The following is a 228,065-nucleotide window of genomic DNA, read 5'->3' on the forward strand; positions in this document are numbered from 1 at the left end:
GAGACCCGGCCGCTGTCCGCGACGAAGCGCTGGCGCGTCGTCGAGATCCTCGAGAAGGCCAAGTAATTCCCGCAAGGGAGTTGCTGAAGCAAGGTATTCCTGCGGGGTAAATCCGCAGGTCGTTCCGCCAGGCTCGGCCGGGGTCCGTCACCGGACCCCGGCCGGGAACCGGCAGACAAACAGGAGATAGACGTGATCCAGCAGGAGTCGCGACTGCGTGTCGCCGACAACACTGGTGCGAAGGAAATCCTTTGCATCCGTGTGCTCGGTGGCTCCGGTCGCCGCTACGCGGGCATCGGTGACGTCATCGTCGCCACCGTCAAGGACGCGATCCCCGGCGGCAACGTGAAGAAGGGTGACGTCGTCAAGGCGGTCATCGTTCGCACCGTCAAGGAGCGCCGCCGTCCGGACGGCTCGTACATCCGCTTCGACGAGAACGCCGCCGTCATTCTGAAGAACGACGGCGACCCTCGCGGCACCCGTATCTTCGGCCCCGTCGGCCGTGAGCTGCGCGAGAAGAAGTTCATGAAGATCATCTCGCTCGCGCCGGAGGTGCTGTAAGCATGAAGATCAAGAAGGGCGACCTGGTCCAGGTCATCACCGGTAAGGACAAGGGCAAGCAGGGCAAGGTCATTGCCGCTTACCCGCGCGACGAGCGTGTCCTGGTCGAGGGTGTCAACCGGGTCAAGAAGCACACCAAGGCCGGCCCGACCGCCAGCGGTTCCCAGGCCGGCGGCATCGTGACCACCGAGGCCCCCATCCACGTGTCCAACGTTCAGCTGGTCGTGGAGAAGGACGGCAACAAGGTCGTCACGCGCGTCGGTTACCGCTTCGACGACGAGGGCAACAAGATCCGCGTTGCCAAGCGGACGGGTGAGGACATCTGATGACTACCACCACTCCGCGTCTGAAGCAGAAGTACCGCGAGGAGATCGCGGGCAAGCTGCGTGACGAGTTCAAGTACGAGAACGTCATGCAGATCCCCGGCCTCGTCAAGATCGTGGTCAACATGGGTGTCGGCGACGCCGCCCGTGACTCGAAGCTCATGGACGGTGCCGTCCGTGACCTGACCACCATCACCGGTCAGAAGCCGGCCATCACCAAGGCCCGCAAGTCCATCGCGCAGTTCAAGCTGCGCGAGGGTCAGCCGATCGGTGCCCACGTCACGCTCCGTGGCGACCGCATGTGGGAGTTCCTGGACCGCACCCTGTCGCTCGCGCTCCCGCGCATCCGCGACTTCCGTGGTCTGTCCCCCAAGCAGTTCGACGGCCGTGGCAACTACACCTTCGGTCTCACGGAGCAGGTCATGTTCCACGAGATCGACCAGGACAAGATCGACCGCGTCCGGGGTATGGACATCACCGTGGTCACCACGGCGACCAACGACGCTGAGGGCCGCGCGCTCCTTCGTCACCTCGGCTTCCCGTTCAAGGAGGCGTGAGCGAGATGGCGAAGAAGGCTCTTATCGCTAAGGCTGCTCGCAAGCCCAAGTTCGGGGTGCGTGGCTACACGCGCTGCCAGCGCTGCGGCCGTCCGCACTCCGTGTACCGCAAGTTCGGCCTGTGCCGCGTGTGCCTTCGTGAGATGGCTCACCGTGGCGAGCTGCCGGGCGTGACCAAGAGCTCCTGGTAATCCCCTTAAACAGGGATTCCTGAAGCTCTCGGTAAGCAACTGGGTCGACAGAGGCCCTTCCCCACATGCCGTAGGCTTGCGGGGTTGGGCGTCTGTCGCGCCCGTACGACTTACTACGCCGTAGGTCCACCGCACCGCACCCGCCTCGTCTCGGATCGAGGAGAGGGATGGCGCACCAGGAAACCCCGGCGAGAGAGGCCGAAGGCCAATTCATGACCATGACTGATCCGATCGCAGACATGCTTACGCGTCTGCGTAACGCGAACTCGGCATACCACGACTCCGTGACGATGCCGGCGTCGAAGATCAAGTCTCACATCGCGGAGATCCTCCAGCAGGAGGGCTTCATCACGGGCTGGAAGACCGAGGACGCCGAGGTCGGCAAGAACCTCGTCCTTGAGCTGAAGTTCGGCCCGAACCGTGAGCGCTCCATCGCGGGCATCAAGCGGATCTCGAAGCCCGGTCTCCGGGTCTACGCGAAGTCCACCAACCTGCCCAAGGTGCTGGGTGGCCTCGGCGTGGCGATCATCTCCACGTCCCACGGGCTCCTCACCGACAAGCAGGCCGGCAAGAAGGGCGTAGGCGGAGAAGTTCTCGCCTACGTCTGGTAACGGAAGGGAACGGAGGAAACAGCTATGTCGCGTATTGGCAAGCTCCCCATCACGGTTCCCGCCGGCGTGGACGTCACCATCGACGGCCGTACGGTCAAGGTCAAGGGCCCCAAGGGCGAACTGACCCACACCGTCGTGGCGCCGATCGACATCGCCAAGGGCGAGGACGGCGTTCTCAACGTCACCCGCCCCAACGACGAGCGTCAGAACAAGGCCCTGCACGGCCTGTCCCGCACGCTGGTGGCGAACATGATCACCGGCGTGACCCAGGGTTACGTGAAGAAGCTCGAGATCAGCGGTGTCGGTTACCGAGTGACCGCCAAGGGTTCGAACCTCGAGTTCGCGCTCGGCTACAGCCACCCGATCGTCGTCGAGGCCCCCGAGGGCATCACCTTCAAGGTCGAGGCCCCCACCCGGTTCTCGGTCGAGGGCATCGACAAGCAGAAGGTCGGCGAGGTTGCGGCCAACATCCGCAAGCTGCGCAAGCCCGACCCGTACAAGGCCAAGGGCGTCAAGTACGAGGGCGAAGTCATCCGCCGCAAGGTCGGAAAGGCGGGTAAGTAAGCCATGGCATACGGACAGAAGATCCTCAAGGGCGACGCCTACAAGCGCGCCGCGATCAAGCGCCGCCACATCCGGATCCGTAAGCACATCTCGGGTACGGCTGAGCGTCCGCGTCTCGTCGTGACGCGCTCGAACCGCCACATCGTGGCCCAGGTCATCGACGACATCAAGGGTCACACCCTGGCGTCGGCGTCGACCCTGGACGCTTCGATCCGCGGCGGCGAGAGCGACAAGTCGGCGCAGGCCAAGTCCGTCGGCGCCCTGGTCGCCGAGCGCGCCAAGGCCGCCGGTGTCGAGGCTGTCGTATTCGACCGTGGTGGCAACCAGTACGCCGGGCGCATCGCCGCCCTGGCGGACGCCGCCCGCGAAGCCGGACTCAAGTTCTGAGTCTCCCGTCGCGCAGCGACTTTCAGACGCTGCGTAGCTAGCGGATAAAGAGAGAGGTAATTCCAATGGCTGGACCCCAGCGCCGCGGTGGCGGTGCCGGTGGCGGCGAGCGGCGGGACCGGAAGGGCCGTGACGGCGGCGCAGCTGCCGCCGAGAAGACCGCGTACGTTGAGCGCGTTGTCGCGATCAACCGCGTCGCCAAGGTTGTGAAGGGTGGTCGTCGCTTCAGCTTCACCGCGCTGGTCGTGGTGGGCGACGGTGACGGCACCGTGGGTGTCGGTTACGGCAAGGCCAAGGAGGTGCCGGCCGCCATCGCCAAGGGTGTTGAGGAGGCCAAGAAGCACTTCTTCAAGGTCCCCCGTATCCAGGGCACCATCCCGCACCCCATCCAGGGTGAGAAGGCTGCCGGCGTCGTCCTGCTCAAGCCCGCGTCCCCCGGTACCGGTGTTATCGCCGGTGGCCCGGTGCGTGCCGTGCTCGAGTGCGCCGGTATCCACGACATCCTGTCGAAGTCCCTGGGCTCCGACAACGCGATCAACATCGTGCACGCCACCGTGGCGGCCCTCAAGGGCCTGCAGCGTCCCGAGGAGGTCGCGGCCCGCCGCGGTCTGCCGCTCGAGGACGTCGCCCCCGCGGCTCTGCTGCGTGCGCGTGCCGGGGCTGGTGCGTAATGGCACAGCTCAAGATCACGCAGGTCAAGTCCTACATCGGCAGCAAGCAGAACCACCGTGACACGCTGCGTTCCCTTGGTCTCAAGGGGATCAACACGCAGGTCGTCAAGGAGGACCGCCCCGAGTTCCGCGGCATGGTGCACACCGTCCGCCACCTCGTGACGGTCGAGGAGGTCGACTGATCATGGCGGAGCAGAACCCGCTCAAGATCCACAACCTCCGTCCCGCCCCGGGCGCCAAGACCGCCAAGACCCGTGTGGGTCGTGGTGAGGCGTCGAAGGGTAAGACGGCCGGTCGTGGTACCAAGGGCACGAAGGCCCGTTACCAGGTTCCGGAGCGCTTCGAGGGTGGCCAGATGCCCCTCCACATGCGTCTCCCGAAGCTGAAGGGCTTCAAGAACCCGTTCAAGACCGAGTACCAGGTCGTGAACCTGGACAAGCTGGCCTCCCTCTACCCGCAGGGTGGAGAGGTCACCGTCCAGGACCTCGTGGCCAAGGGTGCCGTTCGCAAGAACAGCCTCGTCAAGGTCCTCGGCCAGGGCGAGATCTCCGTGGCGCTGCAGGTGACGGTGGACGCCGTCTCCGACTCCGCCAAGGAGAAGATCACCGCCGCCGGCGGTACGGTCACCGAGCTGGTCTGAGTCCCTCGGGCCTCTCGATGACATAGACGATCCCGACCGGGGATACCTCACAATGAGGTATCCCCGGTTGGTCGTTCCTAGGGGGGCAGTGTCGCCGGTAAGGTGGCCTGCACTGTTCTTTTTCGTATTCGTCGAACCTCTAGACCGTCACCCTTGACGCAGTTGCGCGGGGGTCGCAGGAGGCACCGTGCTCACCGCGTTCGCCCGGGCGTTCAAGACGCCCGACCTGCGCAAGAAGCTGCTCTTCACGCTGGGCATCATCGTGGTCTACCGGGTCGGTACCCACATCCCGATCCCCGGCGTCAATTACAAGGCCGTTCAGACCTGTGTGACCGAGGCGTCCGGCAATCAGGGCCTCTTCGGACTGGTCAACATGTTCAGCGGTGGCGCGCTGCTGCAGATCACGATCTTCGCGCTCGGCATCATGCCGTACATCACGGCCAGCATCATTCTCCAGCTGCTGACCGTGGTGATCCCGCGTCTGGAAGCCCTCAAGAAGGAGGGCCAGTCCGGTACGGCGAAGATCACCCAGTACACGCGGTATCTGACCGTGGCCCTCGCCATCCTCCAGGGCACCGGCCTGGTCGCCACCGCCCGCACCGGCGCGCTGTTCAGCGGCTGCACCGCCGCCCCCAGCATCGTCCCGGACCAGTCGATCTTCATCACGATCACCATGGTGATCTGCATGACCGCCGGTACCTGCGTCGTCATGTGGCTCGGTGAGCTGATCACCGACCGCGGCATCGGCAACGGCATGTCGATCCTGATGTTCATCTCGATCGCCGCGACCTTCCCGTCCGCGCTGTGGGCCATCAAGAAGCAGGGCACCCTGGCCGACGGCTGGATCGAGTTCGGCACCGTCATCCTGGTCGGCCTGGTCATGGTCGGGCTCGTTGTCTTCGTGGAGCAGGCCCAGCGCCGTATCCCGGTGCAGTACGCGAAGCGCATGATCGGCCGCCGGTCCTACGGCGGCACCTCGACCTACATCCCGCTCAAGGTGAACCAGGCCGGTGTCATCCCGGTCATCTTCGCCTCGTCGCTGCTCTACATCCCGGCTCTGGTCGCGCAGTTCGCGGGCGGGGACTCGGGCTGGAAGCGCTGGGTGACGGCGAACCTGACCAAGGGCGACCACCCGGTCTACATCACGCTGTACTTCCTGCTGATCGTGTTCTTCGCGTTCTTCTACGTGGCGATCTCGTTCAACCCCGAGGAAGTCGCGGACAACATGAAGAAGTATGGTGGCTTCATCCCGGGCATCCGGGCTGGCCGACCGACCGCTGAGTACCTGAGTTACGTGCTCAACCGGATCACCTGGCCGGGTTCGCTGTATCTGGGTCTGATCGCTCTTGTGCCGACGATGGCGTTGGCGGGCTTCGGGGCAAGCCAGAACTTCCCGTTCGGCGGGACCAGCATCCTCATCATCGTGGGTGTCGGCCTGGAGACCGTGAAGCAGATCGAGAGCCAGCTCCAGCAGCGCAATTACGAAGGGTTCCTCCGCTGATGCGTATCGTCCTCGTCGGGCCGCCTGGTGCCGGTAAGGGAACGCAAGCCGTCCGCCTCGCCGAGACTCTGTCCGTCCCGCACATCTCCACGGGCGACCTGTTCCGGGCCAACATCAGCCGGCAGACGGAGCTGGGCAAACTCGCGAAGTCCTTCATGGACGCCGGGAACCTCGTACCCGACGAGGTCACCATCGCGATGGCCAAGGACCGCATGGAGCAGCCGGACGCCGAGGGCGGTTTCCTGCTCGACGGCTTCCCGCGCAACGTCTCGCAGGCCGAGGCGCTGGACGAGCTGCTGCGCGGCGAGGGCATCAAGCTGGACGCGGTGCTGGACCTGGAGGTCCCGGAGGACGAGGTCGTCAAGCGGATCGCCGGCCGGCGCATCTGCCGCAACGACTCCTCGCACGTCTTCCACGTGACCTACAGCAAGCCGAAGCAGGAGGGCGTCTGCGACGTCTGCGGCGGCGAGCTGTACCAGCGGGACGACGACTCCGAGGACACGGTCCGCAAGCGCCTGGAGGTCTACCACACGCAGACCGAGCCGATCATCGACTACTACCGGTCCCAGGGCCTCGTGGTGACGATCTCCTCGCTCGGTCCGGTGGACGAGATCACCCAGCGGGCGCTGACCGCACTCAAGAGCGAGCAGAACGAGACCGAGTAACGAGCGCTCCCTCCGGCCGCGGTGTCCCTCAGGGGCGCCGCGGCCGTAGTGTTGTGTCCCTAACCCCAGTCGATGAGTGACGGAGAGCGCAGGCCCTCATGGTGCAGATCAAGACCCCCGAGCAGATCGCCAAGATGCGTGCGGCGGGGCTGGTCGTCGCCGCGATCCACGCGGCCACCCGTGAGGCGGCGGTGCCGGGTGCGACCACCCGCGACCTGGACCAGGTCGCCCGCAAGGTGCTCGACGAGCACGGCGCCAAGTCCAACTTCCTCGGCTACGGCGGCTTCCCCGCGACGATCTGCACCTCGGCCAACGAGGTCGTCGTCCACGGCATCCCCTCCGACGACGTCGTCCTCAAGGACGGCGACATCATCTCCATCGACTGCGGCGCGATCGTCGACGGCTGGCACGGGGACGCGGCGTACACGGCCTTCGTCGGCTCCGGGCACGCGCCCGAGCTGATCGAGCTGTCCCGGGTCACCGAGGAGTCGATGTGGGCGGGCATCGCGGCGATGAAGCAGGGGAACCGGCTGGTGGACATCTCGCGTGCCATCGAGACGTACATCCGTCGGCAGCCGAAGCCGGGGGGTGGGCGGTACGGGATCATCGAGGACTACGGCGGGCATGGCATCGGGACCGAGATGCACATGGATCCGCATCTGCTGAACTATGTCGAGCGGCGGCGGGGGAAGGGGCCGAAGCTGGTGCCGGGGTTCTGCCTCGCCATCGAGCCGATGGTTTCTCTTGGTACGCCTCGTACCGAGGTGCTGTCCGATGACTGGACTGTCATCACCACGGATGGGACCTGGTCTTCGCACTGGGAGCACTCGGTGGCGCTCACGGATCAGGGGCCGCTGGTGCTCACCGCGCCTGACGGGGGTAAGGCGAAGCTGGCGGAGTACGGCATCACCGCTGCGCCGGATCCGCTCGCGTAGGGGCCGGGCGCCGTTGCCGGCTGCGGGGGTCATCGCTGTGCCCACCCGTTCCGCCCCAGCGGAACGACTGCCCACAGCGATGGCGGCGGTAGCTCTGGCCCCGCAGGCGTAGCGATGAGTTGTGCCCCGGGTGCATGATGATCTGTTGGGCAGGGCAGACTTTTGCGATTCGTGTTTTTCGGGTGCGCTGACGTAGACTGACTCGTCGGCTCTCGTGCACCCGCATGTCTTCATGCGCTCGCAGCCCGCCTCTCGGGGTGAGTGAGAGAGTCGATCAAGGTAGTCGATTCGAAGGGCGAAGCGTGGCCAAGAAGCAAGGTGCCATCGAGATCGAGGGCACTGTCGTCGAGTCTCTGCCGAACGCCATGTTCAAGGTCGAGCTCCAGAACGGCCACCAGGTCCTGGCACACATCAGCGGCAAGATGCGTATGCACTACATCCGCATCCTCCCTGACGACCGGGTCGTGGTGGAGCTGTCTCCGTACGACCTGACGCGTGGCCGGATCGTCTACCGGTACAAGTAGATCTTGCCCGCATCCCGGCAGTCGCCGGGGTGATGGCACTGACCCGGAGAACCTCACCCATGAAGGTCAAGCCGAGCGTCAAGAAGATCTGCGACAAGTGCAGGGTGATCCGCCGTCACGGCCGGGTCATGGTCATCTGCGAGAACCCGCGCCACAAGCAGCGCCAGGGCTGACGCACGACCGCACCCTCTGCACCCGCAGAGATTCGCGCGACGCAAGCTGAATTTGTTCATACGCAGAGCCCGAGCCATCCAGCTCGACACCCTCGGTTCGGAGGCCGAGGACCCGGTTCGTACCTAGTACGGCGGCCGGGAGCCGGTTCTGCGGAAGACCTCCGAAGATTCACCAGGAGCCATTGAATGGCACGCGTTTCCGGTGTTGACATCCCGCGCGAAAAGCGCGTGGAGGTCGCCCTCACCTACGTGTTCGGCATTGGCCGGACCCTGTCCCAGGAGACGCTGGCTGCGACCGGCGTCGACCCCAACACCCGCGTCCGCGACCTGAGCGAAGAGCAGCTCGTCGCGATCCGCGAGTACGTCGACAGCAACATCAAGACCGAGGGTGACCTCCGTCGCGAGATCCAGGCCGACATCCGCCGCAAGGTCGAGATCGGTTGCTACCAGGGTCTCCGTCACCGTCGCGGTCTGCCCGTCCGCGGTCAGCGCACCAGCACCAACGCTCGTACCCGCAAGGGCCCGCGTCGCGCCATCGCCGGCAAGAAGAAGCCGGGCAAGAAGTAGTCCGAAGCGGACGACTGTCCACGGTCTTCGCTGAAGGACCGACCACCTCCCGTAGGAGTAATAGATGCCCCCCAAGGGTCGTCAGGGCGCTGCCAAGAAGGTGCGCCGCAAGGAAAAGAAGAACGTCGCTCACGGCCACGCGCACATCAAGAGCACGTTCAACAACACGATCGTCTCCATCACGGACCCGTCGGGCAACGTGATCTCCTGGGCCTCCGCCGGCCACGTCGGCTTCAAGGGCTCCCGGAAGTCCACGCCGTTCGCCGCGCAGATGGCCGCCGAGTCGGCTGCCCGCCGCGCTCAGGAGCACGGCATGCGCAAGGTCGACGTGTTCGTGAAGGGCCCGGGTTCCGGTCGTGAGACCGCGATCCGCTCCCTGCAGGCCACGGGCCTCGAGGTCGGCTCCATCCAGGACGTCACCCCGACCCCGCACAACGGCTGCCGCCCGCCGAAGCGCCGCCGCGTCTGACGCACAGCGCTCCGCTGCTGGTCTAGCGGTTCCGGGCGGTACGACTCCTCACGGGGCCGTGCCGCCCGTACCCTTGCAGTACAAGTCGGGCGTCAAATAGCGGGCGCCCCTGACTGAAGGATCACACCATGCTGATCGCTCAGCGTCCCTCGCTGACCGAAGAGGTTGTCGACGAGTTCCGTTCCCGGTTCGTCATCGAGCCGCTGGAGCCGGGCTTCGGTTACACCCTCGGCAACTCCCTCCGCCGTACCCTCCTGTCGTCGATCCCCGGTGCCGCTGTCACCAGCATCCGCATCGACGGTGTCCTGCACGAGTTCACCACCGTGCCGGGCGTCAAGGAGGACGTCACCGACCTCATCCTCAACATCAAGCAGCTGGTCGTCTCCTCGGAGCACGACGAGCCGGTCGTGATGTACCTGCGCAAGCAGGGCCCGGGTCTGGTCACCGCCGCCGACATCGCGCCCCCGGCCGGTGTCGAGGTGCACAACCCCGACCTCGTCCTCGCCACGCTCAACGGCAAGGGCAAGCTGGAGATGGAGCTGACCGTCGAGCGCGGTCGCGGCTACGTCTCCGCCGTGCAGAACAAGCAGGTGGGCCAGGAGATCGGCCGTATCCCGGTCGACTCCATCTACTCGCCGGTTCTCAAGGTCACGTACAAGGTCGAGGCCACGCGTGTCGAGCAGCGCACCGACTTCGACAAGCTGATCGTCGACGTCGAGACCAAGCAGGCGATGCGTCCGCGTGACGCCATGGCCTCCGCCGGTAAGACGCTGGTCGAGCTGTTCGGTCTCGCCCGCGAGCTGAACATCGACGCCGAGGGCATCGACATGGGTCCGTCTCCGACGGACGCCGCCCTGGCCGCGGATCTGGCTCTTCCCATCGAGGAGCTTGAGCTGACGGTTCGGTCGTACAACTGCCTCAAGCGTGAGGGCATCCACTCCGTGGGTGAGCTTGTCGCTCGCTCCGAGGCGGACCTCCTGGACATCCGTAACTTCGGTGCGAAGTCCATTGACGAGGTCAAGGCGAAGCTGGCGGGTATGGGCCTCGCGCTCAAGGACTCGCCTCCCGGGTTCGACCCGACCGCTGCGGCTGACGCCTTCGGCGCGGACGACGACGCGGACGCGGGTTTCGTGGAGACCGAGCAGTACTAAGAGCTCGGACCTTCCGGTCCGTACTCGGGTGCGGGAGCGCTGTGCTTGATCGCGCAGTTCCCCGCGCCCCTTTCCGAGCAGGCCCCCTTCGGGGCCCGCTCGGATCTCTGACAGACAACCGTCTGCTCAGATACTGACTCCGGTACCTGACACGGCCGGGGCAGACACCTAGGAGAAACACCATGCCGAAGCCTGCCAAGGGCGCCCGTCTGGGCGGCAGTGCCGCGCACGAGAAGCTGCTGCTCGCGAACCTCGCGAAGAGCCTCTTCGAGCACGGCCGTATCACCACCACCGAGGCGAAGGCCCGCCGCCTGCGCCCGTACGCCGAGCGTCTGGTCACCAAGGCGAAGAAGGGTGACCTTCACAACCGCCGCCAGGTGCTCCAGGTCATCACGGACAAGGGCGTCGTCCACACGCTCTTCACCGAGATCGCCCCGCGCTACGAGAACCGCCCCGGTGGTTACACCCGCATCACCAAGATCGGTAACCGCCGTGGCGACAACGCGCCCATGGCCGTCATCGAGCTGGTCGAGGCCCTGACCGTCGCCCAGCAGGCGACCGGTGAGGCCGAGGCCGCCACCAAGCGTGCGGTCAAGGAGGCCGAGGAGGCCAAGGTCGAGCAGACCGAGGCCGTCGAGGCCCCCGCCGAGGAGTCGAAGGACGCCTGAGGCACTGCCTGACGCCTGAGAGCGGGTCCGCCCTTACGGGGGCGGGCCCGTTTTCTTGTTTTTCCGTGGGCGGCGCCCTGAGAGGATTTCCCCGTGAGTGACGAAGCACAGCCCGGCCATGTCCGTATCCGCCTCGACCTGTCGTACGACGGCACCGACTTCCACGGCTGGGCCAAGCAGGCCGGCGGGCGGCGGACCGTGCAGGGGGAGATCGAGGACGCCCTCAGGACGGTCACGCGGTCGAAGGAGACGTACGAGCTGACCGTGGCCGGGCGTACGGACGCCGGGGTGCACGCGCGCGGCCAGGTCGCGCACGTCGACCTGCCCGAGGACGTGTGGGCCGAGCACCGGGAGAAGCTGCTGAAGCGGCTCGCCGGGCGGCTGCCCAAGGACGTACGGGTGTGGAGCCTGACCGAGGCGCCCCCCGGCTTCAACGCGCGCTTCTCGGCGATCTGGCGGCGCTACGCCTACCGCGTCACCGACAACCCGGGCGGGGTCGACCCGCTGCTGCGGGGCCATGTGCTCTGGCACGACTGGCCGCTGGACGTGGCCGCCATGAACGAGGCGGCGCGCGCCCTCCTCGGCGAGCACGACTTCGCCGCGTACTGCAAGCGGCGCGAGGGCGCGACGACCATCCGGACGCTCCAGGAGCTGAGCCTGGAGCGCGGTGCGGACGGTGTCGTCACGGCGACGGTCCGCGCGGACGCGTTCTGCCACAACATGGTCCGCTCGCTGATCGGCGCGCTGCTGTTCGTCGGCGACGGACACCGGGGCCCTGAGTGGCCGGGCAAGGTGCTGGCCGCCGGGGTGCGGGACTCGGCCGTGCATGTCGTACGGCCGCACGGGCTGACCCTGGAGGAGGTCGGCTACCCGGCCGACGAGCTGCTGGCCGCCCGGAACAAGGAGGCCCGGAACCGGCGCTCGCTGCCGTCGGCGGGCTGCTGCTGAGCTGCGGGAGGCGGGGCGGGGCTGGACGGTTCGACGAGGCTCGATGGGGGCTCGGGAGAGCCCCCTCGCGGCTACTTGGCGGCGGCCGATGCCTGGGCCTCGCCCCGGCGCAGGAGCTGGCGGAAGGTGAACTGCGCGAGGTCGTTGCCCGCCGAGAACACCTTGTTGTCCTTGAGAGTGACGTCCTTGCCGTTGGTGAAGCCCGCGGTGGTGAAGTAGGCGTACCGGCCGAGGGTGTTGGTGGTGGTGCGGCAGATCGCCGCGTCGCAGAAGCCCTTGACGCCCTTGCCGGGCAGCGAGGAGATGATGCTCTTCGTGTCCGTCTGGCCCTTGAACTTGGTGGCCTCGGCCGCGGTGTCGAAGACGGCCACGCCCGCGGTGACGGCGACGCCGTCCTTGACGTAGCTGACCCGCATCAGCCGGGTGCACTTGTTCGCGGTGAGGAGCTTCGGGAGGGTGCCGCGCGCGCCGGAGGCGCAGTTCTTGGTGTCGGCGGTGGCGCCCTTCTTGTACACCGTGTCGCCCATGGTCAGCTGGGTGCCCGGGAACAGGGTCTCGGGGCTGAGCGGGGCGGTGTCCTTCTTGGCGCTGGAGATGAAGTCCTTCGGGTCCAGCGGGGGCGGCGCGCTGGTCGGCTCGAAGGACGGCGCCGTGGCGGTGCCGCCGGGCAGCGAGGCGCTCGGGGGCAGGGCGGAGGGGCCGCCGGCGGTGTCGTCGTCGCCACCCGCGTTGACGACGGCCATCGCGACGGCCGTGCCTATCGCGGCCGTGGCCAGGGCGCCGCCGACGATGAACAGCACCTTGCGGCGCTTGCTCCGGTTCTCGGACTGGTCCGCGAGCGCGGCCCAGTCGGGAGTGCCGTCACCGCCGCCCTTGCCGCTCCATGGCTGTTCGGATTGAGGTGTCCAGGGATCCCACTGGTTCTGGGAGCCCCCCTGCCCGTAACTCATGGGGCGCATCTTAGAGGGGCCCCGGGAGTGCCGGTGCGCCCGAGGGCACGGGCCCGGGAGACGATAGGGGGACCTTCCGCACAGGGGGGAACATCTCGGCGCGCCGGGTTTCGGATCCGACGCGTTTTGACCCGTCCGGGGGTGCCCCGGTAACCTGGCTCCTCGTTGTGTATTGGCTTGCTCATTCTCACGGGACGGGCCCTTACACCGGTCCACCGGGCCGATGACCAGCGATCTGCACGCGGTTGCGTCACCGCAGTGCGATCGAGGCTGTCGTGATCGTTTCGGTGACCTGTTCAGGACCATTCACTCGAAGCGAAGGCTACGAACCGTGCGTACGTACAGCCCCAAGCCCGGCGATGTGACGCGCCAGTGGCACGTCATCGACGCTCAGGACATCGTCCTGGGCCGCCTGGCCACCACCGCCGCCTCCCTGCTGCGCGGCAAGCACAAGCCGATCTACGCGCCGCACGTCGACACCGGTGACTTCGTCGTCATCATCAACGCCGACAAGGTGCACCTGTCCGGCAACAAGCGGACCCAGAAGATGGCGTACCGCCACTCCGGTTACCCGGGTGGTCTGCGCTCCGTCCGTTACGACGAGCTGCTCGACAAGAACCCCGAGAAGGCCATCGAGAAGGCCGTCAAGGGCATGCTCCCCAAGAACACTCTGGGCCGTCAGATGCTCTCGAAGCTGAAGGTCTACAAGGGTGACCAGCACCCGCACGGCGCCCAGCAGCCGGTGCCGTTCGAGATCACCCAGGTCGCGCAGTAATTCCGGCCACCCTTTAACTGACAGAGAATCTGAGGAGAATCGTGGCCGAGACCACTGCCGAGCAGCCGCTCGAAGAGACCGAGCTCGTCGACATCGAGAGCTACACCACCGAGAGCGAGCTCCCCGTCGAGGGTGAGTACACCTCGGAGTCCGTGGCGTCCCGCTTCGGCGAGCCCCAGCCGGCCGCCGGCCTGGGCCGTCGCAAGAACGCCATCGCCCGTGTCCGGATCGTTCCGGGCACCGGCAAGTGGAAGATCAACGGTCGCACCCTCGAGGACTACTTCCCGAACAAGGTGCACCAGCAGGAAGTCAACGAGCCCTTCAAGGTGCTCGAGCTCGAGGGCCGCTACGACGTCATCGCCCGTATCTCGGGTGGCGGTGTCTCCGGTCAGGCCGGTGCGCTCCGTCTCGGTGTCGCCCGTGCGCTGAACGAGGCCGACGTGGACAACAACCGCGGCGCCCTCAAGAAGGCCGGCTTCCTCAAGCGCGACGACCGTGCGGTCGAGCGCAAGAAGGCCGGTCTGAAGAAGGCCCGTAAGGCCCCGCAGTACAGCAAGCGCTAAACAGCGGCGCTTCGCGCGTACTCCGAACGCCCCGACGGCACGCCTGTGTGCCGCCGGGGCGTTCGTTTATCTCCGTCAAGGGCGTATAACGACACAAGACGCTCAAAGGCTTGTGCGATTGGATGCTCTGGCACATGCCATGATTCCTCGCAGCAGTTGCGCTTCTTCAGGAGGACAAGTGGGACGACTCTTCGGCACCGACGGCGTGCGTGGCGTCGCCAACGCGGACCTGACGGCCGAGATGGCGCTCGGCCTGTCCGTCGCGGCGGCGCATGTGCTGGCCGAGGCGGGTACTTTCGCGGGTCACCGGCCCAAGGCGGTGGTCGGTCGCGACCCGCGGGCGTCCGGGGAGTTCCTGGAGGCGGCCGTGGTGGCCGGGCTGGCCAGCGCGGGCGTGGACGTGCTCCGCGTGGGCGTGCTGCCGACGCCCGCCGTGGCGCATCTGACCGGCGCGCTCGGCGCGGACCTCGGTGTGATGCTCTCCGCGAGCCACAACGCCATGCCGGACAACGGCGTCAAGTTCTTCGCGCGCGGTGGTCACAAGCTCGCCGACGAGCTGGAGGACCGGATCGAGGCGGTCTACGAGTCCCACCGCCACGGCGAGCCCTGGGAGCGCCCCACCGGCGCCGGGGTCGGCCGGGTGCGGTCGTACGACGAGGGCTTCGAGACCTACGTCGCGCATCTGCTCGCGGTGCTGCCGAACCGTCTCGACGGGCTGAAGATCGTCCTGGACGAGGCGCACGGTGCCGCCGCCGGGGTCTCCCCGGCCGCGTTCACGCGCGCCGGTGCGACGGTCGTCACGATCGGCGCCGAGCCGGACGGCCTGAACATCAACGACGGCTGCGGCTCGACCCACCTCGGACCGCTCAAGGCCGCCGTCATCGAGCACGGCGCCGACTTCGGCATCGCGCACGACGGGGACGCCGACCGCTGCCTGGCCGTGGACCACACCGGCGAGGAGGTGGACGGCGACCAGATCCTGTCCGTGCTCGCGCTGGCGATGCGTGAGCGCGCGGAGCTGCGCTCGGACACCGTGGTCGCGACCGTGATGTCCAACCTGGGCTTCAAGCTGGCCATGGAGCGGGCGGGCATCCGCCTGGTGCAGACGGCGGTCGGGGACCGCTATGTGCTGGAGGAGATGAAGCAGCACGGCTACGCCCTCGGCGGCGAGCAGTCCGGGCACGTCATCGTCCTGGACCACGCGACCACCGGCGACGGCACGCTGACCGGTCTGCTGCTTGCCGCGCGGGTCGCCGAGACCGGCCGCGCGCTGCGGGAGCTGGCCTCCGTCATGGAGCGGCTGCCGCAGATCCTGATCAACGTCCCGGACGTCGACAAGTCCCGGGTCCGGACCTCGGCCGACCTCGCGGCGGCCGTCGGCGAGGCGGAGCGCGAGCTGGGCCAGACCGGCCGCGTCCTGCTGCGCCCCTCGGGCACCGAGCCGCTGGTCCGCGTGATGGTCGAGGCCGCCGACATCGACCAGGCCCGGTCGGTGGCGGGGCGGCTGGCCGATGCGGTGAAGTCGGCGCTGGGCTAACCGGGCAGGCCCTTCCTGGCCCAATACCACTTCTGGGCCAGGAGGGTCAGGACGCCCGCGAGCACGATGCCGAGCAGGTTCAGCAGCAGCTGTTCGCTGGAGCCGACGGTCTGCTTCGTGTCGCCGTAGGCCAGAGCGACGGCGGCGTTGGCGGCGGCCGGGACCGTCGTCACGGAGATGGCGACGCCGACCAGGGCACCCGACTTGGCCGAGGTCAGCGAGAGGGTGCCGGCGGCGCCCGCGAGCAGCGCGACCACGAACGAGAACGCGTCCGGCGCGTAGACGAACGCGGTGTTCGGGCGGTCGCCCTCCAGCTGCCCCTCGCTGAACAACCCGGCCGCGTCCATGAGCACGGTGAAACCGGCCGTCAGCGCCATCGCGGCGGCGAAGCCGACCAGCAGGGCGAGGAGCGAGCGGGCCGCGAGCCGGGGCCTGCGCCGGACCATGGCGGTGCTGATGCCCGCCAGCGGCCCGAACTCCGGCCCCACCGCCATCGCCCCCACGATCAGCACCGCGTTGTCCAGGACGACGCCGCAGGCCGCGATCATCGTGGCGATGGCGAGGAACGCGACGTAGGTCGCCGAGAGGGTGGACTCCTCGTGGGTCTCCTCGACCAGGTGCTCCCACAGCACGGCGTCCGCCGCCTCGCCGGGCGCCTCCTCCTCGGCCCGGTCGGCCCGCCGGGACAGCGACAGGTCGATGTCCTCCACGGCGATGGAGCCGTCGCGGTCGATGCCGAGCCGCTGGAGACCGGTGAGCAGGGCGTCGCCCGCCTCCCGTGCGACGTCGCACATCACCACGTCCCCGGCCGGGTTCCTGGCGGCACCCGGCAGCACCACCAGATGGGTGGTGCCGACGGTGTCCTCGATCAGACGCACGGCGTCGTCCGTGCGGCCGGGCGGGGTGATCAGGCGCAGATGCAGCATGGCGCCCATCCAACCGGAGGCGCTACAGCTTGCGCAGGCGCAGGCGTTGGACCGTGTGGTCGGGGCCCTTGCGCAGGACGAGGCCGGCGCGGCCTCGGGTGGGGGCGATGTTCTCGACCAGGTTGGGCTTGTTGATCGTGCGCCACAGGCCGCGTGCGTAGTCCAGGGCCTCCTCCTCGGAGACCTGGGTGTACTTGCGGAAGTACGAGTCCGGGTCCTGGAAGGCGGTCTGGCGCAGTTTCTTGAAGCGGTCGAGGTACCAGCGCTCGATGTCCTCGGCGCTCGCGTCGACGTACACGCTGAAGTCGAAGTAGTCAGCGAGGCCGACGCGGGTGCGGCCGTCCTTGCCGGGCAGGGCGGGCTGGAGGACGTTCAGGCCCTCCACGATCAGGATGTCCGGGCGGCGGACGGTGAGCTTCTCGCCGGGGACGATGTCGTAGATCAGGTGGGAGTAGACGGGGGCGGTGACCTCGTCCTTGCCCGCCTTGATGTCGGCGACGAAGCGGGTGAGGGCGCGGCGGTCGTACGACTCCGGGAAGCCCTTCCTGGACATCAGGCCGCGCGCCTGGAGCTCCTTGGTCGGCAGCAGGAAGCCGTCCGTCGTGACCAGCTCGACGCGGGGGTGCTCGGGCCAGCGGGACAGCAGGGCCTGGAGGAGACGGGCCACGGTGGACTTGCCGACCGCGACGGAGCCCGCGACGCCTATCACGAAGGGCGTGCCCGACTGGGAGCCCTTCTCGCCGAGGAAGGTGTTCAGCGCGCTTCTGAGGCCGTCGGTGGCGCCGACGTAGAGATTCAGCAGGCGCGAGAGCGGCAGATAGATGTCCCGCACCTCGTCGAGATCGATCACATCGCCCAGCCCCCGCAGCTTCTCCACCTCCTCGGCGGTGAGCGGCAACGGCGTCTTGTGACGCAGCGCGCTCCATTCGGCACGGGTGAGATCGACATAGGGAGTCGCCTCCGGCCGGTGCCGGTGGGCGCTCCTCGGGAACTCGGAGACCGGTGAGATCACATTCCATTGTTAACGGAGTTTGAACGGGCGCGTGAGGTGGGGTACGTCACGCCGGGCGCCGGGCCTCGGCGTGCTTCGGCGCGGGCGGCGGCCCGATCAGGGCCGCCGCCAGGGCTTCTCCTGTCAGCTCGACCACCACGGCGTCGTTCCGCACGGTCGCGGGCAGCCGGGCGTACGTCCCCCCGTCGCACAGGAACGCCCCGCTGCGCGGCACCGAGCGGACGGTGTCCAGGTCCAGGGGGACGGGCGTGTCACGCGGCGGGGGCGGGGTGATTCTGGGGGGTTTCTGAGCTGGGCTCAAGTGTGTCCGGTTTGGGGGAACTTGGGTGGGGGGTGGTCGGTCAAGTGCCCCGCACAGGGGTGCGTACCGCCGTGGGAATTTCCGAAATCGGGCACGCGGCGGCTCTTTTGGGGGCGGGAATGATCGTAGGCTGCCGCGCATGTGCGGAATCGTGGGATACGTGGGAGCGCGGTCGGCGCTCGAAGTCGTGATGGCGGGGCTGAAGCGGCTGGAGTACCGGGGGTACGACTCCGCCGGGGTCGCGGTGCTCGCGGACGGGGGGCTGGCGTCGGCCAAGCGGGCCGGGAAGCTGGTCAACCTGGAGAAGGAGCTGGCCGAGCGGCCGTTGCCCGCCGGGACGACCGGGATCGGGCACACCCGGTGGGCCACGCACGGCGGCCCGACGGACGCCAACGCCCACCCGCACCTGGACAACGCGGGCCGGGTCGCCGTCGTGCACAACGGCATCATCGAGAACTTCGCGGTGCTGCGCGCCGAACTCGCCGAGCGCGGGCACGCCCTGGCCTCCGAGACCGACACCGAGGTCGTCGCGCACCTGCTGGCCGAGGAGTACTCCGCGACGGCCGACCTCGCGGAGGCGATGCGGCTGGTGTGCCGCCGTCTGGAGGGCGCCTTCACCCTGGTCGCCGTGCACGCGGACGCCCCGGACGTGGTCGTCGGCGCCCGCCGCAACTCCCCGCTGGTGGTGGGCGTGGGCGAGGGCGAGTCGTTCCTCGCCTCCGACGTCGCCGCCTTCATCGCGCACACCCGCGACGCGCTCGAACTGGGCCAGGACCAGGTCGTCGAGCTGCGCCGCGAGGGCGTGACCGTGACGGACTTCGACGGCTCCCCGGCCGAGGTCCGCGCCTTCCACGTCGACTGGGACGTCTCGGCCGCCGAGAAGGGCGGCTACGACTACTTCATGCTCAAGGAGATCGCCGAGCAGCCCAAGGCCGTCGCCGACACCCTGCTGGGCCGCGTCGACCCCTCCGGCTCGCTCACCCTGGACGAGGTGCGCATCGGCGCGGCCGAGCTGCGCGAGGTGGACAAGGTCGTCATCGTCGCCTGCGGTACGGCCTTCCACGCGGGCCTGATCGCCAAGTACGCCATCGAGCACTGGACCCGCATCCCCTGCGAGGTCGAGCTGGCGAGCGAGTTCCGCTACCGCGACCCGATCCTGGACGGCCGCTCCCTGGTCATCGCGATCTCCCAGTCCGGCGAGACCATGGACACGCTGATGGCGCTCCGGCACGCCCGCGAGCAGGGCTCCAAGGTGCTGGCCATCTGCAACACCAACGGCTCCACCATCCCGCGCGAGTCGGACGCGGTGCTCTACACGCACGCAGGACCCGAGGTCGCCGTCGCCTCCACCAAGGCGTTCCTGACCCAGCTGGTCGCCTGCTACCTCGTCGCCCTCTATCTGGGCCAGGTGCGCGGCACCCAGTGGGGCGACGAGATCCGCGCCGTCGTGCGCGACCTGTCCCGGATCTCCGGCGAGGTCGAACGCGTCCTGGAGACCATGGAGCCGGTGCGCGAGCTGGCCCGCTCCCTGGCCGGGCACGACACCGTGCTCTTCCTCGGCCGCCACGTGGGCTACCCGGTCGCCCTCGAAGGCGCCCTCAAGCTCAAGGAACTCGCCTACATGCACGCCGAGGGCTTCGCGGCGGGCGAGCTGAAGCACGGCCCGATCGCGCTGATCGAGAAGGACCTCCCGGTCGTCGTGGTCGTGCCCTCGCCGCGCGGCCGGTCCGTCCTGCACGACAAGATCGTCTCCAACATCCAGGAGATCCGCGCCCGGGGCGCCCGCACGATCGTCATCGCCGACGAGGACGACGACGCGGTGATCCCGTACGCCGACCACCTGATCCGCGTCCCGGCCACGCCCACCCTGCTCCAGCCCCTGGTCGCCACGGTCCCGCTCCAGGTCTTCGCCTGCGAACTGGCCGCCGCCCGCGGCAACGAGGTCGACCAGCCGCGCAACCTCGCCAAGTCGGTGACGGTGGAATAGCCCGGCGCCGACGCCCCTTAGGCTCCTCGCATGGGCATTGTCGGGGTCGGGATCGATGTGGCGGAGATCGAGCGGTTCCGGGCGGCTCTGGAGCGCACGCCCGGACTTGCCGACCGGCTGTTCGTGGCGGGGGAACTGCTGCTGCCGGGCGGTGAGCGGCGCGGGATCGCCTCGCTGGCGGCGCGGTTCGCGGCCAAGGAGGCGCTGGCCAAGGCGCTCGGGGCGCCGTCCGGACTGCTCTGGGTGGACGCCGAGGTGTACGTCGAGGACAGCGGGCAGCCCCGGCTGCGGGTCAAGGGCACGGTGGCCGCCCGCGCGGCCGAGCTGGGCGTGCGGTCCTGGCACGTCTCCCTCAGCCATGACGCGGGCGTCGCCTCGGCCGTGGTGATCGCCGAGAACTGATCCACCCGGGTGCGCGAGTCCGCGCTCGCGGGGCAGACTCGAAGACATGCGTACGGCGTACAGCGTGGAGACGGTACGGGCGGCCGAGCGGGCCCTGATGGCACGGCTGCCGGAGGGCACGCTCATGCAGCGGGCGGCGGCCGGGCTCGCCGCGGCCTCGGCGGAGTTCCTGGGACGGCTGCACGGCAGCCGCGTGGTGCTGCTCGTCGGCAGCGGCGACAACGGCGGCGACGCGCTGTACGCCGGGGCCCGGCTGGCCCGGCGCGGCGCGGGCGTCACCGCCGTGCTCCTCTCACCCGACCGGGCGCACGCGGGCGGACTCCGGGCGCTGCGTCACGCGGGCGGCCGGGTCGTCACGGACCCCGAGGACGCGCTCAGGGCCGTCGGGCGGGCCGCGCTCGTCCTGGACGGCATCGTCGGCATCGGCGGCAAGGGCGGGCTTCGCCCAGGCGCCCAGCGGCTGGTGGAGGCCGCCGAGCGGGCACGGGCCGGGATCGTCGCCGTCGACCTGCCCAGCGGGGTGGACGCGGACACCGGCGAGGTGCGCGGCGCGGCCGTACGCGCGGATCTGACGGTCACCTTCGGGGCGTACAAGCCGGGCCTGCTGATCGATCCCGGGCACGAGTACGCCGGGGCGGTCCGCCTCGTCGAGATCGGGCTCGAACTGCCGCCGGACCCCGCCGTGGAGGCGCTGCAGCACGCGGATGTGGCCCGGCTGCTGCCGGTGCCCTCGGCGGAGAGCGACAAGTACCGGCGCGGGGTGCTCGGCGTCGCCGCCGGGTCCGCGCGCTACCCCGGCGCGGCGGTGCTGGCCGTCTCGGGCGCGCTGCGCGGGGGCGCGGGCGCGGTGCGGTACGTCGGTCCTGCCGGGGACGCGGTGATCGCCCGGTTCCCGGAGACGCTGGTCTCCGACCAGGGCCCCGACCACGCGGGCCGCGTCCAGGCGTGGGTGGTCGGACCCGGCGCCGGGGACGACGCCGCCACCGTCGCCAAGGTCCTCGGCGCGGACGTACCGGTCCTGCTCGACGCCGACGGGCTCCGGCTCGCGGACCGGGACACCGTACGCGGGCGCACGGCACCGACCCTGATGACCCCTCACGCGGGCGAGGCCGCCGCGCTGCTGGGCGTGCGCCGCGAGGAGGTGGAGGCGACCCGGCTCGCCTCGGTGCGCGAGCTGGCGGCCGTCTACCGGGCGACGGTCCTGCTCAAGGGCTCCACCACGCTGATCGCCGCCCCCGACGGCGGCCCGGTCCGGGTCAACCCCACCGGCACCGCCTGGCTCGCCACCGCGGGCAGCGGCGACGTGCTCTCCGGACTCACCGGCTCGCTGCTCGCCTCCGGGCTCTCCCCGCTGGACGCGGGCAGCGTGGGCGCCTATCTGCACGGCCTGGCCGGGCGGTTCGCCTCCCGGGGCGCCCCGATCGTGGCGATGGACATCTCCGAACGGCTGCCGGACGCGTGGCGGGACGTACGGCGGGAGCTGGACTGGGACTGAGGCCGGACTGAGCCCGCCCGGCGGGTCGTACGGACACCCGGCGGACCGGGTACCCGGTACGGGGCCGCCGCGGAGTGCTTCCGGGGGCCGGGCGGGGCCTCTGAGAGACTGGGGGCGCCATGAACGAGACAGCAGCTGTGCCGACGGCGCCCCTGCGCGCCCGCGCCGAGATCGATCTGGGTGCCCTGCGCGCCAACGTACGGGCGTTGCGCGCCCGGTTGAAGGGCGCGGCCCTGATGGCCGTCGTCAAGTCGGACGCCTACGGCCACGGCGCGTTGCCCTGCGCCCGCGCGGCCCGCGCGGCCGGGGCGACCTGGCTGGGCACCGCCACGCCCGAGGAGGCCCTGGCGCTGCGCGCGGCCGGGCTGCCGGGCCGGATCATGTGCTGGCTCTGGGTGCCCGGCGGCCCCTGGCGCCAGGCGATCGAGGCCGACCTCGACGTGTCGGTCAGCGGGATGTGGGCGCTGCGCGAGGTCACCGAGGCCGCCCGCGCGGCGGGCCGCACGGCCCGTGTGCAGCTCAAGGCCGACACCGGCCTGGGCCGCAACGGCTGCCAGCCCGGCGACTGGCCCGAGCTGGTCGCCGAGGCGCTGAAGGCCGAGTCGGAGGGGCTGATCCGGGTCACCGGACTGTGGTCCCACTTCGCCTGCGCCGACGAGCCGGGCCACCCCTCCATCACCGCCCAGCTCGACCGCTTCCGCGAGATGACCGCGTACGCCGAGGAGCAGGGCGTGCGCCCGGAGGTGCGGCACATCGCCAACTCCCCGGCCACGCTGACCCTTCCGGAGACCCACTTCGACCTGGTGCGCACCGGCATCGCGATGTACGGCGTCTCGCCGAGCCCGGAGATCGGCACCCCGGCCGACTTCGGACTGCGCCCGGTGATGACGCTGCGCGCCTCGCTCGCCCTGGTCAAGCGGGTGCCCGGCGGCCACGGCATCAGCTACGGCCACCACTACCTCACCCCCGGCGAGACCACCCTCGGTCTCGTCCCGGTCGGCTACGCGGACGGCATCCCCCGGCACGCCTCGGGCACCGGACCCGTGCTGGTGGACGGCAAGTGGCGCACCGTCGCGGGGCGGGTCGCGATGGACCAGTTCGTGGTCGACCTCGGCGGCGACGAGCCCGAGGCGGGCACGGACGCGGTGCTGTTCGGCCCCGGCGACGCGGGCGAGCCCACCGCCGAGGACTGGGCACAGGCGTGCGGCACGATCGCGTACGAGATCGTCACCCGCATCGGCACCCGGGTGCCCCGCGTGCACCTGAACGGGGAAGAAGAGGGGTAACCGCCCTGCCGGGCCCGGCAGTTGAGCCCCGGAGCCCCCTGGGTGAGTCATGTCCCCCCTTTTTTTTGCGTTTTTACGAACATGAGTACGGCGAAGATCTGAGCACGGCGGTACGGCGAGGAGGAGCGGTACGTGAGCGAGAGCAGTGCGGAGGGCGTGGCCGAGGCCGTCGCCGCGGTCGCCGCCGCCGGGGAGGCGGCGGGGAGCTGGCGCCGGGCGACCGGCCTCGCCGGGGCCGCGATAGGCGTCCTCGCCGCGGGCGCCGCCGCCGGGGTGGCCATCGAGCGCATGACGGTCGGGCGCGGAATACGCCGCAAGGCCCAGCTCGCCCTGGACTCGGCCGGCCCCTACGGCACCCTGCGCGGCACCCCCGGCAAGGCCGTCGCGGACGACGGCACCGAGCTGTACTACGAGGTCGACGACATCGAGCCCGACCCCGGCCCGAACGTCTCCCCGCGCCGCCGCAGGCTCTTCGGCCGCAAGGCGCCCGCCCCCGTGACCGTCGTCTTCTGCCACGGCTACTGCCTCGGCCAGGACTCCTGGCACTTCCAGCGGGCCGCCCTGCGCGGGGTCGTGCGCACCGTGCACTGGGACCAGCGCAGCCACGGCCGCTCCGGGCGCGGGGTGGCCCAGACCCGCGACGGGGTGCCGGTCACCATCGACCAGCTCGGCCGCGATCTGAAGGCGGTGCTCGACGCGGCCGTGCCGGAGGGCCCGATCGTGCTGGTCGGCCACTCCATGGGCGGCATGACGGTGATGGCACTGGCCGCCCAGTTCCCCGAGCTGATCCGGGACCGCGTCGTCGCCACCGCGTTCGTCGGCACCTCCTCCGGGCGGCTCGGCGAGGTCAACTTCGGCCTCCCGCTGGCCGGGGTCAACGCCGTGCGCCGCATCCTGCCGGGCGTGCTGAAGGCGCTCGGGCAGCAGGCGGAGCTGGTGGAGAAGGGGCGCCGGGCCACCGCCGAGCTGTTCGCCGGGGTGATCAAGCGGTACTCGTTCGCGGGACGGGACATCGACCCGGCGGTCGCGCGGTTCGCGGAGCGGATGATCGAGTCCACCCCGATCGACGTGGTCGCGGAGTTCTACCCGGCCTTCACCGACCACGACAAGACCGAGGCGCTGGCCGCCTTCCGTGACATGCCGGTGCTCGTGCTCGCCGGGGTACGGGACCTGGTGACGCCGAGCGAGCACAGCGAGGCGATAGCGGACCTGCTGCCCGACGGCGAACTGGTGCTCGTACCGGAGGCGGGACACCTCGTCATGCTGGAGCATCCGGAGGTCGTCACCGACCGGCTCGCGGACCTGCTCACCCGCGCGGGAGCGGTCCCCGCAGGGGCTACCGTAAGCGGTTATGGAAGAGGCAGCAGCACCGCACAGCCCGGCTGAGATCCGGCTCACCGTCACCTCCCCCGAGCAGATGCGCCGGCTCGGCCTCCGCCTGGCCGGGCTGCTGCGCGCGGGCGACCTCGTGATGCTCAGCGGGGAGCTGGGCGCGGGCAAGACGACGCTGACCCGGGGGCTCGGTGAAGGACTCGGGGTGCGCGGCGCGGTCACCTCGCCGACCTTCGTCATCGCACGGGTCCACCCCTCGCTGGTGGACGGCCCGCCGCTGGTCCATGTCGACGCCTACCGGCTCTCCGGCGGTCTCGACGAGATGGAAGACCTGGACCTCGACGTGTCGCTGCCCGAGTCGGTGATCGTCGTGGAGTGGGGCGAGGGCAAGGTCGAGGAGCTGACCGACGACCGCCTGGAGGTCCTGATCGACCGCGCGACCGGGGACACCACCGACGAGGTACGGCACGTGACGGTGCGCGGGCTCGGCAAGCGGTGGGCGGAGACGGACCTGGAGGCGCTGGAGGCGCTGGAGGGCTGAGGTGCCGGGGGTGCGGAAGCGACAGGCCCGCGCCCCGATATCCCGACATGCTGTCGGGATCGTATTGCGCGGGACGTACCGGGCGTGGTCACATGGTATCCAGCCCGTGGTTAGGCATACCTAACCACACCCGCCCCCGCAGCTCAGGAGGCGCCATGTCCGCTCCACGTCCCACGCCCACGGCCCGGCCCGAGCGGGCCGGACGCGTCCCGGTGACCCCGCAGGTGTCGATGCGCGACCTGCTGGCCTCGTGCGCGGCGGCGAAAGCGGTCTCCACCCCGCCTCCCGCCCCGGACCCGGCCGAACACACCCCGGACCACCGCGAGGCGGCGTAACCGCCCCACCGCTCCAGGATCAGCAGGGTCAGCGGATCACCATCACCGGGACGCCGATCGTGGCGAACTGCCACATGGCGTTTCCGTCCGCCCGGGTCTCGCGGATGCCGCCGGTCTTCACCGAGCCGGAGCCGGTGTCCCCGGGTTCGTCCTCGGTCGCGGCGCTGAAGCCGATCGTCACGCCGTTGCGGGTGGCGAAGCGGACCACGTGCTCGACGAGTACCCCGTCGGTGCCGGTGACCTGCTTGGAGCGCGAGGTCACCCAGTAGGCGCCGAGACGCGGGTCGACCTGTCCGGGGCGCACCTTGAAGGTGCGCCGTACCTGGCCCCGGTCGTCCACCAGCCAGACCCGGTCGTCGTCCACCGAGTACACGACCCGCTCGCCCTTGCCCGAGTTCCGGGGCAGCGCGGTCGGGTGGCGGCTGTCGCGCGGGGCCTTGGCGGCGGGGGAGGGGGAAGCGCTCGCCTTGGCGCGGCCCATGCCCGGCGGCACGGTGGCCTGCGCCTGCCAGGCGAGGAGGGCGACGGTGCCGAGGACGGTCGCGGTGAGACCGGCCACGATTCCCGAGCTGGTGCCTGCCACGTGGGACCGCCTTCGCCTCGTGCCCATATGTCGTACTTCGTACAGACCGTAGCAGCCGGTGACCGTCCGTCCCGGGCGGGCGTGCGCGAGCCGCGGGCGCCGTAGGCTGTTCGCGTGCTCTTGCTCGCTCTGGATACCGCCACCCCCGCCGTCACCGTCGCGCTGCACGACGGCACGGACGTCGTCGCCTCGTCCGGCCAGGTGGACGCGCGCCGCCACGGGGAGCTGCTGCTGCCCGCCGTCGACCGTGTGCTCGCCGCCGCCGGGGTCAAGCTCGACGCCGTCACCGGCATCGTCGTCGGCACCGGGCCCGGCCCCTACACGGGCCTGCGCGTCGGTCTGATGACCGCCGACACCTTCGGCCTCGCGCTCGGCGTCCCGGTGCACGGCGTGTGCACCCTGGACGGCCTCGCCTACGCCGCCGACATCGAGAAGGGCCCCTTCGTGGTGGCCACCGACGCCCGGCGCAAGGAGGTCTACTGGGCGACGTACGCCGACTCGCGCACCCGGCTCACCGGGCCCGCCGTGGACCGCCCGGCCGACATCGCCGAGCGGGTCGCGGGGCTGCCCGCCGTCGGTGCGGGCGCGCTGCTCTACCCGGACACCTTCCCGCAGGCCCACGAGCCGGAGCACGTCTCCGCCGCCGCGCTGGCCTCCCTGGCCGCCGAGAAGCTGGCCAAGGGTGAGGAGCTGGCGGAGCCCCGGCCGCTGTATCTGCGCCGCCCCGACGCGCAGGTGCCGAAGAACTACAAGGTGGTCACGCCGAAGTGACCGCTGAGCTGCGCGAGATGCGCTGGTGGGACATCGACCGGGTCCTGGAGCTTGAGAAGGACCTGTTCCCCGAGGACGCCTGGTCGCGGGGCATGTTCTGGTCCGAGCTGGCCCACTCCCGGGGTCCGGAGGCGACCCGGCGCTATCTGGTCGCCGCCGCGCCGGACGGCCGGATCGTCGGGTACGCGGGCCTCGCCGCCTCCGGTGACCTCGGCGACGTGCAGACCATCGCCGTCGCCCGCGACCAGCAGGGCACCGGCCTCGGCGCCCGGCTGCTGACCGAGCTGCTGCGGGCCGCGACCACCTTCGAGTGCGCCGAGGTGATGCTGGAGTGCCGGGTGGACAACACCCGCGCCCAGAAGCTCTACGAGCGCTTCGGCTTCGCCCCGATCGGCTTCCGGCGCGGCTACTACCAGCCGGGCAACGTGGACGCCCTGGTGATGCGCCTGACCGACCCCTCTTCCTCCCTGGAAGACGTACAAGGAACCGAGATCAATGGCTGACTCACGCGACGAGCCTCTCGTACTAGGCATCGAGACCTCCTGCGACGAGACCGGCGTCGGCATCGTCCGTGGCACGACCCTGCTGGCGGACGCCGTCGCCTCCAGCGTCGACGAGCACGCCCGCTTCGGCGGGGTCGTCCCCGAGGTCGCCTCCCGCGCCCATCTGGAGGCGATGGTCCCTACCATCGACCGCGCCCTGAAGGAGGCGGGCATCACCGCCCGCGACCTCGACGGCATCGCGGTGACCGCGGGCCCCGGCCTCGCGGGCGCCCTCCTGGTCGGCGTCTCGGCCGCCAAGGCGTACGCCTACGCCCTCGGCAAGCCCCTCTACGGCGTCAATCACCTCGCCTCGCACATCTGCGTGGACCAGCTGGAGCACGGCCCGCTGCCCGAGCCGACCATGGCCCTGCTGGTCTCCGGCGGCCACTCCTCGCTGCTGCTGTCCTCGGACATCACCTCCGACGTCCGCCCGATGGGCGCGACCATCGACGACGCGGCGGGCGAGGCGTTCGACAAGATCGCCCGCGTGCTCAACCTGGGCTTCCCCGGCGGCCCGGTCATCGACCGCTACGCCCGCGAGGGCGACCCCACCGCCATCGCCTTCCCGCGCGGCCTGACCGGTCCCCGCGACCCCGCCTACGACTTCTCCTTCTCCGGCCTGAAGACCGCCGTGGCCCGCTGGATCGAGGCCAAGCGCGCGGCGGGCGAGGAGGTGCCGGTGCGTGACGTGGCCGCCTCCTTCCAGGAGGCCGTGGTGGACGTGCTCACCCGCAAGGCCGTGCGCGCCTGCAAGGACGAGGGCGTCGACCACCTCATGATCGGCGGCGGCGTCGCGGCCAACTCCCGGCTGCGGGCGCTCGCCCAGGAACGCTGCGAGGCGGCCGGCATCCGGCTGCGCGTGCCGCGCCCCAAGCTGTGCACGGACAACGGCGCGATGGTCGCCGCGCTCGGCGCCGAGATGGTCGCCCGCAACCGGGCCGCCTCCGACTGGGACCTGTCCGCCGACTCCTCCCTGCCGGTGACCGACCCGCACGTGCCGGGCAACGGACACAGCCACGATCACGACCACGTCCACGAGGTCAGCAAGGAGAACCTGTACTCGTGAGCGTCACCCTGATGTGGGAGGCGCGGGCCGCCGAGGGCCGGGGCGCCGACCTGCTCGCCTGGGCCCGCGCCCAGGAGCTGTCCGCCGCCCCGCTGCGCCGGGAGACCTTCCGGGCACCGGGGGAGCGGGTGCTGGTCCTGACCTGGTGGGACGCGGCGTACGACGCGGACGTGCCGGAACTTCCCGATCCGGAGCCGGGGTTGGTGTCACGGCCGGTGCACCGGTGGCGGTTCGAGCCGGTGGAGAACTGATCTCGCCCGCTGTGCGATCAGGGCTGGCGCTTCGCGGCGATCTTTGGCTATGATCATCACAGAGCGAACGGGCCGGAACAACTCCGGTCAGAACGCCAGGCGTTGGTGGTCCAAGGAAAGACGCCCCGCTTCCTGCGGGGAAATGCAGGTGCAAGGCCTGCCCGGCGCTCAGATCAGAAGGCGCCCCGGTTTCGACCGGGGCGCCTTCGCCGTTCCCGGCTCACTCGGGCGGCGCCACCCGCGTCGCCGCCGACTCGCAGCGCAGCACCCGGTCGGTGCCCACCGTCCGCACCGGCCCGGTCAGCGTCACCTGGGCGGTGTGCCGCACCTCGGCGCTCGACGGGCCCAACCGCAGCTCCAGTGCCCCCGGTTCGACGATCCTGGTGCCCGAACGCCCGGTGAAGGACGCCAGGTCGGCGTGGAACCGGAAGCTCACCCGGGCCGCCTCGCCCGGCGCCAACTCCAGCCGCTGGTAACCGATCAGCCGCACCTCGGGGCGTGTCACCGAGGCCACCGGGTCGTGCAGATAGAGCTGCACCACCTCCGCGCCCGCCCGCTCCCCGGTGTTGCGCACGGTCAGCGCGAGGTCGTACACCCCGTCCGTGCCGATCTCGACGGGTTCCGCGCCGCTGAACTCCCCCCAGGCGAACGAGGTGTACGACAGTCCGTGCCCGAACGGGAAGAGGGGTGTCGGGTCCAGGGCGCTGACCTCGCTGGGGAGGCCCAGCGGTGGCTGGAGGTAGGTCCAGGGCTGGCCGCCGGGGTCGCGGGGCACGCTCAGCGGGAGGTGTCCGGAGGGGTTGACCCGGCCCGAGAGCACTCCGGCCACCGCCGGGCCGCCCTCCTCGCCGGGGAAGAACGCCTGGACGACCGCGCCGAGTCGGCCGTCCCAGCGGCCCAGGGCGTAGGGGCGGCCGGTGAGCAGGACCAGGACGACCGGGGTGCCGGTGGCCACCAGTGCGTCCAGCAACCCGGCCTGGACGCCCGGGAGTTCCAGGTCCGCCACATCGCAGCCCTCGCCGGAGGTGCCCCGCCCGAACAGGCCCGCCCGGTCGCCGAGCACCGCCACGCACACGTCGGCGTCCGCGGCCAGGGCCACCGCTTCCGCGAAGCCGGAGGTGTCCGGGTCCGCGACACCGCAGCCTTCGGCGAACTTGACCTCCGCGTCCGGGAGTTCGGTGCGCAGGGACTCCAGGACCGTCGGGATCTCGATGCCCGGCGGCACGTCCGGGTGGTGGGGGAGGACGTGGGAGGGGAAGGAGTAGCAGCCGAGCATCGCGAGCGGGTCGGCGGCGCGCGGGCCCACCACCGCGATGCGGGCGGCGGGGGAGAGGGGCAGCAGTCCGGCCGGGTTGGCGAGCAGGATCACCGACTCCTCCGCCAGACGGCGGGCCAGGGCACGGTTCCCCGGTGGGTCCAGGTCGGCCGGGCTCTCGGTCTCGGGGGTGAAGTCCTCGTCCAGCAGGCCCAGTTCGCACTTCTGGAGCAGGACGCGGCGGGCCGCGCGGTCCACCAGGGACTCGGGCACGTCCCCGGCCCGTACCGCCGCGACCAGGTCCGTGCCGTAGCAGTCCACGGTGGGCAGCTCGACGTCGATCCCGGCGGCCAGGGCCAGTTGGGCGGCCTCGGTCTTCGTGGCGGCCACCTTGTGCAGGGTGCGCAGGAAGCCGACGGCGAAGTAGTCCGCGACCACCGTGCCGGTGAAGCCCCACTCCTCGCGCAGCAGGCCGGTCAGCAGCTCCGGGTCGGCCGAGGCCGGGACGCCGTCCGTCTCGGTGTAGGCGGCCATCACCGACCGTGCGCCGCCCTCGCGCAGCGCCAGCTCGAAGGGCGGCAGCACGACGTCCGCCAGCTCACGGACGCCCGCCCGCACCGGCGCCAGATTGCGGGCGCCCGCCGAGCCCGCGTACCCGGCGAAGTGCTTCAGGGTGGCGACCACCCCGGCCGACTCCAGGCCCCGTACATAGGCGGCGCCGACCGTGCCGACCAGGTACGGGTCCTCCCCGATGGTCTCCTCCACCCGGCCCCAGCGCAGATCGCGCGCCACGTCCAGGACCGGGGCGAGGCCCTGGTGGACGCCGGCCGCGCGCAGGTCGGCGCCGATCCTGCGGCCCATCTCCGCCACCAGCTCCGGGTCGAAGGAGGCACCCCAGGCGGGCGGGACCGGATAGGCGGTCGCACCCCAGGCGGTGAAACCGGCCAGGCACTCCTCGTGGGCGAGCGCGGGGATGCCGAAGCGGCCCGCGGCGGTGATACGGCGCTGGGCGGCGGCGAGCGCACGGGCACCCGCCGCCGCGTCCACGGGGGTGGTGCCGAAGGAGCGGGTCAGCTGGCCCAGGCCGTGCGCGATCAGCCCGTCCCAGTCCGGCACCTCGCTCATCTCGCCCTGCAGCGGCGCGACTTCGCCGCCTTCCGCGCCCACCCACACGCCGTACAGCTGGGCCGTCTTCTCCTCCAGGGTCATCCGGGCCAGCAGGTCGGCGACGCGGTCGGCGGCGGGCAGGGCGGGGTCGCGCCAGGGGGCGGTGGTCATGGAACTCCTGTCGGGGGTGGCGTACGAGAGCGGACGCGGGACGCGCGAGACGGGCGGGATCACTTGCCGCCCACGCCCATCAGGCCGCCGACCAGGGCCCGCCGGGCCACCAGGTAGACGGCGAACACCGGGATGCCGGAGAGGACGACCGAGGCGAGCAGGGCGGGGATGTCCACGCCGAACTGGCTGACGTAGGTGAACAGGCCCAGGGTGAGGACGCGGGGCCCGTCGGACTGGGTGAAGATCAGAGGGAAGAGGAAGCCGTTCCACGCCTGGAGCGCGGCGTAGACGACGACGGTGCCGATGCCGCCCTTGGCCAGCGGGATCACCAGCTGGAAGAGCATCCGCGCCGGGGAGGCGCCGTCCAGGGCCATCGCCTCGTACAGCTCCTCGGAGATGTCCCGCAGGGTGCCGGTGAGGACCAGGACCGACACCGGCATCGCGAAGGCGGCGGTGGGCAGGATCACCGCGAGCAGGCTGTCGTACAGGTTCAGCTTGGCGATCATCAGATAGAGCGGGACCACCACGGCCTGCGCGGGGATGGCCACGCCGAGCAGGAACAGCCGGAAGGCCGCGCCCGACCAGAAGCCCCGGGTGCGGACGGCGACGTACGCCAGCGGCACGCACAGGACCAGGACGAGGGCCATGACGGCCGCCGCGACCAGCACGGTGTTGGCGAGGAAGTGGCCGAAGCCGCTGTGCAGGACGGTGTCGTAGTTGGCCAGGGTGGGGTGGCGCGGCGGGCGCAGGGCGTTGTGGCCCAGGGCCTCGTCCTGGCCGGTCAGCGACAGCGAGATCATCGCGTAGACCGGGACGATGACGACGGCCAGCCAGATCACCGAGCCAAGTCCGGCGAGCGGGTCGGCGCGCCGGGTCCAGAGGCGGCGCGGCGGCCGATCCGGGTTTGGGAGCGCGGGGGACTTGACCGGCTGAGTGAGGGTGTCGGGGGCCACGGCGTCACATTCCTTCGCGGGTACTGCGCATGGCGCCGAAGCCGGACAGCCGGATCAGCAGCAGGGACAGCGCGGTGGCGGCCACGACCAGGAAGGTCGCGACGGCGCTGGCGTAGCCGAAGTCGTAGCTCTTGAAGCCCGCTTCGTACATCAGGTACGGCAGGATCGCGGTGTCCGTGCCGGGGCCGCCCTGGGTGAGGATCAGGACGGTCTCGAAGTAGGTCAGCGAGCCGACGATCATCAGCACGCCCGATGTCGTCGCCGTGTTGCGCAGCTGGGGCAGCGTGATGGAGACGAACCGGCGCAGACGGCCCGCGCCGTCGATCGCGGCGGCCTGGTAGAGCACGTCGGGGATCTGCCGTGCCCCGCCCTGGTAGATCATCGTGTGGAAGGGGATGAACTGCCAGCCGCCGACGAAGACCAGCGCGAGGAACGCGCCCGAGGTGGAGCCGAGCGTGTCGCCGCGCACGATGCCGAAGTTGGGGTCGAGCAGCGCGTAGAAGAGCAGCGAGATCGCCGTCGAGGACAGCAGGAACGGCACGAAGAAGACCGCCGACAGGATCGCCCGGTTGCGCTGCCGTCCCGCCGCCCACACCCCGAGCAGCAGGGAGGCGACCGTCTGGAAGGCCCAACTGGCCACCGTCAGCAGGGCGGTGGCGGTCAGGGACTGGGTCAGCCGGTCGTCCTCGATCAGCTTGTGCCAGTTGGTCAGCCCGGCCGGGCGGGGGTCGCCCAGGCCGTTCCAGGTGGTGAAGGACAGGCAGAACGCGAGGACCATGGGGAGGAGGGCGAAGAAGCCGAAGAAGAGCACGGCGGGCAGCGCCCAGGAGGGGTGGGGGCGCCCGGCTCGCGCGGCCAACCCGCTGGTCCCACCGCTCACTTCAGCTCCTTGACCGCCGACACGAACCGCTCCGGCGAGGACTTGCCGACGAACAGTTTGTTGACCTCGGTGAGCATCGGGGTGGCCGCGTTCGGGTCGACCGCCTGGTCCCAACTCAGGGTGAAGGCGGGGGCGTTCTGGACCATGCGGTACTGGAAGCGGGCGAACTCCGGGTTGGGGGAGGCGTCCAGGAGGTCGGCCGCGTTGGAGGTGGCCGGGATGTCGCCGTTGGCGATCAGGGCCTTGGCGTAGCGCTCGGAGGCGCAGTCGCGCAGGAAGGCGAGGGCGGCGTCCTTGTTGCTCGTCCGGGCGTTCACCGACCAGTAGTTGGTGGGGTTGCCGACCACGTTGCGGATGTCGCCCGCGCCGCCCTCGAACTCCGGGAAGGGACACCAGCCCAGGTCCTTCTTGGCGAAGTCCGGGAACTTGCCGAGCTGGGTGGAGTACTCCCACGAGCCCATCAGATGCATCGCCGCCTTGCCCTTGGCGAAGGCCGCGGGCGCACCGCCGTTGGTGTAGGCGACCGAGCTGAAGCCCTTGCCGAAGGCGCCGTCGTCGATGAGTTCGCGCACGGTCCGGGCGGCCTTGAGGACGGCCGGGTCGCCCCAGGCGGCCGAGTCGCCGTTCTTGATCCGGTCGAAGACCTCGGGGCCGCCGATGCGGTCCACCAGATACTCCAGCCACATGAGTTCGGGCCAGATGTCCGCGCCGCCGAGGGCGAAGGGGGTGATCCCGGCCTTCTTCAACTTGGCGTTGTTGTCCAGGAGTTGGTCCCAGGTGGTGGGCGGCTTCAGCTTGTGCTCGGTGAACAGGCGCTTGTTGTAGAAGAGGATCACCGGCTGCATGCCGCGCATCGGGATGCCGTACTCGCGCCCGCCGAGCGCGCCCGCGGCGAGGACGGAGGGCAGGAAGCCGTTCTTGAGCACCGGGTCGGAGGCGATGGTGCCGGTGAGGTCGAGGAGCTGGTGGGCCTCCTCGTACGCCTTGATGGAGCCGCCGCCCCAGTTGAAGAACACGTCGGGGGCGTTCGGCGAGCCCATCGCGGTGCGCAGCTTGGCGGGGTACTCCGCGCCGGGCACCTTCTCCAGGCGCACCCGGCCCTTGGTCGTGCGGGCCGCGGCCGAGGAGTTGAACCGCGCGACCGCCGCGGCCTGCACCTTGGCCGCGTCGTCGCCGTACACGAACGCCGTGAGCGTGCCGTCCGCGCCGGAGCCGCCGCCGGAACCGCAGGCGGTGAGCCCGGCGGCCAGGGTAGTGGCGCCGGCACCGAGCAACCAGCGTCTGCTGTAGGTCTCCATGAACGGGCACCCCTCACGGATCGTTCGCGGATGACTCCGCGCATCTCTTCGAATGTTTCGAAAGACAACTCGAATGTTCCGGGAACGTAAGACGCCCGAGGAAGCCCGTCAAGAGGTCGCGCAGAGATACGATCGCGGCCATGAAGCCGACGAAGAACGGAACGGCGCAGAGCGCCACGCTCGCCGAGATCGCCCGGGAGGCCGGGGTGTCGGCTCCGACTGTTTCGAAGGTGCTCAACGGGCGCGCCGACGTCGCCGCGGCCACCCGGGCCCGGGTCGAGGAGCTGCTGCGCGCCCACGGCTACCGCCGCAGACGGGCCGAGGCGACGCGCTCGCCGCTGATCGACCTGGTCTTCCACGAGCTGGAGAGCGCCTGGGCGATGGAGGTCATCCGGGGCGTGGAGAACGTGGCCCGGGAGGCGGGCCTGAGCGTGGTGCTCTCCGAGAGCGCCGGGCGGCTCACCCCCGGCCGCACCTGGGCCGACCAGGTCGCGGGCCGCCGCCCGCACGGCGTGATCCTCGTCCTGTCGGACCTGGACGACGCCCAGCGCGCCCTGCTGACCAGCCGCTGCATCCCCTTCGTGGTCCTCGATCCGGCGGGCGACCCGGGGGCCGACGTGCCCTCCATCGGCGCCACCAACTGGCAGGGCGGCCTCGCCGCGACCCGGCACCTCATCGACCTCGGCCACACCCGGATCGGCGCGATCAGCGGGCCCTCCCGCATGATGTGCAGCCGCGCCCGCCTCGACGGCTACCGGGCCGCGCTGGAGACGGCAGGTCTGCCCGTCGACCCGGCCCTGATCAAGGCGGGCGACTTCCACCACGACTCCGGCCGCCGCCTCGGCCTGGACCTCCTGCGCGCCCCCGACCGCCCCACCGCCGTCTTCGCGGGCAACGACCTCCAGGCCCTCGGCCTCTACGAAGCCGCCCGCGAACTCGGCCTCCGCGTCCCCGACGACCTCAGCGTCGTCGGCTTCGACGACCTCCCCGTCGCCCGCTGGGTCGGCCCCCCACTGACCACCGTCCGCCAGCCCCTGACCGAAATGGCCGAAGCCGCCGCCCGCCTGGTCCTCGACCTCGGCCGCGCCGAGCCCACCTCCACCCGCGTGGAACTGGCGACGAGCCTGGTGGTGCGGTCGAGCACGGGGGCGCCGCCTGCGTGATCACCCGTTTGGATGATCGGCAGAGGTTACGGAGCGTCAGGTGCAGGGGCTTCCCTAGCGTTTCCTTGTCGCTTGTGCCGCAGCGGCGCACATGCCCACACTTGAAGGAGGAGGTGCTTCACGATGACCGCTCTCGCAGAAGAGGTGGTGGCCCCGGTGGTGACGGATCAGCCGGTTCCCGAGCCGGTTTCCGATCTGGACGAGGTCCTGTGGCAGGCGTGGAAGGCCATGGATCTCCCCGAGGGCTACCGCGCCGAGATCATCGAGGGGGCCATCGAGGTGTCGCCTACCGGTCGCCGTCGTCACGGCGTGCTGTGCAACCGGCTTCGCCGGGCGCTGGACACGCACTTGGCGCGCGGTGGTTACGCGCCCTATCAAGACATCAACGTCATTCACCGCCAGAAGGTCTGGGTGCCCGGCCTTTTCGTCGCGCCCGTCGACCTCGACGAGATCCCCGATGAAGAGGGCCTCGGCGTCGACGCCGCCGGAGTCAAGATGGTCATCGAAGTGACCTCCCCCGGCCACCGCAACCTCCAGCGCGACCGCGCCCGCAAGCGCCGCGAGTACGCCCGGGCAGGCATTCCGGTCTACGTGATCGTCGACGACTACGACGACGAGGGAGCCGTGCTGGTGCTGACGTCCCCCGATGCGAAGAAGGGCAAGTACGCCGACGAGCACCGGGTTCCGTACGGGACGGACGCGGTGATCCCGGAGGGCCCGGCGAAGGGTTTCGCGGTGGGCAAGTCGATCGTTACGGCCTGAGCCGGGCGCCCTACGTTGCCGGATGTCCGATCAGCATCGTCGGGGCGCCTGCCACCCGGGTCAGGAACACCGTCGCGGAGTTCGGGCCCTGGGGCTTCACCTTGCGGCGGAGTTCTTCCGGTTCGACCGCTGAGCCGCGCTTTTTGACGGTGAGGGTGCCGACCTGGCGTTCGCGGAGGAGGGACTTCAACTTCTTGAGGTTGAAGGGGAGTTGGTCGGTGATCTCGTAGGCGGTGGCGTAGGGGGTGGGGCGCAGGGTGTCGGCGGTGATGTAGGCGATGGTCTCGTCCAGGAGGCCGCCGTCCAGGTCCTCGGCGACCTCGGCGACCAGATGGGCGCGGATGACGGCGCCGTCGGGCTCGTAGAGGTAGCGGCCGACCGGGCGGACCGCCGGGTCGGGCAGGCCGCGGCCCAGCAGGGTGCGGGGGCCCGGGAGCAGGGTGGCGCGGACGCCGCCCGGGGCGCCGGTGCCGAACCACAGCACCGCCTCCTTCACGTCCCCGCCGTCCGAGATCCACTCGGCCTCGGCCTCGGCGGGCACCGCCTCGTGCGGGACGCCGGGGGCGATCTTCAGCGCGGCGCGCGGGGCCGTACGGGCCGCCGCGACCGCCCAGGACAGCGGCGGTGAGTACGCCTCCGGGTCGAAGATCCGGCCCCGGCCGCCGCGTCGCGCCGGGTCCACGAACACCGCGTCGTACCCGGCCGTGTCCACCTCGGTGACGTCCGCCTCGCGCACCTCGATCAGACCGTCCAGGCCCAGCGCCTCCGCGTTCGCCCGCGCCACCGCCGCCGTCAGCGGGTCGCGGTCCACGGCGAGCACCCGGATGCCCGCGCGGGCCAGCGCGATCGCGTCGCCGCCGATCCCGCAGCACAGATCAGCCACCGAGGTCACCCCGAGCGCCCGCATCCGCTCCGCGCGGTACGCCGCCACGCTGGTCCGGGTCGACTGCTCGACCCCGTTCGGCGTGAAGAACATCCGCTCCGCGTCCTCGGTCCCGAACTTGGCCGCCGCCCGCTGCCGCAGCCGGGCCTGCCCCAGCGCGGCCGACACCAGGCCGACCGGGTGGGTGCGGCGCAGCCGGGTGGCGACGGCGAGTTCGTCGGCCGGGGCGGTGCCGCGCACCTCGTCGAGCAGGGCCCGGCCCTCGTCGGTGCGCAGGGCGTGGAACGCGGGGAGGGGAGAGAGCTGGTCGTTCACCGGCTCATTGTGGGCCAGTCGGTGGACCGTACGCCTCCGGCGGCGGTGTCGGGCCGGTCACGGGGCTCCGGCCTGCCAAGATCCGGCACCATGCGAGCCGTCGTACAAAACGATAAAATTCGGGCGCGTTGGCGCTCGACCGCCCTGCGGTGCGGCGCCGCCGCACTGACCACCGCCGCCGTCCTCACCGGCTGCGCGGGCCCCGGCGACAGCGCCGCCCCGCACAAGGCCCCCGCCGGACAGGGCGGCCCCGCCAAGCCCCAGGACGCTGCCGCCGCCCGCGCCGCCGAACAGCAGCGCATGGCCGCCGCCGCCCGCAAGTGGGGGCTCACCCAGGTCCCGCTCACCCCGCCCGCGCCGCCCACCACCAAGCCGAAGATCACCGCCCGCGCCGGTTTCGAGGTCGACCACCAGGACGACTGGGACCTCCCCCCGGTCTTCACCACCGTCCCCACCCGGCAGAAGGTCGTCTTCCTCACCATCGACGACGGCGCCGAGAAGGACCCCCGGTTCCTGGAGATGATGCGGGAGCTGAAGATCCCGTACACCGCCTTCCTCAGCAACTACCTCGTCAAGGACGACTACGGCTACTTCCGCACGATGCAGTCGTACGGCAACACCCTGAACAACCACACCCTCACTCACCCCTATCTCCCCGGCCTCTCCTACGAGGAGCAGCGCCGCGAGATCTGCGGGATGCAGGACATCATGGAGAAGCAGTTCGGCAAGCGCCCCACCGTCCTGCGCCCGCCCTACGGCGACTACAACCAGGACACCCTGCGCGCCGCCAAGTCCTGCGGCATCAAGTACGCCCCGATCTGGAACGAAGAGGTCTTCGTCGACCACTGGGAGTTCCGCGAGGACGACCAGCAACTGCGCCGTGGCGACATCGTCCTCACCCACTTCCGGGGCCCCGACGAGTGGAACGGCACCATGGTCGACGACATGCGCCGCTTCCTGAACAAGGTCACAGCCGAGGGCTACGCGGTGGCCCGCCTGGAGGACTACCTGTGAGGGGTGGGGGGCGGAGGCCGATTCGGCTGGGACGGGTTCGGCGGGAGCCGGGGCGTTCGGTGAGGGGTGGAGGCGCGGGCGGGACCGGGGGTGGGGCTGAGGCCGGGACCGGTCCTGGAAGAGGGGCCGGGATCGGAGTCGGGATCGGGACTGGTGCTGGGGCCGAGGTCGGGATCAGGACTCAGGCTGAGGCCGGGACCGGTACTGGAGCCGGGATCGGGATCGGAGTCGAGGCCGCCGCAATCGAGGCTGGGGCTGGGATCGGTACTGGAGCTGGGATCGGGACTGAGGTCGGGGTCCGGACCAGGGCTGGGGTCGGGGCCGGGGCCGAGATCGGAGGCGAGCCTGGGACCGGAGTTGGGATCGGGATTGAGGCTGAAGCCGGGACCGGGACTGGGGCTGGCATCGGGACTGGAGTCGGGATCGGAGGCGGGGCGGGGGCTGGGGCTGAGGTCGGGATCGGGGCTCAGGCTGAGGCCGGGACCGGTCCTGGAGCTGGTATCGGAGTCGGGGCCGCAGTCGGGGTCGGGACTGGGGCTGGCATCGGGACTGGAGTCGGATTCGGGGCCGGGATCGAGGCTGGGACTGGGACCGTGGCTGGGGCCGGAGTCGTGACTGGGGTCGAGGTCGGGACTGCGTCCGGGACCAGAGCTAGGGCTGGTGTCGGGACCGGTGCTGGAGCCGGGACCGGGGTCGGGGCCAGAGCTGGGATCGGAACTGGGACTGGTGCCGGGATCGGAGGCGGGGCCGCGATCGGGGCTGGGGCTGGGATCGGGACTGAGGTCGGGGCCCGGACCAGGGCTGGGGTCGGAGGCACGCGGGCCGCGCTGTGTGCCGTGCTCGCCACCGTCACCCTCCTGACCGGCTGCGCCCAGTCCGTCGACCCCATCGAACGCCTCGGCAAGAAGGCCGCCGAGGGAGTGCACCGCCCCGTCGTACGTGCCGACCGCGCCTACCGCCACTGGGGCCTGCCCGCCCCCCTCGCCACCGCCCCCCACCACGCGGCGACCACCCGCACGACCCCCCTCCCGCCGGTCGTGGACCGCGTCCCCACCACCGACAAGGTCGTCTTCCTGACCTACGACGACGGCGCGGGCCAGGACCCCCGCCTGGCCACCCTGATCCGCGAACTCCGCCTGCCGGTAACCGTCTTCGCCACCGCCCCCCAACCCGCCCTGCACAAGGCGGGCGCGACGGTCGAACGCCGGGCCCCCCGCCACGGCACCCTCCCCGGCCTCCCCTACCCCCGCCAGCACACCGCCCTCTGCACCCACCCCACCCCCCACCTCCTCCGCCCCCGCCAACGCGCCTACGACCACACCACCCTCCGCGCCGCCGCCCACTGCGGCATCACCGCGCTGGTCCTCTGGCGCGCGACCGTCACCTCAACAGGCGTGGCCTACACCAGAGGCACCCACACACTCCTCCCCGGCGACATCGTCCGAGTGGGCCCGGCCCGAGGCTCGGCGACAGCACTGGGCGAGCGAACGGCCCGCCTGCTGCGACGGGTCCAGGAACGGGGCCTGACGGTGGGCCACCTGGAGGACTACCTGTAGACGACCCGGCCCAGGCGACCGACGAACCCCGAGGCTCGTAGCGCGGCCACTCTCAGCCGCCCGGCGGATGCCAAGGCCCTTAAAGACGGCCACTCCCAGCCGGTCCGGCGAACGCCAAGGCCACAACGGCCGCAACTCTCAGCCGGTCCGGCGGATACGAAGGCCCGTAGCGCCGACCACCGCCAGCCTCCCCGACACAGACCAAGACCCGTAACCCCGGCCACCACCAGCCCGCCCGGAGCAGGCTAAGGCCCCGTAACAGCAGCCACTATCGGCCGGTCCGGCGGATGTTAAAGCCCCATAACCGCAGCCACCATCAGCCCGCCCGGAGCAGACGAAGACCCCATAGCAGCAGCCACCACCAGTCCGCCCGAAGCAGGCCAAGGCCCGTAACGGCAGCCACCATCAGCCCGCACCCAGCAGACCAAGACCCCGTAGCAGCAGCCACCACCAGCCCGTCCGGCGCAGACCAAGGCCCCATAACAGCGGCCACCATCAGCCCGTCCGGCGTTTGAGGACGAGGCCCCTTGAGGGCCGAAAGCGGGGGCGTGGGGGTGCAACCCCCACACAGGCCGAGCCACCTCCCCGCACCCCCGATCGCCGACGCGCCGCACGGCAATTGGCACTCCGCTTGACCGAGTGCTAACCCCAGTCATAGTCTCGGCTCTGGCACTCGGCAGCAGAGAGTGCCAACAAAGCGACGGGCAGGTCCGGCACCCGCGACGACGGATCCACCTGGTCGCCACCTCAGACAGTCAACCCCGTGTGATCTCAGAAGGGGGAGGTCGGATCGTGACGACCGCCAGCTCCAAGGTTGCCATCAAGCCGCTCGAGGACCGCATCGTGGTCCAGCCGCTGGACGCCGAGCAGACCACGGCCTCTGGCCTGGTCATCCCGGACACCGCGAAGGAGAAGCCCCAGGAGGGCGCCGTCCTCGCCGTGGGCCCGGGCCGCTTCGAGAACGGCGAGCGCCTGCCGCTCGACGTCAAGGTCGGCGACATCGTGCTGTACAGCAAGTACGGCGGCACCGAGGTGAAGTACAACGGCGACGAGTACCTCGTCCTCTCGGCGCGCGACGTGCTCGCGATCATCGAGAAGTAGTTCACCCGAAGCAGTCTCTGCTTCACCACTGCGCCCCTGGCCCCCCGCGACCGAGAGGAAGCCGGGCGGCCGGGGGCGCGGTCACATCCACCCAGATTTTCGAGAGGGCTACCGCTGTCATGGCGAAGACTCTGAAGTTCGACGAGGACGCCCGTCGCGCCCTTGAGCGCGGCGTCAACAAGCTGGCCGACACGGTGAAGGTGACGATCGGCCCCCGGGGTCGCAACGTCGTCATCGACAAGAAGTTCGGCGCGCCCACCATCACCAACGACGGTGTCACGATCGCCCGTGAGGTCGAGATCGAGGACCCGTTCGAGAACCTTGGCGCCCAGCTGGTGAAGGAGGTGGCGACCAAGACCAACGACATCGCGGGTGACGGCACCACCACCGCCACCGTGCTCGCCCAGGCGCTGGTGCGCGAGGGCCTGAAGAACGTCGCCGCGGGTGCCTCCCCGGCCGCCCTGAAGAAGGGCATCGACGCCGCCGTCAAGGCCGTCTCCGAGGACCTGCACGCCGCGGCCCGCCCGATCGACGAGAAGTCCGACATCGCCGCCGTCGCCGCGCTGTCCGCGCAGGACGACCAGGTCGGCGAGCTGATCGCCGAGGCCATGGACAAGGTCGGCAAGGACGGTGTCATCACCGTCGAGGAGTCCAACACCTTCGGTCTGGAGCTGGACTTCACCGAGGGCATGGCCTTCGACAAGGGCTACCTGTCCCCGTACTTCGTCACCGACCAGGAGCGTATGGAGGCCGTCCTCGACGACCCGTACATCCTGATCAACCAGGGCAAGATCTCCTCGATCACCGAGCTGCTCCCGCTGCTCGAGAAGATCATCCAGACCAACGCCTCGAAGCCGCTGCTGATCATCGCCGAGGACGTCGAGGGCGAGGCCCTCTCCACCCTGGTGGTCAACAAGATCCGCGGCACCTTCAACGCCGTCGCGGTGAAGGCCCCCGGCTTCGGCGACCGCCGCAAGGCGATGCTGCAGGACATGGCCGTCCTCACCGGCGCCACCGTCATCTCCGAGGAGGTCGGCCTCAAGCTCGACCAGGCCGGTCTTGACGTGCTCGGTACCGCCCGCCGCGTGACCGTCACCAAGGACGACACCACGATCGTCGAGGGCGGCGGCAACGCGGCCGACCTGACGGGCCGCGTCAACCAGATCAAGGCCGAGATCGAGAACACGGACTCCGACTGGGACCGCGAGAAGCTCCAGGAGCGCCTCGCGAAGCTGGCCGGCGGCGTGTGCGTGATCAAGGTCGGCGCCGCCACCGAGGTGGAGCTGAAGGAGAAGAAGCACCGTCTGGAGGACGCCATCTCCGCGACCCGCGCCGCGGTCGAGGAGGGCATCGTCTCCGGTGGTGGCTCCGCTCTGGTCCACTCCTCCAAGGTCCTGGACGACAACCTCGGCAAGACCGGCGACGAGGCCACCGGTGTCTCGGTCGTCCGCAACGCCGTGGTCGAGCCCCTGCGCTGGATCGGCGAGAACGCCGGCCAGGAGGGCTACGTCATCGTCTCCAAGGTCAAGGACATGGAGAAGGGCCAGGGCTACAACGCCGCCACCGGCGAGTACGGCGACCTCATCAAGGCCGGCGTCATCGACCCGGTCAAGGTCACCCGCTCCGCCCTGGAGAACGCGGCCTCCATCGCCGCCCTCCTCCTGACGACCGAGACCCTGGTCGTCGAGAAGAAGGAAGAGGAAGAGACCCCGGCCGGCCACAGCCACGGCCACGGTCACTCCCACTGACCTGAACCGGTAGCACCGGACCCGTCACCTCGCCCCGCCGCGCCCTGCGGCGGGGCGACGTGCTGTTCCCCGGAGACCGGCCCCCGTCCCCACCGGCCGTCAGCGGGTTCACTGCGGCCCGTACTTCCGCCCCGTCCGTGCGCTGAGCGTCCCCAGCAGCCCCCGCGGGGCGACCTTCGCCAGGCCCATCAGGGTCTTGTAGCGAGGGTCGGGGATGGAGAGGGTCTTGCCGCGGGAGAGGTCTTCGAGGGCTTCGGCGACGACCTTGTCGGCGTCGAGCCACATCCAGCCGGGGATGTTGTCGGTGCCCATCCCGGCGCGCTGATGGAACTCGGTGCGGACGAAGCCGGGGCACAGGGCCATGAGGCGGACGCCGGTGCCCGCGAGGTCCTTCGCCGCGCCCTGGGTGAACTGCACGACCCACGCCTTCGAGGCGCCGTACGTGCCACGCGGGACGAAGGCCGCCACCGAGGCGACGTTCACCACGCCACCGCGCCCCCGCTCGCGCATCGCCTCCGTCGCGGCCGAGGTCAGCCGCAGCACCGCCTCGCAGTGCACCTTGAGCATCCGCAGCTCGTCGGCCATGGAGACGTCGAGATAGCGGCCCTTGTTGCCGAAACCGGCGTTGTTGACCAGCAGGTCGACGGGGTTGCGGCGGTCACCGAGGCGCTCGGCGACGGTCTCGATGCCCTTGTCGTCCGCCAGGTCGGCGGTGAGCACCTCCGCCTCGATGCCGTGCCGGTCGTGCAACTCGGTCGCCTGTTCCCGCAGCCGCCCGGTGTCGCGCGCGACCAGGACGAGGTCATGCCCGTCAGCCGCCAGCCGCCGCGCGAACGCGGCGCCGATCCCCGCGGTCGATCCCGTAATCAGAGCCGTTGTCATGGCCCAAGGGTAGTGACCCCGGGCAGGGTCGTACGTCCTCGGTGACGCGCCCTCAGCCCGCCTGTTCCGCCACGTACTTGCGCACCTTCGCCCGCATCTCGGAATGCAGCGCGTCGATCGCCGGAAGCAGCAGCGGCAGCAGCTCCCGCTCCGTGGTGGCCGCGCGGAACTGCATCGCCGCCGTCACCCCGTGCTCCGGTCGGTGCACGATCTCCACCGCGTCGCCCGCCCGGATCTCGCCCGGCTCGATCACCCGGAGGTAGGCACCCGTGACGGCCTTCCGGGTGAACCTCTTCACCCAGCCCCGTTCGTCCAGATGGCCCTGGAACGTACGGCACGGGATCCGCCCCGAGGTGACCTCCAGAACCAGCTCCGGACCGATCCGCCACCGCTCCCCGATGAGGGCCCCGGACACCTCGACGCCGTCCATGGTCAAGTTTTCCCCGAAGCAGCCATTGGCCAAAGGTCGGCCCAGCTCTCGCTCCCACTCGTCCAGGTCCTCGCGCGCGAAGGCGTACACCGCCTGATCGTCCCCGCCGTGATGGCGCAGGTCGCACACCGTGTCCCCGGCGAGGCCGCTCCCGCCGACCCCCTTCGGCCCCGGGGCCGACACCCGCACCGGCCCGTCGACGGGCCGCTTGTCGATGCCCGTCAGGCCCTGCGCCTGATCCGTGTACGGCACCGCCTTGGGGTGCCCGAGATTGACGGAAAGAAGCTTCATGAGCGCACGGTACGTGACCGTCTCCCAAAGCGTCGACGCGATATTGGGCACCTCTCCCAAGCGCGGCTTATGCTCGAAGGGTGATCGAGGCCCGTCATCTCCGCGTCCTGCGCGCCGTCGCCACGACCGGCTCCTTCTCGGCCGCCGGCCGCGAACTGGGCTGCACCCAGCCCGCCGTGAGCCAGCAGATGAAGGCGCTCGAAGCCTCGGTCGGCACCCCGCTGCTGGTGCGCGGAGGCCGCGAAATGCGACTGACCCAGGCCGGAGAAGCCCTGGTCAGGCATGCTTCCGGCATCCTCGCCGGGCTCACCGCCGCCGAGGAGGAGGTCGCCGCCATCGCGGGCCTGAGGGCAGGCCGGGTCCGGCTCGTCTCCTTCCCGAGCGGCAGCTCCGCCCTGGTCCCGACCGCCCTGGCCGCCCTGCGCGCCGCCCACCCCGGCACCCGCGTCTCCCTGGAGGAGGCCGAGCCGCCGAAGTCCGTCGAGCTGCTGCGCGAGGGCGACTGCGACCTGGCCCTCGCCTTCCGCTACGCGGGCGCCGCCGCCGAGGAGTGGGACGACCTGGTCGTACGGCGGCTGCTGACGGACCGTCTGGTCGCCCTCGTCCCCGAGCGCCACCGGCTCGCCCGCGCCGACTCCGTCGCCATCGGGGAACTGGCCGACGAGCCCTGGATCGCGGGCTGCCCCCGCTGCCGGGGCCAGCTGGTGCAGGTCTGCGAGGGCGCGGGCTTCACCCCGCGCATCGACTTCGCCACCGACGACTACCCCGCGGTGATCGGCCTGGTCGGCGCCGGTCTCGGGGTCGCGGTGCTGCCACAGCTCGCGGTGGACTCGGTACGGCCCCGGGGCGTGCGCGTGGTCCGCCTCGAACCGGCGGTACGACGCGAGATCGTCGCCCTCACCCTCCCCGACCTGGCCCAGGTCCCGGCGGTGGCGGCGACACTGGAGCAACTGGCGAGGGCGGCCGAGGGGCTGGGGCGGCGGTAGACGCGCGGGGGCGCGCAGAGGGCACAGAGGGCTACGAGGAAGCGCGCGGGGCCGCTGGTCATGGGTGGTCCCACGGCTGGTCCACGGCACCAAGAGTCCGGGGCACGTCTGCTCGTGCCCCTCGGGAAGCGTATGGAGAAACGTTCCTTCATGTATGGGGGGTGGCGCTCCCACCGGTGGTCGTCGCCGACACCAGACGGTTGCGCGCCCGTCCCATCAGCTCCTCGCGCTCGTCCTCGGTGAGGCCGCCCCACACGCCGTACGGCTCCCGTACCGCCAGGGCGTGTGCCGCACATTCGGCCCGGACCGGGCACCTCATGCAGACCTCCTTGGCCGAGTTCTCACGAGCGCTCCGAGCCGCCCCGCGCTCGCCCTCCGGGTGGAAGAAGAGCGAGCTGTCCACCCCGCGGCAGGCTGCCAGCAGCTGCCAGTCCCACAGGTCCGCGTTCGGTCCGGGAAGGCGGGAGAAATCTGCCATTACGTGACCCCTTGTAGCCGTTCTGGGCGGATACGGTGCCTTCGACCGTACATCTCCGGTCTAAGGAGATGAAAATATGACTCATTGCGAATCTAGCTCTAGACACCGTGAAATGGGAGCAAAAAGGTCTAAATGGGGCATGGGTTGTGATGAAACGGCGAGAGTCCGTCGGCCATGTCTCCACCGTGTCGGCCCCCTCACGTAGAGTGCCGAAGACAGCGTGTGGCCCCGTAACTCTTTCGAGTGACCGTCGTTGAGAGTGCGGAGGCGGTTGAAAACACAAGTGCTCGGGCAGGCGTCCGAGACGGTCGACCGCACAGGTGACGATTCCGTACCAGCCTGGAGGCTCAAGGTGACGCGCATCAGCTGCGGAGGGCGGTCATGACATCCGTCCTCGTCTGCGACGACTCCCCGCTTGCCCGAGAGGCGCTCCGCCGCGCGGTCGCGACCGTGCCCGGCGTCGAGCGCGTGACGACGGCTGCCAACGGCGAGGAAGTCCTCCGCCGCTGGGGTGCCGACCGCTCCGACCTCATTCTCATGGATGTCCGCATGCCCGGCCTGGGCGGTGTCGAGACCGTGCGTCGGCTGCTGTCCGCCGACCCGGGCGCGCGGATCATCATGCTCACCGTCGCCGAGGACCTGGACGGCGTGGCGCTCGCCGTCGCCGCCGGGGCGCGGGGCTATCTGCACAAGGACGCCTCGCGCGCCGAACTGCGGGCCACCGTGACGCAGGCCCTCGCCGACCCGACCTGGCGGCTGGCCCCGCGCCGGCTGCGCTCGGCCGAGATGGGGGCCGCCCCCACGCTCACCGCGCGGGAGATCCAGGTCCTCGAGGGCATGAGTCACGGCCGCTCCAACGCCGAGATCGGCCGCGAGCTGTTCCTCTCCGAGGACACCGTCAAGACCCACGCCCGGCGCCTGTTCAAGAAGCTCGGCGCCTCCGACCGCGCCCACGCGGTGGCGCTCGGCTTCCGCTGGGGTCTGGTCCGCTAGGACATGCGCGGCGGCGGTGCCCCGGGCCGCCACCCGTCGCTCCCCGCCTGCCGGTCGGCGGGCGGGGCGGAGCGGGTGGACGGGGGCTCGCGCCCCCAGCTGTCTTCGCGTTCTTCCCGCCTTCCCCTGCGGCGCGGTGCTGTCGGCCGCGTGACGGTGGTGGCGTACGGGGGCTGTCCGAGGGGCTTTCGCTGTGGGCTCGGTCCTGCGATCGGCGTCCGGAGGTGGGCTGTGATGCGGTCACCTGGCGGTGGGCTGGGGCGGTTGGCTGCCGGTGCCGGTGTCGTGGGGTGGGGGCGGTCACGTGACGGTGAGCGTTCGTGCCGGGGGGCGGCGGTGCGGGGGTCGGCGGTGCCGGGTGGGGCGGGGCGACGTGGTGGGTCGGCACGTGGTGCGTCGATACATGGCGGGTCGTCACGTGGTGGGTTGCCACAGGGTGTGAGGCCACGTGGTGGGGTGGCACATGGTGGGTCCGCACATGGGGCGAGGTCATGTGGTGTGGTGCCGCGGAGTGGGTCGGCACCTGGGACGACGCTATGTGTTGGGGCGCCACAGGGTAGGCAGCCACAGGGCGCGGCGCCACGTAGTGGGGCGGCACACGGTGGACCCGCGCATGGGGCTAGGTCATGTGGTGGGGTGCCACGGGGTGGGCAGCCACAGGGCGCGGCGCCACGTAGTGGGGCGGCACACGGTGGACCCGCGCATGGGGCTAGGTCATGTGGTGGGGTGCCACGGGGTGGGCAGCCACAGGGCGCGACGCCACGTAGTGGGGTGGCACATGGTGCGACGACACATGGCGGGTCGGCCCGCGGCACGTCGGCACATGGGGCGTTGCTACATGGACATGGGGCGTTGCTACATGGCGCGTCCGCACATGGAGGTCGGCTCCACGGCGGGTCTGGTGCGTCGGCACATGAGGGTCGGCTCCATGGTGCTTGGCCACGCGGGGTCGGCGGTGCTTGGCCACGCGGGGTTGATACGCCGGGCGTGTGCCCCCGGGCTCGGGCGCAGGGTGTCCGGTGGCGCTGTGTGTGGCTGGACGGTGCTTCGTCGCAGAGGGTGCGAGGTGTTTCGCCGCGAGCCGGTCGGTCGGGTGGTCGCCGGGCAGCGGGCGGGAGGCCCGTGCGGGTTCGGCCGTATGACGTCCCGCCGCACAGCGGTGCGCCGCAGAATGTGCGGCCACATGGTGCGTACCCCCACGGCGATGGCCACGGCCACAGCCTCGGGGCACACGCCGCCCGAGCACACAGCTCGTACCCCCACGGTGAAGGCCACTGCCACAGCCTCGGATCACACCTAGCTCGAACACACAGGCCGTACCCCCACACCCCCCAGCCGTGCTGTATTCCGCCACCACATACCTGCCGCCCCCGCCCCACTCCGTCCACCCCGGAGGGTGCCCGCTCCGTGTTTTCCTGGGGATGCCGCATCCTTGAGGTGTGGAGTCTCTCGGGGAGTCGGTCAAGCGGAAGGGGAGGGTGCGGCGGATGACTGCTGCGGGCGCACCTGCTCATAACGCTTCGGTGCACAACCACGAACGCGATGCGACGGACCGGACGGCCGCAAGGCACCATGGACCGATGCGCGACGAGGAGGCGAGCACGGCTCACGGGGCGATCGGCGCCCTGGTGCACCGTGCCGTCGACGGGGACGAGCAGGCCACGCACGATCTGCTCGCGCACGTCCACCCCCTCGCCCTGCGCTATTGCCGTACGCGCCTGTCCCGGCTGCCCGGCGACGCGCGCCACTTCGTCGAGGACCTCGCGCAAGAGGTCTGCGTCGCGGTGCTGCTCGCCCTGCCGCGCTACCGCGACACCGGCCGCCCCTTCGAGGCGTTCGTCTTCGCCATCGCCTCGCACAAGGTCGCCGACCTCCAGCGCGCCGCGATGCGGCACCCGGGGTCCACGGCCGTCCCCTCGGACGAGATGCCCGAGCGCCCCGACGACTCCCTCGGCCCCGAGGAGCGCGCCCTGCTCAGCAGCGACGCGGCCTGGGCCAAGAAGCTGCTGGCCAACCTGCCCGAGAACCAGCGCGAACTGTTGCTGCTGCGTATCGCCGTCGGCTTGACCGCGGAGGAGACGGGGCAGATGTTGGGAATGTCACCAGGAGCGGTACGGGTGGCGCAGCACCGCGCGCTGAGCAGGCTGCGCGCGCTGGCCGAGCAGTAGCCCGTACACCGCCCCGGGACGGTCCGCCGGTGCCGGGGCACGACCGGCCGGTGCGGAGCGAAAAGCGGTGGTGGGGCGGCCGGAGAGGCCGCCCGAGCAGACCGGGTGCGAGCCCGTGCGTGAACGCCCGCGCCACCGTTTCCGTACGAAAATACGAAGCCCGCGGTGCCCCCGTAGCGTGGAATTTGCTGGCGACACTTCCCGTTAGCATGGACATCCGCACCGATCAAGGCCATTTGGGGAAGGTGTCATGACTGCCAACGTCGACGGAGTGCCCGGTAAATTCGCGACACTCGGGCTGACCTACGACGACGTGCTGCTGCTCCCGGGCGCGTCGGACATGGCGCCCGAGGACATCGACACCGCCTCGTACGTCTCCCGCAATGTGCGTGTCAACATCCCGCTGCTGTCCGCCGCCATGGACAAGGTGACCGAATCCCGCATGGCGATCGCGATGGCCCGCCAGGGCGGCGTCGGCGTGCTGCACCGCAACCTGTCGATCGAGGACCAGGCTAACCAGGTCGACCTGGTGAAGCGGTCCGAGTCCGGCATGGTCACCGACCCGATCACCATCCACCCGGAGGCCACGCTCGCCGAGGCCGACGCGCTGTGCGCCAAGTTCCGCATCAGCGGCGTCCCGGTGACCGATCCGGAGAAGAAGCTCCTCGGCATCGTCACCAACCGCGACATGGCCTTCGAGACCGACCGCAGCCGCCGGGTGCACGAGGTCATGACGCCCATGCCGCTGGTCACGGCCAAGGTCGGCATCTCCCGCCCCGAGGCGATGGAGCTGCTGCGCAAGCACAAGATCGAGAAGCTGCCGCTGGTCGACGACCGCGGTGTGCTCAAGGGTCTGATCACGGTCAAGGACTTCGTCAAGGCCGAGCAGTACCCGAACGCGGCCAAGGACGGCGAGGGCCGGCTGCTGGTCGGCGCGGCCGTCGGCGTGGCCGGTGACTCCTTCGAGCGCGCCCAGGCGCTGATCGAGGCCGGTGCCGACTTCATCGTCGTGGACACCGCGCACGGTCACTCCCGCCTGGTCGGCGACATGATCGCCAAGATCAAGTCGAACTCCTCCGGCGTGGACGTCATCGGCGGCAACATCGCCACCCGCGACGGCGCCAAGGCGCTGGTCGACGCGGGCGCCGACGGCGTCAAGGTCGGTGTCGGACCGGGTTCGATCTGCACCACCCGCGTGGTCGCCGGTGTCGGCGTCCCGCAGGTCACCGCGATCTACGAGGCCGCGCTGGCCGCCAAGGAGGCCGGTGTCCCGGTCATCGGCGACGGTGGCCTGCAGTACTCCGGCGACATCGCCAAGGCCCTGGTCGCGGGCGCCGACACCGTGATGCTCGGCTCGCTGCTCGCGGGCTGCGCGGAGTCCCCGGGCGAGCTGCTGTTCATCAACGGCAAGCAGTTCAAGTCGTACCGGGGCATGGGCTCGCTCGGCGCGATGCAGACGCGCGGTGAGCGCAAGTCCTTCTCCAAGGACCGCTACTTCCAGGAGGGCGTCGCCTCCGACGAGCAGCTGATCCCCGAGGGCATCGAGGGCCAGGTGCCCTACCGCGGCCCGCTGTCCTCCGTGGTCCACCAGCTGGTCGGCGGTCTGCGCCAGTCGATGTTCTACGTCGGTGGCAGCACGGTGCCCGAGCTGCAGGAGCGCGGCCGGTTCGTCCGGATCACCTCCGCGGGCCTCAAGGAGAGCCACCCGCACGACATCCAGATGACGGTCGAGGCGCCGAACTACAGCAGCCGCGCCTGACCCGCACCCACGCGGAGCACCTGACGAGGGCGGTCCCGGTTCCACCGGGGCCGCCCTCGTCATGGGTGTCGGGGATACTGGAAGAGCCGAAACGCAAGAGGAAAGGCATGACGTGACTGAGATCGAGATCGGGCGCGGCAAGCGCGGCCGCCGGGCGTACGCCTTCGACGACATCGCCGTCGTCCCCAGCCGCCGCACGCGAGACCCGAAGGAGGTCTCGATCGCCTGGCAGATCGACGCCTACCGTTTCGAGCTGCCGTTCCTGGCCGCTCCCATGGACTCGGTGGTCTCCCCGGCCACCGCGATCCGCATCGGTGAGCTGGGCGGGCTCGGCGTCCTCAATCTGGAGGGTCTGTGGACCCGCCACGAGGACCCGCAGGCGCTGCTCGACGAGATCACCGAGCTGCCGGACGAGCTGGCCACCCGCCGCCTCCAGGAGATCTACGCGGCTCCCATCAAGGAGGAGCTGATCGGCCAGCGCATCAAGGAGGTGCGCGACTCCGGCGTGGTCACGGCGGCGGCGCTCTCCCCGCAGCGCACGGCGCAGTTCTCCAAGGCGGTCGTCGACGCGGGTGTGGACATCTTCGTCATCCGGGGTACGACCGTCTCCGCGGAGCACGTGTCGTCCTCGCACGAGCCGCTGAACCTGAAGCAGTTCATCTACGAGCTGGACGTCCCGGTGATCGTGGGCGGCTGCGCCACGTACACCGCCGCGCTGCACCTGATGCGCACCGGTGCGGCCGGTGTGCTGGTGGGCTTCGGCGGCGGCGCCGCGCACACCACGCGCAACGTGCTCGGCATCCAGGTGCCGATGGCGACGGCGGTCGCCGACGTGGCGGCGGCCCGCCGTGACTACATGGACGAGTCCGGCGGCCGGTACGTGCACGTGATCGCGGACGGCGGTGTCGGCTGGTCCGGCGACCTGCCGAAGGCGATCGCCTGCGGTGCCGACGCGGTCATGATGGGCTCCCCGCTGGCCCGCGCCACCGACGCGCCCGGCCGTGGTCACCACTGGGGCATGGAGGCGGTGAACGAGGAACTGCCGCGCGGCAAGAAGGTCGACCTCGGCACCGTCGGCACCCTGGAGGAAGTCCTCACCGGCCCCTCCCACACCCCCGACGGCTCGATGAACTTCTTCGGCGCCCTGCGCCGCGCCATGGCCACCACCGGCTACAGCGAACTGAAGGAGTTCCAGCGCGTCGAGGTCACGGTGGCGGACAGCCAGCACCGCCGCTGACACGCTCCCTGACCTGCGAAAAGGGCCCGGCCTGCGAAGGCCGGGCCCTTTTGCGTACCCAGTGGTCGGTACGTCACCGCAAGCCCACTCGCTGGGAACGGACCCGTCTGTGGATGGTGAACCTCCGCTCCCGCGCGCCCCCCTTCACAACCGGTGCGCCGCCCCCGTCGGAGTGACGCCCCTCGTGTCCAGCAGGAGCTGGGCCTTCACCGAGAGGCCCTGGAGGTCGTAGGTGCGGTGGGGCTGGAGGAGGATCGTGAGGTCGGCGTCGGCCGCCGCTTCGTAGAGGGAGTCGGCGCGGGGGACCGGGTGGTTCAGGACGCTCCAGGAGGGGACCAGCGGGTCGTGGTAGCTGACGGAGGCGCCCAGTTCCATCAGGTGGAGGGCGATCTCGCGCGCGGGGGAGCCCTGCTGGTCGGCGAGGTCGGCCTTGTAGGTGACGCCGAGCAGGAGCACGCGCGCGCCCCGGGCGGACTTGCCGTGCTCGTTGAGGAGGGCGGCGGCGCGCTGGACGACGTAGCCGGGCATCCGGCTGTTGACCTGCTGGGCCAGCTCCACCATGCGCAGACCCCGGCTCGTGTGGCCGGTGAGGTCCTGCGGGACGGAGTGGCCGCCGACACCGGGGCCCGGCCGGAACGCCTGGAAGCCGAACGGCTTGGTCTCCGCGCAGCGCACGACGTCCCACAGGTCGATGCCCAGCTCGTGGCAGAGGACGGCCATCTCGTTGACGAGCGCGATGTTGACGTGCCGGAAGTTGGTCTCCAGGAGCTGGACGGTCTCGGCCTCGCGCAGCCCGCGCGCGCGGACGACCTTGTCGGTGAGCCGTCCGTAGAAGGCGGCGGCCGATTCGGTGCAGGCGGGGGTGAGGCCGCCGATGACCCGGGGGGTGCCCGCGGGGGTGCGGTCGCGGTTGCCCGGGTCCACCCGGCTGGGTGAATAGGCGAGGTGGAAGTCGCGTCCGGCGCGCAGCCCGGAGCCGCGTTCCAGCAGGGGGCGCAGGAAGTCCTCGGTGGTCCCGGGCAGGACGGGCGACTCCAGGACGACCGTGGTGTGCGGGCGCAGCTGTCCGGCCAGGGCGCGGGCGGCGGCCTCGACCTGGCTGAGGTCGGGGGAGCCGTCGGCGCCGCGCGGGGTCGGCGCGCAGATGACGGCGGTGCGGACGCGGCAGAGCTGGGCGGGGTCGGTGCCGGGACGGAAGCCCGTGGAGCGCATCCGGCGCAGCTCGGCGGGGCTGAGCGAGCCCGCCTCGGGTCCGGTGGAGTAGCCGATGGTCGGGATGCCTGCGGCGACGGCGGCCTGGGCCAGCGGCAGGCCGTAGGGACCGAGTCCGATGACGGCGAGGTCTGCGGGCATGGCGTGGGCCGTCCTTCCCGTTAGCCGAAGTGGGACAGGTGCGCAAGCGGTGTGGACCGGCTGAGCGAGCGCACTGTCAGACTAGGTACAAATATGACCGTTATGTGTGATTGTGTTCGTGTGTCTTCCGTGTCATGCGTGTCATGCGAGGGATACGGGGGAGTTGTCCACAGGGCGAAAGTCCGTGGTGGCTGAAGCCGCGCGGGGCGGTCAGAATTTGGGCATGAGGAGGGGGTGAACCGGGCTTCGCCCACCGGGTGCGGCCGACGCGAGCGGGTTCTGCGAGGAGCGGGAGGCAGCGGTGAGGACAGCGAGTCTTGATCCGGCGCAGCGCGCCGAGGCACTGGCGGAGATGGCGGAGCGCGAGCTGGACGTGCTGGTCGTCGGCGGCGGCATCGTGGGTGCCGGAACCGCACTGGACGCGGCCACACGCGGGCTGTCCACGGGCATAGTCGAGGCCCGGGACTGGGCCTCCGGCACCTCCAGCCGCTCCAGCAAGCTGATACACGGCGGACTGCGCTATCTGGAGATGCTCGACTTCCCCCTCGTCCGCGAGGCCCTGAAGGAACGCGGCCTGCTGCTGGAACGGCTCGCCCCGCACCTGGTCAAGCCGGTGCCGTTCCTCTACCCGCTCCAGCACCGGGGCTGGGAGCGGCTGTACGCGGGCACGGGCGTCGCGCTCTACGACGTGATGTCGATGGCCCGAGGACACGGCCGGGGCCTGCCCCTGCACCGCCACCTCAGCCGCAGCCACGCCCTGCGCGTCGCCCCCTGTCTGCGCAAGGACGCCCTGGTGGGCGCGCTCCAGTACTACGACGCCGAGGTGGACGACGCCCGCTTCGTGGCCACCCTGGTGCGCACGGCGGTGTCCTACGGCGCGAAGGCGGCCAACCGTGCGCGGGTGACCGGGTTCCTGCGCGAGGGCGAGCGGGTCGTCGGCGTCACGGTGGAGGACGTGGAGGGCGGCGGGGAGTACGAGATCCGCGCCCGCCAGGTCGTCAACGCCACCGGGGTGTGGACCGACGACACCCAGGCGCTGGTGGGGGAGCGCGGCCAGTTCCACGTCAAGGCGTCCAAGGGCATCCACCTGGTCGTGCCCCGCGACCGCATCCACTCCAGCACCGGGCTGATCCTGCGCACCGAGAAGTCCGTCCTGTTCGTCATCCCCTGGGGCAGGCACTGGATCGTCGGCACCACCGACACCGCGTGGGACCTAGACAAGGCGCACCCGGCCGCCTCCAGCGCCGACATCGACTACGTCCTGGAGCACGTCAACTCGGTGCTCGCGGTGCCGCTCACCCGGGACGACGTCGAGGGTGTCTACGCCGGGCTCAGGCCGCTGCTGGCCGGCGAGTCCGAGGCCACCAGCAAGCTGTCGCGCGAGCACACCGTGGCGCATCCGGTGCCGGGGCTCGTGGTCGTCGCGGGCGGCAAGTACACGACGTACCGGGTGATGGCCGAGGACGCCGTCGACGCCGCCGTGCACGGGCTGGACCGGCGGGTGGCCGAGTCGGTGACCGAGGAGATCCCGCTGCTCGGCGCCGAGGGCTACCCGGCGATGTGGAACGCCCGCGAACGCATAGCCGCCCGCTCCGGACTGCACGTGGCCCGCGTCGAGCACCTGCTCAACCGGTACGGCTCCCTGACCGACCAGCTGCTCGACCTCATCGCCGCCGACCCGAGCCTCGGCGAGCCGCTGCGGCACGCGGACGACTATCTGCGCGCCGAGATCGTCTACGCCGCCTCGCACGAGGGGGCCCGGCACCTGGACGACGTGCTCACCCGCCGCACCCGCATCTCCATCGAGACCTTCGACCGGGGCACCCGCAGTGCCCGCGAGGCCGCCGAGCTGATGGCGCCGGTGCTCGGCTGGGACCAGGACCAGATCGACCGCGAGGTCGAGCACTACGAGAAGCGGGTCGAGGCCGAGCGCGAGTCCCAGCGCCAGCCGGACGACCTGACGGCGGACGCGGCGCGGCTGGGGGCGCCTGACATCGTGCCGCTGTAGGAGCGTGCCGTGGGGGCCCGGCGCCGGAGCCGGGTTCCCACGCCGGGTTCCGGGTTCACTCGAACGAGTGGCCGAATTCGGGATCTCGGGCCGGAACTCGCGCGTTCTACCAGGTGCGGGGGCAGAACTCGGCGGCGAGCAAGGCCGGTTCGAGCCGGGTGTCTGTCATCGCGTCCGTGTTCACGCGGAAGGTGAGCACATGGCCGCCGTCGGCCGTGGCGGCCGTGCGCACATAGCTTCCGCTGATCCGGCCGTTGTGTCCCCAGACGACGACCCCGCACGGAAGCCGGAACGGATACAGCCCCATGCCGTACTCCCCACGTGCGGCACGGGTGTCCTTCATCTCGCGCAGCCAGTGCGGGGTGAGCAGTTCGCCGCCCAGCAGGGCCGCGTAGAAGCGGTCCAGGTCGTCGAGCGTGGTCACCAGCTCGCCCGCCGCACCGGCCACGCGCGGGTCCAGCGCGGTGACGTCGGTGCCGTCGGCCGCGAAGGCGTGGCCGTGCGGCGCAGGGAGCGAGCGGCGCGAGCCGGGGAAGGAGGTGCCCACGAGACCCAGTGGGGCGATGATCCTGCGCTGTGCCTCGGCGGCGTAGGAGTGGCCGGTGACCTGACGGATCACCATGCCGAGCAGGACGTAGTTGGTGCTGGAGTAGGCGTAGTGGCCCCGGCGGGCCGGAGGGAGGGTGAGCGCGAGGCCGACGGCCTGAGAAGGCGTCAAAGGCACGGTGCCAGCGGTGGCCTGGGTGAAATCGGGCAGTCCGCTGGTGTGGGTGAGCAGCTGACGCAGGGTGATGCGGCGGCCGTCCGGAAGGGAGCCGGAGTGGGGCCCGGAAGCCCGGGTCGGCCGCAGCAGGCCCGGCAGATGCCGGTCCACCGTGTCGGACAGCGACAGCCGGTGCTCGGCGGCCAGTTGCAGCACGACCACCGCGACGAACGTCTTGGTGATGCTTCCGGCCCGGAAGTGGTCGGTGCGGGCGATGCCCCGTCCGGCCTCGGCGTAGCGGGAGACACGCCCGGGCCCGGTGCGGATCTGGTTCAGCAGCGCGGCGGCCGGGGCCCCGCCCTCGGTGACCAGGCGGGGCAGCGCCGCGTCGGTGGACCCGGCTGTGGGCGCGGTGCCGGAGGTGTCGGGTGACAAGGTGGGAGAAAGGAGCAGTGCCGCCACGAGAACCGGTATGGACAGGACTGTCCGAAGCGTCGGCATGTGCGTCTCCTCCCTCGCCGGGGACATCATCCCGGCAACTGGAACATCTGGTTCAGGCGGCCTCCGGATACGGGGGACCGGGGGTGAGAACAGGGGCCCCCAGGGCGACGGCCACTTGTCGGGTGAGGGACAATGGAGGCTCTGTCAGGGCGGGTTGCATGAGGGGACGCATGTCGGAGGCGGAGCGGGCGGGGTCATCCCGTCAGGAGACTCGTCAGGGCAAGAACGAGCGTCGTCTTCTCGCCGGGCGGTACCGGCTGGGGGACGTGCTCGGCCGGGGCGGCATGGGCACGGTGTGGCGTGCCGAGGACGAGACCCTGGGCAGGACGGTCGCCGTCAAGGAGCTGCGGTTCCCGTCGAACATCGACGAGGACGAGAAGCGGCGTCTGATCACGCGGACCCTGCGCGAGGCCAAGGCGATCGCCCGGATCCGCAACAACAGCGCGGTGACGGTCTTCGACGTGGTCGACGAGGACGACCGGCCGTGGATCGTCATGGAGCTGGTCGAGGGCAAGTCCCTGGCCGAGGTCATCCGCGAGGACGGACTGCTGGAGCCCCGGCGGGCCGCCGAGGTCGGCCTCGCCGTCCTGGACGTGCTGCGCTCGGCGCACCGCGAGGGCATCCTGCACCGTGACGTGAAGCCGTCCAACGTGCTGATCGCCGACGACGGCCGGGTGGTGCTCACCGACTTCGGCATCGCGCAGGTCGAGGGCGACCCGTCCATCACCTCCACCGGCATGCTCGTCGGCGCCCCCTCCTACATCTCGCCCGAGCGCGCCCGGGGTCACAAGCCCGGCCCGGCGGCGGACCTCTGGTCGCTGGGCGGCCTGCTGTACGCGGCGGTCGAGGGCACCCCGCCGTACGACAAGGGTTCGGCCATCGCCACCCTCACCGCCGTGATGACCGAGCCCCTGGACGAGCCCAAGAACGCGGGCCCGCTCAGGGACGTCATCTACGGCCTGCTCACCAAGGACCCGGCGCAGCGGCTCGACGACGCCGGTGCCCGCGCGCTGCTCAACGACGTGATCCGCGCGCCGGAGCCGCAGGTCCTGGAGCCCACGCGGGTCGTACCGCTCCCGGTGCAGCCCGGACCGGAGAGCAAGCGGGGCGAGGAGGCGGCGGAGAAGCTGCGCGGGGCGCTGCGGTCGGTCCGCAAGGCGGGCGGCGCGGGCGCGGCCGGTGCTTCGGGTGCCAAGGCCGCTGGTCCGGGCGGTGCGTCCGGTGCGGGTGCGCCGAAGACCACGACGGCCTCCGGACCGGCGTCCCCGGGCGCGTCCCAGGGGCCCGACTCCGTCGGCAACAAGCCAAGTTCGGGCTGGCCGGTCATGCCGCCGCCGGACCTCGACCTGCCGCCGCGCCCGGTGCCGAAGGCGTCGTTGACCGACGTGGTGCCCCGGCGCACGCTGGTGATCATCGCGGTGGTGGTGGCCCTCGCGGTGATCGGGGTCGTCGTCGCCGTCGCCCTCAGCGGTGACGACGGGGGAGACGACGGCGGTGGCTCCAAGGCGGCCCCCTCGTCGTCCGCCTCCGTCAAGTCGGACGACCGCGACGGCAAGGGCAAGGGCGGCGGCGCTGCGCCCGACGGCGGTTCCTCGGAGAGCGCGAACGGCTCTTCGGCGAGCGCGGAGACGGCCTCGTCGGACTCCGGGTCCGGCTCGGACGACTCCTCGGGTTCCGGGAAGGGCGGCGCCGCGCCGGTCGTCTCGACCCACAAGGCCGCCCAGGGCTACTCCATCGGCCTGCCCAAGGGCTGGTCGTACGAGTCGTCCTCCGCCGCGGGCGACCGCTACACCGGCCCGGACGGCCAGAAGCTGCTCGTCGGCTGGACCAGCACGCCCAAGGACGACCCGGTGGCGGACTGGCAGAGCCAGGAGCGGTACATGGTCCGCTCCCAGTACAAGCGCATCGGCATAGACAAGGTGCGCTACCGGGGCTGGAACACGGCCGACTGGGAGTTCACCTACGTCGACGGCGGCACCAAGTACCGTTCGATCGACCGGGGTTTCGTGGTCAACGACCACCTCGGGCAGGCGCTGATGTACACCGCGAAGGCCGACCACTGGGACAGCGCGCTGCGCAAGGACACCTGGAAGACCCTCACGGAGTCCTTCGAGCCCAACTCGTGACCTGAACGAGCCCGGTTCGGGAGCGCGAGAATCCGTCATCCCCTCAATGCGGCTTGCCTCCGGCACGTATCGTGAGGGGTCGCGGACCGTACGCAGCGGGGTGTACGCGCGGAACGGACCGTCAGGGGAACGAGCCTGGGCGACCGTACGGCAGGGGGTGGCGACGTGGACGAATACGCGGGCCGAGTGCTCGCCGACCGCTACCGTCTGCCGCTGCCGCCCTCCGACGCGTACGAACTGACGGAGACGCGGGCCTTCGACACCTACAGTGGCCAGGAGGTGATGGTCCGCCAGGTGCCGTTGCCCGAGGTCGTCGAGGCCGAGGTGCTGGACGCGGAGGGGCTGCCCGACGGGTTCACCGCGCGGGAGCGCGGGCGGCGTCCCTCGGCGGCCCGGGGTGCCACCCGCAGGCCCGCCGACCCCGCCGTGCGCCGCGCCCTCGAAGCCGCGCAGGCCGCTGCCCGGATACCCGACCACCCCCGCCTTGACCAGGTCTTCGACGTGTTCGCGGAGGGCGGTTCGCTCTGGATCGTCAGCGAACTGGTGTCCGCACAGCCCCTGTCGGCCCTCCTCGCCGAGCAGCCGCTCAACCCGTACCGCGCGGCCGAGGTCGCCTCCGACGTGCTGATGGCGCTGCGCGTCCTGCACGCCCACGGCTGGACCCACCGCAACATCACCGCCCGCACGGTCCTCGTCTGCGACGACGGCCGGGTCCTGCTGACCGGGCTCGCGTCCGGGGCGGCGGAGGAGGCGCTGTGCGGGTACGACCCGGTGCCGGTGGAGCCCGGGGAGACTTCGCCGGGGCAGCCGCGTCAGGTCGGCGCGCCGCCCGGTCCGAGTGGGCCGGGGAAGCCCGGTGGCGGTGGCGCGGGTGTGCCGCTCGGTGCCGGTGCGGCCGACGCGGGCGCGTTGCCCGTCCGCCCAGGACCAGGCCCGGCCCCCGGCCCCGGCTCCGGCCCCGGCCCAGGTCCCAGCCCCGACGCCGCTGCCGACACCGACCCCGAGGCCGCACGCCGCGCCGCGATCCAGGCGCGGGCCGCCGCGGCGGGCAAGGAGCCCGGGGCGTCCGGGGCATCCGGTGCGTCCGGACAGCGGGCGCTGGAGAGCGGCGAGGACATCCGCGCGGCCCGCGCCGGTGCCATCGCCGCCTACCGCGCCGGAGCGCGTGCCGCCGCCCGGGTGCAGGAGTCCCAGGAGGGTCACCGCGCCGCCCTGCCCGGTGCCCGTACGCCCGAGCCGGGCGAGACGGACGCCACCGCCGAGGGCGGGGCCCGGTCCCCGTACCCCGAACCACGCCCCGCCGAGCCGTACCCGGCGGAGCCACGCCGTACCGAGCTGCCCGCCGCCGGAGCCCACGCCGAGCGGTCGTACGCCAACGGGCGGGAGACCGGCTCGCCCGGCACCATCGCCGACCCCTACGGGGTGGCGGGCAGGCCCTGGCACGGAGCGGCGCCCCGGACCGGTGCCGTACCGGCGCCGTCCGCCGCGCCGAGGGCGCTCGGCGGGGACACCCGTAACGGGGCGTCCGCGCACGGCGGCGAGCACGTCCACCCCGAGCACGTCCACCCCCAGCCCGCCGTCCCCGCGCAGACCGGCGGAGTCTCCCGCTGGGACGAGACCGTCCCGGTCGGAACGCTCTCGCGCGGACCCGGCAACGCCATCGCCGCCGAGCGGTCCCGGCAGATGCGGATGAGCGTCGTCGGAGCCGTCACCGAGCGGTGGGCGCCGGAGCAGGCCGGGCCGGTGCACGAGAACTGGCAGCTGGCCGCGCCGATCGGGCCCGCCACCGATCTGTGGGCGCTCGGGGCGCTGCTGTTCCGGGCCGTGCAGGGGCACGCGCCGTACCCCGAGGAGGCCACGGCCGAGCTGGTGCAGCTGGTGTGCGCCGAGCCGCCCGCCTTCGCGGAGGAGTGCGGGGCGCTGCGCCCGGTCGTGGAGTCGCTGCTGCGGCAGGACCCCACCGAGCGGCCGGACGTGGAGGAACTCGCCGGGTGGCTGCGCTCGTTGGTGCGCTCCGCGCCCGAGCCGGACGCCGGGGCGCATGTGGTGCCCGTGCCGCCCGCCGACCCGCGCAGGCTGCCGATCGTGCGGCGGCGCGGCGAGCTGGTGCGACGGCGCCGCAACCGAGCGCCCGCCCGGAACCCGCACGGCAAGCACAAGCGGGACCGGTCCGGGCCGCAGCGTTCACCGCGCAGCCTCGGCCGCCTCCTGGTACTCCTCGTGCTGCTCCTGCTGGCCGGGGCGATCGCCTACGCGATGCTGTTCCTGCCCAAGCGCGGCGAGGACGGCGCGGCGGGCCGCGACCACGCCGGTACGGCCGGACAGGCGAGCCCCGCACCCTCCCACGAGCAGCGCCCAAGTCCCGCTGACAGCAAGGGAGATGACAAGGCAGGCGGCAAGCCGAGCGCGTCCGCGCCCGCCGCCGAGACCCAGACCGGCGGCACCTCGGTGGCCGACGGCTTCACCCTGCGCACCGACCCGGACGGTTTCCGGGTCGCCGTCGCCAAGGGCTGGGACCGCACCCCGCGCAACAACAGCGGTCAAGTCGTCTACGGCCACGGCGACTTCGAGCTGATCGTGGTGCCAGGCCGGGACGGTACGGGCTCGTACGGCACCGACCCGATGGCGTACCAGCGGGACAAGGAACGCGAACTCCAGCCGTACCGCTCCTCCAGCTGGGCCACCGCGACCGGCCTCAGGACCATCGAGGTGGGCGGACGCACCATGGCCGAGGGGCAGTTCACCTGGACCGATGCCAGCGGACGCGACCTGTACGTGCGCAACATGGCGATGCTGCTGAACGGCCGCTACCACGTCGTCCAGGTCCGGGGCCCGGAGGCGGAGCGGGACGAGGTGACACGGCTGTACGACCAGGCCACGTCGACGTACCGCTACACCGGCTGAGAGGCGTACCGACCCGGCAGTCCGCCGGGTCATCGTCACGAGTCGCACAAAGCGCGTAAACACCATGGGGGAGCCGGACTTCGGTTCCCCGTGCGGCGGGGAAGCGACAACCGTCACAGTGGTGTCTCCGTAGGACCCCGCCGGTTCCCTGCGGGGCGGCCGGTCCTTAGTCTGACCCTGTCAAGAGCATTGCGGGGCAACGTGAATCAGATGCAGGGTCTGCTCATAGCGGGCCGCTACCGGCTGGCCGATTCCATCGGCAGCGGCGGCATGGGCCGGGTGTGGCGCGCCCACGATGAGGTGCTGCACCGGAAGGTCGCCATCAAGGAGCTGACCGCCGCGCTCTACGTCTCCGACAGCGAGCAGAGCGTCCTGCTGGCCCGTACCCGGGCCGAGGCCCGTGCCGCCGCGCGCATCAACCACTCCGCCGTCGTCACCGTGCACGACGTGCTCGAACACGACGGCCGCCCCTGGATCGTGATGGAGCTGGTCGAGGGCGAGTCGCTGGCCGACGCGGTCAAGGAGCGCGGTCGCATCGAGCCGCGCGAGGCCGCGCGCATCGGCCTGTGGGTGCTGCGGGCGCTGCGCGCCGCGCACGCGGCGGGGGTGCTGCACCGCGACATCAAGCCCGGCAACGTCCTGCTCGGCCGCGACCGCCGGGTGCTGCTCACCGACTTCGGCATCGCCCAGATCGAGGGCGACGCCACCATCACCCGCACCGGAGAGGTCGTCGGCTCGGTCGACTACCTCGCCCCCGAGCGGGTGCGCGGCCACGACCCGGGCCCGGCGTCCGACCTGTGGGCGCTCGGCGCCACGCTGTACACGGCGGTCGAGGGCCGTTCGCCCTTCCGCCGCACCTCGCCGCTCACCACCATGCAGGCGGTCGTCGAGGAGCGCGAGGCGCCCCCGGAGCACGCGGGCCCGCTCGGCCCCGTCATCTCCGCCCTGCTCCAGAAGGAACCGGCACTGCGCCCGAGCGCCGAGGACACGGAGCGGATGCTCGCCGAGGTCGCCGAGGGCCGCGCGCCCCGCCCCGCCTGGGTACCGGCCCAGCAGGGCGGCTCGCCCACCGTGCCCACCGGCCTCCCCGGGGTTCCGGCGGCGTCGAGCACGACGACGGCGGCGGTGGCCGCCCCGGCCCGCACGGGCCTGGTGCGGCGCAGACACCGCAACCGCACGGTCGCGCTCGTCGTCGTCCTCGCGGTCGTGCTCGGCGCGGGCGCGGCCGTCGGCTACCAGAAGTGGGGCGCGTCGAGGCACGAGGCGAGCACGGGGGGCGCCCCTCACGCGCCGGAGCCGACCGGCACGGCCACGCAGGGCACCAAGGGAACCGGGGGCATCCCGGCGGGCTGGGAGCGCTACGACGACCCGCTGGGCTTCAGCCTCTCGCTGCCCAAGGGCTGGAAGCGCAGAGGGGAGGACGTCCAGGGCGACCTCAAGCAGGTCGACTACAGCCCCGACGACGGCGTCCACTTCGTCCGCATCGGCATCGACAGCTCCCCGGACTTCCCCGACGCGTACAGCCACCAGGTGCATCTGGAAGGGAAGTTGCAGGGGCTGGTCGACTACCGGCAGGTGCGGATGGACCGGAACACCTACCGCGACCACCAGGGCTCGGTGTGGGAGTACACCTGGAACGCCCTGGCGAAGGACCCGCCCTATGTCGCGGGCCCGCGGCACGCCATCGAGGAGACGTACATCTCGAGCGGGGACGTGGAATACGCCATCTACCTCTCGACGCCCGAGGCGGACTGGCCGGAGACGAACCGGCGGTTCAAGTGGGTGCTCCAGAGCTGGCAGCCGCACGAGGGCTGATGCCGTAGGGCCTTCCGTCTTGGCCGGTCACCGTCACGGAGGGTGTGCGTCCGGTACGGCATGATGGGGTTCATGGGGACCGAGGGGCACGACTTCCGTGTGGTCGCGGGCCGTTACCGCCTCCGGGCGCGCATCGGACGCGGTGGGATGGGCGTCGTCTGGCGGGCCGAGGACGAGGTGCTGGGCCGGCTGGTGGCGGTCAAGGAGATCGTCCAGGACGACTCCGCGCCGGACGGCGACGACGCCCGGCTGCGGCGCGAGCGGACCTTCCGCGAGGCGCGGGCGGTGGCGCAGCTGCACCATCCGCACATCATCGTCGTGCACGACGTGGTCGAGCAGGACGAACGCCCGTACATCGTCATGGAGTTGATCGACGGCGGCTCGCTCGCCGACCGGATCGCCGCGTCCGGGCCGCTCAGCCCGGAGGAGGCCGCGCGGATCGGCGCCGATCTGCTGAGCGCGCTCAGCACCGCGCACGACGCGGGGGTGCTGCACCGGGACATCAAGCCCGCCAACGTCCTCGTCGAGTCCGGCACCGACCGTGCCGTGCTCACCGACTTCGGCATCGCCCGGGTCGCGGGCGCCACCACGCTCACCGAGACCGGCGCCTTCGTCGGCTCGCCCGAATACACCGCGCCCGAGCGGATGTCGGGGCTGCGCAGCGGCCCGGCGGCCGACCTGTGGTCACTGGGCGCGCTGCTGTGCACGGCGCTCAGCGGCGAGTCGCCGTTCCGCCGGGACTCGCTCGGCGGCATCCTGCACGCCGTCGTCAGCGACGAGATCCGGCCGCCCGCCGAGGCCGAGCCCCTGCTGCCGGTCATCCGGGGCCTCCTTGAGCGCGACCCCGAGCGGCGGCTCGGCGCGGCGGACGCCGAACGCATGCTGCGCGCCTATCTGGAGACGGGCCGCACCCCCGCCCCGCCCGGCACCCCGGCCCGTAGTCCCCGGCTGCTGAACGCGGCCCGCGCCGTCAGATCCGCCGCCCACCCGGACCGCACCGCCGACACCCCGCACCCGCCGACCGAGCACGCCGCGCCCCCGGCCGCCGCTCCCGCCCCCGCCGAGGCCGCACCGGCCTCCCGGTGGCCGAGCCGGGGCGCCCTGGTGGCCGCGCTGCTGGTGGCGGCGGTGGCCGGAGCGGCGGCGTCGGCGGCGGTCCTGCTGGCGCACCAGAGCGGCGGCGAACGCGGCGGTACCCCCGGCACCACAGTGACCCGCCCGCCGACCGGCAGCCCCAGCCCCACGGCCACCCCGAGCACCCCCGTGACACCCACCACCCCGGCCCGTCCCGTCGCGCCCTCCGGCTACCGCACCGCCCGCGACCCGGCCGGGTTCTCCCTCGCCGTGCCCCTGGCCTTCACCCGCGAACGGCAGGGCGAGCGGGTCTTCTACTTCTCCACCGGGGACACCTTCCGGCTCGGTGTGAAGGTCGCCCGGCCCGAGACCGGCGGCCCCGCGGCCGTGCTCGACCGGGCCGCCGCGGACGGCGCCGACACCAACCCCGGCTACCGGGACGGCCGCGTCACCGAGACCACCCGCGCCGGACACCCCGCCGCGCTCTGGGAGTTCACCTGGAACGGCTTCAGCGCCGCCGAGGGCGCCCGGCACACCTACGACCTGTGCTGGGAGGAGGACGGCCGGATGTACGACGTGTGGGTGTCGGCGCCGGTCGGCAAGGTGCGCGAGGCGCGGGAGTACTTCGACGTGGCGGTCGGCACGTTCACGGTGACGGCGCGCTGAGTCCGGGGCTCCGCGGGCTCACGCCGCCCGCGCCGCGTCCCGGTACTTCCCCGGCGTCACCCCGAACTCCCGGCTGAACGCGTGCGAGAGGGCGTACGGGCTGCCGTACCCCGTCGCGCGGGCCACCGTCGCCAGGGGTGCGTCCGAGGCGCGCAGGGCGGTGGCGGCCAGGGTCAGCCGCCACCAGGTGAGGTACGCCATCGGCGGCCTGCCGACCAGCGCGGTGAAGCGGCGGGCCAGGGTCGCGCGGGAGACGCCCGCCTCGGCGGCCAGCCGCTCCATGGTCCAGGGCGCGGCGGGGTCGGAGTGCAGGGCCCGCAGCGCGGCCGTCGTCACCGGGTCGTCCAGCACCGCAGGCCACAGCCCAGGCCCAGCGCCGTCCAGGCAGGCGCGGACCATGTAGACGAGGAGCAGGTCGAGCAGGCTCGGCAGGGCGAGGCCGGAACCGGGACGGCTCGCGTCCAGCTCCCGGGCCAACAGGTCCACGGCGGACCGCAGTTCGGGATGCGCGCCGACCCGGTGGGGGAGGTGCACCACCTGGGGCAGCTCGGCCAGCAGCGGATGCGTACGGCTGCGGTCGAGCCGGTACTTGCCGCACAGCAGCTCCACCTCGGGCCCCGGCCCACCGGTGTCCCGCGCCTCCGCCAGCGGCACCGCGCGCCGCGCCGCGTCCGGCCCCGCCGTACGGTCCGCGAGCACATGCCCCGCGCCGTGCGGGAGCAGCACCACGTCCCCGGTGCCCAGCGTGACGGGCTCGCCGTCGTCCGGCAGCAGACGGCAGCTGCCGCTCAGTACGACATGGAAGCCCGCGCCCTCGTACGACGGCAGCCGCACGCTCCAGCTGCCGCCGACCCGGAGCCGGTTCGACGAGGGGCGGCCCACCCGCACCGCCGCGATCGCGTCACTCACCACGTCCATGGGGGCGAGTCTAGCGAGACAGTCGCTCAGGTGAGACGTTCGCGCATCGAATCGAGTCTTTCGAGCATGGGGAGGATCATTCGTGCTCCCTATCGTGGGAGACATGGCTGATGACATGGCTGAAGAGAGCGCTGAGGGCCGCGTGCCGGGATTCGTGATCGGGGACATCGAGGTGTTCCCTGTCGTCGAGTGGGCGGGCCCGTACGTGCCCCTCGACACCCTCGTGCCGGACCTGCCCCCGCAGGCGTGGCGTCAGGACGAGGACCAGCTCGTCCCGGACCACCTTCAGGGCGGCCGGGCCGTGGTGGCGCTCCAGACCTGGGTGCTGCGCGGCGGCGGCCGTACGGTCCTGGTGGACACCGGCGTCGGCAACGGGCGCGAGCGGCCCGGCAACCAGCTCTTCCACCAGCGCCAGGGTGACTTCCTGGAGCGGCTGGAGCGGGCCGGGGTGCGTCCCGAGGACGTGGACCTCGTCGTCAACACCCACATCCACGGCGACCACGTCGGCTGGAACACCCATGAGGTGGGCGGCGGTTGGGTGCCGACCTTTCCCGACGCCCGCTATCTGATCCCCGGCGCCGACGACCGTCACTTCGGCCCCGAGGGCGGTTACGCGGGCGGGGCGCGCCCCGACGACCGGCTGATGTACGAGGACAGCATCGCGCCCGTGCACCGGTCCGGGCAGGCCGTGTTGTGGGACGGCACCCACCGCATCGACGACCACCTCCTCCTGGAGGCCGCACCCGGCCACACCCCCGGCTCCTCCGTCCTGCGCCTCCGATCCCGGGGCGAGCGCGCGGTGTTCGTCGGCGACCTGCTGCACAGCCCGGTCCAGATCCCGCACCCCGAGTGCGGCAGCCGCTTCTGCCTGGACCCCCGGCAGGCGGAGCTGAGCCGCGAGCGGGTGCTCGAACGAGCCGCCGACGAACGGGAGTTGGTGATTCCGGCGCACTTCGGGGGAAGTGGCGCGGTGCGGGTCGCCAAGAAGGACGGCGCGTTCGTCTTCCGGAACGCCTGACCCTTCGACAAGGGCGGGGTGCGCACGGTACTCATGGGGCATGAGTGGAGACGGTGAACTCGCCCCCGACGGAGGGCTGATCGGCGGGCGGCTGATCGGCGGACGCTACCGGCTCGTCGCCCGTATCGGCTCCGGTCCGACCGGCACCGTCTGGCGCGCGCGGGACGAGCGGGACGGCGGCGAGGTCGCCGTCAAGGAGCCCTCGCTGCCCGGGAGTCCGTCCGACGACGAGGAGAGCGCCCGGATCGCGCACCGGCTCCACCGCGAGGCGCGCGCCGCCGCCCGGGTGCGGCACCCCGGCGCGCTGACGCCCCGCGAGGTGGTCACCGAGGACGGACTGCCCTGGATCGTCATGGAGTTGGTCCGGGGCGAGTCGCTGAGCGAGGTCGTACGGCGCGGTCCGCTGCCGCCCGCCGAGGCCGCCCGGGTCGGGCTCGCCGTGCTCGCCGCGCTGCGGGCCGCGCACGCGGTCGGCATCGTGCACCGGGACATCAAGCCCGCCAACGTGCTCGTCGAGTCCGGCACCGGACGCGTCCTCGTCACCGACTTCGGCATCGGGGACAGGCACGCCGAGGCGGCCCCGGCCGGTTTCGTCGCCCCGGAACACGCCTCGGGGCCCGGCGCGGGCCCCGCCTCCGACCTGTGGTCCCTCGGCGCCCTGCTCGCCCTCGCGGTCGAGGGCGGCGGCCCGGGGCCGCTCGGCCCGCTCCTGGACCGCCTGCGCGCCGCGTCTCCGGCGGCGCGTCCGACGCCGGACGAGGTGGCGGCGGCGCTGGAGGCGTGCCGGGGCGCCGGAGCCGACGGGGCTCCCGGGGCCGCCGGGGCCGCCGGGGCCGCCGGGGCCGCCGGGGCCGCCGGGGCCGTGGTGCCGGAGCAGGCCGCCGGTGCCGTGGTGCAGGACCGTGCCCCCGCCCCCGCCCCGACCGAATCCGCCCCCGCTCTCGTTTCCGACGCGGCCCGCTGATCGGGCCGACAACGCCCTGATCAGCGCGTTTGTCGCCAGTGATCACTGGCGCGATGTGTGCGGCTGGTGAAAGGGCATTACCGACGGGTACACAAAGCGTCCGGCCCGGCATACCCTGCCGCTCATGACGGACTCGCAGGCCCCGGAAACCACCGGTACCAACCCGCTCGCCCCGGCCCCCGAAGGCGTCCGCACCGCCGCCGACGTGGTCACCCCGGAGCTGGTGGCCCAGCTGACCAAGGGCGTGACCGGCTCGGGCCGTACCGCCAACCACACCCCCTTCACCGGCGAGAAGCTGGCCGACCTGCCCGAGTCCACGCCCGAGGACGTGCTCAAGGCGTTCCAGGCGGCCCGCGCGGCCCAGGCCGTCTGGGAGCGGACCCCGGTGCGCGAGCGCGCGGCCGTCCTGCTCCGCTTCCACGATCTGCTCCTGGAGCGCCAGTCGGAAGTGCTCGACCTCGTCCAGCTGGAGACCGGCAAGGCCCGGCTGCACGCGCACGAGGAGGTGCAGGCCGTCGCCGTCGCGGCCCGCCACTACGGCCGCAGGGCACCCGCGTACCTGCGCCCCAAGCGGCACACCGGTGCCGTCCCCGTGCTGACCAAGGTCACCGAACTCCGCCAGCCGCGCGGGGTGGTGGGGCAGATCGCGCCCTGGAACTACCCCCTGGAGCTGTCGGTCGGCGACGCGCTGCCCGCCTTCGTCGCGGGCAACGCGGTCGTGATGAAGCCGGACACCGAGACCTGTCTGACCGCCCTGTGGGCCCGGGACCTGCTCATCGAGGCCGGGCTGCCCGCCGAGGTCTTCCAGGTCGTGCTGGGTGAAGGCCCGGTCGTGGGGCCCGAGTTGGTCAAGCACGCCGACTACGTCTCCTTCACCGGCTCCACCCGCACCGGCCGCGAGGTCGCCCAGGGCGCCGCCGCCCGCCTGGTCGGTGTCTCCCTCGAACTCGGCGGCAAGAACGCCATGTTGGTCCTGGAGGACGCCGACATCGAGAAGGCCGCCGCCGGAGCGGTCCGCGCCTGCTTCTCCTCCGCGGGCCAACTCTGCATCTCCATCGAGCGGTTGTACGTCCACGAGGCCGTCGCCGACGCCTTCCTGGACCGCTTCGCCGCCCGCACCCGCGCCCTGCGCCTCGGCAACTCCCTCGCCTACGGCGCCGACATGGGCTCGCTCGCCGGGGAACGCCAGCTCAAGGCCGTCGAACGCCATGTCCAGGACGCCGTCGCCAAGGGCGCGAAGGTGCTCGCGGGCGGGGTCGCGCGCCCCGACGCCGGGCCGTACTTCTTCGAGCCCACCGTGCTCGACGGGGTCGAGGACACCATGGCCGTCTGCGAGGAGGAGACCTTCGGTCCGGTCGTCTCCGTCTACCGCTTCCGCACCGACGACGAGGCGGTCGAGCGTGCCAACGCCACGCCGTACGGCCTCAACGCCTCGGTGTGGACCGAGAGTGCCCGCCGGGGCCGCGACGTCGCCGCCCGGCTGCGCACCGGCACCGTCAACGTCAACGAGGGGTACGCCCCCGCCTACGGCAGCGCCCAGTCCCCGATGGGCGGCATGAAGGACTCCGGGCTCGGCCGCCGCCACGGCTCCGAGGGCATCCTCAAGTACACCGAGGCCCAGACGGTCGCCCAGCAGCGCCTGCTCCCCATGGCCCCCTCCCTCGGCATGGACGACGCCGCCTACGCCGCCTTCATGAGCCGCAGCCTCAAGCTGATGAAGGCGTTCCGCTTCCGCTGACCCCACCCGCCCCGCCGTACCACCACCGTTCTCGACGAGGAGAGCACGTGTCGCAGGAGAAGACTGTCCAGACCCGGAACGAGGAAGGGCACGACGACGGGGAGGGGCGCGACGACGGTTACGACTACGACGTGCTCGTGGTCGGCTCCGGCTTCGGCGGTTCGGTGACCGCCCTGCGCCTGACCGAGAAGGGCTACCGCGTCGGCGTCCTCGAAGCGGGCCGCCGCTTCACCCGCGACACCCTCCCGAAGAACTCCTGGGACCTGCGCAACTACCTCTGGGCCCCGAGGCTCGGCCTCTACGGCATCCAGCGCATCCATCTGCTCGGCAACGTCATGGTCCTGGCCGGCGCGGGCGTCGGCGGCGGCTCGCTGAACTACGCCAACACCCTCTACGTGCCGCCGAAGGCGTTCTTCGACGACCCCCAGTGGCGCGGCATCACCGACTGGCAGGCGGAGTTGAAGCCGTACTACGACCAGGCGAAACGCATGCTCGGCGTCCGGCTGAACCCGACCGTGACCCCCTCCGACACGCATCTGCGGGCCGCCGCCGCGCGGATGGGCGTGGACGACACCTTCCACATGGCACCGGTCGGCGTGTTCTTCGGCGACGGCGAGGACGCCGACGGCAGCGCGAAGGCACGGCCGGGGGAGAAGGCCGCCGACCCGTACTTCGGCGGCGCGGGCCCCGAGCGGCGGGCCTGTACCGAGTGCGGCGAGTGCATGACCGGCTGCCGTCACGGCGCCAAGAACACCCTCAACGAGAACTATCTGTACCTCGCCGAGAAGGCGGGCGCGGTCGTCCACCCGCTCACCACCGTCGTCTCCGTCACGGACGACTCGCGCGGCGGCTACGCCGTCGCCACCCTGCCCACCGACCGCAAACGCACCGGCGAGGGGCGCCTGTTCACCGCCCGCCGCGTCGTCCTCGCGGCCGGGACCTACGGCACCCAGACCCTGCTGCACCGCATGAAAGCCGGGCGCCAACTGCCGTACCTCTCCCAGCGGTTGGGCGACCTCACCCGCACCAACTCCGAGGCGCTGGTCGGCGCCCAGACCGACGACCGCCGCTACCGCAAGGCGCACGGCGCGGACAAGGTCGACTTCACGCGCGGGGTGGCCATCACGTCCTCCGTCCACCCGGACGACAACACCCACATCGAGCCGGTCCGCTACGGCAAGGGCTCCAACTCGATGGGCGGCCTCACCATCCTCCAGGTGCCCTACGCCGAGGGCTCCTCACGCGTCCTCGGCTGGCTCGCGCACGCGGTCCGGCACCCGGTGCAGCTGGCCCGCTCGGTCTCCAACCGGCGCTGGTCGGAGCGGACCATCATCGGCCTGGTCATGCAGTCCCTGGACAACTCGCTCACCACCTATCTGAAACCCGGCGGCGTCGGCAAGGGCCTGCTCACCGCCCGGCAGGGCCACGGCGCCCCGAACCCGACCCAGATCAAGGCCGCCACCGAGGCCGCCTCCGCGCTCGCCGCCGAGATCAACGGCTTCCCCGGCAGCAACGTGGGCGAGCTGATGGGCACCCCGCTCACCGCGCACTTCCTCGGCGGCTGCCCCATCGGGGACTCCCCGCAGACCGGCGTGATCGACCCGTACCACCGGCTCTACGGCCACCCCGGCATCTCGGTGGTCGACGGCGCCGCCGTCTCCGCGAACCTGGGCGTCAACCCGTCGCTGACGATCACCGCGCAGGCCGAGCGGGCCATGGCGTACTGGCCGAACAAGGGGGAGGCGGACCCGCGCCCGGCGCAGGGGGCGGTCTACGAGCGGCTGGAGCCGGTGGCGCCGCGCAGTCCGGCGGTCCCGGCGGAGGCGTTCGGGGCGCTGAGGCTGCCGCTGCTGAAGGTGCCGACGGTGCCGAAGCGGGACTGAGGCTTTTCTGGAGCGGGACACCAGGGCCGGGTCCGGACATGCCACGAGGGACCTGTGTCCCCCTCCGAACGCAGGTCCCTCGACGCTTACCGTTTTCTTGATCCGGCAGCTGGTTCGATCGGTGAGGGCCCGGAAGGGTTGCGCCGCCGCACGGGTATTTCCCGTGTGGCGTCGGTCACAGCGTGAGAGCGCAGTGCTGTATGTACGGTTTTCCGCCGGACGGCCCCGGGCGTCCCCGGAGCCGACCGTTCTCTTGGGTGACCGGGCTGCTGTCCCCTGCCGTCCGATCACTTTCCTGGAGCGAGGTCCCACGGCGCACGGCACGACCCGTACGCCTCATCGCTCCAGCGAGCCACGCGTGGTTCTGTCGGGCCCGCCCCTGGCTGGCACGGACACCGGGAACAACGAAGCGGCGCGCGCGGCGGTCACGCGCCGTACGGGTGAGAGCGGCACCGAACTCAGATACGGCCCTTGACCCGCGCGGCGCGGGGGCTCGGACGCGGCCCTCGACCCGCGCGGCGCCCGCGCTCAGACGCGGCCCCGGCACAGCTCGAGCAGGGTCATCGCGAGCGCGGTGCCGGGCTTGCCGAGGGCGTCGCGGTAGCGGCCCAGGATCTCCATCTCGCGCGACAGGCTCACCCGGCGCCCGCCGGAGGCGATGCGCGCCTCCTGGATGACGGCGGAGACGGCCATGCGCTCCTGGACGAGGCCGAGGATGCGGTCGTCCAGCGCGTCGATGCACTCACGGGCGTCGGCGATGGTCTCCTCCGCGGTGACGGTGGTCTCTTCGGTGGTGACGGTGGTCATGTTCGGGGCTCCTCCGAGAAGGGGTGCGGCCCGGCGGTGACAGAACCCGGAAAACGACAGGCGCCCCGGGCCTTGTCGGCCCGGGGCGCCTGGTAAGTGCTTGGCGTTGGCTCAAGCAGCACGACCATGGCGACCGGCGGGCCGGTTGCCATAGGTAAAGAAGAAGGTCGTCTGCGTGAACATGCGGTCAGTATGCCACGGCCGCTCCGGGCCCGGTCCCGGTTTCGCCCGGGCCGCCCGGCGCACGGGGAGGGTGCCCCGGCCCGCCCCGTTAGAATCGGTCATACAGACCCCCGCCCCACCGCCGGAAGGCACCCCGTGTCATCAGCGACCCAGTCTGCCGCCGCCCCCGACACCGTCCTGGTCGTCGACTTCGGCGCGCAGTACGCCCAGCTCATCGCCCGTCGCGTCCGCGAGGCGCGGGTCTACAGCGAGATCGTGCCCAGCACCATGCCGGTCGCCGAGATGCTCGCCAAGAACCCCGCGGCGATCATCCTCTCCGGAGGCCCCTCCTCGGTCTACGAGGAGAACGCCCCGCAGCTCGACCGCGCCCTGTTCGAGGCCGGTGTCCCGGTCTTCGGCATGTGCTACGGCTTCCAGCTGATGGCGCAGACCCTCGGCGGCACCGTCGACAACACCGGCGCCCGCGAGTACGGCCGTACCGACCTGCACGTCTCCAAGTCCGGCTCCACCCTCTTCGAGGGCACCCCGGACGAGCAGCACGTGTGGATGTCGCACGGCGACGCCTGCTCCGCCGCCCCGGAGGGCTTCTCCGTCACCGCCTCCACCGACGTGGTCCCGGTCGCCGCCTTCGAGAACGACGAGAAGCGGCTCTACGGCGTCCAGTACCACCCCGAGGTCATGCACTCCACGCACGGCCAGCAGGTCCTGGAGCACTTCCTGTACCGGGGCGCGGGCCTGACCCCGTCCTGGACCACGGGCAACGTGATCGAGGAGCAGGTCGCCGCGATCCGCGAGCAGGTCGGCGACAAGCGCGCCATCTGCGGTCTGTCCGGCGGCGTGGACTCCGCCGTCGCCGCCGCCCTCGTCCAGAAGGCCATCGGCTCCCAGCTGACCTGCGTCTACGTCGACCACGGCCTGATGCGCAAGGGCGAGACCGAGCAGGTCGAGAAGGACTTCGTCGCGGCCACCGGCGTCCAGCTGAAGGTCGTCGACGCCGAGGAGCGCTTCCTGAAGGCGCTGGCCGGGGTCTCCGACCCCGAGGAGAAGCGGAAGATCATCGGGCGCGAGTTCATCCGCGTCTTCGAGCAGGCCCAGGCCGAGATCATCGCCGACGCGGGCCCGGCCGTGGAGTTCCTGGTCCAGGGCACCCTCTACCCGGACGTGGTCGAGTCCGGCGGCGGCACCGGCACCGCCAACATCAAGTCGCACCACAACGTCGGCGGCCTCCCCGAGGACCTCGAGTTCCAGCTCATCGAGCCGCTGCGCAAGCTGTTCAAGGACGAGGTCCGCATGGTCGGCCAGGAGCTGGGCCTGCCGGAGGAGATCGTCCAGCGCCAGCCCTTCCCCGGCCCCGGCCTCGGCATCCGCATCGTCGGCGAGGTCACCAAGGAGCGCCTGGACCTGCTGCGCGAGGCCGACGCCATCGCCCGCGAGGAGCTGACCGCGGCCGGTCTGGACCGCGAGATCTGGCAGTGCCCGGTCGTGCTGCTCGCGGACGTCCGCTCGGTCGGCGTCCAGGGCGACGGCCGCACCTACGGCCACCCGATCGTGCTGCGCCCGGTCTCCTCCGAGGACGCCATGACCGCCGACTGGTCGCGGCTGCCGTACGACGTGCTGGCGAAGATCTCCACCCGGATCACCAACGAGGTCCGCGACGTCAACCGTGTCGTCGTCGACGTGACCTCCAAGCCGCCGGGCACCATCGAGTGGGAGTGACCCCGGCGCGGGTCCTCTGACCAGCTCCACCGGAGGTGGAACGGCTCCGGCCGTTCCACCTCTTTTGGTACGCGCCGCACGACGGTACGTTCCGGTCCGTAAAGCACCCCAGCGCTGGAGGACCCATGCAGCGGCCCACCCCTCCCTCGCCCATGCCCACCGACCGGCTGCGGTTCGCGATGCCGCCCATGCACGAGTCGGTCGAGGACGAACGCCGCCACCGCAAGGAACGGCTCGCGGGCGCCCTGCGGCTCTTCGGGCGGGCGGGCTTCGAGGACGGGGTGTCCGGGCACATCACCGCGCGCGATCCCGAATACAGCGACTGCTTCTGGGTCAACCCGTTCGGGATGCCCTTCAAGCACGTCACGGTGAGCGACCTCGTCCTGGCGAACCAGGACGGCCAGGTCGTCGAGGGCCGCTACCACGTGAACCAGGCCGCCTTCACCGTCCACGCCCAGGTGCACGCCGCCCGGCCCGACGTGGTCGCCGTCGCCCACTGCCACTCCGTGCACGGCCGCGCCCTCGCCGCCCTCGGCGACGTCCTCGACCCCCTCACCCAGGAGAGCTGCGCCTTCTACGAGGACATCGCGCTCTACGACGCCTACACCGGTGTCACCGTCGACGCCGAGGAGGGCCGCCGGATAGCGACCGCGCTCGGCTCCCGCAAGGCGCTGGTCCTGCGCAACCACGGGCTGCTCACCGTCGGGGACTCCGTCGACGCCGCCGCCTGGTGGTTCATGTCCCTGGAGCGCTCCTGCCAGGTCCAGCTCACCGCCCGCGCGGCCGGACGCCCCGTCCTCATCGACCACCGGCAGGCCGTCGCCACCCGGGAACAGCTCGGCGGCGACCTGGTGGCCTGGATCAACTACCAGCCGCTGTGGCAGGACATCAGCCGGAGCGAGCCGGATCTGCTGAGCTGAGGGGGGTCGTGCGGCGGCGTGCGGGGGCGTGCGGGGGCGTGCGACGTCAACACGGCGACACGCGCTTCACCCGCCACGACCCGGACCGGCTGCGACCGGTGGCCCGAGGTAGGGCACAATTCGCTTTGATCACAGGGGAGTTGTGTTGGGGCCGAAGTGCGCGCTGTGGGCGACTTCGGCCGGGTCCAGACGCGCGGGGAAGGCGGTCGGGGGTTGTGGCGGTACAGGAGGCGAGACGGGGCGCGTCGGTGGACGCCGACGGCGCCCACACGGGCGGCTGCACGTGCGGCGACTGCCCGCATGGCGCGCGCGAGGGACACCGGCGCGCGGTCGCCGCGTTCCTGCGCCGCCGTGACGAGTTCGCGGCCGGTCACGGCCTGCCCCAGGCGGTGGCCCACTCGGCCTCGGCGTCCCGGCAGTGGGTGTCCGCCGAGCTGACCCAGCGCGCGGAGACCATCGCCGAGCGCGGCCGGGCGGAGGGCGAGGCATGGCTGGCCGGGCTGTGGACGCGGACCGTGTGCGTGGCGTGGAGCGCGGTCGTCGCCCTGCTCCTCGCACAGGCGCTCACCGCGGTGGGCGCGGGCTGGAGCGACGCCCGCACCGCGGGTCTGCTCGCCGCCGTGGTCGTCGCGGGCGCGCTGACCACCGCCTCCTGGTTCCACCGGAGGCGCGGTGGGGTGCTCGCCCCGGTGATCGGCGAGGACAACCGCATGTCCACCTCCCGTACCGTCGCCGCCTCCTGGGTGCTCTTCGTCGCCTACGCCGTCCTGCTGCTTGCCGGGCGGCTGGCCGCTGCCTCCGACCCCGCCGAGCGCGACGCCCTGATCGACGGCCTCGACCTCGCGCGCGGCGCGGGGGTGGTGACGGTGCTCGCCGTGGTCTGCGCCATCGCCGTCCTGGTCCGCCGGGTCGTCGGACTGCGCGTCCTCGGCCAGCGGCTCCAGAAGGTCTCCGCGCACCGGCCGCGCGCCGCCGACCTGCTGACCGACGACGCGGGACGGGGTGCCTTCGCCGACATCCAGTACGTCGTCATCAGCGCCGTCGCCCTCCTCTTCGCCGCCGTCCGCCTTGGCCGCCGTCCCGACCAGCTGCCCGATCTGCCCTGGGGCCTCGCGGTCGTGGTGCTGATCTCCGCCGCCACCTACCTCGCGGGCAAGTACGCCGAGGGCGGGCGCCCCGTCGTCCTCTCCGTCGTCCGTGCCCGTGAGCCCGGTGACCTGGACGGCCCGATCCGCACCGGGGACGACATCGAGATCCGCGGCAGCGGCTTCGTCCCGCCCGGCGCCCAGGGCGCCGACCGGCTCGCCCGTCTGGTCGTGCGCATCGGTGTGGTCGATGTCCACGTCCCGCTGATCCCGGTCCCCGGTGGTTTCCGCAACCCGACGGACAGCGTCCTCACCGTCCCCGTACCGGCCGAGGTGGAGCCCGGCCCGGTGGAGGTGCAGGTGGTGACGGCGGCTGGGGTGGGGACGAACCGGTACCTGGTCGAGATCGCCGACTGAGCGGGCCTCCGCCGCCCGCCGGTCTTTGGGTCGCCCGTGCGGTGTGCCGGTGCCCCCGAAAACCGGAAAAACCGCCGGGGGAGGATTGAACCGGCCCCGTTCGTCATACGTATCGTCCTGTTGAGGGGTCCGGCACGGCGAGCGAGAGGCGGCTGGCAGTGATGACTCACGGTATGCGTATGGAAACGCACACCTCCCGACTGGACGGCGGCCACACCTGGCGGGAGACCGCCGTCCGCTACTCACTCCTCCCGCTCCGGGTCTTCCTCGGCGTCACCTTTCTCTACGCCGGGCTGGACAAGCTCACCGACAGCGCCTTCCTGAAGTCCGGCGGCGCGGGCTCCATCGGGGACACGATGCGCTCGGCCCGCGACTCCGCCGCCGTCCCCGCCCTCATCGACCTGGCCCTGCACAACCCCGTCGGCTTCGGCTACGCCATCGCCTTCGGTGAACTGGCCGTCGGCATCGGCATCCTCCTCGGCCTTTTCGGCCGCCTGGCCGCCCTCGGCGGCGCCCTCATCTCCCTCAGCCTCTGGCTCACCGTCAGCTGGGCCTCCACCCCGTACTACTACGGCAACGACCTCCCCTACCTGATGGCCTGGCTGCCCCTGATCCTGGCGGGGACGCCGTATCTGTCCCTGGACGCGGTGTGGCACGGGCGGCGGCGCCGGGGGATGGGCGGGTACCGGTAGGGGAGGAAGCGGCACCCCTGCGATCTCGCAGACTTCGCCGAGGCTGAGCGCCCTGGCGGAGTCCGGGGGGCTGACGACCGTCCGACGCCTCAGGGGCCTCGCAGGACCTTCCGCATCTCCGCGATCAACGCTGCCCGAGTCTGGCGGGTGGTTCGCCAGGCAGCGACGTACTCGGGGGAGTCCGACGCGTGGCCGGCGACCACCGCGTCATGAAGGTCGAGCACGGCGAGCGTGGCGCGACCGGCCTTGTCGACGAGCGGCCGTTGCGCCACCAGCTCCAGTTGATGCTGCGCCGCGTAGACCCCGTGTTCGCTGATCGCGACATGCCCTTCACCGACGGCTTCCGGGGAAGGCCCGGCCCGGGCGAACGCGTCCCTCGCCGCCGAAAGGGCCGTGAGGTATGCGGCGAAGGCGGCGCGCAGCGTGTCACGATCCCGCTCCGAGCGGTCTCGCCGCCAGCGGACATGATCGGCGACGAGCGTGGCGAGTACACCGAGCACCGCGCCCACGACTGCCGCCACGAGTGTCGACCACGGCATGCGCCCCCCTGGAGTTCCTGCGCGACGGGTTCTTCTTCCTGGCCGCCGGGTCGTCGGTGGTCGCGGCCTCAGCCGTCTTCCGGCACCCTGCGTCGGCCGCGTATCGCTCGGGTGGCCGCTCCCGTCACGCCCGCCAGGAACAGGGCGCCCGCGGTGATCGGGAGGGCGGTGAACCAGGGGATGTGCCAGAGGTGCTGGGCGTTGCCCAGGTAGAGGGCGGCCGTGGCGGCAAAAGCGAGGCCCGTGATGAGGCGGCCGGGTTGGAACTCACGGTGCGGCATGGATGACCACCACCTGTCCTACGCCTACTTGGAGGCCGATCGTCAGCGTTCCGGTGTTCTTCGCGTTCGTGGTCGGGGCCAACGTCAGCTCCTTGTGCCTGCTCGGCTCCACGTCGATGTCCTTTCCGTTGTCGTAGGGCAACCGGATGTCGCCGACGCCGAGGTCGATCTTGATGGCGGCGGCCGTGTCCGCCGGGACGATCACTCTGAGCCTGCCCGCGCCGACCTGGGCGTGGGTGGTCACCGTATGGCCCTTGGCCGGATGGACGCGGCTCAGGTCGAGGGTGGCGGCGCCGGTGCCGAGGTCGTAGGCGGGGCGGACGTCCGCCACGGTGGCCGGTTGCCAGGTGGTCTGGGTCCACCGGGACGTGATGTCCCGGGGGAGGGCGGCGGCCCCGGCGAGCAGGGCCGCCGTGAGGATGGCCAGGAAGGTCGTGCCCGCTCCGGTGCGCCCGAGGAACGAGCTGAGGGCGATGCCCAGGCCGAACACCGCGAGCGCGCAGGCCAGACCGAGCTGGAGGCTCGTGCCCGGTGTCCGGGTGTGCCAGGTCAGGCCGGTGGCGAGACCGCCCGTCAGCAGGGCCAGGAGGAACACCCAGCCACCGATCCGGCGCGGGCCGCGCGGTCTCGGGGGACGCGGACCGGTGCCGGTGGGGGCGCCCGGGCCGGGGTCCGGCGGGCGCGTGGCGGTGCCGTGCGGCCAGGGGTCGGCCATTCGCACGTCCAGGACCGAGGTCACGTCCCGCTGCCGGGCGTCGCCGGGCCCCCACAGATAGCCGGTGCCGCCGACATGGGTGCCGTCCTTGACGATCGGGTCGCGCCACCAGGAGGGGTAGTACGTCGAGATCGGCGGTGCCTGTGCCTCCGGCGGCGCGTCGGCGGCGGCCTGCGCGGCTATGGGGCTGGAGCGCGGGCGCGCACTCGGGGAGCTGGGGGAGGGGTCGGGGGCCGGGGTGCCCCGGTGCCGGGACCAGTACCCGGCACCGGCGAGCAGCAGGGAGAGGACCACCGCGAAGGTCAGCGCCCCCGCGTTCCGCAGCGTGGTCAGCACCACCCCGCAGCCGACCAGGGCGAACAGCACGGCGGCCAGCGCCTGGCCTTCGACCCGGCCGGTGAGCAGCTTGCGGACCTCGTTCTCCTCCTCGTCGTCCTGCGGGACGAGGAGCCAGGCGAAGCCGTAGAAGATCAGGCCGATGCCGCCGGTCGCGGCCAGCACGGCGAGGGTGATGCGGTAGATCACCGGGTCCATGTCCGTCCGCCGGCCCAGCCCCGCGCACACGCCCGCGATCATCTTGTGTCTGCGGTCGCGCCGGAGGGGGCGGGAGTCCGGGGAGGCGGCAGGCGTCCCGTCCGTACCGGGAGCGCCAGGGCCACTCGGAGTGCCAGGGGTACCGGGGGTGCCGGGACCACCCGACGCGTCGGATGCCCCGGCCGTGCCCGTGGCCCCGGGAGTCCCCGCACCGCCGGTCCCGCCGCCCCCGCCGACTCCGCTCGTCCCGCCGACTCCTCCGCCCGTGTCCGTCGTACCGGTGCCCGAGCCCGGGCGCGGGCCGGAGCCAGGTCCCGGACCCGTCGCTGCGTGCTCGTGATCCGTCATGCGTCCATCGTGACGGTTCGGCCGCCCGACCGGCAGTCGGATCAACCCTGGCCGAACCCTGAAATCGGCCCTGAGACGAAATCGGGGGTATGTTCGAATCGCGGGTTCCGCCGCCGCTCGGGGCGGCCGGACCCGGGTCGGGGGTACCCCGGGCGAAGATCAGGGGAGTCTCGGGGGCCGACCCTGATGACCCGCTGCCACCGCCGTGTGACCATCGATGTCATGCCGGAAGCCGCAGCACTGCCCCTCGACGACCCGCGGCCGCCGCGCAAGCTCTACCGCAGCGGCGACGGCCGCTGGCTCGGCGGAGTGGCGCGGGGCCTCGCCGGGCACCTCGGGCTGCCCGTGGTGTGGGTGCGGCTCGCCTTCGTCGGCCTGTTCATGGCCAACGGTCTGGGCGCGCTGCTGTACGCCGCGTTCTGGTTCTTCGTGCCGCTCGGCGTCGGCGGCGTGGGCGACCACAAGCCGCACTCGCTCGTCGGCACCGAGACCTCGCCGGACGGCCGCCGCAGACTCGTGGCCCGCAAGCCGGACAAGGGCCAGATGGTCGCCCTGCTGCTCATGGTCATCGTGTCGATGGTCTTCGTGGGCAGCGTCAACGTGACCAACACGGCGAAGGCGTACCTCCTGCCGACCGTCCTGGTCGCCGCCGGTGTCGCCCTGGTCTGGCGGCAGGCGGACAACGCCCGCCGGGCCCGCTGGGTCGAGGTCGGCAGCAGGCGCCGCCCCCTCACCCTGCTCCGCGCGGGCGTGGGCGTGCTGCTGGTCACGGCCGGAGTGTCCGCCATCTTCGTCATGCAGGGCTCGGCGGCCCACCTCGGCGCGGTGCTCCAGGCGGCGCTCGCCGTCCTCGTCGGCATCACGCTGCTGGCCGGTCCCTATCTCGTCCGCGTGACCCAGGACCTCTCCGAGGAGCGCCTGATGCGCATCAGGGCCCAGGAGCGCGCCGAGGTCGCCGCCCATGTCCACGACTCCGTGCTGCACACCCTGACCCTGATCCAGCGCAACGCCGACAACGCGAGCGAGGTGCGCCGCCTGGCCCGCGCCCAGGAGCGCGACCTGCGCACCTGGCTGTACAAACCCGAGGGCACCGGCCAGGACGAGGCCGACGAGCCGGACACGGTCGCGGAGGCGGTCCGGCGCAGCGCGGCCGAGGTGGAGGACAAGCACGGCGTGCCCATAGAGGTGGTCGTGGTGGGCGACTGCCCGCTGGACGAGAGGACGGCCGCGCAGATGCAGGCCGCGCGCGAGGCGATGGTGAACGCCGCCAAGTACGGTGGCGACGGCGGTCCCGTGCAGGTGTACGCGGAGGTTGAGGGGAGCACGGTGTTCGTGTCCGTCCGCGACCGCGGGCCCGGGTTCGACCTCGACGCGATACCCGCCGACCGCATGGGCGTCAGAGAATCGATCATCGGCCGTATGGAGCGCAACGGCGGCACGGCCCGGCTGCGGTCGGTGCCGGGCGGCGGCACGGAGGTCGAGCTGGAAATGGAGAGGGCGGAGAAGACGGCATGAGCGACGCGACCGAGGCGAACGGCACGACGGGGGCGGCGGAGGTGGCCGGTCCCGGACGCGACGCCGGGGGCGGGGCGGCCGGCCGCCAGGTGCGGGTGGTGCTCGTGGACGACCACCGCATGTTCCGTACGGGGGTCCAGGCGGAGATCGGGCAGACCGAGCGGACCGGGGTCGAGGTGGTCGGCGAGGCCGCGGACGTCGACCAGGCGGTCACGGTGATCACCGCGACGCGGCCCGAGGTGGTCCTGCTCGACGTCCATCTGCCCGGCGGCGGCGGGGTGGAGGTGCTGCGCCGCAGCGCCTCCCTGATGGCGGACCCCGAGCGGCCGGTGCGGTTCCTCGCGCTGTCCGTGTCGGACGCGGCGGAGGACGTGATCGGGGTGATCCGGGGCGGCGCCCGGGGCTATGTCACCAAGACCATCACCGGCAGCGACCTCATCGACTCGATCTTCCGGGTCCAGGAGGGCGACGCGGTCTTCTCCCCGCGCCTGGCCGGATTCGTCCTGGACGCCTTCGCCTCCACCGACGCCCCGCCGGTCGACGAGGACCTGGACCGCCTCACCCAGCGGGAACGGGAGGTGCTGCGCCTGATCGCCCGGGGCTACGCTTACAAGGAGATCGCCAAGCAGCTGTACATCTCGGTGAAGACGGTCGAGTCCCATGTCTCGGCGGTGCTGCGCAAGCTCCAGCTGTCCAACCGCCACGAGCTGACCCGCTGGGCGACGGCGCGCCGACTGGTCTGACCGGGGCCGTCGCGTCGGGACCGTCGCACCGGACGCGTCAGACCGGGTCCGCCACTCCGGATTCGTCGGGCCCGGTCCGGGCCTCGTGGAGCCGCAGCAGCGCGCGGGCGGCGTCGGCCACCGCGTTCCGCAGCTCCGGGGGTTCGAGGACCTCGATGCCCGGCCCGAGCCGCAGCACCTCACCGGTGGCGTGCTCGACCGACTCGATCGGGATGACCGTACGGACGCGGCCCTGCGCATCCGGCTGCTCCGCGTGGGTCTCGGCGGCGTCCAGGACCACGGTGTCCACCTGTTCCGGGAACCGCCGCCAGGCCTGCCCGGAGAGCCGGAGCACCGCCCGGCCCCGGAAGCGGTGCTCGTCGAACCCGGCGACCCAGCCGCGCCAGTACGCGGCCAGGTCGAAGCCGGTGGGCCGCTCGAAAGGTGCGCCGCCCGTGTCCGTGAGCCGCAGGATCTGCGAGACCCGGTAGGTCCGGACGGCGGCGCCCCTGACCTCGCTCCCCGTCCGCCCCGGGGACTGCGCCACCACGTACCAGACACCGGCCTTCAGCACGACGCCGAGCGGGCACAGCTCGCGCTCCACCTCCTGCGGCTCGGCCCAGCGGCGGTAGAGCACCCGCAGCGTCCGCCGGTTCCACACCGCCTCGGCGACGGCGGCGAGCCGGGGCACCTGTTCGGCCTCGCGGTACCAGCGCGAGGTGTCCAGGTGGAAGCGCTCGCGCACCCGTGCCGCCCGCTCGCGCAGCGCCGGTGGCAGAGCCGCGTCGAGCTTCAGCTGGGCCGCCGCGAGATCGGCGCCGAGGCCCAGTTCGGAGGCGGGGCCGGGAAGACCGGCCAGGGCGAGGGCGTCCGCCTCGGCTTCGTGCAGTCCGGTCAGCCGGGTGCGATAGCCCTCGACCAGCGAGAAACCGCCCGCGTGGCCCGGCTCGCCGTAGACCGGGACGCCCGCGGCGGACAGCGCGTCCACGTCCCGGTAGACCGTGCGGACCGAGACCTCCAGCTCGGTGGCGAGCTGGCGGGCCGTCATCCGGCCACGGTTCTGCAGAAGCAGGACGAGGGAGAGCAGACGGCTCGCGGTCATGGCCACGCGCGCCATCTTCGCCCACTCCACTGACAGAAGGTGGCAGTGAAGCCCCCTTCAATGGGCGCATGATCACGGAAAGTCATGCGCGGCACACGGGACGTCTCCTGGTGACAGCCGCCTTCGTCACCTCGCTGGGGAACAACGTCCAGCTGATCTCCGGCGCGCTGCTGGTCATCAGGGCCGAACACACGATGATGTCGGTGGGGTGGCTGTACATCGCCGTCGCGATCCCCCAGGCAGTGCTCTCGCCGTTCTTCGGGCGGCTGGCCGACCGGGTCGACCGGCGGGCGCTGTGGATCCTCAGTGACGTGGCGAGCACGGTCGTCGCGCTGGCGCTCCCCCTGTGGCTGTGGCTCGGCCATGGCGGCGACGCCGGGGCGCCGGTCTATCTGGCGAACCTGGCCCTGGCCGTCCTGGCCGCGCTGTTCTTCCCGGTCAGCAGCGCGCTGATCAAGGAGCGCATCCCCCCGGCGCGGCTGCGCCACTTCAACGCCCACTACGAGATGGCGACGCAGGCCGGGATGCTGCTCTCCGCGACGGTCGGCGGCCTCGCCGTCCAGGCGGTCGGAGCGGTCCCGTTGCTGCTGGTCAACGCCGGGACGTTCGTCGTGTCGGCGGTGTGCGTGGCCGCGATCGGGCGCCGGGGGCAGGAAGCGAGGCCGCAGGAAGCCTTCCCGGTCGTCGGCAAGGCCGACGCGAACGGCAACGCCAACCCTGACACCAATGGCGTCCGCACGCAGAGCGGCGACACCCCGGACACCCTCCTCGCGCCCCCGCGCGCCGCCCCGCTCCCCATGGGCCGCCTCATCGTGCTGTTCGCCCAGGGAAGCGTCGTCGTCACGGTGTTCAACGCCCTGCTGCCCAAGTTCGTCCTGGGCGATCTGCACCAGGGCGCGGGCACGTTCGGGGCCGTCGACGCGCTCGGCAGCCTCGGGTTCCTGCTGGCCACGGCCGCGTACAAGGTCTCGGGGCGCCGGTTCGGCGACCTGGGGACGGCGGTGGCCGGATTCCTGCTGTGCGCGGTGCTGTTCGTGTTCCAGCCCCTCTTCGGCCTGGCGGGGGTGCTGCTCCTGGTGCCGGTCGGCGCGTTCGTCTTCGGCCAGGCGCGGATCGCCTCGCGCAATCTGCTGATGACGGAGGTGGGACCGGACCGCGCGGGCCGGGCGTTCGGCGTGGCCAACGGCGGGGGACTGGCCGCCACGATCGTCGTGATGCTGCTGGCCGCGCAGGTCACCGACCGGCTGGGCATCGCGTACGGCTTCGCCGTGACCGCCGTACTGAGCGCGGTCACGACGGCCGCGGCGGCCCTCGGACTGTTCCGGGCGCGCGGCGGTGCCTCACACGACCCGGGTCGCCCCCGCGAACGGCATCTGGCTGATCGGGGCGATGCGGACCGGAGCCGAGGGGTTCGGGGCGTGGATCATCCGGCCGTTGCCGATGTAGAGGCCGACGTGGCTGACGCCTGAGTAGAAGAACACCAGGTCACCGGGGCGGAGCTGGGAGCGCGAGACGCGCCGTCCGGCGTTGATCTGGGCGTAGGTGGTGCGCGGGAGGGAGATGCCGGCGGAGCGGTAGGCGGCCTGGATCAGGCCCGAGCAGTCGAAGGCGTTGGGGCCGGTGGCGCCCCAGACGTAGGGGCTGCCGAGCTTGCGGTAGGCGTAGGCGACGGCCGCCGCGGCGCGGGAGTTGGCGGCGGCCGGGGCGGCCGTCGCCTTCGGCGCCCGGGTCTTCGCCGTGGAACCGGCGGGCGTGTGCGCGCGGACCGGCCGGGCGGCCGTGACGGCGTGGCCGGGGCGGGCCGGTGCGGTGCCGGTGGCCTTCTCCCGCTCCCGGGGGGTGAGCCGGTCCAGGAGCCGCCGGGCCTCGGTCAGCTTCGTGGCGACGGTCTTCTTCTGCCGCTTCAGCTCCGCCTGGCGGGCGCGCAGCGACTTCACCTCGACGCGGGCGGCGCCGCGCAGCTGCTCGATCTCGCGCAGCTGGGCGCGCACCCGGCTGACGGCACCGGCCTGCTGGTCGCCGACGCGCTCGGCGAGGGAGGCACCGTCCAGATACCGGTCGGGGTCGCTGGAGAGGGCGAGCTGCCAGGTCGGGGCGATGGTGCCGTCGCGGTACTGCGCGGCGGCGTAGGTGCCGAGGGCGTCGCGGGCGGTGTTCAGCCGCTGCTGCTTGCGGGCGGTCTCGTCGTGCAGCGCGTTCAGCCGCCGCTGCGCCGCGTCCGCCTTCTCCTTGGCGCCGTTGTACTTCTCGGTGGCGTTCTCCGCCTCCCGGTACAGCGCGTCCACTCTGGTCCTGACCTGCGCCGGGGTGAGCTGGGGCTCGGCGTGGCCGACTCCCTCGAAGGCTGTCGCGGTCGCCGCCCCCGCGAGGGCGAGGGTCGCGGCCGTGCGGGCGGTGTTGCCGCCCAGCGAGCGATGTCGGGGCCTCCGGTGCGTTGCCACCTGGACCGTCACGTCCTTCCCTGGACTCGTACGGCCGAGGACCCGTACGACTCGTGCGGCCGGTGTCCGGCTGCCGCCCGCACAGGGGAGACGGGCAGCCGCCGGACGTTCCTCGGCGGTGGTGTCCGGCTGCCGCCCCTGGTCCGGGCGGCGTGGGGAGCCGGTCACCTGGGGGAGGACGCTAGGCGGGTGTGTGACAGGTTGGTAACGGGTGTGCGGAATTGTCCGTGACGGGCCGGGTCGGGACCGTTTCCGACCGGGCCGCCGAAGCGGAAGCGTCGCCTTCGCGCAGCCCGGTGACCGATGGGGGTATTCCGGACACGTGGGGCGGGAGAGGTGGTACGGCGCACCCCCGCTAGGCTCCGGAGCATGGACGTACTCATCCATCTCTTCGTCGGCCTGCACATCATCGGCATCGCCGCGCTGCTCGGCGGTTTCCTCACCCAGATGAAGGCGATGGGCCGGGGCACCGCCCGCTTCGTCCCCGGCATGCTGCACGGCGCGTTCACCATGCTGGTCACCGGCGTGGTCCTGGTCGGCCTCAACGAGGCACAGGGCCACCACGTCAACTCCATCAAGATCGGCATCAAGCTGGCCCTGCTGATCGTGATCCTCGGCCTGGTCTACGTGAAGCGCGACGAGGAGAAGGCCGACAAGGGCTCCTTCGCGCTGGTCGGCGCGCTGACCACGGCGAACATCTTCATCGCCGTGCTGTGGACGTGACCCCGGACGCCTCGGGACCGCCGCCCCGGCCCCGGGCTCCGGACCGCGCCGCGCGCACCGCGCCCGCGGCGGCCCCGAGCCACACCGCGAACGACACCCACACCAGCACCTGCCCCGGCACCCGCAGCCAGCCGATGCCCACGGCAGCCGCGACCGCCAGCGTCGTCGCCCCCGACATCCCCATCGAGAAGACCGTCGCCCAGCGTCCGAGGCCGTAGCGCGGACGCGGGCGCGTCAGCTCCGCCACCAGCAGGACGGCGTACCAGGCCAGGTCGAGCACGAGCAGGGCGACCGTCACATCGCGCAGGACGCCGCTGTCGTCCTCGTTCCACAGGTACAGCCGCGGGCCGTCGGCGGCGAGCAGCCGGGCCCCGGCCAGCGCCGAGATGGACAGCGCGCCGCCCGCGATCCAGTGGTCGCCGGAGCCCCGTGTCAGCTCGCCCGGATCGAAGCGCGGCAGGGCGAGGCCGTAGAGCAGCAGGCCCCCACCGAACAGCACCAGCGCGGTGTGGGCGAGCCATGCCACCGCCTCGGTTCCGGCGAGCGTGGCCGCCAGTACCGCGAGCGCCTGTGTGGCCACACAACACAGGAACACCGCTCCGGGCATGCGATGCCCCCAGTGCCGTGTGACGACGTAGAGCAGCACCGGCCAGCACAGCGCGGCCAGGGCCAGCAGGGCCTCGGCCAGGACGGCCCAGCCGAGGAGAGCGAAGCGGGTGCCGAGCACGGCCGTCGCCGCCACGGCGGTCAGCGCGCCCGGGGTGCGGGCCTCGGTCAGCCACCGCTCCCGCTGCCGGGCCAGCCGCAGGGCGAAGTCGGCGGCCAGCGCGAGCCAGCCGGTGCAGGCCAGGGCCAGGAAGATCAGCGACACCGTCCCGGCTCCGGCCAGGTGCAGGCCGATCGAGACGACGGCGGTCGCCATCACGGCGGTACCCGCCGCCGGAGGACGTTCCCACCACCACGCGCGCAGACCTGAGATGCCGGACATGTGCCGATGCTAGGGAGCCGCGCCGCCCCGGACCGCGGGGCACGCGCACGGGGGGCTCGAAAGGACGCGCGCACCCCGCCCGGCCCTCCGGGTGCGCCCGCCGACGACGTGGGCCGCGTCACCCCCGGCCGCCCTCACCAGGCCATACGCCGCTCCACCGAGATCAACTCCCCGGAATTCCGAACGGGTTCCCCGGGTGGCGACCGGTTGTCGGTGGGGCGCCCTAGACTCGTAGAGCGATGAGCAGCCTCTTTGACGACAGCTTCCTGGCGGACCTCCAGGCCCCGCACGGCCACGAGGAACAGCCCCCACCGCCCGAGGACGAGCACGCTCCGGAGCCGATTCCGGACGATCTGTTCGGCGGGAAGTTCGACCTGCCGCCGGACCGTGACGCGCACTACCGCGACGGCGCCCCGCGCCCCGCGATCGACGCGGCGGCCCTCCTGGACGGGCTGAACGAGAACCAGCGTGCCGCGGTCGTGCACGCGGGCTCCCCGCTGCTCATCGTCGCGGGCGCCGGGTCCGGCAAGACGCGCGTGCTCACCCACCGCATCGCCCATCTCCTGGCCGAGCGTCATGTGCACCCGGGCCAGATCCTCGCGATCACCTTCACCAACAAGGCCGCGGGCGAGATGAAGGAGCGCGTCGAGCAGCTCGTCGGCCCGCGTGCGAACGCGATGTGGGTCATGACCTTCCACAGCGCCTGCGTCCGCATCCTGCGCCGCGAGTCGAAGAAGCTCGGCTTCACCTCGTCGTTCTCGATCTACGACGCGGCCGACAGCAAGCGGCTGATGGCCCTGGTCTGCCGCGACCTGGACCTCGACCCCAAGCGCTACCCGCCCAAGTCCTTCAGCGCCAAGATCAGCAACCTCAAGAACGAGCTGATCGACGAGGAGGACTTCGCCGCCCAGGCGACCGACGGTTTCGAGAAGACCCTCGCCCAGGCGTACGCGCTCTACCAGTCGCGGCTGCGCGAGGCCAACGCGCTCGACTTCGACGACCTGATCATGACCACGGTCAACCTGCTGCGCGCCTTCCCGGACGTGGCCGAGCACTACCGCCGCCGCTTCCGGCACGTCATGGTCGACGAGTACCAGGACACCAACCACGCGCAGTACGCGCTGGTGCGCGAGCTGGTCGGCACCGGCGACCATGATGAGGACGTACCGCCGAGCGAGGCCGACCTGCCGCCCGCAGAGCTGTGCGTCGTCGGTGACGCGGACCAGTCGATCTACGCCTTCCGGGGCGCGACGATCCGCAACATCCTCCAGTTCGAGGAGGACTACCCGAACGCGACGACGATCCTGCTGGAGCAGAACTACCGCTCCACGCAGACCATCCTCTCCGCCGCCAACGCGGTCATCGAGCGCAACGAGTCCCGCCGCCCCAAGAACCTGTGGACCAACGCGGGCCAGGGCGCGGGCATCGTCGGCTATGTCGCGGACACCGAGCACGACGAGGCCCAGTTCGTCGCCGAGGAGATAGACCGTCTCACCGACGCGGGTGACGCCAAGGCCGGGGACGTGGCGGTGTTCTACCGCACCAACGCCCAGTCCCGCGTTTTCGAAGAGATTTTCATCCGCGTCGGCCTGCCCTACAAGGTCGTCGGCGGTGTCCGCTTCTACGAGCGCAAGGAGGTCCGGGACGTCCTGGCCTACCTGCGAGTCCTCGCCAACCCCGAGGACTCGGTGCCGATGCGCCGCATCCTCAACGTGCCCAAGCGCGGCATCGGCGAGCGTGCCGAGGCGATGATCGACGCCCTCTCCCAGCGCGAGAAGATCAGCTTCCCGCAGGCGCTGAAGCGCGTGGACGAGGCGTACGGCATGGCCGCGCGCTCCACCAACGCGGTCAAGCGGTTCAACGCGCTGATGGAGGACCTGCACACGATCGTCGAGTCCGGCGCCGGACCGGCCACCGTCCTGGAGGCCGTCCTCGAACGCACCGGGTATCTGGCCGAGTTGCAGGCGTCCACCGACCCGCAGGACGAGACCCGCATCGAGAACCTTCAGGAACTCGCCGCCGTGGCCCTGGAGTTCGAGCAGGAGCGCGAGGACAGCGAGGACCAGGGCACCCTGGCCGACTTCCTGGAGAAGGTCGCCCTCGTCGCGGACTCCGACCAGATCCCCGACGAGGAGGACGGCGACGGCGTCATCACGCTGATGACCCTGCACACCGCCAAGGGCCTGGAGTTCCCGGTCGTCTTCCTCACCGGCATGGAGGACGGCGTGTTCCCGCACATGCGTGCCCTCAACCAGACCAAGGAGCTGGAGGAGGAGCGGCGCCTGGCGTACGTCGGCATCACGCGCGCCCGCGAGCGGCTGTACCTCACGCGCGCGTCGATGCGCAGCGCCTGGGGCCAGCCCTCGTACAACCCGCCCTCCCGCTTCCTGGACGAGATCCCGGCCACCCATGTGGAGTGGAAGCGCACGGGTGCGGTGGCCGCGCCGCCGTCCTCCCGGGCGGGCTCGATCGCGTCCTCGCTCTCCTCCAGCCGCTCGCGTTCGTCGGCGGCGGGCGCGTCCGGGTTCGCCACGCGGCGGGCCTCGGAGAAGCCGGTGGTGGCGCTCGCGGTCGGGGACCGGGTCACGCACGACCAGTTCGGGCTCGGCACGGTCGTCGCGGTGGCCGGTGCGGGCGACAAGGCGCAGGCCACGATCGACTTCGGCGGCGGCAACGCCAAGCGGCTGCTGCTGCGGTACGCACCGGTCGAGAAGCTGTAGCCGAGCGGGAGGCCGCGGACGAGGCCGCCGGACGAGTGAGCCCCCGCCTTCGAGGCGGGGGCTCGTTCTGTGAGTTCGGGGCGATCAGGTCGGGTCGAGCCCGTGGCTGCGCAGCCACGGCAGCGGGTCGATCGCCGCGCCGCCGCCCGGGCGCACCTCGAAGTGCAGGTGCGGGCCGGTGGAGTTGCCCGAGTTGCCGGAGAAGGCGACCGGCTGCCCGGCCTTGACGACCGTACCGCTGGCGACGCGGTAGCTGGACAGATGGCAGTACCAGGTCTCGGTGCCGTCCTTGGCCGTGATGATCATCATGTTGCCGTAGGCGCTGTTCCACTTCGTGGAGACGACACCGTCGGTGGCCGCCATCACGGTGGTGCCGTAGGAGACGGGGAAGTCGATGCCGGTGTGGACGGACATCCAGTTCACGCCCGCCTGGCCGAAGTAGGCGCTGAGGCCCTTCTGGGCCACCGGGAGCATGAACTTGGGGCGCAGCCGCTCCTTGCGCGCGGCCTCGGCGGCGGCCTCTTTCTTCTCCTGCGCCTGCTGCGCCTTGAGGTCGATGCGCTCCTGGGTGCGGCTCGCCCGGTCGGTGAAGTCGTCGACCCCGGCGGAGAGCGTCTTGAGCTGGCTGTCCAGCTTGCTGTTGGCGACGGACGGCTCCACCGTGTGCGCGTCCGAGGCCGAGGCGGCCGTCTCGTGGCTGTCCTCGGTGAGGTTGCCGACCGAGGCGGCGGCGATCCCGGCCACGCCCATCACACAGACCGAGGGCACGGCGACCGTCAGCAGGGCCGAGCGCTTGGCGGGTGTACGGCGCCGGGAGCGGTTCGCCGCGCGACCGCCCGCGCGGGGCGCCGGCACGGTCTCCTCCTGGTCCTCCAGGAGGGCGGAGGCGACGGGGATCTCGCCGGTCGAGTCCAACTCCTCGTCCGGCAGGGCCGTTTCGCCGAACTCCTCGATCGTGGCGGCGTCGCCGTAGGGGGAGTGCGGGTCGTCCAGGTGCTCGAACGTGGCCGTCTGGTCGTACGGCGTGTGGTCCTGCGCGTGGTCCTGTGCCTCGAACGCCACCGCGTCCTGCGCGTCGTACGCCGTGTGGTGCTCCTGGTGGCCTACTGCCGCGCCGCCGTCGGAGTTCCACTGGGTGGCGTCGTAGGCACCGGTGTCGTAGGTCTGCGCGTTCCAGTCCCACTGCTGGGTCTGGTCGTGGCCCGCCGCGCCGTCGGTCTGGAGCCACGCGCTCGCGTCCCACTGGCCGCTGACGTCATGGCCGGTGGCCTGCGCGGGGACCTGCCAGGCGGTGGTGTCGTAGGCGCCCGTGTCGGCGACGGGGTGGTGCTGGGTGGCGTACGGGTCGTGGGCGTAACCGGTCTGCCAGGCGGTGGTGTCGTACCCGCCGGTCTGGGCGCCGCCCGTCTGCACGCCGTAGTACGCGTCGAAGGCTCCGGTCTGGCCCGTGCCCACCGCGAAACCAGTGGCGTCGTAGCCGCTGTAGGTGGTGAGGTCGTCGTACGGGACTTCCGGTGCTCCGTACGGCGCGTAGTGCGCGGTGGAGGCGTCGGAAGCCGGGGCCGGGGAGGTCATGGTCCCCGACGGGTGACGGTCGTTCACCAACTTCTCTTTCGCCTCGACAACAGGGGCTGCCAGAGCAGTGCGGCGACTGTACCCGGCGGTCCACGGGCGCCACAATCTTCCGCCGGTTTCGCGGCGGCGGGAAACGGGCATTCGGCCGTGTTTCGGGGGTCACGGACGCGAGTTTGGCCTTGTGTTCGAAGAGTGTTCGATGGTGAGTGACGTTGTGTCACCTGTGCGCGGGCTGTGTCACGGCTGTTTCGGGCGCCGGTCTCGAAGGAACGGATTCCCGGGCCGGGGAGCGGGGACGCGGTTCGTGACGGTGCGTGTTCGCCCCGAAGTGTTCCGTCGGCCGGGCTGCCCACCGCTGAGGCGTCTCTCGGGCCACCGTCAGGCCACGGTGAGGCCGCCCGTCTGGCGCTTCGTCGCGGACTCGGCGTCCAGGGCGTCCCGTATTCCGGCGGCCACGGCGGGGTGGACGGGGAGGGCCAGGTGGCCGATGCCGGTGACGCGGATGTTGAGGGCGTCCAGGTCGGGGTGCTCGACGCAGGCCGCCTCCAGCGGGTCCATCACGGAGTCCAGGTCGCTCCAGAAGCTCACGAACCGCGTGCGGCAGCCGGGTGCCGGGCGGGACAGCTCCTCGATGACCGCGGAGTCCGGGCGCATCTGCCGGACGATGGGGTGGGCGTTGGCCAGCGGTATCGCGCGGGTGCCCGCGTGCGGCGTGCCGAGCGTGACCAGGGTGCGAACCCGCAGGTCACCGCCGAGGCACTGCACGTAGTAGCGCGCGATCAGGCCGCCCAGGCTGTGGCCCACGATGTCGATCTGACGGCTGCCGGTGCGCTCGCAGATCTCCTCCACATGGCGGGCGAGCAGCTCGGCGGCCGTGCGGATGTCGCAGGTCAGCGGCGAGTAATTGAGCGATTCCACGCGCTGGCGGCCGTTCTGCGCGAGGCTGCGGCGCAGCAGCACGAACACCGAGCGGTTGTCGATGAAGCCGTGCAGCAGGATCACCGGCGGGCCCGCCGGGACGGGCAGCCGGGCGGCGCCGTCCGGTGGCGGCAGGGCCGCCTGACGCCGCTCCTGGGTGAGCCCGGTCGGGTACAGCAGCACGTGTCCCGCCAGGATCGCGGCCTCCAGCGCGGTGGCCTTGAGCAGCGTCATGGACAGAGAGGCCAGTCTGCCGGGCCAGAAACGGCGGCAGATCGGGAGGAAGAGCGGAATTACTCCGGTGACCTTCATTGGCCGACCTCCTGTCGGCGCGCGGGAGGTGTCTCTGTCCCCCGCGCGCCCTCATGTCCCACCATGTGATTTCCCCCTCCCCGCCGGTCGTAAAACTGCCGGTTGCGGGATCCTGGCGATAACGTTCGTTCACTTCGCGACGGTGGCGGAACGTGCCAGAGATGCGGTACTTGTCGGTATGACGGAAGCGGCCGCTTCCGGTGGCTCGATGGAGGCAGTGATGGGTGTGGCAGCCGGTCCGATCCGCGTGGTGGTGGCCAAGCCGGGGCTCGACGGCCACGATCGCGGGGCCAAGGTCATCGCGCGCGCACTGCGCGACGCCGGTATGGAGGTCATCTACACCGGTCTCCATCAGACGCCGGAGCAGATCGTCACCACCGCGATCCAGGAGGACGCCGACGCCATCGGGCTGTCCATCCTCTCGGGCGCCCACAACACGCTCTTCGCCGCCGTCATCGACCTCCTCAAGGAGCGCGACGCCGAGGACATCCTCGTCTTCGGCGGCGGCATCATCCCGGAGGAGGACATCCCCCCGCTGCGCGAGAAGGGGGTCGCGGCGATCTTCACCCCGGGCGCGACGACCGGCGCCATCGTGGACTGGGTGCGGGAGAACGCGCGGCAGCCGGCGGCATCGGGTGGCTGACCAGCGCTTTCACGCTCCTTCGGGTATCAGCTCCTCCGCCATCGCCGTGCGCAGCCGCAGGGTGGTGGCGAGCCGCTGGAACGCCTCCGCCCAGTAGCCCCCGGCGCCCGGGCGGCCGTCCTCGCGTTCCTCGGGGCGGGCCAGCAGGGCGTCCAGACGGGTGGTCTCCGCCGGGTCGAGACAGCGTTCGGCCAGGCCCATCACCCCGCTGAAGCTCCACGGATAGCTGCCCGCCTCCCGGGCGATGTCGAGCGCGTCCACCACCGCCCGGCCGAGCGACGGCGCCCACGGCACCGCACACGCGCCGAGCAGCTGGAACGCCTCCGACAGGCCGTGCCGGGCGATGAACCCGGCCGCCCACTCCGCGCGCTCGGCCGCCGCCAGCGTGGTCAGCAGTCTCGTCCGGTCCGCGAGGGACACGGCACCGGGACCACCGGCCTCCGGTGCGGCGGGCGGCCCGAGCAGCGCTCTCGCCCACTCCGCGTCCCGCTGCCGCACAGCCGCCCGGCACCAGGCCGCGTGCAACTCCTCCTGCCAGCCGTCGGCCACGGGCAGCGCCACGATCTCCTCCGGCGTACGGCCACCGAGCCGCGCGGACCACACCCCGAGCGGGGCAGCCTCCACCAACTGGCCCAGCCACCAGGACCGTTCACCCCTGCCCTTGGGCGGCCGGGCCGCGACACCGTCCCGCTCCATGCCCGCGTCGCAGACGTGTGGCGCCTCCACGACGACGGTCGGCTCCGCGCCCGTGTGATCGAGGGCCACGCAGGTCAGGGCGCGCTCCGCCATCCGCGCGGCGAGTGCCGAGCCGGGCAGCGCGGACAGCAACTCGGCCGCCGTGGCACGCACGTTGCGGCTGCGGTCGGCCAACGCCCGCTCCAGGAAGGGTTCGTCGGCCCCCGACAGGTTCGCGCGCAGCGAGTCGAGAAACATCAGGCGGTCCTCGGCGCGCTCCGTGGGCCAGGTGGATTCCAGCAACTCCCTTGCCTTGGCCGGTGCGTGCGACCTCACGGCCGTCAGTACGGCGACCCGCTCGGCGAACAGGCCCTCCTGCCAGAGCTGTCGTACGGCCTCGCCGTCCTCGGGGTCGGGCAGCGCCGAGCCTCCGGGGGCCGTGCGGCGGGCGAACCGCCAGTCCGGGTTCAGACGGGACAGCCACAGGGCTCTCGGGCCCGCGAACTCCAGCGCCGCCGGGCGCAGATCGGTCCTGCCCCGGGCCGCGTCGAGCAGGGCGGGCAGAAGGTGCGGGGGCGGTGCGTAGCCGTACGCGTTGGCCGCCGCGAGCCACTGGGGGAGGAGTTCGGTGAGGTCGGGGGTACTGCCGCGGCGGGTGCCCGCGGCGGAGCGGTCGGTGAGGAGGGCGGTGAGTCTGCGGGCGGCGCGGGCCGGGAGCGGGGGGCGTGGGTCCTCGGGGGCGGGCTCGGGGCGGGGTGCGGCGGGTCCGGCACGCAGACCGGCTCGGCGTCGGACGGTCGCCACGGCGGCGGCGTCGAGCAGGGCCAGGGGTGCGGCGCGCCCGTCGTGGGGTGCGGGCGGTGCGGGCAGGGGGCGGCGGTCGGTGCCGAGCAGGGCGGTGGTGAGTAGATCGTCCCAGGAAGGTGTGGTGATGGCCGTCGTCTCGTGCATGAGGGTTCCCTTCCGTGCGGGCCGGGTCAGTGCAGCGGCACCGGGGTGCCGGGGTGTGCGGGCCAGGCGGTGAGCGGGGTGAAGCCCCGGTGGCCCAGCTCGCCGAAGACGGTGAGGGGGATGCCGCCGGAGAGGGCGATCAGGCGCCAGAGGGCGGGGCGGGTGAGGAATGTCGGGGTCAGGGGGAGGGCCGAGGTGGCTTCGGGGGCGTCGGTTCCTGGGCCGACTCCTGGTGGTCCGGCTCCGGGGTCGACTGGAGCGGGCCTCGATTCCGCTTCCGCCGATTTCGTTTCCGCGTCGGCCAGTTGCCAGGCGCCCGGCCGCTCGTCCGGGACCGGTACGACCGCCTCCAGGGTGACCGGGACCGTGTCGAGCCAGGGGTCCTCGCGCAGCGCGTCGCCGTAGCGGGCCGCCGCCTGTGCGGTGGTCAGGCCCTCGGGGCGGGTGGTGGCCGGGGCGGGCGGTGTGTACCGCTCGCCCAGCGCGGCGCGGAGCTGTCCCGCGCCCGGGAAGACGGTCAGGTCCGCCTCCAGGGTGTGGCCGACCGGGAGGGACAGCTCGGGGGCGCGTCCGGCGGCGCCGTAGGAGAGGAGCAGCCGGGTGCGGCCGGAGCCGGTGCCGTGCAGCCAGATGCGGCGGACCGTCAGCTTCGGGTCGGCCGTGTCGTACTGGGCGAGGACCAGCCAGTGGTCGCGCAGCGGTGGGCCCTCGGCGGAGGCGGGCAGGCCGAGCCGGGAGCGGACCGTGGCCGCGAGGGCGTCCGGCAGCCGGTCGCGGTGCAGCCAGCCCTGGCCGAGGAGGTGCAGCAGCGCGCACTCCTCCAGCAGCCTGGCAGGCCAGCCCGGTCCGGAGGCGGGTATCGCACCCAACTCCCTTACTTTCGTGGCGAGTCCGGGTGCCTGTGCGTCGACCATGCGGGCGGCCGTCTCGTCCCACAGCGCGTACCCCGCCTGCTCGGCCGAGGCCAGGCCGCCGCGCAGCAGGTCCGCGAGGCGCTGCTCCAGCTCGGTGACGCCGGTCGTCACCCGTCGCTCACGGCGCTCGGCCCGGCGCCGGGCCGCTTCGGGGTCGGCCGGGCCGCCGGACGTCTGCTTCTCCACCCCCTGCTGAGTCATGTGAACGACGGTAGGTCCCGCCACTGACAATCGGCCTGCGGTCGAGTTATCCACAGGCCGAAGCGGATGTCAGTGGCGTGCTGCATGGTGGATCCAGCTCGCCGAACGGCCGGGCTGAAGGGGGCCTCAGCCATGTCTGTGTCCACGGGGACGACTGCCGAACCGACTGCCGAGACGACTGCCGTAACGACCGCTGAAGCGACGCCGGACCAGGTGCTGCGACCGCACGCGGAGCACGCCTTCGCGGGTGAACTCGCCGCGCTGGCCGCCCATGACGACCGGCCGCGTCCGGCCCGCTGGAAGCTGTCGCCCTGGGCCGTCGCCACCTATCTGCTCGGCGGCACGCTGCCCGACGGCACGGTGATAACCCCCAAGTACGTAGGCCCGCGCCGCCTCGTCGAGGTCGCCGTCACCACGCTCGCCACCGATCGTGCCCTGCTGCTGCTCGGCGTGCCCGGCACGGCCAAGACCTGGGTGTCGGAGCACCTGGCCGCCGCCGTCAGCGGTGACTCGACCCTGCTGGTGCAGGGCACCGCGGGCACCCCGGAGGAGGCGATCCGCTACGGCTGGAACTACGCCCGGCTGCTCGCCCACGGCCCCAGCCGCGCGGCGCTGGTGCCGAGCCCGGTCATGCGCGCCATGTCCGAGGGCGGGACGGCGCGCGTGGAGGAGCTGACCCGTATCCCGGCCGATGTGCAGGACAGTCTGATCACGATCCTCTCCGAGAAGACGCTGCCCGTCCCGGAGTTGGGAGAGGAGGTCCAGGCGGTCCGGGGGTTCAACCTCATCGCCACCGCGAACGACCGCGACCGGGGTGTGAACGACCTCTCCAGCGCGCTGCGCCGCCGTTTCAACACGGTGGTGTTGCCGCTGCCGGAGACCGCCGAGGCCGAGGTGGACATCGTCACGCGCCGGGTCGAGCAGATCGGCCGCGCCCTGGACCTGCCGACCGCGTCCGACGGCCTGGACGAGATCCGCCGCGTCGTCACCGTCTTCCGCGAGCTGCGCGCGGGCGTCACCGACGACGGCCGGACCAGGGTCAAGTCGCCGAGCGGCACCCTGTCCACGGCCGAGGCGATCTCCGTCGTCACCGGCGGGCTCGCCCTGTCGGCCCACTTCGGCGACGGCGTGCTGCGCGCCGGGGACGTGGCCGCGGGCATCCTGGGCGTCGTCGTCCGCGACCCGGCTGCCGACCGGGTCGTCTGGCAGGAGTACCTGGAGACGGTCGTGCGCGAGCGCGAAGGGTGGACCGACTTCTACCGGGCCTGCCGCGAGGTGGGCGTATGAACGCGGTGCGCGGCGGGGCGTTCGCGTCCGGGCCGCTGCTCCTGGGGGTACGGCATCACGGGCCCGGTTCCGCACGTGCCGTCCGCGCGGCGCTGGACGCGGGCCGGCCCGCCGTCGTCCTGATCGAGGGTCCGCCCGAGGCCGATCCGCTGATCCCGCTCGCGGCCGACCCCGGCCTGCGACCGCCGGTCGCGCTGCTCGCCCACGCCGTGGACGAGCCCGGCCGCTCGGCGTTCTGGCCGCTGGCCGAGTTCAGCCCGGAGTGGGTGGCGATCCGGTGGGCCGTGGAGCGGGGTGTGCCGGCCCGGTTCATCGACTTGCCGGCGGCGCACATGCTGGCGGGTGCGGGGGAGGAGGCGGAGGTGGGCGCGGGGCCCGATGCCGGGCCCGGTCCTGAGTCCGGCCCTGAGCCCGACGTTGTCCCTGGCACCGATCCCGGGTCCTCCGAGGGTGCACGTCCCGACCCGCTCGCCGCGCTCGCGGAGGCGGGTGGGTACGACGATCCCGAGCGCTGGTGGGAGGACGTGGTCGAGCACCGGGGCGGGGGAGAGAGCGATCCCTTCGCGCCGTTCGCCGCGCTGGAGGAGGCGATGGGGGCGCTGCGGGAGCGGTACGGGGACGGGGGCCGCGCCCGTGACCAGGTGCGGGAGGCGTATATGCGGCTCCGACTGCGGCCGGCACGGCGTGAGTTCGGGGACGCGGTGGCCGTGGTGTGCGGGGCGTGGCACGTGCCCGCGCTGCGGGCCGGGGTCACCGTCGGCGCCGACCGGGCCCTGCTGAAGGGGCTGCCCAAGGTCAAGGCCGAGCTGACGTGGGTGCCGTGGACGCACCGCCGTCTGTCCCGGTTCAGCGGCTACGGGGCGGGGATCGACTCGCCGGGCTGGTACGCCCATCTGTTCCGGGCGCCGGACCGGCCGGTCGAGCGGTGGCTGACGAAAGTGGCGGGGCTGCTGCGGGAGGAGGACCGGATGGTGTCCTCCGCGCACGTCATCGAGGCGGTCCGGCTGGCCGACACCCTCGCCGTGCTGCGCGGCCGTCCGCTGCCCGGCCTGGGCGAGACCATGGACGCCGTGCGCGCGGTGATGTGCGACGGCTCGGACGTGCCGCTGGCCCTGGTCCACGACCGGCTGGTGGTCGGGGACGTGCTCGGGGAGGTACCGGAGTCGGCGCCCGCCGTGCCCGTGCAGCGGGACCTCGCCCGGGAGCAGCGCCGGTTGCGGCTCAAGCCGGAGGCGGCGGAGCGGGAGCTGGAACTCGATCTGCGCAAGGACACCGACGCCGCGCGCGGGCGGCTGCTGCACCGGCTGCGGCTGCTCGGGGTCGGCTGGGGCGAACCCACCACGTCCCGGGGGAGCACGGGCACCTTCCGGGAGACCTGGCGGCTGTGCTGGGAGCCGGAGTTGTCGGTGAAGGTGGCCGAGGCGGGTGTGTGGGGCACGACCGTGCTCGGCGCCGCGACGGCCAAGGCGGAGGCCGACGCGATCGCCGCCCGCTCCCTCGCCGATGTCACCGCGCTGGCCGAACAGTGCCTGCTCGCCGGGCTCCCGGACGCCCTCCCCGTGGTCATGCGCGTACTGACCGACCGCGCCGCCCTCGACTCCGACGTGAGCCACCTCGCCCAGGCCCTTCCCGCCCTGGTCCGGTCCCTGCGGTACGGCGATGTGCGCGGCACCCCCACCGGTGCGCTCGCCGAGGTGGCGGGGGGCCTGGCCGACCGGATCTTCGTCGGACTGCCCGTTGCCTGCACGGGGTTGGACGCGGACGCGGCGCACGAGATGCGGGGGCAGGTGGAGGGGGTGCAGGGGGCGGTGGCCTTGCTGTCCGAGGTGCGGGGCGGCCTCCGCGACCGCTGGCGGGCCGTCCTCCGGACCCTCGCGCTGCGCGACGCCGTCCCCGGGGAGATCCGGGGCCGGGCCGTCCGGCTGCTGCTCGACGACGGGGCGCTGGCCGACGGGGAGGCGGCGCGGCTCATGGGGCTGGCGTTGTCGCCGGGGACGGTGCCCGCGGATGCGACCGCGTGGATCGAGGGGTTTGTCGGGGGAGGCGGGGGCGGGCTGTTGCTGGTGCATGACGAGCGGCTGCTCGGGCTGGTCGACGGGTGGTTGACCTCGGTGTCGGACGACGCGTTCACGGATGTGCTGCCGTTGCTGCGGCGCACCTTCTCCGCGTACGAACCCGGGGTGCGCCGGACCCTCGGTGAGCTGGTCCGGCGGGGGCCGGAGAGAGCCGCCGGTCCCGTGACCGGCGCGGTGGCACCGCACGGTTTCGCGGCCGAACCCGACCGGGAGCGGGCGGACGCCGTGGTGCCGGTGCTGCGGTTGCTGCTCGGCCTGGAGGACGAACGGACCGCATCGAGGGACGACACCACACTGACGGGGGTGGGCACATGACCAGAGAGGCGACCGGCGCGGCACAGCGCGACGCCGACGCCAACGCCGCTGACGCTGCCGCTGAGCGGTTGCGCCGCTGGCGCCTGGTGCTCGGCGGGGAGCAGGCCGACGGCACCGGGCACGCGCTCGCGGGGCGGGACGCGGCGATGGACACGGCGCTGACCGCGCTGTACGGCAAGCAGGACCGGGGCGGCAAGGGCAGCGCGGGCGGTGGCCGGGAGCGGGCGGCGGGGCTCGGGGGTTCCGTGCCGTCGGTGGCCCGCTGGCTGGGGGACATCCGCACGTACTTCCCCTCTTCCGTCGTCCAGGTCATGCAGCGCGACGCGATCGACCGGCTCGGGCTCGCCGCGCTGCTGCTGGAGCCGGAGATGCTGGAGGCGGTGGAGCCGGACGTGCACCTGGTCGGCACGCTCCTGTCGCTGCATCAGGCCATGCCGGAGACGACGCGGCAAACGGCGCGGGCGGTCGTACGGAAGGTGACCGAGGACCTGGAGCAGCGGCTGGCGTCCCGGACGCGGGCGACGCTCACCGGCGCGCTCGACCGCAGCGCGCGCACCGGCAGACCGCGCCACCGGGACATCGACTGGAACCGCACGATCGTGGCCAACCTCAAGCACTACCTGCCCGAGCACCGCACGGTGGTGCCGGAACGGCTCGTCGGATACGGGCGGGCGGCGCGGTCGGTGCGGAAGGAGGTCGTGCTCTGTGTCGACCAGTCCGGGTCGATGGCCGCCTCGGTCGTGTACGCCTCGGTGTTCGGCGCCGTGCTCGCCTCCATGCGGTCGCTCAGCACGCGCCTGGTCGTCTTCGACACCTCGGTCGTGGACCTCACCGACCAGCTGGACGACCCGGTGGACGTGGTCTTCGGCACCCGGCTCGGGGGCGGCACCGACATCAACCGGGCGCTGGCGTACTGCCAGTCGCGGATCACCCGGGCCGCCGAGACGGTCGTGGTGCTGATCAGCGATCTGTACGAGGGCGGCATACGCGAGGAGATGCTGAAGCGGGTCGCCGCGATGAAGGCGTCCGGTGTCCAGTTCGTGACCCTGCTCGCCCTCTCGGACGAGGGCACCCCCGCCTACGACCACGAGCACGCGGCAGCCCTGGCCGCCCTGGGCGTCCCCGCCTTCGCCTGCACCCCAGACCGGTTCCCGGAGGTGATGGCAGCCGCCCTGGAGAAGCGCCCCGTCCCGCTGCCTCACCCGTCCTGACCTGCGACGAGCCCTCACCCCCGGCAAGCACCCGGCCAGGGCCCCGGCACCGCGTGTCACCTCGCCCGGCATCATGTGACAGGTATCACCGCTCGGGTGTGACCCGCGATTTAGAGGGCCCCGGCAAGCAGCGATAACCTGCGAGGCGGACATGCCGCGCGCTCGGACACCGTGTGCGCCCCCCTAGTGACAAGCGGACGTCACGTTGCCCTTCGCGGCACGCCCACGCATCCAACGAACCGCGAGATCACTGATAGGGACGGAAGCGCGTGGACCTGTTCGAGTACCAGGCGAGGGACCTCTTCGCCAAGCACGATGTACCGGTGCTGGCCGGTGAAGTCATCGACACGCCTGAGGCGGCGCGCGAGATCACGGAGCGTCTGGGCGGCAAGTCCGTCGTCAAGGCGCAGGTGAAGGTCGGTGGTCGTGGCAAGGCCGGTGGCGTCAAGCTCGCCGCCACCCCGGACGAGGCCGTCGCCCGCGCGACGGACATCCTCGGCATGGACATCAAGGGCCACACGGTCCACAAGGTGATGATCGCCGAGACCGCTCCGGAGATCGTCGAGGAGTACTACGTCTCCTTCCTCCTCGACCGTGCGAACCGCACCTTCCTCTCCATCGCCTCCGTCGAGGGCGGCATGGAGATCGAGGAGGTGGCGGCCACCCGCCCCGAGGCCGTCGCCAAGACGCCGATCGACGCCATCGACGGCGTGGACGAGGCCAAGGCCCGCGAGATCGTCGAGGCCGCCAAGTTCCCGGCCGAGGTCGCGGACAAGGTCGTCAACGTCCTGATCAAGCTGTGGGACACCTTCGTCAAGTCGGACGCCCTCCTGGTCGAGGTCAACCCGCTGGCCAAGGTCGCCTCCGGCGAGGTCATCGCCCTCGACGGCAAGGTGTCGCTCGACGAGAACGCCGAGTTCCGTCACCCCGAGTACGAAGAGCTGCACGACAAGGACGCGGCCAACCCGCTGGAGGCCGCCGCCAAGGCCAAGGGCCTCAACTACGTCAAGCTCGACGGCGAGGTCGGCATCATCGGCAACGGCGCGGGTCTCGTCATGAGCACCCTGGACGTCGTCGCGTACGCCGGTGAGCAGCACGGCGACGTGAAGCCCGCCAACTTCCTGGACATCGGTGGCGGCGCCTCCGCCCAGGTCATGGCGAACGGCCTGGAGATCATCCTGGGCGACCCGGACGTCAAGTCCGTGTTCGTCAACGTCTTCGGCGGCATCACCGCCTGCGACGAGGTCGCCAACGGCATCGTCCAGGCGCTGAAGCTCCTGGAGGACCGCGGCGAGAAGGTCGAGAAGCCGCTCGTCGTCCGCCTCGACGGCAACAACGCCGAGCTGGGCCGCAAGATCCTCACCGACGCCAACCACCCGCTGGTGCAGCGCGTCGACACCATGGACGGCGCGGCCGACAAGGCCGCCGAGCTGGCCCACGCCGCCAAGTAAGCACTCAGGACGAGGACACAACACACCATGGCTATCTGGCTCAACAAGGACAGCAAGGTCATCGTCCAGGGCATGACCGGTGCCACCGGCATGAAGCACACCAAGCTCATGCTCGGCGACGGCACCGAGGTCGTGGGCGGCGTGAACCCGCGCAAGGCGGGTCAGACCGTGGACTTCGAAGGCACCGAGGTACCCGTCTTCGGGACCGTCAAGGAGGCCATCGAGAAGACCGGCGCGAACGTGTCGGTCATCTTCGTGCCGGAGAAGTTCACCAAGGACGCGGTCGTCGAGGCCATCGACGCCGAGATCCCGCTGGCCGTCGTGATCACCGAGGGCATCGCCGTGCACGACACGGCGTCGTTCTGGGCGTACGCCGGCAAGAAGGGCAACAAGACCCGCATCATCGGCCCGAACTGCCCCGGCATCATCACGCCGGGCCAGTCGAACGTCGGCATCATCCCGGGCGACATCACGAAGCCGGGCCGTATCGGCCTGGTCTCGAAGTCCGGCACGCTGACGTACCAGATGATGTACGAGCTGCGGGACATCGGCTTCTCGACCGCCGTCGGTATCGGTGGCGACCCGATCATCGGCACCACGCACATCGACGCCCTGGCCACGTTCCAGGACGACCCCGACACCGACCTGATCGTGATGATCGGTGAGATCGGTGGCGACGCCGAGGAGCGCGCGGCGGCGTTCATCAAGGAGAACGTGACCAAGCCGGTCGTCGGCTACGTCGCGGGCTTCACCGCGCCCGAGGGCAAGACCATGGGCCACGCCGGTGCCATCGTCTCCGGTTCGTCCGGCACCGCCCAGGCGAAGAAGGAGGCCCTGGAGGCCGCGGGCGTCAAGGTCGGCAAGACCCCGACCGAGACCGCCAAGCTGGCGCGGGAGATCCTCTCCGCCTGACCGGCCGATCACCCGATCGCCCGTTCATCGGCACACCGGTGGGCCCGGTCCCCTTTCGTGGGGGGACCGGGCCCACCGGCGTTCCCGCACGCCCATCGAGGCGAGCGCGGACGTCACCCGGCCGGGTCAGCCGGGGTCGGGCGCCAGCCGGTCCGGCCCGTTGGCCTGCTCCCGGCGCAGCTTGGCGCGCAGGTCCTGCTCCGCCTTCGACAGCGGGCCCATCGCCGGGGCCACGGGCACGCCGCGTACCGCCTGGGCGGGGGCGATGGGTGCCTCGTAGTGCGTCGGGGCCGAGCGCAGGGTCAGCCCCGTCGCGCCGATGATGGCGACGGTGAAGGCGATGGCGGCGCGCGTCCAGAAGACGTTGCGGCGCTCGCCGACCGTGCGCACCGTGGTGGGGGCGTTCGCGCGCAGCCGTTCCGTGGAGGCCAGTTCGGTCAGCCGCCGGTGCAGCGCGGCGGGGTCGGCCAGCTCCGGGACGCAGGCGGCGACGGCCTCGCGGGCGCGGGTCACGCGTCCGGCGGCGGCCGGGGTGCTGGCCTCCGTCTCGGCGGCCAGCTCGGGCAGGTCCAGGCCGACGCCGTCGTAGAGCACGAGGGTGCGGCGGTACGACGGCGGCAGGCTCAGCAGCGCGTCCAGCAGGGCGCGGTCGGCCGGGTCGCCGGGCGGGGGCTCGGGGTTGCGGTAGCGGGGGCGGAAGCGGTGCCAGGGGGAGAGGGCGTACTCGTACGCGGTCGCCCGCACCCAGCCGCCCGGGTCGCGGTCCCGGGCCACCTCCGGCCAGCGCTGCCAGGCGAGCTGGAAGGCGCGCTCGACGGCCTCGCGGGCCAGTTCGCGGCGGCCGGTGAGGAGGTAGGTCTGGCGGACGAGGGCGGGGGCGCAGAACGCGTACAGCGCGTCGAACGCCTGATCGGGCGTCAGGGGTGGCGGCTCGGGACTGCGCGGTGCGGGAGGCCCCGCCGGGGACGCCTGACCGGCCGTCGGCTCGGTCAGCTCGGCGAGCAGGCGGGCGTACGCCTCGTGGCGCGGGCCGCCCGGAGTGCTCCGGCCGCGTTCCCAGGCGCGTAGGGTCTTGCGGCTGACGCCGAGTCGCTCGGCGACCTGAGCCTGCGTCAATGCGTGGCGTTCGCGCAGGCGTCGGCGTTCGTCCGGTGGTGGCAGCGGACCGGCGTAAGTCTGCGTCACGGCTCACCCCTCTGCGTGAAAAAGCACATAAACACATATTGGGCGACACTTCGGTGGTTCGCCTGTTACGCCGGGAAAGCGCGTGTCGTTGGGAGCATGGCGGCGTGCTCCTGCCGACCGATCGCTCCTCGTCGTCGTCCCTGTCGTCGTCCCTGCGGACCCGGTTGCGCGACCGTTCACCCGGCCTGGGCGCGAGCCTGGCGGGCGGCGCGCTCGCCGCCGCGCTCGGACTCGCCGCGTGCGCCGCCCTGGTGATGGTGCTGTGGGTCAGCTCGCCGTACCCCGACAGCGGTCCGGGCAGCGCGCTGCACGTCGCCGCCGCGCTCTGGCTGCTGGCCCACGGCGCCGAACTCCTGCGCGCCGACACGCTCTCCGGCGTCCCGCAGCCGGTGGGCCTCACCCCGCTGCTGCTGCTCGCCCTGCCGGTGTGGCTGCTGCACCGGGCCGCCCGGGACGCGGTCGACGCCCCCGAGACCCCGGGCGCCGACGACGGCCCCGGCGCCTCCGACGCCCCGCCCGCCGTCCCCGCCCGCACCGCCTGGACCGGCGTCGTCCTCGGCTACCTCGGCGTCGCCACGGCCGTCGCCCTCTACGGCTCCGGCGGCGAACTCGCCCCCTCCTGGCCCTGGATGACGGTCTGTCTCCCGCTGATCACCGCTGCCGCCGCCGCGTCCGGGGTCTGGTCGGCGTACGGCAGACCGCTCGGCCCGCTGCCGGGGCCCGTGCGGGGCCTGTGCGCGGGGGTCCAGGGGCGGGCCCGGCTGCGGACGGCCCTGCGCGCGGCCGTGGCCGGTACGGCCGTGCTGACCGGCGGCGGGGCGCTGCTGCTCGGGGTCTCGCTGGTGGGGCACGGCGACGCGGCGCGGCTGGCTTTCACGCAGCTCACGGAGGGCTGGACCGGCCGGGCCACCGTTCTGCTGCTCGCCGTCTCCCTGATCCCCAACGCGGCCGTGTGGGCGGCCTCCTACGCCCTCGGCCCCGGCTTCACCCTGGGCTCCGGCCATCTGGTGCATCCACTGCTCTCCGACCCGGCCCCGCTGCTGCCCCCGTTCCCGCTCCTGGCCGCCGTGCCCGACCCGGGCGCGGGCACCCCGCTGAACTGGGCCGGGGCGGCGGTGCCCGTCGCCGCCGGGATGACCACCGGCTGGTTCGTGGCACGCGGGGCCGCACGGCGCGGAGAGGCGGCAGTGCCCTGGTCGGCCCTGCGCACCACCGGGGTGCTCGCCCTCGCCGCCCTGCTGTGCGCGGCCTCGCTGGCGCTGCTCGCCGCGCTGTCGGGCGGCCCGCTGGGCGTCGCCGCGCTGGCCGACTTCGGCCCGGTGTGGTGGCTGACCGGTCCGGCGGCGGGCGCGTGGGTGCTGGTGACGGGGCTGCCGGTGGCGTGGACGGTACGGGCCTGGCGGCTGCGCGGCACCCGGAAGCGGGGCGCGGTCCCCGCCCAGGCCGCGGAGCCGAAGGGAACGGTCACCGGGCCGCGGAAAACCAGGGCACGCACCGCACCGGCCCCCACCCCCGAGCAGCAGAGGTCCGAGACCCCCGCCGAGGAGCTGTACGACTTCCTCGAAGCGGACGCCCCCTTCGCCTCGGACTGGCCCGACGCCACCGCCCGCACCGGAGCGACCCCGACGCCCGAGGCCCCGCCCCGCTCAGCCCACGCCGAGCCCCGTTCAGCCCCCGTCGACCCCCGCGACGACTAGCCCCGCTCGGCCCCCGACGAGCCCAGGACCCCGCGCAGCTCCTTCGGCAGCAGCGTGTCGCAGGACTGCTTGGCCTTGCTCGTCAGGGCGTCGTCCACGCACGTGTAGTAGTCGCGGTAGACCAGCTGGACGGCGAAGACCGAGGCGGTCAGGCACAGGGCCAGGGCGGCGGCGATCATGCCGCCGATCGCGGCCGTGGCCTGCGGACGGCCGCCGCCCTGGGGCGCCTGCGCGGCGGCCGGGGCGTCCGGGTCCGGGGTGCGGGGCTTGGCGCGCAGGGAGCTGCCGCCCCAGTACAGCGAGAGGGCGCCGAGGAGCAGCGAGACGTACGGCCAGCCCAGGAGCACGAAGAAGATCGCCCACATACCGGCCAGGAGTGCGTAGCGCGCGCGGCGCTGCGCCGGGTCGGTCAGGTCCCAGCGCTTCTTGTCCGGGCCGCCGCCGGGCCGCTCGGGACCGCCGCCGGGCCGCTCGCCGAAGCCGCCGGGGGCGCGGCCGGGCTGCCGGTCGCTCCACTGGCTGCCCCAGGGCGCGGGGCCGCCCCCCTGGCCCGGGCCCTCGGGACGGCCGCCCCACGGCGAGCCCTGTCCCTCGCCGGAATCCGAACCCTCCGGGTGCCTCGGGCGCCACGGCTGGTCCGGGCTGCCCTCGGGCGGGGGCGCGAACGGGTTGTCGTCCTGCTGGTCGCCGCCCCGGCCGCCCCGGTCCTCGCCGTCGCCGCCGGCGGGGGTCCGGGGCGGCGTGGAGGGCCGCTCCCGCAGCAGGATGAAGCCGCGCTCGGGCAGCACGGAGCCGCGCTCGCCTCCCAGGTCCGGACGCGGCGGGAACGTGAGGAGTCGCGGGCTGCGATCGGGCATCAAAGGAGCGTCTTCCCCTAGGTCATGACGTGCCACGGCTGAGGGCTGTGACGGCTGTCCGGCATGAGCTTCCGTCCCGTGAACGCACCGCGCCACCACGGCGTTCCCGAGCCGGTTCCGTGCGAACGCTACCTTCCGGCCACGCCCCCGTCCCGTGGGGGCCGTCCGGAGTGCCGGTATCGTTGCTGGCGGCCGGCCGCTTCGTAGACTTCCCCGTATCCGGGGGCGCGAAGCATTCGTACGACCGTACAAACGCGACCGTACAAACGCGACCGTACGACCGGCCGGACACCTCGCCGTCCCGAGAAAGGGCCCCATCGTGGCCGCCACCCCCGCCCGTCCAGCGGTCAAGCGTCTGGTCGTGCTGGTCTCCGGCTCCGGAACCAACCTCCAGGCCCTGCTCGACGAGATCGAGCGCGTCGGAGCGGAGGCGTACGGCGCCCGGATCGTCGCCGTCGGGGCCGACCGCGACGGGATCGAGGGGCTGGCCCGCGCCGAGCGGGCCGGGCTGCCGACGTTCGTGTGCCGGGTGAAGGACCACGCCAGCCGCGAGGAGTGGGACGCGGCGCTCGCCGAGGCGGTCGCCGCCCACGAGCCCGACCTCGTGATCTCCGCCGGGTTCATGAAGATCGTCGGCAAGGAGTTCCTGGCCCGGTTCGGCGGGCGGTTCGTCAACACCCACCCGGCGCTGCTGCCGAGCTTCCCCGGGGCCCACGGTGTGCGGGACGCGCTCGCGTACGGCGCCAAGGTCACCGGCTGCACCGTCCACTTCGTCGACGACGGCGTCGACACCGGGCCGATCATCGCGCAGGGCGTGGTCGAGGTCCGGGACGAGGACGACGAGAGCGCGCTGCACGAGCGCATCAAGGACGTCGAGCGAAGGCTGCTCGTCGAGGTCGTGGGACGGCTCGCCCGCCACGGCCATCGCATTGAGGGACGAAAGGTAGTTATCCAGTGACCGCCACCGCCGAGAGCACCAAGCGGCCCCTTCGCCGGGCGCTCGTCAGCGTCTACGACAAGACCGGCCTCGAAGACCTCGCGCGCGGGCTGCACGAGGCCGGTGTGGAGCTGGTCTCCACCGGTTCCACGGCGGCCCGCATCGCCGCCGCGGGCGTCCCCGTCACCAAGGTCGAGGAGCTGACCGGCTTCCCCGAGTGCCTGGACGGCCGGGTCAAGACCCTGCACCCCAAGGTGCACGCGGGCATCCTCGCCGACCTGCGTCTGGACTCCCACCGCGCGCAGCTGGACGAGCTGGGCGTCGCGCCCTTCGACCTCGTCGTCGTCAACCTCTACCCGTTCCGCGAGACGGTCGCCTCCGGTGCCTCGCCCGACGAGTGCGTGGAGCAGATCGACATCGGTGGCCCCTCGATGGTCCGCGCCGCCGCCAAGAACCACCCGTCCGTGGCCGTGGTCACCAGCCCCGAGCGGTACGCCGACGTGCTCGCCGCCGCACAGGAGGGCGGCTTCGACCTCGCCGCCCGCAAGCGCCTGGCCGCCGAGGCGTTCCGGCACACCGCCGCCTACGACGTGGCCGTGGCCGACTGGTTCGCCACCGAGTACGCCCCCGTCGACGACTCCCCGTTCCCCGACTTCCTCGGCGCCACCTGGGACCGCGCGCACACCCTGCGCTACGGCGAGAACCCGCACCAGCCCGCCGCGCTGTACGTCGAGCAGGGCGCCGAGGGCCTTGCCCAGGCCGAGCAGCTGCACGGCAAGGAGATGTCGTACAACAACTACACGGACACGGACGCCGCGCGCCGTGCCGCCTACGACCACGACGAGCCCTGTGTCGCGATCATCAAGCACGCCAACCCCTGCGGCATCGCGGTGGGCGCGGACGTGGCCGAGGCGCACCGCAAGGCGCACGCCTGTGACCCGCTGTCCGCGTTCGGCGGGGTCATCGCGGTGAACCGGCCGGTCAGCAAGGAGCTGGCCGAGCAGGTCGCGGAGATCTTCACCGAGGTCATCGTGGCGCCGGACTACGAGGAGGGCGCGCTGGAGGCCCTGACGCGGAAGAAGAACATCCGCGTCCTGAAGGCGCCGCACGCGCCCGCCTCCCGGATCGAGGTCAAGCCGATCGACGGCGGTGTCCTCGTCCAGGAGACCGACCGGCTCCAGGCCGACGGCGACGACCCGGCCCACTGGACCCTGGCCAGCGGTGCGGCGCTGTCCGCCGAGGAGCTGGCCGAGCTGGCCTTCGCCTGGCGGGCCTGCCGCGCGGTGAAGTCCAACGCGATCCTGCTCGCCAAGGACGGCGCCTCGGTCGGTGTCGGCATGGGCCAGGTCAACCGCGTCGACTCCTGCAAGCTGGCGGTCGAGCGGGCGGGCGAGGAGCGGGCGCGGGGTGCCTTCGCGGCCTCCGACGCGTTCTTCCCCTTCCCCGACGGGCCCGAGATCCTGATCGGCGCCGGGGTCCGCGCGATCGTGCAGCCCGGCGGCTCGATCCGCGACGAGCAGGTCGTGGAGGCGGCGCAGAAGGCGGGCGTGACGATGTACTTCACGGGGACGCGCCACTTCTTCCACTGAGCGCCGAGCGCCGAGCGCCGAGCGCAGACACGACGAGGGCCGTGCCGCACCCGACCCGGGTGGGACACGGCCCTCGGCCGTACGGCGCGCGCTACGGCGCGGTCAGTCCTTGTGCACGACCACGGTGCCCGCGACCTTGTCGTGCCAGCCCTGCTGGCGGCCCGAGTTGTCCCAGAAGGGGGACAGGTAGACGAGGAGCTGGCCGATGCCGCAGCTGACGTAGCCCGCGGCGGTGGGGATGATCCAGCGGAGGAAGGACTTGAGCAGACCGGGCTTCTGGCCGGTGTCGGCGCGCAGCACGCGGATGCCGACGGCCAGCTTGCCCAGGGTCGCGCCGACCAGGCCGACCATCAGCCACTCGTAGAGCAGGGTCGCTATGCCGAACAGCAGCGCGATGGGGAGGATCTTGCTCACGAGGCCCGCGCTGGCGTCGTTCACACAGGTCTCGTACGCGACCGAGCCCGGGTCGCAGTCCTTGGCGGAGCTCACGGCGCCCGCGATGCCGATGGACGCCAGGATGATGTAGAGGACCGTGATGATCACGACGTCGATCGCGCGGGCGCCGAAGCGGCGGCCCATCGAGGCCAGACGGGGGCCGGGGGCGCCCGGGTGGCCGAAGCCGGGCTGCTGCGGGTAGCCGTAGCCCTGGGGCGGGACGCCGCCGCCCTGCGGGTAGCCGTACTGCGGCGGGACGCCCTGCGGGGCCTGGGGGTAGCCGGGCTGCTGCGGCTGGCCGTAGCCCTGCTGGGGGTCCTGGGGCTGACCGTACGGGTTGTTGGGCGAGCCGAAACTCATGGCTGGATTTCCTCCGTTGACCTTGCGGGGACGACGCGGAAGGCGCGGAGGTATGACACGTTATGAGCGGTTAGTCCCCCCACCGGACCGCGGCTTGTGTGCCATTCATGGTTGTGGAGGTATTAGATCTTGTCCACCCGCATGCGCGAGGTGTTGTGCAAGTGCAACATCAACGATCATCACTGATCATCGGGGGACATCCCGGGATCTGCGGGACGTGCGGGACGCCACTGTGCGAGAGGCCACCCGGATTGGAACCGGGGGCCCGTCATCCGCGAGGATGGGGGTATGACCGCCCAGATTCTCGATGGCAAGGCCACCGCAGCCGCGATCAAGTCCGATCTGACCGCCCGCGTGGCGGCGCTGAAGGAGAAGGGAATCACGCCCGGCCTCGGCACCGTCCTGGTCGGGGAGGACCCCGGCAGCCAGAAGTACGTCGCGGGCAAGCACCGTGACTGCGCCCAGGTCGGCATCGCCTCCATCCAGCGCGAACTGCCCGCCACCGCCACCCAGGAGGAGATCGAGGCGGTCGTCCGCGAGCTGAACGAGGACCCGGCCTGCACCGGTTACATCGTCCAGCTCCCGCTGCCCAAGGGCATCGACGAGAACCGCATCCTGGAGCTGATGGACCCGGAGAAGGACGCCGACGGCCTCCACCCGACCAACCTCGGCCGCCTCGTCCTCAACGAGCCCGCGCCGCTGCCCTGCACCCCCAACGGCGTCCTCACCCTGCTGCGCCGCTACGGCGTCGAGACCAAGGGTGCCGAGGTCGTGGTCGTCGGCCGCGGTGTCACCATCGGGCGCTCCATGCCGCTGCTGCTCACCCGGCGCAGCGAGAACGCCACGGTGACCCAGTGCCACACCGGCACCCGTGACCTGGCCGCCCACCTCAAGCGGGCCGACATCGTCATCGCCGCGGCGGGCTCCCCGCACCTGATCCGCGCCGAGGACATCAAGCCCGGCGCGGCCGTGCTCGACGTGGGCGTCTCCCGCAACGCCGAGGGCAAGATCGTCGGCGACGTCCACCCGGACGTGGCCGAGGTGGCCGCGTGGATCTCCCCCAACCCTGGTGGCGTGGGCCCGATGACCCGTGCCCAGCTGCTGGTCAACGTGGTCGAGGCGGCGGAGCGCAGTGCCGGCTGACGACGTGCGCGAGGGCCACGAGGACCACGAGGACACGGCGACCCGCGAGGAGGCCGGGACGGTGCGGACGCGGAACGCTCCCGCGGGCGAGGCGCGCAAACGCCGCTTCCCGCTGTTCACCAAGGACACCGCGCGCCCCGAGGGCGGTGGCAGGGCCGCCCCCGGTGACGCCCCGGCGCCCGCCCGGCAGTGGCCCATGCTCGTCGTGCTGTCCGTGGTCGGGCTCGGTCTGCTGCTGACCGCGTTCGACCTGGTCCGCGCGGGCACCCTGCTGATCGGTGTCGGGCTGCTGGCCGGTGCGGTGCTGCGCTGGCTGCTGCCCTCCGTCGGCATGCTGGCGGTCCGCTCGCGGTTCACGGACATCGTCACCTACGGCATCCTCGGCCTGGCGATCACCCTGCTGGCCCTGATGGTCCAGCCGAAGCCGCTGCTGGTGATCCCGTTCCTCAAGGACCTGCTGCACTTCACGGTGAGCAAGTAGCGCCGCTGGTACGGCGGTTAGGGCACGTGTCGCCACTCTGACCGCCCTGGCTGCTTAGGCCGCTGTGGCTGAGGGGCTCGCCCCCTCCCCCGACCGGGGGCGAGCCGCCGGGGTTCAGCGTGGCCCGGCCCGGCGCGGCTCTTCAACGCCTGTCCGTCGGCTGTGGCACGGAGGTGACGGTTCCGCTACGGGCCCGCGCCCTGGGCTCCGCCGGTTCCGGGGCAGTTCGGGGGTAACGCCGCGAACACCCCGTAGCGGCCGTGGAACCGGGCTACCGTGGTGAGGGTGCGTGAAGGCGCCCATCGGGGCTGCTTCGTGGGCGGAGGGCCGGGCGCGCGACGGAGCGTGGCCTATGGGCGGATGCTTCCGTGCGCCCCCGGAAGGGGAACTGGGGTCCTCCGGCGACGCATCCCTGTGGATGAACGGGTGACCGGACGCACCGGGCGGATCCACGGGGACCGTCCGGCTTTCGGGCGCGGCCGTGGGGAGACGGTCCGCGCCGGGGGACGAGTGTGGGGGGAAGTGCGATGCCTCGTTGGAAACCTCTGCCGGACGATCTCGATCCGCAGATACGGGAGTTCACCGGTCAGTTACGGCGGATCGTCGACCAGGGCGGCCTCGGCGTCGCGGCCCTCGCCGACCGCACCGGCTACAGCAAGACCTCCTGGGAGCGCTACCTCGGCGGACGCCTCCTCGCTCCCCTCGGCGCGGTCATCGCCCTCGCCGAGGCCACCGACACCAGCCCCGTCCACCTCACCACGATGTGGGAACTGGCCGAACGCGCCTGGAGCCGCGCGGAGTCCCGCCAGGACCGCACGATGGAACAGATCCGGATCACGCAGGCGCGGGCGGCGCTGGGGGACGCGGGGGTGGCGGGGACCGGAGGACCGGGCGCGGCTCCGGCGCCCGGCGGCGGCGACGGGGCGGGCGTCGCGGGTGCGGCTTCCGGTGCCGGTTCGGGTGCCGGCACTGCGGGCACGGGCGTGGTGCCGGTCGGTGGCCACGCCGCAGCACCGGACCAGGTCCCGGGGCCGGGTGACACGGTCGCCGACGCCGTTCAGGCACCGAGCGGCGCGAGTGGCGCGGGATTCGGAGCCGCGCTCGCAGCGGGTGGCGCGGGCTCGGGCGGTTCTCCGGCGGCAGGTGGCTTCGGCCCGGCCCCCGAGCCGGGTCGTACCGGTGGCGGCAACGGCAGGGCACCGCGGACGCCGGACGGTACCGGCGGCGCGGCGGCGGGGATCGCCGGACCGGCGGGCGTCGTGCCGTCGATCCCCGTGCAGCCGACCGCGGCCGACGTGGACCGCGCCGCCCCGCCCGCCGGGGACACCGGCCGCGCACGCCGTACGACGCTCTTCGCGGCCGGGGCCGCCGTCGTCTGTGTCGCCATCGGGGCGGTCTTCCTGTTCACCGGGCGGGACAGCGGGGGTGACGAGCCCACAGCCGCCCCCAACTCGCCCTCGGCGGCGGCCAGTACACCGCAGGCACTGCCGTCGGGCGTCAAGTGCGCCGGGGCTTCCTGCGCCGGGAAGGACGCCGAGGCCATGGGGTGCAGCGGGGGCCGGGTGGCGACGGTGAGCAGCGCGGTCGTCGGGGCGGTCACCCTGGAGGTGCGCTACAGCCGGATCTGCGGTGCGGCGTGGGGGCGTATCACCGGGGCGGCACCGGGCGACCGGGTGCGTGTTCTCGTGGGCGACGAACGGCCGGACGCGGTCACCAAGGCCGGGGACACCATCGCGTACACCCCGATGGTGGCCGTGGAGCAGGCGTCCGGCGTCCGGGCCTGCGCGACGCTGGCGGCCGGGAGGACGGCGTGCACGAAACCGGCGAAGTGACCGCGCGCCCGCGACGCGTGGCCGCGGGCCCGCAAGGAATTCCGGTGCGCCCGGCATGGCTCGGTCGAACCCGGGCACTCGCACTATTACCCCCCACGGGAGACCGGTGACGGCCGGTACCCCCGCCGGCGGCCGCCTTCGTCTCCCTCTCCCGGACGGGCGGCCGCCTCAAACGTCTTCGGGGCGCCCCGGGGCGCCCGGCCCGGCTCCGGGCCAACTCGGGGCCGGGGAAACCGCCCTGTGGGGTGAGCCACAGGGCCCCGGCCGTCCGGGATGCCGGATGCGCGATAGCCTGACCGCTGGATCTCTCTTGACGCCAAGAGATCGATCATCCACCCGGGGCAGGGACGCCCCACCGCCAGCTGTCATACGGAGAACGCCATGACCCGCACTCCCGTGAACGTCACCGTCACCGGCGCGGCCGGCCAGATCGGTTACGCCCTGCTCTTCCGCATCGCCTCCGGCCAGCTGCTCGGCGCGGACGTGCCGGTCAACCTGCGCCTGCTGGAGATCACCCCGGCGCTGAAGGCGGCCGAGGGCACGGCCATGGAGCTGGACGACTGCGCGTTCCCGCTGCTGAGCGGCATCGAGATCACCGACGACCCGAACGTGGCCTTCGACGGCGCCAACGTCGCCCTCCTCGTCGGCGCCCGCCCCCGCACCAAGGGCATGGAGCGCGGCGACCTCCTGGAGGCCAACGGCGGCATCTTCAAGCCGCAGGGCAAGGCCATCAACGACCACGCCGCGGACGACATCAAGGTCCTCGTCGTCGGCAACCCGGCCAACACCAACGCCCTGATCGCCCAGGCCGCCGCCCCGGACGTACCGGCCGAGCGCTTCACCGCGATGACCCGCCTCGACCACAACCGCGCGCTGACCCAGCTCGCGAAGAAGACGGGCGTGCCGGTCTCCGAGATCAAGCGCCTGACGATCTGGGGCAACCACTCCGCCACCCAGTACCCGGACATCTTCCACGCCACGGTCGCGGGCAAGAACGCCGCCGAGGTCGTGAACGACGAGCAGTGGCTGGCCGACGACTTCATCCCGACCGTCGCCAAGCGCGGTGCCGCGATCATCGAGGCCCGTGGCGCCTCCTCGGCCGCCTCCGCCGCCAACGCCGCCATCGACCACGTGTACACCTGGGTCAACGGCACCGCCGAGGGCGACTGGACCTCCATGGGCATCCCGTCGGACGGCTCCTACGGCGTCCCGGAGGGCCTGATCTCGTCCTTCCCGGTCACCACCAAGGACGGGCAGTACGAGATCGTCCAGGGCCTGGACATCAACGAGTTCTCCCGCGCCCGCATCGACGCCTCGGTGCAGGAGCTGGCGGAGGAGCGCGACGCGGTCCGCGGTCTCGGCCTCATCTGAGCCACGCGCACGGGTGACGGGCCCCCACCGGTCGTACCGGCGGGGGCCCGTTCCGTGTTTCTACGCCTACTCCATGCCCCGCTTGCCCGGCGTCCAGAACGGCTTCGTCAGCACCGAGCGCCGGTCCCAGCCCGCGTCCCGCAGCACATGCCGTACCGCCTGCACGGTGCGCGCCTCACCGGCGACGTACGCCACTCCGCCGGGCGCGGGCGAGAGGCGGCCCACCGCCTCGGGCAGCGGGATCTCGCCGCGCAGCACCCAGTCGATGCGGCCCGCGTGGGCCAGCGGCAGCCGGTCGCCGACCGTGTCCGTCTCCACGCAGCCCGAGACCCGCGCGCCGGGCGGGAGCGCGGCGAGCATCGCGCCGAAGGCGACGGACGCGGTCTCGTCGCCGACGAAGACATGGTGTGCGGCGTCCGGGCGCAGCGTGAAGGAACCTTCCGGCTTGCCGAAACGCACCTCGTCGCCGACGGCCGCCTCGCGGCCCCAGCGCGCGCCCGGACCGTCCCCGGGGTGGTCCAGGACGCACAACTCCAGGGCGCCGGTGGGCTCGTAGCGCCAGATCGAGTACGTACGGCGGGTCACCGCGGTGCCGACCAGGACCCGTATCTGCTGGCCCGGCAGCACGTTCAGACCGGCCAGCGCCGCGCTCTCGATGCGCAGGCGCCGCATCCGGGCGGTGAACCGTTCCACGGCGGTGACGGTGCCCCTGAGCATCAGCAGATCGAGGACGGGATTCAGCAGCGCGGGCATGCACGGCTCCTTGAAGTGCGACAACTCGGTTGAAAGGAACCCGAGTTGATCATCGGTGGGGGGTGGTGGGCGATGCTACGCGCTCGCTTTCCGGCGCCGTCGCCGGGAGGGGTCGTTCCCGGCCGCCGTAGCCCGCGACCACCAGCGCCGTCGCCGCCAGCACGACCAGTGCGACCGTGCGCAGCGCCGGGCCCATGCCCTGGGCGAGGCCGGTGTGGGCGGCGAGCACGGTGCCGGTGACCGCGACGCCGAGCGCGGCCCCGGTCTCGCGGGCGGTGGTGCCGAGCCCGGAGCCGAGGCCCGCCTGGTGGGCGGGGAGCGAGGTGACGACGCCGAGGGTCAGCGCGGGCATGGAGAGCCCGGTGCCCGCCGAGGTGACCAGGAGCCAGCAGGCGTAGAGCCCGTACGGGGTGCCCGCACCGGCGGTGGACGCGCCGAGCAGCCCGGCGCCGATCAGGGCGAGCCCGGTGCCGACGACCGTACGGGGCGGAACCCGCCACCGCGTGGCCAGCTTCTGCGACAGGGCCATGCCGACCGGCAGCGGCATGATCGCCAGGCCGGTGAGGGCGGCGCCGTAGCCCTTGACGTCCTGGAGGTACTGGGAGTTGACGAAGAAGAGGGCGAACAGGCCGAAGAATCCGGTGGCCGTGCCGAGGGAAGCGGCGCGCAGCCGGGGCGACGCGAAGACCCGGGGGTCGAACAGCGGCGCCGGGGAGCGCAGGGCGTGCCGGGTGAACCCGCCGATCAGGGCGGCACCGGCGAGGAAGGCACCGAGGATGCGGGCGGAGGTCCAGCCGTAGGTCGGCCCCTCGATGATGCCGAACAGGACCGCGACCAGACCCGCCGTCAGCAGCACGGTGCCGAGCGGGTCGGGGCGGGCGCCCGGGGAGCGCTCGGTGCGCGGGGTGGTGCGGGCGACGGCCGCGGCGAGCAGGGCGGCGAGCGGGACCATCACCGCGAACAGCGCGCGCCAGGACAGGAATTGCCCGGCGAGTCCGCCGCCCAGGTTGCCCACCGCGCCACCGAGGCCCAGCGAGAGGGTCCACGCGCCCATCGCCGCTGCCCGGGTCTCGGGCGTGGACAGCCGCATCAGGATCGAGAGGGTGGCCGGGGTGATCAGGGCGGCTCCGGCGCCGGACAGGCCGCGGCCCGCGATCAGCACGGCCGGGTCCGTCGCGAGCGCGCTGGTCGCGGCCCCGGCGGCGAACAGGCCGAGCCCGGCGAGCAGGGCGCCCTTGCGGCCGTAGCGGTCGCCGGTCGCCCCGGCCGGGATGAGGAGGGCGGCGAAGGCGATGACATAGGCGTCCACCATCCACAGCAGCTCGCTGTGCGAGGGGTGCAGGGAGGACGCGATCAGCTGCGGGATCAGGAGGTTGATGGCCGCGACCATGCTCTGGGCGACCAGGACGCAGGCGCACAGCGTGAGCAGGACGGGGCGTTTCAGGGCAGGCGGGGGCACGGCTCCTCCAGGAGCGGGTGGTGGGGAAGGTCCTCTCACCGTAGGGTCGGCCCTGACCTGCTTTCCAGTGCAACTTTCGCAAGGGATGATTGCGTATGACGCAATCCGGGGCGGCCGAGCCGTCGACGGCCGCCGGAGTGGACCTCAACCTGCTGCTCGCGCTCGACGTGCTCCTGGAGGAACAGAGCGTCCAGGGTGCCGCCCGCCGACTGCATCTGTCGGAGCCCGCGATGAGCCGCACCCTCGGGCGCATCCGCAAGGCGCTCGGCGACCCGGTGCTGGTGCGCGCCGGGCGGCGCATGGTGCCGACCCCGCACGCGCTGGCGGTACGGGCCGAGGTGAGCGCGGTGGTGGAGCGTGCCCGCGCGCTGTTCGCGCCCGGGCGGGACACCGACCTGCGCACGGTGACCCGTACCTTCACGATCCTCGGCCACGACATGTCCGCCGCCACCCTCGGCCCCGCCCTGCTCGCCCGGGCGGCGCGCGAGGCGCCCGGCATCCGGCTGCGGTTCCTGTCCGAGAGCCACGTCGACGCCCCCTTCCTGCGCCAGGGCACCGCCGATCTGGAGGTCGGCGTGGTGGACACGACCGCGCCCGAGGTGCATGTAGAGACGGTCCACGAGGACCGCATGCTCGGGGTCGTACGGGCCGGACATCCGCTTCTGGAAGGGGAGTTGACCCCGGAGCGGTTCGCTCGTGAGGCCGGGCACCTCGGCGTGTCCCGGCGGGGCAGGCTGCACGGCCCGATCGACGACGAGCTGGCCGCGCTCGGCCTGGAGCGGCACGTGGTCGGCAGTGTCGGGACCTATCCCGCCTCGCTGTTCGTGCTCCGTGACACCGACCTGATCGGGATCGTGAGCGAAGGGGGCCGCACCCTGGCCGAGGCTCTGGGGCTGGTCACCTTCCCGGTGCCGCTTCCCCTTCCGCCGCTGCGCGTGGGCATCGCATGGCATCCCCGGCACGACGCGGACCCGGCGCACGCGTGGCTGCGGGACGGGGTACGGGGGCTGCTGCGGGGGGCCGGGACCGCGAGCTGACCCCGTGTGTCGGACCCGTTTCACAGGGCTCACACAGTGCTCGGCTGCAAAACGGGTGCCGTCGCCCCCGCCTCGCCTCTATCCTCGGGGTCCGTCCGTCGGCCCGCTGACACGGGCCGCGCGTCACCACTTTTCGGGGGAGTGGCATGAGCGCCGCACAGGTGCCGGAGCAGAGCCGGACCACGTCCGCCGGGGCGCCGCCCGCCCTTCCGGGCACACCACCGCACGCCAGCGAGGCGACCCGGCTGCTGTGCGCGGGGACGTATCTCGACTCCGGCTACCGCGACCAGGTCATCGAGGAGCTGCACCTCAACGAACAGCGCATCGTGGCACCGTCGTCGGGCTTCGACGCGGCGCGGGTCCTCGCGCACGCGCTGCGGGCGCGGCGCCTCGAGCTGCTGTGGTCCGGGGCGGTGCTCGGGCTGTGGGTGCTGGGCGTGGTGCTCGGGGGCCCGGTGCTCCTCCTCGCCCTGTGGCCCAGCGTCCTGCTCGCCCTCGCGCCGCTGATCCGGGGACGGGCCGAACAGCCGCCGTTCTACCGGGTGTTCCTCGCCTTCCTCGTGCGCTGGGGAAGCCGGTGGACCCTCGTGGTGCTGCTGGTCCTCGTCCTGGCCGCCGCGTTCGGCTCGGGGCCGGACGACGCGCCCTCCGACAGGTACGGCTCTTCCTCTTCCTCTTCTTCCTCCTCCTCGGACGGTCTGCTCGACTTCGCGACCGGGATGGAGCCCTGGCAGGGCTGGGCCTGTCTCGTCGCGCTGGCCCTCGTCTGGCTGTGCGTGTACGGGCGCCTCGACCAGGTCAACCGGGCGCTCGGGGCCGAACTCTCCCCGCAGCGCTTCCCGGACGCCGTCGCCGACCCCGCCGAACGGGCCGAGGGAGCCCGCTTCCAGCGGCTCAAGCGGCGCATCCGGCTGGAGCAGCACGCGCCGCTGGTCATGTACCACGAGAGCCGCCCCTTCTGCGGCGCCGGATCGCCCTACGACACCTGGGTGCTCGCGGTCGAACTGAAGCCGGACGAGCTGGCGAAGCGGCAGCAGCCGCTCGCCAACCGGCTGATCCTGGAGAAGATCCGCCGCCAGCTCGAACAGCTGCGGATCTCCGCCGAGCACGCGGGCCCCGGGGTACGGGACCGGCTGCGCGGGCTGGCCATCGACGAGTGCGTGTTCCTGCCCGTCGAGGGGCTGCTCCGGCGCGACCAGGCGCCGTACTCCGCCGAGGCGTTCGCCGAGCACCGGGCGCGCGCGGTGGAGGAGGGGGCGGAGAAGCGGCGGCACTTCCTGCGCGTGCGCGTCGACGGCTGGGAGGAGGAGCTGGTCGTCACGGTCTTCGTGCGGGTGCACACCCAGGGGCGGATGCTCGTCCTGGAGATCGCCCCGCATGTCCTGCGGCCGGTGCGCGAGGACTTCAAGGAGGCCGACCGCGTCGCCCACCGCTTCCGGCACAACAACCTGGTCGGCCGGGCCGCCACCGCGCTCGCCCTGGTGCCGGGTTCGGCGGGGGCCGCGCTGCTCCAGCTCGGCCGGGGGCTGGTGTCCGTGTGGCGGGCCGTCACCGGCGGGTACGCGGGCGCGCTGCCGGAGGGCCCCGCCCTCTCCGTGCGCGAACTCGGCTCGCGGCCCGACGGCTCGCTCTTCCAGGAGATGGACGTGGCCCGCTACCTCAAGAGCGTGCAGGACCGCGTCGCCCACGGGGTGCGCTCCGCGCTCGCCGAATCCGGGTACGAGACCGGCGAGTTCGTCCAGAAGGTCGTCAACATCAGCAACGGCGACGTCAACATCGGCCGCGTGGAGGGCAGCACGTTCGCCGTCGGCAGCCACGCGTCGGCCTCCGGCGGTTTCGCGGGTGGCCCGGTGTCGCAGAAGGGAACCGATTAGCCATGTCCGGTGACGAGTGCCACGTGAGTTTCGGGGGCGTGTCGCACAGCACGTTCGCGGTGGGCAGCCATGCGGGTGCCTGCGGCGCGATCGCGGGTGGCCCGGTGTCGCAGAAGGGAACCGATTAGCCATGTCCGGTGACGAGCCCCATGTGAGCTTCGGGGACGTGTCGCACAGTACGTTCGCCGTCGGCAGCCATGCCCACGCCGAGAGTCATCATCACGGCGGGGGTGTCTCGGCCGACCCCGCTGCCGAGGAACTGCTCGCTGCCGTACGGGAGTTGCGGGCCGACCTCGCCCGGGTCCGCGCCGACGACCGCACCGCCGCGCTGGACACCGCGCTCGCCGACACCGAGGCCGAGATCACCCGGACCGGCCAGGCCGCCCCGACCCGCCGCGAGCGCCTTCGGGAACTCCTCGCCGACTCCCAGGCCCTCATGAGCGTGCTCGCCTCGGCGGGCGCCCTCGCGGGCCTCCTGGGAATCTGACCGCACAAGGGGAGGGGGGCCGCGATGAGCGGGGGACCGCGGTACTGGAACGAGGACGCCCAGCGGTGGGAGGACGGCACGACGGAGTCCCCGTCGACGCCCACACCCCCGCCACCACCACGCCCGGACCGGGCCCCGGAAGCACCGGGCGCCGATCCGGCACCCGGCGCCCCACCACCGGCGTGGCCTCCGGCAGCGGGCCAGGGGGAGTGGCCCCCGGCAGCCGGCCAGCCCGCGTGGCCTCCGGCGGCGTCCGACCCGGAGTCCCCGACGGAGGTGTCGTCCGGCGGTGTCGGCGGGGCGGCGCGCGCGGGATCGGCGGACGGCGGGCAGGACGGGCCAGCCCCGACGGAGGTGTCGCCCGGCGGGCGTGGGTCGGGGCTGCCGGAGGGGTTCGCTTCGAGGGGTGCCGGTGAGGGGTCCTCGCTGCGTGATGCCGACGCGTCTCCGGCCGAGGTGTCGCCCGGTGGGCGCGGACGGGGGTTGCCGGAGAGGTCCGCTTCGAGGGGTGCCGGTGAGGGGGCCTCGGTCCGTGACTCCGACGCGTCTCCGACGGAGGTGTCGCCCGGTGGGCATGGGCCGGGGCTGCCGGAGGGGTTCGCGCCCAGGGGCGCTGGTGACGGGCCTTCGGCGCGTGATGCCGACGCGGGGTCTCCGGCCGAGCCGTCGTCCGGGGGGCGTGGCGCCGGGTTCCCGGCGGGAGCTGCGTCGGGGGGTGTCGGCTCAGGGTTCTCGGCCGGTTCGCCGGTGCGTGACTCCGACGCGTCTCCGGCCGAGGTGTCGCCCGGTGGGCGTGGGCCGGGGCTGCCGGACGGGTTCGCGCCGAAGGGTTCCGGTGGCGGGGCCTCGGTGGGGCGTCCCGGCGCGGGGTCTCCGGCCGACTCGTTGCCCAGGGGGAGCGGCTCGGGGTTCCCGGTGCGTGATGCCGACGCGTCTCCGGCCGAGCCTTCGCCCGGTGGGCGTGGGGCCGGTCTTCCCGGTGGGTTCGAGGCCGAGGGAGTCGGTGACGGGGGCTCGGCGGGGGCGTTTCCCGGTGGGTCGGGGTGGGCTCCTGCCGGAGGCGTAACCCCCGTGCATGATCCCGACGCCGGGTTCCCCACCGCGACCTCCGTGGGTGAGGCCGAGGCGTACCCGGGTGGGTGGCCTGCCGATGGTGGGTGGCCGCCGCCCGAAGGGGACGACGAGCCGCAACCGGGCCGCGCCCGGCGGCTGTGGCCCGTGCTCGCCGCTGCCGCTGTCGTGGGGGTCGCCGTCGGGTTCGCGTTGGTCTTCGTGCTCGGGGGAGGTTCCGACGGGAGTCGGCCGTCGGCACAGGGCAGCTCCACCTCCGCCCCGGCGCCGACCGGGAGCACCGAGTCGGCCGCCCCCAGCCCGTCGCCCTCGCACCCCCCGGAGGGGTACGGGCTGCGCGACGACGACGAGGGCTTCCGGATCGCCGTGCCCGAGGGGTGGACGCGCAGCACCGCCCCCTCGTCGTACGGGTTCCGTGTGGTGAGCTACCGCAGCGCGGACCGCAGTCAGCGCGTACAGGTCTACGAGGTCGCGGAGCAGTCCCCGGACGCCTCCTTCGAGCTGTTCCTGTCGGCGGACACCCACAAGCCGCGCGGCTTCGAGAAGGTGGCGCTGCGGAACCTGGACGACGGAGAGTTCACCGGCTCACGCCTGGAGTACCGCGCCGACGCCCTCCAGGGCGAGCCCGACGTGGGGCCCTGGCGGGTGCTGGACGAGCGGTTCGTCGGGGCCGACGGCCGGATCTACGCGATAGCGGTCTACGGCCCCGAAGCGGACGACCGCGACGACCAGCTGAAGCTGCTCACCACCGCGCTGAGCTGGTTCTGTCCGCCCGGCAGGGACTGTGACACGGCGGCGCCGGTGGACTGACCCCGCCATCGGACGCGCCCTTTGTCCGCATTTCCTCCGTGATTTCAGTGACCCGGCCCACTTTCACCCCCCGAACGCGCATGTGCCTCGGAGGCCGAGGGAATGCGGTCCCGGTCCTTGGAGGTGACACCTCTGTCACACAGGGGCGCTGAACAGGAACGGAAGGCAATACCGATCATGGCGGACAGAACGGAACGACCGGCCGAGGCGACCATCCGCGCCGGAGGCGAGTGGCTCGACGCGGCCTCCGGCGCGACACGCGAGATCCTGGACCCCGCGGACGCCCTGCCCTTCGCCGTGGTCGCGGAGGGTGACGAGAAGGACGCGGACCGGGCGATCGCCGCCGCCCGGCAGGCGTTCGACCAGGGCCCCTGGCCCCACACCCCCGTCGCCGAGCGCGCCGCCCTGCTGCGCCGCGTGGCGGACCTCCTCGTACGCGACCGCGAACCGCTCGGCCTGCTGGAGAGCCGGGACGCGGGCAAGACCGTGGAGGAGGGCCGCGTCGACATCGACTGCGTCGCCGACGCCTTCCGCTACTTCGCGGACCTGGTCGCCGCCGAGGCCCCCGGCCGCGTGGTCGACGCGGGCTCGCCCGGCATCCACAGCGTGGTCGTGCACGAGCCGGTCGGCGTCTGCTCGCTGATCACCCCCTGGAACTACCCCCTGCTCCAGGCGAGTTGGAAGATCGCCCCCGCGCTCGCGGCGGGCAACACCTTCGTGATCAAGCCGAGCGAGATCACCCCGCTGACCACCGTCAAGCTGATCGAACTGCTCACCGAGGCCGGACTCCCCGACGGCGTCGCGAACCTCGTCACCGGCCCCGGCCACACGGTCGGCGCCCGCCTGGCCGAGCACCCCGACGTCGACCTGGTCTCCTTCACCGGCGGCCTGGTCAGCGGCGTCAAGGTCGCCCAGGCCGCGGCCCCCACCGTGAAGAAGGTCGCCCTCGAACTCGGCGGCAAGAACCCCAACGTGGTATTCGCCGACGCCTGCGCCACCGAGGAGGGCTTCGACACCGCCGTCGACCAGGCCCTCAACGCCGCCTTCATCCACAGTGGCCAGGTCTGCTCGGCGGGCGGACGCCTCATCGTCGAGGAGGCGGTCCGCGACCGCTTCGTCGCCGAACTCGCGCGCCGCGCCCAGCAGATCAGGCTCGGCCGGGGCACCGCACCCGGCGTCGAGTGCGGCCCCCTCGTCTCCGAGCAGCAGCGCGCCAGGACCGAGGCGTACGTCGCCTCCGCGCTGGAAGAGGGCGCGGTGCTGCGCTGCGGCGGCAAGCGCCCCGAGCCGAGCGAGGACCGCCCCGAGTCCGGCTACTTCTACGAGCCCACCGTCCTCGACCACTGCCACCGCGAGATGCGCGTCGTACGGGAAGAGGTCTTCGGACCCGTCCTCACCGTCGAGACCTTCCGCACCGAGGACGAGGCGATCACCCTCGCCAACGACACCGAGTACGGCCTCGCGGGCGCCGTCTGGACCGCCGACCCCGGCCGCGCCCGGCGCGTCGCCGCCCGGCTGCGGCACGGCACCGTGTGGATCAACGACTTCCACCCCTACCTGCCCCAGGCGGAGTGGGGCGGCTTCGGCAAGAGCGGCACCGGCCGCGAGCTGGGCCCCGCCGGACTCGCCGAGTACCGCGAGACCAAGCACGTCTACCAGAACCTCGCCCCCCGCCCGGTGCGCTGGTTCGCGGGCTGACCCCCGGCCCCCGCACGACCACCTCGTACGACCTCCCCGCCCCCAGGAGTCAGACACCCCATGCCCGAACACACCCACGCATACGACTACGTCGTCATCGGCGGCGGCACCGCGGGCTCCGTCATCGCCTCCCGCCTCACCGAGAACCCCGATGTCACCGTCGCCGTCATCGAGGGCGGCCCGAGCGACGTCGACCGCGACGACGTACTGACCCTGCGCCGCTGGATGGGCCTGCTCGGCGGCGACCTCGACTACGACTACCCGACCACCGAGCAGCCGCGCGGCAACTCCCACATCCGGCACAGCCGCGCCCGCGTCCTCGGCGGCTGCTCCTCGCACAACACCCTGATCTCCTTCAAGCCGCTCCCGTCCGACTGGGACGAGTGGGAGCGGGCCGGGGCCACGGGCTGGGGGGCCGTCCCGATGGAGGCGTACTTCGCCCGGCTGAAGAACAACATCGTCCCGGTGGACGAGAAGGACCGCAACGCCATCGCCCGCGACTTCGTGGACGCCGCGCAGGCCGCGCTGGACGTGCCGCGCGTCGAGGGCTTCAACAAGAAGCCGTTCACCGAGGGCGTCGGCTTCTTCGACCTCGCCTACCACCCGGAGAACAACAAGCGCTCCTCCGCCTCCGTGGCGTACCTCCACCCGGTGATGGACGAGCGCCCCAACCTCCATCTCTTCCTGGAGACTTGGGCGTACAAGCTGGAGCTGGACGGCACCCGCGCCGAGGGCGTCCATGTGCGCACCAAGGACGGCCAGGAACTGCTGATCGAGGCGCGCCGCGAGGTGATCCTCAGCGCGGGCGCCGTCGACACCCCGCGCCTGCTGCTGCACTCCGGCATCGGTCCCAAGGCGCAGCTCGAAGCGCTCGGCATCCCGGTCGTCCACGACCTGCCCGGCGTCGGCGAGAACCTGCTCGACCACCCCGAGTCGGTGATCGTCTGGGAGACCGACGGGCCGATCCCGGAGAACTCGGCGATGGACTCCGACGCGGGTCTGTTCGTCCGCCGTGACCCCCAACACGCGGGCCCTGACCTGATGTTCCACTTCTACCAGATCCCGTTCACGGACAACCCGGAGCGACTGGGCTACGAGCGGCCGGAGTTCGGTGTCTCGATGACCCCGAACATCCCCAAGCCCAAGAGCCGCGGCCGTCTTTACCTGACCAGCGCCGACCCGGCCGTGAAGCCCGCGCTCGACTTCCGCTACTTCACCGACGAGGACGACTACGACGCCCGGACCCTGGTCGACGGCATCCGCATCGCCCGCGAGATAGCGAAGACCGAGCCGCTGGCCCACTGGCTCAAGCGCGAGGTCTGCCCCGGTCCGGAGGTCCAGGACGACGAGGCGCTGAGCGAGTACGCCCGCAAGGTCGCGCACACCGTCTACCACCCGGCGGGCACCTGCAGGATGGGCGCCCCCGACGACGAACTGGCCGTCGTGGACCCTGAGTTGCGCATCCGTGGCCTGGACGGCGTCCGTATCGCCGACGCCTCGGTCTTCCCGACGATGACGGCGGTGAACCCGATGATCGGAGTACTCATGGTCGGTGAGAAGGCCGTCGATCTGATCGGTGGTGAGGCGCGATGACGCTCACCGTGCCGACCCGCAAGCCGCCCACCTCCGCCACCTCCACCACCGAGCCCGGCGCGCCCGTCTTCTCCGTGGACGGCCTGTGGAAGGTGTTCGGACCCAAGCCCGAACGCGTCCCCGCCGACCAGGAGTTGGCCGCGCTGTCCCCGGCCGAGCTGCGCGCCCGTACCGGCTGCACCGCCGCCGTCCGCGACGTCTCCTTCGACGTGCGCAAGGGCGAGGTCTTCGTCGTCATGGGCCTGTCCGGCTCCGGCAAGTCCACCCTGGTGCGCTGTCTGACCCGGCTCATCGAGCCCACCGCGGGCACCATCGCCATCGACGGCGAGGACGTGCGCGCCATGGACCGCACCCGGCTGCGCGAACTGCGCCGCCACCGTGCCGCGATGGTCTTCCAGCACTTCGGCCTCCTGCCGCACCGCACCGTCCTCGACAACGTCGCCTACGGCCTGGAGATCCAGGGCATGGGCAAGTCCGAACGCCGGGAGAGAGCCGCCGAGTTCGTCGCCAAGGTCGGCCTCGCGGGCATGGAGAAGCGCCGCCCCGGCCAGCTCTCCGGCGGTCAGCGCCAGCGCGTCGGCCTCGCCCGCGCGCTCGCCGTCGACCCCGAAGTCCTGCTCTTCGACGAGCCGTTCAGCGCGCTCGACCCGCTGATCCGGCGCGACATGCAGGACGAGGTGGTCCGCCTGCACGAGGAGGAGGGCCGCACGATGGTGTTCATCACCCACGACCTCTCCGAGGCCCTCAAGCTCGGCGACCGCATCGCCCTGATGCGCGACGGCCGCGTCGTCCAGCTCGGCACCCCCGAGGAGATCGTCAACTCCCCGGCCGACGACTACGTCCGCGAGTTCGTCCGCGACGTACCGCGCGAGCAGGTCGTCACCTGCCGCACCGCCATGCGGCCCGCCTCCGCCGACGAGGCGGGCAGCGGCCCCGCCGTACGCCCGGAGGCGCCGGTCGCGGAGGCCATCGAGGCCGTCGCCCGCGCGGGCGCCCCGGCCCGGGTGATGGACGCCGGGCGGTGCATGGGCGTGGTCGACTCCGAGGCGCTGCTGAGCGTGGTGGCGGGGACGAACGGGACGGACGCCGGATCCGACGAGGCCGCGCCGGAGACCCGGTCCGACCGGAAGGCCGCGACCGGCCCCACGTCATCACCCCGGCCCGCCCCCGACCCCGAGCGTGAGCCGGAGGCCGCCTGATGGCCACCCTCACCGTCCCGGCCGCCGCCCGGCGCGCCCTCCCCGGTGCCCTGAGATCGCGCCCCGCCGCCAAGCTCGCCGTGCTCGCCGTCGCCGCCGCGGTCCTCGTCCCGCTGCTCAGCGCCCGCTGGGGCAGCGGCAGTTGGCCGCACGCGCTGACCGTGAGCCTGGTGAAGCCGCTCGGCGCCGCCAGCGACTGGGTCATCGACAACCGGGACAGCCACCCGCTGTTCCTCTACTTCTTCGGCCACATCAGCAACGCGGTCGTCCTCGCCGTACGCGGCGTCTACCTCACCCTGCTCGCCGCCGGGTGGCCCGGAGTCACCGTGCTCGGCGCGCTGGTCGCCTGGCGGGTGGCCGGGGTCAGGCTCGCGGTCGGCACGGCCCTCGCGTTCCTCGCCTGCGGGGTGCTCGGCATGTGGGTGGCGACCATGCAGACGCTCGCGCTGATGGTGGTCGCGGTGCTCGCCTCCGTCGCCGTCGGCGCGCTGCTCGGCCTCGGCGCCGGGCTCTCCGACCGGCTCGACCGCGCCCTGCGCCCGGTCCTGGACACCATGCAGGTGCTCCCGGCCTTCGCCTACCTCCTGCCCGTGGTGCTGGTCTTCGGCATCGGCGTGCCCGCCGCCGTCCTCGCCACCGTCGTCTACGCCGCCCCGCCCATGGCCCGCCTCACCGCGCTCGGCCTGCGCGGCGCCGACCCCGAGGTGCTGGAGGCGGTGCGCTCGCTGGGCGCCACCTCGCGGCAGCGGCTGCTGACCGCGCGCCTCCCGCTGGCCCGCAAGGAACTCCTGCTCGGCCTCAACCAGACGATCATGATGGCGCTCTCCATGGCCGTCATCTCCTCCGTCATCGGCGCGGGCGGCCTCGGCGACCGCGTCTACCAGGCGCTCGCCTCGGTCGACGTGGGCGCGGCCCTCGCCGCCGGCATCCCGATCGTGCTGCTCGCCGTCGTCCTGGACCGCGTGACCGCCGCCGCGGGCCGCGCCGCCGAGGGCGCGGAACGGCCCCGTGGCCAGTGGCTGTACGCCCTCGGCGGCGCCGTCGCCGTCGCGGTCCTCGCGCGGCTGCTCGGCCGCGCCGACTGGCCCGGCGGGCTGACCCTCGACATCGCCGCGCCCGTCAACGACGCCGTCGACTGGATGACCGCGCACCTCTACTCCGGCGTCCCCGTCGTCGGCGGCACCGCCGACTGGGCGGGCCACTTCACCACCTGGATGCTGGACCCGCTGCGCGACGGCCTGCGCGCGCTGCCCTGGTGGGCGGTGCTGCTCGTGGTGGCCGCGCTCGCCTGGCTGATCGGCACCTGGCGCACCGCGCTGACCGCCGTCCTCGCCATGGCCGCGATCGGTGTGCTCGGCGTGTGGGACTCCTCGCTCGACACGCTCTCCCAGGTGCTGGCCGCCGTCGCCGTCACCCTGGTCCTCGGCATCGCCACCGGCATCGCGGCGGCGCGCAGCGAGCGGGTGGAGCGGGTGCTGCGCCCGGTCCTGGACGTGTTCCAGACCATGCCGCAGTTCGTCTACCTGATCCCGGTCGTCGCCCTGTTCGGCGTCGGCCGCGCGCCCGCCGTCGTCGCGGCCGTGGTCTACGCGCTCCCGGCCGTCGTCCGCATCACCGCGCAGGGCCTGCGCCAGGTCGACCCGGCCGCGCTGGAATCGGCCCGCTCCCTCGGCGCGACCGGCCGCCAGCAGCTCTGGCAGGTCCAGCTCCCGCTCGCCCGGCGCTCGCTGCTGCTCGCCGTCAACCAGGGCGTGGTCCTCGTCCTCGCCGTCGTCATCATCGGCGGTCTGGTCGGCGCGGGCGCGCTCGGCTACGACGTCGCCTTCGGCCTCGCACAGGGTGACCTCGCGACGGGTCTGGTCGCCGGTGCCGCCATCGTCTGCCTCGGCCTGATGCTCGACCGGGTGACCCAGCCGACGGGGCGCGACGCGAAGAAGGGAGCGTGAGATGCGTATCCGTACGACCCTGGGTGTGACCCTCGCCGGAGCCTCGGCGCTCGCCCTGCTCACCGGCTGCGGCGCGGCCGACATGACCAAGCAGGCGAGCCCCTTCGCCAACGCGGGCGGCACGAAGAGCGTCACCCTCTCCGTGCAGTCCTGGGTGGGCGCGCAGTCCAACGTGGCCGTCGCGCAGTACATCCTCCAGCACAAGCTGGGCTACCACGTCGACACCGTCCAGGTGGACGAGATCCCCGCCTGGGACGCCCTCAGCCAGGGCCGCGTCGACGCCCTCCTGGAGGACTGGGGCCACCCCGACCAGGAGAAGCGGTACGTCGACGACAAGAAGACGGTGACGCCCGCCGGGGGGCTCGGGGTGACCGGGCACATCGGCTGGTACGTCCCGACGTACTTCGCCAAGCGGCACCCGGACGTCACCGACTGGAAGAACCTCAACAAGTACGCGTCCCTCTTCCGCACCCCCGAGAGCGGCGGCAAGGGCCAGCTCATGGACGGCTCCCCGGCCTACGTCACCCACGACAAGGCCCTCGTGAAGAACCTGAAGCTCAACTACCAGGTCGTCTTCGCCGGTTCGGAAGCCGCCCAGATCACCCAGATGAAACAGTTCGCCAAGGAGAAGAAGCCCTTCCTGACCTACTGGTACACCCCCCAGTGGCTCTTCGAGAAGGTCCCCATGACCGAGGTGAAGCTCCCTCCCTACAAGGAAGGCTGCGACACCGACACCGCGAAGATCACCTGCGCCTACCCCCACACACCCCTCCGCAAATTCCTCAACACGGACTTCGCGAGGTCCGGCGGCAAGGCGGCCACCTTCCTGAAGAAGTTCAAGTGGACCACCGAGGACCAGAACGAGGTCTCCCTCCTGATCGCCGACCAGAAACTGAGCCCGGAGGAAGCGGCGAAGAAGTGGGTGGACACCCACCCGACGGTATGGAAGCGCTGGCTCTCGTAACCAACAGACCGCCGGGCGACGGAGAGTGGGCCGCCGCCCGGCAGCAGGTCCTCACCGGACGTCGGTGAGTTTGGCCAGGAAGTCGGCGTTGGCCTGGACATCGTGGCCGAGGACGACTTGATGCTGTGGGAGTTGGGCGAGTTGGTCGGCGACAGCGGCACGGGCCGCGTCGCCGCCTCCGCCGTTGATGCCCTGAGCGAGGCCGAAGTGGTCCGGGTAGCGGTCCTCTGTTACGCCGCTCATGAAGTCGGCCTCGCCCAGGGGTCGGGCACCGTTGACCACGGCAGGGGTGGCTGAGGGGTCGATCCAGGGGAAGAGCAGCATCGCCGCGTTCCCGCCGGTCGCCAGCTCCATGCCGAACCAGGTGGCGAACTGGTCGGGGAACACCTGCACCTTCCTCTCCCGCTTGCCGCCCGGCTCCCAGAGCGGCTCGCGCCGGTCGGCCAGCAGCGCGTCGGTGACCTCCTGGTGCTGCGTGGGGTGCAGCCGCTCGCCCGCCTGGAGCCGCCTGCGTACGACGCCGTACAGGCCGAGGGCATCGAGCAGACCCAGGCCGACGGCCGCCGCCGAAGGCCATGGCAGCAACCGGAGTTCACCCCCCACCGGCTTGACGAACACCCGGTCGTTGGCGAGCAGACGGGCGCCGCGACGAGCCAGCAGCAGCGCCGTGGTGGTCTTGCCCGAGCCCTTGGACCCGAAGGCGAGCAGGGCCTGGTCGTCATGGACGACGGCTGAGGCGTGCAGGAGTGTCCACCCATTGCGCAGCAAGGCCGCCCGGATCATCTCCCGTGCGATCCGTGCCGAGGCCAGTGCCAGCGCTTCGGACGTACGACCGGCGATGGCGACATGGTTACCGAGCTGATCGGAGCGGTAAGCGAGCCCCTCTTCGGGCGAGACGCCCGTGACGGCACCAGTACTGTCCCGAACGAGCAGCAACCGGGCCTTGGCGTAGGCGACTTCGTCGTGCGGGCCGCTGGTGACCTCGGAGAGCACCTCGGCGTACACCTTGTCGTCGAGGTCGGCCGTGACGAGCGGACCCTCGCAGACGCTTTCGGCGGGGACCTCGAACGCGTTCCACCAGGGACCGAAGTAGCGGCGGGACCAGTCCGTGACGAACGGGGTGTTGCTCAGGACGGTCACGCTGGCGTTCGCGGCGTGCAGTCGGGTTGCGGTGGGCATGTTCACGTTGGTCGTCTCCAGTCGGGTCAGAACGGCCGTAACGCTTCATATGCGGTACGGAGTTTGGTTGCTGCCGCGGACAGTTGGCGTTGTTCGCCCACATCGAGGGCGGGCAGGCGCGCTACGGCGTGACCCGCAGTGAAGTGCAGGGGAATTCCGAGCCAGTCGTCACCATGACGGGCGCTCAGTTCCTCGGTGCCGTCGGCCAGGGCAAGAACCTTCTGCAGAGCTGACAGCACCGCTCCAGCGGGTCCGGACCGGGTACGCCCCACGCCGTGGCCGATCCGTCCGGGGCGGGACCGCAGTTCGGTGCGTACGTCGGCAAGGGGGATGAGTGCGGGACGGCCGTTGACGGTGGTCGACGAGGCGCACACCACAGCGTGGTCACCGTGCTCGCCGATCACATGGCCGTGCACGGCGTTCGTCGGCACTCTCAGCAGGCGGGCGACGGTGAGCCGGTAGCGGGCCGAGTCGAGGTTCGAGCCGATGCCGTACACACGCGTGCAGCCGGAGATCTCGGCGAACAGCCTGCTCATCAGGTCGACCGGGTTGGTGACCACAAGCACGGTCCCCGCGTAGCCACGCAGGGTGGTGGCGAGAGCCTGGACGACGAGGCCGTTGGCCGCGGCACCGCCCATCCGCACATCGGTCGTGTGCGTGTTGGTGAAAGAGGACCGCGCGGCAACGACGATGGCTGCGCAGTCGGCCAGGCCCGCCACGGAACAGGCTTCTGGGCGTACGGGCGACGCCGTGGCCTGTCGCATGTCTTCGAGGTCGGCGGCGAGCGCGGCTGCCTGGTGGAGGAAGCGGGAGGCGACGAGCAGACGTCCGGGAAGGTGCGAGGCCACCAGCGTGGCGGCCACGGTCTGTCCGACGGCCCCCGCACCGATCACGCCGATCGTGTCCACGGCTGCCGACGTCACGCGGCGACCTCCTGAACGTGGCCGAGAGCACCGTCCCACACGGTTCCGGTGTCGCCTTTCGAGGCCAGGTCGGTGCTGATCCGGTCGACCATCAGGCACAGATCGGCCGCCCGGTCCACCAGAGCCTCGCCCAGGGTCGGCAGAGGAAGTTCGGCGGGCGCCGACAGATAGGTGGTGAGGATGTTGACCGTGTCCATCAGCCACAACCCCAGTACTTCCCGGAGCCAAACGTGGCGTTCCTCGGCCGACAGGCCATCCATCCGCGTCACGGAGAAGACGCCGATGCCGTGCAGCAAGTGCCTGACCGTCCATGGTCCGGGGCGGGCTGCCGTCAGCGTCAGCACCGTACGGCTGATCAGTTTCGCCACGTCGACGGCTGTACCGGCCGGCAGTAGGCCGGGGTCGATGAACACCGGCGGCTGGTCGATCCCGTCGGGGTAGAGCACGTGTTCGGGTTTGAGATCGCCGTAGGCCAGTATCCGTCGCGTGACTGCGGCAGCACCCGGGCCCGCAGTTGCTGAAGGCGGACGACCACCTGGCGCAGCCCGGCGACGACCTTCTCCCGGTCGCCGACCGGGCATCGGTCTGCCCCGAGCCGCTGCACGTAGACGGGCCCGGAGAGCCCGTTGAACTTCCGCTGGAAGGTGCCCGCGATGCTGCGCTCACCGCTGATCCTCGCGGAGCCGAGCCATTGCGCGGCGGGCCGATGGTGAAGGCCGTGCAACCGATCGAAAGTTCCGACCAGCAATTCGGTGCTCTGCTCGGGCCGTTGTAACAGGAGCTGGGCCAGGCTTGGTCCTGCGACGGCTTCGGTGAACAGCACACCCTGGCCCACGCCGACCACGGGGCAGACCCGAGGGCGCCCGGCGTCCAGCAGGAGTCGCAGTTGCGCGGCCTCCCTCTCGACCAGATTGTCCGGGCGTAACACGTACTGTTGCTGAGCCGCCTGGACCTGGGGCCAGGGGCCGCAGGTGCCACGCAGCAACGACACCAGAGACACCCCGAGCAACGAATACTTCGCATACAGCGGACGGCCGTCCACGACGATGCGGCGCACGTATCCGGTGACCCCTGGCACGTGGGCGCCGAGGTCGAGGTGGGCATGTGGCCAGTGCTCGGCGGCAGCCGCACCGATCTCCAAGTCCGCGAAGGCGAACACCTCCTCGGCGGTGGGAGCCGGACTGCCGGGCCAGGTACGCACAGAGGTGGTGCTCACGTACGCCTCCAACGGGGGGGGTGTTGTAGTACGAGGGCGGCGAGAACCCGACGTTCACCGGTCCTCCCAGGTGCCTCGGCGGGCCACCAGCTCGACCGTCGCCCACGTGGCGGGCCATGGCTCGACAAGCCCTCCGCCGTAACGGGGACGCAGATGAGGGATGTCGGCCCGTACATCCGTCAGAACTGCTTCACAGCCTCGGACCGTGTCGCGGACAAGGTCGCCCACGCTTGTTGTGCGCGAGACCGCCCCGCCGGTCACTGGCCTGTCTCCACCGCCGGGACGCCGTACATACCGGCGCAGCACTCGCAGGCACGCAGGGTGCCCACGGGGTACCAGGGTGAGGCCGTCCCCGCGCACCAAGCGCACGACGTACCCGCGCGCTGCCGGTCAGTGAGGGCATCCAGGTTGATCGTCGGGGCGTCAACCAGTCTCAGGGAACGGAGAGTTCTGTTGTGCAGCGTCATGATCGGTCGCCTCGCGCCAGTGGCCGATGGGTCGTGGTCGTCCCCGACAGGGTGCGGGGACGGCCACGGGTCCGTAACGCACCCTGTGCGGGGCGATCGGACTCGCAACCAGCCAACGATCACTGTGCGCTATGACACCATCACTCATGCGACATGTGCATACGGGTATGCGCCCAGCGGGTATGAACAAGCGCCCGGTGCCGCAGGGACTCGTAGCGTGGGGGCGTCGTGGACTTCCAGACAGGCCCGGTCCGGGACGCCTCCCGGACCGGGGACTATGGGCGTGTCATCGAACTGGCCCGCAGGGCACGGAAGATGACGCAGACGGCACTGGGGCAAGCTCTCGGCCTGTCCCAGTCGGCCATCTCCCGCCTGGAGAAGCGCGGCTCAGCCTCTTACAACACCGACGTCCTGAGCGCGGCGGCCGCACACCTCCAGATCCCCCCAGTTCTCGTGGGTCTGGCCAGCGGGCGCACAGCGCAGGTTCAGGCGGAAGACGACGATTCCATGTACCGACGCACCGTCCTCGGCGGCGCGGTCGCCGCGATGGCAGCCCCCATCCTGGCCGCCTCGCCGGACACACCCGACTCGACCGGCGGCCAAGCCGCGGCCCTGCGGCTGACCACGAGCGCCTACCGCAGACTCGACGCCACCACTCCCTCCCGAGATCTCGCCGACGCGGTGGATGGCCATATCCGCCTCATCCAGACCATCACCCGCACCGCGACGGGTGACACGGACCGGGCACGGCTGGCTGCCGTGGGCAGCGAGGCCGCATCCTTCGCGGGCTGGCTTGCGTGGGACAGGGGTGACCACGGATCGGCGCGCTCCTGGTACGGCGGGGCGATCAAGGCCGCGCGAACGGCGGGAAACGCACTCCTGACCGCATACCAGGCCGGAACGCTCGCTCAGTTCGAGGCACACGCGGGGAACGGTATCGAGGCTCTGAATCTCGCTCACCGCGCCCGGCGAGTGCTCGGCGACCAGCGCCCCGCCGTTGCCGACGCCTGGTTGTCGAGCGTCGAAGCCCTCGGGCATGCCGCAGTCGGCGACCGACGCGGAGTCGACCGGGCTCTGACGGCATCCCGCATCTTGGCGGAGGCGCTGATGGGCGAGCAGGAGCCGCCTCCGTGGCCGTGGGTCTTCTCCTTCACCCCGGACAAGGTGGCCGCCTGCCGCGTGGCCTGTGGCGCACGTCTCCACTTGCCCGAGTGGGTGCTTGACGAGGACGTGGAGGCCCTGAGCACCGGCCATGCGAAGCAACGTGCCCTGCTGGTACTCGACATCGCTGCCGGGCACCTCGCCGGCGGACGGGTGGAGGCCGCGTTCGCCCTGGCCTCCCGCGCGCTCGAGGCCGGTATTCGGTACCGGTCCGGCCGGATCGTGGAACGCGCCCGCGCCGTACGCCGTAGCCTCACCAGCAACTCACCGCCCAAGGCGGTACGTGACTTCGACGAGCGCCTGCACAACGTCTACCTGTAGGAGAGTGAGACGCATGAAGGTCGGGATCACCGGGCACCGCGGACTCAGCACGGACGTCGAGGCACAGGTGCGGGCTCTCCTGGCCGCCCGTGTCGAGGGCTACGACCCGGCCGAACTGGTCGCCGTCTCGTGCATCGCCGACGGCCCCGACGCCTGGTTCGCCGAAGCCGTACTGGCGCGCGGCGGCCGACTCGAGGTGGTCGTTCCGGCTGCCGAGTACCGCGCGGGCCTCCCCGGCTGGCACCACCCGGTCTACGACCGTCTCCTCGCCCACGCGGCCGAGGTGCACCACACCGGCCTGACCGAGTCGACCTCCGAGGCCCACCAGGCCGGGTCCGAGATCCTGGTCGGCCTGGTGGACGAGCTGATCGCCGTGTGGGACGGGAAACCGGCGCGGGGCTACGGAGGCACCGCGGACGTGGTGGCGTACGCCGAGCGGACCGGCGTCCCGGTCCGGGTGCTGTGGCCGGAGGGTGCCGCCCGGTGACGGGAGCGGAGGCCGGCCGCCCCCTTACGCGGGATCCACAGGGCCGCGCTTGTCCTCCACGTGGACCACGTGCAGTTCGGTGCCGTCCCGGTCGCGCTGGGCGCGGCCGCAGAGGCCGACGGAGAGGTGGTCCTGGCCGCCGGGTTCGTCGGGGGCGACGTAGGTGAGGACGTCCGGGTGGTGGCTGGTGACCACCCAGCCCTCCACGTTCTCGACCTCGACCACCCGGAAGTCTCCGGCGGGACCACCCGCGTGGACGGGGCCGAACTCCCCGAGGACCGCGGTGGCCTGCGCGGCCAGGTCCTCCTCGGGGGCGGGCAGCACCACGCAGGTGCCGTGCTCGAACAGCACCCACGACGTGCGGGGGTCGCTGAGAAGGCGCTTCCAGGCGTCGATGAGTATGTCGCTCTCCACGGCGATCATCATGCCGTAGAGAGCCCCGCACGCAGTGACGATTTACTTGTGCTGGCCCGGTGTGTAGTGCCCCGGCACCATCCGGGTCGTCACCGCGAAGCGGTTCCAGGCGTTGATCACCGTGATCGCGGCGATCAACTGCGCCAGCTCCGCCTCCTCGAAGTGCTTGGCGGCCCGCTCGTAGACCTCGTCCGGGACGTAGCCGTCGGTCAACACCGTGACGGCCTCGGTCAGTTCGAGGGCGGCGAGTTCCTGCTCCGTGTAGAAGTGGCGCGACTCGTCCCACGCGCTGAGCTGGACGATGCGTTCCACCGTCTCGCCCGCCGCGAGCGCGTCCTTGGTGTGCATGTCGAGACAGAACGCGCAGTGGTTGAGCTGCGAGGCGCGGATCTTGACCAGTTCGAGGAGGCGGGGGTCGAGGCCGTGGCGGGCGGCGATGTCGAGGCGGACCATCGCCTTGTAGACCTCGGGCGCGTGCTCGGTCCAGGCCAGCCGGGCGGGGTGCTCGGGGGCGTACTCGGTGGGGTTCATGCTTCGAGCCTAGGAAAGGAGCGGCCCAGGGGTATGGTCCATTCCCATGGCGGAATCGTGGGCCAATCTCGGCATCGACCTCCACCTGGAACCGGCCGGAAGCACCGGTCTGCGCCAGGGGCTGACCGACGCGCTGCGCGACGCGGTACGCGGCGGACGGCTCGCCCCCGGCACCCGGCTGCCCTCCTCCCGCGCGCTCGCCGCCGACCTCGGGATCGCCCGCAACACCGTCGCCGAGGCGTACGCGGGCCTGGTCGCCGAGGGCTGGCTCACCGCCCGCCAGGGCTCCGGCACCCGCGTCGCCGAGCGCGCCACGCCCCCGGCCACGGCACCGGTCACCCCCGCCCGGTACCGCCCGCCCGGCCGCCCCGCCCTCAGCCTCGTCCCCGGCACCCCCGACCTCGCCGCCTTCCCGCGCACCGCCTGGCTCCAGGCCGCCCGCCGCGCCCTGGCCACCGCCCCCTTCGACGCCCTCGGCTACGGCGACCCGCACGGCCGCCCCGAACTGCGCACCGCCGTCGCCGGATACCTCGCCCGCGTCCGGGGCGTCCGCGCCGACCCCGACCGCGTACTGATCACCGCCGGTTTCTCCCACGCCCTGCGCCTCCTGGGCACCGTGCTGCGCGCCCGAGGCGCCCGCACGGTCGCCGTCGAGTCGTACGGCCTCGACGTCTACGCCGCCCTGCTGCACGAGGCGGGCCTCGCCACGACCCCGCTGCCGTACGACGAACTCGGCACGGACACACGTCCGTTGGGTGTGGAAGATGCCGTACTCCTCACCCCCGCCCACCAGTTCCCCATGGGCACCGCACTGCACCCCGACCGCCGCGCGGCCGTCGTCGACTGGGCCCGGCGCACCGGCGGACTCGTCCTGGAGGACGACTACGACGGCGAGTTCCGCTACGACCGCCGCCCCGTCGGCGCCCTCCAGGACCTCGCCCCCGACCAGGTGATCTACCTCGGCACCGCCAGCAAGTCCCTCGCCCCCGGACTGCGCCTGGGCTGGATGGTGCTGCCCCCGGCCCTGCACGCGGAGACGGTCGCGGCCAAGGGCCGCATCGACACCTGCGGCGTCCTGGACCAGCTCACGCTCGCCGAATTCCTCACCTCCGGCGCCTACGACCGCCACGTCCGCGCCGCCCGCCTGCGCTACCGGCGCCGCCGCGACGCGCTCGCCGCCGCCGTCACCGAGCGCGCCCCCGGCGTCCACGTCACCGGCATCGCCGCCGGTCTGCACGCCGTGCTGCGGCTGCCGCCCGGCACCGAGCGCTCGGTCGTCCAGGCCGCGGGCTGGCAGGGCCTCGCCCTGCACGGCCTCTCCTTCTACCGCCACCCCGACGCCGCCACCGAGCCGCTGGACGCGCTGGTGGTGGGGTACGGGACGCCCCCGGAAAGCGCGTGGAAGGAGGCGCTGGAGGCGTTGTGCCGGGCACTGCCGTGATCCTCGCGGGTGCGGGTGCGGGTGCGGGTGCGGGTGCGGGTGCGGGTGCGGGTGCGGGTGCGGGTGCGGGTGCGGGGCGGCGAACGGCGGGTCGAGCGCGCCCTCGGGTGTGGCGGTGGGGGAGGTCTGTGGCGGGTGACCGGCGGGTCGCGTGTTCTCTCGGGTGCGGTGGTGCGGGGGCCGTGCGGCGAGTGGACCGCGTGCCGCGTGCATCAGCCCACCGACTCGGCGACCGCCCCTGCGGGTGCGGCGGTGGGGGAGGCCCGCAGTGGGCGGACGGCGGGCCGCGCCCTCTCGGTGCGGCGGCGCGGGAGGTGTCTGGCGGGTCGACTGCGTGCCGTGCGTCAGCCCACTGGCTCGGCGCCCGCCCTCGCGTCTTCCCAAGCAGCGGCCGAGCCGTCACCAGCAGGCTCCGCCCCCGTCGCCCCCGGCGCTTCCCCAGGCGGCGCCCGCCTCTCAACCCACCGTTTCCGCCTCCGGCCGCGGCTCGGCCCCCGTTTCCACCGCCCCCAGCCCCTCCGCCCCCGGCGCCTCCCCGAACCGCGCCAACGCCAGCGCCCCCGCCACCGCCACGACGAACCCCAGCACCGCGAGCGGACCGAGCCCCGCCCGCGTGCGGTCGCCCAGCCAGACCACGCCCACCGCCGCCGGGCCCAGGGTCTCGCCGAGCACCATCCCGGCCGTCGCCGTGGTGACCGAACCGCGTTGCAGCGCCGAGGTCAGCAGCAGGAAGGCGGCGCCCCCGCCGAGGAGGAGGGCGTAGAGGGCCGGGTCGGTCAACAGGGCGTACGGAGCAAGGGAGTTCACCAGACGGACCGCCACCTCCACCACCCCGAAGCCGCACCCCGCGCCGAGCCCGAGCAACAGCGCGCGCGGCCGTCCCGAGAGCCGCCCCCCGACCGCGCCGAGCAGCAGCACCCCCGCCGCCGTACCGAGCAGCGCGTACCGCAGCCACGCCGGACCGCCGAGGTCGCCCTCCGCACCCGAGGCCAGGCCGAGCAGCGCGAGCCCCGCGCACACCACGCCGACCGCCGTCCACTCCGCCCCGCTCAGCCGCACCCGCAGCAGCCGCGCCGCGACCACCGCCGTCACCGCGAGACTCGCCGCCAGCGCGGCACCCACCGCGTAGATCGGCACCGAGCGCAGCGCGAGGATCTGGAGCACGAAGCCCAGCCCGTCCAGCGCGAGCCCCGCCGCGTACCGCCACTGCCGCACCGCCCGCAGCAGCAGCGCCGCCTCCCCGCCGCCCCGGCCCCCGGCCGCCCGCGCGGCCACCGCCTGCAACACCGTGGCCGTACCGAAGCAGACCGCCGCGCCGAGCGCGCACACCATTCCAAAAAGCACAAAGCGACTGTAGGACAGCGGACAGGCCCGGGGCCGCCCTGCCGGAAACTCACACCGATCTCTAGGCTGACCGTCGAACGCGCCATCGACGGGGGAGAACAGAACATGGCGAACACCCGGGCTCAACTCCGCTCCACCACGGTCGTCCTCGGCGGCATGGGCCTCTTGGCCGCCGCCCTGGCCGCCTGCTCGTCCGAGCCGGACAAGCGCTGCGTCGACCACGGCAGCTACCAGCTCGCCAAGGGCTACAAGGTCGTCGCGGACCAGAACTGCACGACCGCCACCAAGGTCAACGGCTCCTGGTACTACGGCGGCAAGAAGAAGGGCTCCTGGGTCAAGGGCGGCTCCTTCACCGCACCCCGCAACGGCTCCGGCGGCAGCGGCACCACCCACACCTCCCGCAACCGGTACGGCGGCGGCTCGTCGTACGACGACGGCGACAGCGGCGTCCACCGGGGCGGCTTCGGCGGCGGCCACGGCAGCTCCGGCGGCTGACCGGACCGGAACCGACCCCCATGGAACGCCACACCCTCACCCCCCGCCCCGACTGGCAGCGCACCGTCGAAGCGCAGGGCGTGATCTACCCGCTCACCCGCCACCCCGACGGCACCCTGCGCCCCTACTGGGACGAGAGCGCCTACTACGCCTTCTCCCTGCCCGAGATCGAGGCACTGGAGGAGACCGTCGCCGAGCTGCACGCCATGTGCCTCGCCGCCGCCGGACACCTCGTCGAGCACGACCGCTTCGCCGACCTCGGCATCACCGACCCGCGCGTGATCCGCGCGGTCACCGAGGCATGGCACCGCCGCGCCGAACTCCCCTCCGTCTACGGCCGGTTCGACCTCCGCTACGACGGCACCGGCCCGGCCAAGCTGCTGGAGTACAACGCGGACACCCCGACCTCGCTGGTCGAGGCCGCCTCCGCGCAGTGGTTCTGGATGGAGGACCGCTTCCCCGGCGCCGACCAGTGGAACTCCCTGCACGAGCGCCTGGTCGACGCCTGGCGCACCCAGGCCAAGCTGCTCCCGCCCGGCGCCCCGCTGCACTTCGCGCACTCCTCGGCCGACGAACTCGGCGAGGACCTGATGACCGTCGCCTACCTCAAGGAGACCGCCGAACAGGCCGGGCTCGACACCGACTGGCTCACCATGGAGGAGATCGGCTGGGACACCCTCTCCGGCCGCTTCGTGGACAACCGGCTGAGGTTCATCCGCGCGATCTTCAAGCTGTATCCCTGGGAATGGCTCACCACCGACGCCTTCGGCGGCCACGTCCTCGACACCCTCGACAACGGCGGCGGCACCGGCAGCACCCTGTGGATCGAACCCGCCTGGAAGATGCTGCTCAGCAACAAGGCGCTGCTCGCGATCCTCTGGGAGCTGTACCCCGGCCATCCCCACCTCCTCCCCGCCCACCTGGACGGCCCCCACGACCTGGCCGACACCACCGGCTACGTCACCAAGCCCCTGCTCGGCCGCGAGGGCGAGGGCGTCACCGTCCACCCACCGGGCACCCCGGCCCCGCCGAGCGGCGAAGCCCGCTGCTACCAGGCCCTCGCTCCCCTCCCCGCCTTCGACGGCAACCACGTCGTCCTCGGCGCCTGGACCGTCGACGGCGAACCGGCCGGGCTCGGCATCCGCGAGTCCAGCGGCCTGATCACCGACTCCTACGCCCGCTTCGTCCCGCACGTGATCCGCTAGCCACGCGCCGCTCAGGAGGCGGCCGGGCGCGGGCCCGCGCCCGGCGGGCCGCCCGGCGCGGCCTTCCCGGCGGCACGGCACGGTGCGTCCTCCTGCCGTCCCCCTGCCGGACCGGCGCACCCGCGTGGGGCGGGGGCGGCTGGGGTGGCAGCCGAGGCTGCCCCATGGGTGCGGCTCACCTGCGGCGGTTCCGCACCTCGCCCTCGGACAGGCCGTCCAGGGCCGTCGCGTGGGTCGCCGAGCCGTCCTTCTCCGCCGCCGTGCGGCGGAGCTGCGCCGCCGGGGTGCCCGGCGCGGTACCGGCCAGGAGCGGGAGCAGGGGCCCGTCCGCCCAGGCCCCGCCTTCGCCGTCCCTGGGCCTTCGGCGGTCCCGTGCGGCCTTCCCCGGCGGGTGGCGCGTCCTCTTGCCGAACCGGTCCGGCGTTCCCGGCGAACCCGCGCGGGCGAGGTCCGCTGGGGCGGCGACCGGGGCCCCTCCACCAGTCCGGACCGCCTGCGCGCGGGCCCCGTACCGCCATGGGCCGGTCCCGACACCCCTGGCCCTCGGCAACCGCCCGCCCTTCCGCCCCCCCCGTACCCCGCACCCCTACTCCGGCCGGCCCGTGCGGCACGTGATCGTCAGGACCCGCGCCCCCTTCCGCCCCGGCACCCCGACCCCTTCCGCCCCTCGGCACCCCGACCCCGCCCGACCCGCGCCCCCGCTCGCCGCAGGCCGGTATGGTGGCTGTGGGCCGTGACTGGCGCGCTGGGATGGGACGGACCATCGGGGAGCGGCCCGCGAACAGCGAGTGCCGTGCGCCTGGGCCGAACCGAACACGCCGATACGCAGACGCGCCCTGTCCGGAGGTCCCCATGCCCCAGAACGCCACCCCGTCCGGCTCCACCGAGTCCACCGCCTTCCGCGCCGCGCTCGACGTCATCCGCGCCGTGGAGCCCCGTGTCGCCGACGCCATCGGCCAGGAGGTCCACGACCAGCGCGACATGCTCAAGCTGATCGCCTCCGAGAACTACGCCTCCCCGGCCACCCTCCTCGCGATGGGCAACTGGTTCAGCGACAAGTACGCCGAGGGCACCGTCGGCCGCCGCTTCTACGCGGGCTGCCGCAACGTCGACACCGTCGAGTCCCTCGCCGCCGAGCACGCCCGCGAACTCTTCGGCGCCCGGCACGCCTACGTCCAGCCGCACTCCGGCATCGACGCCAACCTCGTCGCCTTCTGGGCCGTCCTCGCCGACCGCGTCGAGGTCCCCTTCCTGGAGAAGGCGGGCGTCCGCCAGATCAACGACCTCACCGAGGCCGACTGGGCCGAGCTGCGCCAGGCCTTCGGCAACCAGCGGATGCTCGGCATGTCCCTGGACGCGGGCGGCCACCTCACCCACGGCTTCCGCCCGAACATCTCCGGCAAGATGTTCGACCAGCGCTCCTACGGCACCGACCCGGCTACCGGCCTCATCGACTACGAGGCCCTGCGCGCCCAGGCCCGCGAGTTCCGCCCGCTGATCCTCGTCGCGGGCTACTCCGCCTACCCCCGCCTGGTGAACTTCCGGATCATGCGCGAGATCGCGGACGAGGTCGGCGCCACCCTCATGGTCGACATGGCCCACTTCGCCGGACTGGTCGCGGGCAAGGTCCTCACCGGCGACTTCGACCCGGTCCCGCACGCCCAGATCGTCACGACCACCACCCACAAGTCCCTGCGCGGCCCGCGCGGCGGCATGGTCCTGTGCGACGACTCCCTCAAGGACCAGGTCGACCGGGGCTGCCCGATGGTCCTCGGCGGCCCGCTCCCGCACGTGATGGCCGCCAAGGCCGTCGCCCTGGCGGAGGCGCGTCAGCCCGCCTTCCAGGACTACGCCCAGCGGATCGTGGACAACTCCCGCGCGCTCGCCGAGGGCCTGATGCGGCGCGGCGCCACCCTGGTCACCGGCGGCACCGACAACCACCTCAACCTGATCGACGTCGCCGGTTCCTACGGCCTCACCGGCCGCCAGGCCGAGGCCGCCCTGCTGGAGTCCGGCATCGTCACCAACCGCAACGCCATCCCCGCCGACCCCAACGGCGCCTGGTACACCTCCGGCATCCGCATCGGCACCCCCGCCCTCACCACCCGTGGTCTCGGCACGGCGGAGATGGACGAGGTGGCCGCCCTGATCGACCGCGTCCTCACGACGACGAAGCCCGGCACGACGAAGTCCGGCGCCCCCTCCAAGGCCCAGCACCTCCTGGACCCGAAGCTGGCGGACGAGATCTCCAAGCGAGCGACGGACCTGGTGGCGGAGTTCCCCCTGTACCCGGAGATCGACCTCGGCTGACCCCTTCCGGGCGGAGCACGCCGCTCAGAGACCGACCGGCTCATCCCGTGGCGGCCTGGCACCCTGCCGGGCCGCCACGCGGCGTATCAGCAGGCCACCGGCACCGCCCAGGACCAGGCCCGGTGCGGCCCACCACATCCCGTCCGTCAGCCGGTCGGGCGCGGACGCCTTCGGCGCGTGGGCGACGGCCGGGCTGGGAGCGGCCGACTCCGACTGCCAGGGCGCCGGGAAGACCCCCGCGTACCCGTCACTGGTGCGCGCGCCCATCACGCCCAGCTTCTTGAGCAGCGCGCGCAACTCGACGCCCTGCTCCGCGCGATGCCAGTAGCCGTTGGTCGAGTCGGGCAGGTCTGTCGCCGTGTGTATCCAGACGGTGCCCGGCTCGGTGTCGACGGGGAAGACCCGGTCTATCCGCCAGGGCGCCATGTCGTGCACCATCCAGCTCACATTGATCTGCCGGGCGTGCGTCATGTCCAGACCCGCCTGGGGAGGCAGCTTGCGCGCGCCCTGGTTTTCCGGGCCGAGCAGCCGCAGCAAGGTCTCGTATTCCTTGTCCGAGTTGTACAGCGACGTGGTCTGCCGGCTCTCCGGGGAGGCCACCAGCACACTGGTGGGCCCACCGGCGGCCGCAGGGGACGCGGCCCACAGCACCAGACCTACCGCTGCCGCCAACAACCCGCCCAGAGCCCTCAGTTCACGAACCGTGCCCTTCCGCATTCCGTCCCCCAAGCCGTGTCCCGTGCGGCCCGTCCATGAGCCGCGTGTCACTTCTGGTACACCGCCCGACACGGTCGGGTTCCCACCCGGCCCGGAACATTTCGACGGCTTCGAGAAGGCCCGCTGAACCCCGCGAACCCCGCGAGCCCACGAACCCTGAGTCCCCCCGAGACCTACCGCGCCCCCTCCTCCAGCGACCGCGCGATCTCCACGGCCCGCGACTTCGCCGGTACCCCTTCCAGCCGGAGCGTGACCTCCCCGCCGCTCGACCCCTGGGTCCACAGCAGCGTCGGTCCGGCCGTGCGTACCTCATGGCGGTACCGCTCGCCGTGGTCGCCGAGCAGCCAGAAGCTCAGTTGATGCGGCCGGGGGAACCACAGCGCCGGGTCGGGCACACCACCGGCCCCGTCCGCCACGCTCCCGTTCGACTTCAACGGCACCCACTCCGGCGGCTCCCGCACGGTCTTGGCGAAGCCGATGTCCAGCCAGGCCGGGAACTCGTCGAGGCGGACGGTCCGGCCCCGCTCGCGCCAGCACAGGGTCACCAGGAAACGGCCGTGCGCCTCACCGCTCACCGTCACCGCGTCCGGCGCCCCCAGCGCGTCCGGCACCAGCGGCGCGAACCCCGCCTGACGCGCCGCCTGCGCCAGCGTGACCGAGGACCGGCCGCAGCCGGGGACCTCGGCACCGGGCGAGGGCACCGCCGACGGGTCGTACCGCACCTCGACGCCGCCGAAGCCGAACCAGTCGAGCAGCGCCGCCCGCGCCGGGGGTGTGGCCACGGCCACCGTCAGCAGACCGCACAGCGTCGCGGCCAGCGAGCGCCGACGCAGCCGGATCCAGCGCCGGACCGCGCGCAGCCGCTCCCGGGCGCTCGGCGGCTCGGCCACCGGGACCGGCAACCGCTCGGCCAGTATCCGCTCCAGCACCCGCTCGGCCATCGACTCGGCACCGGAGTCCGCGCCCGCCCCCCGCAGGCCCTCCGTCCCGGCGGACCCGGACTCCTCCGCACCTCCGGGCGCACCCGGGTCCAGGGACCGCCCCAGCTTCCGCAGCTCCTCCGGCAGCCCGGACTCCCGCTCACGGCCATGCCGCCCCCAGGGCCACCGGCCGCCCTTGCCCTCGCACGCACCCGGAGACGGGTCCGCCTCACCCTCACGCACCCTCGTCACCTCCTTCCCCGGGCTGAAGATCCGGCAGCAGGCGCCCCAGCTTCCGCAGGGCGCGGGCCAGGCGGGACTTGACCGTGCCCCGGGGCCAGCCCAGGGCCTCGGCGGTCTCGGACTCGTTCATCTCCAGCAGATAGCGGTAGGTGACGACCAGGCGATGCTCCTCGCTCAGCTGTTCAAGGGCGGAGAGGAGTGCCGTGCGGCGCTCGGTCTCCAGGGTCGCGACGGCGGGGTCCGCCGACTCGGGTATCAGCGGCTCCGCCTCCGCGAACGCGGCCTCCCGGCCCGCGAGCGTGCGCTGCCGCGCCGTCGTCCGCACCGTGTTCCGCGCCTCATTGGCGACGATGGCGAGCAGCCATGGCTTGAAGGCCGCACCCTCCCGGAAGCGGCCCAGGGTGCAGTACGCCTTGACGAAGGCCTGCTGCACCACGTCCTCCGCGTCCGCACCCGCGCCGAGTGCTCTGGCCGCCCGCAGCGCGATGCCCGTATGGGCCCGCACCAGCTCCGCGTACGCCTCCGGCTCTCCGGCGCGTACGCGTGCGATCACCGCGGCCTCATCGGCGATGCGGCCCCCCTCCCGCGTTCTCACGTTCTTGTTACACCGCGAGAGCCGGATCGGTTCCCATCCGGTTCGGGCCGGTTCCGGACCGGCTCCCCGGGCCCCGGGGAGACGCCCTCCCGGCCCCCGGAGACACCGCCCCCACCCACGGGAGACCTCGCCGCCCGACACCACCCACACCGCTCCCCGGCACCTGGCGGAGACCGGTCCCCCGCACCTGAGAGAATGGGGGGCATGGCGACTGACCGACCCCGCGTGCTCTCCGGTATCCAGCCCACCGCCGGCTCGTTCCACCTCGGCAACTACCTCGGTGCCGTGCGCCAGTGGGTGGCCCTCCAGGAGACGCACGACGCCTTCTACATGGTCGTCGACCTGCACGCGATCACGGTCCCGCAGGATCCGAAGGAGCTGCGGGACAACACCCGCCTGGCCGCCGCCCAGCTGCTCGCGGCCGGTCTTGACCCCGACCGCTGCACCCTGTTCGTGCAGAGCCACGTGCCCGAGCACGCCCAGCTCGCCTGGGTCATGAACTGCCTCACCGGCTTCGGCGAGGCCTCCCGCATGACCCAGTTCAAGGACAAGGCCGCCAAGCAGGGCGCCGACCGCGCGAGCGTGGGCCTGTTCACGTACCCGATCCTCCAGGTCGCGGACATCCTGCTCTACCAGGCCAACGAGGTCCCGGTCGGCGAGGACCAGCGCCAGCACATCGAGCTGACCCGCGACCTCGCCGAGCGCTTCAACACCCGCTTCGGCCAGACCTTCGAGATCCCGAAGCCGTACATCCTCAAGGAGACGGCGAAGATCTACGACCTCCAGGACCCGGCCGTCAAGATGAGCAAGTCGGCGTCCACCCCGAAGGGTCTCGTCAACCTGCTCGACGAGCCGAAGGCGACGGCCAAGAAGGTCAAGAGCGCGGTCACCGACACCGACACGGTGATCCGCTTCGACCCGGAGAACAAGCCCGGCGTGTCGAACCTGCTCACCATCCACTCCACCCTCACCGGCACCTCCATCGCCGACCTGGAGAAGGCGTACGAGGGCAAGATGTACGGCGCCCTCAAGACCGACCTCGCCGAGATCATGGTCGAGTTCGTGACGCCGTTCCGCGAGCGCACCCAGCAGTACCTGGACGACACCGAGACGCTGGACGCGGTCCTCGCCAAGGGCGCGGAGAAGGCGCGCGCCATCGCCGCCGAGACGCTGGCACAGGCGTACGACCGGGTGGGCTTCCTGCCCGCCAAGCACTGAGCGCGCGCGGCACAGACGCGCACTGAGCGGGGCCCCGGACGCCCGAGTCGCCCGGGGCGTACGACCGCACGCGTGTCCCAGGGGGAGAAGCGCCGTACATCACGTCCGTTGCGCCTGCCCGGAGGACAGCCGTGGCCGTACAGTCGATAGCCGGTGGCCGGGGCACAGGTGGCCGGCCGGACAACACGTGACGACGGGAGACGACGTGGGGACCGTAACGATCGGCGTGTCGATCGCGGTCCCGGAGCCTCACGGCAGCCTGCTCCAGGAGCGGCGCGCGGGCTTCGGTGACCGCGCAGCCCATGGCATCCCCACCCATGTCACCCTGCTGCCGCCGACCGAGGTCGACGCGGCGGACCTGACGGCCGTGGACGCCCATCTCGCCGCCGTGGCCGCCGCCGGACGCCCGTTCCCGATGCGCCTGTCCGGCACCGGCACCTTCCGGCCGCTGTCGCCCGTCGTCTACGTGCGCGTGGCGCGCGGCGCCGAGGAGTGCGCGGACCTCCAGCAGCGGGTCCGTGACGCCTCCGGACCGGTCCCGCGCGAGCTGCAGTTCCCGTACCACCCGCACGTCACCGTGGCGCACGGCATCGACGAGGCCGCCATGGACCGCGCGTTCGAGGAACTGGCCGGGTTCGAGGCCGAGTGGTCCTGCGCCGGGTTCGCGCTCTACGAGCAGGGCCCCGACGGCGTGTGGGGCAGGCTGCGCGACTACCAGTTCGGCGCCCCGGTCGTCCCCCCGCAGGCGGGCCACCCGGCCGAGCGCGGCACGATCGCGAGCCGATAGCTCCAGCGGCTCCGGCAGCTCCCGCGCCTACAGCGGCAGTCGGCGGAACAGCGCCCGTGGCGTGTGCCGCAGCGCCGCCATCACCGGTCGCAGCGTCCCCGGCACCCACACCGTCTCCGAGCCCCGGCGCAGCCCGAGTTCGACGGCCGCCGCGACCGCCTCGGGGGTGGTGGAGAACGGCACGGGACCGAGCCCGGCCGTCTTCGCGGTGCGTACGAACCCGGGCCGTACGACCATCACCTGGACGCCCGTGCCGTACAGCGCGTCGCCCAGGCCCTGCGCGAAGGTGTCCAGACCGGCCTTGCTGGAGCCGTAGATGAAGTCGGTGCGGCGGGCGCGTTCCCCGGCCGTGGCGGAGAGGACCACCAGCGCGCCGTGGCCCTGGTCCTGGAGCGCACGGGCGGCGACCAGGCCTGAGGAGACGGCGCCGGTGTAGTTGGTCTGGGCGAGGCGGACCGCGCGCATCGGGTCGCACTCGTCGCGCGCCTGGTCGCCGGGCAGCCCGAAGGCCAGCAGGACGAGATCGACGTCGCCCTCCGCGAACACCTTGCCGAGCACCGTCTCGTGGGACTCGGGGTCCAGGGCGTCGAAGGCGACCGTGCGCACGTCGGCGCCGTGGCCGCGCAGGTTCGCTGCCGCGCGGTCGAGCGCGGCGGAGGGGCGTCCGGCCAGCCAGACGGTGCGGGTGCGGCGGGCGACCAGGCGGCGCGCGGTCGCCAGCGCGATCTCCGAGGTGCCGCCGAGGACGAGCAGGGACCGGGGAGGTCCGGAGACAGCAGACATGCCCGTGACCGTATCGCCCGCATATGGGTGATTCACCGCAAGGCGTCGCCGGGCTCCCCGCAATGGGTGATTAATGAGACGCGGTACAAGTGCGGTGCCGCACCCGTGGTTCGGGGTAACGGCACATGGAGTTCCCGCGACGAGGGCAGAGACGGATCATGGACTGGCTGAAAAAGCTCCCCGGCATCGGGCCGGTCGTCACCTGGCTGATGACCACGCACGCCTGGCGGTCGTACGCGCGCCTGGACCGGGTCAACTGGACCTGGCTGGCCGCCGCGATGACGTTCGTCAGCTTCGTCGCGCTGTTCCCGCTGCTGACCGTGGCCGCCGCGATCACCGCCGCGACGCTCAGTCCGTCCCGGCAGAAGACGGTCGAGCGGCAGATCGCGGCCCAGTTCCCGGGCCTGGCCGACAAGCTGGACCTCGGCGGCCTGGTGCACAACGCCGGGACGGTCGGCGTCATCGCCGGTGCCGCGCTGCTGTTCACCGGCATCGGCTGGGTCGGCCAGATCCGGGACTGTCTGCGCGCGGTCTGGGAGCTGCCCGACCGGGGGATCAACCCGATCGTCGCCAAGCTCAAGGACGCCGGGATCCTGATCGGGCTCGGCGGCGCCCTGCTGGTCACCCTCGCCGCCTCCACGCTGGCCTCGGCCGCCATCGGCCGGGTCGCCCACGAGATCGGCCTGGACGAGCACGGCTGGGGCACCGCGCTGCTGCGGGCCGCCGCCTTCGCCGTCGCCGTGCTCGCCGACTTCCTGATCCTGCTCTACGCCCTCACCCTGCTGCCCGGCGTCGAACCGCCGCGCCGCCGTCTGATCGTCGCGGCCCTGCTCGGCGCGGTCGGCTTCGAACTGCTGAAGCTGCTGCTCAGCGGCTACATCCAGGGCGTCGCCGCGAAGAGCGTCTACGGCGCCTTCGGTGTCCCCGTCGCCCTGCTGCTGTGGATCAACTTCACCTGCAAGCTGCTGCTCTACAGCGCCGCCTGGACGGCGACGACCAGCGAGGAGGGCAAGGAGGAGCCCTCCGGCGAGGTCACGGACGGCTCCGGCGGCGCAGCAGGTCGGGCAGCGGCCAGCGGCGGTTGACCAGGAAGACCGCGCCCACGAGCAGCACGAGCAGCCCGCCCGCGACGGCCAGCGCGGTCCCGGCGCCCCGGTGGCCGCCCTCGACGGCGGCACCGACGGGTACGGCTCCTGCGGTTCCGGCAGTGCCGGGGGTGTCGCTCGGGGCGGCGCTCGGCGCGGCCGACGCGGACGCCGACGCGTCGGGGGAGGCGGTCACCGCGTTCTTCGGCGGGACCAGCGTCCCCACCGGCCGCACCTTCCCGGCCGCCTGGAACCCCCAGTCGAACAGCTTGGCCGTCTCCTTGTAGACCTCGTTGTGCTCGGGCTTCGCCGGGTTCATCACGGTGACCAGCAGCACCTTGCCGCCGCGCTCGGCAACGCCGGTGAAGGTGGCGCCCGCGTGGGTGGTGTTGCCGTTCTTCACCCCGGCGATGCCCTGGTAGACGGGCACGTCGGTGTCGCCGCTGAGCAGCCGGTTGGTGTTCTGGATCTCGTCGTACTCGGTGACCGCCTTGCCGCTGCCCTTGCCCTTGCCCGGCTGGGTGCTGCCGGTCGGGAACTTGGCCCGCACGGTCGAGCAGTACTCCCGGAAGTCCTTCTTCTGCAGCCCGGAGCGGGCGAACAGCGAGAGGTCGTACGCCGAGGAGACCTGGCCGTCGGCGTCGTAGCCGTCGGGGCTGACCACGTGGGTGTCCAGGGCCTGGAGCTGGTCGGCGTGCGCCTGCATGTCCTTGACGGTCGCGGCGACGCCGCCGTTCATGGCGGACAGCACGTGGACGGCGTCGTTGCCGGAGCGCAGGAAGACACCGAGCCAGAGGTCGTGCACGGAGTAGGTCCGGTTCGCCTTTATCCCGACCACGCTGGAGCCCGCGCCGATCCCGGCCAGGTCGGCGGGGGCCACCTTGTACGTCTCCGACCTGGGGAAACGGGGCAGCACCGTGTCCGCGAACAGCATCTTCAGGGTGCTCGCCGGGGGCAGCCGCCAGTGCGCGTTGTGCGCGGCCAGCACCTCGCCCGACTCGGCGTCGCTGACGATCCAGGAGCGGGCGGTGAGGTCCTTGGGCAGCACGGGGACGCCGCTCGCGAGGTCGACCTGGGTGCCGGGCTGTCCGAGCCGTTCGCCGCCGAGCGTCGACATGCGGGCGGGGGGAGTGGCGGTGGGCTTGGTGGCGGGCCCGGTGGTGGCCGTCGGGCTCCCGGAGGGCTTGGGAGCGGCGAAGGCGGCCGGTGCCGTGAGCGTCGTCACGGAAACGGCCAGCAAAGTGGCGGAAGCGATCAACAAGGGTCGCTTGCCGATCTTCTGAGGTGCGGACACGGTCGAGAACGTACCTGCTGCGCGGTGTGAAGTCCGCCTCCCCACCCCACCCCGGGCCAGGAACCGGCCAGCCGGCGGCGATACTGGAGGCATGAAGCTCAGCCGCCCGGTGTCCTGGTTCCTGCTCGCGTTCGGGGTGTGGAGCTGGTTCATCTGGATCACTTTCGTCAAGAACCTGGTCAAGGACGGGAGCGGTCTCGCCTTCGACAACGGCCACCCCACCGCCTACTTCTGGGTGCACCTGCTGCTGGCGATCGCGTCCTTCGTCCTTGGGACCGTCATCGGAGTGATCGGGTTGCGCGGACTGCGCGCACTGCGGCGGACGTCATAGCGGACGTCCGAGGGACGGCGCCCGCGGGCGCCGTACGGACCGCCGCTCTCCCGGTGTCCCGGTGGATCTGACCGACTGGTAGAACAGCCACAAGTCAAGGACGGGAGCGGTCGCGGTGGTCATCGTCTTCGTACTGGTCGCCCTGGCCGTGCTGGCCGCCGTGGTGGCCCTGCACCACTACGTCTGGCGCCGCCTGGTCCGCGACACGACCCGCGCCCCGGGTCCGGCCCGCCGCGCGGGTACGGCCCTCTTCGTGGCGGGCCCGCTGCTGATGGTCGCCGCGCTGGTGGCGGAACGCTCGGGGGCGCCCTTCTGGCTCCAGCAAACGCTGGCGTGGCCCGGGTTCCTGTGGATGGCGCTGGCGCTGTATCTGCTGCTGACGACGGTGGCGACGGAGCCGGTGCGGTGGTGGGCGAACCGGCGGCGGCGCGGCCCGGTCGCGAGCGCGGCGGTGGTGCCGGTGCCGGAGCAGACGGTGGCGACCGTGCCGTCCTCGGGGACGGACACCGTGGTGACCGCGCCGGTGGTGACCCCCGAACCCCAGGACTTCTCCCGCCGCCTCTTCGTCTCCCGGGTGGCCGGGGGCGTCGTCGCCGGGGTGGCCGTGGGGACGGTCGGCTGGGGGACGTACGGCGTGCTGCGCGGCCCGCGCGTGAAGCGGGTCACCGTGCCGCTGGCGAAGCTGCCGAGGGCGGCGCACGGTTACCGCATCGCGGTCGTCAGCGACATCCACCTGGGCCCGGTCCTGGGCCGCGACTTCGCCCAGCGGGTCGTGGACACGGTCAACTCGACCCAGCCGGACCTGATCGCGGTGGTGGGCGACCTGGTGGACGGCAGCGTGAAGAACCTGGGCCCGGCCGCGGCGCCCCTGGCCGGTCTGAAGGCCCGTCACGGCGTCTTCTTCGTCACGGGAAATCATGAGTATTTCTCCGGCGCCGCCCAGTGGGTCGAGGAGGTCCGTACCCTCGGCCTGCGTCCGCTGGAGAACGCCCGTACCGAGATGCCGTACTTCGACCTCGCGGGTGTCAACGACGTCCAGGGCGCGAGCGAGGGCCAGGGCCCGGACTTCGCCAAGGCCCTCGACGGCCGCGACCCCGCCCGCGCCTGCGTCCTCCTCGCCCACCAGCCCGTCCAGATCCACGAGGCCGTCCGCCACGCCGTCGACCTCCAGCTCTCCGGCCACACCCACGGCGGCCAGCTCTGGCCCGGCAACCTGATCGCACAGGCCGCCAACCCCACCGTCGCGGGCCTGGAACGCTACGGCGACACCCAGCTCTACGTCAGCCGAGGCGCGGGCGCCTGGGGCCCGCCGACCCGCGTGGACGCGCCGTCGGACGTGACGGTGATCGAACTGGCGGCGATGAACGCGTAGTCGGCGGCCTGTACCTTGGCGCCGTGGACTACCTCGTGGAACTTCGGCGTGAACTGGACGCGTTCGGCGCGGCGTTGGACGGCGACCTGTCGGCTCCGGTCGAGCACTGCGGCGACTGGACGCTGGCGGATCTGGCCGCCCACATGGGCGCGGGGAACCTGTGGGTCGTCACGGCCGTGCGGGAGAGGCACGGCCGCGGCTACGACGAGAGCGCCGCGCCCCGCGACCGGGCGGGCCTCACGGCCTGGTACGCCGAGTCGGCGGACGCGCTCGTCCAGGCCCTCTCGGTCGATCCCGGCACCGAGGCGTGGACCTTCGCCCTGCCCCGCACGGTCGGCTTCTGGCTCCGGCGCCGCACCCAGGAAACGCTGATGCACCGCTGGGACGCCGAGCACGCCCTTGGCTTTGCCAAGCCGATGGACCCGGCCCTCGCCGCCGACGGCGTCGCGGAGGTCTTCGACACGATGGCACTCCGCATGATCTCCAAGGGGACCGCGACTGCTCCCACCCGGGCGGTACGACTCACCGCCACCGACTCCGGCGCCTCCTGGACCTACGGCCCCGGCGAGCGCCTGGCGGAAGTCTCCGGCACGGCCGAGGACCTGCTGCTGATGCTGTGGGGCCGCCGGCCCCGGGACACGGAATCGCTGAGCTGGACAGGGGACCGCGAGGCGGGGCTGAGGGCGCTGGCGGGACCGCTGGTGCCCTGACCGGAGCCCTCCCCGGTGCCGGATCAGGTCAGATTCCGCTGTGCCCAGTCGGAGACCCCGGCCAGCCGCGCGGCTGCCCTGGCGGGGTCGCCGGTCCGGGTGGGCTGATCCACCTCGAAGTCATGGCCGGTCAGGCCGGTTTCCTCCTCGGTGATGCGGGCGATGCGGTAGGCCACCTCCATCACCGCCGACGCCGTCTGTCCCGAGTGGCGGTAGGTGACCTCGACGGTGGCCGAGTCCCCGTCGTAGATGAGCTGCACGGGTCCGGGCGGGCCGACCGTCCACAGCTCCAGGCGGTGGAGGTACTCCTCCGGCTCGACGGGCCGGATCTCCCGCTCGACTCGCTTCAGGACGCGCTGCCAGGCGGACCGCTGCGCGTCGGTGAGCCGAAGCGGCGGCAGCTCGGCGTCGGGGTCGTACCCGGCGCTGAGGCGGTCGAGGGTCTCTTCGACGCTCAACCCGTGTTGCGTACGGACGAGTTCGATGGTGTAGGGCATGGCGGGAATCTACGAGGTCTCCGGCCCGACGGCGACGGCATTGACCGGCCGGGTGGCGGTGCCCCCGAGGGACGGGGCGCCGCCACTGCTCAGCCTCAGACCGCTGAGGTCACCCTCCGCCCCAGGTGCCGGGCGAGGAAGCGGGCCGCGCTGGCGGACTCGACCCTCGGGAAGTCGAAGTCGTCGCCCGCGTTGGCGTGCAGGGACTTCTCCGGCGAGGCGAAGGTGTCGAACAGGGCGAGGCTCGCGGCACGGGGGATGCGGTCGTCGTCCCACTGCATGTCGAACTCGACCGGGACGGTGATCCGCTTCGCCGACTCGAACAGGGCGTCGGGCCACGCCATGCCGAAGACGGCGGCCGTGATCCGGGGCTCGGCCGCCACCAGCGGTACCCCGATCGCCATGCCCAGGCCGATGCCGACGTACCCGACCGGGCCCTCGGTGCCGATCCCCGGGAGTTCCTGAAGGGCGTCCAGGAGCGCCCGGTACTCGGGCACGGCGGCTTCGGCCAGCCGGGCGTTGTACGGCACGACGACCGGCGCCTCCGGTTCGCCCGCCGCCTGCGCCCGGCGCAGCTCGGCGATGTCCCGCTCGTCCCGCTCGTCGCGCGGCCGGTCGCCGTGACCGGGGGCGTCGATGACGGCGACGTGGAAGCCGCAGGCGCGTACGAGGAGGTGGGCCCGGCCGAGCATCGCCCGGTGCTTCTTGTGGGCGCCGCCGCCGTGGCCCATCAGGACCAGGGGTGCGCGATCGGCGCCGGAGGCCGGCGACCAGAGAACGCCGGGGATCTCACCCAGGGTGAAGTCGCGCTCGGCGATGCCGTCCGAGAACGACTCGGCGGTGAAGTGCGGAGAATGCATGAGGTGGTGCCTTTCGGGAGTGCCCTTGTTGTCCAGGCGCTCCCGGCGACACCTATATCGATCGCCGGCCGTGACGAGAAAGGGGGAGCACCCACATCGCTACAGCGTTCATGGGACTCACCTCCTCGGACAGCGTCACGGACACCAGCAAGCTACAAGCCCGCCCGTCACCCCGTCCAACCCTTTTCGGCCCCGGCACGGCTGCGATCATGAGGGACGATGTCGGCGCGCGGAGCGAAAGGGCTTGGCCATGAAGCGAGTTGTCGCCCGGCTGTGGCGGAGTGTCCGAGGTTCGCTCCAATGGCGGATCCTGTGGTTCGTGAACGCCAAGTTCATGGTGGGCGTCACCGGGGTCGTACGGGACGACGCGGGGCGCGTGCTGCTGCTCAGGCACCGCATGTGGCCCCCGGACCGGGCCTGGGGACTGCCCACGGGATTCGCCGTCAAGGGCGAGGAGTTCGCGCACACCGTCGTACGGGAGGTCAAGGAGGAGACCGGCCTCGACGTCGAGCCCGGCCGACTGGTGCGGCTCCTCAGCGGCTACCGGCTCCGGGCGGAGGTCGCGTACGAGGCGCGGTATGTCGGCGGCACTCTGAAGATCGACGAGTTCGAGATCCTGGAGGCGCGGTGGTGCGACCCGGACGCGCTGCCGGAAGGACTTCAGGAGTCCCACCGGCAGCTCATCGCGGGGGACGCGTCCGTCTGAACTGCCTTTCTGCCTACCGCCGTTGCCCCAGCAGCCGCCCTGCTCCCGCTTCAGTTCCGCGAACCCCTGACGCGCATAGACCGCAAGCTCCTCGCTCGGGAACGGCACCACCGAGAGGTGCTGCTCGTGGTCTCCCTGGGCCCACCGGGCGGCGGTGATCTCGTAGCCCGAGACGTGGGCGCACAGGTGGAGGAGGAGGGGCGGCATGTCCGGCTCGCTCAGGAGGTCCGCGTGGCGGATGACCAGGTCGCGCATGGCCTGGATGTGGGGGAGGAACACGGTCGTCACCCACAGGCGCCACTCGGTGAGTTCGTCCGGGGTGGGCGGGATCTCGTGGGCGAAGGGGGAGACCCCGCCGGGGCGGGCGTGGTGTGCCGCGAAGGCGTCGAAGGTGCGGATGTTGGTCTCGGTGAGGGCGAACAGGGGGCCGTAGAAGTCGCTGAGCTGGCGGTTCACCCGGGTGAGGCGTTCTTGGCGCTGGGTCAGGCGCAGGCCGTTGAGGTAGGTGGCGGCGTAGCCGAAGAAGGCCAGGGCGATGGTGACGGCCAGTGTGATCACGAGGGGACCTGCCCCGGACGCCCCGAGTCGATGCCGGGTGGACCGTAGCCTGTTGCGGTGCTGAGCTATGACGAACTGAGCGCTACGGAACGGGAGTTGTGGGGACGCCTTTCCCGAGGGGCGGTGGGTGGATCTGCGGACCGGGACAGCGGAGTGCGACGATCCCGCCGGGGAGCGGAGTGGGGGCCGGGGCGGACGGTCCGCGCCGAGGTCGTGTCCGCCCTGCTGCTGGGCGTCAACCCGGCGGGCGCCGGAAGCGTGGCCTCGCTCCGGCTCGCCGGTGCGCGGATCACGGGCCGGATCGATCTGGCCGGGGCGGAGATCGCGCATGTGCTCTGGCTGAAGGAATGCCTGCTGGAGCACCCGGTCAGCTTCTACGGGGCCTCGACGCGGACGATCCGGATCACGGACAGCCGGGTTCCCGGGGTTGACGCCGGGCTGGCCCGTATCGAGGGGCACCTCGAACTGGGCGGGACAGTGATGGACACGGGCCGCCTCTCCCTCCTGAACGCCCACGTGGCAGGGGAGTTGGGACTGAACCGGGTGCGGATCACCGCCCCCGGGAAGTGGGCGCTGTTCGCGGGCGGTCTCGTCATGGGCGGCGGCGTCTTCGGTAAGGGCCTCACCGCGTACGGCGGGCTGCGGCTGCCCGGCGCACAGCTGCCCGGTGGTCTGCACCTGGCCGGTGCGCGCCTGGAGGCCCCGGGCGGCGTGGCACTGAACGCGGACGGCATGACGGCCGCGGTGGTCGACCTGTCCGAGGGGTTCGGCGCGACGGGAACCCTTCGGCTGGAGGGCGCCCAGATAGCGAACCGGCTCACCCTGGACGGCGCCACCCTCGGCGGCGGTGGCACGGTGCTGCTCGGCGCGGGGATGCGCACGGGAGCCCTGTACCTCACCCTCGCCGCGCCCGCGCAGGGCACCGTGGACCTCCGGGGCGCCACGGTCACCACGCTGCACGACCGCGAGCACGCCTGGCCCCGGGAGGTGCGGATGGACGGCTTCGGCTACGGCGCCCTCCGCTCCGACAAGCCATCTCTGAAGGAGGACATCGCCTACCGCCTGGCGTGGGTCCGCCGGAACCCCGGCTACGCCCCGCAGCCGTACGAGCAGCTTGCCGCCAGTTACCGGCAGGCGGGTCACGACGACGCCGCCCGCCGGGTGCTGCTGGAGAAGCAGCGCCGTCGCCGCCGTACCGTGCACCTGGCGGGGCGCGTGTGGGGGCATCTGCTCGATGTCACGGTCGGGTACGGCTACCGCCCCTGGCCGGCCGGGGTGTGGCTGGCCGCGCTCTCGCTGCTCGGCACGCTGGCGTTCAGCCTCTGCTCGCCCGTGCGCACGAAGCCGGGAGAGGGCGACCCGTTCAACGCCTTCGTCTACACCGTCGACCTGCTCTTCCCCATCGGCGACTTCGGCCAGCGCGGCGCGTGGCACTGGACAGGGGCCGCGCAATGGCTGTCGTACCTCCTGATCGCCCTCGGCTGGCTCCTCACGACGGCCGTCGTCGCCGGGGTGTCCCGCATGCTGAACCGGAACTGACGGGCTAGCCGCGCGGCCTCGGCTTGATCAGGGCGAACGGGGCGCCCTGGGGGTCGGCGACGACTGTCATGCGGCCGGCGACCATGTCGAAGGGCGGGGCGAGGACCGTGCCGCCGCGCTTGACGAGGGCGTCCACCGTGGAGTCGACGTCGTCGACGGCGAAGTAGGTGAGCCAGTGGGGCGGGGTGTTCGGCGGGTCGTTGGCGAGGAGGGTGGCGCCGCCGACGGTGCGGTCGCCGACGTGGAGTTCCCCGTACGAGTCGACGCCGTCGGCCGGGACGATGTCGATGCCGAACGCGTCGCCGTAGAAGGCGGCGGCGGCCTCCACGTCGGTCGTGTGCAGCTCGTTCCAGATCAGGGCGCCGGGCTCGTTGACCACACCCGCGCCGAAGAAGTCGCCCGGCTGCCAGACGCCGAACACCGCGCCCTGCGGGTCGGCGGCGACCAGCATCCGGCCCAGCGTGCCGATGTCCATCACGGGGACGAGCAGGGTGCCGCCCGCCGCGACGATCTGGTCCTGGGTGGCCTGCGCGTCGGTGGTGGCGAGGTAGCTGGTCCAGACGGTGGGCGGCTCCGGCATCCCCTCGGGGGCCATCGCCGGGCCGATGCCCGCCACGGGCTTGCCCAGCAGCTCGCAGACCGCGTAGCCGCCGAACTCGGCCGGTCCCACCGTGCCCTGCCAGCCGAGCAGGTCGCGGTAGAAGTCCAGCGCGGCCTGCTGGTCCTGCGCCATCAGATCGACCCAGCAGGGGGTGCCGGTCGCGTACGGGGTGGTGACGTCCGCCATCGCTCGCTCGCTCTCTGGTGAGGGTTCCCGCCAGCCACCCTGACGCGCCCCCTCCGGGAACCGGCCCCCGACACGCCGTCGTGTCCCGCGAGGTGCCGGTGACGTACGTGGTGCCCGACGTGGCGGTGCCGTTCGCGGCGATGCCCATGGAGTCGGTGTTGAAGCCGGACGTCTGCGCGCAGGCCGCGCACGATCGCGGGGGAGTCGGTGCAGGAGTAGGCGTTGGTGGTGTCGGTGTGGTGGACGAAGGCCACCTTCACCTTGGTCCCGTAGTCGGGGTAACCGGTGTCCCGGGCGCACTCGTCGGCACCCCAGCCCGCGCGGCTGACCACCGGAGGGGCGGCAGCCGTGGAGGCGCTGGGCGCGGCCGGCATCGGGCTCGGCACCGACCGCGGTACCCGGGCGCCCGGTTCATCACGCGATGGGACTGCGGTGGTCAGCGCGGGGACGCGGGGAGCATGGCCTTCGCCCGGTCGTACAGGTCTCGCGCGTGAGCGTTCTTGGTGTGCGGCTTGATCAGCCTCAGCATGACGCGCATACGGTCGTCGGCCCGGCCGGACTGCACCATGGGCCATTCGTCCAGCGCGGTCTTCCACGTCTCGCACGCCGCTTCGAGATGCCCCAGCCGCAGCTGCCGTTCCGCGAGGAGGGCGCGGTGACGTACGCGGGCCCGTCGGTAGACCCCGACGCGCAGCTGGTCCGACTGCTCCATCGCCTCGACCGACCCGGCCACGTCGCCCAGCTCGTAACGCACTTGCGCGAGGTGGTAGTTCAGCGACGACGGGTCGTACGAACCGAACGGTTTGCCCCTGCTTTCCGCGCGGTCCATGGCCGCCTCCGCTTCGCGGATGTGCCGAAGGGCGCGGGGCCGGTCGCCGAGAAGTGCCGCCGAGTGTGCCTGCTGCCCGGCGAGGAACGCGCGCATCCGGGGACCGGCGGCGGGGGACGCGGCAGCGGCGGCGTCCGCGAGGTCCATGGCTTTCGCGCCATGACCGAGGTCGACGGCCTGAACGCTCATACCGCGGAGCGTGGTGCAGTACGTCAGGTGATCGTCCGCCGCTCCCGCCAGTTCGAGGGCCTTGACGTAGTAGCGCTGCGCGAGACCGTGCAGGCCCTCGTCGACGGCCATGTAGCCCGTGAGATAACTGAGGTCGGACGCCGCGGCCATCATGGCTTTGCGTACGTCCTCGGGGCCGTCCGCGTGCAGATAGCCGGTGACGGTGTTCACCAGGAACGCGGCGGCCATGGGGCGTGCGTGGCGGCCACCGAACTGGTCGTCCAGCTCGGAGACCTTGGCCGTCATGTCGATGACCATCCGGACTTCCGGCATCCCTATACGGTTCGCCCGCCCGGCCTTGAACGCCTCCAGCCGCCCGAGCACGTCCTGCCAGCCGGGGATGGTGAGCGCGACGGAGAAAAGCCCGGCTCCCAGGACGCCACGCCGGGAGGGGTCCATGTCCTGCTTGCCCAGTTCGACCAACCCTTCCACCGTGTCACCCGCGTCAGCCGGTCGATCGTGCTTGGGCGGCGGGAAACCCGCTTCCGCGTAGGTGACGTGTCGGTTCAGCTGACGGCCGACTCGTCATAGCGGAACGGTGTACCGGTCTCCGTGCCGACGGCATTCGCCTGACACGCCAACTGGGCGTGCTTCCCACCGGTTTCGTCCAGCAGCCGCGCCAGCCCGGCATTCGGTTCTTTGTCGCCCATCGCCTGACTCCCGCCCACGAACTTTCAAGGCGTTCAAGTCCCGCTCCGGTGACCAAGCTACCGCGCAGCGTGTGCGTGCGGTTGCTTAGAGGTGAAAGGTTCCGCCCCCTGCCACAGCGACTCGCTCTGCGGCAGGGGGGGCAATACCTGGTTCGTCCCACACGGTGCGTGACGAACCGGGCCAACCCTGAGGTACACGAAGGAGTGCAGCAATGACAGTTGAGCGTTCTGCCGCCGAGCGGGTGGCTGAGCGTGCACGACAGATCCTGGCGGCCATCGGGGCCGACTCGGAATTCGCCGCGTTCAAGGCGGCCAGCCTCAAGTACGACAGCGACTGGCAGTGCTTCACCGGCTCGGTCGTCGTCGCCGAGTACGACCAGGAGAAGGACAAGCATGCCCTCTTCGCGGAGGGGCTCAAGGCGGCCGTGTACGAGATGACCGGCGACGAGCACGTGGCGGAGATCCCGATCGCCGTTCCCGTGGATGAGATGGCGTACGCGATGATCGCGCAGCCGCAGTTGCTCGCCCACCTCGCGGCCAGGGCCGGTGTGGCGATCATCCATCAGACCGATCAGGAGCACACGGACTGGCGTCCGGGCGATTACACGGACCAGGTCTATCGCGCCGCGTGGGGCGAGCCGGACAGTCGCCTGCGGCTCGGCGCGGGGGAGGTCGCGCGGCGGCTCGACTGGCTGGACCGGAGGTACATCGCCAGGGGCTTCCGCAAGCAGGGGCGGGCGCACAGCTTCACCTTCTCGGCGGTGGAACTCGCCGCCACCGCCGTATAGCGGCTATTCGAGCGCCCGGCGCAGAGCGGTGAGCGGATCGAGTTCCGTGAACCGCGCCCGGAGTTGGGCCGTCGCCTTCTCAACCAGCTCGTCGAGCAGCACGGGCGCGGCGCCGTACTGCACGTCGTGGAGGTACGGCACCACCTCGGAGGGGCCGGTCGGCAAGTCCAGATCGGTGGTGAGCGGTACGCCCGCGCTTTTGTAGCGGCCCGCGGGCAGGCCGATCTTTTCGAGGTGGACACAGACGGGTGTCCCGTCGCTCAGGTAGCGGGACGACCATGTATCACTGCAATGCCTCCGGCCGTTTGCCCTGGAAAGACCCGCACGACCCGGTTGTATGCGAGCTCGGCCGTGGGTACGACGGCGAATGCGCCGATCATCTGGTGGAGATGGAACCCGACACGCACCTGTGGGCGCTGTGGGAGAACGACCGCTTCACCTACGCCGTCCTCCGGCCGTGCTGCATGAGCGATCCCACGGTCGACCCGGTGAAACGGGAACCGTGCACCTTGTTCGTCGAACACCCGCCAGGCCATTCCTGGGAGTTCAGGGACATGCTGCACGGCTAGGCGACGTTCAGCGACCGATGCCGTCGGCGGCGAGAACGAGTTCTGAGCAGAATGGGGTGAACGTCGGAGGGCGAAGCCTCGCCCTCGCCCCCTCCCGCGACCCGCACGCCGACCCACCCCGCAACCGCGCGCAGCCTAGGGCGCCGCCCCCGGTCCCGTCTTGCCCGTGAACGGGAAGAGCGGGTAGCCCTCCAGGCAGTCGCCCCCGGGCGGGTGGTGCGGCCAGTCCATGCCGAGGCGGTAGAGCAGGGTCAGTGCGAGGGCGCCCGTGAGCAGCGCGAGCCAGGTTGCCGCGCTGCCTCCAGGAAGCGGCAGGTGTCGCAGGGCGAGTTGGAGCAGGAGCAGCAGTGGTGTCAGGCAGAGCCATACGGCTGCCGTCGTCATCCACAGCCCGACATTGTTGCTCGCGTCGTTTCCGAGCGGGCAGCTCGCCCAAGAGCGCGCGGTCCACACGGTGCCCCCGTAGGCGCCGAGGGCGGCGAGTACGGGGGCGAGGGAGTAGCCGCCGCCGTCGTGGCGCGTGCCCCGCTCCCGCGTCACCGGGCTCCCGCCGACCGGCGCCCCAGTACCGGTTCCGTCATGAGCCGTGCCGTCCAGCACAGGGTCTGACCGTGGCGGGCGAACAGCTCGTCGCGGGAGTCGAAGTGGCCGAGGTCGGTGAGGACGTGGGCCGAGAGGTCGCAGGAGGCGGAGTCCGCCGCGCAGGCTGTCGTGCCGTCCCAGTCGATCGCCGTGCGGGAGAGCGCGTCGAAGAGGGTTTCCGGGCCGGAGTTGGTGAAGCCGCCGCCGGGGCGGGCACTCAACTCGCCCAGGTCGCCGAAGAGTTCCGATACCGTCAGCCAGGAGGAGGGTCCTTCGAGGCGGAACTCGGGCCAGGCGAGCACGACCTGGTCCGGGACGAGGCGACGTGCATGGGGAAAGCGCGGGTACCAGTACCGCCCGTCCACCACCAGCCCCCGCACCCGCGTGGCCGTCCCCGACGCCCGCGCGAAGGACTCCAGGACCGCGAGCCGCTGACTGCACGAGCCCCGGCGGCGGCGCAGCACCTCGGACACGGGCCGTTCGTCCCGCACCGAGTACACCGGGCGGACGGATGCGGCGATCCAGCGGTGTGCCCGGCGGAGGGCCGTCAGGGGGTCGTCGGCGGGGGCCGGGGAGATCTCCCGCAGCAGCGCGGACACCGAAGGGTGCCGCCAGTCCAGGATCGGGGTGGGGTCCGTGCTCCCCGCCGCCGTTCCCCCGGCCGCCGAGCGGACGCGCCCGCGCGGTGTGAGCAGCGAACTCGTCACGGGCGCTTCCCCGGCTCCGGGCGCTTCCCCTGCTCCGGGCGTTTCCCCGGATCCGGCATCGCCTTCGTCATCCCCGGCAGGAAGTCGGTGAACAATTCGTGTACCTCCAGGACGAGCGGGCGCAGCACGCGGAAGCGGGCCAGGGCCACACCGCGGGCGGTGAGCCGGGCGCCGCGACGGGCGAGGCGGTAGCTGCGTTCGCGGTTCTCGGTGCGGTCGAAGACCCAGTAGAGGACGAGGCCCATCTGGGAGAGCCACATCAACTCGGGCAGTACTTCGCGGAGTTCGGGCGCGACCTTGGCCTTGGAGCCCGCCAGGACCTCGCGGTGGACCCGCATCGCCTCCTCCCGGGCGTGGCTGCTCTCGGGGGAGAAGGGGCTGAGCGGGCTGTCCGGGTCGGCGGCGTTCTTGAAGAACTGGACCGCGAACTCGTGGTACGGCCGGGCGACGTCCAGCCACGCGGTGAGCACGCCCGCGAGCCGCGCCTCCAGGTCGGTCTCCCGGTCGAGGACTTCCCGGACCGCCACCTGGTGTTCAGCGGCGATCCGGTCGTAGAAGCCCTGGATCAGGTGTTCCTTGCCCGCGAAGTAGTAGTAGGCGTTGCCCACGGAGACCCCGGCCTCCGTGGCGATGGCCCGCATCGTCGTCTTGTCGTAGCCGCGCTCCTGGAACAGCCGCATGGCGGTCTCCAGGATGAGCGCGCGGGTCTGCTCGGACTTGGTCTGGGGTCCGGCCGCGTCGGGGCCGTCGTTCTTCGCGGGCACGGTAGAAGAGCCTAACCAGTGGGGCAGGAGCCGTCGGAACAGGACGTCGGGCTGTGCACCCAGCCCGCCGCCGGGTCGTACCACCAGCCGTCCGCGCGGCGGTACGTCCCTTTCCCGCCCCACTGCCTGCCCCGGTACCCGGCGGCGGCCAGCACCGCGCCGCGCGCCAGGCGCATCCCGGTCGGGGTGCTCAGCCGGTGCGCCAGCGGGCGGTGCGCGCGCAGGGCCCACAGGACGACGATCCAGGCGCGGGCGCCCCGGTAGACCTGCCCGGCGTCGCCGACCACGGTCACCTCGTCCAGGGTGCGGGACGCGTCGAGCCCGGGGAACCGCTCGCACGCCTCGGCGGACGCGGCGGCGACCAGCCGCACCGGCACCAGCTTGGGCTGCCTGGCCAGCCAGTCCCGCACGTGCCGGCACAGCGCGCACTCGGCGTCGTAGAGGACGGTGAGCCCGTGGGCCGGGGCGACGGACGCGCCCCGGCCCTGAGCGGCGCTCACGCCCCGGCCGCCGGAGGCGCCATCGGCGGCACCCAGGTCTGCGGGTGCACCGGCGGGTGGGTCTCCCGCTCCATCAGGCCGCGCCGACGGATCTTGTTGAGCACGTACACATTGCCCAGGTGCATCACGCCGAGGACGAGCAGCACCACGCCCAGCTTGGTGGACAGGGCCTCGAAGATCCCCCGCGTGTCCTCGATCTCCCCGCTCTTGCTCAGATAGAGCGCCACGAACCCGAGGTTGACGAGGTAGAAGCCGACGACCAGCAGATGGTTCACGGCGTCGGCCAGCTTCTCGTCGCCGCGCAGCACGTCGGCCAGGAAGATCCGGCCGTTGCGGCTGAGCGTACGGGCCACCCAGACGGTCAGTCCGATGCTGACGGTCAGGTAGATGACGTAGGCGATGACGGTGCGGTCCATGCCCCACCCCTTCTTGAACGCGTTCAAAACGCTGACAGGGCATGACTGTAGACCTGTTTTTGAACGTGTTCAACCGCCTGGCGGAGTCGCCTGGCATGATGATCCGAAATACTCGTCTTGTCGTAACGATCCCCAGGAGCAGTCGCCTTGAGCGAGCAGCCGCAGCAGCCGGGCCCCGAGCGGCCCGACCTCCAGAAGTCCGGCCCCGGACCGGGCCCCGGCCCCGCCCCCGGATACGGCTACCCCAACCAGCCCCCGCCCTTCCCGCCGCCCGGCTATCAGCAGCAGGGCGGCTACCAGCAGGGCTACCCGCCGCCGCCCGGCTACCAGCAGGGCTACTACCCACCCCCCGGCGCCGTCCCGCCCGGCACGTACACCGGCGACCCCAACGCCCCCTACGGCTACGACCCCTACGGGCGCCCGTACTCCGACAAGTCCAAGGTCATCGCGGGCGTGCTCCAGCTCCTCGTGGGCAGCCTCGGCGTCGGCCGCTTCTACCTCGGCAACGTCGGCATGGGCCTGGCCCAGCTCTTCACCTGCGGCGGCTTCGGCATCTGGGCGCTGATCGACGGCATCATCCTGCTGGTCAGCGACAACCAGACCGACGCTCAGGGCCGTCCCCTGCGTGGCTGAGCCCGTGCCCCGCACCGGCCCGGCGTTCCGCCACCCGCGCCACCCGCGTCACCCGCGCCACCCGCGTCACCCGGCGGCGGCGCCCCTGGCGGTGCTCGTCGCCGGTGGGGCCGGTGCCGCGTACCTCTACGGCACCGATCCGCACCAGAGCGGCCACCTCCTGCCCGGCTGCCCGTTCCGGATGGTCACAGGGCTGCTCTGCCCCGCCTGCGGCGGCACCCGCATGGTCTACGACCTGATGCACGGGCACTTCGCCCAGGCATGGCTGGACAACCGCGCCCTGCTGCTGGCCGCGCCGTTCGCGCTGGCCCTGCTGGGGCGCTGGATGCTGGAGGGGCTGCGGGGGCGCCGCTGGCGGCCCCGGCTGAGCCCGCGCGCGCAAGCGGCGATCCTGGGGCTCGCGGTGACGTGGTGCGTGGTCCGCAACGTTCACCATTGATCACGGTAAGAGAACGGTAAGGGAACGATCGTTCGATCTTCCTCCTGGATCTTCACCCCGTCTCCTTAGGATCACCACTCACAGGGGGGACGACGAGGCACGCACTTCGCCGTGGGATCTCTCCTGCCCGCGTCCCTACGGCACTGCCAGGAGCATCCGCCATGAGCGTCCCCACCCCTGAGGCCCCCTACGGTTTCGACCCGCAGGGTCGTCCCTACTCCGACAAGTCCAAGATCGTCGCGGGCATCCTGCAGATCTTCCTGGGCGGCCTCGGTATCGGCCGCTTCTACGTCGGCAACGTCGGCGTCGGGATCGCCCAGCTCCTCACCTGCGGCGGCCTCGGCTTCTGGGCGCTGATCGACGGCATCATCTTCCTCGTGAGCAACGACCGCACGGACAGCAAGGGCCGTGTCCTGCGCGGCTGAACACCCGCACGCGACAACGCCCGAGGGCCCCGTTTCCGGTACCGGAAACGGGGCCCTCGGGCGTGCTGCGGAAGGATCAGAAGCGGCGCGTGATCAGGGCGCGCTTGACTTCCTGGATCGCCTTGGTGACCTCGATGCCACGCGGGCAGGCGTCCGTGCAGTTGAAGGTCGTGCGGCAACGCCACACGCCGTCACGGTCGTTGAGGATCTCCAGGCGCTGCTCGCCCGCGTCGTCACGGCTGTCGAAGATGAAGCGGTGCGCGTTGACGATGGCGGCCGGGCCGAAGTACTGGCCGTCGTTCCAGAACACCGGGCACGACGAGGTGCACGCGGCGCACAGGATGCACTTCGTGGTGTCGTCGAAGCGCTCGCGGTCCTCGGCGGACTGCAGGCGCTCACGCGTCGGCTCGTTGGTGTCGTTGGTGACCAGGAACGGCATGACGTCCCGGTACGCCTGGAAGAACGGCTCCATGTCGACCACGAGGTCCTTGAGCGCGGTCAGGCCCTTGATGGGCTCGACCGTGATCGGCTTCTCGGGGTTGACGTCCTTGATGAGCGTCTTGCAGGCCAGCCGGTTCTTGCCGTTGATCCGCATGGCGTCGGACCCGCAGATGCCGTGGGCGCAGGAACGCCGGAAGGTCAGCGTGCCGTCCTGGTCCCACTTGATCTTGTTGAGCCCGTCGAGGACGCGCTCCTTGGGGTCCATCTCCAGCTGGAAGTCCTGCCAGTGGACGTCCGGCGAGACCTCCGGGTTGAACCGGCGGATGCGCAGGGTGACCGTGATGTAGGGGGACGCGGCGGCGTCGGCCTCCACCTTGTCCAGAACAGGGGTAGCCATCAGTACTTACGCTCCATCGGCTGGTAGCGGGTCTGGACGACCGGCTTGTAGTCGAGACGGATGGTCTCCGAGCCGTCGTCGCCCTTCTCGCGGTACGCCATCGTGTGGCGCATGAAGTTGACGTCGTCGCGGTTCGGGTAGTCCTCGCGGTAGTGACCGCCGCGGGACTCCTTGCGGGCCAGCGCGGAGACCGCCATGACCTCGGCCAGCTCCAGCAGGTTGCCCAGCTCGATGGCCTCGAGCAGGTCGGTGTTGAACCGCTTGCCCTTGTCCTGGATCGCCACGTTCTCGTACCGCTCGCGCAGCTCGGCGATCTTCTCGACCGCCGTCTTGATCGTCTGCTCGGTGCGGAACACCATGACGTTGGCGTCCATGGTCTCCTGCAGCTCCCGGCGGATGTCGGCCACCCGCTCGGTGCCGGTGGAGTTCCGCAGCCGCTCGATCTGCTCGACGACCATGCTCTCCGGGTTCTCCGGCATCTCCACGAAGTCGACCGTGTGGGCGTAGTCGGCGGCGGCGATGCCCGCGCGACGGCCGAACACGTTGATGTCGAGCAGGGAGTTGGTGCCCAGGCGGTTGGCGCCGTGCACGGAGACACAGGCGACCTCGCCGGCCGCGTACAGACCCGGGATGACGGTGGTGTTGTCCGACAGGACCTCACCCTCGACGTTGGTCGGGATGCCGCCCATGGCGTAGTGCGCGGTGGGCTGGATCGGGATCGGGTCCGTGTACGGCTCGATGCCGAGGTAGGTGCGCGCGAACTCCGTGATGTCCGGGAGCTTCGCGTCCAGCTGCTCCGGCGGCAGGTGGGTGAGGTCGAGGTAGACGTGGTCACCCTCGGGACCGCAGCCCCGGCCCTCGCGGATCTCGGTGTAGATCGAGCGCGAGACGACGTCGCGGGAGGCGAGGTCCTTCATGACGGGCGCGTACTTCTCCATGAAGCGCTCGCCGTCCTTGTTGCGCAGGATGCCGCCCTCACCGCGGGCACCCTCGGTGAGCAGGATGCCCATGCGCCAGATGCCGGTCGGGTGGAACTGGAAGAACTCCATGTCCTCCAGCGGGATGCCCCGGCGGAAGCAGGCGGCCTGGCCGTCACCGGTCAGGGTGTGCGCGTTGGAGGTCACCTTGAAGAACTTGCCGGTGCCGCCGGACGCGTAGATCACGGACTTCGCCTGGAAGACGTGGATCTCGCCGGTGGCCAGCTCGTAGGCCACCACGCCGGAGGACGTCTTGACGCCGTCGACCTCGGTGATCAGCTGGTCCAGGACGTAGAACTCGTTGAAGAACTCCACGCCCTCCTTGACGCAGTTCTGGTACAGCGTCTGGAGGATCATGTGGCCGGTGCGGTCGGCCGCGTAGCAGGAGCGGCGGACCGGGGCCTCGCCGTGGTTGCGGGAGTGACCGCCGAAGCGGCGCTGGTCGATCGTCCCGCCCGGCGTCCGGTTGAACGGCAGGCCCATCTTCTCCAGGTCGAGGACCGCGTCGATGGCCTCCTTCGCCAGGATCTCCGCGGCGTCCTGGTCGACCAGGTAGTCACCGCCCTTGACCGTGTCGAAGGTGTGCCACTCCCAGTTGTCCTCCTCCACGTTGGCGAGCGCGGCGGCCATGCCGCCCTGCGCGGCGCCCGTGTGGGAGCGGGTGGGGTAGAGCTTGGTCAGCACGGCGGTGCGGCTGCGCTTGGTGGACTCGATGGCCGCGCGCATGCCCGCGCCACCGGCGCCGACGATGACGGTGTCGTACTTGTGGATCTTCATGATTCTCGCAGCCCCGTGCCTAGCGGATGTTCGGGTCGAAGGTGAAGATCACCAGCGTGCCCAGCAGGATGGTGAACACCGTGGCGGTGTAGAGCAGCGCCTTCAGCCACAGGCGGGTGTTCGCGCGCTCCGCGTAGTCGTTGATGACCGTGCGCAGGCCGTTGGCGCCGTGCAGCATCGCCAGCCACAGCATCGCCAGGTCCCAGACCTGCCAGAACGGGGACGCCCAGCGGCCCGCCACGAAGGCGAAGCCGATCTTGGAGACGCCGCCGTCGAGCACCAGCTGGATCAGCAGGTGGCCGATGACGAGGACGACCAGCACGATGCCGGACAGGCGCATGAAGAGCCAGGCCGCCATCTCGAAGTTGCCCCGCGTGGACTTCGGGGTCTTCTTGGTGCGCGTGCGCGAGCGCGGCGCGTCGAGGTTCAGCGCGTAGGCGTCTTCGAAGCCTTCCGCGGAGGAGCCCGTCAGATTGATCTCAGAGGTGGACATCGGCGTCAGCTCCCGAACAGGACACGAGCGGCGTGGCCGAGGACGGGGTAGAGCGCGCCCACCATCAGGACGAGCCAGACACCGACGACGGTCCACAGCATCTGCTTCTGGTAGCGCGGCCCCTTCGACCAGAAGTCGACGGCGATGACGCGCAGACCGTTGAGCGCGTGGAAGAGGATGGCGGCCACGAGGCCGTACTCCAGCAGCGCGACGATCGGGGTCTTGTACGTGGCTACGACCTTGTCGTAGTCCTCGGGGGAGACACGCACGAGAGCGGTGTCCAGCACGTGAACGAACAGGAAGAAGAAGATGAGGACGCCGGTGACTCGATGAGCCACCCAGGACCACATACCTTCCCGGCCGCGGTACAGCGTTCCAGCCGGCACGGAAGAACCCTCCGGGTGCGGGGACTAGGGCCGCGCCGGCTTCACTGTCGGTCGGGCCCGGCCGGGTACGGTCCACCGGCCCTCAGCATCGTATCCATGACGTGCGCCAGGGCCGACGGGGGGCCGGTCTGTGTGATCCACCCCGCACGGCGCGGGTGACCGGCGCCACGACGGAACCGGCCCGGCGCCGGGCCGGTCGGACGGATCGCGGCGCGGGCCCGCCCGCCTGCGGCGGCGCCGTCGACGGACGGGGCGCGCCGCTCGACTTCACTCGCGCGGACGGTGTCCCCGGCGCACGCGCCGATGCCCTGCTCCGCCGGGCATCCGGGCGCTTCCGGCCCCGCTCACCTGGGGGGAGAGGCGGCATCGGCGCTTGCCCGCGCCTCGATCCGCCGGACGGGGCTAGGCGCGGGGGCGGGGTGCGTAACCGCTGGTGGTGCGGGAGCCCGTGGTGCCGAGGTGGGCGGCGAGGCGGTGGCGGGCCAGGCCGCGCAGTTCCTCGGCCACGACCACCCGTTCGTCGTCCGGATCGTTCGTCAATCGTGACCGGATGCCTTCGAGGACGCGGTCCGGCAGCTCCTCCGGCGGGGTGTCGCCCGGGCTGATGACGAAAACATGGCCGAATCGCGCCTCGTAGGCGGCGTGCGCGGCGTCGAGCGCGGTGTGGGCGGCGGAGTACGTCCCCTCGGGGAGCCGGGGCAGGGACTCCCCGGCCAGCGCCTCGGCGAGGTCGCTCTGGCCCAGGTCGTACGCCGCCTCGTCGGCCGCCGCGAGCAGGGCGGCCAGGTCCGGGTAGGGGCGGTGCTCGGCGAGCCGGTGCGCCCAGCGCGCGCTGCGCAGACAGCGCTCCAGCAGGGCACGGGCCTCGTCGGCGGGGGCCAGGTTGAAGGCGTCGAGCGGCGTGGGGAGATACGGCGAACGGTGCGCAGGCAGCGTGGGTCCTCGCGTCACAGGTGATGTGGGGCAGGGGGACGGCAGGGGATGCGGAAGATACGGCAGGGGAACGTGTGAAAGGTGTGCCGACACGTTATCGAGAGTGGTCACTGTGTGTCCGACGGATGCCCGATTTTCACTCGGACGGGAGAGTTTCGGAAACTCTCGATGACGAGTCCCCGCCGGATCGGTCGTAGGTTGGGAAGGTGAGCCAGCACAGGCGCCGTACGGCGGCGCGGCAGGTGAAGCGGAAACGGGCGATCGTCGTCGCGGCGGTCGCCGGGACGGTCGTGGCCGGCGTGGGTGTCGGCGTCTGGGCCTCCTCGGGCGGCGGCTCGCCCGGCGGCTCGGACGTGGCGAGCGTGGGCGACAGCCCGAGCCCGTCGCCCACGCGGGACTATCCGCTGTCGAAGGCGCCGCAGACCATACCGGCGGTCCGGTCCCACACCCCGGCGCACGGCCCCGGGTGGCGTCCGGCGAGCGGCGACCGGGTGGTGATCACCGATCCGGGGCTGGCCGACGAGGGCAAGCTCATAGCCGGCGAGCTCGGGCTGACATACGCCGGGCAGAAGAAGGACGTGCGCGCCGGTGACGTACGGCTCGCGCTCGGCGGCAAGGGCGGCAACCCGGAGTCGTACACCATGACCGTGCGCGACGGCCGGGTGGACATCAGCGGCCCCGCCGACGCGGGGGTCTTCTACGGCACCCGGACCCTCAAACAGGAGGTGCACGGCGGCGGCACCGCGCCCGAGGGTGTCGTCAAGGACGAGCCCGCCAAGCCGGTGCGCGGCTTCATGCTCGACATCGCGCGCAAACCGTTCTCCGAGACCTGGATCGAGGACCGGGTACGGGAACTGGGCGATCTGAAGTTCAACGAGCTGGGACTGCACTTCTCCGACGACCAGGCGTTCCGGATCCAGTCCACCACCCACCCCGAGATCGTCTCCAAGGACCATCTCACCAAGGCGCAGGTCAAGAAGATCATCGACCTCGCCGCCGCCCGGCACATCACGGTCGTCCCCGAGATCGACTCGCCCGGCCACCTCGGCGCCGTCATCGCCGCCCACCCCGATCTCCAGCTGCGCAACGCGAGCGGCACCCCGACGCGCGGCGCGATCGACATCTCCAACCCCGCCTCCGCCAAGATCGTCGACGATCTGCTGAACGAATACTCCGGCCTGTTCACGCAGAAGCAGTGGCACCTGGGCGGTGACGAGTACCAGGCGCTGACCGTCTCCGACCCCGAGTCCTCCTATCCGCAGCTGGCCTCCGCCGCCCGCAAGGCGTACGGCCCGGACGGCTCCGTCGCCGACCTGGCCACCGGCTGGCTCAACGACCGCGCCGCCACCGTCCGCGCTCACGACCGCACCATGCGGGCCTGGAACGACGGCTTCCTGCGCGGCACCTCGATCCAGCCCGCCAAGGATCTCCAGGTCGCCTACTGGACCGGCAAGGAGATAGGGGCCCGGCCCCCGGCGGAGTATCTGAGCGCGGGCCGCAAGGTGCTCAACTACAACGACGAGTACCTGTACTACGTCCTCGGCGAGCCCCAGACCTTCGTCTACCCGACCGGGCAGCGGATCTACGAGCAGTGGACCCCGCGCGTGATCCGGGGCACCGATCCCGTCCCGGCGCGGTACGACGACCAGATCCTCGGCGGCTCGTTCGCGGTGTGGTGCGACTTCCCCAACGCGCAGACCGAGGCGCAGGTCGCCTCCGGCATCCGGATGCCGCTGCGGGCGACGGTGCAGAAGCTCTGGTATCCGGGCCAACCCCCGTTGTCCTGGGACCAGTTCCGGCAGCTGGCGAATCGGCTGGACTGACACCCGGGCAGAACGTATGTTCCAGGTAAAGCCGTCGGCGGGTGTGCTCGTCGGCGGCTTCCTGGTGCGCGCCGGCCTGGGGAGGGCCGTGTCGCGCCGTCGGCACCGTATCGGGGGGTAATCCTTCATGACCTGCACGCATTGCGGCCGTCAGCCCGCGTCCGCCGGGAACACGCTGTGCCCGGAGTGCCTTGCGGCGGGGGCGCATCCGCCGTTCGCGCCCGCGGGGCCGCCGATGGCGCCGCTGTCCGGGGCGCCGGTCGGGCCGCAGCCCGGGCCACTGTCGGGGCCGCCGGTCGGGCCGCCCGTCGGGGCCGGGGGGCCTTACGACGCGCCCTTCGCCGCGCCGTTCCCGCCGCCGCCCGGTCTCGCGCTGCGTTCGCCGGTCGGGCTCGGGCGGGCCACCGTCACGCTGCTGGCGCTCGTCGCCGTGGCCGACCTGTTCGCCATCTGGGCCGACGCGCTCCAGCTGGACAGCGCGGGCCAGGGCCGCACCTCCGATCTGGCCGACCTCGCCACCGGACTCACCGCGGGCGCCCAGGTGCTCACCCTGATCGCGGCGATGGTCGTCTACCTGTGCTGGCTGTACCGGGTACGGGTCAACGCCGAGGTGTTCGACCAGTCCGGGCACAGCCTGAAGCGAGGGTGGGCGATCGGCGCGTGGTTCTGCCCGATCGTCAACCTGTGGTTCCCGCGCCGGATCGTGCTCGACATCTGGAACACGAGCGCGCCCCAGGGCCGCCCGGCCGGGCACCGGCTCATCGACCTCTGGTGGGCGCTGTGGCTCGTCTCGCTGTTCGCGGACCAGGCGACGACCCGGTTCGACGGCGGTACGGACGCCGTGTGGGAGGCGCGCGTCATGCTCTTCGCCGACCTCACCGACCTCGTCGCCGCCGTGCTCGCCGCGCTGGTCGTGCTCCGGCTGACCCGGATGCAGGACCAGAAGGCGACGGGTGTTCCGTTCACCCCCGTTCTTGGCTGAAAACCGGCGACTGTGACACTCCGGGGCCGTCGCACGCAGTAAGGGGAAATGCGGGCTCCGTACAGACGGTGCCCAGGCGAGGGGAGATTCCATGAGCCTGGTGGAACTGATCGCACAGGCCGACGCGCGCGGGCTGGCCGCCAGTGGGCTGGCTTGTTCGGATCGGTGCGTCCCCCTGGTGTACGAGGACGACGAACTGCTGCGCCCGCTCTGGGCGCACCTCGCCGACGGCTCCGACTGGTCCGAGAGCCTGGAGAAGGCGCGGGCCGCGCTCGGCGGGACGGACCCCGGCGAGGACGAGGCGGCCCTGCTGGTGCGGCGGATGCTGGAGACGGCACCGGCCGAGCGGTCCGGGGCGGCGCTGCGGGAGTGGGCCGACGCCTGCTCCCTCGCCGCCCTCCAGGTCCACCGGCTGCTCGACCCCGCCACCGAGGACACCGCCCCGGCCGCCGACGCGGCCGAGGACCGGGACGGCGGTACGGACGAGACGTCCTCCCCGCTGGTCGCCGCCGAACTCCGCCGCCAGACCGTCGTCCTGGAACTCCTCGCCGAGCACGGTGTGGGCGGGCTGCGCCGCGCCCTGGACGTGTCGATCGAGGGCCGCCGCATCCTCCAGGCGGTGGTCTCGCGCCGGGCGCGCAGCCAGGGCTGAACGGACCGGGCGTATCGGTTCTTCAGGGCGCTCCGCTGGTCAAACCCCGCCGTGTGGGCGGGGTTTGTGAGCGTCCCGGGGTGGCGGTGGGGCGGTCCTGCGCCGGTTCCCGCAACGGCCCGGAATCCTGTTACGGCCGGGCCTCCGGGACCGCTGTCCCCTGTGTGACAGCCTCGTACCTCACCCCCGCGTACCCGCCCGCCCCCGTGGACGGCCGTCCCGCCCGCTGGGCCGCCGACACCGTCGCCGCGCTCCGCGAGGGCGCCCGGCTCCGGCTCGACTACACCGCGCGCAGCCTGTGGCGCGTCGACCGCGTCATCGACGAGATACGCCGCGACGGCCCGCCGTACGAGGCCGTGTGCCGCGTCCTGCGCGGCTTCGGCGCCTACGCCGGAGAGGTCATCGCCCGCCAGACCGGCGCCGAATGGTGGGCCACCGACGGCGACCCCTGCCTGCGCACCCCCGACGGCCGCCTGTGGACCCCGATGGACGAGGCGCGCCGGGCCTACGAGGGGGACGGGTCGCTGGGGGCGCTGTGCCGGGAGGCGACGGCGGGGCGGCTGCGGTAGCGAACGGCCGCTCAGTCGCGGGGGCCGACCGGCCGGAGGTGGCTCTCGGCGAGGTCGCGCAGCTCGTCGCGGGTGCGGGCGGGGTCGGCTGCGGCTTCGGTGGCCCGGCGGCTGGGGAGGTAGCGGACGCCGTCTATCTCGCAGATCAGCGCTCCCGTACCGGTGTCGCGCACCAGGGCCTCGCCGACGGGAGGGGGCCCGCCGACGGTACGGCGCCCGGTGCCCCGGGAGCGGGAGAGCGGCTGGAGGTATTGGGGCGCCGTCACGTCCCCGCCCTCCGGCCGGAACAGGACCAGCACCATCTCGCCGGGCTCCGGGCACAGCCGGACGTACCGCATGGGCCGCCACGCGTCCTTCCCGGCATCCGTGCGCGCGGCCCGCAGCACCGGACCGCACAGCGGGGAGCGGTCGGTCACGACCCAGCCGATCCGGGCGAGGGCCACGATGCCGGTCGTGCCGAGCAGGAGCAGGCGCCAGCGCCCCGGGTGGGAAGGGTCGTTCAGGACGGTGCCGCAGGAGAACAGCAGGAGGCACCATGCCTTGGTGCCGAGGACGGTGCCGAGGACCCAGCCCCACGGCGACACGGACGTACGCCCCGGGCCACGGCGTGGCGGGGTCACCCGGGGCCCTGGCCGGTGCCGATCGGCGTGCCGGGCCGCGGCGGCGAGGCTCGCGTAGCGCAGGTCGTCACCGAGGGCGGGCCACTCCTCCTCGTCCGCCTCGCCCTCCACGACTGCCTGCGGAAGGGCCACCGGCCCGGCCCGCCGCACCAGCCGGACGCGCCGGGCGCAGAGCAGCGGGTTGAGCACCAACGCCCCGCCCAGACCGAGCAGTCCGGGCACACCTCCGAGGACGGCGACGATCCGCGGGGTGATCCACGTGTCCACGGCGTCGCCCAGGAAGGGCCAGGGAAGCGCGACGACCGGTAGGCGATCACCGGCGCGGACGGCCTCCGCGTCACAGTCCACGCCCGCCCGCTCCACCCCGCCGTCCCAGGCGACGGTGCAGTACTCGTCGTCCCGGTCCACCCGCACCACCTCGGCGGCCGTGTGCTCCCCGAACACCGCGACATCCGCGGCGGCCAGCCCCACGAACAGGGCCGCCGCGAGGGCGAACACGGCCCACGAGGGCGCGGTCGGCAGCAGTGGCCGCCGTCGGCCGGTCACCGGACCCGGCCGGGGCTCCTCCCCGAGCCACACACCCAGGGTCCGCGCGTCATGCGTGGCCAACCGCAGCCGCACGACCCGCCCTTGAGGCGTCCGGTACCGCAGACTGACCTTCTCGGCAGTGGGCCTGTCGACAGTGGCGACCGTCGCCCCCAGAGTCGTACCCCCACGCGGCAGCGCGACCGCGCCCCCGGCCCGCCCGAGAAAAACGGGACCGTCGAGCCGCGGATCGACCAACAACCGCCCCCTGCGCCCATCGAGCCGACACCGAAAATGCACAGCCCGCCCCATTGCCAGCGCCCGCCGCCGCCTCGCCGCCCCCCACCGAGCCAGCCCGGCGACGACCAAGGGCACCACCACGAGCCCCACAAAGGTGCCCATCATCGATTCCGCCGTCTCCGTTGTTGTGTGGTGAACATGTGAACGGAGAAGCGTACGGGGCTGGTGGGGAGGGCGTCGCGACGGGCCGCAGGCGTGAACACGGCGGCCGGAGAGGGGAGATCGAAGCGACGGCCGAGGCCGCCACCCCCCACAGGAGAGGCCCCGGCCGTCGCGTGTGGCGGGTCTGGGTGCGGCCCGCATCTCGTACAGCGCCGGGAGTGCGGCTTGTGTCACACCGCAATGGATCACGAGTCAGTTGCATCTTCTACAGACATGGACGGGGCACTGTTTCAGGCCGTAACGTGCCTTTCGCGCCGACCACCAGACAGGCGTAAGGGAGTGCGGTGCAGGGGGACGACGCGGAGCTGACCGCCGCGGTGCGCGCGGCCCAGGGCGGTGACGAGGAAGCCTTCCGCACGGTGTACCGCGCGGTGCATCCACGGCTGCTCGGCTATGTGCGCACGCTGGTGGGGGAGCCGGACGCGGAGGACGTCACGTCCGAGGCATGGCTCCAGATCGCCCGCGACCTCGACCGGTTCAGCGGGGACGCGGACCGGTTCCGGGGGTGGGCCGCGCGGATAGCCCGCAACCGCGCCCTGGACCACATACGGATGCGCGGACGCCGCCCGCTGATAGGCGGCGACGAGACCGAACTGACCGGCCGTGCCGCCGAGTCGGACACCGCCGGTGAGGCGATGGAGGCACTGGCCACCGACGGCACCCTCTCGCTCATCGCGCGCCTTCCGCAGGACCAGGCCGAGGCGGTGGTGCTGCGCGTGGTGGTCGGCCTGGACGCCAAGTCCGCCGCCGAGACGCTCGGCAAGCGCGCGGGAGCGGTCCGCACCGCCGCGCACCGGGGCCTGAAGCGACTCGCCGAACTCCTCGGCCCCGACCAGGAGTCGGCCGGTGGACTCGACGCGCTCCCGCCCCAGCGTGGACCTCGCGGCCGTGCGGTCAGGCCCGCGAGTGTGACGCCTGCGCGTGCGCGGACGCAGAGGGACATGTGATGGCCGACGAGCACGACGAGTGGCTGGACCTCGAGACGTCGGAACGTCTGCTGAACGGCGAGCCGCCGCGATCTTCCGCCGCCCAGGTCCCCGACGAGGTGACCCGGGTGGCGTCCCTCCTGGCGGACCTCGCCGCCTCCGCAGCTCCGGCGAAGGACGAACTCCCCGGTGAGGACGTGGTGTTGGCCGCGTTCCGGGCGGCGAGGGCGGGGCGGGCGAGCGCGGTGCGCGACGCGGACGTTCCCGGTGACGGCGTGGCCGCCACGGGCGCCATGCATGATGCCGCCCCGCCTCAACACGCCTCCGCAGCAAGTGAGTTCCACGGACACGACGCGGGCGTCGTCCGCATCGGCGCCCAGCCGCGCTGCCCCGTGCGTGAGCGGCGCCCGCGGTGGAGGCGCCCCGTACGGATGGCGCTGGCCGCCGCCGTGGCCGTCGGGACGCTCGGCGGGGTCGCCGTGGCGGCCGGGAGCGGGGTGCTGCCCGGACCGTTCCGGCAGGGGCGGCCCGACCCCGGCGCGTCCGTGTCCGCCGCCGCGACGCCGGGCCGCTCGCGGCTGCCGTCGTCCCCGGGCCCGTCCGGGACCGCCGGACCCACCGCCGGTACGACCGGGTCCGCCGACCCCGGCGACGCCCCGCCCGAGGCGGCGGGCGGTGCCGGTCAGGACACCGGCAAGAGGACCGGCTCCGGCGCCGAGTCCCGTAAGCCCGGCGCCCGTTGGCGGGCAGCCGTGGCGGCCTGCCGTGAGCTGCGCGCCGGACGGGAGCCCGAGGCGGGGCACCGCCGTGCGCTGGAGGGCGTCGCGGGCGGCTCGGACCGGGTGAAGACGTACTGCGCGGCCGTGCTGTCGCCCCGCCGGGGCGGCGGCCTGCCGACCCTGCCCGGGTCCGGCGGCCTGGCGACCGAGGGCCCCCTCGGCCACTTCGGCGACGGCCGCGGGTCCGACGGCAAGGGCGGCTTCGGCGACGACGACGGCAAGGGCGACGGCGACGGCGACGGCACATCCGGTTCCGGTTCGGACTCCGGCTCCGGCGACAGCCGCCCCCGCAAGGACCGCGACCGCCCCGTCCGCCACCTCCGCAACGGCCTCGCCTCCCCCGTCCCCTCCACCTACGTCCTGCCCGTCGTCCCCACCGCCACGGACCTCCCCACCGCCACCCCCAGCCCCACCTTCAGCACCCTCTGACCTGCGGTTTCGCCGGGCAGGGAAATTTCTTCGCGCCAGGTGTGACGTTTCTGGAGCCGGTGACGCAGTACAGGGTGAGCCGACTGGTCATCGGCCGTCGCACTGAGCCGGGGTTCCCCCCGTACCCACGGCTCGTGCACCCGGCGCGGGCGGGACACGTTCCCCCGGTCCCGCCCGCGCCCCGCTTCCTCCGCCTCACCAGGAGACGACCACCTTGTCGCCCACCCTCACCTGCGCGAACAGCGAGGCGATCGCCTGCTCGTCCCGCACGTTGACACAGCCGTGCGAGCCGCCCGCGTAACCGCGCGCCGCGAAGTCGTACGAGTAGTGCACGGCCTGTCCGCCGCTGAAGAACAGGGCGTACGGCATCGGGGAGTCATAGAGCGTCGACACATGGTGCCGGGACTTCCAGTAGACGTGGAACACACCCTCGCGCGTGGGGGAGTACTGCGAGCCGAAGCGCACGGACATCGTGGACAGGGTCCGCCCGTCGGTCATCCAGCGCAGGGTGCGGCTGGTCTTGTCGATGCACAGCACGCGGCCGGTCAGACAACGCGGGTCGGGCGCGGCGGCGGGCTGACCACCCATCAGGTACAGCTCCCACGTGCCCGGCCGGTGCGTCATCGCCATCAGCCGCTGCCAGGTGACCGTGTCCGTACGGCCCGTCCTCGGCAGCCCGCGCTTGCCCTGGAAACCGCTGACGGCCTTCTCGGTCAGATCGTCGTAGCTGCCGGTCGGCCCGTCGAAGAGCCAGTCGAGCTGCCGCAGCCGCGCCTGCAGCTCGCGCACCCCGGAGCCGCTGTCGCCGCGCGACCACAGCACGCGGGCGGGCGCGGAGGACGTGCCCGTACGCGGCGGGGTCGTACGCGGTGTGGCCGCCGGGGTGCCCGACGGCAGCTCGATGTGCAGCGGCGAGCGGTGCTTGCCGTCGGCGCCGTCCGGAGGGGTCACCGTGCAGCCGCAGAGCGCGGCGAGAGCGGCGGCCGAGGCGAGTACGACGGCGGTTCTCCCCGGATTCCTCATGCCCGGGATGCTTCCCCGCGCGCCCCGCGTTGAACTACACGGCAGGGTGGTACGGAGGGCGACAGACACCACGGGGGACGACGGACACCTCCCGGAGGCGGCCATGACACGGCACACGGAGTCGGGGCGGCCCATCGAGCCGGTCTACGGCCCCGGCGACCTGGCGGACTGGAACCCGGCCGAGCGGCTGGGCGAGTCCGGCGCGTACCCGTACACCCGGGGCGTCTATCCGACCATGTACACCGGCCGCCCCTGGACGATGCGCCAGTACGCCGGTTTCGGCACCGCAGCCGAGTCCAACGCCCGCTACCGCGAGCTGATCGCCCACGGCACCACCGGCCTGTCCGTCGCCTTCGACCTGCCCACCCAGATGGGCTACGACTCCGACGCGCCCCTCGCGCACGGCGAGGTCGGCCGGGTCGGCGTGGCCGTCGACTCCATCGAGGACATGCGGGAGCTGTTCGACGGCATCCCGCTGGACCGCGTCTCCACCTCCATGACGATCAACGCCCCGGCCGCCGCGCTGCTCCTCCTCTACCAGCTGGTGGCCGAGGAACGGGGCGTATCCGGCGACCGGCTGACCGGCACCGTCCAGAACGACGTGCTGAAGGAGTACATCGCGCGCGGCACCTACATCTTCCCGCCCCGCCCCTCCCTCCGGCTGACCGCCGACCTCTTCGCGTACTGCGCGGCCGAACTCCCGCGCTGGAACACCATCTCCATCTCCGGCTACCACATGGCGGAGGCGGGTGCCTCGCCCGCGCAGGAGGTCGCGTTCACGCTCGCGGACGGCATCGCGTACGTCCGCACCGCGCTCGCGGCGGGCATGGACGTGGACGCGTTCGCGCCCCGCCTCTCCTTCTTCTTCGTGGCGCGCTCGACGCTTCTGGAGGAGGTCGCCAAGTTCCGTGCGGCGCGCCGCATTTGGGCGCGGGTGATGCGGGAGGAGTTCGGCGCGCGCGATCCCAGGTCCTGGATGCTGCGCTTCCACACCCAGACCGCCGGGGTCCAACTCACCGCGCAGCAGCCCGAGGTGAACCTCGTCCGGGTCGCCGTGCAGGCGCTCGCGGCGGTGCTCGGCGGCACCCAGTCGCTGCACACCAACGCCTTCGACGAGGCCATCGCCCTGCCCACGGAGAAGAGCGCCCGCCTCGCCCTGCGCACCCAGCAGGTCCTGGCGTACGAGACGGACGTCCCCGCCACGGTCGACCCCTTCGCCGGGTCCTACGCCGTCGAGTCGCTGACCGACGACCTGGAGACGGCCGCGCTGCAACTGATGGACCGTGTAGCCGAGTTGGGCGGCGCGGTCGCCGCCGTCGAACAGGGCTTCCAGAAAGGGGAGATCGAGCGCAACGCGTACCGGATCGCCCGCGAGACGGAGGAGGGGGAGCGGGTGGTCGTCGGCGTCAACCGCTTCCGGCTGGACGAGGAGGAGCCGTACGTCCCCGCGCGCTCCGACCCCGGGGTGGAGACCCGCCAGCGCGAGCGGCTGGCCCGGCTGCGGGCGGGGCGGGACACGGCCGCGGCGGAGTCGGCGCTGGCCGCGCTGCGGGAGGCGGCGGGGGGCACGGACAACGTGCTGCCACCGATGAAGCGGGCGCTGCGGGAGCGGGCGACGGTGGGGGAGGTGTGCGAGGTGCTGCGGGGGGTGTGGGGGTCGTACGTTCCGGCGGACGGGTTCTGAGCGCCGGGCCGGGCGGGCCGGGGCGAGCGGGCCGGGGCGGGAGCTGGACGCCGGGCCCGCGTGCCGTCCTGGCCTGCTGAGACCCGCGCCATAGGCACTGTCAGTGCCTCGTGCGAGACTCCCCGCATGTTCGGCGTCATCGATCTCCCCACCTATCTGGCAGGGCTCGTCCTGATCGTGCTGCTGCCCGGCCCCAACTCGCTCTACGTGCTGTCCGTGGCCGCCCGTAAGGGTGTGCGCGCGGGCTATACGGCCGCCGCCGGTGTGTGGTGCGGCGACACCGTGCTGATGACGCTGTCGGCGGCCGGTGTGGCCTCGCTGCTCCAGGCGAACGCGGTGCTGTTCGCGATCGTCAAGTACGCCGGTGCCGGGTATCTGACCTGGCTCGCGATCGGGATGATGCGGGCCGCGTGGCAGCTGTGGCGGACCCGGCGCGAGGCGGCGCTGAGGGAGGCGGGCGAGGACGGCGCGGCGGACGAACGGCCGTTCCGGCGCGCGCTGGTGGTCAGCCTGTTCAACCCGAAGGCGATCCTGTTCTTCGTCGCCTTCTTCGTCCAGTTCGTGGACCCGGGTTATGCCTACCCGGCCCTGTCCTTCGTCGTCCTCGGCGCCTTCGCCCAGGCGTTCAGCTTCCTCTACCTCACCGCGCTGATATTCGGCGGCACGCGTCTGGCCGCCGCCTTCCGCCGCCGTAAGCGGCTGTCGGCGACGGCCACTTCGGCGGCGGGGGTGCTGTTCCTCGGCTTCGCGGTGAAGCTGTCGCTGGCGTCCGTCGTCTAGGACGCGGGCCGGGCGACGCGGGCCAGTACGGGGTCAGGACGCGGGCCGGGCGACGCGGGCCAGGACGGGGTCAGGACGCGGGCCGGGCGACGCGGGTGAGGTAGTCCTCGACGCCCTCGGCCGAGTCGCCCGCCCAGCCCACGTACCCGTCGGGCCGGACGAGGAAGACGCCGGGGCCGTAGGACGCGGGGGCCGCCGGGAGCGCGCGGATGCCGTCGTGCGGGGCGGGGGCGCCGAGCAGGGTCCAGTGCGGGCCCCGGAAGGCGTCGAAGAGGCGTACGCCGTCCACCCGGCCGTCCGGCGCGCGATCGCCCGCCCGTATGCCGGAGGGGGCCCGGCGGGTGTCCTCGCTCAGGGCCGAGTCCGGGTAGCCGAGGCCGAGTTGCACCGTGGCCTTCCCGCGCCGCACCTCGCCCCGATGGACGCCGGTGGAGAGGTCGAGCATGGCGGCGGCATTGGCGCGGCGCTCGGTCTCGTAGGTGTCGAGCAGCGCCTCGGGGGCGCCGTCGCGCAGCACCGCGCCCAGCTTCCAGCCGAGGTTGTAGGCGTCCTGGACGCTGGTGTTCAGGCCCTGTCCGCCCGCCGGTGAGTGCACATGGGCGGCGTCCCCGGCGAGGAAGACCCGGCCCGCGCGGAAGCGGTCCGCGAGCGCGGCCCTCGGCCGGAACTCGGAGGCCCAGCGCAGCTCGGTGACGTCCTCGGGGTCGAGGTGGGTGAAGGCGCCGACCAGCTTGCGGACGCCGTCCAGGGTCAGGTCGGGCGCGGTGCCCTCGGGGAGCCGCGCCGCCAGCTGGAAGTCGTCCGTCCCGGCGAGCGGGCAGAGCATCAGACCGGTGCCGTCCGCGCCGGGGAAGGTGTGCCAGTGCTCCCGGCCGAGCCCGCGCACCCGCACGTCCGCCACCAGGAACGGGCTCGGGTCCACGCTCTCGCCGGTCATCTTGATGCCGACCGCGCGCCGTACCGCCGAGCGTCCGCCGTCGGCCGCGACCAGATAGCGCGCGCGGATCTCCGTACCGTCCGCGAAGTACGCCGTGACGCCCTCCGCGTCCTGCGCGAGATCCGTCAGCTCGCGCCCGAAGGCGACCGTGCCGCCCAGCTCGGCCAGGCGCGCGGCGAGGATCTCCTGCGTGCGCCACTGGGCCACCATCCAGGGCTCGGTGTACGGCGCGCCCTCGTCCGGCTCCACGGGATCGAACATGGGCGCCGTGCCGACCTGTTCGCCGTCCCTCCAGATCACCCGCGCCGGGTACGGGCCGCCGCCCGCGCGGATCGCGTCCAGTACGCCGAGGTCGTCGAAGACCTCCATGGTGCGCGGCTGGAGCCCCTTGCCGCGCGAGCCGGGGAAGAGGGTGTCCGCCCGCTCCACGACCAGCGCGGCCACGCCGCGCCGGGCCAGGTCGACCCCGAGGGTGAGCCCGGTCGGCCCGGCCCCCACGATCAGCACATCCACCAGGGCATTCATGGCATCTCTCCTTAACGCCGTTAAGTGCCGCCACTCACGAGGATGCCCTTAACGTTGTTAAGGTGTCAAGCTGTTCCCCGTGAGTACGGAACGACGCGCCCCCCTCGACCGCCGACGGGTCGCGGACACGGCACTCAGGCTGCTGAACGAGACCGGCCTGGACGGTCTGACCCTGCGCGCCATCGCCCGCGAACTGGACGTGAAGGCCCCCGCGCTCTACTGGCACTTCAAGGACAAGCAGGCCCTGCTGGACGAGATGGCGACGGAGATGTACCGCCGCATGACGGCCGGCGTCGTCCTGGATCCCGCCGACACCTGGCAGGAACGCCTCCTGCGCGCCAACCGCGGCCTGCGCACCGCCCTCCTCGCCTACCGCGACGGCGCCAAGGTCTTCAGCGGCTCCCGCTTCACCGGCACCGAACACGCCCCCGCGATGGAGTCCCACCTCCAGGTCTTCACCGCCGCGGGCTTCACCCTCCCCCAGGCGGTCGACGCCGCCCGCACCGCCAACATGTACACGATCGGCTTCGTCACCGAGGAACAGGGCGTCCGCCCCCTCCCCGGCGAACTCCGCGAGGGCTACGACCTCGCCGAACGCACCCGCCGCCTGGCCGACTTCCCCCTCGCGGCCGAAGCGGGCCGCTTCCTCTTCGACCACTACGACGAACAGTTCGAGGAGGGACTGGCGGTGATCGTGGCGGGGATCGGGGCGCGGTACGGGATCGGCTGAGGTCAGCCCTTGAGAGCCCGGCGCAGCCGGGGGCCGAAGGGTTTTTCCACGAAGCGGTGCAGGAGCCAGGCCAGGGCCAGCATGGCCGTCACCGTCAGGCCCAGCGTCGGCCAGGGGGCGAGGCCGAGGCCGCGGTGGAGGACGCGTACGGCGAACCAGCCCAGGTGTTCGTGGACCAGGTAGAAGGGGTAGGTCAGGGCGCCCGCCGTGACCAGCCAGGGCCAGGACGCCCAGCGGGTCCAGCCGAGGGCGACGGCCGCCACCGAGGCGAAGGCCAGGGTGACGACCAGGACGATCACCACGGGGTGCCGGGTGAAGTCGCCGTGGGCACCGGGATGCCACAGACCGCGTACCGCCGCGCTCTGGCCGAGCAGCCAGGACATGACGACGATGCCCCAGGGCAGCGGGCTGCTTCCGAAGCGGTGGATCAGGTAGAGCGCGAGACCGCCGATGAAGAACGGGGCGTACTCCGGCATGACCACCGCGTCGGTGAGGGCGTTGCCGGAGGTGGTGGAGATCGCGGCGGCCAGGGTCCAGACGCAGGCGAACAGGACCACGCGCCGGTAGGTCGCCCCGCGCACGACCACGAACAGGGCGAACAGCACGTAGAAGCGGACCTCCGCCCACAGCGTCCAGCACACCCCGAGGATCCGGGAGGCGCCCATCGGCTGCTGGAGCATCGTCAGGTTCACCAGGAACTCGTCGGCCCGTACGGGCCTCACCACGACCGGCAGCACGAAGGCCGCCGCGGTGACCAGCACCAGCGCCACCCAGTACGCCGGGTAGAGCCGGGCCACCCGCGAGCGGAAGAAGTCACCGAGGCTCCGGCCCCAGCCGCTCATGCAGATCACGAAGCCGCTGATCACGAAGAAGAACTGCACGCCCAGGCAGCCGTAGGGGGCCACCTGGGAGAGCCGGGGGAAGACCTCGGACGGGCTCTGGTGCCAGGACTCGGAGATCGTGCCGCCGCGTCCGGTGTAGTGATACAGACACACCATCAGTGCGGCCACCAGCCGGAGCCCGTCCAGGGCGAGCAGGCGTGCCTGCGGCCGGGCGGCGGCGGGCTCCGGCGGACTGGCGAGCGGGGCCATGTCGAGCTGCGGTGTGGCGGTCATGGGCCGGGTCCTGGGGGTCGAGTGGATCGTCGAAGGGCTGCGGGCCGGGGCAGGGCCGGTGTCAGCGGCGGACCGCCCGGCGCAGCACCCGCGCCCGGCGCGCCACCCGGCGGACGGTCGCGTTGCGCGGGATGAACGCCAGCTGGGCGGGGATCCCACCGGGCAGCGCGAGCGTGGCCAGCCGCCTGCGCTTGAAGTAGCGCAGCGTGCCGGCGTCCTGGTGGGCGCCGAGGAAGCGCTCGGCGTGCGGGCGCAGCTGCGGCAGGATCTTCGGCTGCATGGCGAAGGCCACCGCGCGCACCAGATCGTTCAGTTCCGCGACCTCGGTGCCCCGCCGTCCCTCGGTGACGGCCGCCCGGTCGGCGAGGTCCGGCAGCAGCGCGTCGACCACGGTGACCGGCACCCGGTTGCTGTTCTCGTACGGGACCAGCCGTTCCAGCAGGGTGCCGGTGCCGGTCCGCGCCACCGGCAGCTGGTAGAGGGTGGCGGCGGTCAGCAGGGCGGTGGAGAAGCAGCCGACGACCAGCGCGGGCCGCATGCGCTGGTAGAGCACCTCCGCGAGCACCGGCGTGTCCAGCACCGTGAGATCCGCGCCCAGCCGCTCCGCCTCCTGCTCCAGCGTGCGGGCGTAGCGGGCCGGTGCGGTGGGGTGCGGCTTGAACACCACGCGGGTGTGGCCGAGTTCGAGGGCGCCGCGCAGCATGCGGACGTGCAGCTCCTCCTCCTCGTCCGGCGTGAGGATGTCCAGCGCGGACAGATACTGGCCGAGCAGCAGCGCGGGCTCGTCGAGCGCGGGCAGGTCGTCCTCGGCGGCGGCGAGTTCGGCCAGCACCTTGGTGAAGGCGGCCGAGGGCACCAGCTCGGCGGGGACGCCGAACTCGGTGAGCAGCAGCGGCTTCAGCCCCGGCACCAGGTCGAGATGGAGCAGCCGGTCCACCCGGGTGCCGACCAGCGGGTCGATCTTGTTGCGGGTCGGGCCGTAGCTCATCAGGCCGTCCGCGTACACCGTGACCGGGGCGCCGGTGAAGATCTGGGCGAGCGCGAGCGACGGGTTGACCTGGATCGACTCGACCGCCAGCTCCACCTGCTCGTCGCCGAGCCGCCACTCGTGGCGCAAGTACCGCTCCCACAAGGGCATGTCGTCCACACGGGGCGCCCAGCCGCCGGGGTGGAAGGGGGCGATCGTCTCGTTGTACGACAGCACGTCGTCGAAGCGGTCGCGCAGCCGCTCGAAGCCCGGCATCCGGTTCAGGGCGGGCGTGGTCTCCGGGGTGGCCGCGTTGTTGCAGACGAGCAGGATGCGCCGGTCGGCCGGGGCGAAACAGCCGGAGTCCAGCGCGGCGGCCAGCGTGGCCACGCCGTACAGCGTGGACGCCTGGAAGATCTGAGTGGTCATGCGGCGGTCCCTGCGGGGGCGGGGCGACGGCGCAGCCGACGCAGCTTGGTGGCTCGTTCCAGATCCATCGAATCCAGCGCCTCGGTCAACACGTCCTGCGGCATCCGCCGAAGGGCGGTCGCGCTCAGGGATTTCAGTTTCCTCGCCACCGAGGGTTCGAACCTTTCGATGCTTCCCAGATGGTGGGAAATGATCGCGCAATAGGTGCGCACGGCCTTGGGCAGCAGTTCTCCGGCATCCCGGTCGGCGGCCGTCTCCGCTATGACCTGGTCGAATGCGCGCAGGAAATCGAGCTGCCGCACATCGCCGATCTGCGTGAGCGAGGAGGCGACCCCGCGCCGGTAGAAGACGCCGAGCAGCCCGGTCACGGCGAACGACTCCGCCTCCCGGTGCAGCCGCCAGATCCACGGCCGGTCCTCCGCCGTGCGCAGCCCGTCCGTGAAGTGCAGCAGGCCCCGGTCGGCCAGTCGGCGGTGGTAGATGCCCGCCCAGGCGTACGGGTAGTCCACCGACGTCGACCGGTCCGCGGGCAGGATCGCCGCCCGCGGGTCCAGGACCACGTTCCGCCGCCCGTGCGGCACCCGGTGCACGGCCCGCGCCCGCCCGGTGCACTGCACATGGTCGGTGCGCACGAAGTCGCACCCCAGCTCCTCGATGGCGGCCACCAGCCGCTCGTAGTAGCCGGGGGCGAGCCAGTCGTCGCCGTCCAGGAACGTCAGATACTCGCCCCGCGCCCGGTCGATGCCGGTGTTGCGGGCCGTCGCCAGACCGCCGTTCGTCTCGTGCCGGACCACGACCGCGCCGGGCAACTCGCGTTCGGCACGCCGGAGAATGTCCGGTGTCCCGTCGCGGGAACAGTCGTCCACGAGAACGAACTCGAAATCGTCACGCGCGTTCGCACCGAGGCTCCTCAGGGTGTCCGGCGCGTATTGCTGCACGTTGTAGAACGGCACGATGACCGAGAGCTTGACCACGCCGAGGACATTAGGGCGGGGCCCGGCATTCGTTCTGACGCTCGCCTTGATGCGGGGTGAACGACGCGTGGCGAAGCCGTGAACCAGGTTTTCCCGGACCCCGAAACGGGGCCGGATCCCCATTCGTCGATGTGCTGTTAACCCTTTGTTGCGTTCAGGTTGGGCGGAACCTCCGAATGCCTTCCTAACGTCTCCGGCGTGCCAGCAACCACCGAACCCCTGAGGATCGCCGTCCTCGCGGATTCCGACACCCGATGGAAATGGGGCGCGCTCACCGCGCGACGCCTCGCCCCCACCGGCGCGGAGATCCGGCTCGACGGATTCCTGTTGCGCGGGCGGGCCACGCCGACCGCTCGTCAGCTGCGTGAGACCGGTGCCCGTGCGGACAGTCTGCGCGAGGTGACGGCCGTGGAGTTCGTGCGGGCGATGGGCGAGGAGCGCTGCGACGTGCTCGTGCTCGCGCTGGTCGGCGGTGGAGTGCAGGCCATGCTGCACGGGCTGCGGCAGGTGTGGGGGAGCGGGCCGCGTCCCGTGGTCGTCACCGGGTACGTCGGGGTCGTCTACGAGAAGCTCGCCGACGGACTGCTGCTGCGGCACGGCGCCGATCTGGTGCTCGCCAACTCGGCGCACGACGCGGAGCGGTTCCGGGACGTGTACGAAGGGGTCGGCGCGGACGCCTCCGCGGTGACCGAGGTCGCGCTGCCCTTCCTCGACGGGGCGCCCTACACGGGCCCGCACGAGCCGTTCACCGTGGTGTTCGCCGCTCAGCCGTCGGTGCCCGACAGCCGCAAGGACCGCGCCTATCTGCTGGACAGGCTGATCGGGCACGCCCGCCGCCACCCCGGGCGCGAGGTGCTGCTCAAGCTGCGCTCCAAGCCCGGCGAGCACACCACGCACATCGAGGAACTGCCGTACCAGAAGCTGGTGCGGGGGAGGGACGCACCCGCCAACTTCCGTCTGGTGTACGGGCACATGGGCGAGGTGCTGGACCGTACCGACCTGCTGGTCACGGTCAGCTCCACCGCCGCCCTGGAGGCCCTGCACCGCCGCATCCCGACGGCCGTCCTGACCGACCTCGGGGTCCGCGAAGCGCTCGGCAACCACCACTTCATCGGGTCCGGGTGCCTGACCTCCTGGGACCGGATCGACGCGGGGGAGCTGCCGGAGGCCGACCCGGCCTGGGTCGCCCGGCAGGGAGTCGCGTCCGAAGACTCGTACGACGCCGCCCGCGAGCGCATCGCCGCCCTGCTGGACCGGCCCGGCGGGCTGCCGCCGCTCGACCCGTACTACACGGCCGAGACCGCCCCCGGCTATCTGCCCGGCATCCTCGCCCGCCACCACCTCGGCCCCGACGGCGTCCCGCTGCCCGGCGCCCCCGCCGCCGACCAGGCGCCCGGACCGGTGCGCCAGATCGTCCGCCGTGCGGCGCGCGGCGCGTACCGGCACGGCGTCCAGCGGGTCGCCCCGGTGATCCGCCGGATGGGGGAGCTGTGACGGACCCGGCCCCCACGACCGCCTCTCAAGGAGATTCCATGTCCGACCCCGAAACCCAGGACGGTACGTCGCCGCGCCGGGTGCTCGCGGTGATCCCCGCGCGCGGCGGCTCCAAGGGGGTGCCCGCGAAGAACCTCGCGCCCGTCGGCGGGGTGCCGCTGGTGGCCCGCGCGGTCCGGGAATGCCTCGCGGCGGCGCAGGTGACCGACGTGGTCGTCTCCACCGACGACCCGGCCATCGCCGCCGCGGCCCGCGCCGCCGGTGCCGACGTGGTGCTGCGCCCGGCCGCCATCGCCGGGGACACGGCCACCTCCGAGGCCGCCGTACTGCACGCCCTGGACGCGCACGAGGAACGGCACGGCGCGCCCGTGGACGTGGTGCTGCTCGTGCAGTGCACCAGCCCGTTCGTCGCCCGCGAGGACGTCGACCGGGTGGCCGCGGCCGTCGCGTCCGGCGCCGCCGACACGGCCGTCACGGTCGCCGACTTCCACGGGTTCATCTGGCGCGACGGCGACGGCGACGGTGGCGACGGCACCAACGAGGCTGCGGGCGACGGCGGTTACGGCGTCAACCACGACAAGTCCGTACGCCCCCGCCGCCAGGACCGCCCCCAGGACCTCCTGGAGACCGGCGCCGCCTACGCCATGGACGCGGCGGGCTTCCGCACCCACCGCCACCGCTTCTTCGGCCGCACCGAACTCGTCCGCACCGACCCGGCCCGCGTCCTGGAGATCGACGACCCGCACGATCTCGCCCGGGCCCGCGCCCTCGCGCCCCTCTTCGACGCCGAGCGGCCCGGCGCCCTCCCCACCCACCACGACATCGACGCCGTGGTCCTCGACTTCGACGGCACCCAGACCGACGACCGGGTGCTGATCGACTCCGACGGACGGGAGTTCGTCTCCGTGCACCGCGGGGACGGACTCGGCATCGCGGCCCTGCGCGACAGCGGCCTGAAGATGCTGATCCTGTCCACGGAACGCAACCCGGTGGTCGCCGCCCGCGCCCGCAAGCTCCGGCTTCCCGTGCTGCACGGCATCGACCGCAAGGACCTCGCCCTCAAGCAGTGGTGCGAGGAACAGGGCATCGCGCCCGAGCGCGTGCTCTACGTCGGCAACGACGTCAACGACCTCCCGTGCTTCGCCCTCGTCGGCTGGCCCGTGGCGGTCGCGGGCGCCCATGACGCCGTACGCGGCGCCGCGCGCGCCGTCACCACCGTGCGTGGTGGCGACGGCGCGATCCGGGAGGTCGCCGGCTGGCTTCTCGGACCCTCGCTCGAATCCCTCCCCAGGTAAGGAAACACCCTCACATGAGCATCAACTCCCGTATCCGCACGCTCGGTTCGCGCGAGGCCGGTCCCGGCCGCCCGGTCTACGTCACCGGTGAGATCGGCATCAACCACAACGGCGACCTGGAGAACGCGTTCAAGCTCATCGACGCCGCCGCCGAAGCGGGCTGCGACGCCGTCAAGTTCCAGAAGCGCACGCCGGAGATCTGCACCCCGCGCGACCAGTGGGACATCGAGCGCGACACGCCCTGGGGGCGGATGACCTACATCGACTACCGCCACCGCGTGGAGTTCGGCGAGGACGAGTACCGCCAGATCGACGAATACTGCAAGGAGAAGGGGATCGATTGGTTCGCCTCCCCGTGGGACACCGAGGCCGTCGCCTTCCTGGAGAAGTTCGACGTGCCCGCCCACAAGGTGGCCTCCGCCTCCCTCACCGACGACGAGCTGCTGCGCGCCCTGCGTGCCACCGGCCGTACGGTCATCCTCTCCACCGGCATGTCCACCCCGAAGCAGATCCGCCACGCGGTCGAGGTGCTGGGCTCGGAGAACATCCTGCTCTGCCACGCCACCTCCACCTACCCGGCCAAGGCCGAGGAGCTGAACCTCCGTGTGATCAACACGCTGGAGAAGGAGTTCCCGAACGTCCCGATCGGCTACTCCGGCCACGAGACGGGCCTGCAGACCACGCTGGCCGCCGTCGCCCTCGGCGCCGTCTTCGTCGAGCGCCACATCACCCTCGACCGCGCCATGTGGGGCTCCGACCAGGCCGCCTCCGTCGAGCCGCAGGGCCTGCAGCGCCTGGTCCGCGACATCCGCGCCGTCGAGGCGTCCCTCGGCGACGGCGTCAAGAAGGTCTACGACTCCGAGCTGGGCCCCATGAAGAAGCTGCGCCGCGTCACCGGCGTCGTCGCCGAGGCGGACATCGCCGCGGCGGCGGGCGAGCCGGTCACGGTCTGATCCCTCAGCCCGACACCCCTCCCGGGACGGTCCTCCACCGATGAGCCCCCAACACGCCCACACCCTCGCGTTCGTCGAGAGCCCCGTACAACTGCTGAACGTACTGGAGTGGGCCCACACCCAGGGCCTGCAACCGTCTCCGGGCCCCACCCCGGGCTCACGCCTCGCCTCGGACCCGGGTCTGCCGCCGGACCCTGCCTCGTCCCCGAGCCCGGCGCCCGGCCCGACCCCGGGAACGACTCCGCCCGGGGACTCCGAGCCGGGGCTGCTCTCGGGCCCGGCTTCGGCCGGGGGTTCCGGGGCGGGTCTGCCTTCTGGACCGCCTCCGGGTCAGGTCTCCGGCCAGGGTTCGCGCTCCGAGCGTGCCGACCTTCGACCGGCGGAGGACCGTGCCCCGGGCTTGCGCCCGGCTACCGGCCCGACTCCGGGGGCGACTGGGCCCGGGGACTCCGAGTCGGGGTCGTCCTCCGGGCCGACCGTGTCCCGCGTGCCCGAGCCGGGGCTGTTCTCCGGTCCGGCTTCGGCCGGGGGTTCCGGGGCGGGTCTGCCTTCCGGGCCGCCTCCGGGGCAGGTCTCCGGCCAGGGTTCGCGCTCCGAGCGTGCCGACCTTCGACCGGCGGAGGACCGTGCCCCGGGCTTGCGCCCGGCTACCGGCCCGACTCCGGGGGCGACTGGGCCCCGCACTTCCGAGCCGGAGCTGTCCTCCGGTCCGGTTCCGGGCGGGGACTCCGGGGCGACTGTGCCTCGGAGTTCCGAGCCCGGGCCGCCTCCGGGTCAAGCCCCCGGCCAGGCGTCGCTCTCCGAGCGTGCCCCCAGCCCGGGGCACGGGCCGGAGGCGTCCGCTACCCCCGAAACCGGCCGTCCGCCTCTGTCCATGCCGTTCCAGCCGTCCCCGGCCGGGCGGAGGCGGCGGTCTTCGGGGGGTGGGGGAGAGGGCGTGCCCGGGCTGACCCTCGTCGTGCTCGCGCCCACCGACCCCATGACCCGGGGCCAGCTGCGCCGGATGGCGGATCTGGCGCGGGACGAGGGATACCAGGTGCGCTGGGAGGAGGCGCGGGGCGGGGCGAGCGCGCCGTTGCAGACGGTCGGGGCGCTGGCGGGGCCGCTGAGACGGGCGGAGCGGATCGTCATGGGCGACCCGTTCTCCCGGTACGTGCAGCTGCTGCTGACCATCACCCGCGCCCGCGACCTGGTCGTGGTGGACGACGGGACCGCGACGATGGAGTTCGTCGCCCAACTGGCCCGGGGCGAACGGCTGGTGCGCTGGCACCGTAAGGGTGGCCGTCCCGGGCCGCGCGATCTGCTCTTCGCGCCCGTGTCCGCCACCGCCCGCCGTAGGCTCACCCCGCGACCGGGCCGCCGTGTCGAGGTCTTCTCGGCCATGCCGGTGACGGAGACCCCCGAGGGGGTGACGGTCACCGCGAACGACTTCGCCTGGACCCGCGCCCGCTTCGGCCCGCCCCGCATCACCAAGGGCGCCGACCTGGTGGGCACCTCCCTGGTGGAGACCGGGGTGGTGGACGCCGACCGCTATGTGGAGGCCGTATACACCCTGGCCAAGACGCATGGAGCCACCCGCTACTTCGCCCACCGCCGCGAAAGCACCGCCAAGCTGCACCGGCTGGCCGGTGAGACCGGTCTGGAGATCGTCCGCCCCGACCTCCCCCTGGAGCTGATCGCCCGCCGGGGCCCCATCGGCCGGACGATCCTCAGCTTCCCCTCCACCGTCGTCCACACCCTCCCCCTGGCCCTGAAGGGCACCGGCGTCCGCGTGGCCGTCTGCGACGTGGACCCCGACTGGCTCACGGAGAACGCCTCACCCCGCGCCCAGGGCTTCCTGTCCGGCGTGACGGGAACGGCCCGCGACGTGCACCGGCTGGCGTCGGTGGCGTCGGTGGCGTCGGTACGGATGGCGTAGGGCAACCGGGCCACGGGTGCCGTAGGGAGACCGGCCCACGGACGGCGTAGCGAAACCGCCCCGCCGAAACCGCCCCGCCGAAACCACCCAGCCGAAGCCCCGCCCCACTGTCGGCGCCCCCTGCCATGCTGCCCCGATGACCCCCTGGAACCTCCTCGACCTCGACCGCGCCCTGCGCGCGAGCTGGGCCGCCGACACCTGCTCGCCCGACGACCTGCCCGACTGGCACCCAGGCAACCCCGCCTGGGGACACTGCGACATCACCGCGCTGCTCGTCCACGACCTCTTCGGCGGCGACCTCGTGGTCGGCGAGGTGCACCTGGACGGGGTCCAGCGCGGCCACCACTGGTGGAACCGGCTGGCCAACGGCGTCGAACTCGACCTGACGCGCGAGCAGTTCCGGCGCGGGCAGACCATCACCACGCTCCGTGTCGTCGAGCGCCCGCCGGGCCCGGTGCTGCGCCGAGGGGCCGAGTACCTGCTGCTGCGCGAGCGGGTCGGTGCACGGCTCGGCCCGCTGCCGGAGCCGAGCCGCTGAAGCCGGAAGGCAGAACGCCAGAGGTCAGAACTCAGGCCCCACCCGAGCGCGCTACTTCCGCTTCCGCGCCAGCACGAACCCCCGCGCCCGCCTCTCGTCCTCCTGCGGCTCCCGCAGGACCGTCGCCACCGGGGTGAGCCCCGCCTCGGACAGCAGGCCCGCCATCTGCTCCGGGGTGCGCCAGTAGTAGTCGAGGTCGATGTCGTGGCCGAAGCGTTCGGCCAGATGGAGGTGGCCGGTGTCCGTGCGGGCCTGGAAGGCCAGCAGGACATGGCCGCCGGGCACCAGCGTGCGGCGGAACCCGGCGAAGACGGCGGGCAGATGCGCGTCGGGGACGTGGATCGTGGAGTAGAGGGCGAGGATGCCGCCCAGCGTGGCGTCCGGCAGGTCCAGCGCGGTCATCGAGCCGACGTGGAAACGGAGTTGAGGGTGCGCCGTGCGGGCGAGCGCCACCATCGCGGGGGAGACGTCCACCCCGAAGACCGGTACGCCCAGCTCGTGCAGATGGGCCGTGACATACCCGGGCCCGCTGCCCAGGTCGGCCACCGGCTCGGGCCCGTTCGCCACCACCAGCCGGGCGAAGGACGCCACCAGCGCCTGGTCCAGGGGGTAGGTCAGCGAGGACGGGTACTCGGACGCGTAGTCCTTGGCGATCGCGTCGTAGGAGGAGCGGGTGGCGTGCAGGAAGTCCGTGTCGGTCACGCCGCCGCACCCTACTCCGACGCCGCCCGCGCGCCGCCCCGTCACCGCGCCGCGCGGGTCCGGTCCGTGGACAAAGCGAGCGGGGGCGCGTCAGGCGTGGTATCCGTGGAAGGAGAAAGAAAGGTTTTACCCACCCAAGCCCACCGCCATGCGTCCGCCGGTCGGATTTTCTTCCCTCTTACGGGCTGAACTTTTGTTGATCGAGGGTCAGTTGACCGGCCGGGCGTCCTACCCTTCAGAGGGTGAACCGATTGATGCTCCGAGAGACCGAGGCCGACCTGCCCGGGGATGTGCTCCCCGGCGCGCTCAGCGCGTCCCTGCACGCGGAACTCGTCGAGTTCCGCCGCGACTTGCACATGCACCCCGAACTGGGCAACCAGGAGTTCCGTACGACCGCCGCGATCAAGGAGCGGCTGGAGCGGGCCGGGCTCACCCCCCGCGTCCTGTCCACCGGAACGGGTCTCCTCTGCGACATCGGGCTCACCGAGGGCCACGGCAGCCGCATCGCCGACGACGGCCGCCCCGCCGCACCCCTGCTGGCCCTGCGGGCCGACATCGACGCGCTGCCCATCCCGGACACCAAGACCGACTGCGGCTACCGGTCCACGGTTCCCGGCCGTGCCCACGCCTGCGGTCACGACGTGCACACCACCGTCGTCCTCGGCACCGGCCTGGTCCTGGCCGACCTGCACGCCAAGGGCCTGCTGTCCCGCCCGGTGCGGCTGATCTTCCAGCCCGCGGAGGAGCAGCTGCCCGGCGGCGCGCTCACCGCCATCGCGGACGGCGCGCTCGAAGGGGTCGGCCGCATCCTCGCGCTGCACTGCGACCCCAAGGTCGAGACCGGCCGGATCGGTCTGCGGCACGGGCCCATCACCAGCGCCTGCGACAAGCTGGACGTCACCCTGGACGGTCCCGGCGGCCACACCGCCCGCCCCCACCTGACCACCGACCTGGTCACGGCCGCCGCCCGCGTCGTCACCGACGTGCCCGCGGTGATCAGCCGCCGCGTCGACACCCGCAGCGGCCTCGCCCTGACCTGGGGCCGCATCGAGTCGGGCCACGCGCCGAACGTCATCCCGCAGCACGCCGAACTCTCCGGCACCGTCCGCTGCCTGGACCTCGACGCCTGGCGGGACGCGCCCGACATCGTGCACGCGGCCATCGACGAGGTCGCCACCCTGCACGGCGCCAAGTCCGAGATCACCTATGTGCGCGGGGTGCCCCCGGTCGTCAACGACCAGGAGTCCGCCGAGCTGCTGCGCCGCGCGATGGTCGCCCGCCGGGGCCTGGACTCCGTGGAGACCACCGAGCAGAGCCTGGGCGGCGAGGACTTCTCCTGGTACCTGGAGCACGTCCCCGGCGCCATGGCCCGCCTCGGCGTCCGCCGCCCGGGCGAACGCACCGTACGCGACCTCCACCAGGGCGACTTCGACGCCGACGAACACGCGATCACGGTCGGGGTGGAACTGTTCACGGCCGCCGCCCTCATGGGGACACCGGAACTCTGACGCAGCGGGCGGGCGCCTCGTCGCACGAGCGGCGGCGCGGCCGGTCGCGCGGGCCGGTTGCGCGGACTGTCGTGCGAGTCGCCGCACGGGGCGTCACGCCGACCGTCGTGGGAGCTGCCCGGCGGCCTGTCACGCGAGCCCGCCCGGCGGGCCGGTCGCGTGGGCTGTCGTGCCAGCCGCCCGCGGGCCCGTCGCGCGGGCTGTCGTGGGAGCCGTCCGGCAAGCTGGTCGTGCGGGCTCACGCGAACCGTCGTGGGAGGCTGCCGCGCTGGCCGCCGTGCGGGTCGTCGCGCCGACTGTCGTGCGAGCTGTCCGGCGGGTCGCCACGCCGACCGCCGTGGGAGTCGCCCGGCGGGCTGTCGTGCAGGCTGTCATACGAGCCGCCCGGCGGGCCGTGGCGCGAGCCGTCGTGCCAAGCGCCCCGCAAGCCGGTCGTGCGGGCTCACGCGAGCCGTCGTGGGAGGCTGCCGCGCTGGCCGCCGTGCGGGTCGTCACGCCGACCGTCGTGCGAGCCGCCGGGATGGCCGTCGCGCCGACCGTCGTGGGAGCCGCCGCACGGCTGCCGCACCCGCCGTCGACCCCCTCCGCCACCCGTGTCACGGCACACCCCGTCCCCCCGCGCAACACACCCGCAAGCCATTTGTTCCGCCCCGGAAACAAAGGCATGACACACCTGCCAAGCCGAGTTCAGACCCCGTTTGCCTCGGTTCGATAACGGCTGCCCGAGAGGTGTTTTTCTGACATCTACGCGCGTTACGATGCCGCGAGCCGACGCCGCCGGGGCGCTCGGCCGGAGCACCGCTCCCAGGTGCTCACATCAAGCGCCGTCGTGGCGCTCAGGTCAGGTGAAGGAGCCTTCCCGTGCGCCGGGTAGCCAAGCTTTCCGCTGCGTGTATAGCGACCGCAGCCCTCGCCCTCTCTGCCACCGCCTGTGGCAGCACCTCCTCCGAGAACGACAAGGCCGCCGGCTCGTCGGGCGACGGCAAGGGTGTCAAGATCGGTCTCGCCTTCGACGTCGGCGGCCGTGGTGACCACTCCTTCAACGACTCCGCCGCGCGCGGCACCGACAAGGCGGCGAAGGAGTTCGACGGCTCGGTCAAGGAGCTGACCGCCAAGTCCAGCGACACCGAGGCCGACCGCGAGCAGCGCCTGTCCGACCTGGCCGACGCGGGCTACAACCCGATCGTCGCCGTCGGTTACGCCTACGCCACCTCCGTGGACAAGGTCGCCGCGAAGTACCCGAAGACCAGCTTCGGCATCGTCGACTCGGTCGTGAAGGCCAAGAACGCCGACAGCATCACCTTCACCGAGGAGCAGGGCTCGTACCTGGCCGGTGTCGCCGCGGCGCTCAAGACCAAGACCAAGCACGTCGGCTTCATCGGCGGCGTCGACGTCCCGCTGATCAAGAAGTTCCAGGCGGGCTACGTCCAGGGTGTCAAGGACACCAACCCGAAGGTCAAGGTCGACGTCCAGTACCTGAGCCACGGCTCGGACACCTCCGGCTTCGCCAGCCCCGACAAGGGCAAGGAAGCCGCCCAGGGCATGCTGGACAACGGCGCCGACATCGTCTACTCGGCGGCCGGTTCCTCCGGCAACGGCGCCATCGAGGCCGTCAACGGCAAGAAGGGCGCCTGGGCGATCGGCGTCGACTCGGACCAGTACAACATCCCGGGTCTGGCCAAGTACAAGAGCTCGATCCTGACCTCGGTCGTCAAGAACGTCGACGTCGGCGTCTACGACTTCATCAAGTCCGTCCACGACGGCAAGCCGCTGACCGGCAACAACATCTACTCGCTGGCCAAGAACGGCGTTTCGCTGGCCACCAGCGGCGGCTTCATCGACGACATCCAGCCCAAGCTGGACGCCGCCAAGAAGAAGATCGTCGACGGCTCCGTCAAGGTCAAGACCACTCCGTGATCTGACCGGTCCACCCGGACCATGGCTCGGCGTGGGGGCGCCTTGAAGGTGCTCCCCGCCGGGCCATAACAATGTGTCAACTCTACGCGTGTAGTACCGAGTTGCCGCGCTAGCGTCGCCGACGCCTGCCCTCCCTCCCCCAACGCAGCCCCTTTCCCCGAGGAGAGTGCGCCATCAACGCGTCCAGCCCTCCCGCTGCCGTCGAACTGCGCGGCATCACCAAGCGTTTCCCCGGCGTCGTCGCCAACCGCGACATCGACATCACGGTCCGCACCGGCACGGTTCATGCCCTGTGCGGCGAGAACGGCGCCGGCAAGTCCACCCTGATGAAGATCCTCTACGGCATGCAGCAGCCGGACGAGGGCACCATCACCGTGGCCGGTGAACAGGTCGTCCTGCACAACCCCGGTGACGCCATCGCGCGCGGCATCGGCATGGTGCACCAGCACTTCATGCTCGCCGACAACCTCACCGTCCTGGAGAACGTCGTCCTCGGCGCCGAGAAGCTGTACGGCATCGCGGGCAAGGCGCGCGCCAAGATCAAGGAGATCTCCGACGCCTACGGCCTGAACGTCCGCCCCGACGTCCTCGTCGAGCAGCTGGGCGTCGCCGACCGCCAGCGCGTGGAGATCCTCAAGGTCCTCTACCGGGGCGCCAGGACCCTGATCCTGGACGAGCCCACCGCCGTCCTCGTGCCCCAGGAGGTCGACGCCCTCTTCGACAACCTGCGCGAGCTGAAGGCCGAGGGCCTGACCGTCATCTTCATCTCCCACAAGCTGGGCGAGGTGCTGTCGGTCGCCGACGAGATCACCGTCATCCGGCGCGGCACCACCGTCGGCACCGCCGAGCCGAGCACCACCACGCCCAAGCAGCTGGCCGAGCTGATGGTCGGCAGCGAACTGCCCACGCCCGAGACCGAGGAGTCCACGGTCACGGACGTGCCCATGCTGGAGGTCTCCGGGCTGCACCTGGTCCAGAAGGACCTGGACGGCGTGGAGCGGATCATCCTCGGCGAGGTGTCCCTCACCATCCACAAGGGTGAAGTCCTCGGCATCGCGGGCGTGGAGGGCAACGGCCAGTCCGAACTGGTCGAGGCGATCATGGGCATGCGCACCCCGGACGCGGGCGTCGTCGTGCTCGACGGCGAGGACATCTCCGCCGTACCGACCCGCCGCCGCCGCGAGGCCGGCATCGGCTACGTCCCCGAGGACCGCCACCGCCACGGCCTGCTCCTGGAAGCGCCGCTGTGGGAGAACCGCATCCTCGGTCATGTCACCGAGCGCCCCAACTCCCGCCGCGGCCTGCTCGACCTGAAGGCCGCCCGCGCGGACACCGAGCGGATCGTCGCCGACTACGACGTGCGCACGCCCGGCATCGACGTGACCGCGGCCTCGCTGTCCGGCGGCAACCAGCAGAAGCTGATCGTCGGCCGCGAGATGAGCCACGACCCCAAGCTGCTCATCGCCGCCCACCCCACCCGCGGTGTGGACGTCGGCGCGCAGGCGGCCATCTGGGACTACATCCGCGAGGCCCGCCGCGCAGGGCTCGCCGTGCTGCTGATCTCCGCCGACCTGGACGAGCTGATCGGCCTCTCCGACACCCTGCGCGTGATGTTCCGCGGCCGTCTGGTCGCCGACGCCGACCCCGCCACGATCACCCCCGAGGAGCTGGGCTCCGCCATGACCGGTGCCGCCTCCGGCCACCTGGAGCACACAGAGGACGCCGACCGATGAACAAGCTGACCTCACGGATCGACAAGGAGCGGCTGTTCCTCGGCATAGCCGCGCCGCTGCTCGCCGTCGTCGCCGCGCTGGTGGTCACCGCCCTGGTGATCCTCGCGACCGGCAAGAACCCGGGCGCCGCGTTCAGCGACATGGTGACCTACGGCTTCGCCAGCGACAGCCAGGTCTACATCCTGAACAAGGCGACGACGTACTACCTCGCGGGTGTCGCGGTGGCCATCGGCTTCCGCATGAACCTGTTCAACATCGGTGTCGACGGCCAGTACCGGCTCGCCGCGTTCGTGGCCGCCGCCGTCGGCGGCGCGCTCACCGTGCCGGGCTGGCTCGCCGTCCCGCTGATCCTCCTGTGCGCCATGGGAACCGGCGCCCTGTGGGCGGCCATCGCGGGCGTCCTCAAGGTGACCCGGGGTGTCAGCGAGGTCATCGCGACGATCATGCTGAACTCGATCGCGACCGCGATCATCGGCTACCTCCTCCAGCCGGGCAAGCTCGGCCAGCTCGACGACGGCGGCACCCTGGTCTCCACCAAGCCGCTGCCCTCCTCGTCCTTCCTGCCGAACATCGACACGGGCCCGGCGGGCGTGCTCGACAGCTTCATCGTGCTCGCCGTGGTCGTCGGTGTGGCGTACTGGTTCATCCTGGGCCGCACCCGCTTCGGCTATGACCTGCGCACGGTGGGCCAGTCCGAGTCGGCCGCCGCCGCGAGCGGTGTCAGCGTCAAGAAGATGATCGCCACCAGCATGATCATCTCCGGTGCGGTGGCCGGTCTCATCGGCATGCCGACACTGCTGAACGAGGGCCACCAGTACGACAACAGCTTCCCGGCGGGCATCGGCTTCACCGGCATCGCCATCGCGCTGCTCGGCCGTAACCACCCGATCGGCATCGCGCTCGGCGCCCTCCTGTGGGGCTTCCTGGAGCGCACCACCAACCACCTGGAGTTCCAGGGCTACGACAAGGAGATCCTCGGCGTGATCCAGGGCGTCATCGTCCTGTGCGTCGTGATCGCCTACGAGGTCGTCCGCCGCTACGGCCTCAAGCGCCAGCAGCAGCGGGTCGGCGCCGAACTCGCCGCCCAGGCCGCCAAGCCGACCGAGATGCAGGAGGTGGCGTGATGACCGCCACGATGACGGACGCGCCGCCGCCCGCGGCGCCCAAGGCCCCGGGCGGCGCGGACAAGCGCCCGGGCCGCTCCACCGGCAAGCTCTTCTTGATCATCGCCGGTGCCCTGCTGCTCGTCGCCGTGGTGCGCCTGATCACCGGGGCCAACCAGCTCACCTCCGAGGGCCAGGTCAACGCCGCGCTCGGGCTCGCCGTGCCGATCGGCCTGGCCGGTCTCGCGGGCCTGTGGTCCGAGCGGGCCGGTGTGGTCAACATCGGCCTCGAAGGCATGATGATCCTCGGCACCTTCGGCGCGGGCTGGATCGGCTGGCAGACCAGCCCCTGGCTCGGCCTGCTGTGCGGCATCGGCTTCGGTGTCCTCGGCGGCCTCGTGCACGCGGTCGCCACGATCACCTTCGGCGTCGACCACATCGTCTCCGGTGTCGCGGTCAACCTGCTCGCGCTCGGTGCCACGCAGTACCTCGCCAAGCTCTTCTTCGCCGGTGGCAAGGCCGCCGAGGCGGGCGGCAACCCCAAGCAGTCCCCGCCGGTCGACTCGCTCACCGACATCACCGTGCCCGGCCTGTCCGGCGCGCTGCACTCGGTCGAGCAACACCACTGGTTCCTCATCTCCGACATCGCGGGCATTCTCGGCGGTATCGTCACCGACGTGTCCGTGGTGACGATCCTGGCCGCGCTGCTGTTCGCCGGTAGCTGGTGGGTGCTGTGGCGTACCGCCTTCGGCCTGCGGCTGCGCTCCTGCGGCGAGAACCCGGTCGCGGCCGAGTCCCTCGGCGTCAACGTCTACCGGTACAAGTACGCCGCCGTCGCCATCTCCGGCGGTCTCGCGGGACTCGGCGGCGCCTTCCTCGCGCTGGTCACCTCGCACACCTACCTGGAGGGCCAGACCGGTGGCCGCGGCTACATCGGCCTCGCGGCGATGATCTTCGGCAACTGGCGGCCCGGCGGTCTGGCCATGGGCGCGGCCCTGTTCGGCTACTCCGACGCGCTCCAGCTGCGCAACGGCGGTGTCACCGTGCACGCGCTGCTGCTCCTGCTGGTCGTGCTGCTGGCCGCCCTCGCGGGCTGGAAGCTGTACCGCAAGGCGCTGTGGCAGGGCGTGATCAGCGCGGTCATGGCCGTCCTGGTCCTGGCCTGGTACCTGTTCACCGACGAGGTCCCGAGCGACTTCGTGGGCGCCACGCCGTACGTCGTCACGCTGCTCGTGCTCTCGCTGTCCGCCCAGCGGCTGCGGATGCCGAAGGCGGACGGCATGCGGTACCGGAAGGGACAGGGCAAGTGACGGAGGTGGCCGCCGGGTCGGACTCGTTCGACTGGGAGAAGCTGCGCGCCGAGGCCCGCGAGGCCATGGCCCACGCGTACGCCCCCTACTCCGGCTACCCGGTCGGGGTGGCGGCCCAGGTCGACGACGGCCGCACGGTCACCGGCTGCAACGTGGAGAACGCCTCCTACGGGCTCGGCCTGTGCGCCGAGTGCGGGCTCGTCTCCCAGCTCCAGCGCACCGGCGGCGGGCGTTTGACACACTTCACCTGTGTGGACGGCACCGGCGCCCTCCTCGTGCCGTGCGGTCGCTGTCGTCAGCTGCTGTACGAGTTCGGCGGCCCCGGACTGCTCCTGGACACCCCCGAGGGCGTCCTCCCGCTCTCCGAGATGCTGCCCCAGGCCTTCGGCCCGGACCATCTCACCAAGTAAGTCCGTGCGGCCCCTCTGCCCGCCTTTCGCGAGCAGGGGGGCCGTACACCTGCACCTCCCGGAAGGAACACCCTGGCCATGGACGCCATCTCCGTCATCCGCACCAAGCGGGACCGCGCCGAGCTGACCGACGAGCAGATCGACTGGGTCATCGACGCGTACACCCGCGGCGAGGTCGCCGATTACCAGATGGCCGCCCTCAACATGGCCATCCTGCTCAACGGCATGGACCGCCGGGAGATCGCCCGCTGGACCGCCGCGATGATCGCCTCCGGCGAGCGCATGGACTTCTCCTCGCTGTCCCGCCCGACCGCCGACAAGCACTCCACGGGCGGCGTAGGCGACAAGATCACCCTCCCGCTGGCGCCCCTCGTGGCGGCCTGCGGCGCGGCCGTCCCCCAGCTCTCCGGACGCGGCCTCGGCCACACCGGCGGCACCCTGGACAAGCTGGAGTCCATCCCCGGCTGGCGCGCGCTGCTCTCCAACGAGGAGATGCTGTCGGTGCTGGACGGCGTCGGCGCGGTGATCTGCGCGGCGGGCGACGGTCTGGCCCCCGCCGACAAGAAGCTGTACGCCCTGCGCGACGTCACCGCCACGGTGGAGGCGATCCCGCTGATCGCCTCGTCCATCATGTCGAAGAAGATCGCCGAGGGCACGGGTTCCCTGGTCCTGGACGTGAAGGTCGGCTCCGGCGCCTTCATGAAGACCCTGGACGACGCCCGCGAGCTGGCCTCCACCATGGTCGGCCTCGGCACCGACCACGGCGTGAAGACGGTCGCCCTGCTGACCGACATGTCCACCCCGCTCGGCCTCACCGCGGGCAACGCCCTGGAGGTCCGCGAGTCCGTGGAGGTCCTGGCGGGCGGCGGCCCCGCGGACGTCGTCGAACTGACCCTCGCCCTGGCCCGCGAGATGCTGGACGCGGCGGGCCTGAAGGACGCCGACCCGGCCAAGGCCCTGGCCGACGGCTCCGCGATGGACGTCTGGCGCCGCATGATCGCCGCCCAGGGCGGCGACCCGGACGCGACCCTGCCCGTCGCCCGCGAACAGCACGTAGTGGTCGCCCCCACCTCCGGCATCCTCACCCGCCTCGACGCCTACGACATCGGCCTCGCCGCCTGGCGCCTCGGCGCGGGCCGCGCCCGCAAGGAAGACCCGGTCCAGGCGGGCGCGGGCGTGGAACTCCACGCCAAGCCCGGCGACCCGGTCGTCGCGGGCCAGCCCCTCCTCACCCTCCACACAGACACCCCGGACCGGTTCGCGTACGCCCTGGAAGCGACGGAGGGCTCGTTCGACATCGCGCCTGCGGGGACGGAGTTTGCTGCTTCGCCGGTGGTGTTGGGGCGGATCGCCTGATCGACTGCTTTTTCGGTCGAGAGGGAGGATTTGGATTCAGTTCCGCCGCTCCGACGCTGTAGTGCCAGGCCAGGGGTCTGATCCGCTTCGCGGGTCGGGCCCCTGAGTGCTTTCCGGGGTGCTCCGTGGAGGCCGCTTCGGATGGTCGCCATCCTGACGTGGCAGAGGTGGGGTGGCGCAGACTTAATCCCCTTCACAACTCCCTTATTAACTCAGTAAGCTACCGAGTTATGGACTTCACGATTATCAAGCATGCGGTCGAGGTCGACCACGGCATCAAGCGCTTGTCCATGCACTTCATCAAGAAGCATGCTGCGCCCGAACGAGCTCGCCTCAGCTCGGAGCTGTGCACGCAGATCAGTGAGGAGTTCGAAAGGATCGGGCTCACCACCTTGCCGCGAGCGTTGCCGACATCTGAAAGCGCGTTCGTCTGGGTTATCCAGCGCGACAGCGTCCTAGGTGAGGTCGCCGCTGTCGCCGCCGTCCTAGCGCATCTGGACAAGATGGGCATGAGCCCTCTCCCTCAAGTGTTCGACAACTACCCGCGAGCTAAGGTCAACTTGAGCTGAAATGGCATGGAAGCAGCTCATCTCTCCCTTGCGCGCCGCGTACGCCAATAGGCGTATCTGCTGTGCGTCGGGCGATATAACGGCTAAAAGTACCTGCGCGAGACGTGACTCGTCCGTACGGTTGGTGTCAACAGGTGCCACCAGTAACGCTGATGACGCCCCGCCACCTGTGCATTTCCGGTACCGGCATTGTCAGGAGTTACGGATGAGCGACGCTGAAGAGATACCCGTCCCTCGCGAGGAACCCATTTTCATCGTCGGCTCCTCAGGGCGGCAGCCAGTTCCGGCCATATGTGTGCTTGAGATGACAGGTGCGGAGGTCTCGGGGTACTGGCACAAGTGGAACGCTCTTCTTGCCGACTTTTTGCGCACCTCCCCATCAAGACCTTTACCGCATCCAAGCAGGCTCGTCAAGGGGGAGTACGGTGGTCGCTTACGGGCCGCTAACCCCAAGGCTGCGCGGGCGCTGGGTCAGATGTATGCCAGACAACTCACCAAAGCGTTAGGTGAGTTCCCCAAGCTGCTAGTCGCTCACATGCCCAAGCGGCGTGCGCGGCAAGAAGAGCGTGCCGTCCTCGACTGGTTGTGTACTCGGCTCGCGGGACGGCCCTCGGGGCTTGCCCTCATCCACACCAGCCGTGGGATTGCGTGGTACCGCCTCACGGCGAATGGTCCGGATCTCGAACCCCTACCTCCGGACTCAGAGGCCTTGAAGGCTCTTCCGCGTAGTGCGGCCGAGATCGAGTTGCTCCTGACGCCCGCAAAACTCGGTTCGTACGCGGCTTACCAAGACCGGTGTTACCCGCACATGAACTGCAGGCCGACCTGGCTCCCGTCAGATTTGCCTTGGGCCTCCGAGAGGATCTCGGGAGAAAGCTTTACATAGCGACCGGGCGGCGGTCCTTGGGACTCGCCGCCCTTCGTTATGCCCGCCGCAGAACGCTTCGAACCGCATTGGAGATCTGTGCCCGTGACCGCGAACAAAGCCGCCGCCCATGCGATCGACGTCTCCTGGGGGCCAGACACGATCCGAGTAACCAACATCCCGCCCCACCTACCTGCCGACTCGACGGACAGCCACGTTGCAGAGGTGACCGTGGCGGGTCAGGCCAATCCAAGCACCTGGCTCTCGGACGCCGCGTGGGACGCCATAGCGCGTGCAACAACTCGCCCCGATGCGCTGGCAGCTCAGCTTCGTGCGACGCCGGATGAGTCTTCTGACCTCCTGATGGTCGAAAATGTCGAGGGGGCAACGCTGTGGTCAGCCGTCACCCGTGTCCTGCTGAGTGAGCTCTTCCCCGGCCCTCAGCCTCGTACTGGCATGGAGGTCTCAGAGGTAGCTGATCCGCAAGCGCACGGGGTCACTCGGGATGGTCGTCCTAGTGCGATCGTGCAATACCGCTACGAAAACCTCGGTCACCTGCGGGACCACGTATGGCAGACCATCTACGCGACGCTGTCGATCAACAGCTACGCGACCTCCATCCTCACGCGCTCCGTCACCCGCAACCTGATCACCCACCCCGTCGAGATCGCCTTCGAAGACGGTACGGAATCGATCCACGTTCTCGTCGTTCGTGATGGGATCACCCGGATCGCCAGCGCTTGGGCGGTACTGGCCGGGCACGGTGCCGACGCCGCCGAGGTGTCCACCCTGGCTACTGACGCACTGCTCGGGAGGACTTCCGGGGCGGGGGTGGCCACAGGTCCTGGACTCGGGCAGCGGCTGGCCGCCAGCCGGGCGCGGTGGCGCCAGGCACAGCGGCAGGAGTTCGACGGAGAGATGAAGGGGGCCATGCCTGGGCTCCGGGCAGCTCAGATCGCGCAGACCTACGTCGTTCCGGCGCAGATCGCTGTCGGAGTCGAGGGCCACGAGGGCCGGGTGTTGTCGCCCGAGGATGTCTTCGACGACGCCATCCGCTCCGTACTAGCTTCGGTGCACGTCGAGTTCAAAGAGTGGGACGCGGCGGCCCAGAACGTTGAGGTCATTACCCGGGCCCTGAAGCGGATCATTCAGCAGGAAGACCCGCGCTGGGACACAGCCGACCTCCAGGCGGTGTATGGCCTTGCCGTCGGCCGCATCCCTGTGACCGAACTTCCGCAGGTTTTCGGGGGCGAAGCGGTCCCTCCGGGGACCGCTCTGTGGCGTGCCGTCTACCTGGTCCGCGCCCTGAGCCAGCCGGACCTTCTCGAATTGCTCAAGGACCAGGCCAAGGCCATCAAGGGCGGCAAGCGTATGAGCATGAAGGGGTTCGGCGGGCTGCTTGGACCGATCATCGACCTGCCCTGGCGCGCCAAGAAGAAGCTGGTTACCAGGCAGGCGCGCAATGCGTGGAACAACGGTGGTGTGCTGTCGGCCGACGTCACCCAGGACTGGGTTCCGGTTCCCACCGAGGACTTCACCACGCTGATCGCACCGGCGATGAACGGCGACGATGACGCCCGCCGCACCCTCGCGGTGGCCGGCGGCGTCGCGCTGATCGCAGACAAGCTCCTGACCAGGAGCGTTGGGTCATCGCTGGAGGCCAGGAAGGAGAAGGGCGGAGTCCCCTTCCGCTCGGACGTACACAAAGTCATCGAGGGGCTCTCCAAGCCGACGAACGAACTTGGCCTGTGGACCCTCGCGCTGGCCGCCAACACCTTCCGCAGCGATGATCTGCCGCAGAACTCCGTGCCCAGGCAGAGCCTCACGGGCAGGGAGTCGGCCGAATCCGACGATCCGCCGTACATCTACTTCAAAGCCGACCTCGACGCGGAGGACCATATCGCCGTCGACGCCGACGGCGTGCCGGTGCCGCTGTACGAGTGGGACGTCGTCGCCGCCTCAGACCCGGATCGTGCGGCGAAGGCTGTGGCGGCGACGGTCGTCATGCCGCTTCCGGTTCCCTCCGCGCCGAACGAGGGGATCGAGTCGAGGGACAGGGCGCAGTCGGCGCAGAATGAGCCCCTCGCTGACGAATCCGACGGGGCGCCTGACGCGGCGGACTCCGAGCCGCCACTGTTTCGGTACGGGACCGTCGACGCAGGAGCCGGGACCGTGGGCGGAGCGTCCTTCCCCGGGCCCCGAGACGAGGACGCTCCAGTTCCCCCGAGCCAGCGCGCCGCCGCCCACCGCAAGGCCCTTCGCCTCGGTGTACAGGGAGCCCGAGACGCCCTCGACCATCTGCACGCACTGGAGCCGGAAGTTGGGGACCACACTCCGATCGTCCCGGTGGACCAACTGGACGAGCTGCACAACCTATTGGTTGGCATCTTGACTGACGTGGAGAACCTGCGGCGCAGCATCGTGGAGAACCATGCGCCGGAGGAGGACAATCCGGAATCCGAAGAGTTCCCGGAGACGCTCCTTGACTGATCAGCAGGAGAGTTGAGAGCGCGCATCTCGATGCCTCAACAGTGAAGCAACAGGGAGGACTAGTGCTGAGAGATCAGAACTGGACCTCCCTGCGGCACCTACAGCACCTCGCCTGCGGTGCCAGTTCCCGCCTGATGCGGGCGCTCCCCCTGTCAGGTCGACCGTTATCTCGGATGGCTCCGCCGCTCACAGATGTGTAGGGCGTTCACCGAGCACGACGTACTGGTCATACCGGCAACCACTCTGGAGGCAGTGGGTCTGGTCGCGCTGGCGGCTGAGGCATGCGGGCTACCCGTCCTGTACCAACTCGTTCCCGGGACTCAGCGAAGCCCTCGGGGCCTCCGGCGTTGCCACCGACTTCGCCCACGCTGCCGCCCTGGCCCGTGACCTCGACCTGCTGCGTACCTCCTCCGGACTGTTGCCCGCCCTGCGGCAGGCGGGTCACGCGAACTCCGCGCGTTATCCGCTCTAGGCGACTGCACGCTCCCTAACCGAACTCGGCAGCCGACTCGGCTGATTCCGCTTCCGAGTGATCTGTCCCGGCGCGGCCCGTGCCGCTCCATGAACGTCATTACACGGACCGACGGGATGGCCCGGCGAAGAGAGACCATGACGTACGACATCGACTGCGTCGAAGCCCTGCTTGATGAGGGCGTCCGCGACAAGGCGTATCCCGGGGCCGTGTGAGCCGTCGGTGACACCACTGGTGTCCGTGGGCAAGGGGCTGCGGGAGTCCTCGACCCGGACGAGCCGGACCTGTGGACGCGCGCCGACACTGTCTTCCACGCGGCCAGTCTCACGAAGATCCTCGCTGTTTGGTCGTGCATCGGCGCCCTGCGGGAAGACGGGCCGCCCTCGTCCTCGGCTACCTTGCCGAGTACCTCTCCGGCAACCCTGGACCAGGGGTCCACCGCCCGTGTCTGGCAACCACTCGGCATGGCCACCATCCGCTTCCCGGCCCCTTGCCGGACGAGATCGCCGCCCGCTGCGCCCCGATCGAACTTGATCAGGAGACCGACACCCGCCTCAAAGGGGTCGCACACGACTTCTCCACCCGGCTCCTGGGCGGAGTGTGTGGCATCGCCGGCTCCTTCACCGTCGTGGACGACCTGGCAGTGTTCCTGCGCCATCTGCAGGACAACCCCAAACCCCACCGCCTGGACCAACACGTCACTCACCGTCCAGCCAGGCACACTGCAGCCCGCACGAGGTTTGTTCTGGCACCCCGCACCGGACACCGCCTCCACCGAAGGCATCTGGGTTCACTAAGGCTTTACGGGAACTGGAATGTGGATCTCGCCGCAGCAGTGGCGGTGGGCCGTAACTGCTGACCAACGAGCTCTACTACACCCGGGATCGTCAGCCCTTGGCCGAAGTCCGTCATGCTTTTCGCAGCCTGGCTTTCCCTGATCCCAGTGGAGATCGGTAGCCCGCTCCGTGCCTGCCTCGCCGGGGCCTGCACCTAGCCCCCTTTCTGGCCGAGTACGTGAAAAAACTTCGCCGCCGAGCCACGCAAGGTGCCTAGACGCACTGAAACCGGGACGGCCCGTCACCCCAACACCGCCGCCACCCCCACCAGTACCGGCACGGACACCACCGTCGACAGCAGGATCGACTCGCGGGCGAGGGACTCGGCGGTGCGGTACGTGCTCGCGTACGTGAAGAGGTTCTGGGCGGCGGGGAGGGCGGAGGTGACGACCACGTCGAGGAGGGCGGCGTGGGGGAGGGAGAGGACGTAGTGGGCCAGGGTCCAGGCGATCAGGGGTTGGAGCAGGGACTTCAGGGTTACCGAGAGGAGGACTGGGCGGCGGTCGGGGCCGCGGGCGGGGAGGGTGCTGTGGGGGAGTGACATGCCGAAGGCGAGGAGGGCTGCCGGGACGGACATCGCGCCGATGAGGGTGAGGGGGTTCAGCAGGGGGCCGGGGACGGACACGCCCGTTGCCGAGACCGCGACGCCGGAGAGGGAGCCGAGCGCGATCGGGTTGCGCAGTGGGGTCAGCAGGCGTCGCCACACCGGGCCCTTGTCGCCCGCGCCGGACAGGTCCAGGACGGTCAGGGCGAGCGGGGTCACCAGGACGACCTGGAAGAGCAGGACTGGCGCCACCAGGGACGCGTCGCCGAGGACGTACGCGGCGATCGGGATGCCGAGGTTGCCCGAGTTGACGTAGCCCGAGCACAGCGCGCCGATGGTCGTACGGCCCACACCCCAGTGCCGTAGCACCCCCACCGCGACGAAGATCCCCGAGACCGCCGCCGTGCTCAGCGCGGTCACCAGCAGGCGGGCGGAGAAGAGGACCGACAGGTCGGCCGTCGCCAGGGTGGTGAAGAGGAGCGCCGGGCCCGCTACCGAGAAGGCCAGCCGGGTCAGCACCTCGCCGCCCCGCTCCCCGAGCGAGCCGCGCCGCCCGAGCACGTACCCCACCCCGATCACGACCGCGATCACCGCGAACCCGCTCAGCACCCCCCGCACGGACCTCAGCCTCCGGGGCGGCCGGGTGAGCGGTCAATGCGGCTGCCGCGATCTCCACGATCTCCGCAACCCCCCGCCGGGCTGCCGAATCACCGAGCCCCCGAGCCCTCGAATCACCGAGTCCCCGAGTTCCCGAATCACCGAGCCCCCGCGTCTCCGCTCCCCCCGATGATTTCCGCGCCTCCCGCCGGTCCACCGCACGTGGACGCCGACACCCCCGCCGACCTCGCCGCCGTGCCCATACCGCCCGGCCCCGCCGACCCCCACGCGGTGGCCCGGCTGGAAGCCCACGTGCGGGCGCTGCTGGCGGACGGCCGGGTGGGGGCCGTCGTCTGTGACGTGGGGCGGATCGGCGAGCCCGGTCTGTGGCACGTCGAGCTGCTGGCCCGGCTCGAACTCGCCGCCCGTCGCGGCGGAGGGCGGATACGGCTGCGCGACCCCGCGCCCGCCCTAGCCGCGCTCCTCGCTCTCGTCGGCCTCCGCCTCCAGGTGGAGGGGCAGGTCGAAGAGGGGGAACCAGCGGGCGGTGTCCAGGAAGCAGTGGAAACCGGTGATCCGGCCGGCTGAGATCTCCAGCGCCTGGACCGCCCAGGGACTGAAGCCGCCCTTCTCCGGGTCCGGCTTGTAGTGCGCGAACCCCGGAAGGCCGTTGACCTGCACGGGCACCAGGCGCGACCCCGCGCACGAGGCGCCGATGGTCGACATGAAGCCCGTGATGTCCGCCGGACCGCGCAGCCAGAGGTCGAACGGCGGCATCGTCATCACCGCGTCCTCGTGGAGCAGCGCCGTCAGCGCCGTCATGTCGTACCCCTCGAACGCCTTCACGTAGCGCTCCAGGAGCCGCTGCTGCTCCTCGTCCAGCGGGTCGGAGACCGCCGCGTCGTCCCCCGCGTCCGCCCGCTCGGCGAGGGTGGCGCGGGCCCGCTGGAGCGCGCTGTTCACCGAGGCGACCGTCGTGTCCAGGAGTTCCGCGACCTCGCTCGCCCGCCAGGCCAGCACCTCGCGCAGGATCAGCACCGCCCGCTGCTTGGGCGGCAGCTGCTGGAGCGCGGCCATGAACGCCAGCCGGATCGACTCCCGCGCGACCGCCGCCTCCGCCGGGTCCTGCACCGTCGGCAGCACCCGCGCGTCCGGCACCGGCTCCAGCCAGGTGTGGTCCGGGCGCGGCGACAGCGCCGCCCGCGCGAGCGGCGTCGCCTCCGTCAGGTCCATCGGCCGGGCCCGCTTGCCGCTCGCCGTCAGCATGTCCAGGCACACGTTCGTCGCGATCCGGTACAGCCACGACCGCAGACTGGAGCGGCCCTCGAACTTGTCGTACGCCCGCCAGGCGCGCACCAGGGTGTCCTGGACCGCGTCCTCGGCCTCGAAGGACGAGCCCAGCATCCGGTAGCAGTACCCGGTCAGCTCGGTCCTGTGCTTCTCCAGCGCGGTGTCCAGATCCGCCGTCGCCGTACCCTCGCCCATGGTCCACCCACCCCGTGGCCGTCCTGATCGCGCCTCGTCGCGCCCCAGCACTCCGGAAGTTACCGCAGCCCACTGACAACGGCCCCCGGAGTACGAAAATGCCCGGTCCGGGGCCGCTGGATCGCGGGCCAGAACCGGGCAGGGACCGGTATGCCTCCGGCTAGGCGAGAACCGCCTCCCGCCGCGCCGCCCGCGTGCCCAGCAGCGTGATCGTGACGACGCCCAGCACCGCGAGGAGCCCCACGCCGACCGTGCCCGCCCAGCCGTCCGAGTGGAACGCCAGCGCGCCGACCGTGCTGCCCACGCTCGAGCCGATGTAGTACGCCGACTGGTACAGCGCCGACGCCTGCGCCCGCCCGTGCGTCGCCGTACGCCCGACGGCGGAGGACGCCACCGCGTGGCCCGCGAAGAACCCGGCCGTGATCAGCACCAGGCCGAGCAGCACCAGCGGCACGGCGGGGGCTAGGGAGAGCAGCAGGCCCGCCGCCGTGGTCCCGGCCGCCGCGTACAGCGCGCCCCGGCGGCCGAGGCGGCCCACCAGACGGCCCGAGGTGGACGCGGAGACCGTGCCGACCAGGTACACCAGGAAGATCGAGCCGATGATGCCCTGCGGCAGCGAGAACGGCGCCTCCGTCAGGCGGTAGCCGATCACCGTGTACACCCCGCCGAAGACCGTCATGAACAGCGCGCCGATCGCGTACAGACGGCGCAGCAGCGGGTTCGAGAGGTGGTCGCGGACCGTACCGGCCAGCACGCGCGGGCGCAGCGAGCCCGCCCGGAAGTGGCGCGGCGCGGGCAGCAGCAGCCGGAACGCCACCGCGCACCCGACCGCCACCACGCCGATCACGCCGACGGCCGTCCGCCAGCCCCACTCCTGCGCGACCCAGCCGGTGATCACCCGGCCGCTCATGCCGCCCACGCTGTTGCCCGCCACGAACAGACCGATCGCCGTGACCAGTGCCTTCGGGCGGACCTCCTCGGCCAGATATGCCGTCGCGGAGGCGGGCAGCCCGGCCAGCGCCGCGCCCTGCACCGCGCGCAGCGCGACCAGCGCGCCGATCGACGGCGCGAACGGCACCAGCATGCCGACGCTCACCGCGACCGCCAGCGAGGCCGTCATGACCGTACGGCGCCCGAAGCGCTCGGACAGCGCGCTCATCGGCAGCACGAACAGCGCGAGCCCGCCGGTCGCGGCGGCCACGGTCCAGCTGGCCTCGCCCGCCGCGACCCCGAGGTCGTCGGAGATCAGCGGCAGCAGGGCCTGGGTGGAGTAGAGCAGCGCGAAGGTCGCGACCCCGGCGAGGAAGAGGGCGAGGCTCATCCGGCGGTAACCGGGACCGCCGGGCGTCATGCGCGCGTCGGCGGCCTCCACGGCTTCGGGAGCCGGGGCGGTCGCTACCGCTTCGGAGACTTCAGCGGCTTCGGAAGAGGGGACGGGCAGGCCGGCGTCCACGCGGATGGACGCCCCGGTACTGGCGGGAGACATGCTTCGACGCTACGGACGCTCCCGCTCATCCGTCCAATGCATGGAATCGCCATAATCGTTCCCATGGAGCATCAGCACAGGTCACAGCCGCGCCTGTCACCGTCCGGTGACACAGAAGACATGGCGATGCTGCTTGCGCCCCGCCTCGCCTACTTCGCCGGGGTGGCCCGCACCGAGCACGTCACCCGGGCCGCGCGGGAGATGAACGTCCCCCAGTCCACCCTGTCCCGCGCGATGGTCCGCCTGGAGCAGGACCTCGGGGTCGGCCTGTTCGCCCGGCACGGCCGCACCGTCTCCCTCACCCCCGCGGGCCACACCTTCCTCGCCTCCGTCGAGCGCGCCCTCGCGGAGGTCGAACGCGCCGCGGAGGAGGTCCGCGCCGACGCCGACCCGGCCACCGGCAAGGTCGCCTTCGGCTTCCTGCACACCATGGGCCCCGAGACCGTGCCCGGACTGCTCCAGGCGTTCCGCGCCGACCACCCCCGCATCCGCTTCAGCCTGGTGCAGAACTACGGCGAGGCCATGCTGGAGCGGCTGCGCGCGGGCGAGCTGGACCTGTGTCTGACCTCGCCGGTGCCGGACGCCCCTGACCTGGTGGCCCGGCGGCTGGACGAGCAGAAGCTGCGGCTGGTCGTACCGGCCGACCACCACCTCGCGGGGCGCCGCCGCATCCGGCTCGCGGAGGCCGCCGAGGAGACCTTCGTGACCCTGGAGCCCGGCTACGGACTGCGCCGCATCACCGACGACCTGTGCCGCGAGGCCGGGTTCCGGCCGAGGGTCGCCTTCGAGGGCGAGGAGACCGAGACGCTGCGCGGCCTGGTCGCGGCCGGACTCGGCGTCGCCCTGCTGCCCCCGCCCACGGTGCCGCGCCCGGGCGTGGTCGAGCTGACCGTGACCGCCCCGCGCGCGGTCCGCGAGATCGGCGTCGCCTGGCTGGCTGACCGCCCGGACACCCCACCGGTGGCCGCCTTCAAGAAGTTCCTGCTCTCCCGGCGCGGCAGCCTGCTGCCCAACTGACCGCCCGACGGCCCTACTTGCGCAGCGAGCGGCCGAAGCCGGACGCCAGCGGCATCCGCAGCCCTATCGGCGGCGGCGCCGCGAGGGCGTCCTCCACCGGGCGGGACACCGCGTGCCCGAAGAGCGCGCCCCGGACGAAGTCCTCGGCGAGGGCGACCACTTCGTCCCGGTACTGGTGCAGCCCGTGCCCGTCCGCGTGCACCTCGAACCGGCACACGTCCCGGTTCACCTTCTTCGCCCGGGCCGCGAGACGGAAGGACAGCTCCGGGTCCGAGCGCTCGTCGTTGGTGCCGTGTGCGATCAGCACCCGTCGTCCCACCAGCTGCTTCACCGGCTCGGGCGGCACCGCCACGTCCTCCTCGGGCAGCCAGGGCGCCAGCGCCACCACGGAGTTGACCGCCTCATGGCCCCCGGCGCGCAGCGCGGCCCGCCCGCCCATGTGCAGCCCGACCAGGCACACCGGCACATCGCCGTACCGCCGTACCACCTCGTCCGCCGCCCAGGACGCGTCCGCCGCGAGGTGGGCCTCCGTGCCGTTCCACCCCCGGTACCGGTAGTGCACCGGGTGGACGGCGAGCCCGTCCGCCCGCCCCGTACGCGCGAGTCGACGCCCGAGCGCCCGAACCAGCCCCGCGGGAAGGGGGAACGGCCGTCGCTCGGACACCTCCGCGCCCCCGTCGAGCAGCAGCACCGCCCCGCTCACCGCGCCCGGCCGAGAGCCGACCGCCTTTCCCAGCCTCGCCGTTCGGACCGGCGCCGCTTGCTGTCCCATGGCAGAACAGTGTCAGAAGCGGCAGTGAACCAAACCCTTCACGGCGGTCACCATTGGGTATCGACCGAACGTGTGCCCGACGTCGATGGGGGAGGGGTCGATGGGCCCGGGCGGGGTGTTCGGGCAGGCGCGCGATGTACGGGAATCGCTTCTCCGTCAATGCGATGAAAACAGGGTTCATTCCTTTCGATGAACGAGTCGTGCCGTGGAATGACGCCCTCGAATGCGGATGCGAGGGAGTGCGGGGCGAATGCCTGTTCCTGGGCGGGGCGCCCATCAGGGGTTATCTCTCGAACGGGCGGACGGGGCAGGGGGTGTTGAGGGCTGGAATACGGACGCGCATTCACAGGTCGTCCGCATTTCGGTGTTTGCGGGGGACGGTTCGGCGCGTTTACGGTCGGGGACCGCTCATCGAATGAGATCCCCGTTTCTCGCATTCAAGGACGCCATTCACCATGAAGCAGTCTGCCGTCAAGACCCTCGGTGTCGCCGCGCTCGGTGCCGCTTTCGCCGCCGTCGGTGCGGGCGCCGCCCACGCGGCCCCGGCCGCTCCGCAGGGCCTGGACTCCGTCACCAAGACGCTCCCGGGCGCCACCGGGGCCCTCACCCAGGGCCAGAGTGCCGTCGGCAGTGGGCTCACCGCCGCGCAGCCGGCCGTACAGAAGGTTCTCGCCAAGGGTCCGGCCGCGCCGGTCGCCGGGCTGCTCGGCGGGCTGCCGCTCAAGGGCCTGCCCACCCACGGTCTGCCGGTCAACGGCATTCCGCTCGGCTGAGCCACCGCTGACCCACCGCTGATCCATCGCGGCACCAGCGAGCCGTCGTCGCGCCCGGAGCGGTCCGGGACGCGTCGGCGGCTCGCGTGTGTCACCACGCGGCCGGACGCGCCTTGTTCTCGGACGGCAGCAGGATCCACAGGGCTATGTAGAGCAGGAACTGCGGGCCGGGCAGCAGACAGGACAGCAGGAAGATCACCCGCATCGTCGTCGCCGAGGTGCCGAAGCGGCGCGCCAGCGCTGCGCACACTCCGCCGATCACGCGGCCGTCGGTGGGGCGGGCAAGGGCGGTCATGGCTGTTCCTCCGTCGTCATCGTCGGCCCGCGCACGGGCCGGTGGCCGGTCGGCGGCCGATGTGCCGCCCCCGTTCTGTGATTCCACGGTACGGAGGCAAAGCGGGCGAAACCATCGCTCCAACGAGCGACACCGACCCTGGAATTCATCGGGGTTCGCCCCCTAGGCAGCCGCTCACCGGCACGCGCGCAGGCGCACTCACAGACAGACGACGACCAGCGCGATGTCGTCGCTCGTGCCCTCGGCGGGAAGCAGATCCCGCAGCACGGCGTCGGCCAGTGCCCCGGGGTCGGCGCGGTGCCGGTTGCCGTCCAGGGAGCGGACGAGCTGGTCCAGCCCGGTGTCGATGTCCTGGTGGCGCCGTTCGATGAGGCCGTCGGTGTACAGCAGGAGCATGTCGCCCTCGGCGAAGGCGACGGTGGCCTCCGGGCGGGGACACGGTTCGGGCGCGGCGTCCAGGGGCGGGTCGGTCGCCTGGTCGAGCAGATCGGCGCCACCGGTGCCGCGCAGCAGGACGGGCGGTGGGTGCCCGGCGCTGGAGTAGGTGACGGTGTGGCGGTCCCAGTCGATGAAGGCGGTCACCACGGTGGTGGACTGGGCGCCGTCCAGGGAGCGGGCGTAGAGCCCGAGGACTTCCAGGGCCTGGCCGGGCCCCCGGGCGACCCGCGACGTGGCGGACAGGGCGCTGCGGAGCTGGCCCATGACACCCGCCGCCTCGAGACCGTGGCCGACGACGTCCCCGACCGCGACGGCGATCCGGTCCCCGTCCTCCAGCTTGACCAGGTCGTACCAGTCCCCGCAGACGTTGAGCGAGCCGACAGCGGGGCGGTAGCGCACGGCGACGCGGTGGCGGTCGACCGGAACCGGGGCGGTGAGCATCGCGCGCTGGAGGGTGAGCGCGACCTCGCGCTCGCGGGCGTGCGCCTCGCGGAGCCGTTCGTTGACCTGGTGCAGCTCCCGCATCCGGCCGTACAGCTCGGCCTCCAGATTGCGCTCGGCGTCCGGGCGGCCGGTGACGCGCAGGAGTTCGGTGACCTCCTCCACCCGGTGGATCAGTACGGCGATGTGCCCGTCCGGTGCGAAGACCGGCGCGTTGACGGGGCTCCAGTACCGCTCCACCCACCGACCGCCCTGCTCGGTGGACTCGACGTCGTAGCGCTGCAACGCCATGGTGTCGATCTCGCGGGTGCGTACGACGCGGCGCAGGGACGCCTCCAGGTTCCGCGCGCCGGAGGCACCGGGGTTTCCCGGGTTGTCGGGGAAGGCGTCGAAGAGATACCGCCCGACCACCTGTTCGCGGTCGCGGCCCGCCTGCCGCAGGAACGCGAGGTTGGCATCGACGAACACCAGATCGGGACTGAGCAGCGCGACCGCGCCCGGCAGGGCCTGGAACACGGCCGCGTAGTCGATGGCCATCGCACCAGAATAGTCGGGAAAGACCCTTATTGGATCATTCGTCCGCTCACCCCGCCGCCACCGAGTACGCCACCTCCCGGTGCGCCTCGTGCTCGGCGAGCCGGTCCGCGAGCGCCGCGTGCACGTCGTCGTACGTGTCCGGACCGAGCGGCAGCCGCAGCGGCGTCGCGCCGGAGTCCACGAGGTCGATCATCGCGTCCGCGATCTTCTCGGCACTGTTGGGCAGCGGGAAGCGCCCCTCGGCGACCGCCTGCCGGGTCGCGCCCGCCGGGGTGTCCGCGTAGGCGTCCAGCGGTGGCGCGGTGTCGATCGAGGTGGCGAAGTTGGTCGGGGTCGCGCCCGGCTCGACGATGGTCAGGGCGATACCGAACGGCGCGATCTCCCGCGCGGCGGTCTCGCAGAACCCCTCGATGCCCCACTTGGACGCGTGGTAGTAGCTGAGCCCCGGATACGTCGTCTGCCCGCCCGCGGTCGACACCTGGAGGACGCGCCCCCCGCCCTGGGCGCGCAGGTGGGGAAGCGCGGCGCGAACGACCTGGATCGAGCCGATCAGATTGGTGTTGACCACGCGGCGGATCTGCTCGTCGGACGCCTCCTCGACGGACGCGAGCACGCCGTACCCCGCGTTGTTGACGACCACGTCGATCGTGCCGAGGGCCCGGAACGCCTCCTCCACGACCCGGCGCACTTCGTCGGTGTCGGTGACGTCGAGCCGGGCGGTCCAGAGCCGGTGGCCGTACTTCGCGCGCAGGTCGTCCAGGGCCCCAGGCCTGCGCAGCGTTGCCGCGACCCGGTCGCCCCGCGCCAGGAGACGTTCGGTGAGCAGCCGGCCGAAGCCCGAGGAGGTGCCGGTGATGAACCAGGTGGTGGTCATGGTGCTTCCCTCGCCGTCTCGTGGGGTGTGTGCCGTACGTACGAGCCTGTCGCCGTCAGCGGGTTCCCGCCTCCGTGCGCGCGTAGAACGCGGCCAGCCGACCGGGGTCCTTGAGGTAGACGTCGATCGCGCGCACCGTGCCGTCCTCGACCCGGTGGACCTCGGTCATGGTCAGCGGGAACTCCTCGCCGGTGCTGTGGGCGGTGAGCGTTCCGGTGAGCCTGCCGACGACGCCGGAGGGGCCCTCGAAGACCTCGGCGCCGGTGAGGGCGACGGCGGCGTGGCCCGTCATGACGGCCAGGACCGAGCCCACGAACGCCTCGCGGCCCCGGTGGACGCCCCCGTAGGGGAGCTGCTCCGGCTCGTCCACGGTCACCTCGGGGTGGAGCGCGGCCAGGACGCCCGGCACGTCGCCCCGGCCCAGCGCGTCGTACAGCCGCCGTACGACGTCCGCGGGGGTCTCCGTCACTGCCTCGGTCCGGTCGTTCATCTCGGGTGTCCTTTCGGTCGGTCGGGGGAAGCGGTCACCTCCATGCAACGGGAGCCCGGCGCCCCGGGGGAGTCCTTGCCGTGAGGGGTAACGGCAGGAACCCCCATGGCCGACGCGCGCCGCCTACGCTGCCCCCATGGACAATCGGGACGCCGTCAGCGCCTTCCTGCGATCCAGGCGCGACAGGATCACCCCCGGCAAGGCGGGGCTGCCGGTGTACGGACAGCGCCGGGTGCCCGGACTGCGCCGGGGCGAGGTCGCGACGCTCGCCGGGGTGAGCGTCGAGTACTACACGCGCCTGGAGCGCGGGAACCTCCAGGGCGTCTCCGACAGCGTGCTGGACGCCCTCGCGCGGGCGCTGCGGCTCGACGCGACCGAGCGGATGTACCTGTACGACCTCGCCCGCGCCGCCGGACCGGCGCCCGCCGCGCGGACCCGGCAGCGGGGGGACCGCCCGGCCGTGCGGCCGAGCGTGGCGCGGATCGTCGCGGGGATGCCGGGGCTGCCCGCGTTCGTGATGAACAACCGTCTCGACGCGCTGGTCGCCAACCCCCTGGGCCGGGCGCTGTACGCGGAGCTGTACGCCGACGCGGCCACCGGCGGGAACGTCGCCCGCTTCGCGTTCCTCACCCCCGCCGCCCGGCGGTTCTACACCGACTGGGAACCCATGGCCCGCTTCGCCGTGGGCGCGCTGCGCGTGGAGGCGGGGCGCAACCCCCACGACCCGGAGCTGACCCGGCTGATCGGCGAACTGTCCACGCGCAGCGACGAGTTCCGCGTGATGTGGGGCTCCCAGGACGTGCATGTCTTCCGCGACAGCACGAAGCGCTTCCACCATCCGGTCGTCGGCGACCTGGAGCTCGACCAGGAGACCATGAACCTGCCCGACGACAGCGGACTGAGCGTGCTCGTCTACAGCGCGGCAGCGGGAACGCCCGCCGAGGACGCCCTGACGCTGCTGGCCAATTGGTCCGCGACGACGGGAGAGACGGCGCGCGGACAGAACGCGGAGCGGGACGAACCCCGGCACCCCTGAGAGGGGCGCCCCCTACGGCACGATCCCGACCCGGGGAATCGTCGGCGTACGACCCTGCGACGCCTCACCCGGAACCGCGACCGTCCCCCGCTCCCCGACCCGGGTCCGCCGCCGCAGCCATGCCCGTCCCGCCGGGACGCACGCCAGGTGGGCGAGGACCACCCCGGCGGTGTTCAGGAGCAGCGCGTCCACGTCCGCGACCCGCCCCGGCACGCCGGTCTGCGCCAGCACGATGCCCAGCGAGATCAGGGCGCCCGCGGCGGCCGTACGGAACAGGGAGCCGAGCAGGGAGACGGTGAGCCTGCCGTCGGCCATCGGCAGCAGGACGCCCAGCGGGGCCAGCAGGGCGAGCCCGGCGCCGAGCCGGGTGGCCGCGTCGGGCCAGCCCAGCGCCAGATCGGCGCGGACCCCGGCGAGCGGGCGCAGGTTGGCGGGCCGTACCCAGGGCACGTCCAGCGGACGCAGCGTCAGCCAGGTGACGAGGGCGAGGTGCGCGACGAGGAGGACGCCCCCTGTCACACGGATGCGGATCACGGCATTGCCGCCGATGGAGCCTTGACGCTGCACGTCCCCCAAGACGCGCCACCCCGCACGATCGGTTCCGCACGCACCACCCGCGCCCCCGTGAGGCATACGCCACACCGCCGTACGCCCGCCGTCGTACTCCGCGCACCGGGTGCCGAACCGCCGTACGCCACCCCCCCTCGGCGGCCAGTGGCCCCCCGCTCAGCCCTGGTCCACCGCGCTGGACGGCGGTGCCGTACTGCCCGGCCGGTCGCGTACGTCGTCGGTGCACTCGTAGCGGCGCAGGCCGCCGGTGCCGGGGCCGCCGAGGACCACCGCGCCGTCCTCCTCGGTCGCCGTCGAGTCGGAGAGGGTGCACACGACCTGGGCGAGGGCGTAGGAGGAGAGCCGGGAGGGGGCGGTGCTCAGCCGGAGCGCGTCCTCGGGGTCGTCGTGGGCAGGGCCGGACACGCCGAGCCCGCCCGGCACCCGGGTCGCGTACCCCGCCGCGCGCTCCCCGGTGGAGGGGGCGGCGGCGAGCTGGTCGAGCAGGCCCTCGGCGACGATGATCCGGCGCCGCGCGTCCGGGGTGCCCTCCGGCACCCGCACCGTACGGTCCACCGCGACCAGCGACGACTCGCACAGCAGGAAGACCTGGACGGGCACGCCGTGCGCGGACTCGTCGGGCAGCCCGGAGCCGGAGAGCGAGCAGGGCACCCGCGAGGGCGCCCGCCCGAAGTCGGTCGGCACCTCGGTGGGCCGGATGCCGCACCCGGCGAGCAGCGCGCCGAGCAGGGGGAGCGCCAGGAGCGGTCGCAGCGTACGCGCCCTCATCCGCGCCCCTCCCCGCCGGGCGTACCGGACGTGCCGGACCCGCCGCCCGAGGAGCCGTTCCCGACGGCGTCGTCGCCCTTGTCGTCCGCGTCCGTGCCCGCATCCACGTCCACGTCCGCGTCCGCCGATCCGCCCTCCTCCTCCGTCAGCCGCGAGGCGTCCCGGGGCAGCCGCAGCGTGAACACCGCACCCCCCTCGGGGGAGTTGGCGGCCGTGATCTCGCCGCCGTGGATGTGGGCGTTCTCCAGCGCGATGGAGAGGCCGAGGCCGCTGCCCTCGGAGCGGGGGCGGGAGGCGCTGGCCTTGTAGAAGCGGTCGAAGACGTGCGGGAGGACGTCCTCGGGGATGCCGGGGCCGTGGTCGCGCACCGCGATGACCAGGTCGTCCCCGTCGATGCGCACCGAGACCCGTACCGGGGAGCCGCCGTGCTTGAGGGCGTTGCCGATGAGGTTGGCGAGGATGACGTCGAGGCGGCGCGGGTCGAGCCGGCAGTGGACGCCGCGCTCGGCGTCCAGGTCGACCGCGTCGAGCCAGGCGCGGGCGTCGATGCAGGCGGTGATCTGGTCGGCGATGTCGACGTCGTCCAGCACGAGACGGGCGGTGCCCGCGTCGAAGCGGGTGACCTCCATCAGGTTCTCCACCAGGTCGTTGAGCCGCCGGGTCTCGCTGACCACGAGCCGTACGGCGGGCTCGATCATCGGGTCTATGCCCCCGCCCTCGAACTCCAGCTCCTCTTCGAGGACTTCGGTGACGGCGGTGATCGCGGTCAGCGGGGTGCGCAGCTCGTGCGACATGTCGGCCACGAAGCGCCGGGACGCCTCGTCGCGCGCGGCCATGTCCGCGACCCGCTTCTCCAGCGCGGCGGCGGCGTTGTTGAACGTCCGCGACAGATCGGCGAGTTCGTCGGTGCCGGAGACCCGCAGCCGGGTGTCCAGGCGCCCCTCGCCGAGCCTCCGCGCGGCCACCCCGAGCCGGTGCACCGGCTTGAGGACGGTCGTGGCGGCGGCCTGCGCGAGCAGCGCCGAGCCGATCAGCGCGAGCCCGGTGGCGATACCCAGCGACCAGGCAAGGGAGTTGAGGTCCTTGGCCTCCGGCTCGAGCGACTTGGCCATATAGCCGGTCGCGCCGCCACCGATCACCTTCGTGCCCGCCACGAGATACGGCGTGCCGTGATCGGTGACCCGCTGCCAGTACAGGTGGTACGGCGCCTCGTCCGAACCATTCGTCTTCTGCCGCTTGTTGACGGCGGCCGACAGTGAAGCGGGCACGTCCTTCAGCGAGAAGCCGTTCAGCCCCTCCGAACTGCCGTACACCGTGCGGCGGTCGGCGTCCTGGGCGACCAGGAGGACGCTGAAGCGCTGGCTGCTGCCCGCCATCTGCCCGGCGGCGATCTGGAGTTCGTCCTGCGTGGGATGCGTGGGCAGCGCGCCCGCGCGGTTCTGCATCTCCAGGCGGAAGTCGCGCAGCACCGCGTCCTGGGCGCGGGTGAGCACCGCCTCGCGGTTGAGCCAGTAGGCGATGCCCGACGCGGACACCGCCGCGGTCAGCGCGACAAGCCCGAAGACCAGCACAAGGCGCAGCCTGAGGCTCGTGAACCGCAGCCCGGCCGGCTTTCTCCCCCGCTCGGCCAGCCAGCGGCCGAGTCCCCCTCGTTCGTTCACTGAGGCGCGTCCAGGCGGTAGCCGACCCCACGGACCGTACGGATCAGGGTCGGGGAGGACGGCACGTCCTCCACCTTGGCCCGCAGCCGCTGCACACACGCGTCCACCAGGCGCGAGTCGCCCAGGTAGTCGTGCTCCCACACCAGACGCAGCAACTGCTGCCGGGACAGCGCCTGTCCGGGCCTGCGGCTCAGTTCGAGCAGCAGCCGCAGCTCGGTCGGGGTGAGCTGAAGGTCCTCGCCGTTCTTCGTCACGGTCATCGCCGAGCGGTCGATGACCACGTTGCCGAAGGTCGCGGAATCGCTGGACTCGCGTTCCCCGCGCCGCAGCACGGCGCGGATCCGGGCGTCCAGGACGCGGCCCTGCACCGGTTTCACCACGTAGTCGTCGGCGCCGGACTCCAGGCCGACCACCACGTCGATGTCGTCGCTGCGCGCGGTCAGCAAGATGATCGGCAACTGGTCGGTGCGGCGGATGCGCCGGCACACCTCGAACCCGTCGATGCCGGGCAGCATCACGTCCAGCACGATCAGGTCCGGCCGCTGTTCTCGCAGCAGCTTCAGACCGTCCTCGCCGCTGGCGGCGGTGGCGACCCGGTGCCCCTGGCGCGTCAGGGAGAGCTCCAGGGCCGTACGGATGGCGTCGTCGTCCTCGATCAGCAACAGGGAAGGCACGCGCTCATTCTGGCCCATGCACCGGCTTCCGTACGACCCGTGCCGCACCCCGCGCTACGGCAGGAAGCGGGTCCGGCGAGGTCAGAGGGCATATGGCCCTGCCATCCGGGATGCCGGACAGCCGGGAACGACCCGCCGGGCGGGGCCCCTGTGACAGGTCTGTGACAGTCGGCGGACACGGCCATGAAGGTCGTTCGGCAAGCTTTTCGGCACGGGGGAAACAGCACCGAACAGCCCGAACACCGGACAGTCCACGACGGGGAGCGCGAGATGAACACGCCGCACGGCATGAGCACCAGCGCAGTGGTCACACGTCTGCACGACGTGCACCGGGGGATCGAGAAGTCCGGTGCCGGCCCGGGCACCGCGCTGCTGGAACGCGGCCGGGAGCCCGGGAGCGTACGGGGGTGCGCGCGCGGCACCGGGCGTCAGCACACCGGGTACATGACGGTGGTCGACGCACGCCAGGGGGAGGCGTACGGGGCGGTCGCGGCCAGGGAGGAACAGGGGGAGCGACGCTCCCTGACGGAGGCGGAGTTCACCGCCTACGTCCAGGAGCGCCGCGCCTCCCTGTACGCGACCGCCTATCACCTCACCGGTGACCGGTTCGAGGCCGAGGACCTGCTGCAGAGCGCGCTGTTCTCGACCTACCGGGCCTGGGACCGCATCAGCGACAAGGCCGCGGTCGGCGGTTATCTGCGCCGCACCATGACCAACCTGCACATCAGCGCGTGGCGCCGCCGCAAGCTGAACGAGTACCCGACCGAGGAACTGCCGGAGACGCCCGCCGGTACGGACGCGATGCGCGGCACCGAACTGCGCGCGGTCCTGTGGCAGGCGCTGGCCCGGCTGCCCGAACTCCAGCGCACGATGCTGGTCCTGCGCTACTACGAGGGCCGTACCGACCCGGAGATCGCCGACATACTCGGCATCAGCGTCGGCACGGTGAAGTCCAGCATCTGGCGCTCGCTGCGCCGGCTGCGCGACGACGAGGTGCTGAGCCTCGGCCGCGACGAGGAGAGCGCCTTCGGCGCCCTGGTCGCCTGAGAGTTTCCGTAGGGCCGCCGGAGCATCGGCGGGCCGACGGGGAAAGCCCCGGGGCGATGGGGGAGAAGCCCTGGGGCGCGGCCCGAGGGGGGCCAACGGGGGAACGGGGGAGGAACCGTGGGACCGCTGGGGGGCGGTCCCACGGGAAACACCAGGGGGAAAACGGGGGAGCACGGAACGAAGGGGCGGGACTGGAGGGCCGGGGGGCCGTCAGTCCCGCCCCTTCGCCATGTCCGTCGTGCGTCACGCGTCGTGCTTCATGCGGGCGAGGGCGCTGCGTGCCGTGCGGTTACGCCGCCGCCTCCTGGGCCGTCTCACGCCCCGCCCCGGCCGCCGCCAGACGGCTCAGGGCCTCGTCCCGGCCGCAGGGGTGGGCGCCCAGGGAGACCTGGCGGTTGACGATCACGCGCTCCGTGCGCATCAGGCGCCAGCCGCGCCGCAGCAGGAACGGCACCGACTTGCGCCCCTCCTTCAGATCGCGCAGGAAACGGCGCCGGAAGGTGGTGAGCGGACCCCGGGTCAGACACAGCGCGTCCGCCAGCAGGCCCAGTTCACGGCAGCGCTCCACGATCTCCGCCGCGAAGATGCCCTCGGCGACGAACAGCGGGGTACGGCCGATGTCGAGGGTGTCCTCGCCGGTACGGGCGCTGCGCGCGATGTCGTACACCGGCACCGGCGTCGAACCCGTCGCGCACAGGCGGGTGATGGCCGCGACCGCCACGTCCGCGTCCCAGGACAGCGGGTGGTCCCAGTCGATGTCCGAACTCCCGTCCACCAGCGGCAGCGTCGGGTCGTCGCCCTCCTTGTAGAAGTCGTCGAGGCGCAGGACGGGCAGCCCGCAGAGGGCGGCGACGAGTGACTTTCCCGATCCCGAGGGGCCGCACAGCAGCACCACACGGGCGGGGGACGGGGGATGGATGCTCACGGAACACCAGTTTGACGCATGGTGGCGCCGTTGCCGACCACGCGGGTCGGCTTTGGAACGTGCGTCACACCTCAACTACCCTACGTGTCGACCGCATTACCCCGCGCACCCGAAGGTGGCACCAGCGATGGCCCGACACTCCGCACCCCGGTCCCCCCGGCACCCGGCCCGGCGCGCCCTGATCGCCCTCGCGACGGCCGGAGCGGCCCTCGGCGCGGGCGCGGCGACGGCCCACGCCGACGCGTCCGCCCCGCTCGTGGACCTGCCGTCGCGGCCCACGTCGCTGGGCAAGGTGGACCCGCAGGCCGGGCTCTCCGCGCTCACCACCACCCTCGGCTACGCCACGGGCCCGATCGCGGGCCTCAAGCCCAACCCGCTCGCGGGCACCGGCGTCGACCCGCTGAACAACGGGGTGGGCACCCAGCTCGCCGACTTCAAGCCGCTCACCTCCCAGGCCCTGACCGCGCCCATCGCGGAGGCGCGGTCCTTCGGGCACATCCCCGTCGTCGGCCAGGTGCTCGGTGTCCTCGGCGCGGGCACCCCGCAGAGCTGACCGGACCCCGGCACGCGGCGAGCCGCGCCGCTCCCGCCTCGTGGAGGGGAGCGACGCGGCTCGTGCGCGTACGGGACGTACGGAGACCTGGCGGGGTCAGTAGGAGGAACCCGCCGCGCCCAGCGCGCCCGTGGGGTGCCAGACCGTCTTCGTCTCCAGGAACGCCGTCATCCGGTCGATGCCCGGGGTCGCGGTGTGGTCCACAGGCTGTGGACGCAGGACGCGCTTGAGGTTGTCCGCCGCCGCGATCTCCAGGTCCTTCGCCAGCTCGGCGTCGGCGCCCGCGAGGTCGATCGCGTTGACGTCCTGGTGCGCGGCGAGCGGCGCGGCGATCTCCGCCGTCCGGCCGGACAGGATGTTGACGACACCGCCGGGCACGTCGGAGGTGGCCAGCACCTCGCCGAGCGACAGGGCGGGCAGCGGGGCCTTCTCGGAGGCGATGACGACCGCCGTGTTGCCGGTGGCGATCACCGGGGCGAGCACCGAGACCAGGCCGAGGAACGAGGAGTCCTGCGGGGCCAGTAGGGCGACGACGCCGGTCGGCTCCGGGGAGGACAGGTTGAAGTACGGGCCCGCGACCGGGTTGGCGCCGCCGACCACCTGGGCGATCTTGTCGGTCCAGCCCGCGTACCAGACCCAGCGGTCGATGGCCGCGTCCACGACCGCCGCCGCCTTCGCCTTCGACAGGCCCTCGGCCTCGGCGACCTCGCGGACGAACTGGTCCTTGCGGCCCTCCAGCATCTCCGCGACCCGGTAGAGGACCTGGCCGCGGTTGTACGCGGTCGCGCCGGACCAGCCGCCGAACGCCTTGCGCGCGGCGACGACCGCGTCACGGGCGTCCTTACGGCTCGACTGCGGCGCGTTCGCGAGCCAGTTGCCCTTCGTGTCGGTCACCTCGTACACCCGGCCGCTCTCGGAACGCGGGAACTTCCCGCCGACGTACAGCTTGTAGGTCTTGAAGACCGACAGCCGCGGCTCGGTCTTTTCCGTCTTATCGGACATCGAGGTACGCCTCCAGGCCGTGGCGACCGCCCTCGCGGCCGAAGCCCGACTCCTTGTACCCGCCGAACGGCGAGGTCGGGTCGAACTTGTTGAACGTGTTGGACCAGATCACGCCCGCGCGCAGCTTGTTGGCGACGGCGAGGATCCGCGAGCCCTTCTCGGTCCAGATGCCCGCCGAGAGGCCGTACTGCGTGTTGTTGGCCTTGGCGACGGCCTCGTCCGGCGTGCGGAAGGTGAGCACCGAGAGGACCGGGCCGAAGATCTCGTCGCGGGCGATGGTGTGCGCCTGGGTGACGTTCGTGAAGAGCGTCGGGGCGAACCAGTAGCCCGAGGAGGGGAGTTCGCAGGCCGGGGACCAGCGCTCGGCGCCCTCCGCCTCGCCCTGCTCGGCCAGCGCGGTGATACGGGCCAGCTGCTCGGCGGAGTTGATCGCGCCGATGTCGGTGTTCTTGTCCAGCGGGTCGCCCAGACGCAGCGTGGACAGACGGCGCTTGAGGGCGTCGAGCAGTTCGTCCTGGATCGACTCCTGGACCAGCAGCCGCGAGCCCGCGCAGCAGACTTGGCCCTGGTTGAAGAAGATGCCGGTGACGATGCCCTCGACGGCCTGGTCGATGGGGGCGTCGTCGAAGACGATGTTGGCGCCCTTGCCGCCCAGTTCCAGCGTGAGCTTCTTGTCCGTGCCCGCGACCGTGCGCGCGATCTCCTTGCCGACGGCCGTGGAG

General features: G+C 72.0%; 215 protein-coding genes, 3 pseudogenes and 1 riboswitch (2 of these 219 running past the window's edge). Of the genes and pseudogenes, 136 read left to right on the plus strand and 82 right to left on the minus strand.

Features of this window, described 5'->3' with window-relative positions:
* The 21 genes from rpsQ to truA all read left to right on the plus strand — a co-directional run.
* Positions 1–66, plus strand: the end of a protein-coding gene (gene rpsQ / locus B079_RS0101055; protein WP_018543912.1) for a 30S ribosomal protein S17. The gene continues 219 nt to the left of window position 1, outside the view; 66 of the gene's 285 nt are visible here — the last part of the coding sequence; the start codon falls outside the window, past its left edge; the stop codon is at positions 64–66.
* A 126-nt stretch (positions 67–192) separates the two neighbouring features.
* A complete protein-coding gene (gene rplN, locus B079_RS0101060) occupies positions 193–561 on the plus strand; it encodes a 50S ribosomal protein L14 (protein ID WP_003998823.1) in 369 nt (122 codons plus the stop codon).
* 2 nt (positions 562–563) lie between these two features.
* Positions 564–887 carry a 50S ribosomal protein L24 gene (gene rplX / locus B079_RS0101065; RefSeq protein ID WP_018543913.1) on the plus strand — a complete coding sequence of 108 codons (324 nt, stop codon included), beginning with the start codon at positions 564–566 and terminating at the stop codon, positions 885–887.
* Positions 884–1,441, plus strand: a complete 558-nt coding sequence (gene rplE / locus B079_RS0101070) for a 50S ribosomal protein L5 (protein ID WP_026248231.1) — start codon at positions 884–886, stop codon at positions 1,439–1,441. Before rplX ends, rplE begins: the two co-directional genes overlap by 4 nt.
* Positions 1,442–1,446: 5 nt before the next feature.
* Positions 1,447–1,632, plus strand: coding sequence for a type Z 30S ribosomal protein S14 (locus B079_RS0101075; RefSeq protein WP_003948630.1), 186 nt, complete (start codon positions 1,447–1,449; stop codon positions 1,630–1,632).
* A gap of 212 nt (positions 1,633–1,844) precedes the next feature.
* Positions 1,845–2,243: a 30S ribosomal protein S8 gene (gene rpsH / locus B079_RS0101080; protein ID WP_026248232.1), complete on the plus strand. Its 399-nt coding sequence runs from the start codon at positions 1,845–1,847 to the stop codon at positions 2,241–2,243.
* Between the two features lie 24 nt (positions 2,244–2,267).
* Complete coding sequence (gene rplF / locus B079_RS0101085; RefSeq protein ID WP_018543916.1) at positions 2,268–2,807, plus strand: 50S ribosomal protein L6; 540 nt, start codon at positions 2,268–2,270, stop codon at positions 2,805–2,807.
* Between the two features lie 3 nt (positions 2,808–2,810).
* Positions 2,811–3,194: a 50S ribosomal protein L18 gene (rplR, locus tag B079_RS0101090; protein ID WP_018543917.1), complete on the plus strand. Its 384-nt coding sequence runs from the start codon at positions 2,811–2,813 to the stop codon at positions 3,192–3,194.
* A 65-nt stretch (positions 3,195–3,259) separates the two neighbouring features.
* Complete coding sequence (rpsE, locus tag B079_RS0101095; protein ID WP_007494753.1) at positions 3,260–3,865, plus strand: 30S ribosomal protein S5; 606 nt, start codon at positions 3,260–3,262, stop codon at positions 3,863–3,865.
* A complete protein-coding gene (gene rpmD, locus B079_RS0101100; RefSeq protein ID WP_003974250.1) occupies positions 3,865–4,047 on the plus strand; it encodes a 50S ribosomal protein L30 in 183 nt (60 codons plus the stop codon). Before rpsE ends, rpmD begins: the two co-directional genes overlap by 1 nt.
* A 2-nt stretch (positions 4,048–4,049) precedes the next feature.
* Positions 4,050–4,505: a 50S ribosomal protein L15 gene (gene rplO, locus B079_RS0101105; protein WP_018543918.1), complete on the plus strand. Its 456-nt coding sequence runs from the start codon at positions 4,050–4,052 to the stop codon at positions 4,503–4,505.
* A gap of 187 nt (positions 4,506–4,692) precedes the next feature.
* Positions 4,693–6,006, plus strand: coding sequence for a preprotein translocase subunit SecY (gene secY, locus B079_RS0101110; protein WP_018543919.1), 1,314 nt, complete (start codon positions 4,693–4,695; stop codon positions 6,004–6,006).
* Positions 6,006–6,671 carry an adenylate kinase gene (locus tag B079_RS0101115; RefSeq protein ID WP_018543920.1) on the plus strand — a complete coding sequence of 222 codons (666 nt, stop codon included), beginning with the start codon at positions 6,006–6,008 and terminating at the stop codon, positions 6,669–6,671. Before secY ends, B079_RS0101115 begins: the two co-directional genes overlap by 1 nt.
* A 98-nt stretch (positions 6,672–6,769) precedes the next feature.
* On the plus strand, positions 6,770–7,606 hold the full coding sequence (gene map / locus B079_RS0101120) for a type I methionyl aminopeptidase (protein WP_018543921.1): 837 nt from the start codon (positions 6,770–6,772) through the stop codon (positions 7,604–7,606).
* A gap of 302 nt (positions 7,607–7,908) precedes the next feature.
* The gene (gene infA, locus B079_RS0101125; RefSeq protein ID WP_003948620.1) at positions 7,909–8,130 is read left to right on the plus strand and encodes a translation initiation factor IF-1; all 222 of its coding nucleotides are present in this window, start codon (positions 7,909–7,911) and stop codon (positions 8,128–8,130) included.
* 59 nt (positions 8,131–8,189) lie between these two features.
* Positions 8,190–8,303: a 50S ribosomal protein L36 gene (gene rpmJ / locus B079_RS0101130; RefSeq protein ID WP_003998809.1), complete on the plus strand. Its 114-nt coding sequence runs from the start codon at positions 8,190–8,192 to the stop codon at positions 8,301–8,303.
* A gap of 186 nt (positions 8,304–8,489) precedes the next feature.
* Complete coding sequence (rpsM, locus tag B079_RS0101135; protein ID WP_018543922.1) at positions 8,490–8,870, plus strand: 30S ribosomal protein S13; 381 nt, start codon at positions 8,490–8,492, stop codon at positions 8,868–8,870.
* Between the two features lie 64 nt (positions 8,871–8,934).
* Complete coding sequence (gene rpsK, locus B079_RS0101140; RefSeq protein WP_003956432.1) at positions 8,935–9,339, plus strand: 30S ribosomal protein S11; 405 nt, start codon at positions 8,935–8,937, stop codon at positions 9,337–9,339.
* Positions 9,340–9,467: 128 nt separating this feature from the next.
* Positions 9,468–10,490, plus strand: a complete 1,023-nt coding sequence (locus tag B079_RS0101145) for a DNA-directed RNA polymerase subunit alpha (protein WP_003966937.1) — start codon at positions 9,468–9,470, stop codon at positions 10,488–10,490.
* A gap of 182 nt (positions 10,491–10,672) precedes the next feature.
* The gene (rplQ, locus tag B079_RS0101150) at positions 10,673–11,158 is read left to right on the plus strand and encodes a 50S ribosomal protein L17 (protein ID WP_018543923.1); all 486 of its coding nucleotides are present in this window, start codon (positions 10,673–10,675) and stop codon (positions 11,156–11,158) included.
* A 93-nt stretch (positions 11,159–11,251) separates the two neighbouring features.
* A complete protein-coding gene (truA, locus tag B079_RS0101155; protein WP_018543924.1) occupies positions 11,252–12,106 on the plus strand; it encodes a tRNA pseudouridine(38-40) synthase TruA in 855 nt (284 codons plus the stop codon).
* Positions 12,107–12,177: 71 nt separating this feature from the next.
* On the opposite strand, the gene B079_RS0101160 is transcribed toward truA, so the two are convergent.
* Complete coding sequence (locus tag B079_RS0101160; RefSeq protein ID WP_018543925.1) at positions 12,178–13,056, minus strand: hypothetical protein; 879 nt, start codon at positions 13,054–13,056, stop codon at positions 12,178–12,180.
* A gap of 331 nt (positions 13,057–13,387) precedes the next feature.
* On the opposite strand from B079_RS0101160, the gene rplM reads away from it, so the two are divergent.
* The 3 genes from rplM (at position 13,388) to glmM (ending at position 15,931) form a co-directional block, all read left to right on the plus strand.
* Positions 13,388–13,831 (plus strand): 50S ribosomal protein L13, encoded by a 444-nt coding sequence (rplM, locus tag B079_RS0101165; RefSeq protein ID WP_018543926.1) that lies wholly within the window; start codon positions 13,388–13,390, stop codon positions 13,829–13,831.
* Between the two features lie 41 nt (positions 13,832–13,872).
* Positions 13,873–14,394, plus strand: a complete 522-nt coding sequence (gene rpsI, locus B079_RS31120; RefSeq protein WP_018543927.1) for a 30S ribosomal protein S9 — start codon at positions 13,873–13,875, stop codon at positions 14,392–14,394.
* Between the two features lie 178 nt (positions 14,395–14,572).
* Positions 14,573–15,931: a phosphoglucosamine mutase gene (glmM, locus tag B079_RS0101175; RefSeq protein WP_018543928.1), complete on the plus strand. Its 1,359-nt coding sequence runs from the start codon at positions 14,573–14,575 to the stop codon at positions 15,929–15,931.
* Here glmM and B079_RS0101180 read toward each other — a convergent pair.
* Genes B079_RS0101180 through B079_RS35105 form a run of 3 tightly spaced genes read right to left on the minus strand, consistent with a single transcriptional unit; the run spans position 15,928 to position 18,170 of the window.
* Positions 15,928–16,857, minus strand: coding sequence for a DUF389 domain-containing protein (locus B079_RS0101180; protein ID WP_026248233.1), 930 nt, complete (start codon positions 16,855–16,857; stop codon positions 15,928–15,930). The two genes, glmM and B079_RS0101180, sit on opposite strands and share 4 nt — an antisense overlap.
* A 22-nt stretch (positions 16,858–16,879) precedes the next feature.
* Positions 16,880–17,869, minus strand: coding sequence for a type I pantothenate kinase (gene coaA, locus B079_RS0101185; protein WP_018543930.1), 990 nt, complete (start codon positions 17,867–17,869; stop codon positions 16,880–16,882).
* Positions 17,870–17,915: 46 nt separating this feature from the next.
* Positions 17,916–18,170 carry a hypothetical protein gene (locus B079_RS35105; RefSeq protein ID WP_158684931.1) on the minus strand — a complete coding sequence of 85 codons (255 nt, stop codon included), beginning with the start codon at positions 18,168–18,170 and terminating at the stop codon, positions 17,916–17,918.
* A gap of 139 nt (positions 18,171–18,309) precedes the next feature.
* Between B079_RS35105 and glmS the strand changes: the two genes are divergently transcribed.
* The 7 genes from glmS (at position 18,310) to B079_RS0101225 (ending at position 25,548) form a co-directional block, all read left to right on the plus strand.
* Complete coding sequence (gene glmS / locus B079_RS0101195) at positions 18,310–20,157, plus strand: glutamine--fructose-6-phosphate transaminase (isomerizing) (protein WP_026248234.1); 1,848 nt, start codon at positions 18,310–18,312, stop codon at positions 20,155–20,157.
* Between the two features lie 30 nt (positions 20,158–20,187).
* Entirely contained in the window at positions 20,188–20,559 is a 372-nt protein-coding gene (locus B079_RS0101200) for a holo-ACP synthase (protein ID WP_018543933.1), read from the plus strand.
* 46 nt (positions 20,560–20,605) lie between these two features.
* Positions 20,606–22,054: a bifunctional ADP-dependent NAD(P)H-hydrate dehydratase/NAD(P)H-hydrate epimerase gene (locus B079_RS0101205; protein ID WP_018543934.1), complete on the plus strand. Its 1,449-nt coding sequence runs from the start codon at positions 20,606–20,608 to the stop codon at positions 22,052–22,054.
* Positions 22,055–22,173: 119 nt separating this feature from the next.
* Entirely contained in the window at positions 22,174–23,340 is a 1,167-nt protein-coding gene (gene alr / locus B079_RS0101210) for an alanine racemase (RefSeq protein WP_026248236.1), read from the plus strand.
* 132 nt (positions 23,341–23,472) lie between these two features.
* Positions 23,473–24,726, plus strand: a complete 1,254-nt coding sequence (locus tag B079_RS0101215) for an alpha/beta fold hydrolase (protein WP_018543936.1) — start codon at positions 23,473–23,475, stop codon at positions 24,724–24,726.
* A complete protein-coding gene (gene tsaE / locus B079_RS0101220; protein ID WP_018543937.1) occupies positions 24,692–25,213 on the plus strand; it encodes a tRNA (adenosine(37)-N6)-threonylcarbamoyltransferase complex ATPase subunit type 1 TsaE in 522 nt (173 codons plus the stop codon). The genes B079_RS0101215 and tsaE overlap by 35 nt, the downstream gene beginning before the upstream one ends.
* A gap of 155 nt (positions 25,214–25,368) precedes the next feature.
* Entirely contained in the window at positions 25,369–25,548 is a 180-nt protein-coding gene (locus B079_RS0101225; protein ID WP_018543938.1) for a hypothetical protein, read from the plus strand.
* Between the two features lie 28 nt (positions 25,549–25,576).
* Here B079_RS0101225 and B079_RS0101230 read toward each other — a convergent pair whose 3' ends face one another.
* Positions 25,577–26,131 (minus strand): hypothetical protein, encoded by a 555-nt coding sequence (locus B079_RS0101230; RefSeq protein ID WP_037801053.1) that lies wholly within the window; start codon positions 26,129–26,131, stop codon positions 25,577–25,579.
* Between the two features lie 114 nt (positions 26,132–26,245).
* Here B079_RS0101230 and tsaB point away from each other — a divergent pair, with 114 nt between their 5' ends.
* Genes tsaB through B079_RS0101250 form a run of 4 tightly spaced genes read left to right on the plus strand, consistent with a single transcriptional unit; the run spans position 26,246 to position 28,761 of the window.
* A complete protein-coding gene (tsaB, locus tag B079_RS0101235; protein ID WP_018543940.1) occupies positions 26,246–26,902 on the plus strand; it encodes a tRNA (adenosine(37)-N6)-threonylcarbamoyltransferase complex dimerization subunit type 1 TsaB in 657 nt (218 codons plus the stop codon).
* A 17-nt stretch (positions 26,903–26,919) separates the two neighbouring features.
* Positions 26,920–27,405: a ribosomal protein S18-alanine N-acetyltransferase gene (gene rimI / locus B079_RS0101240; RefSeq protein WP_051094970.1), complete on the plus strand. Its 486-nt coding sequence runs from the start codon at positions 26,920–26,922 to the stop codon at positions 27,403–27,405.
* The gene (gene tsaD / locus B079_RS0101245) at positions 27,398–28,510 is read left to right on the plus strand and encodes a tRNA (adenosine(37)-N6)-threonylcarbamoyltransferase complex transferase subunit TsaD (RefSeq protein ID WP_018543942.1); all 1,113 of its coding nucleotides are present in this window, start codon (positions 27,398–27,400) and stop codon (positions 28,508–28,510) included. Before rimI ends, tsaD begins: the two co-directional genes overlap by 8 nt.
* On the plus strand, positions 28,507–28,761 hold the full coding sequence (locus B079_RS0101250; RefSeq protein ID WP_018543943.1) for a hypothetical protein: 255 nt from the start codon (positions 28,507–28,509) through the stop codon (positions 28,759–28,761). Before tsaD ends, B079_RS0101250 begins: the two co-directional genes overlap by 4 nt.
* A 220-nt stretch (positions 28,762–28,981) precedes the next feature.
* Here the strand turns inward: B079_RS0101250 and B079_RS0101255 are convergent, their stop codons facing one another.
* From B079_RS0101255 to B079_RS0101270, 4 genes are read right to left on the minus strand one after another with little or no spacing between them, the layout of a single operon-like run.
* Positions 28,982–31,294: a glycoside hydrolase family 3 N-terminal domain-containing protein gene (locus B079_RS0101255; protein ID WP_018543944.1), complete on the minus strand. Its 2,313-nt coding sequence runs from the start codon at positions 31,292–31,294 to the stop codon at positions 28,982–28,984.
* Between the two features lie 59 nt (positions 31,295–31,353).
* The gene (locus tag B079_RS0101260) at positions 31,354–32,247 is read right to left on the minus strand and encodes a carbohydrate ABC transporter permease (RefSeq protein ID WP_018543945.1); all 894 of its coding nucleotides are present in this window, start codon (positions 32,245–32,247) and stop codon (positions 31,354–31,356) included.
* A gap of 4 nt (positions 32,248–32,251) precedes the next feature.
* Complete coding sequence (locus B079_RS0101265; protein ID WP_026248237.1) at positions 32,252–33,127, minus strand: carbohydrate ABC transporter permease; 876 nt, start codon at positions 33,125–33,127, stop codon at positions 32,252–32,254.
* Positions 33,124–34,425 (minus strand): ABC transporter substrate-binding protein, encoded by a 1,302-nt coding sequence (locus tag B079_RS0101270; RefSeq protein WP_018543947.1) that lies wholly within the window; start codon positions 34,423–34,425, stop codon positions 33,124–33,126. The genes B079_RS0101265 and B079_RS0101270 overlap by 4 nt, the downstream gene beginning before the upstream one ends.
* A 140-nt stretch (positions 34,426–34,565) precedes the next feature.
* Here B079_RS0101270 and B079_RS0101275 point away from each other — a divergent pair, with 140 nt between their 5' ends.
* Complete coding sequence (locus tag B079_RS0101275) at positions 34,566–35,588, plus strand: LacI family DNA-binding transcriptional regulator (RefSeq protein WP_018543948.1); 1,023 nt, start codon at positions 34,566–34,568, stop codon at positions 35,586–35,588.
* 123 nt (positions 35,589–35,711) lie between these two features.
* Positions 35,712–36,350 carry a Uma2 family endonuclease gene (locus B079_RS0101280; RefSeq protein WP_026248238.1) on the plus strand — a complete coding sequence of 213 codons (639 nt, stop codon included), beginning with the start codon at positions 35,712–35,714 and terminating at the stop codon, positions 36,348–36,350.
* 10 nt (positions 36,351–36,360) lie between these two features.
* Here B079_RS0101280 and B079_RS0101285 read toward each other — a convergent pair whose 3' ends face one another.
* Positions 36,361–37,548: a THUMP-like domain-containing protein gene (locus tag B079_RS0101285; protein ID WP_018543950.1), complete on the minus strand. Its 1,188-nt coding sequence runs from the start codon at positions 37,546–37,548 to the stop codon at positions 36,361–36,363.
* A gap of 90 nt (positions 37,549–37,638) precedes the next feature.
* On the opposite strand from B079_RS0101285, the gene B079_RS0101290 reads away from it, so the two are divergent.
* The 4 genes from B079_RS0101290 to groL all read left to right on the plus strand — a co-directional run bounded on the left by B079_RS0101290 (position 37,639) and on the right by groL (position 42,967).
* Entirely contained in the window at positions 37,639–38,562 is a 924-nt protein-coding gene (locus B079_RS0101290; protein ID WP_026248239.1) for a polysaccharide deacetylase family protein, read from the plus strand.
* Positions 38,563–39,398: 836 nt separating this feature from the next.
* A complete protein-coding gene (locus B079_RS0101295; RefSeq protein ID WP_018543952.1) occupies positions 39,399–40,118 on the plus strand; it encodes a hypothetical protein in 720 nt (239 codons plus the stop codon).
* Positions 40,119–40,910: 792 nt separating this feature from the next.
* A complete protein-coding gene (gene groES, locus B079_RS0101300) occupies positions 40,911–41,219 on the plus strand; it encodes a co-chaperone GroES (RefSeq protein ID WP_018543953.1) in 309 nt (102 codons plus the stop codon).
* Between the two features lie 119 nt (positions 41,220–41,338).
* On the plus strand, positions 41,339–42,967 hold the full coding sequence (gene groL, locus B079_RS0101305) for a chaperonin GroEL (RefSeq protein ID WP_018543954.1): 1,629 nt from the start codon (positions 41,339–41,341) through the stop codon (positions 42,965–42,967).
* A gap of 108 nt (positions 42,968–43,075) precedes the next feature.
* Here groL and B079_RS0101310 read toward each other — a convergent pair whose 3' ends face one another.
* Complete coding sequence (locus B079_RS0101310; protein ID WP_018543955.1) at positions 43,076–43,849, minus strand: SDR family NAD(P)-dependent oxidoreductase; 774 nt, start codon at positions 43,847–43,849, stop codon at positions 43,076–43,078.
* A gap of 52 nt (positions 43,850–43,901) precedes the next feature.
* Positions 43,902–44,570 (minus strand): MOSC domain-containing protein, encoded by a 669-nt coding sequence (locus B079_RS0101315; RefSeq protein WP_018543956.1) that lies wholly within the window; start codon positions 44,568–44,570, stop codon positions 43,902–43,904.
* An 80-nt stretch (positions 44,571–44,650) separates the two neighbouring features.
* On the opposite strand from B079_RS0101315, the gene B079_RS0101320 reads away from it, so the two are divergent.
* Positions 44,651–45,556, plus strand: a complete 906-nt coding sequence (locus B079_RS0101320; RefSeq protein ID WP_018543957.1) for a LysR family transcriptional regulator — start codon at positions 44,651–44,653, stop codon at positions 45,554–45,556.
* Positions 45,557–45,704: 148 nt separating this feature from the next.
* On the opposite strand, the gene B079_RS0101325 is transcribed toward B079_RS0101320, so the two are convergent.
* Complete coding sequence (locus B079_RS0101325; RefSeq protein WP_018543958.1) at positions 45,705–46,034, minus strand: WhiB family transcriptional regulator; 330 nt, start codon at positions 46,032–46,034, stop codon at positions 45,705–45,707.
* A gap of 381 nt (positions 46,035–46,415) precedes the next feature.
* On the opposite strand from B079_RS0101325, the gene B079_RS0101330 reads away from it, so the two are divergent.
* The 4 genes from B079_RS0101330 to B079_RS0101345 all read left to right on the plus strand — a co-directional run bounded on the left by B079_RS0101330 (position 46,416) and on the right by B079_RS0101345 (position 52,191).
* Entirely contained in the window at positions 46,416–47,027 is a 612-nt protein-coding gene (locus tag B079_RS0101330) for a response regulator transcription factor (RefSeq protein WP_003948568.1), read from the plus strand.
* Between the two features lie 1,580 nt (positions 47,028–48,607).
* Entirely contained in the window at positions 48,608–49,195 is a 588-nt protein-coding gene (locus tag B079_RS0101335) for a sigma-70 family RNA polymerase sigma factor (RefSeq protein WP_018543959.1), read from the plus strand.
* Between the two features lie 250 nt (positions 49,196–49,445).
* Positions 49,446–50,954 carry an IMP dehydrogenase gene (gene guaB, locus B079_RS0101340; RefSeq protein WP_018543960.1) on the plus strand — a complete coding sequence of 503 codons (1,509 nt, stop codon included), beginning with the start codon at positions 49,446–49,448 and terminating at the stop codon, positions 50,952–50,954.
* A 112-nt stretch (positions 50,955–51,066) separates the two neighbouring features.
* Entirely contained in the window at positions 51,067–52,191 is a 1,125-nt protein-coding gene (locus B079_RS0101345; protein ID WP_018543961.1) for a GuaB3 family IMP dehydrogenase-related protein, read from the plus strand.
* A gap of 144 nt (positions 52,192–52,335) precedes the next feature.
* On the opposite strand, the gene B079_RS0101350 is transcribed toward B079_RS0101345, so the two are convergent.
* Positions 52,336–53,544, minus strand: a complete 1,209-nt coding sequence (locus B079_RS0101350; protein WP_018543962.1) for a nucleotide sugar dehydrogenase — start codon at positions 53,542–53,544, stop codon at positions 52,336–52,338.
* Between the two features lie 301 nt (positions 53,545–53,845).
* On the opposite strand from B079_RS0101350, the gene B079_RS0101355 reads away from it, so the two are divergent.
* Positions 53,846–55,552, plus strand: a complete 1,707-nt coding sequence (locus tag B079_RS0101355; RefSeq protein WP_026248240.1) for a glycerol-3-phosphate dehydrogenase/oxidase — start codon at positions 53,846–53,848, stop codon at positions 55,550–55,552.
* 106 nt (positions 55,553–55,658) lie between these two features.
* Here the strand turns inward: B079_RS0101355 and B079_RS0101360 are convergent, their stop codons facing one another.
* Entirely contained in the window at positions 55,659–56,756 is a 1,098-nt protein-coding gene (locus B079_RS0101360) for a serine hydrolase domain-containing protein (protein WP_018543964.1), read from the minus strand.
* Positions 56,757–56,926: 170 nt separating this feature from the next.
* On the opposite strand from B079_RS0101360, the gene B079_RS0101365 reads away from it, so the two are divergent.
* From B079_RS0101365 to B079_RS0101380, 4 genes are all read left to right on the plus strand, one after another.
* Positions 56,927–58,882, plus strand: coding sequence for a serine/threonine-protein kinase (locus B079_RS0101365; RefSeq protein ID WP_018543965.1), 1,956 nt, complete (start codon positions 56,927–56,929; stop codon positions 58,880–58,882).
* A 165-nt stretch (positions 58,883–59,047) separates the two neighbouring features.
* A complete protein-coding gene (locus B079_RS0101370; RefSeq protein WP_018543966.1) occupies positions 59,048–61,786 on the plus strand; it encodes a protein kinase in 2,739 nt (912 codons plus the stop codon).
* Between the two features lie 210 nt (positions 61,787–61,996).
* Positions 61,997–63,601, plus strand: a complete 1,605-nt coding sequence (locus tag B079_RS0101375; RefSeq protein WP_018543967.1) for a serine/threonine-protein kinase — start codon at positions 61,997–61,999, stop codon at positions 63,599–63,601.
* Positions 63,602–63,673: 72 nt separating this feature from the next.
* Positions 63,674–65,341, plus strand: coding sequence for a serine/threonine-protein kinase (locus B079_RS0101380; RefSeq protein WP_026248241.1), 1,668 nt, complete (start codon positions 63,674–63,676; stop codon positions 65,339–65,341).
* A gap of 18 nt (positions 65,342–65,359) precedes the next feature.
* Here the strand turns inward: B079_RS0101380 and B079_RS0101385 are convergent, their stop codons facing one another.
* A complete protein-coding gene (locus B079_RS0101385; RefSeq protein ID WP_018543969.1) occupies positions 65,360–66,259 on the minus strand; it encodes an AraC family transcriptional regulator in 900 nt (299 codons plus the stop codon).
* Positions 66,260–66,362: 103 nt separating this feature from the next.
* Here B079_RS0101385 and B079_RS0101390 point away from each other — a divergent pair, with 103 nt between their 5' ends.
* The 4 genes from B079_RS0101390 to B079_RS0101405 all read left to right on the plus strand — a co-directional run bounded on the left by B079_RS0101390 (position 66,363) and on the right by B079_RS0101405 (position 71,862).
* On the plus strand, positions 66,363–67,277 hold the full coding sequence (locus tag B079_RS0101390) for an MBL fold metallo-hydrolase (RefSeq protein WP_234016724.1): 915 nt from the start codon (positions 66,363–66,365) through the stop codon (positions 67,275–67,277).
* Positions 67,278–67,317: 40 nt separating this feature from the next.
* Positions 67,318–68,241, plus strand: coding sequence for a serine/threonine-protein kinase (locus B079_RS34545; RefSeq protein WP_018543971.1), 924 nt, complete (start codon positions 67,318–67,320; stop codon positions 68,239–68,241).
* A 124-nt stretch (positions 68,242–68,365) separates the two neighbouring features.
* Positions 68,366–69,979 (plus strand): succinic semialdehyde dehydrogenase, encoded by a 1,614-nt coding sequence (locus B079_RS0101400; protein WP_018543972.1) that lies wholly within the window; start codon positions 68,366–68,368, stop codon positions 69,977–69,979.
* A gap of 47 nt (positions 69,980–70,026) precedes the next feature.
* The gene (locus B079_RS0101405; protein WP_018543973.1) at positions 70,027–71,862 is read left to right on the plus strand and encodes a GMC family oxidoreductase N-terminal domain-containing protein; all 1,836 of its coding nucleotides are present in this window, start codon (positions 70,027–70,029) and stop codon (positions 71,860–71,862) included.
* Between the two features lie 528 nt (positions 71,863–72,390).
* On the opposite strand, the gene B079_RS0101410 is transcribed toward B079_RS0101405, so the two are convergent.
* A complete protein-coding gene (locus B079_RS0101410; RefSeq protein WP_018543974.1) occupies positions 72,391–72,669 on the minus strand; it encodes a chorismate mutase in 279 nt (92 codons plus the stop codon).
* 318 nt (positions 72,670–72,987) lie between these two features.
* Here B079_RS0101410 and guaA point away from each other — a divergent pair, with 318 nt between their 5' ends.
* The 4 genes from guaA to B079_RS0101430 all read left to right on the plus strand — a co-directional run bounded on the left by guaA (position 72,988) and on the right by B079_RS0101430 (position 77,682).
* A complete protein-coding gene (gene guaA, locus B079_RS0101415; RefSeq protein WP_018543975.1) occupies positions 72,988–74,568 on the plus strand; it encodes a glutamine-hydrolyzing GMP synthase in 1,581 nt (526 codons plus the stop codon).
* A 125-nt stretch (positions 74,569–74,693) separates the two neighbouring features.
* Complete coding sequence (locus tag B079_RS0101420) at positions 74,694–75,488, plus strand: class II aldolase/adducin family protein (protein ID WP_026248243.1); 795 nt, start codon at positions 74,694–74,696, stop codon at positions 75,486–75,488.
* A 215-nt stretch (positions 75,489–75,703) separates the two neighbouring features.
* Positions 75,704–76,990, plus strand: a complete 1,287-nt coding sequence (locus tag B079_RS0101425; protein ID WP_026248244.1) for a membrane protein — start codon at positions 75,704–75,706, stop codon at positions 76,988–76,990.
* 161 nt (positions 76,991–77,151) lie between these two features.
* On the plus strand, positions 77,152–77,682 hold the full coding sequence (locus tag B079_RS0101430; RefSeq protein ID WP_078495791.1) for a DoxX family protein: 531 nt from the start codon (positions 77,152–77,154) through the stop codon (positions 77,680–77,682).
* Between the two features lie 89 nt (positions 77,683–77,771).
* Here the strand turns inward: B079_RS0101430 and B079_RS0101435 are convergent, their stop codons facing one another.
* The 3 genes from B079_RS0101435 to B079_RS0101445 form a co-directional block, all read right to left on the minus strand.
* Positions 77,772–78,221 carry a hypothetical protein gene (locus B079_RS0101435; RefSeq protein WP_018543979.1) on the minus strand — a complete coding sequence of 150 codons (450 nt, stop codon included), beginning with the start codon at positions 78,219–78,221 and terminating at the stop codon, positions 77,772–77,774.
* A 68-nt stretch (positions 78,222–78,289) separates the two neighbouring features.
* On the minus strand, positions 78,290–78,502 hold the full coding sequence (locus tag B079_RS0101440) for a hypothetical protein (RefSeq protein ID WP_018543980.1): 213 nt from the start codon (positions 78,500–78,502) through the stop codon (positions 78,290–78,292).
* Complete coding sequence (locus tag B079_RS0101445) at positions 78,489–80,099, minus strand: PspC domain-containing protein (RefSeq protein ID WP_037801054.1); 1,611 nt, start codon at positions 80,097–80,099, stop codon at positions 78,489–78,491. The genes B079_RS0101440 and B079_RS0101445 overlap by 14 nt, the downstream gene beginning before the upstream one ends.
* Before the next feature lie 222 nt (positions 80,100–80,321).
* On the opposite strand from B079_RS0101445, the gene B079_RS0101450 reads away from it, so the two are divergent.
* Together B079_RS0101450 and B079_RS0101455 are read left to right on the plus strand one after the other, a co-directional pair.
* The gene (locus tag B079_RS0101450) at positions 80,322–81,614 is read left to right on the plus strand and encodes an ATP-binding protein (RefSeq protein ID WP_026248245.1); all 1,293 of its coding nucleotides are present in this window, start codon (positions 80,322–80,324) and stop codon (positions 81,612–81,614) included.
* Complete coding sequence (locus B079_RS0101455) at positions 81,611–82,357, plus strand: LuxR C-terminal-related transcriptional regulator (RefSeq protein ID WP_018543983.1); 747 nt, start codon at positions 81,611–81,613, stop codon at positions 82,355–82,357. Before B079_RS0101450 ends, B079_RS0101455 begins: the two co-directional genes overlap by 4 nt.
* Before the next feature lie 37 nt (positions 82,358–82,394).
* On the opposite strand, the gene B079_RS0101460 is transcribed toward B079_RS0101455, so the two are convergent.
* A complete protein-coding gene (locus tag B079_RS0101460) occupies positions 82,395–83,438 on the minus strand; it encodes a WYL domain-containing protein (protein ID WP_051094972.1) in 1,044 nt (347 codons plus the stop codon).
* 68 nt (positions 83,439–83,506) lie between these two features.
* Here B079_RS0101460 and B079_RS31130 point away from each other — a divergent pair.
* Positions 83,507–84,610: pseudogene (locus tag B079_RS31130) on the plus strand (MFS transporter); the annotation flags it as partial.
* A 168-nt stretch (positions 84,611–84,778) separates the two neighbouring features.
* Here B079_RS31130 and B079_RS33515 read toward each other — a convergent pair.
* Entirely contained in the window at positions 84,779–85,879 is a 1,101-nt protein-coding gene (locus B079_RS33515) for a C40 family peptidase (protein WP_199779865.1), read from the minus strand.
* Positions 85,880–86,248: 369 nt separating this feature from the next.
* Here B079_RS33515 and B079_RS0101475 point away from each other — a divergent pair, with 369 nt between their 5' ends.
* Positions 86,249–86,602: a hypothetical protein gene (locus tag B079_RS0101475; RefSeq protein ID WP_018543987.1), complete on the plus strand. Its 354-nt coding sequence runs from the start codon at positions 86,249–86,251 to the stop codon at positions 86,600–86,602.
* On the opposite strand, the gene B079_RS0101480 is transcribed toward B079_RS0101475, so the two are convergent.
* Positions 86,580–87,590: a membrane protein gene (locus B079_RS0101480; RefSeq protein ID WP_026248246.1), complete on the minus strand. Its 1,011-nt coding sequence runs from the start codon at positions 87,588–87,590 to the stop codon at positions 86,580–86,582. The genes B079_RS0101475 and B079_RS0101480 overlap by 23 nt on opposite strands.
* Before the next feature lie 239 nt (positions 87,591–87,829).
* Here B079_RS0101480 and pcrA point away from each other — a divergent pair, with 239 nt between their 5' ends.
* Complete coding sequence (pcrA, locus tag B079_RS0101485; RefSeq protein ID WP_018543989.1) at positions 87,830–90,310, plus strand: DNA helicase PcrA; 2,481 nt, start codon at positions 87,830–87,832, stop codon at positions 90,308–90,310.
* An 84-nt stretch (positions 90,311–90,394) separates the two neighbouring features.
* Here pcrA and B079_RS0101490 read toward each other — a convergent pair whose 3' ends face one another.
* The gene (locus tag B079_RS0101490; protein ID WP_026248247.1) at positions 90,395–91,912 is read right to left on the minus strand and encodes a M23 family metallopeptidase; all 1,518 of its coding nucleotides are present in this window, start codon (positions 91,910–91,912) and stop codon (positions 90,395–90,397) included.
* 351 nt (positions 91,913–92,263) lie between these two features.
* Positions 92,264–93,115: an esterase/lipase family protein gene (locus tag B079_RS0101495; RefSeq protein ID WP_018543991.1), complete on the minus strand. Its 852-nt coding sequence runs from the start codon at positions 93,113–93,115 to the stop codon at positions 92,264–92,266.
* Positions 93,116–93,335: 220 nt separating this feature from the next.
* Between B079_RS0101495 and B079_RS0101500 the strand changes: the two genes are divergently transcribed.
* Positions 93,336–93,758: a cobalamin B12-binding domain-containing protein gene (locus B079_RS0101500; RefSeq protein WP_018543992.1), complete on the plus strand. Its 423-nt coding sequence runs from the start codon at positions 93,336–93,338 to the stop codon at positions 93,756–93,758.
* Between the two features lie 9 nt (positions 93,759–93,767).
* On the opposite strand, the gene B079_RS0101505 is transcribed toward B079_RS0101500, so the two are convergent.
* Both B079_RS0101505 and B079_RS31135 read right to left on the minus strand, forming a co-directional pair.
* Positions 93,768–95,384 carry a DUF5691 domain-containing protein gene (locus B079_RS0101505; protein WP_018543993.1) on the minus strand — a complete coding sequence of 539 codons (1,617 nt, stop codon included), beginning with the start codon at positions 95,382–95,384 and terminating at the stop codon, positions 93,768–93,770.
* A gap of 26 nt (positions 95,385–95,410) precedes the next feature.
* Entirely contained in the window at positions 95,411–96,553 is a 1,143-nt protein-coding gene (locus tag B079_RS31135) for a hypothetical protein (RefSeq protein WP_420705742.1), read from the minus strand.
* 78 nt (positions 96,554–96,631) lie between these two features.
* Between B079_RS31135 and B079_RS0101515 the strand changes: the two genes are divergently transcribed.
* The 5 genes from B079_RS0101515 to sucD all read left to right on the plus strand — a co-directional run bounded on the left by B079_RS0101515 (position 96,632) and on the right by sucD (position 103,750).
* Complete coding sequence (locus B079_RS0101515) at positions 96,632–97,786, plus strand: ATP-binding protein (protein ID WP_026248248.1); 1,155 nt, start codon at positions 96,632–96,634, stop codon at positions 97,784–97,786.
* Positions 97,783–100,176 carry a DUF5682 family protein gene (locus B079_RS0101520; protein ID WP_018543996.1) on the plus strand — a complete coding sequence of 798 codons (2,394 nt, stop codon included), beginning with the start codon at positions 97,783–97,785 and terminating at the stop codon, positions 100,174–100,176. Before B079_RS0101515 ends, B079_RS0101520 begins: the two co-directional genes overlap by 4 nt.
* A complete protein-coding gene (locus B079_RS0101525; RefSeq protein ID WP_018543997.1) occupies positions 100,173–101,387 on the plus strand; it encodes a VWA domain-containing protein in 1,215 nt (404 codons plus the stop codon). The genes B079_RS0101520 and B079_RS0101525 overlap by 4 nt, the downstream gene beginning before the upstream one ends.
* Before the next feature lie 269 nt (positions 101,388–101,656).
* Positions 101,657–102,838: an ADP-forming succinate--CoA ligase subunit beta gene (gene sucC / locus B079_RS0101530; RefSeq protein ID WP_018543998.1), complete on the plus strand. Its 1,182-nt coding sequence runs from the start codon at positions 101,657–101,659 to the stop codon at positions 102,836–102,838.
* Positions 102,839–102,865: 27 nt separating this feature from the next.
* Positions 102,866–103,750 carry a succinate--CoA ligase subunit alpha gene (gene sucD / locus B079_RS0101535; protein ID WP_018543999.1) on the plus strand — a complete coding sequence of 295 codons (885 nt, stop codon included), beginning with the start codon at positions 102,866–102,868 and terminating at the stop codon, positions 103,748–103,750.
* A gap of 126 nt (positions 103,751–103,876) precedes the next feature.
* Here the strand turns inward: sucD and B079_RS0101540 are convergent, their stop codons facing one another.
* Entirely contained in the window at positions 103,877–104,935 is a 1,059-nt protein-coding gene (locus B079_RS0101540; RefSeq protein WP_018544000.1) for a transcriptional regulator, read from the minus strand.
* A 104-nt stretch (positions 104,936–105,039) separates the two neighbouring features.
* On the opposite strand from B079_RS0101540, the gene B079_RS31140 reads away from it, so the two are divergent.
* Positions 105,040–106,632, plus strand: a complete 1,593-nt coding sequence (locus tag B079_RS31140) for a DUF6350 family protein (protein WP_051094933.1) — start codon at positions 105,040–105,042, stop codon at positions 106,630–106,632.
* On the opposite strand, the gene B079_RS0101550 is transcribed toward B079_RS31140, so the two are convergent.
* Complete coding sequence (locus B079_RS0101550) at positions 106,629–107,489, minus strand: hypothetical protein (protein ID WP_018544001.1); 861 nt, start codon at positions 107,487–107,489, stop codon at positions 106,629–106,631. The two genes, B079_RS31140 and B079_RS0101550, sit on opposite strands and share 4 nt — an antisense overlap.
* A gap of 319 nt (positions 107,490–107,808) precedes the next feature.
* On the opposite strand from B079_RS0101550, the gene purN reads away from it, so the two are divergent.
* Both purN and purH read left to right on the plus strand, forming a co-directional pair.
* A complete protein-coding gene (purN, locus tag B079_RS0101555; RefSeq protein WP_018544002.1) occupies positions 107,809–108,447 on the plus strand; it encodes a phosphoribosylglycinamide formyltransferase in 639 nt (212 codons plus the stop codon).
* Positions 108,444–110,015, plus strand: a complete 1,572-nt coding sequence (gene purH / locus B079_RS0101560; RefSeq protein WP_018544003.1) for a bifunctional phosphoribosylaminoimidazolecarboxamide formyltransferase/IMP cyclohydrolase — start codon at positions 108,444–108,446, stop codon at positions 110,013–110,015. The genes purN and purH overlap by 4 nt, the downstream gene beginning before the upstream one ends.
* A 102-nt stretch (positions 110,016–110,117) precedes the next feature.
* On the opposite strand, the gene B079_RS0101565 is transcribed toward purH, so the two are convergent.
* Positions 110,118–110,810 carry an RDD family protein gene (locus B079_RS0101565; RefSeq protein ID WP_018544004.1) on the minus strand — a complete coding sequence of 231 codons (693 nt, stop codon included), beginning with the start codon at positions 110,808–110,810 and terminating at the stop codon, positions 110,118–110,120.
* Positions 110,811–111,098: 288 nt separating this feature from the next.
* Between B079_RS0101565 and B079_RS0101570 the strand changes: the two genes are divergently transcribed.
* The 4 genes from B079_RS0101570 (at position 111,099) to B079_RS0101585 (ending at position 115,637) form a co-directional block, all read left to right on the plus strand.
* Entirely contained in the window at positions 111,099–111,953 is an 855-nt protein-coding gene (locus B079_RS0101570; protein WP_018544005.1) for a bifunctional methylenetetrahydrofolate dehydrogenase/methenyltetrahydrofolate cyclohydrolase, read from the plus strand.
* Complete coding sequence (locus tag B079_RS0101575; RefSeq protein WP_018544006.1) at positions 111,943–112,434, plus strand: DUF3017 domain-containing protein; 492 nt, start codon at positions 111,943–111,945, stop codon at positions 112,432–112,434. Before B079_RS0101570 ends, B079_RS0101575 begins: the two co-directional genes overlap by 11 nt.
* Before the next feature lie 527 nt (positions 112,435–112,961).
* Positions 112,962–114,266, plus strand: coding sequence for a helix-turn-helix domain-containing protein (locus B079_RS0101580; protein ID WP_018544007.1), 1,305 nt, complete (start codon positions 112,962–112,964; stop codon positions 114,264–114,266).
* 381 nt (positions 114,267–114,647) lie between these two features.
* Entirely contained in the window at positions 114,648–115,637 is a 990-nt protein-coding gene (locus tag B079_RS0101585) for a malate dehydrogenase (protein ID WP_018544008.1), read from the plus strand.
* A 66-nt stretch (positions 115,638–115,703) separates the two neighbouring features.
* On the opposite strand, the gene B079_RS0101590 is transcribed toward B079_RS0101585, so the two are convergent.
* Entirely contained in the window at positions 115,704–116,390 is a 687-nt protein-coding gene (locus tag B079_RS0101590) for a siderophore-interacting protein (protein WP_018544009.1), read from the minus strand.
* A gap of 49 nt (positions 116,391–116,439) precedes the next feature.
* A complete protein-coding gene (locus B079_RS0101595) occupies positions 116,440–117,849 on the minus strand; it encodes an MFS transporter (protein ID WP_018544010.1) in 1,410 nt (469 codons plus the stop codon).
* Positions 117,850–117,944: 95 nt separating this feature from the next.
* Here B079_RS0101595 and B079_RS0101600 point away from each other — a divergent pair, with 95 nt between their 5' ends.
* From B079_RS0101600 to B079_RS0101640, 9 genes are all read left to right on the plus strand, one after another.
* Positions 117,945–118,886: a LysR family transcriptional regulator gene (locus B079_RS0101600; RefSeq protein WP_018544011.1), complete on the plus strand. Its 942-nt coding sequence runs from the start codon at positions 117,945–117,947 to the stop codon at positions 118,884–118,886.
* A gap of 146 nt (positions 118,887–119,032) precedes the next feature.
* Complete coding sequence (locus B079_RS0101605) at positions 119,033–120,760, plus strand: hypothetical protein (protein WP_018544012.1); 1,728 nt, start codon at positions 119,033–119,035, stop codon at positions 120,758–120,760.
* A gap of 130 nt (positions 120,761–120,890) precedes the next feature.
* The gene (locus tag B079_RS0101610) at positions 120,891–121,247 is read left to right on the plus strand and encodes a hypothetical protein (protein ID WP_018544013.1); all 357 of its coding nucleotides are present in this window, start codon (positions 120,891–120,893) and stop codon (positions 121,245–121,247) included.
* A gap of 1,071 nt (positions 121,248–122,318) precedes the next feature.
* A complete protein-coding gene (locus B079_RS0101615) occupies positions 122,319–123,128 on the plus strand; it encodes a DUF2613 family protein (protein ID WP_018544014.1) in 810 nt (269 codons plus the stop codon).
* Positions 123,129–123,305: 177 nt separating this feature from the next.
* Positions 123,306–124,826: an aldehyde dehydrogenase family protein gene (locus tag B079_RS0101620; protein WP_018544015.1), complete on the plus strand. Its 1,521-nt coding sequence runs from the start codon at positions 123,306–123,308 to the stop codon at positions 124,824–124,826.
* A 60-nt stretch (positions 124,827–124,886) separates the two neighbouring features.
* Positions 124,887–126,419 (plus strand): GMC family oxidoreductase, encoded by a 1,533-nt coding sequence (locus B079_RS0101625; RefSeq protein ID WP_018544016.1) that lies wholly within the window; start codon positions 124,887–124,889, stop codon positions 126,417–126,419.
* The gene (locus B079_RS0101630) at positions 126,416–127,618 is read left to right on the plus strand and encodes a quaternary amine ABC transporter ATP-binding protein (protein WP_018544017.1); all 1,203 of its coding nucleotides are present in this window, start codon (positions 126,416–126,418) and stop codon (positions 127,616–127,618) included. The genes B079_RS0101625 and B079_RS0101630 overlap by 4 nt, the downstream gene beginning before the upstream one ends.
* The gene (locus B079_RS0101635) at positions 127,618–129,564 is read left to right on the plus strand and encodes an ABC transporter permease (RefSeq protein WP_018544018.1); all 1,947 of its coding nucleotides are present in this window, start codon (positions 127,618–127,620) and stop codon (positions 129,562–129,564) included. The genes B079_RS0101630 and B079_RS0101635 overlap by 1 nt, the downstream gene beginning before the upstream one ends.
* 1 nt (position 129,565) lies before the next feature.
* Positions 129,566–130,528 carry an ABC transporter substrate-binding protein gene (locus B079_RS0101640; RefSeq protein WP_018544019.1) on the plus strand — a complete coding sequence of 321 codons (963 nt, stop codon included), beginning with the start codon at positions 129,566–129,568 and terminating at the stop codon, positions 130,526–130,528.
* Positions 130,529–130,579: 51 nt separating this feature from the next.
* On the opposite strand, the gene B079_RS0101645 is transcribed toward B079_RS0101640, so the two are convergent.
* Genes B079_RS0101645 through B079_RS35680 form a run of 4 tightly spaced genes read right to left on the minus strand, consistent with a single transcriptional unit; the run spans position 130,580 to position 133,846 of the window.
* The gene (locus B079_RS0101645; RefSeq protein WP_018544020.1) at positions 130,580–131,713 is read right to left on the minus strand and encodes a hypothetical protein; all 1,134 of its coding nucleotides are present in this window, start codon (positions 131,711–131,713) and stop codon (positions 130,580–130,582) included.
* A 20-nt stretch (positions 131,714–131,733) separates the two neighbouring features.
* A complete protein-coding gene (locus B079_RS0101650; RefSeq protein ID WP_018544021.1) occupies positions 131,734–132,630 on the minus strand; it encodes a lactate/malate family dehydrogenase in 897 nt (298 codons plus the stop codon).
* Entirely contained in the window at positions 132,627–132,998 is a 372-nt protein-coding gene (locus B079_RS35675) for a hypothetical protein (RefSeq protein ID WP_234016725.1), read from the minus strand. Before B079_RS35675 ends, B079_RS0101650 begins: the two co-directional genes overlap by 4 nt.
* Positions 132,986–133,846 (minus strand): hypothetical protein, encoded by an 861-nt coding sequence (locus tag B079_RS35680; RefSeq protein WP_234016726.1) that lies wholly within the window; start codon positions 133,844–133,846, stop codon positions 132,986–132,988. The genes B079_RS35675 and B079_RS35680 overlap by 13 nt, the downstream gene beginning before the upstream one ends.
* Before the next feature lie 695 nt (positions 133,847–134,541).
* Here B079_RS35680 and B079_RS31150 point away from each other — a divergent pair.
* A complete protein-coding gene (locus B079_RS31150) occupies positions 134,542–135,795 on the plus strand; it encodes a helix-turn-helix domain-containing protein (protein ID WP_018544024.1) in 1,254 nt (417 codons plus the stop codon).
* Between the two features lie 13 nt (positions 135,796–135,808).
* Positions 135,809–136,282: a hypothetical protein gene (locus B079_RS0101665; protein ID WP_018544025.1), complete on the plus strand. Its 474-nt coding sequence runs from the start codon at positions 135,809–135,811 to the stop codon at positions 136,280–136,282.
* A gap of 24 nt (positions 136,283–136,306) precedes the next feature.
* On the opposite strand, the gene B079_RS0101670 is transcribed toward B079_RS0101665, so the two are convergent.
* Both B079_RS0101670 and B079_RS0101675 read right to left on the minus strand, forming a co-directional pair.
* Entirely contained in the window at positions 136,307–136,708 is a 402-nt protein-coding gene (locus B079_RS0101670; RefSeq protein ID WP_018544026.1) for a hypothetical protein, read from the minus strand.
* 30 nt (positions 136,709–136,738) lie between these two features.
* Positions 136,739–137,227 (minus strand): carboxymuconolactone decarboxylase family protein, encoded by a 489-nt coding sequence (locus B079_RS0101675; protein ID WP_018544027.1) that lies wholly within the window; start codon positions 137,225–137,227, stop codon positions 136,739–136,741.
* A gap of 46 nt (positions 137,228–137,273) precedes the next feature.
* On the opposite strand from B079_RS0101675, the gene B079_RS0101680 reads away from it, so the two are divergent.
* Entirely contained in the window at positions 137,274–138,668 is a 1,395-nt protein-coding gene (locus tag B079_RS0101680) for a PLP-dependent aminotransferase family protein (RefSeq protein WP_018544028.1), read from the plus strand.
* A gap of 456 nt (positions 138,669–139,124) precedes the next feature.
* Here B079_RS0101680 and B079_RS0101685 read toward each other — a convergent pair whose 3' ends face one another.
* Entirely contained in the window at positions 139,125–140,000 is an 876-nt protein-coding gene (locus B079_RS0101685) for a hypothetical protein (RefSeq protein WP_018544029.1), read from the minus strand.
* Positions 140,001–140,117: 117 nt separating this feature from the next.
* On the opposite strand from B079_RS0101685, the gene B079_RS0101690 reads away from it, so the two are divergent.
* The 3 genes from B079_RS0101690 to B079_RS0101705 all read left to right on the plus strand — a co-directional run bounded on the left by B079_RS0101690 (position 140,118) and on the right by B079_RS0101705 (position 144,022).
* The gene (locus B079_RS0101690; RefSeq protein ID WP_018544030.1) at positions 140,118–140,507 is read left to right on the plus strand and encodes a hypothetical protein; all 390 of its coding nucleotides are present in this window, start codon (positions 140,118–140,120) and stop codon (positions 140,505–140,507) included.
* A gap of 20 nt (positions 140,508–140,527) precedes the next feature.
* On the plus strand, positions 140,528–141,712 hold the full coding sequence (locus B079_RS0101695; protein ID WP_018544031.1) for a glutathionylspermidine synthase family protein: 1,185 nt from the start codon (positions 140,528–140,530) through the stop codon (positions 141,710–141,712).
* 723 nt (positions 141,713–142,435) lie between these two features.
* Positions 142,436–142,524, plus strand: a riboswitch (ZMP/ZTP riboswitch).
* 40 nt (positions 142,525–142,564) lie between these two features.
* Complete coding sequence (locus tag B079_RS0101705) at positions 142,565–144,022, plus strand: glycine hydroxymethyltransferase (protein WP_018544033.1); 1,458 nt, start codon at positions 142,565–142,567, stop codon at positions 144,020–144,022.
* Positions 144,023–144,046: 24 nt separating this feature from the next.
* Here the strand turns inward: B079_RS0101705 and B079_RS0101710 are convergent, their stop codons facing one another.
* The 3 genes from B079_RS0101710 to B079_RS0101720 all read right to left on the minus strand — a co-directional run bounded on the left by B079_RS0101710 (position 144,047) and on the right by B079_RS0101720 (position 146,497).
* Positions 144,047–144,694 (minus strand): hypothetical protein, encoded by a 648-nt coding sequence (locus tag B079_RS0101710; RefSeq protein WP_158684932.1) that lies wholly within the window; start codon positions 144,692–144,694, stop codon positions 144,047–144,049.
* Positions 144,695–144,912: 218 nt separating this feature from the next.
* Entirely contained in the window at positions 144,913–145,902 is a 990-nt protein-coding gene (locus B079_RS0101715) for a hypothetical protein (RefSeq protein WP_018544035.1), read from the minus strand.
* A complete protein-coding gene (locus B079_RS0101720; RefSeq protein ID WP_199779849.1) occupies positions 145,895–146,497 on the minus strand; it encodes an RNA polymerase sigma factor in 603 nt (200 codons plus the stop codon). Before B079_RS0101720 ends, B079_RS0101715 begins: the two co-directional genes overlap by 8 nt.
* Before the next feature lie 204 nt (positions 146,498–146,701).
* Here B079_RS0101720 and trpS point away from each other — a divergent pair, with 204 nt between their 5' ends.
* Positions 146,702–147,715, plus strand: coding sequence for a tryptophan--tRNA ligase (gene trpS / locus B079_RS0101725; protein WP_037801056.1), 1,014 nt, complete (start codon positions 146,702–146,704; stop codon positions 147,713–147,715).
* Between the two features lie 205 nt (positions 147,716–147,920).
* Positions 147,921–148,502: a 2'-5' RNA ligase family protein gene (locus B079_RS0101730; protein ID WP_018544038.1), complete on the plus strand. Its 582-nt coding sequence runs from the start codon at positions 147,921–147,923 to the stop codon at positions 148,500–148,502.
* Positions 148,503–148,529: 27 nt separating this feature from the next.
* On the opposite strand, the gene B079_RS0101735 is transcribed toward B079_RS0101730, so the two are convergent.
* Positions 148,530–149,285 (minus strand): decaprenylphospho-beta-D-erythro-pentofuranosid-2-ulose 2-reductase, encoded by a 756-nt coding sequence (locus B079_RS0101735; protein WP_018544039.1) that lies wholly within the window; start codon positions 149,283–149,285, stop codon positions 148,530–148,532.
* 158 nt (positions 149,286–149,443) lie between these two features.
* Here B079_RS0101735 and B079_RS0101740 point away from each other — a divergent pair, with 158 nt between their 5' ends.
* Positions 149,444–150,370 (plus strand): YihY/virulence factor BrkB family protein, encoded by a 927-nt coding sequence (locus tag B079_RS0101740; protein ID WP_018544040.1) that lies wholly within the window; start codon positions 149,444–149,446, stop codon positions 150,368–150,370.
* Here B079_RS0101740 and B079_RS0101745 read toward each other — a convergent pair.
* Positions 150,318–151,664 (minus strand): D-alanyl-D-alanine carboxypeptidase family protein, encoded by a 1,347-nt coding sequence (locus B079_RS0101745; RefSeq protein WP_026248250.1) that lies wholly within the window; start codon positions 151,662–151,664, stop codon positions 150,318–150,320. The genes B079_RS0101740 and B079_RS0101745 overlap by 53 nt on opposite strands.
* Before the next feature lie 91 nt (positions 151,665–151,755).
* Between B079_RS0101745 and B079_RS0101750 the strand changes: the two genes are divergently transcribed.
* The 3 genes from B079_RS0101750 to B079_RS0101760 all read left to right on the plus strand — a co-directional run bounded on the left by B079_RS0101750 (position 151,756) and on the right by B079_RS0101760 (position 154,077).
* Positions 151,756–151,995: an SCO4848 family membrane protein gene (locus tag B079_RS0101750; RefSeq protein WP_018544042.1), complete on the plus strand. Its 240-nt coding sequence runs from the start codon at positions 151,756–151,758 to the stop codon at positions 151,993–151,995.
* A 115-nt stretch (positions 151,996–152,110) separates the two neighbouring features.
* On the plus strand, positions 152,111–153,367 hold the full coding sequence (locus B079_RS0101755; protein ID WP_018544043.1) for a metallophosphoesterase: 1,257 nt from the start codon (positions 152,111–152,113) through the stop codon (positions 153,365–153,367).
* Positions 153,368–153,390: 23 nt separating this feature from the next.
* On the plus strand, positions 153,391–154,077 hold the full coding sequence (locus B079_RS0101760; RefSeq protein WP_018544044.1) for a maleylpyruvate isomerase family mycothiol-dependent enzyme: 687 nt from the start codon (positions 153,391–153,393) through the stop codon (positions 154,075–154,077).
* Between the two features lie 23 nt (positions 154,078–154,100).
* Here the strand turns inward: B079_RS0101760 and B079_RS0101765 are convergent, their stop codons facing one another.
* Positions 154,101–154,574, minus strand: coding sequence for a hypothetical protein (locus tag B079_RS0101765; RefSeq protein ID WP_018544045.1), 474 nt, complete (start codon positions 154,572–154,574; stop codon positions 154,101–154,103).
* Between the two features lie 95 nt (positions 154,575–154,669).
* Positions 154,670–155,434 carry an alpha/beta hydrolase gene (locus B079_RS0101770; RefSeq protein WP_018544046.1) on the minus strand — a complete coding sequence of 255 codons (765 nt, stop codon included), beginning with the start codon at positions 155,432–155,434 and terminating at the stop codon, positions 154,670–154,672.
* Positions 155,435–155,684: 250 nt separating this feature from the next.
* Between B079_RS0101770 and B079_RS0101775 the strand changes: the two genes are divergently transcribed.
* Positions 155,685–156,140 (plus strand): NUDIX domain-containing protein, encoded by a 456-nt coding sequence (locus B079_RS0101775; RefSeq protein WP_026248251.1) that lies wholly within the window; start codon positions 155,685–155,687, stop codon positions 156,138–156,140.
* 711 nt (positions 156,141–156,851) lie between these two features.
* The gene (locus tag B079_RS31155) at positions 156,852–158,237 is read left to right on the plus strand and encodes an oxidoreductase (protein WP_234016727.1); all 1,386 of its coding nucleotides are present in this window, start codon (positions 156,852–156,854) and stop codon (positions 158,235–158,237) included.
* 4 nt (positions 158,238–158,241) lie between these two features.
* Here the strand turns inward: B079_RS31155 and B079_RS0101790 are convergent, their stop codons facing one another.
* The 3 genes from B079_RS0101790 to B079_RS35110 form a co-directional block, all read right to left on the minus strand.
* Positions 158,242–159,024 (minus strand): VOC family protein, encoded by a 783-nt coding sequence (locus tag B079_RS0101790; protein WP_018544050.1) that lies wholly within the window; start codon positions 159,022–159,024, stop codon positions 158,242–158,244.
* 436 nt (positions 159,025–159,460) lie between these two features.
* A complete protein-coding gene (locus B079_RS0101795) occupies positions 159,461–160,513 on the minus strand; it encodes a hypothetical protein (RefSeq protein ID WP_026248252.1) in 1,053 nt (350 codons plus the stop codon).
* Positions 160,514–160,587: 74 nt separating this feature from the next.
* Positions 160,588–160,731, minus strand: coding sequence for a hypothetical protein (locus tag B079_RS35110; protein WP_018544052.1), 144 nt, complete (start codon positions 160,729–160,731; stop codon positions 160,588–160,590).
* Between the two features lie 212 nt (positions 160,732–160,943).
* Here B079_RS35110 and B079_RS0101805 point away from each other — a divergent pair, with 212 nt between their 5' ends.
* Positions 160,944–161,519: a hypothetical protein gene (locus B079_RS0101805; protein ID WP_018544053.1), complete on the plus strand. Its 576-nt coding sequence runs from the start codon at positions 160,944–160,946 to the stop codon at positions 161,517–161,519.
* 3 nt (positions 161,520–161,522) lie between these two features.
* Here the strand turns inward: B079_RS0101805 and B079_RS34805 are convergent, their stop codons facing one another.
* Positions 161,523–161,684 (minus strand): hypothetical protein, encoded by a 162-nt coding sequence (locus tag B079_RS34805; protein WP_018544054.1) that lies wholly within the window; start codon positions 161,682–161,684, stop codon positions 161,523–161,525.
* Positions 161,685–161,908: 224 nt separating this feature from the next.
* On the opposite strand from B079_RS34805, the gene B079_RS0101815 reads away from it, so the two are divergent.
* Positions 161,909–162,088, plus strand: a complete 180-nt coding sequence (locus B079_RS0101815; protein WP_018544055.1) for a hypothetical protein — start codon at positions 161,909–161,911, stop codon at positions 162,086–162,088.
* A 135-nt stretch (positions 162,089–162,223) separates the two neighbouring features.
* Here the strand turns inward: B079_RS0101815 and B079_RS0101820 are convergent, their stop codons facing one another.
* The 5 genes from B079_RS0101820 to B079_RS0101840 are packed head-to-tail and all read right to left on the minus strand — an operon-like array spanning position 162,224 to position 165,057.
* Positions 162,224–162,628, minus strand: coding sequence for a hypothetical protein (locus B079_RS0101820; RefSeq protein WP_018544056.1), 405 nt, complete (start codon positions 162,626–162,628; stop codon positions 162,224–162,226).
* The gene (locus tag B079_RS0101825) at positions 162,625–163,377 is read right to left on the minus strand and encodes a transglutaminase domain-containing protein (protein ID WP_018544057.1); all 753 of its coding nucleotides are present in this window, start codon (positions 163,375–163,377) and stop codon (positions 162,625–162,627) included. Before B079_RS0101825 ends, B079_RS0101820 begins: the two co-directional genes overlap by 4 nt.
* The gene (locus B079_RS0101830; RefSeq protein ID WP_018544058.1) at positions 163,374–164,141 is read right to left on the minus strand and encodes a TetR family transcriptional regulator; all 768 of its coding nucleotides are present in this window, start codon (positions 164,139–164,141) and stop codon (positions 163,374–163,376) included. The genes B079_RS0101825 and B079_RS0101830 overlap by 4 nt, the downstream gene beginning before the upstream one ends.
* Positions 164,142–164,152: 11 nt before the next feature.
* The gene (locus tag B079_RS0101835) at positions 164,153–164,641 is read right to left on the minus strand and encodes a thiol-disulfide oxidoreductase DCC family protein (protein WP_018544059.1); all 489 of its coding nucleotides are present in this window, start codon (positions 164,639–164,641) and stop codon (positions 164,153–164,155) included.
* Positions 164,638–165,057 (minus strand): hypothetical protein, encoded by a 420-nt coding sequence (locus tag B079_RS0101840; RefSeq protein WP_018544060.1) that lies wholly within the window; start codon positions 165,055–165,057, stop codon positions 164,638–164,640. The genes B079_RS0101835 and B079_RS0101840 overlap by 4 nt, the downstream gene beginning before the upstream one ends.
* Positions 165,058–165,204: 147 nt before the next feature.
* Here B079_RS0101840 and B079_RS0101845 point away from each other — a divergent pair, with 147 nt between their 5' ends.
* From B079_RS0101845 to B079_RS0101855, 3 genes are all read left to right on the plus strand, one after another.
* Complete coding sequence (locus tag B079_RS0101845; protein WP_018544061.1) at positions 165,205–165,690, plus strand: TM2 domain-containing protein; 486 nt, start codon at positions 165,205–165,207, stop codon at positions 165,688–165,690.
* Positions 165,691–165,694: 4 nt separating this feature from the next.
* On the plus strand, positions 165,695–166,129 hold the full coding sequence (locus B079_RS0101850; RefSeq protein WP_018544062.1) for a DUF2752 domain-containing protein: 435 nt from the start codon (positions 165,695–165,697) through the stop codon (positions 166,127–166,129).
* Between the two features lie 161 nt (positions 166,130–166,290).
* On the plus strand, positions 166,291–166,554 hold the full coding sequence (locus B079_RS0101855) for a TM2 domain-containing protein (protein WP_018544063.1): 264 nt from the start codon (positions 166,291–166,293) through the stop codon (positions 166,552–166,554).
* A 76-nt stretch (positions 166,555–166,630) separates the two neighbouring features.
* Here B079_RS0101855 and B079_RS0101860 read toward each other — a convergent pair whose 3' ends face one another.
* From B079_RS0101860 to B079_RS0101880, 5 genes are all read right to left on the minus strand, one after another.
* A complete protein-coding gene (locus tag B079_RS0101860; RefSeq protein ID WP_018544064.1) occupies positions 166,631–167,392 on the minus strand; it encodes a succinate dehydrogenase iron-sulfur subunit in 762 nt (253 codons plus the stop codon).
* The gene (gene sdhA, locus B079_RS0101865; protein WP_018544065.1) at positions 167,392–169,146 is read right to left on the minus strand and encodes a succinate dehydrogenase flavoprotein subunit; all 1,755 of its coding nucleotides are present in this window, start codon (positions 169,144–169,146) and stop codon (positions 167,392–167,394) included. Before sdhA ends, B079_RS0101860 begins: the two co-directional genes overlap by 1 nt.
* A gap of 19 nt (positions 169,147–169,165) precedes the next feature.
* Positions 169,166–169,639 carry a succinate dehydrogenase hydrophobic membrane anchor subunit gene (locus tag B079_RS0101870; RefSeq protein ID WP_018544066.1) on the minus strand — a complete coding sequence of 158 codons (474 nt, stop codon included), beginning with the start codon at positions 169,637–169,639 and terminating at the stop codon, positions 169,166–169,168.
* Between the two features lie 5 nt (positions 169,640–169,644).
* Positions 169,645–170,025 carry a succinate dehydrogenase, cytochrome b556 subunit gene (sdhC, locus tag B079_RS0101875; protein WP_078495794.1) on the minus strand — a complete coding sequence of 127 codons (381 nt, stop codon included), beginning with the start codon at positions 170,023–170,025 and terminating at the stop codon, positions 169,645–169,647.
* A 402-nt stretch (positions 170,026–170,427) separates the two neighbouring features.
* Complete coding sequence (locus tag B079_RS0101880; protein WP_018544068.1) at positions 170,428–170,976, minus strand: 2-oxo-4-hydroxy-4-carboxy-5-ureidoimidazoline decarboxylase; 549 nt, start codon at positions 170,974–170,976, stop codon at positions 170,428–170,430.
* A gap of 188 nt (positions 170,977–171,164) precedes the next feature.
* On the opposite strand from B079_RS0101880, the gene B079_RS0101885 reads away from it, so the two are divergent.
* The 4 genes from B079_RS0101885 (at position 171,165) to B079_RS0101900 (ending at position 174,984) form a co-directional block, all read left to right on the plus strand.
* Positions 171,165–172,781, plus strand: coding sequence for a beta-N-acetylhexosaminidase (locus B079_RS0101885; protein ID WP_106432259.1), 1,617 nt, complete (start codon positions 171,165–171,167; stop codon positions 172,779–172,781).
* 127 nt (positions 172,782–172,908) lie between these two features.
* Positions 172,909–173,763 (plus strand): DUF4328 domain-containing protein, encoded by an 855-nt coding sequence (locus tag B079_RS0101890; RefSeq protein ID WP_026248254.1) that lies wholly within the window; start codon positions 172,909–172,911, stop codon positions 173,761–173,763.
* 91 nt (positions 173,764–173,854) lie between these two features.
* Complete coding sequence (locus tag B079_RS0101895; protein ID WP_018544071.1) at positions 173,855–174,415, plus strand: hypothetical protein; 561 nt, start codon at positions 173,855–173,857, stop codon at positions 174,413–174,415.
* Between the two features lie 164 nt (positions 174,416–174,579).
* Positions 174,580–174,984, plus strand: coding sequence for a hypothetical protein (locus B079_RS0101900; RefSeq protein ID WP_018544072.1), 405 nt, complete (start codon positions 174,580–174,582; stop codon positions 174,982–174,984).
* Between the two features lie 11 nt (positions 174,985–174,995).
* Here B079_RS0101900 and B079_RS0101905 read toward each other — a convergent pair whose 3' ends face one another.
* Entirely contained in the window at positions 174,996–176,225 is a 1,230-nt protein-coding gene (locus tag B079_RS0101905) for a hypothetical protein (RefSeq protein ID WP_018544073.1), read from the minus strand.
* 650 nt (positions 176,226–176,875) lie between these two features.
* Between B079_RS0101905 and B079_RS0101910 the strand changes: the two genes are divergently transcribed.
* Positions 176,876–177,538 carry an RNA polymerase sigma factor gene (locus B079_RS0101910; protein ID WP_018544074.1) on the plus strand — a complete coding sequence of 221 codons (663 nt, stop codon included), beginning with the start codon at positions 176,876–176,878 and terminating at the stop codon, positions 177,536–177,538.
* Positions 177,538–178,725 carry a hypothetical protein gene (locus B079_RS31160; protein ID WP_051094934.1) on the plus strand — a complete coding sequence of 396 codons (1,188 nt, stop codon included), beginning with the start codon at positions 177,538–177,540 and terminating at the stop codon, positions 178,723–178,725. Before B079_RS0101910 ends, B079_RS31160 begins: the two co-directional genes overlap by 1 nt.
* 195 nt (positions 178,726–178,920) lie before the next feature.
* On the opposite strand, the gene B079_RS0101920 is transcribed toward B079_RS31160, so the two are convergent.
* The gene (locus tag B079_RS0101920) at positions 178,921–179,748 is read right to left on the minus strand and encodes a L,D-transpeptidase family protein (RefSeq protein WP_018544075.1); all 828 of its coding nucleotides are present in this window, start codon (positions 179,746–179,748) and stop codon (positions 178,921–178,923) included.
* Between the two features lie 103 nt (positions 179,749–179,851).
* Here B079_RS0101920 and B079_RS0101925 point away from each other — a divergent pair, with 103 nt between their 5' ends.
* Both B079_RS0101925 and leuE read left to right on the plus strand, forming a co-directional pair.
* Positions 179,852–181,432, plus strand: coding sequence for an acyl-CoA mutase large subunit family protein (locus B079_RS0101925; RefSeq protein ID WP_018544076.1), 1,581 nt, complete (start codon positions 179,852–179,854; stop codon positions 181,430–181,432).
* 126 nt (positions 181,433–181,558) lie between these two features.
* A complete protein-coding gene (leuE, locus tag B079_RS0101930; RefSeq protein ID WP_018544077.1) occupies positions 181,559–182,212 on the plus strand; it encodes a leucine efflux protein LeuE in 654 nt (217 codons plus the stop codon).
* Positions 182,213–182,282: 70 nt separating this feature from the next.
* Here leuE and B079_RS0101935 read toward each other — a convergent pair whose 3' ends face one another.
* Entirely contained in the window at positions 182,283–183,674 is a 1,392-nt protein-coding gene (locus B079_RS0101935) for an FAD-dependent monooxygenase (protein ID WP_018544078.1), read from the minus strand.
* A 79-nt stretch (positions 183,675–183,753) separates the two neighbouring features.
* Here B079_RS0101935 and B079_RS0101940 point away from each other — a divergent pair, with 79 nt between their 5' ends.
* The gene (locus B079_RS0101940; protein WP_018544079.1) at positions 183,754–184,404 is read left to right on the plus strand and encodes a TetR/AcrR family transcriptional regulator C-terminal domain-containing protein; all 651 of its coding nucleotides are present in this window, start codon (positions 183,754–183,756) and stop codon (positions 184,402–184,404) included.
* Positions 184,405–184,406: 2 nt separating this feature from the next.
* Here the strand turns inward: B079_RS0101940 and B079_RS0101945 are convergent, their stop codons facing one another.
* The 3 genes from B079_RS0101945 to B079_RS0101955 all read right to left on the minus strand — a co-directional run bounded on the left by B079_RS0101945 (position 184,407) and on the right by B079_RS0101955 (position 187,889).
* A complete protein-coding gene (locus tag B079_RS0101945) occupies positions 184,407–185,519 on the minus strand; it encodes an acyltransferase family protein (protein WP_018544080.1) in 1,113 nt (370 codons plus the stop codon).
* Positions 185,520–185,580: 61 nt separating this feature from the next.
* Positions 185,581–186,915, minus strand: a complete 1,335-nt coding sequence (locus tag B079_RS0101950) for an alpha-2,8-polysialyltransferase family protein (RefSeq protein WP_018544081.1) — start codon at positions 186,913–186,915, stop codon at positions 185,581–185,583.
* The gene (locus tag B079_RS0101955; protein WP_018544082.1) at positions 186,912–187,889 is read right to left on the minus strand and encodes a glycosyltransferase family 2 protein; all 978 of its coding nucleotides are present in this window, start codon (positions 187,887–187,889) and stop codon (positions 186,912–186,914) included. The genes B079_RS0101950 and B079_RS0101955 overlap by 4 nt, the downstream gene beginning before the upstream one ends.
* 198 nt (positions 187,890–188,087) lie before the next feature.
* Here B079_RS0101955 and B079_RS0101960 point away from each other — a divergent pair, with 198 nt between their 5' ends.
* The 5 genes from B079_RS0101960 to B079_RS0101980 all read left to right on the plus strand — a co-directional run bounded on the left by B079_RS0101960 (position 188,088) and on the right by B079_RS0101980 (position 194,087).
* Complete coding sequence (locus B079_RS0101960; protein ID WP_018544083.1) at positions 188,088–189,383, plus strand: DUF6716 putative glycosyltransferase; 1,296 nt, start codon at positions 188,088–188,090, stop codon at positions 189,381–189,383.
* Between the two features lie 38 nt (positions 189,384–189,421).
* The gene (locus tag B079_RS0101965; RefSeq protein WP_018544084.1) at positions 189,422–190,678 is read left to right on the plus strand and encodes an N-acylneuraminate cytidylyltransferase; all 1,257 of its coding nucleotides are present in this window, start codon (positions 189,422–189,424) and stop codon (positions 190,676–190,678) included.
* A 14-nt stretch (positions 190,679–190,692) separates the two neighbouring features.
* Positions 190,693–191,631, plus strand: coding sequence for an N-acetylneuraminate synthase family protein (locus B079_RS0101970; protein WP_018544085.1), 939 nt, complete (start codon positions 190,693–190,695; stop codon positions 191,629–191,631).
* Positions 191,632–192,505: 874 nt separating this feature from the next.
* Complete coding sequence (locus tag B079_RS31165) at positions 192,506–193,549, plus strand: hypothetical protein (RefSeq protein ID WP_078495795.1); 1,044 nt, start codon at positions 192,506–192,508, stop codon at positions 193,547–193,549.
* A gap of 136 nt (positions 193,550–193,685) precedes the next feature.
* Positions 193,686–194,087 (plus strand): YunG family protein, encoded by a 402-nt coding sequence (locus tag B079_RS0101980; RefSeq protein ID WP_018544087.1) that lies wholly within the window; start codon positions 193,686–193,688, stop codon positions 194,085–194,087.
* Positions 194,088–194,138: 51 nt separating this feature from the next.
* Here the strand turns inward: B079_RS0101980 and B079_RS0101985 are convergent, their stop codons facing one another.
* Positions 194,139–194,789, minus strand: coding sequence for a class I SAM-dependent DNA methyltransferase (locus B079_RS0101985; protein WP_018544088.1), 651 nt, complete (start codon positions 194,787–194,789; stop codon positions 194,139–194,141).
* A gap of 254 nt (positions 194,790–195,043) precedes the next feature.
* Here B079_RS0101985 and B079_RS0101990 point away from each other — a divergent pair, with 254 nt between their 5' ends.
* The 11 genes and pseudogenes from B079_RS0101990 to B079_RS31170 all read left to right on the plus strand — a co-directional run bounded on the left by B079_RS0101990 (position 195,044) and on the right by B079_RS31170 (position 209,479).
* Entirely contained in the window at positions 195,044–196,297 is a 1,254-nt protein-coding gene (locus B079_RS0101990) for a M20 family metallopeptidase (protein ID WP_018544089.1), read from the plus strand.
* Positions 196,298–197,158: 861 nt separating this feature from the next.
* Positions 197,159–198,214, plus strand: a complete 1,056-nt coding sequence (locus tag B079_RS0101995) for a BMP family lipoprotein (RefSeq protein ID WP_018544090.1) — start codon at positions 197,159–197,161, stop codon at positions 198,212–198,214.
* 206 nt (positions 198,215–198,420) lie between these two features.
* On the plus strand, positions 198,421–199,947 hold the full coding sequence (locus B079_RS0102000) for an ABC transporter ATP-binding protein (protein ID WP_234016749.1): 1,527 nt from the start codon (positions 198,421–198,423) through the stop codon (positions 199,945–199,947).
* Positions 199,944–201,071, plus strand: coding sequence for an ABC transporter permease (locus B079_RS0102005; protein ID WP_018544092.1), 1,128 nt, complete (start codon positions 199,944–199,946; stop codon positions 201,069–201,071). Before B079_RS0102000 ends, B079_RS0102005 begins: the two co-directional genes overlap by 4 nt.
* Positions 201,071–202,360: an ABC transporter permease gene (locus B079_RS0102010; RefSeq protein ID WP_018544093.1), complete on the plus strand. Its 1,290-nt coding sequence runs from the start codon at positions 201,071–201,073 to the stop codon at positions 202,358–202,360. Before B079_RS0102005 ends, B079_RS0102010 begins: the two co-directional genes overlap by 1 nt.
* Entirely contained in the window at positions 202,357–202,770 is a 414-nt protein-coding gene (locus tag B079_RS0102015) for a cytidine deaminase (protein WP_018544094.1), read from the plus strand. The genes B079_RS0102010 and B079_RS0102015 overlap by 4 nt, the downstream gene beginning before the upstream one ends.
* 72 nt (positions 202,771–202,842) lie before the next feature.
* Entirely contained in the window at positions 202,843–204,126 is a 1,284-nt protein-coding gene (locus B079_RS0102020; RefSeq protein ID WP_026248259.1) for a thymidine phosphorylase, read from the plus strand.
* 230 nt (positions 204,127–204,356) lie between these two features.
* The gene (locus B079_RS0102025) at positions 204,357–204,695 is read left to right on the plus strand and encodes a hypothetical protein (protein ID WP_018544096.1); all 339 of its coding nucleotides are present in this window, start codon (positions 204,357–204,359) and stop codon (positions 204,693–204,695) included.
* 964 nt (positions 204,696–205,659) lie between these two features.
* Positions 205,660–208,050, plus strand: a complete 2,391-nt coding sequence (locus B079_RS0102030; RefSeq protein ID WP_026248260.1) for a hypothetical protein — start codon at positions 205,660–205,662, stop codon at positions 208,048–208,050.
* Between the two features lie 162 nt (positions 208,051–208,212).
* Positions 208,213–208,522, plus strand: a pseudogene (locus B079_RS35690) (glycosyltransferase); the annotation flags it as partial.
* A 137-nt stretch (positions 208,523–208,659) separates the two neighbouring features.
* Positions 208,660–209,479, plus strand: a pseudogene (locus B079_RS31170) (serine hydrolase domain-containing protein).
* Between the two features lie 120 nt (positions 209,480–209,599).
* On the opposite strand, the gene B079_RS0102040 reads toward B079_RS31170, so the two are convergent.
* Complete coding sequence (locus tag B079_RS0102040) at positions 209,600–210,520, minus strand: AEC family transporter (RefSeq protein ID WP_018544099.1); 921 nt, start codon at positions 210,518–210,520, stop codon at positions 209,600–209,602.
* 168 nt (positions 210,521–210,688) lie between these two features.
* Here B079_RS0102040 and B079_RS33530 point away from each other — a divergent pair, with 168 nt between their 5' ends.
* Positions 210,689–211,087, plus strand: coding sequence for an STAS domain-containing protein (locus B079_RS33530; protein WP_158684933.1), 399 nt, complete (start codon positions 210,689–210,691; stop codon positions 211,085–211,087).
* Here the strand turns inward: B079_RS33530 and B079_RS0102045 are convergent.
* A complete protein-coding gene (locus tag B079_RS0102045) occupies positions 210,971–211,984 on the minus strand; it encodes a sigma-70 family RNA polymerase sigma factor (protein WP_018544100.1) in 1,014 nt (337 codons plus the stop codon). The two genes, B079_RS33530 and B079_RS0102045, sit on opposite strands and share 117 nt — an antisense overlap.
* Before the next feature lie 160 nt (positions 211,985–212,144).
* Entirely contained in the window at positions 212,145–213,470 is a 1,326-nt protein-coding gene (locus B079_RS0102050; protein WP_026248261.1) for an MFS transporter, read from the minus strand.
* A 63-nt stretch (positions 213,471–213,533) separates the two neighbouring features.
* Here B079_RS0102050 and B079_RS0102055 point away from each other — a divergent pair, with 63 nt between their 5' ends.
* Complete coding sequence (locus B079_RS0102055) at positions 213,534–214,487, plus strand: LysR family transcriptional regulator (protein WP_037801060.1); 954 nt, start codon at positions 213,534–213,536, stop codon at positions 214,485–214,487.
* A gap of 13 nt (positions 214,488–214,500) precedes the next feature.
* Here the strand turns inward: B079_RS0102055 and B079_RS0102060 are convergent, their stop codons facing one another.
* Positions 214,501–215,259, minus strand: coding sequence for an alpha/beta hydrolase (locus B079_RS0102060; RefSeq protein ID WP_026248262.1), 759 nt, complete (start codon positions 215,257–215,259; stop codon positions 214,501–214,503).
* 455 nt (positions 215,260–215,714) lie between these two features.
* On the opposite strand from B079_RS0102060, the gene B079_RS0102065 reads away from it, so the two are divergent.
* On the plus strand, positions 215,715–216,032 hold the full coding sequence (locus tag B079_RS0102065; protein WP_018544104.1) for a hypothetical protein: 318 nt from the start codon (positions 215,715–215,717) through the stop codon (positions 216,030–216,032).
* A 91-nt stretch (positions 216,033–216,123) separates the two neighbouring features.
* Here the strand turns inward: B079_RS0102065 and B079_RS0102070 are convergent, their stop codons facing one another.
* The 4 genes from B079_RS0102070 to B079_RS0102085 form a co-directional block, all read right to left on the minus strand.
* Entirely contained in the window at positions 216,124–216,327 is a 204-nt protein-coding gene (locus B079_RS0102070; RefSeq protein ID WP_018544105.1) for a PspC domain-containing protein, read from the minus strand.
* 198 nt (positions 216,328–216,525) lie between these two features.
* Entirely contained in the window at positions 216,526–217,743 is a 1,218-nt protein-coding gene (locus tag B079_RS0102075) for a PP2C family protein-serine/threonine phosphatase (protein WP_018544106.1), read from the minus strand.
* 46 nt (positions 217,744–217,789) lie between these two features.
* Positions 217,790–218,617: an SDR family oxidoreductase gene (locus B079_RS0102080; protein WP_018544107.1), complete on the minus strand. Its 828-nt coding sequence runs from the start codon at positions 218,615–218,617 to the stop codon at positions 217,790–217,792.
* Positions 218,618–218,672: 55 nt separating this feature from the next.
* Complete coding sequence (locus B079_RS0102085) at positions 218,673–219,107, minus strand: nuclear transport factor 2 family protein (RefSeq protein ID WP_018544108.1); 435 nt, start codon at positions 219,105–219,107, stop codon at positions 218,673–218,675.
* 136 nt (positions 219,108–219,243) lie between these two features.
* Here B079_RS0102085 and B079_RS0102090 point away from each other — a divergent pair, with 136 nt between their 5' ends.
* The gene (locus tag B079_RS0102090; protein WP_018544109.1) at positions 219,244–220,143 is read left to right on the plus strand and encodes a helix-turn-helix domain-containing protein; all 900 of its coding nucleotides are present in this window, start codon (positions 219,244–219,246) and stop codon (positions 220,141–220,143) included.
* 12 nt (positions 220,144–220,155) lie between these two features.
* Here B079_RS0102090 and B079_RS0102095 read toward each other — a convergent pair whose 3' ends face one another.
* The 4 genes from B079_RS0102095 to afsQ1 all read right to left on the minus strand — a co-directional run bounded on the left by B079_RS0102095 (position 220,156) and on the right by afsQ1 (position 223,816).
* Complete coding sequence (locus tag B079_RS0102095; protein ID WP_018544110.1) at positions 220,156–220,710, minus strand: VanZ family protein; 555 nt, start codon at positions 220,708–220,710, stop codon at positions 220,156–220,158.
* A gap of 159 nt (positions 220,711–220,869) precedes the next feature.
* Positions 220,870–221,481, minus strand: a complete 612-nt coding sequence (locus B079_RS0102100; protein WP_018544111.1) for a hypothetical protein — start codon at positions 221,479–221,481, stop codon at positions 220,870–220,872.
* Positions 221,478–223,142 (minus strand): sensor histidine kinase, encoded by a 1,665-nt coding sequence (locus B079_RS0102105; RefSeq protein WP_078495797.1) that lies wholly within the window; start codon positions 223,140–223,142, stop codon positions 221,478–221,480. Before B079_RS0102105 ends, B079_RS0102100 begins: the two co-directional genes overlap by 4 nt.
* Complete coding sequence (afsQ1, locus tag B079_RS0102110; RefSeq protein ID WP_026248263.1) at positions 223,139–223,816, minus strand: two-component system response regulator AfsQ1; 678 nt, start codon at positions 223,814–223,816, stop codon at positions 223,139–223,141. The genes B079_RS0102105 and afsQ1 overlap by 4 nt, the downstream gene beginning before the upstream one ends.
* Before the next feature lie 270 nt (positions 223,817–224,086).
* Between afsQ1 and B079_RS0102115 the strand changes: the two genes are divergently transcribed.
* The gene (locus B079_RS0102115; RefSeq protein ID WP_018544114.1) at positions 224,087–224,863 is read left to right on the plus strand and encodes a SigE family RNA polymerase sigma factor; all 777 of its coding nucleotides are present in this window, start codon (positions 224,087–224,089) and stop codon (positions 224,861–224,863) included.
* A gap of 289 nt (positions 224,864–225,152) precedes the next feature.
* Here B079_RS0102115 and B079_RS0102120 read toward each other — a convergent pair whose 3' ends face one another.
* The gene (locus B079_RS0102120; RefSeq protein ID WP_026248264.1) at positions 225,153–225,755 is read right to left on the minus strand and encodes a uridine kinase; all 603 of its coding nucleotides are present in this window, start codon (positions 225,753–225,755) and stop codon (positions 225,153–225,155) included.
* 160 nt (positions 225,756–225,915) lie between these two features.
* On the opposite strand from B079_RS0102120, the gene B079_RS0102125 reads away from it, so the two are divergent.
* Entirely contained in the window at positions 225,916–226,341 is a 426-nt protein-coding gene (locus B079_RS0102125; RefSeq protein WP_018544116.1) for a hypothetical protein, read from the plus strand.
* Positions 226,342–226,437: 96 nt separating this feature from the next.
* On the opposite strand, the gene B079_RS0102130 is transcribed toward B079_RS0102125, so the two are convergent.
* On the minus strand, positions 226,438–227,343 hold the full coding sequence (locus B079_RS0102130; RefSeq protein ID WP_018544117.1) for an aldehyde dehydrogenase family protein: 906 nt from the start codon (positions 227,341–227,343) through the stop codon (positions 226,438–226,440).
* On the minus strand, positions 227,333–228,065 hold the 3' portion of the coding sequence (locus B079_RS0102135) for an aldehyde dehydrogenase family protein (protein WP_018544118.1). 707 nt of this gene lie beyond the right edge of the window; 733 of the gene's 1,440 nt are visible here — the last part of the coding sequence; its start codon lies beyond the right edge, outside the window — the gene reads right to left on this strand; the stop codon is at positions 227,333–227,335. The genes B079_RS0102130 and B079_RS0102135 overlap by 11 nt, the downstream gene beginning before the upstream one ends.

This window comes from Streptomyces sp. LaPpAH-108, from assembly GCF_000373625.1.
In the GTDB taxonomy this organism is placed as follows: Bacteria; Actinomycetota; Actinomycetes; order Streptomycetales; family Streptomycetaceae; genus Streptomyces.

Coding starts and splice junctions, on each gene's coding strand:
- rplX (WP_018543913.1), top strand. CDS start 564: ATGAAGATCAAGAAGGGCGACCTGGTCCAGGTCATCACCGGTAAGGAC.
- B079_RS0101075 (WP_003948630.1), top strand. CDS start 1,447: ATGGCGAAGAAGGCTCTTATCGCTAAGGCTGCTCGCAAGCCCAAGTTC.
- rpsH (WP_026248232.1), top strand. CDS start 1,845: ATGACCATGACTGATCCGATCGCAGACATGCTTACGCGTCTGCGTAAC.
- rplF (WP_018543916.1), top strand. CDS start 2,268: ATGTCGCGTATTGGCAAGCTCCCCATCACGGTTCCCGCCGGCGTGGAC.
- rplR (WP_018543917.1), top strand. CDS start 2,811: ATGGCATACGGACAGAAGATCCTCAAGGGCGACGCCTACAAGCGCGCC.
- rpsE (WP_007494753.1), top strand. CDS start 3,260: ATGGCTGGACCCCAGCGCCGCGGTGGCGGTGCCGGTGGCGGCGAGCGG.
- rpmD (WP_003974250.1), top strand. CDS start 3,865: ATGGCACAGCTCAAGATCACGCAGGTCAAGTCCTACATCGGCAGCAAG.
- rplO (WP_018543918.1), top strand. CDS start 4,050: ATGGCGGAGCAGAACCCGCTCAAGATCCACAACCTCCGTCCCGCCCCG.
- B079_RS0101115 (WP_018543920.1), top strand. CDS start 6,006: ATGCGTATCGTCCTCGTCGGGCCGCCTGGTGCCGGTAAGGGAACGCAA.
- map (WP_018543921.1), top strand. CDS start 6,770: ATGGTGCAGATCAAGACCCCCGAGCAGATCGCCAAGATGCGTGCGGCG.
- rpmJ (WP_003998809.1), top strand. CDS start 8,190: ATGAAGGTCAAGCCGAGCGTCAAGAAGATCTGCGACAAGTGCAGGGTG.
- rpsM (WP_018543922.1), top strand. CDS start 8,490: ATGGCACGCGTTTCCGGTGTTGACATCCCGCGCGAAAAGCGCGTGGAG.
- rpsK (WP_003956432.1), top strand. CDS start 8,935: ATGCCCCCCAAGGGTCGTCAGGGCGCTGCCAAGAAGGTGCGCCGCAAG.
- B079_RS0101145 (WP_003966937.1), top strand. CDS start 9,468: ATGCTGATCGCTCAGCGTCCCTCGCTGACCGAAGAGGTTGTCGACGAG.
- rplQ (WP_018543923.1), top strand. CDS start 10,673: ATGCCGAAGCCTGCCAAGGGCGCCCGTCTGGGCGGCAGTGCCGCGCAC.
- B079_RS0101160 (WP_018543925.1), bottom strand. CDS start 13,056: ATGAGTTACGGGCAGGGGGGCTCCCAGAACCAGTGGGATCCCTGGACA.
- B079_RS0101180 (WP_026248233.1), bottom strand. CDS start 16,857: ATGCTGCATCTGCGCCTGATCACCCCGCCCGGCCGCACGGACGACGCC.
- glmS (WP_026248234.1), top strand. CDS start 18,310: ATGTGCGGAATCGTGGGATACGTGGGAGCGCGGTCGGCGCTCGAAGTC.
- B079_RS0101200 (WP_018543933.1), top strand. CDS start 20,188: ATGGGCATTGTCGGGGTCGGGATCGATGTGGCGGAGATCGAGCGGTTC.
- B079_RS0101205 (WP_018543934.1), top strand. CDS start 20,606: ATGCGTACGGCGTACAGCGTGGAGACGGTACGGGCGGCCGAGCGGGCC.
- alr (WP_026248236.1), top strand. CDS start 22,174: ATGAACGAGACAGCAGCTGTGCCGACGGCGCCCCTGCGCGCCCGCGCC.
- tsaE (WP_018543937.1), top strand. CDS start 24,692: ATGGAAGAGGCAGCAGCACCGCACAGCCCGGCTGAGATCCGGCTCACC.
- B079_RS0101225 (WP_018543938.1), top strand. CDS start 25,369: ATGTCCGCTCCACGTCCCACGCCCACGGCCCGGCCCGAGCGGGCCGGA.
- rimI (WP_051094970.1), top strand. CDS start 26,920: ATGCGCTGGTGGGACATCGACCGGGTCCTGGAGCTTGAGAAGGACCTG.
- tsaD (WP_018543942.1), top strand. CDS start 27,398: ATGGCTGACTCACGCGACGAGCCTCTCGTACTAGGCATCGAGACCTCC.
- B079_RS0101255 (WP_018543944.1), bottom strand. CDS start 31,294: ATGACCACCGCCCCCTGGCGCGACCCCGCCCTGCCCGCCGCCGACCGC.
- B079_RS0101270 (WP_018543947.1), bottom strand. CDS start 34,425: ATGGAGACCTACAGCAGACGCTGGTTGCTCGGTGCCGGCGCCACTACC.
- B079_RS0101275 (WP_018543948.1), top strand. CDS start 34,566: ATGAAGCCGACGAAGAACGGAACGGCGCAGAGCGCCACGCTCGCCGAG.
- B079_RS0101280 (WP_026248238.1), top strand. CDS start 35,712: ATGACCGCTCTCGCAGAAGAGGTGGTGGCCCCGGTGGTGACGGATCAG.
- B079_RS0101290 (WP_026248239.1), top strand. CDS start 37,639: ATGCGAGCCGTCGTACAAAACGATAAAATTCGGGCGCGTTGGCGCTCG.
- groL (WP_018543954.1), top strand. CDS start 41,339: ATGGCGAAGACTCTGAAGTTCGACGAGGACGCCCGTCGCGCCCTTGAG.
- B079_RS0101310 (WP_018543955.1), bottom strand. CDS start 43,849: ATGACAACGGCTCTGATTACGGGATCGACCGCGGGGATCGGCGCCGCG.
- B079_RS0101315 (WP_018543956.1), bottom strand. CDS start 44,570: ATGAAGCTTCTTTCCGTCAATCTCGGGCACCCCAAGGCGGTGCCGTAC.
- B079_RS0101325 (WP_018543958.1), bottom strand. CDS start 46,034: ATGGCAGATTTCTCCCGCCTTCCCGGACCGAACGCGGACCTGTGGGAC.
- B079_RS0101330 (WP_003948568.1), top strand. CDS start 46,416: ATGACATCCGTCCTCGTCTGCGACGACTCCCCGCTTGCCCGAGAGGCG.
- B079_RS0101335 (WP_018543959.1), top strand. CDS start 48,608: ATGCGCGACGAGGAGGCGAGCACGGCTCACGGGGCGATCGGCGCCCTG.
- guaB (WP_018543960.1), top strand. CDS start 49,446: ATGACTGCCAACGTCGACGGAGTGCCCGGTAAATTCGCGACACTCGGG.
- B079_RS0101350 (WP_018543962.1), bottom strand. CDS start 53,544: ATGCCCGCAGACCTCGCCGTCATCGGACTCGGTCCCTACGGCCTGCCG.
- B079_RS0101360 (WP_018543964.1), bottom strand. CDS start 56,756: ATGCCGACGCTTCGGACAGTCCTGTCCATACCGGTTCTCGTGGCGGCA.
- B079_RS0101365 (WP_018543965.1), top strand. CDS start 56,927: ATGTCGGAGGCGGAGCGGGCGGGGTCATCCCGTCAGGAGACTCGTCAG.
- B079_RS0101375 (WP_018543967.1), top strand. CDS start 61,997: ATGCAGGGTCTGCTCATAGCGGGCCGCTACCGGCTGGCCGATTCCATC.
- B079_RS0101380 (WP_026248241.1), top strand. CDS start 63,674: ATGGGGACCGAGGGGCACGACTTCCGTGTGGTCGCGGGCCGTTACCGC.
- B079_RS0101385 (WP_018543969.1), bottom strand. CDS start 66,259: ATGGACGTGGTGAGTGACGCGATCGCGGCGGTGCGGGTGGGCCGCCCC.
- B079_RS0101390 (WP_234016724.1), top strand. CDS start 66,363: ATGGCTGATGACATGGCTGAAGAGAGCGCTGAGGGCCGCGTGCCGGGA.
- B079_RS34545 (WP_018543971.1), top strand. CDS start 67,318: ATGAGTGGAGACGGTGAACTCGCCCCCGACGGAGGGCTGATCGGCGGG.
- B079_RS0101400 (WP_018543972.1), top strand. CDS start 68,366: ATGACGGACTCGCAGGCCCCGGAAACCACCGGTACCAACCCGCTCGCC.
- B079_RS0101410 (WP_018543974.1), bottom strand. CDS start 72,669: ATGACCACCGTCACCACCGAAGAGACCACCGTCACCGCGGAGGAGACC.
- B079_RS0101420 (WP_026248243.1), top strand. CDS start 74,694: ATGCAGCGGCCCACCCCTCCCTCGCCCATGCCCACCGACCGGCTGCGG.
- B079_RS0101430 (WP_078495791.1), top strand. CDS start 77,152: ATGACTCACGGTATGCGTATGGAAACGCACACCTCCCGACTGGACGGC.
- B079_RS0101435 (WP_018543979.1), bottom strand. CDS start 78,221: ATGCCGTGGTCGACACTCGTGGCGGCAGTCGTGGGCGCGGTGCTCGGT.
- B079_RS0101440 (WP_018543980.1), bottom strand. CDS start 78,502: ATGCCGCACCGTGAGTTCCAACCCGGCCGCCTCATCACGGGCCTCGCT.
- B079_RS0101445 (WP_037801054.1), bottom strand. CDS start 80,099: ATGACGGATCACGAGCACGCAGCGACGGGTCCGGGACCTGGCTCCGGC.
- B079_RS0101450 (WP_026248245.1), top strand. CDS start 80,322: ATGCCGGAAGCCGCAGCACTGCCCCTCGACGACCCGCGGCCGCCGCGC.
- B079_RS0101455 (WP_018543983.1), top strand. CDS start 81,611: ATGAGCGACGCGACCGAGGCGAACGGCACGACGGGGGCGGCGGAGGTG.
- B079_RS0101460 (WP_051094972.1), bottom strand. CDS start 83,438: ATGACCGCGAGCCGTCTGCTCTCCCTCGTCCTGCTTCTGCAGAACCGT.
- B079_RS0101475 (WP_018543987.1), top strand. CDS start 86,249: ATGGACGTACTCATCCATCTCTTCGTCGGCCTGCACATCATCGGCATC.
- B079_RS0101480 (WP_026248246.1), bottom strand. CDS start 87,590: ATGTCCGGCATCTCAGGTCTGCGCGCGTGGTGGTGGGAACGTCCTCCG.
- pcrA (WP_018543989.1), top strand. CDS start 87,830: ATGAGCAGCCTCTTTGACGACAGCTTCCTGGCGGACCTCCAGGCCCCG.
- B079_RS0101495 (WP_018543991.1), bottom strand. CDS start 93,115: ATGAAGGTCACCGGAGTAATTCCGCTCTTCCTCCCGATCTGCCGCCGT.
- B079_RS0101500 (WP_018543992.1), top strand. CDS start 93,336: ATGGGTGTGGCAGCCGGTCCGATCCGCGTGGTGGTGGCCAAGCCGGGG.
- B079_RS0101505 (WP_018543993.1), bottom strand. CDS start 95,384: ATGCACGAGACGACGGCCATCACCACACCTTCCTGGGACGATCTACTC.
- B079_RS0101515 (WP_026248248.1), top strand. CDS start 96,632: ATGTCTGTGTCCACGGGGACGACTGCCGAACCGACTGCCGAGACGACT.
- B079_RS0101520 (WP_018543996.1), top strand. CDS start 97,783: ATGAACGCGGTGCGCGGCGGGGCGTTCGCGTCCGGGCCGCTGCTCCTG.
- B079_RS0101525 (WP_018543997.1), top strand. CDS start 100,173: ATGACCAGAGAGGCGACCGGCGCGGCACAGCGCGACGCCGACGCCAAC.
- sucD (WP_018543999.1), top strand. CDS start 102,866: ATGGCTATCTGGCTCAACAAGGACAGCAAGGTCATCGTCCAGGGCATG.
- B079_RS0101550 (WP_018544001.1), bottom strand. CDS start 107,489: ATGCCCGATCGCAGCCCGCGACTCCTCACGTTCCCGCCGCGTCCGGAC.
- B079_RS0101565 (WP_018544004.1), bottom strand. CDS start 110,810: ATGAGTTTCGGCTCGCCCAACAACCCGTACGGTCAGCCCCAGGACCCC.
- B079_RS0101570 (WP_018544005.1), top strand. CDS start 111,099: ATGACCGCCCAGATTCTCGATGGCAAGGCCACCGCAGCCGCGATCAAG.
- B079_RS0101580 (WP_018544007.1), top strand. CDS start 112,962: ATGCCTCGTTGGAAACCTCTGCCGGACGATCTCGATCCGCAGATACGG.
- B079_RS0101585 (WP_018544008.1), top strand. CDS start 114,648: ATGACCCGCACTCCCGTGAACGTCACCGTCACCGGCGCGGCCGGCCAG.
- B079_RS0101590 (WP_018544009.1), bottom strand. CDS start 116,390: ATGCCCGCGCTGCTGAATCCCGTCCTCGATCTGCTGATGCTCAGGGGC.
- B079_RS0101600 (WP_018544011.1), top strand. CDS start 117,945: ATGACGCAATCCGGGGCGGCCGAGCCGTCGACGGCCGCCGGAGTGGAC.
- B079_RS0101605 (WP_018544012.1), top strand. CDS start 119,033: ATGAGCGCCGCACAGGTGCCGGAGCAGAGCCGGACCACGTCCGCCGGG.
- B079_RS0101610 (WP_018544013.1), top strand. CDS start 120,891: ATGTCCGGTGACGAGCCCCATGTGAGCTTCGGGGACGTGTCGCACAGT.
- B079_RS0101620 (WP_018544015.1), top strand. CDS start 123,306: ATGGCGGACAGAACGGAACGACCGGCCGAGGCGACCATCCGCGCCGGA.
- B079_RS0101625 (WP_018544016.1), top strand. CDS start 124,887: ATGCCCGAACACACCCACGCATACGACTACGTCGTCATCGGCGGCGGC.
- B079_RS0101630 (WP_018544017.1), top strand. CDS start 126,416: ATGACGCTCACCGTGCCGACCCGCAAGCCGCCCACCTCCGCCACCTCC.
- B079_RS0101635 (WP_018544018.1), top strand. CDS start 127,618: ATGGCCACCCTCACCGTCCCGGCCGCCGCCCGGCGCGCCCTCCCCGGT.
- B079_RS0101640 (WP_018544019.1), top strand. CDS start 129,566: ATGCGTATCCGTACGACCCTGGGTGTGACCCTCGCCGGAGCCTCGGCG.
- B079_RS0101665 (WP_018544025.1), top strand. CDS start 135,809: ATGAAGGTCGGGATCACCGGGCACCGCGGACTCAGCACGGACGTCGAG.
- B079_RS0101670 (WP_018544026.1), bottom strand. CDS start 136,708: ATGATGATCGCCGTGGAGAGCGACATACTCATCGACGCCTGGAAGCGC.
- B079_RS0101675 (WP_018544027.1), bottom strand. CDS start 137,227: ATGAACCCCACCGAGTACGCCCCCGAGCACCCCGCCCGGCTGGCCTGG.
- B079_RS0101680 (WP_018544028.1), top strand. CDS start 137,274: ATGGCGGAATCGTGGGCCAATCTCGGCATCGACCTCCACCTGGAACCG.
- B079_RS0101685 (WP_018544029.1), bottom strand. CDS start 140,000: ATGGTGTGCGCGCTCGGCGCGGCGGTCTGCTTCGGTACGGCCACGGTG.
- B079_RS0101690 (WP_018544030.1), top strand. CDS start 140,118: ATGGCGAACACCCGGGCTCAACTCCGCTCCACCACGGTCGTCCTCGGC.
- B079_RS0101695 (WP_018544031.1), top strand. CDS start 140,528: ATGGAACGCCACACCCTCACCCCCCGCCCCGACTGGCAGCGCACCGTC.
- B079_RS0101705 (WP_018544033.1), top strand. CDS start 142,565: ATGCCCCAGAACGCCACCCCGTCCGGCTCCACCGAGTCCACCGCCTTC.
- trpS (WP_037801056.1), top strand. CDS start 146,702: ATGGCGACTGACCGACCCCGCGTGCTCTCCGGTATCCAGCCCACCGCC.
- B079_RS0101735 (WP_018544039.1), bottom strand. CDS start 149,285: ATGTCTGCTGTCTCCGGACCTCCCCGGTCCCTGCTCGTCCTCGGCGGC.
- B079_RS0101740 (WP_018544040.1), top strand. CDS start 149,444: ATGGACTGGCTGAAAAAGCTCCCCGGCATCGGGCCGGTCGTCACCTGG.
- B079_RS0101750 (WP_018544042.1), top strand. CDS start 151,756: ATGAAGCTCAGCCGCCCGGTGTCCTGGTTCCTGCTCGCGTTCGGGGTG.
- B079_RS0101765 (WP_018544045.1), bottom strand. CDS start 154,574: ATGCCCTACACCATCGAACTCGTCCGTACGCAACACGGGTTGAGCGTC.
- B079_RS0101770 (WP_018544046.1), bottom strand. CDS start 155,434: ATGCATTCTCCGCACTTCACCGCCGAGTCGTTCTCGGACGGCATCGCC.
- B079_RS0101775 (WP_026248251.1), top strand. CDS start 155,685: ATGAAGCGAGTTGTCGCCCGGCTGTGGCGGAGTGTCCGAGGTTCGCTC.
- B079_RS0101790 (WP_018544050.1), bottom strand. CDS start 159,024: ATGGCGGACGTCACCACCCCGTACGCGACCGGCACCCCCTGCTGGGTC.
- B079_RS35110 (WP_018544052.1), bottom strand. CDS start 160,731: ATGGGCGACAAAGAACCGAATGCCGGGCTGGCGCGGCTGCTGGACGAA.
- B079_RS0101805 (WP_018544053.1), top strand. CDS start 160,944: ATGACAGTTGAGCGTTCTGCCGCCGAGCGGGTGGCTGAGCGTGCACGA.
- B079_RS0101815 (WP_018544055.1), top strand. CDS start 161,909: ATGGAACCCGACACGCACCTGTGGGCGCTGTGGGAGAACGACCGCTTC.
- B079_RS0101840 (WP_018544060.1), bottom strand. CDS start 165,057: ATGGACCGCACCGTCATCGCCTACGTCATCTACCTGACCGTCAGCATC.
- B079_RS0101855 (WP_018544063.1), top strand. CDS start 166,291: ATGAGCGTCCCCACCCCTGAGGCCCCCTACGGTTTCGACCCGCAGGGT.
- B079_RS0101860 (WP_018544064.1), bottom strand. CDS start 167,392: ATGGCTACCCCTGTTCTGGACAAGGTGGAGGCCGACGCCGCCGCGTCC.
- sdhA (WP_018544065.1), bottom strand. CDS start 169,146: ATGAAGATCCACAAGTACGACACCGTCATCGTCGGCGCCGGTGGCGCG.
- B079_RS0101870 (WP_018544066.1), bottom strand. CDS start 169,639: ATGTCCACCTCTGAGATCAATCTGACGGGCTCCTCCGCGGAAGGCTTC.
- B079_RS0101890 (WP_026248254.1), top strand. CDS start 172,909: ATGACCTGCACGCATTGCGGCCGTCAGCCCGCGTCCGCCGGGAACACG.
- B079_RS0101895 (WP_018544071.1), top strand. CDS start 173,855: ATGAGCCTGGTGGAACTGATCGCACAGGCCGACGCGCGCGGGCTGGCC.
- B079_RS31160 (WP_051094934.1), top strand. CDS start 177,538: ATGGCCGACGAGCACGACGAGTGGCTGGACCTCGAGACGTCGGAACGT.
- B079_RS0101920 (WP_018544075.1), bottom strand. CDS start 179,748: ATGAGGAATCCGGGGAGAACCGCCGTCGTACTCGCCTCGGCCGCCGCT.
- B079_RS0101925 (WP_018544076.1), top strand. CDS start 179,852: ATGACACGGCACACGGAGTCGGGGCGGCCCATCGAGCCGGTCTACGGC.
- leuE (WP_018544077.1), top strand. CDS start 181,559: ATGTTCGGCGTCATCGATCTCCCCACCTATCTGGCAGGGCTCGTCCTG.
- B079_RS0101935 (WP_018544078.1), bottom strand. CDS start 183,674: ATGAATGCCCTGGTGGATGTGCTGATCGTGGGGGCCGGGCCGACCGGG.
- B079_RS0101945 (WP_018544080.1), bottom strand. CDS start 185,519: ATGACCGCCACACCGCAGCTCGACATGGCCCCGCTCGCCAGTCCGCCG.
- B079_RS0101950 (WP_018544081.1), bottom strand. CDS start 186,915: ATGACCACTCAGATCTTCCAGGCGTCCACGCTGTACGGCGTGGCCACG.
- B079_RS0101965 (WP_018544084.1), top strand. CDS start 189,422: ATGTCCGACCCCGAAACCCAGGACGGTACGTCGCCGCGCCGGGTGCTC.
- B079_RS0101970 (WP_018544085.1), top strand. CDS start 190,693: ATGAGCATCAACTCCCGTATCCGCACGCTCGGTTCGCGCGAGGCCGGT.
- B079_RS31165 (WP_078495795.1), top strand. CDS start 192,506: ATGCCGTTCCAGCCGTCCCCGGCCGGGCGGAGGCGGCGGTCTTCGGGG.
- B079_RS0101980 (WP_018544087.1), top strand. CDS start 193,686: ATGACCCCCTGGAACCTCCTCGACCTCGACCGCGCCCTGCGCGCGAGC.
- B079_RS0101990 (WP_018544089.1), top strand. CDS start 195,044: ATGCTCCGAGAGACCGAGGCCGACCTGCCCGGGGATGTGCTCCCCGGC.
- B079_RS0102005 (WP_018544092.1), top strand. CDS start 199,944: ATGAACAAGCTGACCTCACGGATCGACAAGGAGCGGCTGTTCCTCGGC.
- B079_RS0102010 (WP_018544093.1), top strand. CDS start 201,071: ATGACCGCCACGATGACGGACGCGCCGCCGCCCGCGGCGCCCAAGGCC.
- B079_RS0102025 (WP_018544096.1), top strand. CDS start 204,357: ATGGACTTCACGATTATCAAGCATGCGGTCGAGGTCGACCACGGCATC.
- B079_RS33530 (WP_158684933.1), top strand. CDS start 210,689: ATGATTTCCGCGCCTCCCGCCGGTCCACCGCACGTGGACGCCGACACC.
- B079_RS0102045 (WP_018544100.1), bottom strand. CDS start 211,984: ATGGGCGAGGGTACGGCGACGGCGGATCTGGACACCGCGCTGGAGAAG.
- B079_RS0102050 (WP_026248261.1), bottom strand. CDS start 213,470: ATGTCTCCCGCCAGTACCGGGGCGTCCATCCGCGTGGACGCCGGCCTG.
- B079_RS0102055 (WP_037801060.1), top strand. CDS start 213,534: ATGGAGCATCAGCACAGGTCACAGCCGCGCCTGTCACCGTCCGGTGAC.
- B079_RS0102060 (WP_026248262.1), bottom strand. CDS start 215,259: ATGGGACAGCAAGCGGCGCCGGTCCGAACGGCGAGGCTGGGAAAGGCG.
- B079_RS0102065 (WP_018544104.1), top strand. CDS start 215,715: ATGAAGCAGTCTGCCGTCAAGACCCTCGGTGTCGCCGCGCTCGGTGCC.
- B079_RS0102070 (WP_018544105.1), bottom strand. CDS start 216,327: ATGACCGCCCTTGCCCGCCCCACCGACGGCCGCGTGATCGGCGGAGTG.
- B079_RS0102075 (WP_018544106.1), bottom strand. CDS start 217,743: ATGGCCATCGACTACGCGGCCGTGTTCCAGGCCCTGCCGGGCGCGGTC.
- B079_RS0102080 (WP_018544107.1), bottom strand. CDS start 218,617: ATGACCACCACCTGGTTCATCACCGGCACCTCCTCGGGCTTCGGCCGG.
- B079_RS0102085 (WP_018544108.1), bottom strand. CDS start 219,107: ATGAACGACCGGACCGAGGCAGTGACGGAGACCCCCGCGGACGTCGTA.
- B079_RS0102090 (WP_018544109.1), top strand. CDS start 219,244: ATGGACAATCGGGACGCCGTCAGCGCCTTCCTGCGATCCAGGCGCGAC.
- B079_RS0102100 (WP_018544111.1), bottom strand. CDS start 221,481: ATGAGGGCGCGTACGCTGCGACCGCTCCTGGCGCTCCCCCTGCTCGGC.
- B079_RS0102115 (WP_018544114.1), top strand. CDS start 224,087: ATGAACACGCCGCACGGCATGAGCACCAGCGCAGTGGTCACACGTCTG.
- B079_RS0102125 (WP_018544116.1), top strand. CDS start 225,916: ATGGCCCGACACTCCGCACCCCGGTCCCCCCGGCACCCGGCCCGGCGC.
- B079_RS0102130 (WP_018544117.1), bottom strand. CDS start 227,343: ATGTCCGATAAGACGGAAAAGACCGAGCCGCGGCTGTCGGTCTTCAAG.